General features: G+C 62.5%; 201 protein-coding genes, 2 tRNA genes, 3 rRNA genes, 5 pseudogenes and 1 riboswitch (2 of these 212 running past the window's edge). Of the genes and pseudogenes, 106 read left to right on the forward strand and 105 right to left on the reverse strand.

Annotation, left to right across the window (positions count from 1 at the left end; all coding sequences use genetic code 11):
- The 11 genes from H2O75_RS05110 to H2O75_RS05160 form a co-directional block, all read left to right on the forward strand.
- Positions 1 to 919: the 3' portion of a polysaccharide biosynthesis protein gene (locus H2O75_RS05110; RefSeq protein WP_220462791.1), read on the forward strand. The gene continues 887 nt to the left of window position 1, outside the view; the window shows 919 of its 1,806 coding nt (coding positions 888-1,806); its start codon lies beyond the left edge, outside the window; its stop codon occupies positions 917 to 919.
- A 362-nt stretch (positions 920 to 1,281) separates the two neighbouring features.
- Positions 1,282 to 3,078, forward strand: coding sequence for an NAD-dependent epimerase/dehydratase family protein (locus H2O75_RS05115; RefSeq protein ID WP_182174536.1), 1,797 nt, complete (start codon positions 1,282 to 1,284; stop codon positions 3,076 to 3,078).
- Entirely contained in the window at positions 3,075 to 4,319 is a 1,245-nt protein-coding gene (locus H2O75_RS05120) for a glycosyltransferase family 4 protein (RefSeq protein WP_182174539.1), read from the forward strand. The genes H2O75_RS05115 and H2O75_RS05120 overlap by 4 nt, the downstream gene beginning before the upstream one ends.
- Positions 4,320 to 4,494: 175 nt before the next feature.
- On the forward strand, positions 4,495 to 5,520 hold the full coding sequence (locus H2O75_RS05125) for a polysaccharide biosynthesis protein (protein WP_182174542.1): 1,026 nt from the start codon (positions 4,495 to 4,497) through the stop codon (positions 5,518 to 5,520).
- Positions 5,517 to 6,647, forward strand: a complete 1,131-nt coding sequence (locus H2O75_RS05130) for a polysaccharide biosynthesis C-terminal domain-containing protein (RefSeq protein ID WP_182174545.1) — start codon at positions 5,517 to 5,519, stop codon at positions 6,645 to 6,647. Before H2O75_RS05125 ends, H2O75_RS05130 begins: the two co-directional genes overlap by 4 nt.
- A gap of 1 nt (position 6,648) precedes the next feature.
- The gene (gene wecB / locus H2O75_RS05135) at positions 6,649 to 7,788 is read left to right on the forward strand and encodes a non-hydrolyzing UDP-N-acetylglucosamine 2-epimerase (RefSeq protein WP_220462792.1); all 1,140 of its coding nucleotides are present in this window, start codon (positions 6,649 to 6,651) and stop codon (positions 7,786 to 7,788) included.
- A gap of 249 nt (positions 7,789 to 8,037) precedes the next feature.
- Positions 8,038 to 9,237, forward strand: a complete 1,200-nt coding sequence (locus H2O75_RS05140) for an oligosaccharide flippase family protein (RefSeq protein WP_182174551.1) — start codon at positions 8,038 to 8,040, stop codon at positions 9,235 to 9,237.
- Between the two features lie 235 nt (positions 9,238 to 9,472).
- Entirely contained in the window at positions 9,473 to 10,555 is a 1,083-nt protein-coding gene (locus tag H2O75_RS05145) for a hypothetical protein (protein WP_182174554.1), read from the forward strand.
- A gap of 167 nt (positions 10,556 to 10,722) precedes the next feature.
- Positions 10,723 to 11,196, forward strand: a complete 474-nt coding sequence (locus H2O75_RS05150) for an acyltransferase (protein ID WP_182174557.1) — start codon at positions 10,723 to 10,725, stop codon at positions 11,194 to 11,196.
- Positions 11,197 to 11,495: 299 nt separating this feature from the next.
- The gene (locus H2O75_RS05155) at positions 11,496 to 12,365 is read left to right on the forward strand and encodes a glycosyltransferase (protein WP_220462793.1); all 870 of its coding nucleotides are present in this window, start codon (positions 11,496 to 11,498) and stop codon (positions 12,363 to 12,365) included.
- A 51-nt stretch (positions 12,366 to 12,416) separates the two neighbouring features.
- Positions 12,417 to 13,766 (forward strand): hypothetical protein, encoded by a 1,350-nt coding sequence (locus tag H2O75_RS05160; RefSeq protein WP_182174563.1) that lies wholly within the window; start codon positions 12,417 to 12,419, stop codon positions 13,764 to 13,766.
- Positions 13,767 to 14,428: 662 nt separating this feature from the next.
- On the opposite strand, the gene H2O75_RS05165 is transcribed toward H2O75_RS05160, so the two are convergent.
- Positions 14,429 to 15,064, reverse strand: coding sequence for an ATP-binding protein (locus H2O75_RS05165; protein WP_182174566.1), 636 nt, complete (start codon positions 15,062 to 15,064; stop codon positions 14,429 to 14,431).
- Positions 15,065 to 15,189: 125 nt separating this feature from the next.
- Between H2O75_RS05165 and H2O75_RS05170 the strand changes: the two genes are divergently transcribed.
- A complete protein-coding gene (locus H2O75_RS05170) occupies positions 15,190 to 16,434 on the forward strand; it encodes an IS256 family transposase (protein WP_182169453.1) in 1,245 nt (414 codons plus the stop codon).
- A 39-nt stretch (positions 16,435 to 16,473) separates the two neighbouring features.
- Here H2O75_RS05170 and H2O75_RS05175 read toward each other — a convergent pair whose 3' ends face one another.
- Entirely contained in the window at positions 16,474 to 16,626 is a 153-nt protein-coding gene (locus tag H2O75_RS05175) for a hypothetical protein (RefSeq protein ID WP_182174569.1), read from the reverse strand.
- Complete coding sequence (locus H2O75_RS05180; RefSeq protein ID WP_374971581.1) at positions 16,623 to 17,195, reverse strand: Mu transposase domain-containing protein; 573 nt, start codon at positions 17,193 to 17,195, stop codon at positions 16,623 to 16,625. The genes H2O75_RS05175 and H2O75_RS05180 overlap by 4 nt, the downstream gene beginning before the upstream one ends.
- 45 nt (positions 17,196 to 17,240) lie before the next feature.
- Here H2O75_RS05180 and H2O75_RS05185 point away from each other — a divergent pair.
- Positions 17,241 to 18,463, forward strand: a protein-coding gene (locus H2O75_RS05185; RefSeq protein ID WP_182174576.1) for an IS3 family transposase whose coding sequence is annotated in 2 segments (ribosomal slippage) — positions 17,241 to 17,526 and positions 17,526 to 18,463 — 1,224 coding nt in all. Because the reading frame shifts where the segments join, the coding sequence is not laid out codon by codon here.
- Here H2O75_RS05185 and istA (H2O75_RS05190) read toward each other — a convergent pair.
- The 5 genes from istA (H2O75_RS05190) to H2O75_RS05205 all read right to left on the reverse strand — a co-directional run bounded on the left by istA (H2O75_RS05190) (position 18,424) and on the right by H2O75_RS05205 (position 23,063).
- Positions 18,424 to 19,524 (reverse strand): IS21 family transposase, encoded by a 1,101-nt coding sequence (gene istA, locus H2O75_RS05190; RefSeq protein WP_182174578.1) that lies wholly within the window; start codon positions 19,522 to 19,524, stop codon positions 18,424 to 18,426. The genes H2O75_RS05185 and istA (H2O75_RS05190) overlap by 40 nt on opposite strands.
- Positions 19,525 to 19,698: 174 nt before the next feature.
- A complete protein-coding gene (locus H2O75_RS10820; RefSeq protein ID WP_220462794.1) occupies positions 19,699 to 20,019 on the reverse strand; it encodes an ATP-binding protein in 321 nt (106 codons plus the stop codon).
- Complete coding sequence (locus H2O75_RS10825; protein WP_220462795.1) at positions 19,976 to 20,404, reverse strand: ATP-binding protein; 429 nt, start codon at positions 20,402 to 20,404, stop codon at positions 19,976 to 19,978. Before H2O75_RS10825 ends, H2O75_RS10820 begins: the two co-directional genes overlap by 44 nt.
- Positions 20,405 to 20,726: 322 nt before the next feature.
- Positions 20,727 to 21,518 carry a Mu transposase domain-containing protein gene (locus H2O75_RS05200; protein WP_182174580.1) on the reverse strand — a complete coding sequence of 264 codons (792 nt, stop codon included), beginning with the start codon at positions 21,516 to 21,518 and terminating at the stop codon, positions 20,727 to 20,729.
- A gap of 150 nt (positions 21,519 to 21,668) precedes the next feature.
- Positions 21,669 to 23,063 (reverse strand): tyrosine-protein kinase domain-containing protein, encoded by a 1,395-nt coding sequence (locus tag H2O75_RS05205; protein WP_182174583.1) that lies wholly within the window; start codon positions 23,061 to 23,063, stop codon positions 21,669 to 21,671.
- A gap of 163 nt (positions 23,064 to 23,226) precedes the next feature.
- On the opposite strand from H2O75_RS05205, the gene H2O75_RS05210 reads away from it, so the two are divergent.
- The 3 genes from H2O75_RS05210 (at position 23,227) to H2O75_RS05220 (ending at position 26,712) form a co-directional block, all read left to right on the forward strand.
- Positions 23,227 to 24,012, forward strand: coding sequence for an SGNH/GDSL hydrolase family protein (locus H2O75_RS05210; RefSeq protein WP_220462796.1), 786 nt, complete (start codon positions 23,227 to 23,229; stop codon positions 24,010 to 24,012).
- Positions 24,013 to 24,461: 449 nt separating this feature from the next.
- Positions 24,462 to 25,601, forward strand: a complete 1,140-nt coding sequence (locus H2O75_RS05215; protein ID WP_182174589.1) for a dTDP-4-dehydrorhamnose 3,5-epimerase family protein — start codon at positions 24,462 to 24,464, stop codon at positions 25,599 to 25,601.
- Positions 25,602 to 25,620: 19 nt separating this feature from the next.
- A complete protein-coding gene (locus H2O75_RS05220; RefSeq protein WP_182174592.1) occupies positions 25,621 to 26,712 on the forward strand; it encodes an O-antigen ligase family protein in 1,092 nt (363 codons plus the stop codon).
- Here H2O75_RS05220 and H2O75_RS05225 read toward each other — a convergent pair.
- Positions 26,709 to 26,879, reverse strand: coding sequence for a hypothetical protein (locus H2O75_RS05225; RefSeq protein ID WP_182174594.1), 171 nt, complete (start codon positions 26,877 to 26,879; stop codon positions 26,709 to 26,711). The two genes, H2O75_RS05220 and H2O75_RS05225, sit on opposite strands and share 4 nt — an antisense overlap.
- 490 nt (positions 26,880 to 27,369) lie before the next feature.
- Between H2O75_RS05225 and H2O75_RS05230 the strand changes: the two genes are divergently transcribed.
- The 29 genes and pseudogenes from H2O75_RS05230 (at position 27,370) to H2O75_RS10835 (ending at position 58,559) form a co-directional block, all read left to right on the forward strand.
- Complete coding sequence (locus H2O75_RS05230) at positions 27,370 to 27,936, forward strand: hypothetical protein (RefSeq protein ID WP_182174596.1); 567 nt, start codon at positions 27,370 to 27,372, stop codon at positions 27,934 to 27,936.
- Positions 27,937 to 27,954: 18 nt separating this feature from the next.
- Positions 27,955 to 29,076 (forward strand): SPFH domain-containing protein, encoded by a 1,122-nt coding sequence (locus H2O75_RS05235; protein WP_182174598.1) that lies wholly within the window; start codon positions 27,955 to 27,957, stop codon positions 29,074 to 29,076.
- 157 nt (positions 29,077 to 29,233) lie between these two features.
- Complete coding sequence (locus H2O75_RS05240) at positions 29,234 to 30,580, forward strand: replication-associated recombination protein A (protein ID WP_182174600.1); 1,347 nt, start codon at positions 29,234 to 29,236, stop codon at positions 30,578 to 30,580.
- Positions 30,581 to 30,680: 100 nt separating this feature from the next.
- Positions 30,681 to 31,301: a 30S ribosomal protein S4 gene (rpsD, locus tag H2O75_RS05245; protein ID WP_182174602.1), complete on the forward strand. Its 621-nt coding sequence runs from the start codon at positions 30,681 to 30,683 to the stop codon at positions 31,299 to 31,301.
- 61 nt (positions 31,302 to 31,362) lie between these two features.
- Complete coding sequence (locus H2O75_RS05250; protein ID WP_204736381.1) at positions 31,363 to 31,704, forward strand: DUF948 domain-containing protein; 342 nt, start codon at positions 31,363 to 31,365, stop codon at positions 31,702 to 31,704.
- A gap of 107 nt (positions 31,705 to 31,811) precedes the next feature.
- A complete protein-coding gene (gene alaS / locus H2O75_RS05255) occupies positions 31,812 to 34,481 on the forward strand; it encodes an alanine--tRNA ligase (protein ID WP_182174606.1) in 2,670 nt (889 codons plus the stop codon).
- A 2-nt stretch (positions 34,482 to 34,483) separates the two neighbouring features.
- Positions 34,484 to 34,954, forward strand: a complete 471-nt coding sequence (gene ruvX, locus H2O75_RS05260; RefSeq protein ID WP_182174609.1) for a Holliday junction resolvase RuvX — start codon at positions 34,484 to 34,486, stop codon at positions 34,952 to 34,954.
- A complete protein-coding gene (gene mltG, locus H2O75_RS05265; protein ID WP_182174612.1) occupies positions 34,955 to 36,124 on the forward strand; it encodes an endolytic transglycosylase MltG in 1,170 nt (389 codons plus the stop codon).
- The gene (locus H2O75_RS05270; protein ID WP_182174615.1) at positions 36,121 to 36,957 is read left to right on the forward strand and encodes a shikimate dehydrogenase family protein; all 837 of its coding nucleotides are present in this window, start codon (positions 36,121 to 36,123) and stop codon (positions 36,955 to 36,957) included. The genes mltG and H2O75_RS05270 overlap by 4 nt, the downstream gene beginning before the upstream one ends.
- Positions 36,958 to 36,971: 14 nt before the next feature.
- Positions 36,972 to 37,496, forward strand: a complete 525-nt coding sequence (locus H2O75_RS05275; protein WP_220462797.1) for a prepilin peptidase — start codon at positions 36,972 to 36,974, stop codon at positions 37,494 to 37,496.
- A 29-nt stretch (positions 37,497 to 37,525) separates the two neighbouring features.
- On the forward strand, positions 37,526 to 38,728 hold the full coding sequence (aroC, locus tag H2O75_RS05280) for a chorismate synthase (RefSeq protein ID WP_220462831.1): 1,203 nt from the start codon (positions 37,526 to 37,528) through the stop codon (positions 38,726 to 38,728).
- Positions 38,725 to 40,275, forward strand: coding sequence for a 3-dehydroquinate synthase (gene aroB / locus H2O75_RS05285; RefSeq protein WP_182174624.1), 1,551 nt, complete (start codon positions 38,725 to 38,727; stop codon positions 40,273 to 40,275). Before aroC ends, aroB begins: the two co-directional genes overlap by 4 nt.
- The gene (locus H2O75_RS05290) at positions 40,272 to 40,781 is read left to right on the forward strand and encodes a shikimate kinase (RefSeq protein WP_182174627.1); all 510 of its coding nucleotides are present in this window, start codon (positions 40,272 to 40,274) and stop codon (positions 40,779 to 40,781) included. The genes aroB and H2O75_RS05290 overlap by 4 nt, the downstream gene beginning before the upstream one ends.
- A gap of 190 nt (positions 40,782 to 40,971) precedes the next feature.
- Positions 40,972 to 41,535 (forward strand): elongation factor P, encoded by a 564-nt coding sequence (gene efp / locus H2O75_RS05295; RefSeq protein ID WP_182174630.1) that lies wholly within the window; start codon positions 40,972 to 40,974, stop codon positions 41,533 to 41,535.
- Complete coding sequence (locus tag H2O75_RS05300) at positions 41,535 to 42,059, forward strand: transcription antitermination factor NusB (RefSeq protein ID WP_182174634.1); 525 nt, start codon at positions 41,535 to 41,537, stop codon at positions 42,057 to 42,059. The genes efp and H2O75_RS05300 overlap by 1 nt, the downstream gene beginning before the upstream one ends.
- Before the next feature lie 123 nt (positions 42,060 to 42,182).
- On the forward strand, positions 42,183 to 42,719 hold the full coding sequence (gene pyrR, locus H2O75_RS05305) for a bifunctional pyr operon transcriptional regulator/uracil phosphoribosyltransferase PyrR (protein ID WP_182174637.1): 537 nt from the start codon (positions 42,183 to 42,185) through the stop codon (positions 42,717 to 42,719).
- Positions 42,716 to 43,672 (forward strand): aspartate carbamoyltransferase catalytic subunit, encoded by a 957-nt coding sequence (locus H2O75_RS05310; protein WP_182174640.1) that lies wholly within the window; start codon positions 42,716 to 42,718, stop codon positions 43,670 to 43,672. The genes pyrR and H2O75_RS05310 overlap by 4 nt, the downstream gene beginning before the upstream one ends.
- The gene (locus H2O75_RS05315) at positions 43,669 to 44,955 is read left to right on the forward strand and encodes a dihydroorotase (RefSeq protein ID WP_182174643.1); all 1,287 of its coding nucleotides are present in this window, start codon (positions 43,669 to 43,671) and stop codon (positions 44,953 to 44,955) included. Before H2O75_RS05310 ends, H2O75_RS05315 begins: the two co-directional genes overlap by 4 nt.
- Positions 44,952 to 46,124, forward strand: coding sequence for a glutamine-hydrolyzing carbamoyl-phosphate synthase small subunit (carA, locus tag H2O75_RS05320; protein ID WP_182174646.1), 1,173 nt, complete (start codon positions 44,952 to 44,954; stop codon positions 46,122 to 46,124). Before H2O75_RS05315 ends, carA begins: the two co-directional genes overlap by 4 nt.
- A pseudogene (gene carB / locus H2O75_RS05325) lies at positions 46,124 to 49,406 on the forward strand (carbamoyl-phosphate synthase large subunit). The gene carA and the pseudogene carB overlap by 1 nt, the downstream one beginning before the upstream one ends.
- Positions 49,370 to 50,203, forward strand: coding sequence for an orotidine-5'-phosphate decarboxylase (gene pyrF, locus H2O75_RS05330; RefSeq protein ID WP_259365320.1), 834 nt, complete (start codon positions 49,370 to 49,372; stop codon positions 50,201 to 50,203). Before carB ends, pyrF begins: the two are co-directional and overlap by 37 nt.
- A 100-nt stretch (positions 50,204 to 50,303) precedes the next feature.
- Positions 50,304 to 50,615: an integration host factor, actinobacterial type gene (gene mihF, locus H2O75_RS05335; RefSeq protein WP_182174649.1), complete on the forward strand. Its 312-nt coding sequence runs from the start codon at positions 50,304 to 50,306 to the stop codon at positions 50,613 to 50,615.
- Positions 50,616 to 51,173, forward strand: coding sequence for a guanylate kinase (gmk, locus tag H2O75_RS05340; protein WP_182174652.1), 558 nt, complete (start codon positions 50,616 to 50,618; stop codon positions 51,171 to 51,173). It begins immediately after the preceding gene.
- 43 nt (positions 51,174 to 51,216) lie between these two features.
- Complete coding sequence (gene rpoZ / locus H2O75_RS05345; protein WP_259365321.1) at positions 51,217 to 51,474, forward strand: DNA-directed RNA polymerase subunit omega; 258 nt, start codon at positions 51,217 to 51,219, stop codon at positions 51,472 to 51,474.
- The gene (gene coaBC, locus H2O75_RS05350) at positions 51,474 to 52,718 is read left to right on the forward strand and encodes a bifunctional phosphopantothenoylcysteine decarboxylase/phosphopantothenate--cysteine ligase CoaBC (protein ID WP_182174658.1); all 1,245 of its coding nucleotides are present in this window, start codon (positions 51,474 to 51,476) and stop codon (positions 52,716 to 52,718) included. Before rpoZ ends, coaBC begins: the two co-directional genes overlap by 1 nt.
- Positions 52,719 to 52,720: 2 nt before the next feature.
- Positions 52,721 to 53,938: a methionine adenosyltransferase gene (gene metK / locus H2O75_RS05355; RefSeq protein WP_182174661.1), complete on the forward strand. Its 1,218-nt coding sequence runs from the start codon at positions 52,721 to 52,723 to the stop codon at positions 53,936 to 53,938.
- 9 nt (positions 53,939 to 53,947) lie between these two features.
- Positions 53,948 to 55,855, forward strand: a complete 1,908-nt coding sequence (locus H2O75_RS05360; RefSeq protein ID WP_182174664.1) for a primosomal protein N' family DNA-binding protein — start codon at positions 53,948 to 53,950, stop codon at positions 55,853 to 55,855.
- 79 nt (positions 55,856 to 55,934) lie between these two features.
- Positions 55,935 to 57,260, forward strand: coding sequence for a DUF4158 domain-containing protein (locus tag H2O75_RS10830; protein WP_220462798.1), 1,326 nt, complete (start codon positions 55,935 to 55,937; stop codon positions 57,258 to 57,260).
- Between the two features lie 84 nt (positions 57,261 to 57,344).
- A complete protein-coding gene (locus H2O75_RS10835) occupies positions 57,345 to 58,559 on the forward strand; it encodes a Tn3 family transposase (RefSeq protein WP_220462799.1) in 1,215 nt (404 codons plus the stop codon).
- Positions 58,560 to 58,595: 36 nt separating this feature from the next.
- Here H2O75_RS10835 and istB (H2O75_RS05370) read toward each other — a convergent pair whose 3' ends face one another.
- Both istB (H2O75_RS05370) and istA (H2O75_RS05375) read right to left on the reverse strand, forming a co-directional pair.
- Positions 58,596 to 59,372 carry an IS21-like element helper ATPase IstB gene (gene istB / locus H2O75_RS05370; protein WP_182174667.1) on the reverse strand — a complete coding sequence of 259 codons (777 nt, stop codon included), beginning with the start codon at positions 59,370 to 59,372 and terminating at the stop codon, positions 58,596 to 58,598.
- A pseudogene (istA, locus tag H2O75_RS05375) lies at positions 59,369 to 60,611 on the reverse strand (IS21 family transposase). The gene istB (H2O75_RS05370) and the pseudogene istA (H2O75_RS05375) overlap by 4 nt, the downstream one beginning before the upstream one ends.
- 70 nt (positions 60,612 to 60,681) lie before the next feature.
- Between istA (H2O75_RS05375) and H2O75_RS05380 the strand changes: the two are divergent.
- The 5 genes and pseudogenes from H2O75_RS05380 to H2O75_RS05400 form a co-directional block, all read left to right on the forward strand.
- A pseudogene (locus tag H2O75_RS05380) lies at positions 60,682 to 61,100 on the forward strand (Tn3 family transposase); the annotation flags it as partial.
- A gap of 191 nt (positions 61,101 to 61,291) precedes the next feature.
- Complete coding sequence (locus H2O75_RS05385) at positions 61,292 to 61,678, forward strand: ArsR/SmtB family transcription factor (protein ID WP_182174670.1); 387 nt, start codon at positions 61,292 to 61,294, stop codon at positions 61,676 to 61,678.
- Positions 61,675 to 63,621, forward strand: a complete 1,947-nt coding sequence (locus H2O75_RS05390; RefSeq protein WP_182174673.1) for a heavy metal translocating P-type ATPase — start codon at positions 61,675 to 61,677, stop codon at positions 63,619 to 63,621. Before H2O75_RS05385 ends, H2O75_RS05390 begins: the two co-directional genes overlap by 4 nt.
- The gene (lspA, locus tag H2O75_RS05395) at positions 63,618 to 64,127 is read left to right on the forward strand and encodes a signal peptidase II (RefSeq protein WP_182174676.1); all 510 of its coding nucleotides are present in this window, start codon (positions 63,618 to 63,620) and stop codon (positions 64,125 to 64,127) included. Before H2O75_RS05390 ends, lspA begins: the two co-directional genes overlap by 4 nt.
- A 36-nt stretch (positions 64,128 to 64,163) precedes the next feature.
- Positions 64,164 to 64,514 (forward strand): helix-turn-helix domain-containing protein, encoded by a 351-nt coding sequence (locus tag H2O75_RS05400; RefSeq protein ID WP_220462802.1) that lies wholly within the window; start codon positions 64,164 to 64,166, stop codon positions 64,512 to 64,514.
- A 145-nt stretch (positions 64,515 to 64,659) separates the two neighbouring features.
- Here the strand turns inward: H2O75_RS05400 and H2O75_RS05405 are convergent, their stop codons facing one another.
- A complete protein-coding gene (locus H2O75_RS05405; RefSeq protein ID WP_182174679.1) occupies positions 64,660 to 65,310 on the reverse strand; it encodes a hypothetical protein in 651 nt (216 codons plus the stop codon).
- Positions 65,311 to 65,478: 168 nt separating this feature from the next.
- On the opposite strand from H2O75_RS05405, the gene fmt reads away from it, so the two are divergent.
- The 11 genes from fmt (at position 65,479) to H2O75_RS05460 (ending at position 78,063) form a co-directional block, all read left to right on the forward strand.
- Positions 65,479 to 66,390 carry a methionyl-tRNA formyltransferase gene (gene fmt, locus H2O75_RS05410; protein ID WP_182174682.1) on the forward strand — a complete coding sequence of 304 codons (912 nt, stop codon included), beginning with the start codon at positions 65,479 to 65,481 and terminating at the stop codon, positions 66,388 to 66,390.
- Entirely contained in the window at positions 66,387 to 67,805 is a 1,419-nt protein-coding gene (locus tag H2O75_RS05415; RefSeq protein ID WP_182174685.1) for a transcription antitermination factor NusB, read from the forward strand. Before fmt ends, H2O75_RS05415 begins: the two co-directional genes overlap by 4 nt.
- An 11-nt stretch (positions 67,806 to 67,816) precedes the next feature.
- On the forward strand, positions 67,817 to 68,479 hold the full coding sequence (rpe, locus tag H2O75_RS05420; protein WP_182174688.1) for a ribulose-phosphate 3-epimerase: 663 nt from the start codon (positions 67,817 to 67,819) through the stop codon (positions 68,477 to 68,479).
- A 17-nt stretch (positions 68,480 to 68,496) separates the two neighbouring features.
- A riboswitch (FMN riboswitch) is annotated at positions 68,497 to 68,615 on the forward strand.
- Complete coding sequence (locus H2O75_RS05425; protein ID WP_182174691.1) at positions 68,600 to 69,421, forward strand: ABC transporter permease; 822 nt, start codon at positions 68,600 to 68,602, stop codon at positions 69,419 to 69,421. (Overlaps the previous riboswitch by 16 nt.)
- On the forward strand, positions 69,418 to 70,374 hold the full coding sequence (locus H2O75_RS05430) for an ABC transporter substrate-binding protein (protein ID WP_182174693.1): 957 nt from the start codon (positions 69,418 to 69,420) through the stop codon (positions 70,372 to 70,374). Before H2O75_RS05425 ends, H2O75_RS05430 begins: the two co-directional genes overlap by 4 nt.
- A 66-nt stretch (positions 70,375 to 70,440) precedes the next feature.
- A complete protein-coding gene (locus H2O75_RS05435) occupies positions 70,441 to 70,704 on the forward strand; it encodes a phosphoribosyl-ATP diphosphatase (RefSeq protein WP_182174696.1) in 264 nt (87 codons plus the stop codon).
- 11 nt (positions 70,705 to 70,715) lie between these two features.
- Entirely contained in the window at positions 70,716 to 71,558 is an 843-nt protein-coding gene (hisG, locus tag H2O75_RS05440; protein ID WP_182174699.1) for an ATP phosphoribosyltransferase, read from the forward strand.
- A 20-nt stretch (positions 71,559 to 71,578) separates the two neighbouring features.
- The gene (locus H2O75_RS05445; RefSeq protein WP_182174702.1) at positions 71,579 to 71,977 is read left to right on the forward strand and encodes a PH domain-containing protein; all 399 of its coding nucleotides are present in this window, start codon (positions 71,579 to 71,581) and stop codon (positions 71,975 to 71,977) included.
- Between the two features lie 144 nt (positions 71,978 to 72,121).
- On the forward strand, positions 72,122 to 73,267 hold the full coding sequence (locus H2O75_RS05450) for an MFS transporter (RefSeq protein ID WP_220462803.1): 1,146 nt from the start codon (positions 72,122 to 72,124) through the stop codon (positions 73,265 to 73,267).
- A 36-nt stretch (positions 73,268 to 73,303) separates the two neighbouring features.
- Positions 73,304 to 76,711 (forward strand): TM0106 family RecB-like putative nuclease, encoded by a 3,408-nt coding sequence (locus tag H2O75_RS05455; protein ID WP_182174705.1) that lies wholly within the window; start codon positions 73,304 to 73,306, stop codon positions 76,709 to 76,711.
- A gap of 56 nt (positions 76,712 to 76,767) precedes the next feature.
- A complete protein-coding gene (locus H2O75_RS05460) occupies positions 76,768 to 78,063 on the forward strand; it encodes an MFS transporter (protein WP_182174708.1) in 1,296 nt (431 codons plus the stop codon).
- Here the strand turns inward: H2O75_RS05460 and H2O75_RS05465 are convergent.
- On the reverse strand, positions 78,060 to 79,148 hold the full coding sequence (locus tag H2O75_RS05465) for a DUF3866 family protein (protein ID WP_220462804.1): 1,089 nt from the start codon (positions 79,146 to 79,148) through the stop codon (positions 78,060 to 78,062). The two genes, H2O75_RS05460 and H2O75_RS05465, sit on opposite strands and share 4 nt — an antisense overlap.
- A gap of 36 nt (positions 79,149 to 79,184) precedes the next feature.
- Between H2O75_RS05465 and H2O75_RS05470 the strand changes: the two genes are divergently transcribed.
- The 9 genes from H2O75_RS05470 to H2O75_RS05510 all read left to right on the forward strand — a co-directional run bounded on the left by H2O75_RS05470 (position 79,185) and on the right by H2O75_RS05510 (position 88,367).
- On the forward strand, positions 79,185 to 80,102 hold the full coding sequence (locus tag H2O75_RS05470) for a helix-turn-helix transcriptional regulator (RefSeq protein ID WP_182174714.1): 918 nt from the start codon (positions 79,185 to 79,187) through the stop codon (positions 80,100 to 80,102).
- Positions 80,102 to 81,079, forward strand: a complete 978-nt coding sequence (locus tag H2O75_RS05475) for a helix-turn-helix transcriptional regulator (protein WP_182174717.1) — start codon at positions 80,102 to 80,104, stop codon at positions 81,077 to 81,079. The genes H2O75_RS05470 and H2O75_RS05475 overlap by 1 nt, the downstream gene beginning before the upstream one ends.
- Positions 81,076 to 81,357: a hypothetical protein gene (locus tag H2O75_RS05480; protein ID WP_182174720.1), complete on the forward strand. Its 282-nt coding sequence runs from the start codon at positions 81,076 to 81,078 to the stop codon at positions 81,355 to 81,357. Before H2O75_RS05475 ends, H2O75_RS05480 begins: the two co-directional genes overlap by 4 nt.
- A 42-nt stretch (positions 81,358 to 81,399) precedes the next feature.
- Entirely contained in the window at positions 81,400 to 81,654 is a 255-nt protein-coding gene (gene tatA / locus H2O75_RS05485) for a twin-arginine translocase TatA/TatE family subunit (protein ID WP_182174723.1), read from the forward strand.
- Positions 81,651 to 82,475: a twin-arginine translocase subunit TatC gene (gene tatC / locus H2O75_RS05490; protein WP_182174727.1), complete on the forward strand. Its 825-nt coding sequence runs from the start codon at positions 81,651 to 81,653 to the stop codon at positions 82,473 to 82,475. The genes tatA and tatC overlap by 4 nt, the downstream gene beginning before the upstream one ends.
- Positions 82,460 to 83,356 carry a diacylglycerol/lipid kinase family protein gene (locus H2O75_RS05495; RefSeq protein WP_182174730.1) on the forward strand — a complete coding sequence of 299 codons (897 nt, stop codon included), beginning with the start codon at positions 82,460 to 82,462 and terminating at the stop codon, positions 83,354 to 83,356. The genes tatC and H2O75_RS05495 overlap by 16 nt, the downstream gene beginning before the upstream one ends.
- 9 nt (positions 83,357 to 83,365) lie before the next feature.
- On the forward strand, positions 83,366 to 85,978 hold the full coding sequence (locus tag H2O75_RS05500) for a DEAD/DEAH box helicase (RefSeq protein ID WP_182174733.1): 2,613 nt from the start codon (positions 83,366 to 83,368) through the stop codon (positions 85,976 to 85,978).
- 170 nt (positions 85,979 to 86,148) lie between these two features.
- Positions 86,149 to 87,630, forward strand: coding sequence for an apolipoprotein N-acyltransferase (lnt, locus tag H2O75_RS05505; RefSeq protein WP_182169378.1), 1,482 nt, complete (start codon positions 86,149 to 86,151; stop codon positions 87,628 to 87,630).
- Positions 87,627 to 88,367, forward strand: a complete 741-nt coding sequence (locus H2O75_RS05510; protein ID WP_182169381.1) for a polyprenol monophosphomannose synthase — start codon at positions 87,627 to 87,629, stop codon at positions 88,365 to 88,367. Before lnt ends, H2O75_RS05510 begins: the two co-directional genes overlap by 4 nt.
- 32 nt (positions 88,368 to 88,399) lie before the next feature.
- On the opposite strand, the gene H2O75_RS05515 is transcribed toward H2O75_RS05510, so the two are convergent.
- Positions 88,400 to 88,744: an RNA polymerase-binding protein RbpA gene (locus tag H2O75_RS05515; RefSeq protein WP_182169384.1), complete on the reverse strand. Its 345-nt coding sequence runs from the start codon at positions 88,742 to 88,744 to the stop codon at positions 88,400 to 88,402.
- Between the two features lie 134 nt (positions 88,745 to 88,878).
- Here H2O75_RS05515 and H2O75_RS05520 point away from each other — a divergent pair, with 134 nt between their 5' ends.
- Both H2O75_RS05520 and H2O75_RS05525 read left to right on the forward strand, forming a co-directional pair.
- Positions 88,879 to 91,206: an ATP-binding cassette domain-containing protein gene (locus tag H2O75_RS05520; protein WP_182174962.1), complete on the forward strand. Its 2,328-nt coding sequence runs from the start codon at positions 88,879 to 88,881 to the stop codon at positions 91,204 to 91,206.
- A gap of 56 nt (positions 91,207 to 91,262) precedes the next feature.
- Positions 91,263 to 91,853, forward strand: a complete 591-nt coding sequence (locus tag H2O75_RS05525) for a TetR/AcrR family transcriptional regulator (RefSeq protein WP_182169387.1) — start codon at positions 91,263 to 91,265, stop codon at positions 91,851 to 91,853.
- Between the two features lie 103 nt (positions 91,854 to 91,956).
- Here the strand turns inward: H2O75_RS05525 and H2O75_RS05530 are convergent, their stop codons facing one another.
- From H2O75_RS05530 to tsaA, 5 genes are all read right to left on the reverse strand, one after another.
- Positions 91,957 to 94,614, reverse strand: coding sequence for a penicillin acylase family protein (locus H2O75_RS05530; RefSeq protein ID WP_259365182.1), 2,658 nt, complete (start codon positions 94,612 to 94,614; stop codon positions 91,957 to 91,959).
- Positions 94,615 to 94,690: 76 nt separating this feature from the next.
- Positions 94,691 to 95,212: a GNAT family N-acetyltransferase gene (locus H2O75_RS05535; RefSeq protein WP_182169389.1), complete on the reverse strand. Its 522-nt coding sequence runs from the start codon at positions 95,210 to 95,212 to the stop codon at positions 94,691 to 94,693.
- 49 nt (positions 95,213 to 95,261) lie between these two features.
- Complete coding sequence (locus H2O75_RS05540; protein WP_182169391.1) at positions 95,262 to 95,852, reverse strand: hypothetical protein; 591 nt, start codon at positions 95,850 to 95,852, stop codon at positions 95,262 to 95,264.
- A gap of 403 nt (positions 95,853 to 96,255) precedes the next feature.
- Positions 96,256 to 98,142, reverse strand: coding sequence for a heavy metal translocating P-type ATPase (locus H2O75_RS05545; protein ID WP_182169393.1), 1,887 nt, complete (start codon positions 98,140 to 98,142; stop codon positions 96,256 to 96,258).
- 70 nt (positions 98,143 to 98,212) lie between these two features.
- Complete coding sequence (gene tsaA / locus H2O75_RS05550) at positions 98,213 to 98,917, reverse strand: tRNA (N6-threonylcarbamoyladenosine(37)-N6)-methyltransferase TrmO (protein ID WP_182169395.1); 705 nt, start codon at positions 98,915 to 98,917, stop codon at positions 98,213 to 98,215.
- Between the two features lie 126 nt (positions 98,918 to 99,043).
- Here tsaA and H2O75_RS05555 point away from each other — a divergent pair, with 126 nt between their 5' ends.
- Positions 99,044 to 99,571 carry an NADPH-dependent FMN reductase gene (locus H2O75_RS05555; RefSeq protein WP_182169398.1) on the forward strand — a complete coding sequence of 176 codons (528 nt, stop codon included), beginning with the start codon at positions 99,044 to 99,046 and terminating at the stop codon, positions 99,569 to 99,571.
- 119 nt (positions 99,572 to 99,690) lie between these two features.
- Positions 99,691 to 100,332 carry a TIGR03085 family metal-binding protein gene (locus H2O75_RS05560; protein WP_182169400.1) on the forward strand — a complete coding sequence of 214 codons (642 nt, stop codon included), beginning with the start codon at positions 99,691 to 99,693 and terminating at the stop codon, positions 100,330 to 100,332.
- Positions 100,333 to 100,408: 76 nt separating this feature from the next.
- Here the strand turns inward: H2O75_RS05560 and H2O75_RS05565 are convergent, their stop codons facing one another.
- From H2O75_RS05565 to pepN, 4 genes are all read right to left on the reverse strand, one after another.
- On the reverse strand, positions 100,409 to 100,981 hold the full coding sequence (locus H2O75_RS05565) for a MerR family transcriptional regulator (RefSeq protein ID WP_182174966.1): 573 nt from the start codon (positions 100,979 to 100,981) through the stop codon (positions 100,409 to 100,411).
- 81 nt (positions 100,982 to 101,062) lie between these two features.
- Positions 101,063 to 101,821, reverse strand: coding sequence for a transcriptional regulator FtsR (ftsR, locus tag H2O75_RS05570; protein WP_182169403.1), 759 nt, complete (start codon positions 101,819 to 101,821; stop codon positions 101,063 to 101,065).
- The gene (locus tag H2O75_RS05575) at positions 101,821 to 102,264 is read right to left on the reverse strand and encodes an FHA domain-containing protein (RefSeq protein ID WP_182169406.1); all 444 of its coding nucleotides are present in this window, start codon (positions 102,262 to 102,264) and stop codon (positions 101,821 to 101,823) included. The genes ftsR and H2O75_RS05575 overlap by 1 nt, the downstream gene beginning before the upstream one ends.
- Positions 102,265 to 102,428: 164 nt before the next feature.
- Positions 102,429 to 104,864, reverse strand: coding sequence for an aminopeptidase N (pepN, locus tag H2O75_RS05580; RefSeq protein WP_182169408.1), 2,436 nt, complete (start codon positions 104,862 to 104,864; stop codon positions 102,429 to 102,431).
- Between the two features lie 124 nt (positions 104,865 to 104,988).
- Here pepN and ald point away from each other — a divergent pair, with 124 nt between their 5' ends.
- Both ald and H2O75_RS05590 read left to right on the forward strand, forming a co-directional pair.
- Positions 104,989 to 106,113: an alanine dehydrogenase gene (gene ald / locus H2O75_RS05585; RefSeq protein ID WP_182169411.1), complete on the forward strand. Its 1,125-nt coding sequence runs from the start codon at positions 104,989 to 104,991 to the stop codon at positions 106,111 to 106,113.
- Positions 106,114 to 106,172: 59 nt separating this feature from the next.
- Positions 106,173 to 107,075, forward strand: coding sequence for an NAD(P)-dependent oxidoreductase (locus tag H2O75_RS05590; protein WP_182169414.1), 903 nt, complete (start codon positions 106,173 to 106,175; stop codon positions 107,073 to 107,075).
- A 108-nt stretch (positions 107,076 to 107,183) separates the two neighbouring features.
- Here H2O75_RS05590 and H2O75_RS05595 read toward each other — a convergent pair whose 3' ends face one another.
- From H2O75_RS05595 to H2O75_RS05615, 5 genes are all read right to left on the reverse strand, one after another.
- Positions 107,184 to 108,584, reverse strand: a complete 1,401-nt coding sequence (locus tag H2O75_RS05595) for a mycothione reductase (RefSeq protein WP_182169416.1) — start codon at positions 108,582 to 108,584, stop codon at positions 107,184 to 107,186.
- 67 nt (positions 108,585 to 108,651) lie between these two features.
- Positions 108,652 to 110,181 carry an ATP-binding cassette domain-containing protein gene (locus H2O75_RS05600; RefSeq protein WP_182169418.1) on the reverse strand — a complete coding sequence of 510 codons (1,530 nt, stop codon included), beginning with the start codon at positions 110,179 to 110,181 and terminating at the stop codon, positions 108,652 to 108,654.
- Positions 110,178 to 110,996, reverse strand: coding sequence for an ABC transporter permease (locus tag H2O75_RS05605; protein WP_182169420.1), 819 nt, complete (start codon positions 110,994 to 110,996; stop codon positions 110,178 to 110,180). Before H2O75_RS05605 ends, H2O75_RS05600 begins: the two co-directional genes overlap by 4 nt.
- Positions 110,993 to 111,913 (reverse strand): ABC transporter permease, encoded by a 921-nt coding sequence (locus tag H2O75_RS05610; RefSeq protein WP_182174968.1) that lies wholly within the window; start codon positions 111,911 to 111,913, stop codon positions 110,993 to 110,995. The genes H2O75_RS05605 and H2O75_RS05610 overlap by 4 nt, the downstream gene beginning before the upstream one ends.
- Complete coding sequence (locus H2O75_RS05615) at positions 111,910 to 113,529, reverse strand: ABC transporter substrate-binding protein (RefSeq protein ID WP_182169422.1); 1,620 nt, start codon at positions 113,527 to 113,529, stop codon at positions 111,910 to 111,912. Before H2O75_RS05615 ends, H2O75_RS05610 begins: the two co-directional genes overlap by 4 nt.
- Positions 113,530 to 113,845: 316 nt before the next feature.
- On the opposite strand from H2O75_RS05615, the gene H2O75_RS05620 reads away from it, so the two are divergent.
- The gene (locus H2O75_RS05620; protein WP_182169423.1) at positions 113,846 to 114,292 is read left to right on the forward strand and encodes a helix-turn-helix domain-containing protein; all 447 of its coding nucleotides are present in this window, start codon (positions 113,846 to 113,848) and stop codon (positions 114,290 to 114,292) included.
- An 11-nt stretch (positions 114,293 to 114,303) separates the two neighbouring features.
- Here the strand turns inward: H2O75_RS05620 and H2O75_RS05625 are convergent, their stop codons facing one another.
- Entirely contained in the window at positions 114,304 to 114,834 is a 531-nt protein-coding gene (locus H2O75_RS05625; RefSeq protein ID WP_220462700.1) for an NUDIX hydrolase, read from the reverse strand.
- Positions 114,835 to 115,094: 260 nt separating this feature from the next.
- Here H2O75_RS05625 and H2O75_RS05630 point away from each other — a divergent pair, with 260 nt between their 5' ends.
- The 5 genes from H2O75_RS05630 (at position 115,095) to H2O75_RS05650 (ending at position 118,544) form a co-directional block, all read left to right on the forward strand.
- Positions 115,095 to 115,235 carry a hypothetical protein gene (locus H2O75_RS05630; protein WP_182169424.1) on the forward strand — a complete coding sequence of 47 codons (141 nt, stop codon included), beginning with the start codon at positions 115,095 to 115,097 and terminating at the stop codon, positions 115,233 to 115,235.
- A gap of 61 nt (positions 115,236 to 115,296) precedes the next feature.
- Complete coding sequence (locus H2O75_RS05635; RefSeq protein WP_259365187.1) at positions 115,297 to 115,665, forward strand: GntR family transcriptional regulator; 369 nt, start codon at positions 115,297 to 115,299, stop codon at positions 115,663 to 115,665.
- A complete protein-coding gene (locus tag H2O75_RS05640; protein WP_182169428.1) occupies positions 115,662 to 116,390 on the forward strand; it encodes an ATP-binding cassette domain-containing protein in 729 nt (242 codons plus the stop codon). The genes H2O75_RS05635 and H2O75_RS05640 overlap by 4 nt, the downstream gene beginning before the upstream one ends.
- Complete coding sequence (locus H2O75_RS05645) at positions 116,387 to 117,076, forward strand: hypothetical protein (protein WP_182169430.1); 690 nt, start codon at positions 116,387 to 116,389, stop codon at positions 117,074 to 117,076. The genes H2O75_RS05640 and H2O75_RS05645 overlap by 4 nt, the downstream gene beginning before the upstream one ends.
- Before the next feature lie 136 nt (positions 117,077 to 117,212).
- On the forward strand, positions 117,213 to 118,544 hold the full coding sequence (locus H2O75_RS05650) for an APC family permease (protein WP_182169432.1): 1,332 nt from the start codon (positions 117,213 to 117,215) through the stop codon (positions 118,542 to 118,544).
- Here H2O75_RS05650 and H2O75_RS05655 read toward each other — a convergent pair.
- Complete coding sequence (locus H2O75_RS05655) at positions 118,528 to 119,124, reverse strand: TetR family transcriptional regulator (RefSeq protein ID WP_182169434.1); 597 nt, start codon at positions 119,122 to 119,124, stop codon at positions 118,528 to 118,530. The two genes, H2O75_RS05650 and H2O75_RS05655, sit on opposite strands and share 17 nt — an antisense overlap.
- 100 nt (positions 119,125 to 119,224) lie before the next feature.
- On the opposite strand from H2O75_RS05655, the gene H2O75_RS05660 reads away from it, so the two are divergent.
- Both H2O75_RS05660 and H2O75_RS05665 read left to right on the forward strand, forming a co-directional pair.
- Positions 119,225 to 120,043: an SDR family oxidoreductase gene (locus H2O75_RS05660; protein WP_182169437.1), complete on the forward strand. Its 819-nt coding sequence runs from the start codon at positions 119,225 to 119,227 to the stop codon at positions 120,041 to 120,043.
- A complete protein-coding gene (locus H2O75_RS05665; RefSeq protein WP_182169440.1) occupies positions 120,044 to 120,868 on the forward strand; it encodes an SDR family NAD(P)-dependent oxidoreductase in 825 nt (274 codons plus the stop codon).
- Between the two features lie 230 nt (positions 120,869 to 121,098).
- Here H2O75_RS05665 and H2O75_RS05670 read toward each other — a convergent pair whose 3' ends face one another.
- Positions 121,099 to 122,007: a helix-turn-helix transcriptional regulator gene (locus H2O75_RS05670; protein ID WP_182169444.1), complete on the reverse strand. Its 909-nt coding sequence runs from the start codon at positions 122,005 to 122,007 to the stop codon at positions 121,099 to 121,101.
- Between the two features lie 123 nt (positions 122,008 to 122,130).
- Here H2O75_RS05670 and H2O75_RS05675 point away from each other — a divergent pair, with 123 nt between their 5' ends.
- The 5 genes and pseudogenes from H2O75_RS05675 (at position 122,131) to istB (H2O75_RS05695) (ending at position 127,595) form a co-directional block, all read left to right on the forward strand.
- Positions 122,131 to 123,153: a zinc-dependent alcohol dehydrogenase family protein gene (locus H2O75_RS05675; protein WP_182169447.1), complete on the forward strand. Its 1,023-nt coding sequence runs from the start codon at positions 122,131 to 122,133 to the stop codon at positions 123,151 to 123,153.
- An 84-nt stretch (positions 123,154 to 123,237) separates the two neighbouring features.
- Positions 123,238 to 123,540, forward strand: a pseudogene (locus H2O75_RS05680) (transposase); the annotation flags it as partial.
- A gap of 181 nt (positions 123,541 to 123,721) precedes the next feature.
- Positions 123,722 to 124,966: an IS256 family transposase gene (locus H2O75_RS05685; protein WP_182169453.1), complete on the forward strand. Its 1,245-nt coding sequence runs from the start codon at positions 123,722 to 123,724 to the stop codon at positions 124,964 to 124,966.
- A gap of 529 nt (positions 124,967 to 125,495) precedes the next feature.
- Positions 125,496 to 126,806 carry an IS21 family transposase gene (gene istA, locus H2O75_RS05690; RefSeq protein ID WP_220462701.1) on the forward strand — a complete coding sequence of 437 codons (1,311 nt, stop codon included), beginning with the start codon at positions 125,496 to 125,498 and terminating at the stop codon, positions 126,804 to 126,806.
- An 84-nt stretch (positions 126,807 to 126,890) separates the two neighbouring features.
- Complete coding sequence (gene istB / locus H2O75_RS05695) at positions 126,891 to 127,595, forward strand: IS21-like element helper ATPase IstB (protein ID WP_182169460.1); 705 nt, start codon at positions 126,891 to 126,893, stop codon at positions 127,593 to 127,595.
- Between the two features lie 696 nt (positions 127,596 to 128,291).
- Here istB (H2O75_RS05695) and H2O75_RS05700 read toward each other — a convergent pair.
- The 5 genes from H2O75_RS05700 to H2O75_RS05720 form a co-directional block, all read right to left on the reverse strand.
- A complete protein-coding gene (locus tag H2O75_RS05700) occupies positions 128,292 to 130,568 on the reverse strand; it encodes an nSTAND3 domain-containing NTPase (protein ID WP_182169463.1) in 2,277 nt (758 codons plus the stop codon).
- A 19-nt stretch (positions 130,569 to 130,587) separates the two neighbouring features.
- Positions 130,588 to 134,457 (reverse strand): YobI family P-loop NTPase, encoded by a 3,870-nt coding sequence (locus tag H2O75_RS05705; RefSeq protein WP_182169466.1) that lies wholly within the window; start codon positions 134,455 to 134,457, stop codon positions 130,588 to 130,590.
- A gap of 124 nt (positions 134,458 to 134,581) precedes the next feature.
- Positions 134,582 to 135,175 (reverse strand): RloB family protein, encoded by a 594-nt coding sequence (locus H2O75_RS05710; RefSeq protein ID WP_182169469.1) that lies wholly within the window; start codon positions 135,173 to 135,175, stop codon positions 134,582 to 134,584.
- Complete coding sequence (locus H2O75_RS05715; RefSeq protein ID WP_182169472.1) at positions 135,175 to 136,521, reverse strand: AAA family ATPase; 1,347 nt, start codon at positions 136,519 to 136,521, stop codon at positions 135,175 to 135,177. Before H2O75_RS05715 ends, H2O75_RS05710 begins: the two co-directional genes overlap by 1 nt.
- Before the next feature lie 247 nt (positions 136,522 to 136,768).
- Positions 136,769 to 136,951 carry a site-specific integrase gene (locus H2O75_RS05720; protein ID WP_220462702.1) on the reverse strand — a complete coding sequence of 61 codons (183 nt, stop codon included), beginning with the start codon at positions 136,949 to 136,951 and terminating at the stop codon, positions 136,769 to 136,771.
- A 67-nt stretch (positions 136,952 to 137,018) separates the two neighbouring features.
- Here H2O75_RS05720 and H2O75_RS05725 point away from each other — a divergent pair, with 67 nt between their 5' ends.
- A complete protein-coding gene (locus tag H2O75_RS05725) occupies positions 137,019 to 137,708 on the forward strand; it encodes a DDE-type integrase/transposase/recombinase (RefSeq protein ID WP_259365333.1) in 690 nt (229 codons plus the stop codon).
- Positions 137,709 to 137,742: 34 nt separating this feature from the next.
- On the opposite strand, the gene H2O75_RS05730 is transcribed toward H2O75_RS05725, so the two are convergent.
- The 12 genes from H2O75_RS05730 to H2O75_RS05785 all read right to left on the reverse strand — a co-directional run bounded on the left by H2O75_RS05730 (position 137,743) and on the right by H2O75_RS05785 (position 149,332).
- A protein-coding gene (locus H2O75_RS05730; RefSeq protein ID WP_182169478.1) for an IS3 family transposase occupies positions 137,743 to 138,965 on the reverse strand; the annotation gives its coding sequence in 2 pieces (ribosomal slippage) (positions 137,743 to 138,680 and positions 138,680 to 138,965; 1,224 coding nt in all).
- Positions 138,966 to 140,416: 1,451 nt separating this feature from the next.
- Positions 140,417 to 140,490 (reverse strand) — tRNA-Pro (locus H2O75_RS05735).
- Between the two features lie 85 nt (positions 140,491 to 140,575).
- Entirely contained in the window at positions 140,576 to 141,340 is a 765-nt protein-coding gene (locus H2O75_RS05740; RefSeq protein ID WP_182169481.1) for a dimethylarginine dimethylaminohydrolase family protein, read from the reverse strand.
- A complete protein-coding gene (gene der / locus H2O75_RS05745; protein WP_182169484.1) occupies positions 141,340 to 142,776 on the reverse strand; it encodes a ribosome biogenesis GTPase Der in 1,437 nt (478 codons plus the stop codon). Before der ends, H2O75_RS05740 begins: the two co-directional genes overlap by 1 nt.
- On the reverse strand, positions 142,773 to 143,465 hold the full coding sequence (gene cmk, locus H2O75_RS05750; RefSeq protein WP_182169487.1) for a (d)CMP kinase: 693 nt from the start codon (positions 143,463 to 143,465) through the stop codon (positions 142,773 to 142,775). Before cmk ends, der begins: the two co-directional genes overlap by 4 nt.
- The gene (locus tag H2O75_RS05755) at positions 143,465 to 144,544 is read right to left on the reverse strand and encodes a prephenate dehydrogenase (protein WP_182169490.1); all 1,080 of its coding nucleotides are present in this window, start codon (positions 144,542 to 144,544) and stop codon (positions 143,465 to 143,467) included. Before H2O75_RS05755 ends, cmk begins: the two co-directional genes overlap by 1 nt.
- Complete coding sequence (locus tag H2O75_RS05760; protein ID WP_182169493.1) at positions 144,541 to 145,269, reverse strand: pseudouridine synthase; 729 nt, start codon at positions 145,267 to 145,269, stop codon at positions 144,541 to 144,543. Before H2O75_RS05760 ends, H2O75_RS05755 begins: the two co-directional genes overlap by 4 nt.
- Positions 145,266 to 145,835 carry an SMC-Scp complex subunit ScpB gene (gene scpB, locus H2O75_RS05765; protein ID WP_182169496.1) on the reverse strand — a complete coding sequence of 190 codons (570 nt, stop codon included), beginning with the start codon at positions 145,833 to 145,835 and terminating at the stop codon, positions 145,266 to 145,268. Before scpB ends, H2O75_RS05760 begins: the two co-directional genes overlap by 4 nt.
- Positions 145,823 to 146,590 carry a segregation and condensation protein A gene (locus H2O75_RS05770; RefSeq protein WP_182169499.1) on the reverse strand — a complete coding sequence of 256 codons (768 nt, stop codon included), beginning with the start codon at positions 146,588 to 146,590 and terminating at the stop codon, positions 145,823 to 145,825. Before H2O75_RS05770 ends, scpB begins: the two co-directional genes overlap by 13 nt.
- A complete protein-coding gene (locus H2O75_RS05775) occupies positions 146,590 to 147,450 on the reverse strand; it encodes a ParA family protein (RefSeq protein WP_259365188.1) in 861 nt (286 codons plus the stop codon). The genes H2O75_RS05770 and H2O75_RS05775 overlap by 1 nt, the downstream gene beginning before the upstream one ends.
- Positions 147,451 to 147,467: 17 nt before the next feature.
- Positions 147,468 to 148,379 carry a site-specific tyrosine recombinase XerD gene (xerD, locus tag H2O75_RS05780; RefSeq protein ID WP_182169502.1) on the reverse strand — a complete coding sequence of 304 codons (912 nt, stop codon included), beginning with the start codon at positions 148,377 to 148,379 and terminating at the stop codon, positions 147,468 to 147,470.
- Positions 148,376 to 149,332 (reverse strand): heme o synthase, encoded by a 957-nt coding sequence (locus H2O75_RS05785; protein WP_204736371.1) that lies wholly within the window; start codon positions 149,330 to 149,332, stop codon positions 148,376 to 148,378. The genes xerD and H2O75_RS05785 overlap by 4 nt, the downstream gene beginning before the upstream one ends.
- Before the next feature lie 218 nt (positions 149,333 to 149,550).
- Between H2O75_RS05785 and tkt the strand changes: the two genes are divergently transcribed.
- The 4 genes from tkt to H2O75_RS05805 are packed head-to-tail and all read left to right on the forward strand — an operon-like array spanning position 149,551 to position 155,163.
- Complete coding sequence (tkt, locus tag H2O75_RS05790) at positions 149,551 to 151,635, forward strand: transketolase (RefSeq protein ID WP_204736370.1); 2,085 nt, start codon at positions 149,551 to 149,553, stop codon at positions 151,633 to 151,635.
- A gap of 2 nt (positions 151,636 to 151,637) precedes the next feature.
- Positions 151,638 to 152,726 (forward strand): transaldolase, encoded by a 1,089-nt coding sequence (gene tal / locus H2O75_RS05795; protein ID WP_182169508.1) that lies wholly within the window; start codon positions 151,638 to 151,640, stop codon positions 152,724 to 152,726.
- Positions 152,681 to 154,231 carry a glucose-6-phosphate dehydrogenase gene (gene zwf, locus H2O75_RS05800; RefSeq protein ID WP_182169511.1) on the forward strand — a complete coding sequence of 517 codons (1,551 nt, stop codon included), beginning with the start codon at positions 152,681 to 152,683 and terminating at the stop codon, positions 154,229 to 154,231. Before tal ends, zwf begins: the two co-directional genes overlap by 46 nt.
- Positions 154,231 to 155,163 carry a glucose-6-phosphate dehydrogenase assembly protein OpcA gene (locus tag H2O75_RS05805; RefSeq protein WP_182169514.1) on the forward strand — a complete coding sequence of 311 codons (933 nt, stop codon included), beginning with the start codon at positions 154,231 to 154,233 and terminating at the stop codon, positions 155,161 to 155,163. Before zwf ends, H2O75_RS05805 begins: the two co-directional genes overlap by 1 nt.
- 818 nt (positions 155,164 to 155,981) lie before the next feature.
- On the opposite strand, the gene secG is transcribed toward H2O75_RS05805, so the two are convergent.
- The 9 genes from secG to uvrA all read right to left on the reverse strand — a co-directional run bounded on the left by secG (position 155,982) and on the right by uvrA (position 167,397).
- The gene (secG, locus tag H2O75_RS05810; protein ID WP_182169517.1) at positions 155,982 to 156,224 is read right to left on the reverse strand and encodes a preprotein translocase subunit SecG; all 243 of its coding nucleotides are present in this window, start codon (positions 156,222 to 156,224) and stop codon (positions 155,982 to 155,984) included.
- Between the two features lie 50 nt (positions 156,225 to 156,274).
- Positions 156,275 to 157,051 carry a triose-phosphate isomerase gene (tpiA, locus tag H2O75_RS05815; protein WP_182169520.1) on the reverse strand — a complete coding sequence of 259 codons (777 nt, stop codon included), beginning with the start codon at positions 157,049 to 157,051 and terminating at the stop codon, positions 156,275 to 156,277.
- Positions 157,052 to 157,053: 2 nt separating this feature from the next.
- Positions 157,054 to 158,244: a phosphoglycerate kinase gene (locus H2O75_RS05820; RefSeq protein WP_182169523.1), complete on the reverse strand. Its 1,191-nt coding sequence runs from the start codon at positions 158,242 to 158,244 to the stop codon at positions 157,054 to 157,056.
- A gap of 72 nt (positions 158,245 to 158,316) precedes the next feature.
- Positions 158,317 to 159,324, reverse strand: a complete 1,008-nt coding sequence (gene gap, locus H2O75_RS05825) for a type I glyceraldehyde-3-phosphate dehydrogenase (RefSeq protein ID WP_182169526.1) — start codon at positions 159,322 to 159,324, stop codon at positions 158,317 to 158,319.
- A gap of 192 nt (positions 159,325 to 159,516) precedes the next feature.
- Entirely contained in the window at positions 159,517 to 160,500 is a 984-nt protein-coding gene (gene whiA, locus H2O75_RS05830) for a DNA-binding protein WhiA (protein WP_182169529.1), read from the reverse strand.
- A gap of 54 nt (positions 160,501 to 160,554) precedes the next feature.
- Positions 160,555 to 161,520: a gluconeogenesis factor YvcK family protein gene (locus H2O75_RS05835; protein WP_182169532.1), complete on the reverse strand. Its 966-nt coding sequence runs from the start codon at positions 161,518 to 161,520 to the stop codon at positions 160,555 to 160,557.
- A 1-nt stretch (position 161,521) separates the two neighbouring features.
- Positions 161,522 to 162,463 (reverse strand): RNase adapter RapZ, encoded by a 942-nt coding sequence (rapZ, locus tag H2O75_RS05840; RefSeq protein WP_182169535.1) that lies wholly within the window; start codon positions 162,461 to 162,463, stop codon positions 161,522 to 161,524.
- A 93-nt stretch (positions 162,464 to 162,556) separates the two neighbouring features.
- Entirely contained in the window at positions 162,557 to 164,566 is a 2,010-nt protein-coding gene (gene uvrC / locus H2O75_RS05845; RefSeq protein WP_182169538.1) for an excinuclease ABC subunit UvrC, read from the reverse strand.
- Positions 164,566 to 167,397: an excinuclease ABC subunit UvrA gene (uvrA, locus tag H2O75_RS05850; protein WP_182169540.1), complete on the reverse strand. Its 2,832-nt coding sequence runs from the start codon at positions 167,395 to 167,397 to the stop codon at positions 164,566 to 164,568. Before uvrA ends, uvrC begins: the two co-directional genes overlap by 1 nt.
- Before the next feature lie 104 nt (positions 167,398 to 167,501).
- Here uvrA and H2O75_RS05855 point away from each other — a divergent pair, with 104 nt between their 5' ends.
- From H2O75_RS05855 to H2O75_RS05870, 4 genes are read left to right on the forward strand one after another with little or no spacing between them, the layout of a single operon-like run.
- Positions 167,502 to 168,137, forward strand: coding sequence for an MBL fold metallo-hydrolase (locus H2O75_RS05855; RefSeq protein WP_182169543.1), 636 nt, complete (start codon positions 167,502 to 167,504; stop codon positions 168,135 to 168,137).
- Positions 168,134 to 168,403: a YciI family protein gene (locus tag H2O75_RS05860; protein WP_220462703.1), complete on the forward strand. Its 270-nt coding sequence runs from the start codon at positions 168,134 to 168,136 to the stop codon at positions 168,401 to 168,403. The genes H2O75_RS05855 and H2O75_RS05860 overlap by 4 nt, the downstream gene beginning before the upstream one ends.
- On the forward strand, positions 168,394 to 169,362 hold the full coding sequence (locus H2O75_RS05865) for a bile acid:sodium symporter family protein (protein WP_182169548.1): 969 nt from the start codon (positions 168,394 to 168,396) through the stop codon (positions 169,360 to 169,362). Before H2O75_RS05860 ends, H2O75_RS05865 begins: the two co-directional genes overlap by 10 nt.
- A gap of 18 nt (positions 169,363 to 169,380) precedes the next feature.
- Positions 169,381 to 170,112 (forward strand): glutamine amidotransferase, encoded by a 732-nt coding sequence (locus H2O75_RS05870; RefSeq protein ID WP_182169550.1) that lies wholly within the window; start codon positions 169,381 to 169,383, stop codon positions 170,110 to 170,112.
- Here the strand turns inward: H2O75_RS05870 and H2O75_RS05875 are convergent.
- The 6 genes from H2O75_RS05875 to rpsA form a co-directional block, all read right to left on the reverse strand.
- Positions 170,109 to 171,176 carry a TerC family protein gene (locus H2O75_RS05875; RefSeq protein WP_182174981.1) on the reverse strand — a complete coding sequence of 356 codons (1,068 nt, stop codon included), beginning with the start codon at positions 171,174 to 171,176 and terminating at the stop codon, positions 170,109 to 170,111. The two genes, H2O75_RS05870 and H2O75_RS05875, sit on opposite strands and share 4 nt — an antisense overlap.
- A 256-nt stretch (positions 171,177 to 171,432) precedes the next feature.
- On the reverse strand, positions 171,433 to 173,502 hold the full coding sequence (gene uvrB / locus H2O75_RS05880; RefSeq protein WP_182169552.1) for an excinuclease ABC subunit UvrB: 2,070 nt from the start codon (positions 173,500 to 173,502) through the stop codon (positions 171,433 to 171,435).
- Between the two features lie 34 nt (positions 173,503 to 173,536).
- Positions 173,537 to 174,373, reverse strand: coding sequence for a dephospho-CoA kinase (gene coaE, locus H2O75_RS05885; protein ID WP_182169554.1), 837 nt, complete (start codon positions 174,371 to 174,373; stop codon positions 173,537 to 173,539).
- A complete protein-coding gene (locus H2O75_RS05890; RefSeq protein ID WP_182169556.1) occupies positions 174,355 to 174,891 on the reverse strand; it encodes a pyroglutamyl-peptidase I family protein in 537 nt (178 codons plus the stop codon). Before H2O75_RS05890 ends, coaE begins: the two co-directional genes overlap by 19 nt.
- A complete protein-coding gene (locus H2O75_RS05895; RefSeq protein ID WP_182169558.1) occupies positions 174,888 to 175,619 on the reverse strand; it encodes a siderophore-interacting protein in 732 nt (243 codons plus the stop codon). Before H2O75_RS05895 ends, H2O75_RS05890 begins: the two co-directional genes overlap by 4 nt.
- Positions 175,620 to 175,700: 81 nt before the next feature.
- Complete coding sequence (gene rpsA, locus H2O75_RS05900; RefSeq protein WP_182169560.1) at positions 175,701 to 177,170, reverse strand: 30S ribosomal protein S1; 1,470 nt, start codon at positions 177,168 to 177,170, stop codon at positions 175,701 to 175,703.
- A 210-nt stretch (positions 177,171 to 177,380) separates the two neighbouring features.
- Here rpsA and H2O75_RS05905 point away from each other — a divergent pair, with 210 nt between their 5' ends.
- Complete coding sequence (locus H2O75_RS05905; RefSeq protein ID WP_182169562.1) at positions 177,381 to 178,169, forward strand: class I SAM-dependent methyltransferase; 789 nt, start codon at positions 177,381 to 177,383, stop codon at positions 178,167 to 178,169.
- Here H2O75_RS05905 and polA read toward each other — a convergent pair.
- Positions 178,144 to 180,843, reverse strand: coding sequence for a DNA polymerase I (polA, locus tag H2O75_RS05910; RefSeq protein ID WP_182169566.1), 2,700 nt, complete (start codon positions 180,841 to 180,843; stop codon positions 178,144 to 178,146). The genes H2O75_RS05905 and polA overlap by 26 nt on opposite strands.
- A 56-nt stretch (positions 180,844 to 180,899) precedes the next feature.
- On the opposite strand from polA, the gene H2O75_RS05915 reads away from it, so the two are divergent.
- Positions 180,900 to 181,292 carry a PaaI family thioesterase gene (locus H2O75_RS05915; RefSeq protein ID WP_182169569.1) on the forward strand — a complete coding sequence of 131 codons (393 nt, stop codon included), beginning with the start codon at positions 180,900 to 180,902 and terminating at the stop codon, positions 181,290 to 181,292.
- Here H2O75_RS05915 and H2O75_RS05920 read toward each other — a convergent pair whose 3' ends face one another.
- From H2O75_RS05920 to hisF, 11 genes are all read right to left on the reverse strand, one after another.
- Positions 181,293 to 181,940 (reverse strand): ANTAR domain-containing response regulator, encoded by a 648-nt coding sequence (locus H2O75_RS05920; protein ID WP_182169572.1) that lies wholly within the window; start codon positions 181,938 to 181,940, stop codon positions 181,293 to 181,295. It lies immediately after the preceding gene.
- Between the two features lie 319 nt (positions 181,941 to 182,259).
- Positions 182,260 to 182,341: transfer RNA gene (locus H2O75_RS05925), tRNA-Leu, on the reverse strand.
- Between the two features lie 34 nt (positions 182,342 to 182,375).
- Positions 182,376 to 183,821: a pyruvate kinase gene (gene pyk, locus H2O75_RS05930; protein ID WP_182169574.1), complete on the reverse strand. Its 1,446-nt coding sequence runs from the start codon at positions 183,819 to 183,821 to the stop codon at positions 182,376 to 182,378.
- A gap of 147 nt (positions 183,822 to 183,968) precedes the next feature.
- Positions 183,969 to 184,901 carry a prolipoprotein diacylglyceryl transferase gene (gene lgt, locus H2O75_RS05935; protein WP_182169576.1) on the reverse strand — a complete coding sequence of 311 codons (933 nt, stop codon included), beginning with the start codon at positions 184,899 to 184,901 and terminating at the stop codon, positions 183,969 to 183,971.
- Between the two features lie 4 nt (positions 184,902 to 184,905).
- Positions 184,906 to 185,691, reverse strand: a complete 786-nt coding sequence (gene trpA / locus H2O75_RS05940) for a tryptophan synthase subunit alpha (RefSeq protein WP_182169578.1) — start codon at positions 185,689 to 185,691, stop codon at positions 184,906 to 184,908.
- The gene (trpB, locus tag H2O75_RS05945) at positions 185,691 to 186,890 is read right to left on the reverse strand and encodes a tryptophan synthase subunit beta (protein ID WP_182169580.1); all 1,200 of its coding nucleotides are present in this window, start codon (positions 186,888 to 186,890) and stop codon (positions 185,691 to 185,693) included. The genes trpA and trpB overlap by 1 nt, the downstream gene beginning before the upstream one ends.
- A complete protein-coding gene (gene trpC / locus H2O75_RS05950) occupies positions 186,887 to 187,675 on the reverse strand; it encodes an indole-3-glycerol phosphate synthase TrpC (RefSeq protein ID WP_182169582.1) in 789 nt (262 codons plus the stop codon). The genes trpB and trpC overlap by 4 nt, the downstream gene beginning before the upstream one ends.
- 55 nt (positions 187,676 to 187,730) lie before the next feature.
- The gene (locus H2O75_RS05955) at positions 187,731 to 187,991 is read right to left on the reverse strand and encodes an HGxxPAAW family protein (RefSeq protein WP_182169584.1); all 261 of its coding nucleotides are present in this window, start codon (positions 187,989 to 187,991) and stop codon (positions 187,731 to 187,733) included.
- A gap of 47 nt (positions 187,992 to 188,038) precedes the next feature.
- On the reverse strand, positions 188,039 to 189,604 hold the full coding sequence (locus H2O75_RS05960; RefSeq protein WP_182169586.1) for a chorismate-binding protein: 1,566 nt from the start codon (positions 189,602 to 189,604) through the stop codon (positions 188,039 to 188,041).
- Complete coding sequence (gene hisI, locus H2O75_RS05965) at positions 189,585 to 189,917, reverse strand: phosphoribosyl-AMP cyclohydrolase (protein WP_182169588.1); 333 nt, start codon at positions 189,915 to 189,917, stop codon at positions 189,585 to 189,587. The genes H2O75_RS05960 and hisI overlap by 20 nt, the downstream gene beginning before the upstream one ends.
- Entirely contained in the window at positions 189,914 to 190,681 is a 768-nt protein-coding gene (gene hisF / locus H2O75_RS05970; protein ID WP_182169591.1) for an imidazole glycerol phosphate synthase subunit HisF, read from the reverse strand. The genes hisI and hisF overlap by 4 nt, the downstream gene beginning before the upstream one ends.
- Before the next feature lie 45 nt (positions 190,682 to 190,726).
- Between hisF and H2O75_RS05975 the strand changes: the two genes are divergently transcribed.
- Positions 190,727 to 191,299: a nucleoside/nucleotide kinase family protein gene (locus H2O75_RS05975; RefSeq protein WP_182169594.1), complete on the forward strand. Its 573-nt coding sequence runs from the start codon at positions 190,727 to 190,729 to the stop codon at positions 191,297 to 191,299.
- On the opposite strand, the gene H2O75_RS05980 is transcribed toward H2O75_RS05975, so the two are convergent.
- The 21 genes and pseudogenes from H2O75_RS05980 to argH all read right to left on the reverse strand — a co-directional run bounded on the left by H2O75_RS05980 (position 191,267) and on the right by argH (position 215,874).
- Positions 191,267 to 191,878: an NUDIX domain-containing protein gene (locus tag H2O75_RS05980; RefSeq protein ID WP_182169597.1), complete on the reverse strand. Its 612-nt coding sequence runs from the start codon at positions 191,876 to 191,878 to the stop codon at positions 191,267 to 191,269. The genes H2O75_RS05975 and H2O75_RS05980 overlap by 33 nt on opposite strands.
- Positions 191,879 to 191,914: 36 nt before the next feature.
- The gene (locus tag H2O75_RS05985; RefSeq protein ID WP_182169600.1) at positions 191,915 to 193,045 is read right to left on the reverse strand and encodes a glycosyltransferase family 4 protein; all 1,131 of its coding nucleotides are present in this window, start codon (positions 193,043 to 193,045) and stop codon (positions 191,915 to 191,917) included.
- Between the two features lie 9 nt (positions 193,046 to 193,054).
- The gene (gene murJ / locus H2O75_RS05990) at positions 193,055 to 194,614 is read right to left on the reverse strand and encodes a murein biosynthesis integral membrane protein MurJ (protein WP_182169603.1); all 1,560 of its coding nucleotides are present in this window, start codon (positions 194,612 to 194,614) and stop codon (positions 193,055 to 193,057) included.
- A gap of 18 nt (positions 194,615 to 194,632) precedes the next feature.
- A complete protein-coding gene (locus H2O75_RS05995; RefSeq protein WP_182169606.1) occupies positions 194,633 to 195,406 on the reverse strand; it encodes a hypothetical protein in 774 nt (257 codons plus the stop codon).
- Positions 195,403 to 196,398, reverse strand: coding sequence for a copper transporter (locus tag H2O75_RS06000; protein WP_182169609.1), 996 nt, complete (start codon positions 196,396 to 196,398; stop codon positions 195,403 to 195,405). The genes H2O75_RS05995 and H2O75_RS06000 overlap by 4 nt, the downstream gene beginning before the upstream one ends.
- 13 nt (positions 196,399 to 196,411) lie before the next feature.
- On the reverse strand, positions 196,412 to 197,593 hold the full coding sequence (gene steA, locus H2O75_RS06005) for a putative cytokinetic ring protein SteA (RefSeq protein WP_374971570.1): 1,182 nt from the start codon (positions 197,591 to 197,593) through the stop codon (positions 196,412 to 196,414).
- Positions 197,590 to 199,278, reverse strand: coding sequence for a DNA repair protein RecN (gene recN, locus H2O75_RS06010; RefSeq protein WP_182169614.1), 1,689 nt, complete (start codon positions 199,276 to 199,278; stop codon positions 197,590 to 197,592). Before recN ends, steA begins: the two co-directional genes overlap by 4 nt.
- Positions 199,275 to 200,099: an NAD kinase gene (locus tag H2O75_RS06015; RefSeq protein WP_182169617.1), complete on the reverse strand. Its 825-nt coding sequence runs from the start codon at positions 200,097 to 200,099 to the stop codon at positions 199,275 to 199,277. Before H2O75_RS06015 ends, recN begins: the two co-directional genes overlap by 4 nt.
- Positions 200,096 to 200,947 carry a TlyA family RNA methyltransferase gene (locus tag H2O75_RS06020; protein WP_182169619.1) on the reverse strand — a complete coding sequence of 284 codons (852 nt, stop codon included), beginning with the start codon at positions 200,945 to 200,947 and terminating at the stop codon, positions 200,096 to 200,098. The genes H2O75_RS06015 and H2O75_RS06020 overlap by 4 nt, the downstream gene beginning before the upstream one ends.
- On the reverse strand, positions 200,947 to 201,099 hold the full coding sequence (locus tag H2O75_RS06025; RefSeq protein ID WP_182169621.1) for a hypothetical protein: 153 nt from the start codon (positions 201,097 to 201,099) through the stop codon (positions 200,947 to 200,949). The genes H2O75_RS06020 and H2O75_RS06025 overlap by 1 nt, the downstream gene beginning before the upstream one ends.
- Positions 201,099 to 202,115, reverse strand: coding sequence for an HAD-IIA family hydrolase (locus tag H2O75_RS06030; protein ID WP_182169623.1), 1,017 nt, complete (start codon positions 202,113 to 202,115; stop codon positions 201,099 to 201,101). Before H2O75_RS06030 ends, H2O75_RS06025 begins: the two co-directional genes overlap by 1 nt.
- Positions 202,112 to 203,026, reverse strand: a complete 915-nt coding sequence (locus H2O75_RS06035; RefSeq protein ID WP_182169626.1) for a hypothetical protein — start codon at positions 203,024 to 203,026, stop codon at positions 202,112 to 202,114. The genes H2O75_RS06030 and H2O75_RS06035 overlap by 4 nt, the downstream gene beginning before the upstream one ends.
- A gap of 207 nt (positions 203,027 to 203,233) precedes the next feature.
- Positions 203,234 to 204,499: pseudogene (locus tag H2O75_RS11035) on the reverse strand (hypothetical protein); the annotation flags it as partial.
- Positions 204,500 to 204,763: 264 nt separating this feature from the next.
- Entirely contained in the window at positions 204,764 to 206,335 is a 1,572-nt protein-coding gene (locus tag H2O75_RS06045; protein WP_182169632.1) for an FGGY-family carbohydrate kinase, read from the reverse strand.
- A 262-nt stretch (positions 206,336 to 206,597) separates the two neighbouring features.
- A 5S ribosomal RNA gene (gene rrf, locus H2O75_RS06050) occupies positions 206,598 to 206,714 on the reverse strand.
- A gap of 123 nt (positions 206,715 to 206,837) precedes the next feature.
- Positions 206,838 to 209,927: ribosomal RNA gene (locus H2O75_RS06055) — 23S ribosomal RNA — on the reverse strand.
- 306 nt (positions 209,928 to 210,233) lie between these two features.
- Positions 210,234 to 211,763, reverse strand: a 16S ribosomal RNA gene (locus tag H2O75_RS06060).
- Together the 16S, 23S and 5S rRNA genes form the textbook arrangement of a ribosomal RNA operon.
- A gap of 366 nt (positions 211,764 to 212,129) precedes the next feature.
- Positions 212,130 to 213,386, reverse strand: a complete 1,257-nt coding sequence (tyrS, locus tag H2O75_RS06065) for a tyrosine--tRNA ligase (protein ID WP_182169635.1) — start codon at positions 213,384 to 213,386, stop codon at positions 212,130 to 212,132.
- A 70-nt stretch (positions 213,387 to 213,456) separates the two neighbouring features.
- Positions 213,457 to 213,900: a hypothetical protein gene (locus tag H2O75_RS06070; protein WP_182169638.1), complete on the reverse strand. Its 444-nt coding sequence runs from the start codon at positions 213,898 to 213,900 to the stop codon at positions 213,457 to 213,459.
- Complete coding sequence (locus H2O75_RS06075; RefSeq protein WP_182169641.1) at positions 213,897 to 214,466, reverse strand: DNA-3-methyladenine glycosylase; 570 nt, start codon at positions 214,464 to 214,466, stop codon at positions 213,897 to 213,899. Before H2O75_RS06075 ends, H2O75_RS06070 begins: the two co-directional genes overlap by 4 nt.
- Complete coding sequence (gene argH / locus H2O75_RS06080; protein ID WP_182169644.1) at positions 214,459 to 215,874, reverse strand: argininosuccinate lyase; 1,416 nt, start codon at positions 215,872 to 215,874, stop codon at positions 214,459 to 214,461. The genes H2O75_RS06075 and argH overlap by 8 nt, the downstream gene beginning before the upstream one ends.
- A gap of 91 nt (positions 215,875 to 215,965) precedes the next feature.
- Between argH and argF the strand changes: the two genes are divergently transcribed.
- Positions 215,966 to 216,955, forward strand: a complete 990-nt coding sequence (gene argF / locus H2O75_RS06085; protein WP_182169647.1) for an ornithine carbamoyltransferase — start codon at positions 215,966 to 215,968, stop codon at positions 216,953 to 216,955.
- Positions 216,952 to 218,196, forward strand: a complete 1,245-nt coding sequence (locus tag H2O75_RS06090; RefSeq protein WP_182169649.1) for an MFS transporter — start codon at positions 216,952 to 216,954, stop codon at positions 218,194 to 218,196. The genes argF and H2O75_RS06090 overlap by 4 nt, the downstream gene beginning before the upstream one ends.
- 10 nt (positions 218,197 to 218,206) lie before the next feature.
- On the opposite strand, the gene H2O75_RS06095 is transcribed toward H2O75_RS06090, so the two are convergent.
- The 9 genes from H2O75_RS06095 to H2O75_RS06135 all read right to left on the reverse strand — a co-directional run bounded on the left by H2O75_RS06095 (position 218,207) and on the right by H2O75_RS06135 (position 227,918).
- Positions 218,207 to 218,572, reverse strand: a complete 366-nt coding sequence (locus H2O75_RS06095) for a hypothetical protein (RefSeq protein ID WP_182169652.1) — start codon at positions 218,570 to 218,572, stop codon at positions 218,207 to 218,209.
- A gap of 95 nt (positions 218,573 to 218,667) precedes the next feature.
- Entirely contained in the window at positions 218,668 to 221,181 is a 2,514-nt protein-coding gene (locus H2O75_RS06100) for a bifunctional metallophosphatase/5'-nucleotidase (RefSeq protein WP_182169655.1), read from the reverse strand.
- Between the two features lie 178 nt (positions 221,182 to 221,359).
- A complete protein-coding gene (locus tag H2O75_RS06105; protein WP_182169658.1) occupies positions 221,360 to 222,601 on the reverse strand; it encodes an argininosuccinate synthase in 1,242 nt (413 codons plus the stop codon).
- The gene (locus H2O75_RS06110; protein ID WP_182169662.1) at positions 222,601 to 223,107 is read right to left on the reverse strand and encodes an arginine repressor; all 507 of its coding nucleotides are present in this window, start codon (positions 223,105 to 223,107) and stop codon (positions 222,601 to 222,603) included. The genes H2O75_RS06105 and H2O75_RS06110 overlap by 1 nt, the downstream gene beginning before the upstream one ends.
- A complete protein-coding gene (locus tag H2O75_RS06115; protein ID WP_182169665.1) occupies positions 223,104 to 224,237 on the reverse strand; it encodes an acetylornithine transaminase in 1,134 nt (377 codons plus the stop codon). Before H2O75_RS06115 ends, H2O75_RS06110 begins: the two co-directional genes overlap by 4 nt.
- Positions 224,234 to 225,130 carry an acetylglutamate kinase gene (argB, locus tag H2O75_RS06120; protein WP_182169668.1) on the reverse strand — a complete coding sequence of 299 codons (897 nt, stop codon included), beginning with the start codon at positions 225,128 to 225,130 and terminating at the stop codon, positions 224,234 to 224,236. The genes H2O75_RS06115 and argB overlap by 4 nt, the downstream gene beginning before the upstream one ends.
- Complete coding sequence (argJ, locus tag H2O75_RS06125; RefSeq protein WP_182169671.1) at positions 225,127 to 226,281, reverse strand: bifunctional glutamate N-acetyltransferase/amino-acid acetyltransferase ArgJ; 1,155 nt, start codon at positions 226,279 to 226,281, stop codon at positions 225,127 to 225,129. Before argJ ends, argB begins: the two co-directional genes overlap by 4 nt.
- Positions 226,278 to 227,318, reverse strand: a complete 1,041-nt coding sequence (argC, locus tag H2O75_RS06130; RefSeq protein WP_182169674.1) for an N-acetyl-gamma-glutamyl-phosphate reductase — start codon at positions 227,316 to 227,318, stop codon at positions 226,278 to 226,280. The genes argJ and argC overlap by 4 nt, the downstream gene beginning before the upstream one ends.
- A 144-nt stretch (positions 227,319 to 227,462) precedes the next feature.
- On the reverse strand, positions 227,463 to 227,918 hold the full coding sequence (locus H2O75_RS06135; RefSeq protein ID WP_182169677.1) for a carboxymuconolactone decarboxylase family protein: 456 nt from the start codon (positions 227,916 to 227,918) through the stop codon (positions 227,463 to 227,465).
- Positions 227,919 to 227,974: 56 nt separating this feature from the next.
- On the opposite strand from H2O75_RS06135, the gene H2O75_RS06140 reads away from it, so the two are divergent.
- The 3 genes from H2O75_RS06140 to H2O75_RS06150 form a co-directional block, all read left to right on the forward strand.
- Positions 227,975 to 228,925 carry a quinone oxidoreductase family protein gene (locus tag H2O75_RS06140; RefSeq protein WP_182174983.1) on the forward strand — a complete coding sequence of 317 codons (951 nt, stop codon included), beginning with the start codon at positions 227,975 to 227,977 and terminating at the stop codon, positions 228,923 to 228,925.
- A 146-nt stretch (positions 228,926 to 229,071) separates the two neighbouring features.
- On the forward strand, positions 229,072 to 230,433 hold the full coding sequence (locus tag H2O75_RS06145) for a hemolysin family protein (RefSeq protein WP_182169680.1): 1,362 nt from the start codon (positions 229,072 to 229,074) through the stop codon (positions 230,431 to 230,433).
- On the forward strand, positions 230,430 to 230,686 hold the 5' end (the start) of the coding sequence (locus tag H2O75_RS06150) for a YbaK/EbsC family protein (RefSeq protein WP_182169683.1). It continues 316 nt past the right edge of the window; 257 of the gene's 573 nt are visible here — the first part of the coding sequence; its start codon is at positions 230,430 to 230,432; its stop codon lies beyond the right edge, outside the window. The genes H2O75_RS06145 and H2O75_RS06150 overlap by 4 nt, the downstream gene beginning before the upstream one ends.

Here is a 230,686-nt window from a genome sequence, read left to right on the forward strand (position 1 = left end):
GGTCTACAAGCTGGGCCCGTCCAAGCTCATTCTTCTGGATCGCGACGAGTCTGAGCTTCATGCAGTTCGCCTCTCCATCGACGGAGACGGTCTTCTCGACACGGACGATGTCGTGCTCTGCGACATTCGTGATCAGGAAGCTCTCAACGCAATTTTCGAAGATCAGCGGCCCCAGGTCGTCTTCCACGCAGCTGCTCTTAAGCACCTCCCGATGCTCGAGCGTTACCCGCTTGAGGGATGGAAGACGAACACGCTCGGAACGCGTAACGTTCTCCAGGCATCACGAGATTTCGGAGTTGATCACTTCGTCAATATCTCGACAGATAAGGCCGCCGACGCAACGAGCGTTCTTGGTCAGACGAAACGTCTTGCTGAGCGGCTCACGTCTTTCCATGCCCAGGAGAGTGGACTCAACTATCTCTCGGTCCGATTCGGTAACGTGCTTGGTTCCCGGGGATCCGTTCTCTTCACGTTCCGTGCTCAGATCGAACGCGGTGGTCCCATCACGGTCACCCACCCGGATGTCACCCGCTACTTCATGACAATCCCCGAGGCCTGCCAGTTGGTGCTCCAAGCCGGGGCGATTGGAACCCCCGGAGACGTCATGGTTCTGGACATGGGAGAGCCGGTCAAGATCGTCGATGTGGCCGAGCGGCTTATCGCCGAATCAGGCAAGGACATCAGCATTCACTTCACGGGACTCCGCAAGGGCGAGAAGCTCCACGAAGTTCTCTTCAGCGATCTGGAAGATCGGGCACCGAGTGCTCATCCGCTCATCAACAGTGTCCAGGTACCAGCACTCAACCCGGTCGATGTTCCGGAACAGCCTGCTGGACGTGAAGAGGTCCTTGCACTGCTCGAAGATACCAGAGCTTCCGTAGATACGGCATTGGCAGAGTACGAGTGGCAGGATCAGTGACGCTCTCTCATGGCTGAAATGATAGTGCTTACCTTCGCGCCCGTGCTTCACCGGCAGATCGCGACGAAATGCGAAAACCGGCCAGTTAAAGTCCCCGCGATAGCAGGATCTGTCTGCAAACTGCTCGCGAAGCGACGTGATCTGTCATGAGCGCGCAAGCATGGATTGCGGTGTGTGTGGCAGCTACTGTGTCGCTCGTTGCTCCGCTGATGCTCAGGCCTGCCTTGGTAAGACTGGCGATTGTCGATATCCCGAACCATAGGTCTTCCCACGACACTCCGACTATTCGGGGCGGAGGGGTTGCTCCACTCCTTGGCATAACCGTTGGAACAGCCGTCCTAGCTGTGCTTTCCCCTCCGGAAATGGATCAAGATTTTCTCGCCATCTTTCTTGTTTCACTCTCTATTGGCTTTCTTGGTTTTGCAGAGGACCTGCGCGGCCTACCTGTCATTATCCGTGCTCTAGTCCAGGTGGGAGTTGGAGCTGGGTTTACGATCTATCTCCAGCCAGACCCAGAGTTTTTCCTTCTTGTTGTTCCGTTTTGCGCGGTGGCTTTTGCAGCAAACGTGAACTTCACGAATTTCATGGACGGTATCAACGGTATTTCGAGCCTCTACGGCTTCGTCGCAGGACTTAGTTTTGGCGTCATTGGTATCCTTTATGACGTGGCAGCTGTTGGGCTCGGTGGATTCCTTACCGCGGCAGTGTTCTTGCCTTTTTTACCGTGGAACCTTAGCCGCAAGAGAATGTTCTTGGGCGATGTTGGAAGTTACCTCCTTGGCGGATTGCTCGGCGCTATCACGATCGTGGCTATTTTTAGTGGCGTAGATCCTTTAGCCGCACTATCTCCTCTCGCGATCTACTGGTCCGACGCAGTATCCGTGATCATCCGGCGCATACTACGTGGCGAAGCCGTGTTTGAGGCCCATCGATCACACACCTACCAGCGTTTGACGGCGGCAGGAGAGTCCCAGCTTCTTATAGCTGCCGTAGTCGCCATTCTCACTTTGGCGAGCTCAACCATCGGAATTGGAGTTGCTAGGTCGGAGATACCTTCCGCTTTCGGTTTTGGTCTGATCCTCGCGGTTTCGATGTCTTACCTGCTATTGCCAAGATTCCTGGGCAGTAAGCAAAATCCTACAAACCTGAAGATTCCAGAAGCCTCCGAGCCTACTTCGATCGACAACGCGAGCGGTCAGTTGCCAAGGATTTGGGCCGTATATGGAGCTTCCGGCTTCGTCGGCTCCGCTCTGGTCGAGTATCTCCGTACCCACGATGTTGTCGTACGTGAATTGCGTGCATCACGGTTACAATTGGACCCTGGCATAGACGAACCTGGAGCAATTGTTCAGCTAGCGTTGTCAAGCGACGTTCTGCCATCGATGCTTCAAGAGCTAAGAGATGTCGATGTCGTCGTCAACGCGGCTGGCTTAGCGACACCGGGCTGCGAAGATAGTGAAGACCTGTATGGCGCAAATTCACTGCTCCCGGTCGTAATCGCTGAAGCCGCGAAAGTGTCTAATGTAAGACGGTTCATCCATCTCAGTTCCGCGGCGGTTCAGGGGAATAGTCCGATCATTGATGAAACGGCAAGGTACAGACCCTTCTCCCCGTACTCGCGTTCCAAGGCTCGAGGGGAACAAGCTTTACTGGTATACTGCCGAACGCTTTCCGAGTCCGATCACCCCCTGTCCATCTCGATCGTCAGAGCAACCTCAGTTCAAGGTTCAGGACGGCCAACCACTGAAAGTCTCCGCCGAATTGCATCCTCCTGGGTCGCATCTGTTGCGTCCCCAGGAGATCAGCCCAGCATCGTGAGCAGTGTGGCCGGGCTGGTGCAGTACGTGGAACGGGTGTCTATATATAACGGACAAGTTCCACCCATAGTGCTCCAGCCTTGGGAGGGGATGACTACGACCGAAGTACTCGAATATGCTGGTAGTCGGCGACCGAGGAAGTTACCTAGGTGGTTTTGCGTCATATGCATTCGCGCATCTCATATCGCTGGAATTTTCTTGCCAGGTGTCCGCGCAGCCTCTCGACGCCTGGAGGTTATGTGGTTTGGGCAGCGACAAGTAGTTGATGGATTTCTTCACCCGACCATTCCAAACTCCGAAGATTTGAAAGCGACTTTGATACAACAGTGGGTGGCAAAATGAAGATTGGTATGCTGTCTCAGTGGTATGACCCCGAGACTGGACCCGCAGCACTCCCTGGCGTCTACGCACGAGAGTTTGTGAGGCAGGGGCACGAGGTTAGTGTGTTGACGGGATTTCCGACTTACCCTGAGGGCAAGCTCTACCCGGGATACAGCATGCGGGTGAGAGAGCAGGAGTTTGGTCCTTCCCATACGGTCACCCGCGTCCCAGTTTTTCCGAGCCATAGCCGCTCCTCGGTGGGTAGGGTTCTTAATTACACAAGCTTTAGTCTTTCAGCTACACTCCTGGCTGGCCGTCCGATGAAAAACGTCGATGCACTTTGGGTATATAATTCGCCGGTCACGGTAGCTCTACCCATGCTCTGGCACAGTAGTCTTGGAAAAACACCCATATTCCTCCATGTACAGGATCTTTGGCCGGACTCGCTCATTGAGAGCGGGATGTTTACGGACGGTAGAGTTGCCGACTTCACCTCCCGTTTGATTTCTTCGCTGGTTCGATTGACCGAAAGAAGATCTGCCGTAGTTGGGGTAATTTCGGAAAGCGTGCGCGACTTAATCCTCGAAAGGCACCCTGGAATCGAACCCGCAAAAATCAAGTATGTTCCGAACCCTACAAATGAGGACCTATTTAGGCCGTCGCGTTTAATTCGTCAAGAGTTTGGAATTGAGCTTCCTGACGATGAAACTCGAGTGATGTATGCGGGAGCCATCGGAGACGTCCAAGGCTTAGAGACGCTCTTGCACACGGCATTTGAGCTTCGTCAACGCGATGACATCAAATTTGTTTTGGTTGGCGATGGCATCCGAAAGCGGGATCTAGAGATCAAATCCGAAGAAATGGGTCTAAAGAACATTGATTTTGTCGGCAGAGTACCGCAAAGTGAAATACCGATCTTGATGGCCCAGTGTCACATCCACCTCGTAAGTTTGGCGACGAGTCCTTTCCTGAGGTACACGACTCCAAGTAAAATACCTTCGCTTTTAGCGTCCGAGGTTCCGATAGTTGCCCAGATCGATGGCGACGGGAGACGGATGATAGAGCGGTCTGGAGCAGGTATTGTCGCAACACCTGGAGACCCCGTTGCGTTGGCTGCGGCAGTGCTATCGCTGGCTGAGCGGACGTCGTCAGAGCGTTTAGCAATGGCGAAGCGTGGTCGTAGCTTCTACGAAGAGAATCTTTCCGCTGAAGCGGCAAGTTCCAAGATCGTCTCCTCGATCATGGAGGGGTCAGGATCATGAATGCTTTTCTTATAGCGCAATCTTCGACGCTCTTGTGGCATTGGAGCCCGGACAGTCAGCTGTTGAATATTTGCTGTGAACTTGGCAGCAGAAGTTGCAAGGACTTGATGTGAGCAGAAGTGGAAGTATTTTTCGATTGTTGTACGAACTAGAAGCTAGGTGAAGGTCGTAGATTATGAGCACAATTTCCGAATCGGTAGTGACGATTACGGGCGGGACGGGATCTTTCGGATCAACGATGGCGAAGCATTTGCTGGGCCTTGGGGCGTCCCAAGTCAACATCTTGAGCCGCGATGAAGCGAAGCAGGACGAAATGCGTCGTGCTTTCAACGACGACAGAGTTCGATTCTTTATCGGTGATGTTCGCGATAAGGGGTCGGTGTTGCCTGCTATGCAGGGCGTCGACTACGTCTTCCATGCGGCGGCGCTAAAGCAAGTACCGTCATGCGAGTTTTTCCCGGGCCAGGCAGTGCTGACAAATATTCAAGGTAGTGACAACGTGATCCAGGCAGCCAGCGAGTCTGGCGTACGCTCATTAGTCTGTCTCTCCACAGACAAGGCCGTCTACCCAGTTAATGCGATGGGAATGTCCAAAGCTCTGATGGAAAAGACGGCTCAAGCATATGCGCGGAATTACGCGGATTCACGAATGACGGTCTCGGTCACGAGATATGGGAACGTCATGTATTCGAGAGGGTCCGTGATTCCAGTATTCGTGAAACAGATACAAGATAAGAAGCCCTTGACTCTTACAGAGCCGCAGATGACGCGATTCCTCATGTCCCTTGCAGACTCCGTAGACTTAGTCGAGCACGCATTTAGCAATGCTAAAGCCGGGGATCTTTTCGTGAAGAAGGCACCAGCGGCAACCGTCGAAGTACTTGCTCGTGCCGTAGCATCCCTGTTGGGAGTCGATGACCCCGAGATTCGCGTTATTGGTTCTCGTCACGGGGAGAAAATGCATGAAACGTTGCTCAGTCGCGAAGAGATTGCTAAAGCATCGGACGAAGGCGACTATTTCAGGGTTCCACTCGACGCGCGTTCACTACAATACGAGCTCTACTTCGATGAGGGGCGAACTGAGATCGGTCGCAACGAGGACTATACATCCGAGAATACGCTCAGGCTAACGGTCGAAGATACGAAGACGCTTCTCCTCGAACTCCCGGAGGTTCGTTCACTTCTGGAGCGCACTATATGAGAGATTCTTCAAATCAGACACGTTCCGATGCCTCTGCAACCACCGTATTGACAGGTGCCGATGGCTTCCTAGGATGGCACACTAGAGCAGCTCTGCATGCCGCTGGCTCTGATGCACTGCGCGTGCGAGTAGGTAGTAATTTCGATGCGCACACGACAGCCGAAGCTCTCGAGGGTTCAGCCCGTCTTATTCACATCGCAGGGGTCAACCGTGGGTCAGAATCCGAGGTTGCCGATGGCAACATCCTGTTCGCGGACCAAATTTCGCAAGCTTTGCGTCAACTCAACAGTCCGCCACCTGCCATCGTTTTCGCCAATTCAACCCAAGCAGGGAACGGTACCGTCTACGGTGAGTCGAAAGCTCGAGCAGCGGATATTCTTCATTCGACTGCCGCCGACTTAGGCCTCGAGTTTACTGACGTTAGACTTCCCAACTTGTTTGGTGAACACGGGAAACCCTTCTACAACGCAGTTACCTCCACGTTCTGTCAATTGCTTGTGGATGGCGAGATGCCTCAGGTCCTCGATGACAAGGAACTGACTCTCCTTCATGCCCAGAATGCTGCGGATCTCTTGACAGGGAGCGCCGGGCTAGATCTTGCTTCGAATCTCGGTAAGCGAATTCTCGTGTCGGAACTCCTGGAGCGCTTGAAGGACATTGCCGACATCTATTCGAATGGTGAAATACCCGATGTCTCGGATCCGTTTGTCCGGGATCTGTTCAATACCTATCGCTCCTATATACCAAATGGCGCGCGCGCATTTACTCACGTTCTAAACTCCGACAGTCGGGGGACCTTCGTTGAGACGATGCGTAGCCATGGCGGGCAAAGCCAGTCTTCATTCTCAACGACAGCCCCAGATGTAACACGTGGCCAGCACTTTCACCGGAGAAAAATCGAACGTTTCACGGTGATCGAAGGCGAAGCAGTCATTGCGATGCGGAAGTTATTTTCGAATGAGGTCATCGAGTTCAAGGTCAGCGGTGACCAGCCCACGTCGATCGATATGCCCACACTGTGGCCACATAAGATCGTGAACATTGGATCGAACACTTTGCTGACTTCTTTTTGGATCAATGAACTCTTCGACCCAACCCAACCCGACACTGTAAGAGAGAATGTTTGACATGGCTGGAAAACTGAAGGTGATGACGGTCGTTGGGACGCGACCTGAAATTATTCGACTCTCGCGTATTATCGCCGCTTTCGAGAAACACACCGAACATGTCTTGGTGCATACCGGACAGAATTATGATTATGAGCTGAACCAAGTATTCTTTGAAGACCTGGGCCTTCGTCACCCAGATCATCTTTTAGACGTTGAAACAAGCTCCCTAGGTGCGACGCTTGCCGGCGTCTTGCGCGGGACAGAGCGCGTATTACTGGAGGAAACGCCAGACGCAATGGTAGTTTTGGGGGACACTAACTCGTGCATTTCGGCCCTGATCGCTAGACGGATGTCTATTCCTGTCTATCACCTCGAGGCAGGAAACCGATCATTTGACCCAAATGTCCCAGAAGAAATTAACCGGCACCTCGTTGACCATGTAGCAGACTATAACTTGGTCTATACAGAACATTCAAGACGTAACTTATTGGCGGAGGGTATCCGACCTTCAAACATTATCGTTACAGGATCTCCTATGAGAGAGGTTCTCGATCACTATGGTCACCGTATAGAGAAGAGTGACATCTTATCGCGTTTGGATCTGGTGAAAGGTGAATACATCGTGGCCAGTATCCACAGGGAAGAGAACGTCGACAACTTTTCTCGCCTTGAGGCGTTAGTGAACTCTCTGAAAGCACTTACCAGTGAATATGGTGTACCGGTGTTTGTGTCTACCCACCCTCGAACTCGAAAGAGGTTGGATGCTGCGAAATTCCAAGTGCCAGAGACCATTATTTTCCATAATCCATTAGGCTTTAGTGACTACGTACGACTTCAGAAGGACGCGCTTTGCGTCGTTTCGGACTCGGGAACAATTTCGGAAGAATCCACGATATTAGGATTTCCCGCTGTCACGCTCAGAGATGCCATAGAGAGACCAGAAGCCGTTGATGTCGGTGGTATCGTCTTGTCAGGTACTGAGCCCAATGACGTAGTAGATGCAGTCTCGTTGGTTTTGAGCCAATACGCCGATCGTGGGCGACCTTCGATTCCGACAGACTACCAGGTATCGGATTCGGCCAGAAGAGTTGTGAGTTTCTTGAGGTCCACTGCTTCGACCCATGCACTAAGGGCTGGCATCAGACAAAAGTCGATGTAGTCCGAATGGTATGACTGACTCTTGAAGTGTTGCCAAGCGGCGCCCTATTCATCCTTATCCAAGAATTTTTGGGTGTTCGTTTGCCATTTGTAATTTTGGTCTCCGATCCTTCGCAGTACTCGTCGTTCTGGAGGTACCAGTAAAATTCTGTCGCCGTTAAATTTCTACCACTACTACAGCATCCCCGAGCCCCCCCCGATCAGTACAATCTTGAGCCAGAGGTGAGCCGTGGCGTAAGCCAGGAAACAAATGAAGAACTTCTCTCTATCGTCAAACGCCGTAGTGCTGTCCGCGGGCCGGGCAATGGCGCAGCTAGTGATGGTCTTGGTACTCGCTGTGTTAGCCAGAATAATTGGCGCTGAGCGCCTTGGCATCGTTGCATCGTCCATGGCCCTTGCTACGGTAGCATCTGGGCTTATCGACTTCGGTGCAGGCTCTTTGATGATCAGAGAGTATTCGGCCCAGAGGCTGACGGCTTCTGAGTTTGCGAGCCGAAATGCGGCCAGAATTTGTTACGGCGTCATTTCCGCATGCGTCATGCTGGCTCTGGGGCTAGCTTTGGGAGTGCAAGGGATACTAATGCTTGCGCCAGCGTTCCTTTTGGCTTCAGTATTCTCCCAGACTGCACAGGTGTGCCTGGTGGCTACACACAAAGGAATGAAACTCAGTGTTCTGTCCTTCTCCGAGAGGATGATTCTCGCTGTTGTTTTTGGAACTACCGTGTATTTCACGGATCTAACGCCGGAACTTGCTTTTGCGGCAGGGTACTTATGCGGTTCAACCGTCATGTTGGTGCTGGCCTCCAGCATTGCCTCTGAGTTAAAGCCAAGCTTTCGGAGGATCGCGTGGAGAAGACTGTGGAACGGCAGCCGATACTACGGTCTTTCTACGGCTGTAATCTCGTTACAGAGTACCGATGTTCTGATTGCGAATGCAGTCGTCGGCCCGGCAGTCGCGGGCATCTATGGCGCTGTTTCAAGATGGACTATGCCAATTACATTGGCGACAGGAGCTTTTGCCGCAATCATGAACCCAGTCGTTTCGGCGGCCAAGGACAGAGATGATATCTGGCATCGAATCCGTGGAGCACTTTGGATCCCAATCGTTTCGGCCGCCATCGCTGCAATTATGTTCATATTTGCTGGCACATTCGTGAATTTGGTGCTAGGCGAGGAATTTGCGTCTTCGACCGGCGTCTTACAGGTACTCGCTCTTGCCGCTGCTTTAAGCGCGTTCTCGCAAGTCGCCCAAGTGCTGTTGCAGGCTCGAGGCAGAGAGCGGAGTGTTGCGATCAGTCTCGGTTGCACTGTTGCGGTTCAGCTAGTACTAGTTCCTCCAATGGTCGCTCATTTCGGCGCGCTGGGATTGGCTGTAGCTTCTTTTGTTGCTCAAACGCTACTGTCTATCAGCTATTGCCTCTTATTGTTAAAAGTTTGGAGGAGGAGTTGAAAGGCGCAAACGAGTTTAGATACCGAGCGAAATATGTCGTAATGCTACTCCGCAACGAACCGAGTCATCTGGGTATCTTTCGATCAGGGGCGAGCGAGAGAAACACTCGTCTGCGACCCTACCCCCGGTGTCCAATTGTGTTAGGCGACAGTGACTGGTATATCAATCGACATACTCTGGTCTCGCACAATCATCTCGGAAAGTTCTCTGACAAAGTTATTACTGGAGGATACTTGTGTCAAACATAGTATTTATCGCTGAAAACTCAGGTTCAGGCCACCGCCTAGTTTACGTAAGAGTTCTGGTAGAAGGTGCCCTCGGACGGGGTTTAAGACCCATCTTGGCGCTCACCAGCTCAGTTCTGGGGTCAGAGGAGTATGAGCGACACTTAAGGCACTTGGAGGAAGAATTCGAAGTTGTCGAACTACCCGAAAGAGTTTCCGTCAGGGAGCTGAAACGACTGGCACATGAGGTGGGTTCGAGAAGAGTGATCATACCAAACGGAAATTCTTATGTTTTGGATTTGGCCTTTGGCCCAACGGGTAAACGATACCCTCCGTTGCGCGTCTTAATGATGAGCGATCCTCGTTGGGAGATAGTCGGTAGGACAATCCCGCGCTTTCGCACTTTTTTGAAGTTAGCTCTTTTTTCCCTCGCGGAAAAGAGAAACAATTCAGAGATTGTCTGGCTACGGGAGCCAGGCCACCGTGGCACGGTGCGCCACGCTAACGATCCAGTTCTCTTGGACGGTACAACTGTCCAGATCGCAGAGGATGCCCGTCGCTACCGCGAAAGCAATAATATTACTAGCGACAGGTTTTGGTTCGGTGTTACAGGAGTTATTAGCGAAGCCAAACAGACCACTTTGATAGCTAGAGCCGTGGTTGAGGCGGGTCGCAGAGCTGGAAGGCCAGTTGGGTTAGCGCTCCTCGGGCCATGGAAGGCTTCGGATGTAACATGGGAACGTCTCACCAACGTCGTTGAAGAAGATAATTTGACACTTGCGACCAACTTCGTCCTGCATTCGAATTATGAAATGAATGTAGCAATCCGATCTTTGGATTGCGTAGTCGCAGCCTATGGAAGTGTCTACGGCCCGAGCTCGACTTTGGGGAAAACAGCAGCCTTAGGCGTTCGTTCAATCGGTGCAGGCCCTGAATCGCAACAACGTTTTATTGAGCGCATAACTGGATACCCTGGGATTCCAATAGAGTATGGTGAGCTTGTCCGCGAGATGGTTAAGAGGTTGGATTCCGCACCACCACCTCCCCGGCCCGGGTTGGGACCTGAACAGTTCCTCTCAGCATTGTTGGATTGAGTGCGGCCGTCTTCGACGTGGCTTGGACTCCGTCGGTTATATGAGGTTCACCTAGGTCACAGCACTGCTGGGACCTAGGTGAGGGTAGCTCTGTTGTCTCGGTGAGCACCGCAGTTACCTGGTTCGGAGTTTGTTTGCCCGTAACCAGTTGAAAAGTTAGGAATAATGTGATTTTTGAAGTTTTTGCAACGAAAATAGTGAGAAAATATAGAGGAGCACACGCCGAGCTTACGAATCCGGGTAGGCTGACTATCGGGAAAAACGTTGTCATCGGACCCGGTCTTAGAGTCGTTAGAGGTGCCAAGGTGTCGCTCGGAGAACACGTTGGGGTAGGTGCGAACGTTACAGTCATGGCCGATGTAGAAATAGGCGCAGATTCACTAGTCTCTTCCTCGGTAGCATTTATCGGCGACGATCACGAATTCGATAACATTGACAAACCGATTCGTTGCCAGGCTTCGCGCTTCCCGGCAAAGATCGTATTAGAAGGAGATAACTTAATTGGCTTCGGTGCCGTGATAATCGGAGATCTTCGAATTGGCCACGGATCTGTAATAGGTGCCGGATCCGTGGTAACCAAAGATGTGCCGCCCGGATCGGTTTATGCTGGAGTACCAGCGCGCTTAGTTCGCAAGCGTTAGGGAAACGGTCAGCTCCACCCCGATTCCTTAGAATATTTGAGCTTACCCCATCGAGGATTAGAGGCCTTTCAGTGCAACCGACCGGAACTCTCATTGTTTACCAACACCTACCGCATTACCGCAAGGCTGTCTTCGAGGCGTTGGAGAATCGAGAAGAGCTGAGCGTATCTTTTGCGTCCGATATTCGCTCCAAAGATGGTTCTATCCCAACAATTTCATCAGACAAAGTCCGGAGTTTTCATAGACTTAAGAACCGCTGGTTCGGGCCATTTCTGTGGCAGTCAGGGCTACTGTCCTTGTTGCTGAAACAGAATTATGATGCTGTGATATTCCTAGGCGACTGGAAATACTTGAGCACCTGGATTGGGCAGATTATTGTGCGGCTGAGAGGACGCAAGTCATTCTTATGGACGATCGGATGGCACCGTCCCGAAACCGGTTTCAAGTCTTTTTTGAGAAAAACATTCTACAACCTTAGCCATAAGCTACTTCTATACGGTGTCGACGGGCGCGATATCGGTTGCAGGTCGGGATTCTCAGCAAAGAAGATGGCCGTCGTCGGTAACAGCCATGACATCAAAGCTAACCCACAGTTAAATTCCGAGTCATTTCCATACTCTGAGAATTGTCTCAGGGTTGGTGCAGTGATTCGACTCCAAGAGTCCAGACGCTTTGACCTCCTCTTCCACGCTGTAAAAAAGATAAAAAACCGTGGGATAGGATGTCAGATCGTGCTTGTAGGTGAGGGCCCAGTACGTCAGGAACTGCAAGAGTTAAGTGATCAAATGGACTTGAGAGTCGAGTTTCTGGGTGCCGTCTATGACCCGATCGAGCTCCAGTCCATCTACAAAGAGCTGCACCTCACGGTCATCCCCGAGGCGGCAGGCCTTACAGTGATAAACAGCCTGTCACATGGTGTGCCCGTAATCACCTCTCGCGATCCCTTCGTTCAAGGACCCGAGTTTCGGGCTGTCATTGATGGCATGACGGGATCTCTGTATGATCCGCGGAACATCGTTGACTTAGAGGCGAAGATTCTTAAGTGGAAAGATCGATTTGATAGTAATGGGCGAGTCGAATACGCGGAGTCGTGTCTCAGAGAAATATCAGTGAATTGGACCGGCGATGTTCATGCTGAACGGATTGCAAATGCTATTTTGTCAGCATAATCCGGCCATGTTCTAACTATTTATGTTCGTTAGGGATAAGGTGGAGCAGAAATGACAAGAGGCGCTCTATTGTCCATAGCAATAGCATTTATGCTGATGACTATAGGCACTGGTGTTGTCTTGGCAGCATCTGAACCCGCAATTTTCTTTCTAGGGCTTCTATTTTTAGTCACCGTTCTGTTGATTGTTCGGCGACCAATTTTGGCCTCTGTTGTGGTATTGTTGTACGCTTTACCTTTCAGTAGACCGAACCTGTTCGGTGATGAAGTCGCTTTCCTCGGTCTGACTTTCGCTCTCGTCGCGGTATTTCCAGCCGTCCTCGAAGATTTGCGGGCCCGTCGTACGGAGGTTTCCCACGGATTATCGCTGGCTTCTCTGATGCTATGGCTAACGATTTCTTATGCGTGGATCTTTCTGCGAGCGATCATAATAAATAGTGACAAGGCGATTAGTGTTTATATCGCTTCCTTTACGCTAACATTCGGAACAATTCTTGCCGCCAACGTGGTTCTCGCCGATGCTCGACGGGCCAGAATATTCGGGAAGGCTCTCGTCTACCTTACAGCTGTCTGCTCTCTGTCTTTTCTTATTACCATGCTTGTGTGGGGGATTGTTGGAATAGGTGGTGGCCTCGTCGGTGTCCTGCCTTTTGCAAGTGGGGTGGACATCTATTTCCCTATGTCGACTACGCTCGGAACCCAGGAGATTTGGGGTTCGAACTGGCCCCGTTTGACAGGCTATGCTCGTGAGCCAGGTCTAATGGGCATGTGGTTCGCTTTTACGTACTTCCTGGTTCCTATGCTTGGATTGAAGCACGACAAGTTGTGTCGAACACTGCTCGTCATTGGCATTCTCGTTACTTTTTCAGTGGCATCCGCGGCGATTTTCATTTCCGTTTGGATCGCTGTTTTTCTCTATTCGTCCATTGGAAGCGGTTTCTCAGTACAGAGGAAGGTACTCCGTCTTTTTGCTGGCACGATAGCCATTGGGGTGGGAGTCTGGTCAATTATCTATTCGCCCGTAATTGGGTTAAGCGAAAAGGTATCTCGCGATCCAGGATCTGTAGCGGAGAGGGAGGGTGCGACAAGAGCAGGTTTCCGGGCATTATTTGAATCGCCATTGCTGGGTGGCGGTGCCGTTGACGACATCGGCGGGCTGAATCTAGTCGCTTCTATCGCGGCGTACGGTGCCCCATTCGCTGTGGCGATAGGTTTGGCACTTTTGATGCCGCTGAGGTCTCATCCAAACAAGCGATTTCTTCTCGGTCCACTTATGGTTCTTTTTCTAACAGTAGCTACCGCTCAACCTCCACTCGACTCTGTCTGGATCTATGTGTCAGCCGTTGCGGCAATTCATCTTGCAGGGCATTCGCTTCCTGCGGCCAACCCGAGAAGCGCTTGAGAATGGTGCGTGTCGGTGGACTCTATCAACGGTGGAGTTCAGCGCGAAAGCACTGATTTGATCTTCCTGATTATGACGAAAGTGGCCAGGAGCAGCTGGAGGGAGTCTAGGCGTGGGAGCGTCGGTTATACTTTGAGTTATCTTCGCCACGATCAATTTAGGCTAGCTAGTGTGGTTTAAACTTGAAGATTTGATTTAGTGGATCACCGATGGATTCCAGGGCGTGATGACGCTCGTCGAAGTCCAAAGTGAATATTCGTTGTTGTGAGAGCCGGACATGGTGCGGGCCAGAGCCAGTGGTCGTTCACGTCGATGGTGGCGGTGAGAGCCATTTATGGCGTGTTGGAGAGTCACCCTGGTTAGGCTCCTTCCGTCGCGTGGATTGGTCGCGCGACGAAAGGAGCATGTACCCATGGTACGAAAGATTTAGTCGAAGCTGATTTTAGAGCTTCGTTCCCAGGGATAATCAGGCCGCGTGATCGCAGCCGCCCACGGGATGTTGGGCTGCTGTGGGTTTTTCGGACAGTCTTTTGATTGGTTTTCTTATGCTTGATTAGGGCGTTTGTTTAGTAGGGGTGGCGCGTTGGAGGGGAACGGGTGGCGCGGGCATTTAGTAACGGTGCTCGGGGCCCGTTGGAGTTACTGGCCCCGAGCCGTTGGGGTCAGTCGTTGTCTATTGAGTAATGGTCGCGCATGTTTGCGGTGCCGAGCCTGATGATGGTCGCTCCTGTGGTGATCCGTGACAGGGTTGAATCAGCAGAGATCTCGGTAGGGAATGCTTGATACCAGTCAGCTGGTTCACTTTGAGCTGCGATCATTGTTGAACGGCCGGCGTCGGTGCGGGCAACGAAGATCTCGAACAGGTCGTAGGCGGTCTGGTTGCTGATCGGGGTGGTGAAGAAGTCATCGAGGATTACTAGGTCAACGTCTTTGTATCGGGCTAGGATCCGGTGGTACTTCTCCTTGTCTGTGTCAGCGAGCTGGAGTTGGTAGTCGAGCTCTTTGAGTCGTGTGAACGCGACGCTGTACTGCTTTTGGCAGGCGGCTATTCCCAGTGCTTGAGCGATGTATGACTTTCCCGCTCCTGTGGGACTGAGTAAGAGCACGTTGCGTCCGGTTTCTATCCAATCGCATTGGGCCAGGGAGGTCATTTGTGGCTTCGTGATGTCTCTGCTGGTGAGGTAGGTGATGTCGTTGATGTGAGCGTGTGGGGTGGGGAAGCGTGCTTGTTTGATCAGCTTCAGCGCATTGGTTTCGCGTCTGCCGAGGAATTCGGCTTCCAAACATTCGACGATCACAGTAGTGCCCCTTAGAGTGGTGTAGCCCCCGGGGTGGTCGTGAGCGTCGTTGCTGACGTGGACACGGTCACCGTGGGATCCTTCGAGAAAGCTCTCTACTTCCCACTCGAAAGGACATCGCCACGATGACCGCTCCTCATATTATCGACCCTGCAGGCCTGCTCCGTGAAGCCCTGGCCGAAGCATCCCCGGACTTGATGCGCGATCTGCTGCAGGCCATGATCAACGCCCTGCTTTCAGCAGACGCCGATGCCGTGGTCGGGGCGGAATGGGGCAAGCCCAGCCCCGACCGCCGCACCCAGCGCAACGGCTACCGCCACCGGCCCCTGGACACCCGGGTCGGCACAGTGGATGTTGCTGTCCCAAAACTCAGATCGGGCACATATTTTCCCGACTGGCTGCTCGAGCGCAGAAAACGAGCCGAAACAGCACTGATCACGGTCGTGGCTGACTGCTACCTCGCCGGCGTCAGCACTCGGCGGATGGATAAGCTCGTGAAAACCCTGGGTATTCATTCCCTGTCGAAGTCGCAGGTCTCGCGCATGGCTACTGACCTGGACGAGCACGTGGACCAGTTCCGTCACCGCCCGCTCGATGAGGCCGGCCCGTTCACGTTCGTCGCTGCTGACGCGCTGACCATGAAGGTCCGCGAGGGCGGGCGTGTGATTAACGCGGTCGTCCTCATCGCTACCGGCGTCAATGCCGATGGTAGGCGTGAAGTCCTCGGCCTGCGGGTTGCGACCAGTGAGACCGGGGCGGCATGGAACTCCTTCTTCGCCGACCTCGTCGCACGCGGCCTGACCGGCGTGCGTTTAGTGACTTCTGATGCTCATGCGGGCCTGATCGAGGCGGTCGCAGCGAACCTGCCGGGTGCGTCCTGGCAGCGATGCCGCACGCACTACGCCGCGAACCTGATGAGCGTGTGCCCCAAGAGCTACTGGCCGGCAGTCAAAGCGATGCTGCACTCGGTCTACGACCAGCCCGACGCAGCCAGTGTCCACGCCCAATTCGACCGGCTCTTGGACTACGTCGGCGATAAGCTCCCTGAAGCTCACGATCATCTGGACGGCGCACGTGCCGATATCCTTGCCTTCACCGGTTTCCCGACCGGGGTGTGGGCCCAGATCTGGTCCAACAACCCCAATGAGCGCCTCAACCGCGAGATCCGTCGCCGCACCGATTCGGTGGGGATCTTCCCCAACCGAGAGGCGATCATCCGCCTGGTCGGTGCGGTCCTGGCCGAGCAGACCGATGAATGGGCCGAAGGGCGCCGCTACCTCAGCCTCGACGTTCTCGCCAGAAGCCGCCTCCACATGCTTCCCGAGACCACAGACGAGGTGAGCGACGATCCTCTCGAACTGACCGCCTAACCACTAATTGAAGAACCGAAGGAACACCGGCTACACCACTCAAAGGGACTTGACCACGATCACCTCAGCAGCGGTCATATTCACCCAGTCTGGGTCGTCACCGAGTTCTTCTAGGCGGGCGCGGAAGCGGCTTATTCTTAGCTTTGTGAAGAGCGCATCGACGTCGTCGATGACGGTGCTTTTCAGTTTCATGCCTCTACCTCCGTACCGGTCGTGGGGAGGCGGTAGGCATCGGCGCCGCGGACCATTCCTGCTGTGATTGGAGTGGTGGTCTGGGTTGATAGTCCTCGGGGTGAATCCTGGCCAGGGTTGAAGGTGGTTTGGGTGTAGAAGTCCTTGACCGCGGTTTTGGAGACTCGTCGTCCTGATTCGATCAACAGACGGCAGGCATTTTCTAGACGAGGTCCGCGCCCGGCGCTGGCGCGGTTTAGAATCTCATTACATGCGTGGAAAGCTTGGGCATCTGCTTCAACAGTGTCGAACAGGTCCTCGATGACTTGCCTCGTGTGGGGCCCGATTCGACTAGCTCGATCGACAAAGCGTTGCCGTGACCACAGGGCGCTTGTGTCTTTATGTTGATCAGGAACGTGGGACGGGTCAGTGGAGTAACGGCTACTGACTCGTCCCCGGTAGCGTTCATGGCTGGCAACCAGGTTCGAGTTGATACTGATGTGGACTGTGTCCTCGGTGATCACAATGTCGGCCATAGCTCCCACGTGGACAGGTGGGACAGAGTAATAATGTCCGTGGATATGAATGATTCGGCCTGGGTTTAGTTCCGTGCTTTATAGCAGAATAGGAACATTATGCCCAGAAAGTATGACCCCGAACTGAAGCAGCGTGCGGTGCGGATGGTTTCCGAGGCTCTTCCCGATCACCCCACTCGCACAGCCGCGGTCCGTCATGTCGCGGACCTGCTCGGGGTAGGCGCAGAGGCCCTGCGAACCTGGCACCGGCAGGCCGAAGTCGACCACGGTAAAAGGCCCGGCGTGACGACCGACTTAGTCGCCGAGAATAAACGACTGGAGCGTGAGAACGCTGAGCTGCGCAAGGCTAACGAGGTGCTTAAAGCTGCGAGTATATTTTTCGCGAAGGAACTCGACCGGCCACGGACGAAATGATCGCTTTCATCGATACTTATCGTGATCGTTTCGGAGTTGAGTTCCTCTGCGCCACGCTTCGTGGGGCAGTCCGTGGATTTATCACCTCCCGTGGATACCGTGCCGCGAAGAGCCGGCCCCCGTCAGCCCGTCAGCTGAAAGACGAGCTGCTGATTCCAGAGATCCAGCGCCTGCACGAAGAGCATTACAGCGTCTACGGACGCCGCAAGATGCATGCGCTCCTGAAACGACAGGGCTGGGACATCGGCCGCGATCAGACTCACAGGCTCATGAAACTCGCCGACGTTGAAGGTGTTCGCAGGTCGAAGAAGGCTTTCACCACGATCCCTGATTCCGGCTTAGCGCTGCCCGGGGACCTGGTGGAGCGCCGGTTTGTTGCTGACCGACCTAACCAATTGTGGGTCTGCGACATCACCTATGTCGCCACCTGGTCCGGGTTCGCCTACGTCTCTTTCATCATCGACGTCTTCGCTCGTCGTATCGCCGGCTGGAATGTTGCCTCGACATTGAAAGCTGACGTGCTGCCACTGCAAGCTTTGGAGATGGCTGCCTGGCAAAACGACGGTGACCTTGATGGAGTGATCCATCATAGCGATCACGGCTCGAACTACATGTCCCTGGTCTACACCAGCAGGGTCAATGAACTCGGCGCCAAGCCCTCTACCGGGACCGTCGGCGATAGTTTTGACAACGCGATGGCTGAATCGGTTAATGCTCTCTACAAGGCCGAACTGATTCGTCAGCGCGGGCCGTGGAAGACCGTGGAAGAAGTTGAGCTGGCAACCCTGGAATACGTGTGGTGGTGGAACAACAAACGCCTCCACGGTGAACTTGGCTACCGCAGCCCGCTCGAGGTCGAGACCGCCTACTACACTGAACAAGAATCCCGCCTGACACCAGTCCGGTGACAGGAAAAACGGCCGGAACTAAACCCAGGCCGAATCAGAACATGGTAATTCTTGGCGACTTTCACCTGTTTGAGCTCGACGTGTTGCCAGGCCGTGCTCGGCAGTGACTGTAAGAACGGCTTCTCATCAAGAGTGAAAATCTCTAGACGAGATTGATCTGCGCCGCGGAAGGGGCCATTATTATTCGCTGCCAGGCGGTCACGTATCGCAGTATTGAGCTCTGCCAGGGTGGCGAAGTTCTGATCGCTAAGATACTCAGTGATCCAGGTCTGACAGACTCTCACCGCGGTTTCTACTGCTGCTTTATAGCGTGGCTTATATACCTTGGCTGGCACGATTGCTGTCCCGTAATAGTGGGCGAAGTCTTGATAGCCTGCGGTGATTGACCGGTGAGCGTCCTTCATCTTTGGTCGATACGTTGCGGTCGCCGCATTGTCGCAGACCACGAGCTCAGGGACCCCGCCAAACGCGGTGAATGCCTGGGCGTGACCGTCTAGCCATGCTGTCATCCGCATATTCGTATAAGCCCGCGCAAAGATGATCCCTGAGAACGGCAGCACCGCCACGAACAGGTAGGCCTTTGTCTTTGTCCCATTGATTGGGTCGAGAATCTGCAGGGGGTCACCGGCCCAGTCGACATACATCTCCTGTCCGGGCTCATGGGTGATCACAGCAACCAGGTCATGACGTTGAGTGTGATCGCGGATCAGTTGGCAGAACTGTCGGTAACTATAATGAATTTGTCCACCTTGAGGTGTGGAGTCCAGGTACTTCACCCACAACACCTTCAATGTCGGCTTCTTCGGGCCTTTCAAAGCCTTCAGAATTGCCTCCAAGTCGGGTTCGACAAAGTCGGCACGGCGTCCGCGACGCCCATCAGGAAACAACTCCTGGAGCCGACTATCGGTTAAGGCATAAACAGCATCAGCGTCCATCTCTGTCTGAGCGAGGACCGCTCGGGCCTGGCCAATCGACGTGTTTGAGCATTCCACTATCAAGTTGATCTGAGCGACGGATGTGTTTTTCAATAACAGCTTCATAATCTGCTTATAGTCAGTCATCGAACATGACCTTCCTTCCAAGAATTCTGTGATCGTCACTGACCACAGATACCTAGAAGCTTCCCTGAAAACCGTTACTGATTATCCGCTTTCACGTTATCAACTCCACGCTGATGGCGCTCATTGGTTTTCCCCGGTTGTGCTCATTGAAATTCCCCAGGCCGCGGTCTCAGATTAGCGTATGTTGATGCCGGTGGTGGCTCGTCTGAGTTCGTCGGCTTGGTCGGTGTGGTGACGGAGGCGGTAGGACGGACCATCGAGAGTGATGACGACGGATCTGTGGAGGAGTCGGTCGAGCATTGCGGCTGCGACGGTAGTGTCGCCCAGGATCTCTCCCCACGCGCCGACGGGCCGGTTTGTTGTCAGGATGATCGAGGTTTTTAGGTAGCGTTGATTGATGACCTGGAAGAGCGCGGAGGCGGCTTCTGCGGGCAGTGGGAGGTAGCCGAGTTCATCGATGATGAGGAGTGAGGGGCCGGCGAAGAATCTCATCATTGTTGACCATTTTATCCTCGATCGCGGCCCGGTGGCAGCGTGCTGCGAGGTCAGCGGCGGTGGTGAAGTAGACCCGGTACCCGGCCGTGACTGCCGCGTGCCCAAGGCCTGCAGCGATATGGGTTTTACCCGCTCCGGGCGGACCCACGAGTAAGACGTTGGTGGCATTGTGGATGAACCTGCACGTTCCGAGCTCGTGGAGGAGGTTGCGGTCGATGCCGGAAGCATAGTCGACATCGAACGCGTCCAGGGTGAGCCCGGAGGGGATGTTGGCAAACCGGAACCTGCCAGCTAATTGCCGTGCTTCTTGAGCGCTGAGTTCGATCGCGAAGAGCTTTTCCAGGGTCTGGGTCAGTGTCAGCTCTTGGGCTATGGCCTGGTCCATGGGGAAGAGCGTCAAGGGTGGCAGACAGTTTCAATGCCGATAGGTGTTGGCGTAATTGTTCGTAAACAGTGTTGGCTTCGAGGGTCATGACAGGGTGTTCCTCCCTCGTGCGATCGCTTCATAGATTGATAGGTCAATGATCTGAGCCGGTTCAGCAGACCGTGTGGGGCCGGTGAGCTGGGCTGCTGCGGCACGAGAGCGTTCTCCGGGTGGGATGCGTTCCTTCTTCCGGTGAGCCCGTCATCAAGAGCGCTCAAAGCATCGAGCAGAGGTTCGGCTCCCATGTCGCGCATTTTGTTCTTCGTTTCAGTATCGAGCATCGTCATTTAGATCGGCCTCCGCCATAGTAGGCCGCCCCGCGAACATAGCCGCCACCTTCACCCGAAGAGGAGGAGACAGTCGTGCTGGTTTTGTCTTGTCCGGTATCGAGGATCGGGCGCACGTGGCTATAGCGTGGGGAACGAATGTTGGCCTCCAAGGCAATCTTGCAGGCGACCTCTACCCGACCGGCAGTAAATCGCCTCGATAGGCGCAGGACTGCCAGCGCGGGGTCCAGGCCCTGCTCTGTGACTGGGACAGCGGCAAAGATCCGATCAACGACCGTGAGGGCGTTCGGTCCGATCCTGGTGGCCCAGTCACGGACGCGGTGCTCGTCCCAGGGCTGATAGCCCTTCCCGTCAGGCAGGTCGCCGTCATGCGTGCGGTACACGCCGCTGGTCCCGGTGGGGACGCGGACGTGACTGGTGAGCCGATCATGACCGTCGTAGATCTCCACCATCGTCGGCGTGATCCGTAGGTCAACCGTTTTACCGATATTGGGGTACGGCACGGAGTAGGAGTTCTTCTGCCACACCACGTGAGAGTTCTTGGCGACTTTACGGCCATAGACCCAGGTAGCAATCTCATACGGCACAGGTGGCAAAGGCCGCAGCAGGGGCTCCTCCTCGGTGCGGAAGACACTCGCGCGAGAGCCTGCACGCTTCTGGAAGGGCTCAGCATTATAAGTTTCGAGCTCAACGTGGATTGCTTGGCGCAGCTGCGCAAGAGAAGCGAAGGAATGCTCTCTGAGCTTGGCGTTGATTCTCGTGGCCACGTGCCAGACCGTGTTCTCCACACTCGCTTTGTCTTTGGGTTTCCCCACCCGGGCTGGGAGCACTGCTGCTGAGTAATGTCTGGCGAGCTCACGGTAGGAATCATTCAAGACGATCTCGCCCTCCCGGGGCCGAGCGATCACACCAGTTTTCAGATGCCCTATTTCTACTTGTTAACCCTCGTGTCGCGGCCGAAGCGAGGCCTTTTTACGACTACTGTCGGTTTGCTTCGTACCCGACGAATACTCAGAGTAGTAACCGTAGCGATCGTTGAGTGCTGAGACGCTAACGTCGTTGAGGACGAAGCCGACTACTTCTGCGGATCCAGTCTCGAGAGTTTCGAGGGTTGCTTCGACCTGAGCGTCGCGGGTCTGGTTGGCGCGAGTGACGAGGATTGCACCGCCGGTGCGTGAGGCAAGGATTGTTGCGTCGGTGACGGGGAGGACCGGGGGAGTGTCGATGATGACATGGTCGAACTCTCGCTCCGCAACCTGGAGCAGCGATTCCATTGCTTTTGAACCGAGAAGCTCTGACGGGTTCGGGGGAACCGTTCCAGCGGGGAGAACCCAGAGGTTGGACATCGCCGGGATGGTGAGATCAGCGAGAGTACCTCTGCGCGTCAGAACATCTGCCAGCCCTAGCTCGCTATCGAGACCAAGGCGTGCAGCGACCTGGGGGCGTCGAAGGTCAGCATCGATGAGAAGAACGGAATCGCCCGATTGTGCGAGAACCTTCGCCAGGTTCACTGACGTTTGTGTCTTGCCTTCACCTGGCATCGTTGACGTAATAACGAGCGATGAGCGCCGCTCTCCACCCAGTCCAATGAAGGAGATGTTGGTGCGCAGCCTTCGGTATGCCTCTGCGTGTGCGTGCTGTTCAGAGGGCTTCGCATTGGCATTGACATGGCCGATTGTCGCCAGGACTGGAGTGCTGGATATTTCTTCCAGATCTGCCGTGGTGCGGATACGAGTATCGAGAACGGAACGCAGGAGCGCCTGGCCGTAGCCGAGAAGAGCGCCAAGCATGATGCCGAGGACAAGGTTGGTGAGAGGCTTCGGCGCAGAAGGCGATGACGGAACGACTGCGGGATCGATGACTGTTGCCCGGACGAGGCCCTGGCCTTCCATGGTTGTCGGCGACAGTTCGTTCACGGTCGTGACAAGGCTGGCTGCGACAGCATCAGTAAGTTCTGCGATCTCCGCGGGGTCTGTGCCGCTGACGGAGACGGAAATGAGTGACGTCGAGTTGGGGGAGGTCACGGAGATCCTGCCGGCCAGTGCCTTCGGTGTCGTATCCATGCCCAGCTCGTCGATGACCGGCTGGAGAACGACAGCTGTTTCGGTGACCTGGACGAATGACTGGACCTGACGCTCCGCATAGCTGGCGCCCTGCGAGAGCTCGCCCGCGGTCTCGCCGCTCTCGACGATGACGAACACGGAGGCGGAGGCGTTGTAGACGGGAGTTTGGAGCACGGTATAGCCCGCCACGGCAGCGACGACGAGAAGGAGGGTCGCAACGATGCTTCGCCAGTAATCACGGAAAATCTTGAGATACTGTTGAAGCTCCATACTTAAACCTGCGTCCTTTTAACTTGCTTTGATATTTCTTTACGAGCTTAGACTCGCATTACTATGAGAATCTATTCTCGACTATGCTCTCACAGAGCGGGAGGGTTCTCTTCCTGTGTGAGGAACAACGCCGAACTTAAACACCAGAAGCAAGGATAGGGATTTGTCTACGAGACTTCTACGCCGCGACACGCTATTGTCCACCGGAGGTTTAGTAATCCTTGCTGTCATTGCGGTGATCCTCAGCGTGGTGGCGTTAACCCCACCATCAGCGCCGTCAGATGCTGGCTCGTACGACAAGGATCTGCTCGAAACGGCCACAGCGACACAGGAACCGGAGCCCACGCAGGAGCCCACCGAGGACATATCGGTCGAACCAGAGCCTGAACCAGAGCCCGAGCCGGTCATCACAACAACGAAGGTTGTCGTGATCGGCGATTCTTATTCCGTGGAGAGCGATGATCCGGCTCAGCAGACGTGGGTGAACTTGATCGCCGGTAACGAGTCATGGGAGGTGGTGAACCTCTCTGCCCCCGGTAGGGGATTCCTCACAGCTCCTCGAGTCTGTGACAACTCGCCCTGTGAGCCGTTCCCCGGAACCGTGGAAGCCGTAGCCGCACAGGCTCCCGATATCGTGATCACTTTCGGGGGAGCGGCTGATGGGGATGTCCCGATCGGACCTGCGGCGGCCCAGTACTTCGAGGCACTTCGTGCAGCGTTGCCGGAGGCCACGATCATCGCCCTATCGCCGATAGCGGCCTCGGAGACCGTTCCTGATTGGCTTCCGCTGCACGTGCAGTCCGTTCTCTCCGGCGTTGAAGCTGTGGGAGGGCTGTTCGTTGACCTCGGCTACATCGGCATCGGTGATTCCGTGACACTGAGCGCTGAAAGCCAGTCACAGATTGCCGCCACCGTGCAGGGTGCTCTCGACGGGGTCATCCAACAGTAGGTTCCTCCTCACAGATCGCTGCTCGCACCTTCTTAGAAGAAAGCTGGGCGACGCGCCCAAGGTCAAGCGTGCAGTGAGTGTTGCGTGCGGTGGGTGTTGCTTCCGTATGCCGACAAGATCGCCTAGACACGGCCTGTTCCCGGGCACATGGTTTCCTATTCGGATGCTGTTATCCGAAGAGGAAGTCAGTTTTCTCCCATCTAGGGGGCAAGGTGGCCTTTGGAGTGAAATCGGCTGAGGTGACTACTCCCCATCGCTCTTGACCCCGTGTCTCGCTTTTTGCTATGCGGGGTGCTACAAATATCGCAGAAGCGCTCAGTAGGCGAGATTGTCTCGTTGACGGCCACACACCTGAGATACTCGAGGCTAGTCGTTTCAGTAGCTAGCCGGCGTCCTTAAGGCGCCGGCTAGCGAACCTCTTGAGGTTCACGGATGAGGGAGCAGTTTTCATGCAGGACGTAGTCGTTGGTTCAACCAAGATCCCGGGCCTCAAGATCGTCCAGCTCACCGTACGTGCAAACGATGATGGCTGGTTCAAAGAGGACTGGCACCACGACAAGCTGACCGCTTTAGGTTTCCCGGGCTTCCAACCCGTGCAGCACAACATCACCCACCTGACCACAGTCGGTGTGACCCGCGGCTTTCATGCCGAACCCTGGGACAAGTTCATCAGCGTGATCTCCGGGCGAGTTTTCGGTGCCTGGATTGACCTGCGTCAGGGCGACTCCTATGGGGAGATCGTCTACCGGGAGCTTGACCCGAGCACGTCCGTGCTCGTCCCACGTGGCGTTGCCAACGCTCACCAGGTCCTCGAGGCAGGGACAACATTGAGCTACCTGTTGAACGAGCATTGGACCCAGGAGGGACGCGACCGCTCGAAGGGAGTGAATCTCTTCGATCCAGCGATATCGGTCCCATGGCCGATCGGTGAAGATCGTGCCATCGTCAACGACAGGGATCGGGCACTTCCCGCGCTGTCCCAAGACATGGAGTTTTCTCGCCGAGCCTCAACCTTCAACGTGACGAAGCCTGCTGCCGGCGAGCAGGTGCGCGAAGGCAAGCCCTTCCATGTTCTCTACGTGTGCACGGCAAACATCTGCCGCTCCGCCTACGCCGATGTCGTATCCAGGGCGCGGGGAGCGAAAGGCATCGAGTTCAGCTCGGCTGGTATCCATGGCCTTGTCGATGATCCGATCGACCCGCCGATGGGAGAGCTCGCTGATCGTGTTGCTGACTCCCGGAGCCATGTCGCACGGCAGCTCACGCGCGATATCGTCGATGCAGCCGATCTCATCCTGACGATGGGGACGGAGCATCGCCGCTACATTCTCGATGAGTGGCCGAGTGCTGCCCGGAAGACGTTCGTCATCGGGCACGCTGCACGAGAGATCTCTGCCGCCCCGGCTGAGCTTCAGCTCAGCGAAGTCACCGACTACCTGTGGCGCAATCGTGGCACTGGGCCGCGAGACGAGGTTGCCGATCCCTACCGGAGGGGAGAGGTTGCCGCGCTCAAGGCCGCCACGGAGATCGATACCCACATCGACGCCATCATTCCTCGACTAGAACAGATGATTGACCGTGCTCACTAGTACCGATGAGAGTGGTCGAATGACGGGATCCCCGCTTGCGCGATCCTGGTGGCCGACCGTTTTCCTTGTCTCAACACTTGTGGCCGGCGCTCTCTGGGCTCTGATCTCCCAGGTGGCGCGCGGCTCCTTCTTCCCGGCCTCTCCCTACCTCATTGCGCCGAGCATGATTCTGTTCGGTGTCTGTGTCGGCACCTATGCACGGGTGATGTGGGTCCGCGGCAACTCCATCGTTTTCTTCGTTGCGGCCGTGGCCGTGACACTCTTGTCGATCCCGATCTACGCGAATGCGAGTGCGGCGGTTGGCTATCTTCTCTTCTCCCTGGCAGTCATGGCAGCGCTTGATCTGCGCGCGATCAATGACAACGCCGTAGCGGTCGATCCCTGGAACCCGGCAGAAGCAGGATCCCCCGACAGGTTCCTCTCCTGGGCATCGAAAAAGGTGGAACGGGATGGGGGAACGGTGTTTCTGCCGCGCTTCCACGAGTTCGTGGCCGTTATCGCCGGGATCACCGGCATTGTCCTTGCGACTGAGTCCCAAGCGGCTTTCGTTCTCCTTCTCGGTATCCTCGTCATCTCGGTGACGGCCATAGCCACCCAGAGCGGCCCGCCGCGTTGCGTCGTGGTTATCCTCGCCCTCTTCCTCAGCGAAGTGGCCAGTGCCATTGTCATCTATCTGGGTCACCGAAACGACTGGCCCTCATATCTCTCGGCAGGCGGCAGCCTGAGCAGTGCGCGGCACACGCTGTGGAGCGATGCTCTGAGCCTGTGGGCCACGAGCCCGGTGATCGGCTCAGGTCCGGGATCGTTCACAGAGTATTCAGAACTCGCCTCGACTACCCCACATCTTCGAGCCGCCCATTCGCTCATCCTCCAGACGGGTGCAGAGCTCGGTGTCATCGGAGTGCTTCTGCTTGTGCTCCTCATCCTGGCTGGGCTCATCTATGCCTCCCAGGCATGTCGGCCGATCGCCTTGGTTGCGATGGCGGGATGGACAGCGCTCGCAATCCACTCGACCATTGATCATCTTGAAGACTTCCCCGTTGTGGCCATCACGGCGGGCCTCGTGATCGGTTGGGCTGGAGCAGCCCGATATACGCTGGATCGTCGCTAGAGTCCGATGGGCAGGAGTAGCTGCTTCTGCCCTCGAGCCAGTCGGCCCTCATCACCGGCGTGCGGCAGCTTCTCGTCGCATTCCGCCTCAGTGAGGCGCAGGCTTACCTGCCATGATTCTTTCCGTGAGCTGCGGGCGGCAATCGAGGAACAAGTGGCGGTGCGCATCTTCGCTGGCTGAGGGTGCCCATCTCCTGTCCTGCAAACTCTATGTTCCAGTGCCGGATTGCCTGTTCCGGGCATTGCCCACTCCCTGCCACATCCGCTTCACTCTCCGTGTCCCCAGCACGGTCTTTTCCCTGTCCCGGGCATCGCCCACTCCCTGCTACATCCGCTTCACTCTCCGTGTCCCTTCACTGTCTTTTCCCTGTCCCGGGCATCGCCCTCTCCCAGCCCCATGCACTGTCATCTCCCTGCTCCAAGCAGTCCGATGTCCCTCTCCCAGGCAGTCATCTCCCTGTCCCAAGCACTGTCACCTCCCCGAGTGTTCGGCGTCTCTCGACCCGGCTTTTCTGCGGAGTTGAGCGGACGCGGGGAGGATGAAGACGCATCGGCGTTCATGACACAAGCAGGTGGCTTTCAACTACGATGGAGGAGCATACGCCCCGAGCGTTGACCATCAGATCTGTCGACGCCGATTGGTATCAAAGGAGAGCCAGTGGCGAACTACGAGTACGGCCGCGATGAAGCGCACGTCCACACGGTCGCGAACGTCTGGCCCAGCGAGTCCCTGCCGGGAATGACGCACGAGCTCGTGCTGACCACCCGCAACATTGTCATCAATGGAAAAGGGATGTTCGGCGGAGATAAGGGAACGACCGTCTATAGCCTTCGAACTGTTGTCGTCATCGACGGCAGGGTTCAGGTCAAGCTCGGGAAGAAGCCGAACGGCCTCCACAACATCGACATCCGGTTCCGTGACGGTGCCCGCCAGTTCGGCCTGCGGGACAAGCGGGAAGCCAAATATGTGGTCCAGAAGATCGAGGAACTCGTCTCTGGTTCCGGCGGTGCGCCGGATGCTTTTGATTCCTCGGCTTCCGCGGTCGTGGCAGACACGATGAGGGACACCGTGGACACCCTGAAGTCTGCCTTTGGATTCAAGTCGCAGGCGGCTGCGCCGCCTGCGACCGTTGCCCGAACCTGCGGATCGTGTGGGGCACCGGTATCGGGGCTCAAGGGGAAAGTGACGATCTGCAGCTACTGCGACAGCCCGGCAACCCTGTAACGAGAAAGCGATACACCAATGACTATCTTCCAAGCTTTCACCGGCGCTATCACCAGTACCCTGGCGGACCAGTGGAAAGACATCATCGCACCGGGCGTCTTCGACGAACTGACAGTTCTCGCGCCGGGGCAGCTGCGAACCTCGAACAACGGCCGCGGAGCGAACAGGGGGTCGGCGGGAGTCATCACCAACGGGTCGAAGATCTTCGTCCCGGAGAACACGGCCGCGATCGTCTTCAGCCAGGGCGGAATCGAAACGGTTATCACCCAGCCGGGCGGGTACGAGTATTGGGACGGGCAGAGTTCCATGTTCGACGGCAGCGGCTTCGGCGAATCCGTCATCGACCAGGTCGGGGCACGGTTCGCCTTCGGGGGCCAGACCTCGGATGACAAGAGAGTCGCCTATCTCAACCTTCGGGAGATACGCGGGATCAAGTTTGGCACACGGGGCCCGCTCGTCTTCCACGACCTGTCGTATGACACGGACCTGGAGATCAGAGCGTTCGGAACATTCTCGGTCCGGGTGATCGACCCGGTACTTTTCGTCCGGAGCTTTATCCCGCCGAACACTTTCCGATACGACTTCGGTTCCGCCGAAGCCCGCCGGCAGCTCATCTCCGAGTTCGTCCAATCCTTCGCTGCCGCACTCAACGCGCTGTCCGCCACCCACCGGATCTCCCAGCTGCCGTCCCAGGCACATCTCGTGGCCGGTCAGATCGCCTCAGAACGCCTCGGTGCGGGATCCTGGCCAGAACGGTTTGGCCTCGAAGTCATCCAGGTCGGCATCGAGAACATCGAGTTCACCGACGACTCGCGGGACCTCGTTCGTGAGTTCTCGAGCAAGCGCATGAGTGTCCGCGCCTACGAAGGAGTGGATCAGGCCACCTCCGATATCGCCGCGCAGCAACAGGTCGCGCGAGGGGTGGGCCGGCACGGTCTGGGGGATGGTGGGGGACTGCTGTTCGGCATGAACCTGGCACGCAGCCTCGACCCCCGGAACACCCGCATGGAATCCGCTTCACCTTCCCTGTCTTTCGATGAGCAGGTCGAGGCCGTCCGCAAGATGAAGGACCTGCTCGATGCTGGGCTGCTCACCGAGGAGCAGTTCGAAAGGAAGAAGAAGGAGATCATGGGCCTGTAGCCCATCATCACCCTGCTCCCCGGGCTCCGATCGATGAGCGGCGTTCGCGGTACAGGCTCCTGTCCCCGCGATCAGGGACATCCCGACTGATAGGCCGGTGCTCCTGCATATGTGCCCGCAACCAGGGATATTCCCTGCCTGTCGGTACACTGGGCTCGTGGACTTATTCGATGATGCGGGAATGGAACCCGAGGGGATCCCGAGCGATGCGAAGGCGCCCCTCGCTGTCCGGATGAGGCCCCGTGGGGTCGATGATGTGCTCGGACAGGATCATCTCCTCACCCCGGGCTCTCCGCTTCGCCGGCTCATCGACGCACACTCGGGAGACAGCGGCCCATCGTCCGTGATCCTCTGGGGGCCACCCGGCACGGGCAAGACGACTCTTTCCTATCTCATTGCCAGGACTGGTTCGCGCAAGTTTGTCGAGCTCTCGGCCGTCTCGGCCGGCGTGAAGGATCTGCGGGCCGTGATCAGCGAAGCCCGCCGCCACCTCACCACCTCCGGAGCAGAGACAGTCCTCTTCATCGATGAGGTCCATCGCTTCTCGAAGACACAGCAGGATGCTCTCCTGCCAGCGGTTGAGAACCGTTGGGTCATCCTTGTCGCCGCGACCACGGAGAATCCCTCGTTCTCGATAGTGACCCCGCTTCTGTCCCGTTCGATCATGCTCACGCTGCACGGGCTCGGCCCCGAGCACGTGGGACAGCTCCTCGAGCGTGCAGTTGCCGACGAGAGGGGGCTGGCCGGCAAGTACAGCCTGCTTCCCGAATCGAAAGACATGATCGTCCGGCTAGCAGGATCCGATGCTCGCCGAAGCCTGACAGTCCTCGAGGCTGCCGCCGCGACGACCGCGGCCCGCCAGGACACTGCCATCACCGTCGAGGATGTCTCCGAGGCGATCGATGTTGCGGCGATGAGCTACGACCGGGATGGGGATGCTCACTATGACGTGATCTCAGCCTTCATCAAGTCCATCCGAGGCTCCAACGTCGATGCCGCCATGCACTACCTGGCCAGGATGTTGGAGGCGGGGGAGGACCCCCGGTTCGTGGCACGACGGCTCATGATCTCTGCCGCCGAGGATGTGGGGATGGCGGATCCTTCCGCACTCCAGACAGCAACCGCCGCGGCCCAGTCCGTTGCCCTCGTGGGCATGCCCGAGGCCCGTATCATCCTTGCGGAAGCAGTTGTCCACCTCGCCACGGCACCCAAATCGAATGCTGCCTACAACGCGATCAATGCCGCGATTGCCGATGTCAAGGCAGGGAAGATCGGCACGATACCGAACCATCTCCGTGACGGCTCGGTATGGGCGTCGCGCCAGACCGGCGCGGGGGAGGGCTACCGTTACGCCCACGATTATCCGGGCCACATCGTCACCCAGCAGTACCTGCCCGATGAACTGGCGGGCACCCGCTACTACGAGCCCACAGAGAACGGCTACGAAGCGCAGATCACACCCCGCTTGGCCAAGTACCGTTCCATTGTCGATGGTGAGCAGTGATAGGCTAGTGCGGTTGCTTCGGCAATTCCCTGGGGCCTTAGCCACAAGGTGGCCCCGCATCACCAACTCGTGATGTGCACACTATTTCGACAGGAGAATTATGGCTAATTCACGTTCACGTAAGCAGGTGCGTCTTTCACGCGCCCTGGGCATTGCCCTGACCCCCAAGGCCGAGCGCTACATGCAGCGTCGTCCCTACCGTCCCGGTGAGCACGGCCGCGGCCGCACCAAGGACTCGGACTACTCTGTTCGTCTCAAGGAGAAGCAGCGTCTTCGCGCCCAGTACGGTATCCGCGAGTCGCAGCTGCGCACCGTGTTCGAGGAGGCCCGTCGCATCGAGGGCCAGACCGGTGAGAACCTGGTCGAGCTGCTCGAGATGCGTCTCGACGCCCTCGTCCTTCGTGCAGGCTTCGCCCGCACGATCGCCCAGGCCCGCCAGGTCGTCGTCCACCGCCACATCCTCGTTGACGGCAAGATCGTTGACCGTCCCTCCTTCCAGGTGAAGCCGGGCCAGGTCATCCAGGTCAAGGCCCGCTCGCAGGCGTCGGACCAGTTCCTCATGGCGGCGCAGGGCGTCCACCGTGACGTTCTGCCCGATGCTCCGGAATACATCGACGTTCAGCTCGAGAAGCTGAAGTTCACGCTCGTGCGCCGCCCCAAGCGCGCCGAGGTTCCGGTTGCCTGTGACGTGCAGCTGGTCGTCGAGTACTACTCGCGCTGATTTACGTGTGGACGCCCCGGGCAGGATATGCTCGGGGCGTTCGCTTTCATAGGAGACAGCCATGGAGATCACTCTCGGCGGGATAGCCGCCCTTATCGCCGCACTCGCCTTCGTCGTGCTCGTCGTGTTCCTCATCCGCCCTCTGGCGAAGCTCGGATCGACCTTCGATGAGCTCACCGCATCGGTGGAGAAGCTCACGGATGAGACGATCCCCGCCCTGACCAATGCGGCAGAGACTGTTGCGCGGACGAACGCACAGCTCGAGCGAGTCGACACGATCACGTCCGCCGCCGCTCGGACAGCAGAAGACATTTCGGCCACGACGACGATCATCACCTCGACTGTCTCCGCACCCTTCCTTGCGGTGCGCAGGTTTGTCGGAAAGATGCGCCGGGGGCGCTAGAATAGCGTGCAGTTATTGAGCACGCGCCGGGAGCAGTAGCTTCCGCTCACCACGGACCGCGGAATGGTTGCCATGTGCCCCGTCCCGCGGCATAACAAAGAGGAACAATGCGTACTTCTGAAATTCGGACTCGCTGGCTGGATTACTTCCGTAAGCACGACCACCATATTGCCGAGTCGGTGCCGCTCGTGTCCCCGGATCCCTCGATCCTGTTCACCATCGCCGGCATGGTTCCCTTTATTCCTTACATCGTGGGAACGGAAGAGGCTCCCTGGCCGCGCGTGGCCTCCGTTCAGAAGTGCATCCGCACCAACGACATCGAGAACGTGGGCCGGACAACCCGCCATGGCACGTTCTTCCAGATGAACGGCAACTTCTCGTTCGGCGACTACTTCAAGGAAGGCGCCATCGATCTCGCGTGGGGCCTGCTGACCAGCTCGGTCGATGAGGGCGGCTACGGCCTGGACGGCGATCGCCTGTGGGTGACGATCTGGGAGAACGACCAGGAAACCTACGATGTGTGGACGAAGAAGATCGGCCTCGATCCCAAGCACATCGTTCAGCTGACTCGCGAAGAGATCTTCTGGTCCACCGGCCAGCCCGGCCCAGCGGGCCCCTGCGCCGAGATCCATTACGATCGCGGCCCCGAGTTCGGCCCCGATGCTGTGGGCGGCACGATCGATCCGGGCGGTGACCGTTACCTCGAGATCTGGAACCTCGTGTTCGACCAGTACATGAGGGGTGAGGGCAAGGGCTCCGACTATCCGCTCCTCGGCGAGCTCGACAAGAAGTCGATCGACACGGGCGCCGGCCTCGAACGCATCGCCTACCTGCTCCAGGGCAAGCAGAACATGTACGAGATCGATGAAGTCTTCCCTGTCATCCAGCAGACGGAGGTGCTGACCGGCAAGGTCTATGGCTCGAACGTCGAGGATGACGTCAAGATGAGGATCATCGCCGATCACGTGCGCTCCTCCCTCATGCTCATCGGCGATGGCGTGCGCCCCGGCAACGATGGTCGCGGCTACGTGCTGCGCCGCCTCATCCGCCGTGCCGTGCGCTCCGTGCGCCTGCTCGGAGTCGACGAGGTCGCACTGCCGGCGCTGCTGCCTGTGTCGAAGGACGTCATGGCAGCCTCCTACCCGGAGCTTGCCACCGACTTCGACCGGATCTCCCAGATCGCCTACGAGGAGGAGGAAGCGTTCCGCCGCACCCTCCAGTCCGGTACCGCGATCTTCGAGGGCGCTGTCACGAAGCTCAAGGCTTCCGGCAGCAAGCCCATCCTGGCAGGCTCCGATGCTTTCACGCTCCACGACACGTACGGGTTCCCGATCGACCTGACTTTGGAGATGGCGGAGGAGGCCGGCGTCGAGGTCGACGCCGACGGCTTCACCTCCCTCATGCAGGAGCAGAAGGATCGTGCGCGCGCTGACGCTCTCGCAAAGAAGACCGGGCACGTCGATGTCCAGGTCTACAACGAGCTGCTCGGACGCGCAGGCAAGACCGAGTTCCTCGGATACACGGACACGGTGACGGATGGTCGTGTCATCGGCATTCTCGTCAACGGACAATCAAGCCCGGCAGCTGAAGCTCCCGCCGATGTGGAGATCATCCTCGACCAGACTCCGTTCTGGGCTGAGCAGGGCGGACAGCTCGCCGACCGCGGCACGATCTCCGTGTCCGGCGGAGGCATCATCGATGTCCATGACGTCCAGTCCCCGGTCAAGGGACTCATCGTGCACCGCGGAACACTGACGGAGGGCTCGATCGCCCTCGAGGACACCGTCCATGCCGAGATCGATGTCGATCGTCGCGGCCAGATCGCACGTGCACACACGGCCACACACATGGTCCACAAGGCGCTCCACGAGCACCTGGGCGAGCAGGCGACCCAGGCGGGTTCGGAGAACTCTCCGTCCCGCATGAGGTTCGACTTCCGCCACGGCCAGCAGATCCCCGCCGACACCCTGGCGGCCATCGAATCACGGGTCAACCAGAGGCTCCAAGAGAACCTTGTGGTATCTGATGAGCAGATGAACATTGAGGATGCGAAGAGGGCAGGGGCCACAGCCCTCTTCGGTGAGAAGTATGGCGATACTGTCCGCGTCGTCTCCATCGGCGGCGATTGGTCGAAGGAGCTGTGTGCCGGCACCCACGTGCCGGAGACAGGCACCATCGGTCTCGTCTCCGTCCTCGGCGAAGCCTCCATCGGCTCCGGCGTCCGCCGGATCGATGCGCTTGTCGGTGCCGGTGCCTATGCCGAGGGCGCCAAGGAACGGGCGATCCTGTCACAGGTCTCCGCCCAGCTCGGTGCCCGCACGACAGAGCTCCCGGATCGCATCAGTGCCCTCATGAACCGGCTCAAGGCCGCGGAGAAGGAACTGGCCGCCATGCGCACAGCACAGCTCATGGCCGGTGCTGAGCAGATCGTCTCCTCGGCCACGCGCCACGGCGACATCCTGTTCGCGACGAAGGATCTGGGCGATGGGGCGAGCGGGGATGACCTCCGGACGCTCGCACTCGACGTGCGGTCGAAGATCTCCGAGTCCGATCCTGCCGTCGTCGCGATCTTCGGGCAGTCCAAGGGACGCCCCACGGTCGTCATCGCCACGAATGCTGCCGCACGCGACAAGGGAGCCAAAGCAGGCGCTCTCGTCAAGGTTGCCTCCGGCATCCTCGGCGGCGGCGGTGGCGGCAAGGACGATGTCGCCCAGGGCGGGGGACAGGACGCCTCGAAGATCGCTGACGCGGCCGCTGCGGTAGCGAGCGCGCTCTGAGCATGAGACGCGGTGTGCGCCTGGCCTTCGATGTGGGCCGGGCGCGCATCGGCGTCGCCTCCTGCGATGAGGAGTCGATCCTCTGCACACCGGTTGAAACCCTGTACCGCGATAAGCGTGGGGATGGTCACATCGATGACGTGGACGATCTCATCGATGAGTATCGCCCGATGGAGATCATCGTCGGTCTGCCAAAGAATATGGACGGCACCGAGGGCTATTCGGCGAAAGATGCGCGGAAATTCGCGAGACAAGTAGCGTTACGTCATCGTGACATTACGGTACGTTTGGTTGATGAGAGGCTGACAACGGTCAGCGCCCACAGAACGTTGCATGAGGCCGGACGGTCGATGCGCAGCCATCGCGCAGTCGTCGACCAGGTCTCCGCCGTCCTGATTCTCGAGCTGGCCCTGGAGATCGAAGAGAAGACCGGGGAGCCCGCTGGCGAACAGGTGAGCAGAAAGGGTTCCTAGATGGGGGACATATTCGACGCTTTCAGCGATGCGCCGACACCGAGCCAGGTGAAGGAGAAGCGCCGGCGTCGCCGCGTGCGAACAGCTGCTGTCTTCGCCGTGATCTTCGCGGTCCTGGCCGGCGTCACCGTCACTGTGCTCCCCAACATTCGTGCGTGGATGAGCGACAGTCCGATCTCCGACATCTTCAGCGAAGGGGTCGAGGACTATGCGGACGGTGAGGAGGGCGATCCTGTCCAGGTGACGATCCCCGAGGGCTCGACGGGGGCGGACATGGCCACGATTCTCACGAACGCCGAGGTCGTCAAGTCTCGAGAAGCCTTTATCAACGCCTTCAATGCGGATCAGGGTGCTGGCAGCATCCAGCCCGGCACGTATGAGCTTCCCACCCGGATCTCGGGCGCCCGCGCCGTCGCCCTGCTCAAGGATCATGGCGGTCAGAGGATCGACATCAACATCACGATCCCGGAGGGCTTCACCCGTACCCAGGTCCATGAGCGGGTCGCGAACCTCATGGATCTCCCGATCGAGGACGTCGTCGCCGCGTCCGAGAACGTCGAAGCGATCGGACTTCCGGCCGAAGCCGGCGGCAAGGTCGAGGGCTGGTACAAGCCCGGAACCTACATGGTCAGCCCCGACACTCCCGCCCATGACGTCCTGGGAACCTTTATCTCCGCTCGCGTCACCGAACTCGACGGCCTCGATGTTCCGAGCGAGAACCGCCAGGAGCTCCTCATCAAGGCCTCGATCCTTGAACGCGAAGTCAATCAGAGCCAGTACTATGCGCAGGTGGCTCGCGTGATCGAGAACAGGCTCGTCGATACGGCCTCCGTCAACGGGCGGCTGCAGATGGACTCGACCGTGCTGTACGGAGTCGGTAAGTCCGGAGGCATCCCCACCCGCGCCGAGCTCGACAACGACAACCCGTACAACACGTACCTTTATGCCGGGCTTCCGCCCACACCGATCGGCTCCCCCGGCAGCGAGGCGATCCAGGCCATGCTCAACCCGGCCGACGGCGACTGGCTCTACTTCGTCACGGTCGACCTGTACACGGGGGAGACCCTCTTCGCGGCCACACTCGAGGAGCACAACGCGAACAAGCTGCTGCTCGATCAGTGGCTGGCCGAGAACCCCGATTACGGCTCGAGCACGGAGGGAGACGAGTGAAGGCTGGAGTAGCCGGATATCCGATCGACCATTCCCTCTCGCCCGCCCTCCATCGCGCCGCCTACGCCTCGCTCGATGTCGACATCGACTACGGCCGCTGCCCCACGAAGGCGGAAGACATCGGCTCTCTTGTGGGGCTGATGGACGAAACATGGGTGGGACTGTCGCTGACGATGCCGCTCAAGCAGGTCGTCATCGAGCATCTCGACTTCGTCGACGGTCTCGCGAAGACCGTGGGAGCAGTGAACACGCTCTGCTATCAGGCGACGAACGATCTCACGGTCGGCTTCAACACGGACGTGTACGGCATCGCCCAGGCTGTGCGCGAGGTCGGGGCGATCGAGACACCATCGGCGATGATCCTCGGGGCCAGGGCCACCGCGTCCTCGGCGCTGGCCTCCTGCGTCGAGCTCGGCATCAAGGACCACATCACTCTGGCTGCCCGCAATCACGGCGGACCGGGTTCGGCCGTGGCCGCAGCATCGCGCATGGGTCTCAGCCCGAGGCTCGTCAAGCTCAGCGATGACATCGTGCCTGCCCTTGCCGGCACGGGGCTGCTCGTGTCGACTCTCCCGGCCGGGGTGGCCGATGATCTGGCCGCCCGCATCGACCACGAAGCGCCCGACCTGTCGGGTCTCGCGCTCCTCGATGTCATCTACCATCCGTGGCCGTCCGCCCTCGTCCGCGCCGCGGAGAATCGCGGCGCCAGGATCGTGCCCGGATGGGCGATGCTCCTCCATCAGGCAGTCTCACAGGTGCGTCTGTTCACGAATCGGACTCCCGATGTGGGGGCGATGAGGGAGGCCCTGCTCGCGGAGCTGGGCAGGCGATGACACGGGGAGTGCCGGTGTGGCAGCTCGCCGCGGCCGGCCTTATCGGCGCACTGCTCGGCCTCGCCGCCACCCGGGACGCTCACTTCCCTGCCACCCCGATCGTGGCCTGCGTGCTGTTCGCCGTTCTCGGCGTGCTCGCGATCATCGACGCCCGCACCTCCTACCTGCCCGATCCCTGGATGATCGTCGCCGCCACGGTGGTCGCCCTCCATCCCATCATCATCGGTGCCACGTCGGAGCTGGCAGTCGGAGTGTTCTTCTTCCTCCTCGCGGCCGTGGGAGCCAGTATCGGCTTCTGCCTCTTCGCGATCACCCGCATGGTGACACGCGGGCAGCTCGGCTTCGGCGACGTCAAGCTGGCCGCCGTTCTCGGCGGATGGCTCCTTCCGTTCGGATGGCAGGCATTGGGCGTGGCCGCCGTACTCACAGCGATCATCGGTGCCCTGTGGATGATGGTGGCGCTTTCTCGCGGCCGCCGCGCCGCCCCCTACGGCCCGGCGATGATCGCGGGCGCGATACTGGCAACCGGTCTCATCTGAAACTCTGGCAAGATAGACCCATGCTGTGGATGACTGCTGGAGAATCACATGGGCCCGCCCTCGTCGGGGTTGTCGAAGGACTGCCCGCGGGGATCGAAGTACAAAGCTCGGACATTAGCGCCGCTCTTGCGCGGCGTCGCCTGGGAGCCGGCCGAGGCTCGAGACAGAAGTTTGAGAAGGACGAGCTGGAGATCCTGTCCGGGATCCGCCACGGGCTGACGATCGGTTCCCCGATCGCCCTCGTGATCCGCAACTCCGAATGGCCGAAGTGGACGAAGGTCATGAGCCCCGACCCGGTCGATCCCTCCGACCTCCTCATCGATGCTGGGACGGGCGATGAGCGGGAGATCTCCCGCAACAAGAAGCTCACCCGCCCCCGCCCCGGGCACGCGGACCTGGTCGGCATGATGAAATACGGCTTCGACGATGCTCGGCCGGTGCTCGAGCGAGCATCCGCACGCGAAACAGCAACCCGCGTTGCCCTCGGTGAGATCGCGTCCCGCTTCCTCGACCAGGCCGCAGGCATACAGCTCGTCTCCCACGTTGTCGGCATCGGCTCCGTCGAGGTGCCCGAGGATGCTGAGAAGCCGTGGCCGGGCGATACGGCACGCCTCGATGAGGATCCGGCACGCTGCTTCGACCCCGAGACGTCGGAGGCGATGCAGGAGGAGATCCGCCGCGCCACGAAGGACGGCGACACTCTCGGCGGCGTCGTCGAGGTTCTCGCCTACGGCATGCCTCCCGGTCTCGGCTCCTACATCTCCGGGCAGGCGCGCCTCGATGCTCGTCTCGCCCAGGCCCTCATGTCCATCCAGGCGGTCAAGGGCGTCGAAGTCGGAGACGGCTTCACGACGGCGACACGCAGGGGTTCCGAAGCCCATGACGAGATCACGCTCCGCGATGGTCGGATCGTCCGCAGGACCAACCGTGCCGGCGGCACGGAGGGCGGCATGTCCAACGGTGAAGTGCTGCGTGTGCGTGCAGCGATCAAGCCGATCTCGACCGTGCCCCGCGCCCTGTCCACGATCGATGTCGTGACGGGTGAGGAATCGACCGCGATCCACCAGCGCTCCGACACGTCCGCCGTTGTCCCGGCCGCCGTGATCGCCGAAGCCATGGTCGCCCTCACGCTTGCCGAGGCGCTGCTCGAGAAGACCGGCGGCGATTCTGTTGCCGAGGTGCGCCGCAACCTTGTCGGCTACCTGTCGTCCCGCCCGGGCACTCTCTCATGACCCGCCCCTACGCTGTGTTCGTCGGCCTTCCCGGGTCCGGCAAGTCGACCATGGCACACCAGGTCGCTGAGCTTCTCGGCCTCCGCGCGGCGGACAGTGACGATCTCATCGTCGATGCGGCAGGGCGGAGCATTCCCGAGATCTTTGAGGAGCGCGGTGAAGCGGGCTTCCGTGCCCTCGAAGAGCGCACGATCGTCGATGCGCTGGGGTCCTTCTCCGGAGTTCTCGCTCTCGGCGGGGGCGCAGTGACCACCCCTGGCGTGCGGAAGGCGCTGCGCGGGCACCGTGTCGTCCTCATCACCGGGGATCAGCAGGTGCTCCTCGAACGGGTCACCCGTCATCCCTCCCGACGCCCGCTGCTCTCCGATGATCCGGAACGAACCCTGGCTCTTCTGCGTGCCGAACGCGAACCGCTCTACGAACAGGTTGCCGCCATGACCGTGAAGACGGACAATCGGCCCCCGTCGCGGCTGGCGCGAGAGCTCAGCGAACGGCTCCAGGCGGACTGCGTCTCGATCGATGTGGGCGAATACGCAGTCCACGTGGGGCACAACCTCATGGGCCGTGTCGCCCAGGCGGCCGCAACAGCCTCCTCCGCACTGATCGTGCACCCGCCGGCCCTGACCGGGCGGGCCGAGGAGATCCAGGCCGATATGATCAGCCGCGGCATCCCCACCAAACGCCACGAGGTGCCGGCGGGGGAGCAGCAGAAGCATTCGGGCGAGCTCGTGCGCGCCTGGGACAGGCTGGGTGCGATGCAGATGGGCCGCGATGGTGTCATCGTCGGCCTGGGCGGGGGAGCGACAACCGACCTGGCGGGCTTTATCGCCGCCACGTGGCTGCGCGGTGTCGACCTCATCCAGGTCCCCACCTCTCTTCTCGGCATGGTCGATGCTGCGGTGGGCGGCAAGACGGGGATCGACACTCCCGCGGGGAAGAACCTTGTCGGTGCCTTCCACAAGCCCGTCGCCGTGATCGCCGATCTCGACTCCCTGCGGTCGCTTCCTGCCGAGGAGCTGACCGCGGGCCTCGGGGAGGTCATCAAATGTGGGTGGATCGCAGATCGGACCATCCTCGACCTCGACCCGGCCGCCCTCCGACATCCGGGCAGCAGCCAGCTCAGCGATGCGATCGTCCGCTCGATCTCCGTCAAGGCTCGGATCGTCACGGAAGACTTCCGCGAGGCAGGCAGCCGTGAGTTCCTCAACTACGGCCACACCCTTGCCCACGCTATCGAGAAGGTCGAGAACTTCGGGATACGGCACGGGGAGGCCGTCGCCATCGGTTCCGTGTTCGCGGCGGCCCTTGCCCGTGAGGCGGGATATCCGGATCTCGTGGAGGAGCACCGCGAATCCTTCCGCCGTGTCGGCCTGCCCGTCACGTACCGTGCGGGAATGCGAGACGAACTCCGCCGCGCCATGCTCTCGGACAAGAAGGTCCGCTCCGGCAGGCTCCGGTTCGTTCTGCTCGACGGCCAGGGCAATCCCATCATCGTCGAACCGACCGACGAACAGATCGACCGCTCCTGGGAGGAGATAGGCGCATGATCATCCTTGTTGGCCCACCCGGCAACGGCGTTGACGAGATCGTCCGCGTCCTCGACGGACGCGGACTCACCATCACCCAGTCAACCGACCTTGTCGAGGAGCGCGAAGGCATGTCACTTGCCGATATCGCCATCACCCGCGGGCCGGCCCACTATGCGCAGGCGGAGCAGGATGCTGCACTCGCAGCACTCTCCGCCCCGTGCGATGTGGTCGTCCTCGGATCGGGAGCCCTCGGCAATCGTGAGGGAGATGATCGGGGGAGGGCCGTCCGTGAGCGCGTCGCCGAGCTCGTGGCCGAGGGTGCCACGAAGGTGTTCCTCACGGCCGGTGCGAAGGAGCTGATGAACAGGAGCGGTCTCAACGTGCCGCGCTCTCTCGCGATCGGCTCGCCCCGATCCATGTATCTCACCCAGCTCAAAGACCGCACGCCCCTCTACGAGGAGCACGCCACGACTCTCGATACGTCCGCGGGGGACTGGGAGGCCCTGGCCGACCGTCTCGTCTGAGCCTTCCTCTCGATCGCCGAACGCTCCGCTCGAGGTCTTTGTCTGTTCTACTGTGCGGGCGAGCGGGCACTGCCGGGCGGGATGCGATGCGGGGGTCGCGGTATGCTGTCTCTCTCACATCGGCCAGGCGCACTTGGGCGGCGGTTGCCCGAACGGGTAATGTGTGGGTGTCTTAACTTAAGGAGTTTTTGTGGCTACATCGAACGATCTCAAGAACGGCATGGTGCTCGTCATCGACAACCAGTTGTGGTCTGTCATCGAGTTCCAGCACGTCAAGCCCGGCAAGGGCCCGGCGTTCGTCCGCACCAAGCTCAAGAACGTCCTCTCCGGCAAGATCATCGACCGCACGCTCAACGCGGGTGTCAAGGTCGAGACCGCGACGGTGGACCGCCGCGACATGCAGTTCCTGTACAACGACGGCACCGACTACGTCTTCATGGACCTCGAGACCTACGACCAGCTGAACATCAGCCCCGAGGTCGTGGGGGATGCGAAGAACTTCCTCCTCGAGAACCAGACCGCGATCGTCGCGACGCACGAGGGCACCGTTCTCTTCATCGAGCTGCCCACCTCCGTCGTCCTCGAGATCACATACACGGAGCCCGGCCTGCAGGGAGATCGCTCCTCGGCCGGCACGAAGCCCGCCACGCTCGAGACCGGCTACGAGATCCAGGTTCCCCTGTTCCTCAATGAGAACACCAAGGTCAAGGTCGATACCCGCACGGGCGACTACCTCGGTCGCGCTTCAGAATAGTGGCTCGCAAAGGTCTCACTCAGCGCAAGCGGGCCCTCGACGTCATCTTCGAGGCCGAGCAGAAGGACATCCTCGTCCCCGGCCTGCTCCGCGAGCTTCTCGCTGAACGCCAAGAAGTATCGACCCACCAGGTCCCCATCCAGAAGCTCGGGGTGGACCTCGTCGACCTCGTCGCCGATCACCTGTATGAGATCGACGGCATGATCGATGACTATTCGAAGTTCGGTCTGCGCAGGCTCTCCTCGATCGACCGCGCCGTGCTGCGGCTCGGCGTCGGCGAGATCTACTACGGCGGCACGAATGTGGCCGAGGCGATCCGCGACTATTCGGAGATCGTCCGCGAACTCGGCAACGACAAGTCGATCGGCTTCATCACAGCCGTCTTCCACCGCACGAAGGAAAGCCTGACGGGCGAGACGAAGGCTCACGACACGGTTCCCGTGGCACCGTCCGGAGTCTCGGCGGGATCGCCCGCTGAGTCGGCGGAATCGGCTTCGGCTGTCTCGGCCGAGTCTGCTGACTGACACAACGTCCGCGGCACGATCGCCGCGGCTGGGGTTCACGCCCTGATAACTGAATACCGGGTCCGGCCTATCCGGGTCGGATCTCCTTTAACTACCGTCCGGTGAGGCGGCAAGGAGGCCCAGATGAATCAACGAACCGTCATGGATAGCGGCGATATCACGCGCTCTATCACACGCATGGCACATGAAATCCTGGAACGGAACCAGGGCGCTGATGACGTCATCCTGTTGGGGATACCGTCACGGGGCGTCCCGATCGCGAGGCGGCTGGCCGATGCGATTGAGAAGGCGGGCGGCGGGGTCGTCTACGTCGGTTCCCTCGATGTCACCATGCACCGCGATGATCTGCGGCGAAACCCGACCCGTGCACCATCCCCCACGTATATCCCAGACGGCGGCATCGACGACAAGATCGTCGTCCTCGTCGATGACGTGTTCTTCTCGGGCCGCACGATCAGGGCAGCGCTCGATGCGCTCAACACGATCGGCCGCCCCACGGCCGTCCAGCTCGCCGTTCTCGCCGACCGCGGGCACCGCGAACTCCCCATTCGGGCCGACTATGTGGGGAAGAACCTCCCCACCTCCCGGTCCGAACGCGTCTTCGTCCGCCTGTCCGAGATCGACGACACCGAGGGCGTCATTATCGAGGCAGCACGGTGAAACACCTGCTCAATGCCGGCGATCTTGACATCGCCGAGGTTTTGACGATCCTTGATACCGCTGAGACGATGCGGGACACGAACAAGCGCTCGATCCGCAAGCTTCCCGCCCTGGCGGGACGCACGGTCGCCCTCATGTTCTTCGAAGACTCCACCCGAACCCGCCTCTCGTTCGAGGCGGCCGCGAAGCGACTATCCGCTGACGTGCTGAACTTCTCCGCGAAAGGCTCCTCCCTGTCGAAGGGAGAGTCCCTCAAGGACACGGCGCAGACACTGGCCGCCATGGGAGCGGAGGCGTTCGTCATCCGTCATTCCGCCTCCGGTGCGGCACATCGGCTCGCACATTCGGGATGGATTGACGCTCCGATCATCAACGGCGGGGATGGTACGCACCAGCACCCCACGCAGGCTCTGCTCGACGCGTTCACGATGAGGAGGCACCTCGTGGGCGACGACCGTCTGGGGAAAGACCTCTCCGGGAAGAAGGTCGTCATCGTCGGCGATATCCTTCATTCGCGCGTGGCACGCTCCAACCTCGACCTGCTGTCCACCCTCGGCGCGGAGGTCACCCTCGTGGCGCCCCCGACGCTGCTGCCCGTCGGCATCGGCAACTGGCCGGCAACAATCCGCTATAGCCTCGACGAGGCGATCGAGGAGGGCCCGGATGCGATCATGATGCTTCGCGTCCAGCACGAGCGCATGACAGGATCCGGGGGCGGGTTCTTCCCCTCACCGGAGGAATACCATCGCCTGTACGGTCTCAACATGGAGAGGATGGGGAAGCTTCCCAGCCACACCATCCTGTTGCATCCGGGCCCGATGAATCGGGGCCTGGAGATCTCGGCCGAGGCGGCCGACCAGGACCGTTCGGTTGTTCTCGAACAGGTCGAAAACGGCGTGTATGTGCGCATGGCCGTCCTGTATCTTTCACTGGCAAACGAGGCGACAGCATGAGCATCCTATTCACCAACGCATCTATTCTCGGCGCAGAACCCACCGATATTCGCACCGAGGGGGCGACGATCGCCGAGATCGGCACGGGTCTGCCCGCGGGCGATTCCCTCGTCATCGACGCATCCGGCCTGATCGCCCTGCCCGGCCTCATCGACCTCCACACCCACCTGCGCCAGCCCGGGCGAGAAGACGCCGAGACCGTCCTGTCGGGCACGAAGGCGGCAGCCGCGGGCGGCTTCACGTGCGTCCACGCCATGGCGAACACGACACCGACGCAGGATACTGCGGGCGTTGTCGAACAGGTTGCCAAGCTCGGCAAGAAGGCCGGCTACGCCTATGTCCAGCCCGTCGGTGCCGTCACCGTGGGGCTCAAGGGCGAACGCCTCGCCGAGCTCGAGGCCATGTTCGAGTCCCGCGCGAACGTCACGATGTTCTCGGATGATGGGCAGTGCGTCTCGGACCCCGTCCTCATGCGGCGGGCCCTCGAATACGTGCGCTCCTTTGGCGGCGTCATCGCCCAGCATGCTCAGGAGCCCCGTCTCACGGAGGGGGCGCAGATGCACGAGGGGGATGTCTCAGCCGAGATCGGCCTGGCGGGATGGCCGGCGGTGGCGGAGGAATCCATCATCGCCCGCGACTGCCTCCTCACCCAGCACGTCGGCTCCCGCCTGCACGTCCTCCACGTCTCCACGAAGGGCAGCGTCGAGCTGATCCGCTGGGCGAAGGCGCAGGGCATCAACGTGACCGCCGAGGCGACACCCCACCACATCTCTCTCGATCACTCGAAGGCACGCTCCTACGATCCCCGCTTCAAGGTCAACCCGCCCCTGCGGACCGAGACCGATATCGCGGCCCTCAAAGAGGCGATCGCGGACGGCACGATCGACACGATCGGCACCGACCACGCACCCCACCCGGTCGAGGGCAAGGACTGTGAGTGGGCGGCGGGCGCGTTCGGCATGACAGGGCTCGAGACAGCGCTTCCCGTCATCCACCACGAACTCGTCAATTCGGGCATTTTGGACTGGGCGGGTGTTGCGCGAGTAATGTCGACCAAGCCTGCCGAGATCGGCGGGATCGCCGATCAGGGCCGCCCCATCGCCGTGGGGGAGCCCGCCAACATGTGCTTCTACGATCCGGACGCGCCCTTCACGGTGCGCGGAGCGGAGCAGAACACGAAGTCGACGAACACGCCATGGGAGGGTGTCACCCTCCCCGGACGGGTCATGCACACCGTATTCCGCGGACACCTCACGTGCCGCGAAGGAAAGGTAACTGAATGAGAGAGCCAGCACTCCTCGTCCTCGAGGACGGCACGATTTTCCGCGGCAAAGCATGGGGCAAACGAGGCCGAACCACCGGCGAGATCGTGTTCTCCACGGCCATGACCGGCTACCAGGAGACGTTCACCGATCCCTCCTACCATCGTCAGATCGTTGTCATGACCGCCCCCCACATCGGCAACACCGGTGTCAACGCGGAAGACTCCGAATCGGACAGGGTGTGGACGGCAGGCGTTGTCGTGCGTGACGCCGCGAGGCGTTCCTCCTCCTGGCGCGCAACAGGCGACCTCGAGGACTATCTTGTCGAGCACGACATCGTCGGCATCTGCGAGGTCGATACCCGGGCCGTGACACGCCACATCCGTGAACGGGGCGCCATGAGGGCTGGCATCTTCTCCGCCTCAGCGCTCCCCATCGGGGCCGATACCGGCACCCAGCAGGCACTCGACATCCTCCTCGGCCTCGTCAACGACTCCCCGGCCATGTCCGGCGCGGAGCTCGCGGCCGATGTCTCGACGAAGACCACGTACGTCGTGGAGCCCCGCGGGGACTTCGAGGGCCTCGAACCTGTCGCATCGATCGTCGCCGTCGACCTGGGGATCAAGAACCGTACGCCCTGGCAGTTCGCCGAGCGCGGCGTGCGCGTCACGGTCGTCCCCGAATCGGTGACCCTGGCTGACGTCCAGGAGCTGAACCCCGATGGCGTGTTCTTCTCGAACGGCCCCGGCGATCCCGCCACGGCCGATCATCAGATCGAACTCCTGCGCGGCGTCCTCGATGCTGGGATCCCGTTCTTCGGGATCTGCTTCGGCAACCAGCTGCTCGGACGCGCACTCGGCTTCGGCACGTACAAGCTCGACTACGGTCATCGCGGCGCCAACCAGCCCGTGCTGGACAGGGAGACCGGCAAGGTCGAGATCACTGCCCACAATCACGGCTTCGCGGTTGACATGCCGGTCGATGAGGCAACCCTCGCGCCGTATGGCGATGGTCGATACGGGAAGGTGGCAGTCTCGCACGTGTCACTCAACGACGGTGTCGTCGAGGGCCTGCGCTGCCTGGACGTGCCCGCCTTCTCCGTCCAATTCCATCCCGAGGCGGCCGCTGGCCCCCACGACGGCGAGCACCTGTTCGACCGTTTCATCGCCCTCATGAAGGAGGTGGGCTGATGCCCCGCCGCACAGACATTTCCTCCGTCCTCGTCATCGGCTCCGGCCCCATCGTCATCGGCCAGGCCTGTGAGTTCGACTATTCCGGGACGCAGGCCTGCCGGGTTCTCAAGGAGGAGGGCATCCGTGTCATCCTCGTGAACTCCAACCCGGCCACGATCATGACCGACCCGGAGATCGCGGACGCAACCTATGTGGAGCCGATCCGTGCCGATGTCCTCACGTCGATCATCGCGAAGGAGCGCCCCGACGCTCTGCTCCCCACCCTCGGCGGCCAGACCGCCCTCAACGCGGCAGTCGAACTGTCGGAGCTCGGCGTGCTCGAGAAGTATGGCGTCGAGATGATCGGTGCCCGCCTCGACGCGATCCAGGCCGGTGAGGACAGGGAAGAGTTCAAGAAGGTCGTCGAGAAGTGCGGCGCCGAATCCGCACGCTCGGAGATCTGCCACAGCATCGAGGAATGCCTCGCGGCCGCGGAGAAGCTCAACTATCCCGTCGTCGTCCGTCCCAGCTTCACCATGGGCGGGCTCGGATCGGGCTTCGCCTGGAACGAGGCCGAGCTGCGCCGGATCGCGGGAGCGGGCCTGCACTACTCCCCGTCCTCCGAGGTGCTCCTCGAAGAGTCCATCCTCGGATGGAAGGAGTTCGAGCTCGAGATCATCCGCGACCAGGCAGACAATGCTGTGGTCGTCTGTTCGATCGAGAACGTCGACCCCGTCGGCGTGCACACGGGAGACTCGATCACGGTCGCTCCCTCCCTTACGCTGACGGACAGGGAATACCAGAACCTGCGCGACATCGGCATCGCCATCATCCGCGAGGTCGGTGTCGACACGGGCGGCTGCAACGTCCAGTTCGCCGTCGAGCCCTCGACGGGTCGCGTCGTCGTCATCGAGATGAACCCGCGAGTATCGCGGTCCTCCGCTCTCGCCTCGAAGGCGACCGGCTTCCCGATCGCGAAGATCGCGGCACGTCTCGCTCTCGGCTACACGCTCGACGAGATCCAGAACGACATCACAGGATCCACCCCGGCTTCCTTCGAACCCTCGATCGACTACGTCGTGGTGAAGATCCCGCGTTTCGCCTTCGAGAAGTTCCCCGCGGCGGACAACGGCCTGACGACAACCATGAAGTCTGTCGGCGAGGCGATGGCGATCGGCAGGAACTACACCGAGGCCCTCCAGAAGGCCATGCGCTCCATCGACAAGAAGGACTCCTCCTTCACGTGGGAGTTCGAGGACAGCCTCGAGGACCTGCTCCACCAGGCATCGTTCGCGACCGAGGATCGCCTGCACCAGGTGCAGCGCGCCCTCTACCGCGGTGCCACTGTCGAGCAGATGTTCGAGATCACGAGCATGGATCCGTGGTTCCTCGACCAGGTCGTCCTCATCAACGAGCTCGCGGACGAGATCAAGAATGCTCGCGCTCTCACCGCGGATCTTCTCGGCACCGCGAAGCGGCATGGCTTCTCCGATGCTCAGATCGCCGAGCTGCGGTCGACGAGCGAGGAGACGATCCGGGAGATCCGCGGCGCCTACGACCTTCACCCGGTCTACAAGACGGTCGATACGTGTGCGGCCGAATTCGCATCGACGACGCCCTACCACTACTCCAGCTACGACATGGAGACGGAGGTCGCCCCGCGAGAAGCCCGCCGTCATCATCCTCGGCTCGGGCCCCAACCGTATCGGGCAGGGGATCGAGTTCGACTACTCCTGCGTTCATGCGACCCTGGCTCTGCGGGACAGGTACGAGACCGTCATGGTCAACTGCAACCCGGAGACCGTGTCCACGGACTACGACATGTCGGACAGGCTCTACTTCGAGCCCCTCACCCTCGAGGACGTCCTCGAGATCTATCGGGCCGAATGCGAGGCGGGTCCCGTTGCCGGCATGATCGTCCAGCTCGGCGGCCAGACGCCCCTGTCCCTCGCGGCCGATCTCAAGGCCGCAGGCGTCCCGATCCTCGGCACCTCCCCGGAGGCGATCGATGCTGCGGAGGACCGCGGCGAGTTCGGTCGCGTCCTCGACGCCGCGAACCTGCCCGCGCCCGCGTTCGGGACGGCCACATCGGCCCAGCAGGCTCTGGCCACGGCCGATAGCATCGGATATCCGGTCCTTGTCCGTCCCAGCTATGTTCTCGGCGGACGCGGCATGGAGATCGTCTACGACGAGCCGCAGCTGCGCCACTACCTCGACCGGATGGCATCCCAGTCGGGCGATGCGACGCGCAAGGTCGCCCCGCTCCTCATCGACAAGTTCTTGGACGATGCGATCGAGATCGATGTCGATGCTCTCTACGACGGGACGGAACTGTTCCTCGGCGGGATCATGGAGCACATCGAGGAGGCCGGGATCCACTCCGGCGACTCCGCCTGCGTGCTGCCCCCGCTCACCCTCGGCCAGGGCATGATCGACAGGATCCGCCAGTCCACGGAGGCCATCGCCTCCGGCGTGGGCGTGCGCGGCCTCATCAACATCCAGTATGCCCTCGTCTCCGACGTGCTCTATGTCATCGAGGCGAATCCTCGAGCGTCCCGCACCGTGCCCTTCGTCGCGAAGGCCACCGGGGTTCCGCTCGCGAAGGCCGCAACGCTCGTCATGACGGGCGCGACGATCGCGGAGCTGAAGGAGAGCGGCCTCCTGCCCGAGCAGGACGCCGGCCGCATCGACATCAATCCCGTCACGGCCGTCAAGGAAGCCGTGCTTCCGTTCAAGCGTTTCGCGACGAAGGACGGCAGGATCGTCGACTCGCTGCTCGGCCCGGAGATGAGATCGACGGGTGAGGTCATGGGCTTCGACACGACCTTCCCGCTCGCCTTCGCGAAGTCGCAGGCGGCCGCCTACGGCGGTCTCCCCACGGAGGGCAATGTCTTCGTCTCCGTCGCGGACAGGGACAAGGGCTCGATCATCTTCCCGATCGTCGGACTCGTCGAGATGGGATTCACGATCTACGCGACCTCCGGAACGGCGGCCCTGCTGCGCCGTTACGGGATTCCGACAACCGAGGTTCGCAAGAACTCGGCGGGCCGGGGCCCCGACGGTGAACCCACCGTCAACGACCTCATCGAGGCCGGGCTCATCGACATGGTCGTCAACACGCCCTCCGGTTCGGGAGCCCGCGCAGACGGCTACGAGATCCGTGCCGCCACGACCGCTGCCGATAAGCCGATCATGACGACCGTCCAGCAGTTCGGTGCGGCCGTCCAGGCGATCCAGGCCCTGGGCGAAGGCTTCGACGTCATGTGCCTCCAGGAGCATGCGGCCAGGCGGAACCGGTGACCTTCGCGGCACGGCTGAGAGCCAACCAGGACACGTTCGGACCGGTCTGCGTCGGTGCGGACCCCCACGCCTCGATCCTCGAGGCGTGGGGCCTGCCCGACAGCCCGGCCGGGCTGGCCACGTTCTCCGAGATCTTCACGGAGGCCTTCGCGGGCTGCGTCGCCTCCATCAAACCCCAGGTGGCGTTCTTCGAGCGCCACGGCTCGAAGGGCCTCGCCGTGCTCGAGACCATGATCGGTGCCTTCCGCGAGGCGGGCACCCTCGTGATCGCGGACGCGAAGCGGGGCGACATCGGGTCGACGATGATGGGGTATGCGCAGGCGTGGCTGGGGGATGGTCCCCTCGGTTCCGATGCTGTGACTCTCAGCCCTTATCTCGGCGTGGGGGCGCTTGCTCCGGCTTTGGAGATGGCGGGGGAGAACGATCGCGGGGTTTTTGTTCTCGGTGTCACATCGAACCCCGAGGGTGCGAGCATTCAGGGAGCCGGCAGTCCGGCTGTCGGCCAGCTCGTCCTCGACGAGCTGGGGGAGTGGAATGACCGGATCTGGCCCGGCCAGACCGGCTCCATCGGTGCCGTCATCGGCGCAACCGCAGGTCAGCGGCTTGCGGACTGGGGTGTCTCGGTCGATTCCCTGCACGGCATGATCCTCGCCCCGGGGGTCGGTGCGCAGGGTGCGACGGTGGCCCAGGCCCAGGCACTGGCAGGGACCAATCTGCTGTGCATTCCACTTTCCCGGGCGATATTAAGTGCAGGTCCGGACGTCGCCCGGTTAAAAGATTCTCATTCCTCGTGGTAGTTCCCTATATGTTCGAAATTCCTTTGGTACCCTGAGATCGCTCAGCTAAACATATAGTGACCTGCACAAGGATTGTGCATTCGAAAGACATGGAGTAGTAATGGCACTTCCCTCCCTCACGCCCGAACAGCGCCAGGCAGCCCTTGACAAGGCTGCGGTGGCGCGGAAGAAGCGTGCAGAGCTGAAGCAGTCGCTCAAGGCAGGCGAAACCCGCCTGTCTGAGGTGCTCGAACTCGCAAAGAACGACGAGATCATCGCCAAGCTGCGCGTGTCAGCCCTGCTCGAGTCGATGCCCGGCATCGGCACCGCCAAGGCGCGTGCCATCATGGACCGCACGAACATCTCGCCATCGCGCCGCGTGGGCGGGCTCGGCCCGCACCAGGCCGCCGCTCTCGTCAAGCTGTTCTCCTAGATGACGTCACGGGCTTTCGTCATCTGCGGTCCCACCGCCGTCGGCAAGGGGACCGTGATCCGGCAGCTGATCGAGCGCCAGCCGTCGATGTGGCTGTCCGTCTCCGCCACGACCCGCGCCCCGCGCGCGGGCGAGGTGGACGGACAGCACTATTTCTTCGTCAGCCCCGATGAGTTCGATGAGATGGTCGGCGCCGGCAACATGCTGGAGTGGGCGACAGTCCACGGCATCCACCGCTACGGCACACCCCGTGGGCCCGTCCTCGACGCCATGGCAGACGATCGGGTCGTGCTCCTCGAGGTGGATCTGGCTGGTGCCAGGCAGGTGCGCGCGTCCTTCCCGGAGGCGGTGCAGATCTTCATCGCACCCCCCACATTCGAGGACCTGGAAGAGCGGCTGGAGACACGCGGCACGGAAGGGCCCGCTGAGCGTGAGAGGCGTCTGGAGACGGCACGGGTTGAGCTTGCCGCCGCGGACGAGTTCGATCATGTCGTCATCAACGATGACGTGGTGCGAGCCACCGACGAGATCCTGTCAATCATCGAGGCCGTGGGCTAGACTTAAGCGTTGAGCTATCGGAAAGGCTGATATGTACGGAACAGTGCCCGAGCCTGAAGGCATTACTGACCCTCCCATCGACGATCTCCTCGAGAAGGTCGATTCGAAATATGCGCTTGCCGTCTATTCGGCCAACCGCGCGCGCCAGATCAACGACTACCGCCAGGAGCTGATGTCAGCCGACGGCAACGTCGTGCACGTCGGCCCGCTGGTCGCCTCCGACCCGGAGGAGAAGCCGCTGTCGATCGCGCTGCGCGAGGTGGTCGAGGACAAGCTCATTCTCAAGCCGACCGAGAACTGATGTCGGCAGAAAACGCCTGGGCCCACGGTCAAACCGCGGGCCCTTCGCGCATCGTCCTCGGCGTCACCGGCGGCATCGCCGCCTACAAGTCCGCGATCATCGCACGCCTCCTCATGAAGGCCGGGCATGACGTCCGTATCGTGCCGACCGAGTCGGCCCTCCAGATGGTGGGGAGCAGCACGTTCGCGGCCCTGACAGGTCATCCCATCCATACGAGCGTCTTCGACGATCCGATGGGGGTGGAGCACGTCCGCATCGGAGACGAGGCCGATCTTCTCCTCATCGCCCCGGCGAGCGCGAACACGATCGCGAAACTCGCGTGGGGGATGGCAGACAATCTCCTCACAGCGACCGCCCTTGTCGCGACCTGCCCGATCCTTGTCGTCCCGGCCATGCATACGCAGATGTGGAACAACCCCGCGACGCAGGCGAATGTGGCGACGCTGCGCGAACGCGGCATGGTCGTCCTCGAGCCCGCCTCGGGCCGGCTGACGGGAGCGGATTCCGGCGTGGGCAGGCTGCCCGAGCCGGAGCACATCACCCAGGCGGCACTGGGCCTGCTCAGCCCCCAGGATCTGGCAGGGCAGCGCTTCGTCATCTCCGCGGGCGGGACGCGCGAACCGATCGATCCTGTCCGGTTCCTCGGGAACCGGTCGACGGGACGCTTCGGGATCGCGCTTGCCCTCGCGGCCGCCCATCGGGGAGCATCAGTCGATCTCGTCGCCTGCAACGTGGACGCGGCCCTGCTGCCCCACCATCCCACCATCACCATCCATGAAGCAGGCTCGGCGCGCGAGCTGCAGGCCCACATGGTGCGTCTGGCGGACGGTGCGCAGGTCGTCATCATGACGGCCGCCGTTGCCGACTTCCGCCCCGCGACCGCGACCGAGTCGAAGCTGAAGAAGGACGGCACCGTGCCCGAGTTCGATCTCGTGGAGAACCCCGACATTCTTCACGGCCTCGCATCCGATCGCGACCATGGCGCCTACGTCGTCGGCTTCGCCGCGGAGACGGGGGACGAGCACGGCTCGGTCCTCGACTATGGGCGCGCGAAGGCGAAGAAGAAGGGCGCCGACCTTCTCGTCGTCAACCGCGTCGGAGAGACGAGCGGCTTCGGCGACGTCGAGACAGCAATCACCATCCTGGACCGTTTCGGCGAGATCCGTGCAGAAGCGGTCGGGAGCAAGTCTCAGATGGCGGGAGTCGTCATCAACACCATTATTTCTTCCAGGACTGGAGACTAGGCTTGTCAACCGTGCAACCTTTTACCTCTGAATCAGTCACAGCCGGCCACCCCGATAAAGTCTGTGACCTCATTTCCGACCGGATTCTCGATGCGATCCTCACCCGGGATCCGCACGCACGAGTCGCGATCGAGACGATGGTGACGACGGGCCTCGTCCACGTCGCCGGCGAGCTCAACACAGACAGCTATGTCGAGATCCCCCAGGTCGTCCGCGAAGCGCTCCTCGATCTCGGTTACGACTCGTCCGAGGTCGGTTTCGATGGTCGCTCGTGCGGCGTCTCCGTCTCCATCGGGCAACAGTCCCAGGACATCTTCAACGGCGTCCACAACTCGCTCGAAGCGCGATCCGCCGACGGGGAGGTGGAGAAGTACTCCCAGGAGGGAGCGGGCGATCAGGGCCTCATGTTCGGCTACGCCACGAACGAGACCGACGTGCTCATGCCGATGCCGATCTTCCTCGCCCACCGCATGGCCGAGAGGCTGTGGCAGGTGCGCCGGGACGGCACCGTTGCCGGGCTGCGCCCGGACGGCAAGACCCAGGTCACCATCAACTATGACGAGTCGGACAAGCCGGTCAGTGTCGGCACCGTCGTCGTCTCCACCCAGCACGATGAGGATGTCACGCAGGACGCGCTGCGGACGGCGATCACCGAGCACGTCATCACCCCCATACTCGACGAGTACGCGGACCACCTCGACCGCACGGACATGACGATCCTCGTCAACCCCTCGGGACGCTTCGTCATCGGCGGCCCCATGTCCGATGCTGGCCTGACCGGGCGGAAGATCATCGTCGACACGTACGGCGGCATGGCCCGCCACGGCGGGGGCGCCTTCTCCGGGAAGGACCCGTCGAAGGTCGACAGGTCCGCCTGCTACGCGGCCCGGTGGGTTGCGAAGAACGTGGTGGCGGCCGGCCTGGCGGAGCGCTGCGAGGTCCAGGTCGCGTACGCGATCGGACAAGCGCATCCCGTCTCCGTCCGCATCGATGCCTTCGGCACGAACACGATCCCGGTCGAGCGGATCGCGGCTGCCGTGACGAAGGTCTTCGACCTGCGTCCCCTCGCGATCATCGACGCCCTCCAGCTCAAGCGCCCCATCTATGCGCTCACGTCCTCGTTCGGACATTTCGGCCGTGAGCTGCCCGAGTTCACGTGGGAACAGACCGATCGGGTCGGCCCGCTGCTCGCGGTGCTCGAGGAGATGGGCGAGGGGTGACCCGCTCGAGTGTCTGACACTCTCTTCGACCTGCCGACACAGCCCGCTCTCCTCACGGCAGAGCGGGCTGTGCGCACCGTCGACGGTCCGGTCGATCGGCCCGTCGCCCGCATCATCCTCGACACCCCCTTCTCCTGGCCCGACAAGCTCTACGACTATCTCGTCCCCGAGGAGCTCGACTCGCGGGCGAAGCCGGGTGTGCGGGTACGAGTGCAGTTCGGAGCCAAGAGGCTGACGGGCTTCCTCCGCGAACGAGCGGACACGACGGACGCGAAGACGCTGAAACCGCTCCTCGCGGTCGTAGGTGAGCCGGTTGTCACCCCGGAACTGTTCGACCTGGTAGATCGCGTGGCTGAACGGAACGTGTGCTCGCGCCATGATGTGCTGCGGGGCGCGGTGCCCCCGCGCCATGCTCGGGCCGAGAAAGCGGTTTCGGGGCTTCCTGGCGTCATGTTCGCTGATGTTGCGGATCCGGGAGTGCTGCCGTTCGGTATCGCCCTTGATGGGAGAGAGACTCTCGTGTCGGCGGGGCGTGACACGTGGTCGGCGATTGCCGCCTCAGTGCAGGGAGCGCTGTCCCGAGGCGATTGCGCTCTCATCGTCGTGCCCACCGGTGTGGAGGTGGCCCGATGCCGCCAAGCCCTCTCGCAGCGCCTGCCCGGCGAACCCCTTGCCATCATCGAAGCGGGCTCCTCCCCAGAGATCCGCTACCGTCACTTCCTCTCGGTCTATCGGGGCCGGGCCCGGGTCGTCATCGGGACGCGTGCCGCCGCGTTCGCACCGATCGATGCTGGGCTGCTAATCGTCGTCGATGAGCACAACGGTGCGATGAGGGACAAGCGGAGCCCCTACCTGTGGGCTGATGAGGTGGTGCGGATGAGGAAGGGGCAGCGAACGTTCCTCAGGTTCAGCTTCCCGCCTCGCCTGGGCACGGCCGACGTCCCGACGGTCGTGGGAGGATCGTGGCCGTCCGTGACGCGTGCCGAGCAGTGGGAGGGCGATCAGCGGGGTCTTCTTCCTCCAGCGGCGTTCGCGACGATACGGTCCGGTCTCGAGAAGGGGCCCGTTATCGTCTCCGCCCCGCGGGCAGGCTACGTCCCGGCCCTGGCGTGTGCTCACTGCCATACGAGAGCAGCCTGCCGCCAGTGCGGTTCCGCGATCGCGGTGCCCACGGCGGGCAGTCATGCCGCCTGCGGCACGTGCGGGGACGCGGACTGGCGGTGCGCATGCGGGTCTCGCAACCTGCGGGCCGTCTCTCGCGGTTCGTCTCGGATCGCCCAGGAGATTGCGGCCGCCTTCCCCGATGTCGGGGTTGATACGCTGCGCAGCGGTGCGGAGGAGTCGTCGATGCCGCTCGTGGTTGCCACCCCGGGGGCCGAACCCGACCGTGAGTTCGCGGCCGCGGTGATCGTGGATGCTGGGGCGCGTCTCGCCAGTCTGTCCCTCGATGCTGAGATCGAGGCGGTGGGTCGGTGGGCTCGTGTCGCGTCCCGCGTGTCGGGGCATGTGCTCCTCACGGGAGGAGTCCCCCCACATCTCGCCCATGCTCTCGCCTCGCGGTCACTCGACGTGGGGGGCCTGCGGGAGGAGCGTGAGCTTCTCGGCCAGCCGCCCTATCATCGCTGGTTCCTCATCTCGGGCCAGAAGACAGACCTGCAGCGCCTCCTCGGGGGAGTCGCCGCACGCCTGGAGGGGGAGGCCCCGCCGGAGCAGAGCATCGCGGCCCTCCTCTCGGGAGGCGGGCGGCAGGTCTTCGCCCGCGGCATCCATCTCGTCGGCCCCACGGTCGATGACACTGGAATCACTGTTTATCTCCACGAGGAGGCGCCCGCGGTCAGGCTTGCTGGCGTGCTGCGCGATACTCTCCAGGATCTGGGTCAGCTCGCCATCCGCATCGAAGCAGATCCGATCCTGTGATCCCTGCCTGATAGGGGGTCTGGGGAAGAATCGCCCGAAAATTCACGCTAAGGAGTCAGCGGCCTGTTGAATGGGTTCCATGGCGGTCGATTTTCTAAGTGATGAGCAGGTCGCAGGGTTCGGCGGATTCCCCGACGAGGTACCGGCGGAGGACCTGGAACGTTTCTGTTGGTTGGACGATGCCGATTTGTCGGTGGTTGGTCGCCGCCGGGGAATGCACAACCGCCTGGGATTTGCTGTCCAACTGATCACGGTACGGGTAGCCGGACGCTTTTTGACGGATCCATTGGCTGTTCCGTGGCCGGTGGTGGAATCCCTGGCCGGGCAGCTGGGCATTGCCGATGCTTCCGTGCTCAAGCTGTATGCGCAGCGGGGACAGACCGAGTACGAGCACGCCGCGGAAATCTCCACCGTGTACGGGTATGCGGATTTCTCCGATCCGGCCAGGTACGAAGAGCTGAGGCTGTTTCTGGAGGCCCGGGCCTGGACTTCGTCGGAGGGACCGGTGCGCTTGTTTGAACGGGCGGCGCTCTGGCTGCGTGAGCGCAAGGTCCTTCTCCCCGGCGTCTCCACGTTGACACGACTGGTTTTGGAGATCCGTTCCGGAGCAAATTACCGCCTCCATTCCATGCTGGTTGACGCTGCCGGCCCCGCCTTGATTCTGGAATTGGAAGGTCTGCTTCGCGTTGGGGATGGGTCGCGGTTGACCGCGTGGGAACGGCTGCGGACCGGTCCTTCGAGGGTCTCGGTGCCGGAATTCTTGCGGCAGTTGGAGCGGCTGGGTCGCTTGCGGTCTCTGGGTGCCGGGTCCATTGATGTGGAGATGATCCCCGAGGGACGGATGAATGCCCTGGCCCGCTACGGGTTGGCGGGCAAGGCCTCATCGCTTCGAGGACTATCGGGACAGCGCCGGGGTGCGACACTGCTTTGTGCCGTGCGGGCATTGACGTCGGAGGTTGCCGATGATTTGTGTGATGCCCTGGACGCTATTGTTACTGAACGCGTTCTGCGCAAGGCAACCAGGGAATCCGCTGCCGCCCGGTTGAAGTCCCTGCCCCGTTTGTCCAAGGCCTCCCTGCAATTGGCGAAGGCCGCGAAAACACTGGTCGAGGTGTTGGACAACACGGAATATTCCGGAGCAGAGGCCGCCTCGGTGCTGGCCGATCAGGTTTCCTTGTCCGAGCTACGCGCCGCGCTGGAGGTGGTGAACGAAGTGGTGCATCCCGAGGGTGCCGAGGCTGACACTGCGGGGCAGATGCTGCGTCGGTTCGCCACCGTGCGCTCGTTCCTGCCGGCGTTGGCCGCAGCGGCACCCTTCGGGGCCACCGCGGGTGGGACGCCAACATTGGCGGCGCTGACGGCACTGCCAGAGGTTCTGGACGGTCGCAAGAAAGACCCTGCCTAGGTTGATCTGTCCGTCCTCTCTCCGACGTGGCAGCGCCTTGTCACGGCTTCGGAGGAAATCGACCGCAAGGCCTACACGGTGGCGGTGACGGGGGCCGTCCACAAGGCGCTGCGGCGCAGGGACATCTTCGTGGTGGGCGGGCGGCGCTGGGGAGACCCTCGGGCGCGGTTGCTGACCGATCCGGCGTGGCAGGCCACCAAAAACGAGACCTTGAGGGCACTCCAGCTGCCCGAAGAGCCAATGGAGCATCTGGCTGGTGTGCGCCACCGCCTTGATGCCCGTTATCGTGCGGCGGCCGTGCAGTTGGCCGACAATCCAACGGTACGGATTGATGATGCCGGCAAGGTCCACCTCTCACCCCTGGAGGCCAAGACGGTCCCGGAGTCCTTGACGCAGTTGCGGGGGCTGGTCTCCGGGATGCTGCCGCGTGTGGATCTGCCCGATGTGCTGCTGGAAGTGCATTCCTGGACGGGGTTCCTCTCGGAATTCAGCCACGTCTCGGAGGCCTCCGCGAGGATGGGCCAGCTTGATGTCTCCGTCGCCGCCATCCTGGTGGCCGAGGCCTGCAACGTCGGGCTCACACCGGTGGTCAGGGATGGCCGCCCCGCCCTGACACGTGGACGCCTGAGCCACGTTGACCAAAACTATGTGCGTGCCGATACGCTTCGCGCTGCCAACGCCCGGCTGATCCAGGCCCAGTCCGGTCTCGGACTCGCGCAGCGCTGGGGCACAGGCCTGTTGGCGTCCGTTGATGGGATGCGGTTCGTGGTGCCGGTGGCCACCGTCAATGCCGGGGCGAATCCGCGCTACTTTGGCCAAGGTCGCGGCTTGACCTGGCTGAACTATCTCAACGACCAGGTCTCCGGGTTGGGCGCCGTCGTGGTTCCGGGAACGGTCTGCGATTCCCTGCATATTTTGGATGGGCTGCTCGATCTTGATGGTGGCCAACGCCCCGAGATGGTCGCCACCGATACGGCCTCCTATTCGGACCAGGTCTTCGGGCTTTTCACGCTGCTCGGATATCGGTTCTCGCCCCGTCTGGCCGGGTTGCCGGACCAGCGGTTCTGGCGCATTGACGCCACGGCCGATTATGGGAAGTTGAACGCGGTGGCCGGTCGCAACCGGATCAACCTGGATCTCATTACGGCGAACTGGCCGGACATGCTCCGCCTTGCCGGGTCCCTGACTGCCGGGACCGTGCGCGCCTCGGAAGTCCTGCGGGTCACCCAGGGAGGCGGGGCACCGACGCTGCTCGGGAAGGCGTTGGCGGAGTATGTGTCAACGACGGGTGAATATTGACCCCCTGGCGACGGATGAAAATTGACCCCCTGTTCATTATTTTGTTTGGTGGTCTTTGTCGGTGAGCAGTTCTCTGCGGGTACGGGTGCGGTAGGACTCTCCGTCCAGGGGCAGCACTTCGGCATGATGGACAAGACGATCGATCATGGCTGAAGCAACAATGTCATCACCAAAGATTTCACCCCACCGACCAAAGGCCAGGTTCGAGGTGATGAGGATTGAGCCCTGCTCGTAGCGGGCCGCGACGAGTTGGAAGAATAGGTTCGCGGTCTGGGAGTCAAAGGGCAGATAGCCTAGCTCGTCGATGATGAGCAGTCGGTAGCGGCGCAGACGTTTGAGCTCGGCTTCGATGCCTGTAGGACTGTGATGAGCTGCGGTGAGGCGGTTGGCCCAACCACTGGCGGTGTCGAAAGCGACGGGGTAACTGCTGTGGCAGGCTTTGATTCCCAAGCCGATTGCCAAATGTGTTTTACCGACCCCGGGAGGGCCGAGCAGGATCACATTCTCGGCTTTGGCGACAAAGCTGCACGTTGCCAGGTGAGCCAGCACGTCACGGCGCAGGCCTGGCTGGTAGTCGGTGTTGAACTCCTCAAGAGTTTTGATGCCAGGAAAGTGGGCTCCTGCGACCCTCAGGGAGGTTCCGTTGGCTTCACGGTCAGTGACCTGCCGATCCAGGACGGCTGCGAGGTACTCTTCATGAGACCACCCTGCCTGGCGAGCCTGATCGGCCAGGTCGGCATAGACCCGTCCGATTGTCGGAGTCCTTAACGCTTTGACTAAATGTGCAATATTCTTATCGATTGCTGTGTTCATGCCACCGTCTCCTGCTCGGGCAGGCCCAGACCGAACATCGTGTCATAGACCGCCAGATCACGAGTGGGGACCTCAATCCCGCGTGGAACAGCGATCGGGCGCACTGACTGCTGGTTGTAGTGCGCACGCAGCTGCTTAGCCACCGCCACATGGTCTGGGTCGGTGATCGTCTTATGAGAATCCCAGCACCGCTGATGCTGGGCAACGAGCATGCCCTGGCTACGGGCCTGGACTGTTGTCAATGTTGTGGTGACATCGATCAGCCTGCCGATCATCCGCGGATCGACAGAGTAATCATTACCGTCCACGCGAATGTAATAGTCACGTGGCAGACGGACCCTCTCGTTCAAACCCGTACTGGGCGGGTGCGGAGGCAACACCGTCATGGCCGCCAGGTCCTGCTCGAGCATATCGATTGGCCGTGCCCCTAACGAGCGGATATGCCTCTGGTTCGCCACCGTCCCAAGCCAGGTGGTGAGCTGAGTATTGAAATCAGCAGCACCGGTGAAATCCCGGCCAGGCAGGAACGATGTCTCAATATAGCCATTGTTACGCTCGGTCATCCCTTTAAATTCAGGATCTCGCGGTGGGGCAATCACCATCCTCGTAGCCAACGTTCCAGCAAACCCTGCGACCGGGCTTAACGGCTTACCTTTCGGCGCGATCGCTGCCTCACGATCCCACACCAAAGTCTTAGGGACTGCCCCAACCCCATGAATCAGATGCCACATCCCGGCCAACAGATCCCCTGAACGGCGCGAGGGCAACATCACCGCAGATAAGAACCGTGAGAAAGTCAGTGTCATCACCAGCACAGGGAACACGAGCGCAGTGCCAGCTCCGGTGGGGACCCTCGTCTGGGGAAACCACAGGTCCATCTGTGCTGCTTGTCCGGGCTCATGAACCAGGCGATCAGCCGGATCAACTCCCACATACTCAGGACGGATCTGCCGCACCCGGTCCTTCAACACCGTCAACGAGTATGGGAAGCCGAGCCGCTCTTTGATCACAGTTGCCGGCATTGTCGGATACACACGTAATAGCTTGCGTATCTCCACCTCATAGCCATCCACAACAGGGGTCTGTTGATGGTCGCTGATACTTCGGCGGCTCGGTGGCAGCTAGTGCTCGACGCACTGTATTCCTTGCAATCCCTAACCGACGACTGATCTCTTTAATCGGTACGTGCTCAGCCTTGTGCAGACGACGAATCTCGGCCCAGTCTTCCACTGTGATCATGCCTCCTAGCATGGAACAGAGGGGTCAACATTCACCCGTCGTTTAAGGGTCATTATTCACGCGTCGTTGACAGTATGGGCGGATTGCCAAGACCGAGCATCTGTTGGACTTCATCGATGCCGATGAGGGTACCGCCGGCAGATTCATACCCAGTTGACTGTGCAGGAATCCCGGCATGCCCTGGCCAGACTCATCTTCCACGGCAGGAGGGGCCAGATACGGCAGTCCTACCGGGAAGGTCAGGAAGACCAGCTCGGAGCGCTTGGCCTGGTCCTGAACGCCGTCATCCTGTGGAACACCCGCTACCTGGAAGCCGCACTGACCGGGCTCCGCGACCGCGGCCACAACGTTGCAGACGAGGACGTGCATCGCCTGTCGCCGCTGGTCTCGGAACACATCAATATGCTGGGCCGCTACTCTTTCACTGCAGGCGCCACAGGAACGGAACTTCGGCCATTGAGGAACCCCGATGAGGACCTGGAGACCTAAACGAGGCAACATTTCCCTGAACATATCCCCGCCCGCAAGGGGAACCTTGACTGGGACTGTCATTTGCAAAATCCGCCATCAGAGGATCGGCTGCACAAAGGGTTCATGATCTTTCGAGGCGAACACCGCAGGGGCACCCCTGCGGCCTGACGCTTGAATCAATGATCAGCAAAGTATGATATCATCAGTATATGCTGATCAGTCAAGATGCTCCGGTGGACGCGTGCGGGCTGGACCCCGCGGCCGCCTTGTTCCGTTCCCTCGGTGACCCGATCCGACTCAAGATCGTCAAGCGCATGTCCGGCGGCGAGGTGCGGGTCAGCGACCTCACCCGTGAGCTGGGCCTGCCCCAATCCACGGCCTCGATGCACGTGGCCTGCCTGCGCGACTGCGGCCTGGTCGAGGGACGCTCCCAGGGCCGCAGCGTGTACTACTCGCTGTCCCGCCCGGAGCTGATGGACATGCTCGCCCAGGCCGAAATCCTGCTTGCCTCCACCGGCAACGCTGTCAGCCTGTGCCCGAACTATGGTCCCGACAGCACCACCGCCCCGATGAGTGAACAGGAGAATGCCCGATGAGCGACGCCTGCGGATGCAGCGACGAGACAACCGAAACCGGTGAAGCCGAAGAAGCCCCGGGGTTCTGGCAGGTAACCGAGGTCCGGGCGGCAGCCGTGGCCGGTGTGCTGCTCCTGGCGGCGTGGATCACCTCGCTGGCGGGAGGCCCCCGGGGCGTGGCACTGCCCCTGGAACTCGGTGCACTGGTGGTTGCTGCCTGGACGTTTGTTCCCTCCACGCTCCGGCGCCTGTTCAAGGGAAAGATCGGCGTCGGTACGCTGATGACGATCGCCGCCGTCGGGGCCGTGGCACTGGGCCAGTTCGAGGAAGCGGCCATGCTGGCCTTCCTCTACGCGATTTCCGAGGGCCTTGAAGAATACTCCCTGGCCAAGACCCGACGTGGCCTGCGGGCGCTGCTGGATCTGGTTCCGGCCGAGGCCAGGGTCTTGCGCAATGGCATCGAGGTAACAGTTTCCCCGGCCGACTTGGTCCCCGGGGATCGCATGGTCGTCCGGCCAGGGGAACGCCTGGCCACCGACGGGCGGATCGTCGCCGGGCGAACCTCGCTGGATACCTCGGCGCTCACCGGCGAATCCGTTCCCGTCGAGGTCGGTCCCGGCTCCGAGGTCTACGCCGGTTCCATCAACGGCACCGGCCCGCTTGAAATTGAAGTCACCAGCACCGCGGAGAACAACTCGCTGGCCAGGATCGTGCACATCGTCGAGGCCGAGCAATCCCGCAAGGGCCCGGGCCAACGACTGGCCGACTCCATTGCCAAGAAACTGGTCCCCGGCATCCTGATCGCCGCTGCCCTGATCATCGTCTTCGGCTTCATCGTCGGGGAACCGGCCTTGTGGTTCGAACGCGCCCTGGTCGTCTTGGTTGCGGCCTCGCCGTGCGCGCTGGCCATCTCCGTGCCCGTGACCGTGGTGGCCTCCGTCGGGGCCGCCAGCCGGATCGGGGTGCTCATCAAGGGCGGCGGAGCGTTGGAAGCCCTGGGAAAGATCCGCACCATCGCCCTGGACAAGACCGGAACATTGACCCGGAACAAGCCTTCGGTGATCGAGGTTGTGGGCACCGGTTCCGCGACCCGGGAACGAGTCCTTGCCCTCGCGGCGGGACTGGAATCCCGCAGCGAACACCCGTTGGCCCGCGCCATCCTCGCCTCGACCACCGGCCGGGCTTCGGTCACCGACGTTGACACGATTCCCGGGGCGGGTCTGGAGGGGCGGCTCGACGGCAAGCGTGTCCGACTCGGCCGCCCGGGATGGATCGATGCCGGTGCCTTGGCCTCGGACATCGAGAGGATGCAGCACGCGGGTGCCACCGCGGTGCTCATTGAGGAGGACGGGCAGGTCATCGGTGCCATCGGCGTTCGTGACGAGCTGCGCCCCGAGGCCCGCGAGGTCATCAGCCGACTCACCGCGGCCGGATACACCACGGTCATGCTTACCGGGGACAACGTCATCACCGCAACGGCCCTGGGCCAGACCGCAGGCATCACCGAAGTCCATGCCGATCTGCGCCCCGAGGACAAGGCAGAGATCATCCGAACGCTCCAGTCCCGGCAGCCCACCGCGATGGTCGGGGACGGCGTCAACGACGCCCCCGCCCTGGCCACGGCCGATAGCGGAATCGCGATGGGTGCCATGGGCGCCGACGTGGCCATCGAAACCGCAGACATCGCCCTGATGGGCGAGGACCTGAACCACCTGCCCCAGGTACTGGACCACGCGCGCAACACCCGGCGCATCATGCTCCAGAACGTGGGCTTGTCCCTGCTGCTGATTGCCGCACTGATCCCCTTGGCCCTCTTCGGTGTCCTCGGGTTGGCTGCGGTGGTCCTCATCCACGAGCTGGCAGAAATCGTCGTGATCGCCAACGGTGTCCGAGCCGGCCGGATCAGCGGCAAGGCCGCACTGAAAAGTACGCAGCCGGTTCCGTCCCTGGAGCCTGCGGCATGAGCCTCAATGCCACCGAGGCGGCCGCTCCCAGGAAGCGGGGAGCGCACACGGTCAGGACAGTGATGGGACTTGGCGCGGTTGCGCTGGCCGCCGTCGATCTGGTCCTCAAGGCTTTTGCGGAAACCTTGCTTTCCAACGGTGCAACGAGCGACCTGGGGCTGATCAATTTCCGTTTGCTCTATAACCCGGGCGTCGCGTTCAGCCTTGGAGCGGACCTTCCCTCCTGGGTCGTCGTGGTGGTCACCGGGCTGATCATCGCCGCACTGACCTTTTATGCAGTTTCTTCGGCACCTGCCATGGGCAGGATCTCCCGAGCGGGCGCGACGCTGCTGCTCGGTGGGGCACTCGGCAATTTCATTGAACGGCTGGACGGGCGCGGCGTGGTGGACTACTTGCACACCGGGTGGTTCGCCACCTTCAACCTGGCAGATGTGTTTGTCACCGCGGGAGTTGTTCTGTATGCCCTCGGCACGCTTCGTGCCGTTCCCTCCCGGGACGGCGACTGACCGGGCTAACCGGGACACACCGCAACCGGACGTAGCATGTCGAGAAACGGTCATTTGACGACATCCCGAACCTATCGGCGACACGCCGCGGAAGGACGCGCGATGTTCGGAATGCTCTCCGTCCTGGCCGAACTGCAACGAGAACTCATCGTCGCCAACACCCGCGACGGACTCGCCGCCGCCCGCGCCCGCGGGCGAACAGGCGGAAGACGCCCGAAGCTCACCCCCGACCAGGTCCACCACGCCCAGCAGCTCTACGACGCGGGGACCCATACGGTCCAACGCATCGCCGACCTCCTCCAGGTCCCGCGCTCCACCATCTACGGGCACCTCAACAAGGCAAGTATCGGACGGCGCCCCACCGCCAAAGCGACCCTGGAGGCTTAGCGCTCAATCCGTCCCCATTACTACCAAGGCCTCTTAGCGTGAATTTTCGTAGAGATATTCCCCGGACCCCGATAGCGAACCGCTGCGGCAGAACCCGGCGCGTGGTTCCGCCTCACATCCGTTGGGCAGGGTCTTGGTGGGATGGTCAGGACGTTGAGGAGCCGCGGAAGTCGAAGACGACCCTGATCGCCGGATCGACCGTGGCGATGATGCTCGTGTAGAACATCTCCGTCTGATCCTCGAGGATGTCACGATTCGCATCGACATGTTCCTGCATCGTCTCGTCGGTCAGGATGTCGTTGATGACGTCAGGCGTATCGATATCGGGGGTCACCCAGCTGAGGACGCCGTTGTCCTCGAGGGCGGTCTTGAACGTGATGTCTTCGTGTCCGATGAAGATGAACTCGGGAACGGTGATGAGGATCGTGTCATCGCCTTTCGGCTCGATGATGACATCGTCGCCCTCGATTCCCAGCTTCGCGCGGAACGTGTACTGGAGGAAGAGGGTGCGTCCGCTGCCGGGAACCGTCTGCCCGAACACGGTGCGGGCCACGCGCTCCTCGGCGATGCCCTGGACTCCGAGCCCGAGGAGGACGATCTCCTCGTCACGGTCGAGGGATTGCACGACCTGCGAGTTGCGCGACTCCGTCGACACACCGAGGTAGTCGCCTTTCACGAAGGCGATGATGCCGGCCGTGATGAGGGCGAGAAGAAGCACGATGATGAGGGCGAGTATCCGGACGCTCCGTGCCAAGCGCGCCGACCGTGCTGGTGCCTGCTCGGGTAACGTATCCATGTGTCCTCCATGTTCGTGCGACTCTGCGCTGATATTGTCGCACGGAACAGATGAGGGTGAAGACCAGTCCGCAGCTGCTCGAGGCTTCCACTCTCCTGTCGGCGCGGCACGCTCACGCGCGGGAGCCCGTGACAGCGCCGGATAAGCGCACGGCCGTAGACTGGAGCCATGCGCATCATCTTCGCCGGCACCCCGGTCACCGCAGTCCCCTCACTCACCCGTCTCGCCTCCGAGCATGAGATCGTCGGCGTTCTCACGCGTGCACCCGCCCCCGTGGGGCGCAAGCGCGTGCTCACCCCCTCCCCGGTCGAGGCCGCGGCGCGAGAGCTCGGCCTGAACGTTCTCACGCCGGCCACCCTCAAGGCACCCGAGATCCAGGAAGAGATCGCCAGGCTCGAGCCGGAGGCCGTCGCGGTTGTCGCCTACGGTCTGATCATTCCCCGCGCGCTCCTGGACGTTCCCGCGCACGGCTGGATTAACCTCCACTTCTCCCTCCTGCCGCAGTGGCGGGGAGCAGCCCCCGTGCAGTACGCCATCGCCTCCGGGCAGTCCACGACAGGGATCGCGACCTTCCAGATCGAGGCGGGCCTGGACACGGGCCCCGTCTATGACATGGTCGAGGTTGAGATTGGTCACCGCGAGACGGCCGGTGACCTCCTCGAGCGGCTCTCCCGCGATGGTGCCGAGCTGTTGGCGGGCACACTCGCGGGGATCGAGGCCGGCACTGCTTCACCGACGCCCCAGGAGGGCGAACCGAGCCACGCACCCCAGCTCACCGGGCACGACGGCAGGCTCGACCTCAACCGCCCGGCCCGCGAACTGGACGCACACATCCGCGGATTCACGCCGAATCCGGGCACGTGGACGACGTGGCGGGGGGAGCGGGTCAAGATCGGCCCAGCGATCCCGGTCGACGTGGGCGTGCCTGTCGGAGAGATCCGCGTCGAGGGCGGGGACGTGCTCCTGGGAACGGGGGAGGGGGCCCTGAGGCTCGACCGGATCGCACCTCCCGGCAAACCATGGATGTCGGCATCGGACTGGGCCCGGGGCCTGCGTGAAACGGTAGTCTGGGATTCATGACTGACGAGAGACCTTCGACGTGGCGCCCCGGGCGCATGGAATCCGATCCGGCGAGACTTGTCGCCCTTGACGTACTCGAACAGGTGCGCGACGGCGCCTTCGCGAACATCGCCCTGCCCGCCACCCTCAAGCGCGCCAATCTCTCCGGGAAGGGACGCGGCTTCGCCACGAACCTCACCTACGGGACGCTGCGCATGCAGGGGAGATGGGACGCGATTATTCGGATGTGCGTCCAGGGTCGTCCCTTCGAGGAGATCGACCCCCTCGTCATCGACATCCTCCGCCTCGGTGCCCACCAGATCCAGGGACTCGATGTCGCGATCCATGCGGCCATGAACGAGACGGTCAACCTCGCGCGCAACGAGGTGGGCTCGGGAGCGTCCGGGTTCGTCAACGCCGTCATGCATCGCATCTCCGAACGCACCGCAGCGGAATGGGACGAAGCACTCGCAGCGGAACTCGCTGACCAGGGCCCGAAGGCCGTCCTGGCCGCACAGACCTCCCACCCCGAGTGGATCCTCGACGTGTACGAGAAGTCTCTCGTCGCATCCGGGCGCACCGTTGCCGATCTCGGCGACGTGCTCGCGGCGAACAACGAGCCCGCCCGCGTCGCGATCGCGCCCCGCGCCGTGTCCCGCGAGACGGTGATGAACGATGCTCGCGAGGCACGCGCCACGCCCCTCGACGGCGTCCTCATGCCCGACGCGATCGTCCTCGAACGGGGCAACCCGGGACGCATGCAGTCGATCCGCGACCAGAGCGCCGGGGTGCAGGATGAAGGGTCGCAGCTTGTCGCCCACCTCCTCGCGGGCGCCCCCCTCGAGGGACGCGATGAGGAATGGCTCGACATGTGTGCCGGTCCTGGCGGCAAGACAGCCACGATCGCCGGTCTCGTCCAGGGCCGGAACGTCCGGGTTTTCGCCAACGAGCTCCACGATCACCGTCTCGACCTGGTCGCCAATGCTGTGGCTCCGTTCGGGGATGCTGTGGCGCTTCGCGAGGGTGATGGTCGTACTCTCGCACGGGAAGAGCCCAACCGCTTCGACCGCGTCCTCGTCGACGCTCCCTGCTCCGGCATCGGCTCCCTCCGCAGGCGCCCCGAGGCGCGGTGGCGGAAGACCCCCGGTGACGCTGAGGGGATGATGGAGCTGCAGGCCGGCCTCCTGGCGGCGGCGATCGATGCTGCCCGCCCCGGCGGCCTCATCTGCTATTCGACGTGCTCCCCGGACGTGCGCGAAACGCTCGACATCGTCAACCAGTTCACCGATCGCGTCGACGTCCTCGACACGGTCGATGTGGCGCGCACCATGGTGATCCCTGGGTCTTTGGACACGATTTCCGGACCGTATCTCCAACTCTGGCCGGACGAACATGATACAGACGCGATGTTCGCGGCTCTCCTCATCAAGAAGTGAGAAAATAACGCATGAGCATTTTGATTTCACCCTCGATCCTCAACTCCGATATCGGCAACCTTGCCGGTGAGCTGGACAAGATCTCGAACGCCGACTGGGCGCACGTCGATGTCATGGACAACCACTTCGTTCCCAACCTCACGTGGGGCGTGCCCGTCATCGAGGCCGCGAAGAAGTATTCGCCCATCCCCATCGATGCGCACCTCATGATCGCTGACCCGGACAGGTGGGCTCCGGGCTTCGTCGAAGCGGGAGCGGACTCCGTCACCTTCCACGCGGAGGCGGTCTCGGCACCGATCCGTCTCGCCCGCGAGATTCGGGGCATGGGGGCACGGGCGGGTCTCGCCCTCAGCCCGGCCACCCAGATCGACAACTACATCGACATCCTCGACGAGTTCGACATGGTGCTGTGCATGACGGTCGAACCTGGCTTCGGCGGGCAGCCGTTCCTCTCGAACGTCATGCCGAAGGTTGCCCGGCTGCGCGACCTCATCGCGAAGAAGGGGCTCGAGACCTGGATCCAGGTCGATGGCGGGATCACCGCCGACACGATCGCGCAGGCAGCCGAGGCGGGCGCCAACAACTTCGTGGCAGGCTCCGCCGTCTACAAGGCGGAGGACGCGGCCGCCTCGGTCGCACAGCTGCGGGAGCTGGCTCACAAGCACAGCCACTGACGTGATGCTACGATAGAGGCGTGTTTCGGGGTCGGTGAAAATCCGAGCCGGCGGTTAAAGTCCGCGACCCGCGCAAGCGGTTGATGGGGTGAAACTCCCCAACCGACGGTCAAAGTCCGGATGGGAGAAACACGCCAGGCTGTCGCGCCCTCAGTGCGCGACGCGTGCCCGCTGTCCCCGAATCATGCCGGAGGACAGTTGCGACACTTCGCACCGATCATCTTTGGGCTGAGCATCATCGCCCTCTGGTGGGTCGTGGCCGACATGGGGATCCTGCCCACCTACTTCCTTCCGCATCCGCGCGCCGTGTGGGACACGCTCTGGAGCGGCATCGCCGACGGCTACCTCCTGTCGGCAGCGAGAGAAACACTCCTCGCGGCAGGCCTGGGATGTCTTGCCGCCACGATCATCGGCCTGCCCCTCGGATATTCGATTGCTCGATCCCCGATCGTGGCCGCCACTCTCGGCCCCTATCTTGCGGCCTCCCAGGCGATACCTGCCGTTGCACTGGCGCCCCTCCTCGTCGTGTGGATCGGTTACGGCCTCGTGCCGATCACCGTGCTGTGCACGATCATCGTCATGTTCCCGGTCGTCATCTCCACCACCCTCGGCATCCGCGAGCTCGACCAGGACATAGTCGATGCTGCTCGTCTCGACGGGGCGGGACGGCTCGACCTCGTCCGCTCGATTGAACTGCCCCTGGCGGCGCCCGCGATCCTTGCCGGAATCAGAACCGGCTTCACGCTGTCCGTGACGGGCGCGGTCGTGGGGGAGATGGTCATGGGCGGGGACGGCCTCGGCGCGGCCCTCTCCCGCGGGCAGGGATCCACCGCCAACGTGGCTCAGCTCTTCGCTGTCATCGCCATCCTCATCATTCTCGCCGTCGGCATCTATCTGCTCCTCACCTACGTGGAGAAGATCACCAGAAAGGGACTCTCATGAAGAAAATTCTCGCGGCCTGCGCCGCCCTCACACTCCTCGCATCCTGCTCCGGCGGGGATGATGATGGTCTGACCGTGGGACTGTCCTACGTTCCCGATGTCCAGTTCTTCCCCTTCTATGTCGCCCTCGACCAGGGATTCTTCGAGGATGCTGGCGTCGACGTCGAGCTGCGCCACCACGGCGCCCAGGAGCCCCTGTTCACGGCCCTGACGACGGGGGAGGAGGACATTGTGTTCGCCGGCGGGGACGAAGTGATGTTCGCTCGCGCGGAGGGCGTGGATGCGAAGAACTTCGCCACCCTCTACCAGACCTATCCCGTCACCCTCATCGTCCCCGAGGATTCCGCCATCGAGAGCCCGGTAGACCTCGAGGGGAAGAGCGTGGGGATACCGGGGGAGTATGGGGAGAACTATTTCGGCCTGCTCGCGATGATCGACGCCTACGGCCTCGAGGACGTCACGGTCGACTCGATCGGCTTCACCCAGATGGCGGCGCTGTCGCGCGGGGATGTCGATGCCGTCATCGGCTTCGTCAACAACGATGCTGTGGCGATGTCAGCCCAGGGCTTCGCGGTGCGCACGATCGACCTGGCTCCCGACCTGCCGCTGATCGGGCCCGGCCTGTCCGCCATGGTCGATTCCTTCGACGAGAACTCCGACGCCTATCGCGCGGTCCTCGAGGGCGTCGAGATGGCACTCGACTATGCGGAGGCGAACCCGGAGGAGACTCTCGATATCGTGACCGGCTACGTGCCCGGTATGAGCGACCCGCAGGTGCGTGAGGCGGCGGCCCTCACGTTCGAGGCGACACTGCCCCTCTATCGAGGCGATGGCACCGTCGGCGCGCAGGACATCCAGCGCTGGGCCGACATGAGCGACTTCATGTCCCGCATCGGCATCCTGTCCGTGCCTGTCCCGGCAGAGGACGCCATGACAACGGAGATCGTCCGTTAGCGTGGCCGTGGTCTCACGGCGTCGAGCCGGTAGGCTCCCCGGGGCTTGAGGGCTTAAACTGGCGGGGTGAAGAACTTCGAAGACCTGTTCGCAGAGCTGAGCCAGAAGGCCGCCGACCGCCCCGAGGGCTCCGGTACCGTCGCCGAACTCGACGCCGGCATCCATGCTATCGGCAAGAAGATCATCGAAGAAGCGGGTGAAGTGTGGATCGCGGCCGAATACGAATCGGACGATCAGGTTGCCCTCGAAGCATCCCAGCTGCTCTACCATCTCCAGGTGATGCTTATCGCCCGCGGCATCTCCCTCGATGACGTCTACCGCTACCTGTAAGGAAGAACCACGTGCTGCGAATCGCCGTCCCCAACAAGGGATCCCTGTCTGAACCGGCCTCCACACTCCTCAAGGAAGCCGGCTACCGTCAGCGCCGTGACCCCAAGGAGCTCGTCCTCCTCGACGAAGTGAACGGCGTGGAGTTCTTCTTCATCCGTCCGCGCGACGTGGCCGTCTATGTCGGCGCCGGCACCGTCGATGTTGGCATCACCGGCCGGGACCTCCTCATCGACTCCGACGCGGACGCGATCGAGCATCGCCCCCTCGGCTTCGCCCGGTCCACGTTCCGCTTCGCGGCACCGAACGGCTCCATGTCGACCATCGATGAGCTGGAGGGGAAGCGCATCGCCACTTCCTACGACGTGGTCGTCCGCAAGCATCTTGAAGAGAAGGGCATCAGCGCCACCGTCGTCCACCTCGACGGTGCGGTCGAATCCTCCGTCCAGCTCGGTGTTGCGGACGCGATCGCGGACGTTGTCGAAACCGGATCGACCCTGCGGGCGGCAGGCCTGACCGTCTTCGGCGAACCCCTCATGTCTTCCGAGGCGGTCCTCATCCGCCGCTCCGGGGAGGAACCGGAGGGCCTCAACATTCTCGACCGCCGCATCCAGGGCGTCCTCGTCGCACGCGGCTACGTCCTCATCGACTACGATATTCGCGCCGAGAACCTGGACGAGGCAGTCCAGCTCACGCCGGGCCTCCAGTCGCCCACCGTGTCACCGCTGCACGACGGGGAGTGGTTTGCTGTGCGCGCCATGGTCCGCAAGGATGATCGCAACCGCGTCATGGACTCCCTCTACGAGGCGGGTGCCCGGGCTATCCTCGTGACCCCGATCCTCGCCTGTAGGCTGTGAATCGGACATTTCGACCCCGGATGGCGAGATACGTGTGTCTCGGTCTCGCCATCCTCCTCATCATCGCGACCGCCGCGCTCTTCGCCGTCGCACCCGGCTTCGGCATGTACGCATGGGGCACGAGCGACTATGTCGGCACACTCGCCCTCCTCGGCTTCTTCCTGTGGCTGCTGTGGATCCAGTACCGGGTGCGCCTCGAGGTCCGCACCGACGGGATCGTCATCAAGAACCTCATCTATTCCCACGACCTGGCCTGGGGTCAGCTCGTCGGGGTCGACTTCGGCGATGGTCCATGGGTGCGGATCGACACGACCGACGGCGAATCGATCAACGTCATGGCGATCCAGGCGGCGGATGGGGAGTATGCTCGGCGCGAAGCCGTGCGTCTCGCCACTCTTATTGATCGACACACCGCGTAGAAGACGCGAAACGTCGGAGGAGCGCGTTCGCCTCACCGCCGCAGGGCTGGATCGAAGCCCGGTTTCGTCGCGGCCGTGGTGCGCTTCGACACCATGGGCTCACATCTCTCTCACTCTGAGCATCCCCGGGCTATCCTGTTCAGCATGAAATCCCTCAACAACTCGGTCCTGCGCGAGCCCGGCATGCCGCTCCTCGTCATCATGACAGTCCTGAGCTTCTCAGGCTTCGCAGCCCTCCTGCCCGTCGCCCCCATGTGGGCCATCGAGGGCGGGGCCGATGCTGGGGGAGCGGGTCTCGTCAACGGCATCCTCATGCTGTTCACGGTTCTCACCCAGCTGCTCGTTCCGTCCGCCCTGCGCCGCTTCGGGTGGGAGCCCGTGCTCGTCACCGGCATGATCCTCCTCGGCCTGCCCACGGCCGGCTTCTTCCTCAGCAACAGTCTCGGCTCGATCCTGTTCTTCTCGGCCCTGCGCGGCCTCGGCTTCGGCGTCATCACCGTGACGGGCAGCGCTCTCGTCGCCGAGCTCGTCGATCCGATGAGACGAGGACAGGCCATCGGCATCTACGGCCTTGCCATCGCCGGCCCGCAGATCATCTTCATCTCCGGCGGCCCCTGGCTTGCCGAGACGGTGGGCTTCGGCCTGATCTTCGCTGTCGGACTGCTGCCGCTTCTCGGTGTCGTTCCCGCCTACCTGCTCGGCAAGAAGGCCGAACGCGTCCCGAAATCGGAGGGGAAGCCGCCCTACGGCCAGCTGTTCCGTCCCGTCGTTCTCCTCCTCGCGGTCACTCTTGCCGGTGGGGCTCTCATCAGCTTCATGGCGCAGATGACGTCGAGCGCCGGTCTCAGCACGATCGCCCTCCTCGTCCTCACCGTGACGACCGCGGTGTCGAGGTGGCGGTTCGGGGGTCTCGCGGATACGTATGGGGCATCCCGGTTCACGTGGCCTCTCGTCGTCACGACCGTTGCGGGCATGAGCCTGCTCGGATGGGCGGTCTCGGACCCGGACTCGACAATCGTTGCGCCGCTCCTCATCGGAGCCGCCCTCGTCGGCATCAGCTACGGCGGCCTGCAAAACCTCACCCTCGTCCTAGCCTTCCAGGCCGTCAAGCGAGAGCACTACGGTTCCGCGAGCGCGAGCTGGAATGTCGGCTTCGATGCTGGGACGGGTCTCGGATCCGTCCTCATCGGCGCCATCGCCACCGCGTTCTCGTTCAGCACGGCAGTCCTCCTCGTCGGTGCCGTCTCGCTACTGACCGTGCCGGTGGCACTGCGCGGGAGACACTCCTAGGCTGTTTATGACCGGACACTAGGGCACAGTTGTGTCATGGTGACTTTTGATTCCGGGCGCATCCTCGTTGGAGCGAGCGATCTCACGGCGGCTAGCTCGTGTCAATATTCGTGGCTGCGGCAGGTCGATGAGGCATGTGGTCGTATCGATCCCGTCCCGCGCGCGGCCGATGTGATGATGAGGCGGGCCGCCGAGCTCGGCGATATCCACGAGCGCCGCATCCTCGACTCCTATCGGGCGGCCGGTCGGACGATCATCGAGATCGGGCGAGATGGTCGATCACGGGAAGAAGCGGCTCGTGAGACGCTCCGGGCGTTTCGGGAGGGCGCCGATGTCGTGGCGCAGGCTGCGTTCGTGTCGGCGGATCATGCTGTGGGGTTCGTGGGATATGCGGATCTCGTCGTGCGCCAGGATGATGGTCGCTATCGTGTCCAGGACGTCAAGCTGGCACGCACGGCCCGAGTCACTGCACTCCTTCAGGTTGCCGCCTATGCTGGGCAGTTGCGGGAAGCCGGGATCCCGACCGACGATCACGTCGACCTTATCCTCGGCGACAGTCGAGTATCCACCCACCGTCTGTCCGACATCGAACCGATGTATGGTGTGCGTCGGAATCGTCTTGTCCGGACGGTGCTCCATCATCTCGAGAACGGTCCGGCAGATTGGGAGGACGATCGGATCCCCAGGTGCGGGACGTGCTCGGACTGCCGGCAGCAGATCGAGGATCGCCGAGATCTGTGGCAGGTCTACAATCTTCGGGGCAGTCAACGGATGAAGCTTCGCGCCCTTGGGATGTTGACCATTGACGATCTTGCGCGATGGCGGGAGGGCGATGAGCAGGGTGACATTCCGTCTCGCACCCTGGCGAAGCTCGCGGCGCAGGCCCGTCTCCAGGTGGAGAGCGAGGGGCGCGAGCTGCCCCTCGTCGAGGTGAGGGATCCTGCCTCACTCTCATTGCCCGAGCCGAGCGAGGGCGACATCTTTTTCGACTTCGAGGGTGACCCGCTGTGGACTGTCGATGGGGTGACGTGGGGCATCGACTATCTTTTTGGTTTCGTCGATTCCTCAGGTGCCTTCACATCGTTGTGGGCTCATTCGCTGGCGGAGGAACGGCAGGCTCTGCTGGATTTCCTCGATGTCGTCGAGGAGCGCCGCGCCAGATTTCCTGACATGCACGTCTACCATTACGCGAGCTACGAACGCACACATCTCGCGTCGATCGCGCAGCGTCACGGCGTCGGGGAGGAACGAGTCGACAATCTGCTCCGACAGGGAGTCCTGGTCGATCTCTTCACGACCGTGGGTCGAGCCCTCCAGATCGGAACGGCCTCCTACTCGATCAAGAGCGTCGAGGCTCTTCATATGGCGGGGGAGCGGCGTGAGGGCGTCACGAACGCGGCGGACAGTGTCGACCAGTACGCCCACTACGTGCTGCTGCGCGACAGCGGAAGGACGGACGAGGCGCGGCTCCTCCTCCAAGAGATCGCAGACTACAACGAGTACGACTGCGTCTCGACCTTGAGGCTGCGGGACTGGCTGAGAGAACTCGCGAGAACTGAGAACGTCGAACCGTCGCGGCCGGCAACCTCCGAGGCGGCTCTCAGTCAGGAGGAGAAACGCGCGGATCGTGGGCCGACGGATGAGCTCGACGAGGCAGTCGGCGTGATCAGCGGAGATCCCTTCGACCCTGCCCGCACTGATCATGAACGCGCCTGGGGCCTGGCGGGGGCTGCGCTCCTCTACCATCGCAGAGAGAACAAGTCATTCTGGTGGGAGCACTTCGCTCGGCTCACAGAACCCGTCGACTCATGGGCGGAGCATCGAGGAGTCTTCCACGTCACGGACGCGGAGCTGATCCGCGACTGGTCGAGACTCACGGCACGATCGGGCCTCAGCCGAGAGCTGATGATGCGGGGATCATGGACGGCCGGCAGCACACCGCGGGACGGGACCGCATTCGCCGTGTACGACACCGGACCATCCGAGGACCCCCTCACCCGGCGTACCGCTTCGGTCACGATGACAGTCATGGATGATGGCGTTCATGTGATAGAACGCCTCCCCAAGGGCTTCGAACCGTCCGAGGCGGTTCCGATCGCACTCACTCCCGGGAGCCCACCGCACACGAAGAACCTCGAGACCGCCATCGAATCCTGGGTGCGATCTGCGTACGAGAGCGGCACGATCCCGGAAGACCCGTTGGGGGATATCCTGATGCGCCGGCCCTCCCGGATGGTGGACGGCACGGCCCTTGCCGAGGTGGTCGGGGAGGACACCGTCGACGCCGTCGTCACCTCCACTCTCAACCTCGCGGGCAGCTACCTCGCGATCCAGGGACCGCCCGGCACCGGCAAAACCTATGTCGCGGCGCACACGATCGTCTGTCTCGTCCGGGACTGGGGATGGCGGGTGGGTGTCGTTGCACAATCACACAAAGTGGTCGACAACGTCCTCACGGAGGCCCACCGGTACGGCCTGCCCGGCGATCTCATCATCAAGGCACAGAGCACATCTGAGAAAGCCCTCCCGATACCCATCACACACTGCGACAACGCGGCGGGACAGTCCGCGATCCTTCCCGGTGGGTGTGTCATCGGCGGCACCGCATGGCTCTTCTCACGCCTCAAGCCCGGCAGCCTTGACCTCCTCGTCATCGACGAGGCCGGTCAGTTCTCACTCGCCAACACCATCGCGTCGGGCACATGTGCCCGCAATCTTCTCCTCGTCGGCGACCCTCAACAGCTACCCCAGGTCAGCAGCGGCACCCATCCAGAACCCGTCAACGAATCCGCCCTCGGATACCTCATCGACGGAAGAGACGTCCTCCCATCCGACAGGGGATACTTCCTCGCCGAGTCGAGGCGCATGGACGACAGCGTGGCACAACCCGTCTCAGTCCTCTCATACGAAGGTCAGCTCCGGTCGCACACCAGCACACGCCGACGACGACTCGAGGGCATCGCGCCAGGCGTCAACCCCATCCCCATCCACCACGCCGGCAACGTGTCATCATCGGAGGAGGAAGCCGAGCATACCGTCACTCTCATACAGTCACACCTGGGCACAGACTGGTTCGATGGACAGCAGCATCGACCGTTGAACGAGAAAGACCTGATCGTCGTCACACCCTACAATGCTCAGGTCGACACCCTCCGCCAAGCACTGGATCGGGCAGGTCTCAACGCAGTGAGAGCGGGAACCGTCGACAAGTTCCAAGGACAGGAAGCCGTCATCGCCATCACCTCACTCGCCGCATCATCCGCCGCCGACGTCCCGCGCGGACTCAGCTTCCTTCTCATGCGCAACCGCCTCAATGTGTCAATCTCACGCGCACAATGGCTGTCCTACATCCTCTATTCCCCAGCCCTGCTCGATCACCTCCCGGCCACACCTGACGCGCTTCGCGAGATGAGTGCGTTCGCACGCCTCGTCGATGCGCAATGATCACCGCGATCTCCTAGGGTAGATGGGTGCAGAGCGAAAGAATATACAGCAGGCTGATGAATCGGGATGCCGAAGAGGACCTTCCCGAGGACGTTCAGAACAACGTAGCCCGCAACGGCCTACGCCAGGTGGCCGGACAGGCACTCCAATCCTCGGGCGACCAGATCGTCAACCCGTCAACAGTCCTGCCCTGGCTCTTCGCCGTGCTCGGCGTCCCGCCCGCACTAACCGGGGCCCTCGTTCCCATCCGCGAATCGGGATCGATGCTGCCACAAGCCCTCCTCACACCCCTCGTCCTGCGGGCAAAGCGCCGCACGCGGGTCTTCACCGCAGGCGCACTCATCCAGGCAGCATCCGTCGCCGCGATCGCCGCAACCGCCGCCCTCGCAGAGGGCACGTTCGCAGGACTCCTCATTCTCGCCGCGCTCGCGGTCTTCTCCCTCGGCCGCTGCCTGTGCTCGATCGCGTCGAAAGACGTGCAGGGGAGGACGATACCGAAAGGTGAACGGGGTCAGATCAACGGTCTGGCGACAACGGCGTCCGGGATCGTCGCCATCACCCTTGGCCTGGGAATCAGGGTGTATGGGGGAGAGGATCTATCCGCTGGCAGCCTCGCGTGGATGCTGGTGGGCGGGGCCCTCCTGTGGGTCGGTGTTGCTGTGGTCTATGCGGGAATCAGGGAGCCGGTCGAGACCGACACTCAGCCGACACCACCAGAACGATCGGATGAGAGCGATGCGGGATGGTTCGGGACGATGGTGGCGCTCCTGCGGGAGGACGCCCCGTTCCGCACGTTCGTCCTCGTCCGCAGCCTCCTCCTCGTCTCAGCACTCAGCCCGCCCTTTATCGTCGCCATGTCGATCGATGCGGGCGCGAGTGCTCTGGCCGGTCTCGGCAGCTTCATCATCGCCTCCGGCATCGCCGCCCTTATCGGCGGCCGCATCTTCGGCTCTCAGGCCGACAGATCGAGCAAGAGACTCATGAGCGTCGGTGCCGCCCTCGCGTCCGCCACCATCATCCTCACCGTCGTCATCGTCTCCCTCCCGGGGTTCTCGGGAGACACGTGGGCCGGAACCCTCGTCTTCGTCGCGTCCTACTTCCTGCTCCGCCTCACCCACACGGGTGTTCGGGTCGCCAGGAAAACGTATGTCGTGGACATGGCGGAGGGGGATCAGCGGACGATCTATACGGCCGTCTCGAACTCGGCGATGGGACTCATTCTCCTCATCGTCGGAGCAGTCAGCTCCGCCATCGCCGCCATCCACGTCTCGTGGGCACTGCTGTTCCTCGCGGCCATGGGCCTTCTCGGGGTCGTGGCCGGGAGGCGCCTGCCCGACGTGTCGCGCGGCTAGTCGGCCCCTGGGCTGCTCGTCTCGGCAACGAGACCGGCCGCGAGAACGCCGCCCGCCCCGGCGAACGCGAAGGCGGCATAGTCGTCGACCAGCCCGCGCCCCATTGTTCTCAACGGCACCGCGGATGATGACAGGCCGGCACGGATACCGTCCACCTCGACAAGGGTGAGCCGTCCCGTTCCCGTGAGGGTGGGGTATCGGCTCTCGATCACCGCCAGAATGTCTGGATCGATGTTCTCGGACGTGATGGGAACGAGCGCGGGAGTCAGCGCGACCTTCGTGTAGGCCGTCAGCGAATGGTGGGAGATGCCGAGGTGGCGGGGTCGAGCATCAGCCTGCGATACTCGCAGGGTTGCGATAGCTGTGCCGCCAAGCAGGTTGATCGCGTTGATCGCCTCCCCGACCGCTGTTCCCGAGAACCCCCACGCAGTCCCCGTCCCCACATTGCCGGGCCCCTGCACCACCACCGCGATATCGGCCCCGATGACGTGGCGGGCGGCCAGGAGAGCCGTGTGCAGATTGACGCTCTCGAAGTCGCCCCCGAACGACTGTCCCGACGTGATCGTCGTGATATCGCCGCGTTCGCGCAAGGCTGCCGCGGTGCGGCTGAAAGCGAGAGGGAGGGCTGCCGTATCGGTGTGGATGTAGGCGATCCGTATACCGGGAGCATCATGCGTGGCGCAGGCAACGATCGCGGGCAGCGCAGAATGCAGGTCGGCCACGACCACCGGCATGCCATCCAGGCTCTCTGCCGCGGCGAGAATGTCGTAATGGGGGGAGTCGGGCTCGTCTACTGCCATGACCATCGCCTGCTGCGGCATGTAGCGGGCCTTGACGATATGTCCCGGGCCGGTGCGGGGCTCCGGAAGAGATGAGGCGGAGACGATGAGGGCATATCCGCCGGTACCGAGGCCGCGATCCGTCGCCGTCGTGTTGACCGCCACCTCATCGCCCACCTCGAGGGAACCGACAAGGTCCGTGTAGGCGAGAGCGAGATGCTCAGTCCCGTCGATCGTGACCCACCATTCGGCGCCGCCAAGCCACGCCCTGCCGGGTTTCGAAATTGTGCCTCTGCGCCAGGTCATCACCGCACCATCTTATCGTGGGATAGTCTAGAACCTGTGACAGGCTCTCGTACCTACGATCCGGGCAAGCGGATCTTCAGGCTTCTTGCCAACCTCGTCGATCAGCCGCGCCGCCGCTCCGACCTCTACGAGCTCGGCTATGACCAGTCCGGCGCGGATCGGGCGAAGGCGCTCAACCGCGACCTCGACAGGCTTCGCGACTTCGGCTATCCGACCACGCAGACAGACGAGGACGATCCCCTCGTCGCGGTCGACCGGGCGGGGCTCATCGCAATCGACCTCGATGCTGCCGATCTGACCCTGCTCCGTCTGGCGGCCCAATCGCTGACGGGGAAGGATGACCTGCAGAAGGTTGCCCGGCGCACCGTGCAGAAGCTGCTCGGCGGAGCCCACGTGAGCGACGACCAGTCGACGGTCCGGATCACTCTTCCCGACAGCTACCATCTGTTCGACCTCGTCGACGCGATCGGCAGGCGGGCCCCCGTCATCCTCGACTATGACAACCCGCGCTCCCCGGACCGGCGCTTCTATCTCGTCGAGGTGGATGCTGTGTGGGAAACCCTCGGATCGTATTACTGCCGTGGCCGCCGCATCAGCGTCGGCGGCACCAAAGACGAGATGGTTCCGGCCGAGCCGGAGGTGCGGAACTTCAGGCTCTCCAGGATCCGCGCCATCGACGTCCTCGAACCCACGGACTATAGGGCGAACCCCGTCGTGGGTCGATCCTTCGACCCCGTGACGGCAACGATCTATCTCGCGCCAGGGGCGGGCGAGAACGTGCGTGCCCGCGGGGAGCATGTGGGCCGCGATGAGAACGGTTGGGACGGCTACCGCTTCGAGAACGCGAGCTGGCCGCGTCTCCTCGACCAGCTCAACCAGCTCGGCGTGCAGGCGCGCACCGATGCGGATGATTATTCTCGGCGGCTTGCTCACATCATCGGGTTGGGGGAGTAGTGGCAAAACCAGACGTCGTCCTCTTGACGGCTATCGCCTCGCACATCATCACGTGGAAGCAGACGACGATAGGCACGATCGCGGATGTCTTCAACCTGTCGGCCGAGGACGCGATCGAGGCCGTCAAAATCCTCTTCCTCACAGAAGTCGACGACAGGGCGGCGCGCTACTTCGTCGACTTCGAGCTCGACGCGGCGACGACAGAGGACGATACGGACCTCGTCTATTCGCTCGAGGACACGATCTCCTACGTCCCGATGCTGGACGACGACCCCCGCGTCTACCTCACCTACGGTGAGGCCGCCGTATCGATCGAGATCATCGACCAGCTGCTCAAGCTCGTCGACCCCGCCTCCGAGGCGGGTCTCTCCCTCCGGTCCGTCCGGGAGAAGATCCGCCGCGGCACGGGAGACATCGTCGGCGCCGCACCTCCGGAGCCGCGCGGATCCCAAGACGTCCTCGATGCTGTCTGGGAGGCGATGAGGGAATCGCGCAGGCTGACCTTCACCTACCATCGCGCTGACGGTGTCACGGAGGCGATCTCCACGCGCACCGTCATCCCGTGCGCTGTCGTGTCCGAGCAGGAGGGCTATCTCGCCGCACTCCAGAATGATCGTGACCTGCGATGGTTCAGGCTCGACCGCATGTCGCGCGCGTCCACGGGCGCTCCGGTCTCCCAGACGGAGGCGAACCGAGCCAGGCGGACCCTGCGCCGCCATCCCCACCTTCATCCCACGACCGGCACGGACGTGACGTTCACGGTGAAGCCGGGCGCGGCCTGGTTCGCGGAGGCCATTCCCGGTGCCGTCACCGTCAACGGCGGCGACACCCTCTCGATCACCGTCCGCGCCGTATCGGCGACGTGGGTGCGGGAGTGTGCGATCAAGATCGGCACCGATCTCGTCGATATCGCACCGGTCGAGATGAAGCGGGACGTCATCGCCCAGGCCACTGCGATCGCGCAGGTGCAGCGATGACAGTGATCGTGATTCTTCTCATTGTCGGCGGGCTCGGCTACTTCGGGTGGGAGGTGTGGCGGACCGTCTCCAGCATCTGGCGCTCCATCGCCCGTTTCCTTGATTCCCTGGGCAAATCTGCTGATCGGATGGCACGTATCGAGGCCCCGATCCTGCCCGCTCCCGCGGCCGAGACACCCCGGCAGACGCGTGCCCGAATTGCCCTGGAACGCGACTGCCGTCGCCATGAGCGACTCACTAGGACCATTGAACGGTGGGACCATATTTACCACGGTTAAACTCGGGGTAGAATTGTTGTCTACGCACACTAGGGAGCTCACATGAACCTCAGCGGTTGGGAAATCCTCATTATCCTGCTCGTCCTCATTCTCGTCTTCGGGGCGGCGAAGCTGCCGATGATCGCCAGCTCGGTCGGCAAGTCGATGAAGGTGTTCAAGAAGGAAGTCACGGAACTTCGCGAAGACACCAACCCGAACACTCCGCCTGCACCCACGGCTCAGCCGGACGCGCCCCGCGCCAGCTACGACGCGACAGCACCGCGCGACGAGCGCGAGGGACAAGACCCACGCCAGTGACCGAAGGCATCACGAAGCGCCGCGATCCGGAAGGGCGCATGCCCCTCGCGCAGCACTTGCGCGAACTCCGGAACCGGCTGCTTTACGCCATTGCCGGAATCGCTATCGGTTCCGTCATCGGCTGGTTCCTCTACGATCCGCTCGCTGACCTCATGGTCGCACCCCTCGAGGGGATCAACGAGCGCGGCGGGCACGCCGAACTGAACTTCGGTTCCGTCGGTGTCGGCTTCGAACTGCACGTGAAGATGGCGGCCTTCATCGGGATCTTCATCTCCTCCCCGTGGTGGATCCTCCAGGGCTGGCTCTTCATTGCACCCGCCCTGCGGCGGAAAGAGAAACTCATCGCGCTCGGCTTCACGGCCGCCGCCGTCACTCTCTTCCTCCTCGGAGGCCTGCTCGGCTGGCTGATCCTGCCGCGCGCCGTCGTCGTCCTCACCGGATTCGCCCCCGATTTCGCGGTCAACCTGCTCGATGCTCGGATCTACTACCGGTTCTTCATGCAGATCATTGCCGCGTTCGGCATCAGCTTCCTCCTGCCTGTCGTCATGGTCGGCATCAACTTCCTCGGTCTCATCAAGGGACGGACCTATCTGAGCGGATGGCGGTGGGCTGTCATCGGATGCGCCGTCTTCGCCGCACTCGTCAACCCGCTCCCGGACGCATGGTCGATGATCATGATCCTCTCACCCATGCTGTTCTTCTACTTCGCGGCCTCCTTCATCTGCATCGGACACGACAAGCGGAAGGCCAAGCGTCGCGCGAAGGAGCTCAGCGAGCTTCTCGGCGACGAGAGCGAGGGCTCCGATTGGATACAGCCCTAGGCCTTGTTGTCAGCCCCACGGCCGGCAACGGCCGCGGGGTCGCTGTTGGCGCTCAGGTAGCCCGCCGTCTCGATGCGGCGGGCTACCGCGTCATCCCCCTCGCGGCACCGACCGTGGCCGAGACGCATATGCTCCTCGAGCGGGCGATCCATGAGGGTCTCATCGACGGGATCGTCACGGTCGGCGGTGACGGCACCATCCACCTCGCACTCCAGCACGTGGTGGGAACGCGCGTCTTCCTCGGCCATGTGCCCTTCGGCACGGGGAACGATATCGCGAGGGATCTCGGACTGACAACGAGGTGGGAGACCGGCCTCGAGCATCTCCTCGACAGTCTTGCCTCCCGCGAGCCGGACGATCTTGACGTCATGGAGATCACCGGTTCGCACGGCACGGAGTGGGGGATGGCGATCGTCTCGGCGGGATTCGATGCCGACGTCAATCTGGCCGCCAACACGTACCGGCGCCCCCACGGCCACGCACGCTACCTGAGGGCGATCCTGGCGACGCTGCCGCGCTTCACCCCGCGCACGTACCGGATCGAGGCATCGGGCCGGACGAACACGGCGCAGGCGATCGTCGTCGCCGTCGCGAACCTGTCCTCGTTCGGCGGGGGCCTTGCCCTCTCCCCGGGATCGGATGGTGGTGATGGCAGGCTGGAGCTGATCGTGGCACGCCCACTCAGACTCACCGAACTGGCGAGAATCTTCCCCCGCCTCTACCGCGGCACACACCTCGATGCTGAGATGGTGCACGTCCGTGCCGTCACCGAGGTGATGCTCGATGCCGAGGGTGCCACCGCGATGGTGGACGGTGAAGAGGTGGGTCCCCTTCCGGTGACGGTGCGTGTGCGGTCACGCGCTGTCCGCTTCCTCCGCTAGCCTTGCCGAGTGGGCATCTACCTCGATCACTATCGCGACGCTGTTTCCGCTACCGGAATCACCCTCGACTCCTTCCAGCTCGATGCGGCGAAAGCCCTCGAGGACGGGCATGACGTGCTCCTGTGCGCGCCGACGGGGGCGGGGAAGACCATGGTCGCCCTCTTCGCCGTGGAGATGGCACTGGCCACGTCCACCACCTGCATCTACACCACCCCCGTCAAGGCCCTGTCCAACCAGAAGTATCGTGAGCTCGTCGAACGCTATAGCAGCGATGACGTGGGCCTCATGACGGGGGACGTCACGATCAACCGGGGCGCGAGAATCGTTGTCATGACGACGGAGGTGCTCCGCAACCTGCTGTACGCGGGGGAGGACCTCAGCGAGCTCGGCTACGTCATCCTCGACGAAGTCCACTATCTTGCCGACCCGGAGCGCGGTCCGACCTGGGAGGAGGTCATCCTCGAGCTCGACCGTTCAGTCCGGATCGTGTCCCTCTCGGCAACGGTTGCCAACGCGGACGAGTTCCATGCCTGGCTCGAATCCGTCCGCGGCAACACGGCGCTCGTCCAGACCGCACTCCGTCCCGTGCCGCTCCTCCAACAGGTCGTCGTCGGCCACAAGCTCCACGACCTCTACGAGGGCGGCCCCTCGGCCACGCTCGGGGCCGGGAGGAATCCGAACCCGCGCGCCCTGCAGGCTCTGGGGAAGAAGCTTCCGGAGCGCATGGGACCGGCGCAGCGTGCCCGTCTGCTCCGGATCATGGAGGAGCGCGGGCTCCTGCCCGCCATCGAATTCATCTTCTCCCGGAAGGGCTGTGACATGGCGGTGCGGGACCTGGTCCGCGACAACGTCTCCCTCACGACACGCCAGGAGCGCAAACTCATCCACCAGGCACTCGACCCGATCCGGGCTGAACTGTCGGACGATGATCAGGAAGTCCTCCGCTTCAGGTCCTTCGAGAAGGCCCTGGCGGCCGGCTACGGCGCCCACCACGCGGGAGTGTACCCGCCCTTCAAAGAGATCATCGAACGCCTCATGCAGCGCGGCCTCGTGAAGATCGTGTACGCGACGGGGACGCTCGCGCTCGGGATCAACATGCCGGTGCGGACCACCGTCATCGAATCCCTCACGAAATACAACGGGACAGAGTTCACGGACCTGACGGGGATCGAATACACCCAGCTCATCGGCCGTGCCGGCAGGCGCGGGAAGGACGACGTCGGCCACACCCTCGTCGCGGCAACCGGCGACACGGACCCGGATGTGCTCCTCTCCCTCGGTGCGGGCGCCCTCGAGCCCCTCCAATCGGCGTTCTTCCCGTCCTACAACACGGTCGTCAACGTTCTCGCGGAACACGACTACCGCAGTGCACGCGCACTCCTCGCCCGTTCCTTCGCCCAGTTCCAGCGCAACCGGGAAGTGGCGAGACTCGAAGTGACCCGTGAACGAGTCCGACTGGCCCACGAGCGCGAAGCGGAACGCGTCCGCGGCCTGTGCGAACGCGGGGACGTCACCGAGTACATGGAGCACCGCAATCGGGCAGGCCGAGCCAGCTCGGCGGCGCGCAAGAAAGCCAAGAAGGCGTACCGTCAGCGCGTCGCCCAGTCGTTCGAGTGGGCATACGGCGGAGAGATCGTCGCCTACGCGTACGGCACGTCCCTCGAATATGCGTTCGTCACGCAGGTCGACGGCGATCGTCTGCGCGTGGCGACGTGGATGGGGGACCTGGTCTGGCTGCGACAGGACGAGGTGCGGTCAGAGCTGCGCCACGTCGGCGACTACATGCTGCCGGCAGGGATGAAGCTGCGAGATCCGAGTCAACGCGCCGTCCTTGCGGACCAGATCGCGGACTTCGTCGCGGAACGCGTCGAGATCGGCCTCGATGACGATCTTCTCGGCTCCTGGGATCGCGGGGCAGTTCGGGAGAGCCCCGAGGTTCTCGCGCACCCCGTGCACGACTGCCCCGACCGGGACGAGCACCTCGAGGAGGCAACCGCCTACCTCTCGCTCACCCGCCAACTCGAGAACCTGGCATCCCTCACGGACTCCTACGACGATTCCGTGGGCGGCGAGTTCGATGCGACATGTGAGCTCCTGGCCACCATGGGGGTGCTCCGCGGGGAACCGGGGAACCTGGAACTCGGCACCGGCGCCGCGCCGCTGCGCAGCCTGCACTCCAACGCCGACCTCCTCATCTACGAATGCTTGAAAGACCCGCACTTCGCCGGTCTTTCCCCCGCCATGCTGGCCGGCATGCTGTCCTCCTTCGCGTTCAAGGACCGGCGCGGGCGCGCCAACCCGCCTGCCGATCCTCTCGCGTGGCGAGTCATCCGCCACAACCACGAATTCCTCATCGACCTCGAAGCGGAATATGGGCTGGACCGTCAGCCGGAGATCAGTTCCCACCCGACGACAGCGGTTGTGGCATGGGCGGAGGGCGCAAGCCTTCAAGCCTGCCTCACCATGTGCCAGCTCCTGCCCGGAGACTTCATCAACGGGCTGCGGCGCACCACGGACCTTCTCACCCAAGTCATGCATGCAGCGTCCGGGACCCCCACGTCCGACACGGCTGCAGAGGCCCGGCGCCTCCTCGAACGCCCAGGCGTGACCCAGGCGATGTGAACAGGCCATAACTTACCTTTCGGTATGATTTGCGCGGCGGGCGGCAGATCTCTACGGTAGGAGTGACGTACGGGGAAACCTGTGCACCCGCCGCCACTCCGTTAGAAAACGTTGGACATCCAACGGCCCGAGGGAGAGGCGGCGGGCCTTTTATTCGGTAGGGTTGATGAGTGCACTTCCGATACTCGCTCGTGGCCGCCCTGGGCGGAGGCCTCATGTGGGCTTCCTTCGATCCGATCGACATGTCGGCTCTCGCACTCCCCGCTCTCATCCTCCTCGCACTCGCCACCCACGGCCGCAGCGTGTGGGCCGGATTCACTGCTGGAACCGTGTGGGGCCTCGCCTTCTTCCTTCCGCTGATCTCCTGGGCCTGGACTGCGGTCGGCGAACCCCTCCCATGGGCCGCGCTGTCTCTCTTCCAAGCGCTCTTCATCGGCGTCACGGGCGGACTGTGGGCGGGACTGTCCCGGGTGAAAACAATCCCCGGGGCGCTTCTCGGAGCGGTGGCATTCGCCGGGATCGAGGTCATCCGGACGAACTGGCCGTGGGGAGGGTTCCCGTGGGGCATGGTCGCCTATTCGCAGGTCGGCACGCCCCTGCTCCGCACCGCCCCCTATCTCAGTGCCGTCGGAGTCACCGCTCTCACCGTCTTCCTCGCACTCCTCCTCGCCTCGGCGCTCCGCTCCCTCTATCGCGGGCCGAGACTCGCCGGGATGGTGACGTCTCTCGCCGTCGTGGGCGTCATCGGGCTCTGCCTCTTCATTCCGCTCTCCGTACGCGGCTATGACACGCTCACCGTCGGGTGGGTCCAAGGCGGTCCCGATCGGGGAGAGCACGACGAGACGCGTGCGCTCAACGTGACGCTCCGCCACGAGGCTGAGACGACGAAGCTTCTGGCTGATACCGAGATCGATGTGCTGCTGTGGCCGGAGTCGGCATCGGATCGAGACATCCGCGTCGATGAGGAGGCGGCTGAGATCGTGCGCAGGGTGAGCCTGGGCGCGGGCGTTCCCCTCCTGCTCGGCACCCAGGAATATGTCGATGAGGGACGCTACAACGACTACGCCCTGGTCGTGGACGGCGAGCTCGTCGATCACTATTCGAAGTCCCGGCCCGTGCCGTTCGGCGAGTACATTCCGATGAGAGAGTTCTTCGCTCAGATCACGGACGCCGTCGATCAGGTCAGCACCGACATGCTCGCGGGGGAGGGGCCTGCCGTCCTCGACGTTCCCGTCGCGGGCTCCTCCATCACCGTCGCGGTTCCCATCTGCTTCGAGATCGCTGTCGACACGGTCGTCCAGGATGCTGTCCGGGCCGGGGGCGATGCCCTCATCGTGCCCGTCAACTCTGCCTCCTTCGGGTCGAGCGCAGAGTCGGAGCAGCAGCTCGAACAGACCGTGTTCCGTGCGGTCGAGCATTCTCGTGCGGCCGTCCAGGTCTCGACAGAAGGCGTATCGGGGGTGGTCATGCCCAACGGCACCGTCATCGACGTGTCGCAGAAGCAGGTCGCCGCCTCCGGTAGTGCGACGATTCCTCTGAGGGACACCCTGACGCCCGCCGCACGCTTCGGTCACATCTACCGGGGAGCCGCCGTCGGCGGAGTCCTCCTGGCTCTCGTCTGGGCCATCTCTTCTCGAAAGGACCGGCCATGAAGCCGCTCGTCATCATCCCCACATACAACGAGATCGAAGCGCTTCCGCTCACTCTCGACAGGCTTCGCGCGGAGCTCCCCACCGTCGAGATCCTCATCGTCGACGATGGGTCTCCGGATGGTACCGGCGACTATGCCGATCGTCGGGCAGAGAGCGACCAGGCCCTCCACGTCATGCATCGGCCGGGCAAGGGCGGTCTCGCCGCCGCCTATATCGCAGGCTTCACGTGGGGGCTGGAGCGGGACTATACGCACGTGGTGCAGATGGACGGGGATGGCTCCCACCGTCCCAGCGATCTCGTCGGCATGCTTGCCCGGGCGGGACAGGCCGACCAGCCCGATCTCGTCATCGGATCACGCTGGGTTCCCGGCGGGGGAGTCGAGAACTGGCCGCTCAACCGGCAGCTGCTCTCCCGGCTCGGCAACCTGTACAACAGGGCCGCCCTCGGCCTGCCCTACACCGATATCACGGCCGGTTTCCGGGTCTATCGCACAGATATCCTGCGGGCGGTCGATCTCGGCGGGATCCACATCGTCGGCTACTACTGGCAGACGGACATGACCCAGCGCCTCCATCGCATGGGAGGACATATCGTCGAGGAGCCGATCACCTTCCACGAGAGGGAAGCCGGCCAATCCAAGCTGTCCTCGACGATCTTCTTCGAGTCTCTCGCCGAATCGACGAGACGCGGCGTGCACCATCACGGTGCCCGAGCCCGGCGCATACTCAGGGGTTAGAAGATCGGGGGCCCTGCGGCCCCCGATCATGACTACCTGCTGCGCAGGCCTCGCTTCTGGAGCTGCTCCATGCGCTCTTCGAGGAGCTCGTCCAGTTCCTCGAGGCTGCGGCGCTCGAGGAGCATGTCCCAATGCGTGCGCTGGGGCTTCGCCTTCTTCGTGTCCTCTGGCTCCTCAGCATCCTTGAGGAGGGCATTGGCGCCGCAGTGGCATTCCCACAGGGCGGGAACATCTGCTTCCTCAGCAAAGGTCTTGTGGAACACGTGACCGTTCGGGCAGGTGTATTCGTGCTCCTGACGCGCGACGAAGCGCACTCCCTCTTCTGTTTCGAGTGAGGAAGCGCCAATCTTCATGCCGCGAAGTGATCTTTCAGCCATTGTTCTCCTTTTAGTCTCCAGCCAGTCCAACGCAGTCCGGAGCCGTTTTGTTCCACAGGAGGCGAAGTGGGCGGGAAGCCACGGCTTGAAGATGGTAGCGTGTCATCGTTCACCGAGAGAATGTGAGATCAGCCATGGACCACGATGCTGATAGCCACGACACCATTCGAATCAGGGGCGCGCGAACCAACAACCTCAAGGGCATCGACGTCGACATACCGAAGAGGCGGCTCACCGTCATCACCGGGCTGTCAGGGTCCGGGAAGAGCTCCCTCGCGTTCGACACGATCGCCGCAGAATCGCGGCGCCTCCTCAACGAAACATACTCCGCCTTCATCCAAGGATTCATGCCGTCGTCCCCGCGTCCCGATGTGGAGACGATCGAGGGCCTGACAGCGTCGATCGTCGTGGGGCAGGAGCCGATGGCGACGAACCCGCGATCCACGGTCGGCACGGCCACCGACGTCAACACCTATCTGAGGATGCTGTTCTCCCATCTCGCGGAGCCCCGCCTCGGCTCACCGCTCGCGTACTCGTTCAATACGCCCTCGGTCACCGCCCAGGGCGCCATCACCGTCCACAAGGGTGATCAGAAACGACAGGTGGCCAGCTATCAGGTGACGGGCGGCATGTGCCCGGTATGCGAGGGGAGGGGGAGTGTGTCCGATGTCGACATCTCTGCGATCATCGACGAGAACCTGTCCCTCAACGAGGGCGCGATCACCGTGCCCGGCTACAAGGCGGGAGGCTGGTCAGTCCGCTACTACGCCGAATCCGGCTTTGTGGATCCCGATAAGAAGCTCAAGGATTACAGCGACGAGGAACGCGCCGACCTCCTCTACAGGGAGGCGACGAAGATCTCCCTGGCCGGCATCAACGTCACCTACGAGGGGCTCGTCCCCAAGATCACCGCCTCCTTCCTCCGCAAGGACAAGGCCTCCATGCAGCCGCATATCAGGGCCTTCGTCGACCGTGCGGTCACCTTCCGGGACTGCGGAGCATGCGGGGGGACCCGCCTCGCGGAGCACGCCCGCACCTCGACGATCGGCGGCATGAGCATCGCCGATGTATGCGCCATGACGGTCTCCGACGCGCGGACGTGGATCGGGAGCATCCCCACGGCCGGCCAGCTCGGAGACCTCCTCGGCTCGATCGAGCGCATCGGCCTCGGATATCTCACCCTCGACCGTCCCACCGGCACCCTGTCGGGCGGGGAAGCCCAGCGGATCACGATGGTCAAGCACCTCGGGTCCCCGCTCACGGACGTCACCTACGTGTTCGACGAACCGACAGTCGGCCTTCATCCCCACGACATTGCGCAGATGAACGGGCTGCTGGAAGCCCTGCGGAACCGCGGGAACACCGTCCTCGTTGTCGAGCACAAGCGCGAAACGATCGAGATCGCGGACCATGTCATCGAGCTCGGCCCCGGTGCCGGGCACGCCGGGGGCGAGATCACCTACGTCGGCGATATCGCGGGCCTCGCAGCATCTGACACGACGACCGGCCGGCACATCGCCGAACAAACGTCGCTGAAGGCTGCGGTGCGCACCCCGACGGGCGTCATCCCGGTGCGCGATGCTCGGGTCCACAACCTGAAAGGCGTCGACGTCGACATACCGCTCGGTGTCCTCACGGTGGTCACGGGCGTGGCGGGCTCCGGCAAGAGCTCCCTCATGCGATCCCTCCCTCCGATCCCCGGTCTCGTCCGCGTCGACCAGGGGAGGATCCGTGGATCTCGGAGGTCGAATCCCGCCACCTATACGGGCCTGCTCGACCACATCCGCAAGGCCTTCGCGAAGGCCAACGGCGTCAAGCCCGCCCTCTTCAGTCCCAATTCTGAAGGCGCCTGTCAGAACTGTCGTGGTTTGGCGGTGACATTCATCGACCTGTCCATGGAGTCGATCCCGGTCCCGTGCGAGGTGTGCGGGGGAGAGAGATTCCAAGAACACGTCCTTGACCTGCGGCTTCACGGTTCATCGATCGCCGATGTCTTCCGCATGTCAGTGGGGGAGGCGGAAGAGTTCTGTGCACGGGCAGGCCTCAAGGCCGGCGGAGCGATCCTTCGCAGGCTGAACGATGTGGGGCTCAGCTACCTCACGCTCGGCCAGCCCCTCTCAACCCTGTCGGGAGGGGAGCGGCAGCGTCTCAAGCTCGCACACCGCATGGTCGATGATGGCGGGGTCTATGTCCTTGATGAGCCGACCGCGGGCCTTCATCTCGCCGACATTCGGGCTCTGCTCGACCTGCTCGATTCCATGGTCGATTCGGGACGGTCCGTCCTCGTCATCGAACACCATCAGGCCGTCATGGCACACGCGGACTGGATCATCGACCTCGGGCCCGGCGCGGGAGCGGATGGTGGGGAGGTCGTCTACACGGGGCCACCAGCCGAGCTCGCGGCCCGCCGCCATACGACGACCGGGGAATACTTGGCTCGCTACGCGGGCACGTCGCCATGACGAACCGGCACGGCCGGGATAGGCTCGAGGAACGACTGTTACTGGAGGAGTCTCATATGGTGCAGCAGGAACGGCCCTATCATCACGGCAATCTTCGCAATGAGATCGTGCGGGTGGGGCTCGAACTCATCTCGGAGGGTGGCACGGAGGCCGTCGGGATCCGCGAGACAGCCCGAAGGCTCGGCGTCTCGGCATCCGCCGCCTACCGTCACTTCGAGAGCCGCGCGGAGCTGTTGGATGCTGTTAGGGACGCCGTCCTAGTCAATGTCGCCGATCAGCTTCAAGAGGCGCTCGACGACCACGCCGAATCGGATGTGGCCACACGCCTGGAAGCGATCAGCCGAGCCTACTTCCAGTTCTCCATCGACAACCCGAAACAGTTCCAGGCACTCGCAGCAGCGTTCCCGCTGGCCGAGGACTGGCAGACGGCGCCCGGACGTCCGCTCCGCATCCTCACGAGCATCATCGACGACATCGAGCCATCAGTCGATGATGCACTCACGTCATCGCTTGCCGCGTGGGCGATCGTCCAGGGCGCCTCGAGCCTGACAACGCTCGGCAGCCTGCGTGAACTGCCTGTCGACGAGAAGTGGAAGGTCCAGCAGCGCACAACGGAGATCCTCCTCAAAGGGCTCGGCCTGCGCTGATACCACCCCACCACCCATTGTTCCGATAATGCATATTATGTCATTTTAGATGTGTGGGTGACGAGCGGCGGGCTGAGGATCATCCCATGCCCGCCGCGTCGACCTATCGGAGCGTCATCGTGGTCTCGCCGCGAGCACGCACTGCCTCCGGTGTGAAGGCCCACGGCAGGTACTCGCCGTTCGCCCACATCTCGAACTGGTCATTGATACGCGCCGACCGTGGATGGCCAGAGGAACCGGACGAGATGATCCACGAGGCCCTGTCGGGATCGGACAGATCCACCACCATTCTCATCGACGGCCCTGCTGTCACCTCGTAGCTCACGTAGCCCTCCGTCACGGCTGGCGAGAATCCCATGGCGTTGGGGATGGCGGAGCCACCTGGCACGCCGAGCGGATCGCCGTTGAAATAGGACCGGACGGGGCCGGGAATGTCATCTCCGCCGAGAACAGAGTGGGTGGGTGTTTCGACGTGGATATCGCCCCAGCGCCACTGCGACATGTCCTCCCCCATCTGCCCCGTCAGATCCTCCTCCATCGCTGCCAGAGCATCCCTCATCGCATCGTCACGGTCCTCGACCTGGTCGGTGAGAGGGTTGTCCCACCATGTGCTCGAGGCATCGATGTTCGCCAGGGCGATGAGATAGTTCGTCGCATTCGTGGCGGAGAAACCGTCGATATGGAGTGCGATTGTGCGATCGAGCAGGTGGGCGTAGGTCGCCGCCATGATCGCCGCGCCTGCCTCGTCGACGTCCGTGTGGGCGCCCCGCTCGAGCCAGTCGCGCAGGATCGCCTGAGCATCCCCCAGGCGTTCGTCCTCAACATCGACTGCGGTCACGTACTCCCCGAGTTCGAGCCCGAACGGGGACTGGTCGGCCAGCATGATCTGCTCCGCGTCAGTCAACGTGAACGGTTCTCCGCTCTCGAGACGGTCCTCGATCTCAGTCCTGATCGCTTCGGACCGGTATCCCCCGTCGGAATAAGATCCGAGGTAGGGGCCCAGATCTGATGGTGTGACCTGCTGGTTCGCGGCCACGATGAAGCCCTCGCCCGGATTGAGCAGTGCAGGCATGTCCTCCGGCGCGTAGTAGCCCTGCCAGTCGTAGGCGGAATCCCAGCCCGGCCGCGGCCATCTTCCATCAGCCCCCAGGTTCTCGGGCATGTGGACGGACTCGAGGTCGCCGTCCGCCTCGGCGAGGGTGGGACGGATCGGGAACCTGCCCGGTGCCTGGTAGCCGAAGTCCCCCTCGGCCGTGGCGTAGAGAATGTTCTGCGCGGGGACCTCGAAGTTCGCGGCCGCAGCCGCCACATCGTCGGGAGTGGCGGCCCGGTTGATTGCGAAGATCGCGTCTCCCGTGCGGCCGGGCTTCAAAGCCGTCCATTCCAATGCGACCGAGAAATCTCCGGGAGCGGTGGGAAGCGCGCCTGTCGTCTCGTCGTCGAGCAGAAGATCGGAGATCACGGGACCGTGCACGGAGACGCGGACCTCGATGTCGAAGGACTCGGCCCCCGCCACGTTGATCGTCTCGGTCCGGATCTCGTACTCGACATCCTCCCCGTCTCTCTCGTACGTCGTCTCACCGGTGTTCTTCTCGATGACGAAGTCGGTGACATCGCCGCCCAGGTTCGTCAAACCCCACGCCAGGTCGGCGTTGCGGCCGATGATGAGGCCGGGCATGCCGGCGAAGGAGAAGCCCGTCGCATCGTACGTGCAGTCAGGGGTGATCTCCACGCAGTGCAGACCCACCTGGTACCAGACAGAGGGATAGGAGATTGTCAGGTGCGGGTCGTTCGCGATGATCGGCAGCCCCGAGTCGGTGTGCTCCCCGCCCACGACGAACGAGTTCGATCCGACCATAGGGCCCCGTCCCAGCATGATCGGCATCGTATCCAGCGCCTCCTGGGCGTCCATGACGCCCTGGCCGATCGCATCGGCGTCAATGTCCGCCTCATCGGCAGACGTCCCGGCCCCTTCCCCGATTTCGGGGATCTCGAGCGGAGTCGAACGCGGATACTCCTCTGCGTCTGTGAGGTTCGCACCGTCGGTGGACGGAATGATGGGAGTGTGGCCGGTCGCCTCGAATGAGGGGCTGAGCTCCTCGACGAGTGCCACATCGCCCAGGCTGGCGTATGCGGTGACTCGCGCGGTCTCCTCATCCAGGTTGTTCTTGAGATCCCAGGCCATGGCCTTCAGCCACGCGAGCGAGTCGATTCCGGTCCAGGGCTCGATATCGCCGATCGGGTGGGACAGTCCCAGCACCGTGTATTCGAGCGCGAGATCCGACGGGGATCTGTCTGCGATGTAGGCGTTGACTCCCTCCGCGTACGCCGTGTAGAACGTCCGCGATTCGTCTGAGATGAGATCCCACTCCTCCTCGGCCAGCCTGCGCCAGCCCATGCTCCTGATGACGATATCGGCCTGCGTCGCAGCCTCCGCATCACCCAGCAGCTCCGAGAGGCGCCCGCCTGTCATGTGACGTCGATAGTCCATCTCGAAGAATCTGTCCTGGGCGTGGACGTAGCCTTGGGCGCGGAACAGATCCTCGTCTGTCGTGGCGTAGATGGAGGGGATGCCGTTCGCGTCGCGGACGACCTCGACGACGCCATCCGCCTCCATGATCTGCTCGCCGCCATGCCACGGCAGCGGCTTGTTGAGATTGACGAGGAGCACTGCTCCAAGGACAAGGCCGAGGGTGAGAACGACACCCAGGACAACAACCGCGGAGCGGTACAGGAGACGGCGGCTTTTCATTGTTTCCATTCGACGGAGAGTAACGGTAAGCGACTATCCTACGATGCGGTAGGTTGTTCGTGTGGCGAATCGCCGTCGTTTCGGACTATATCTTCCAGTCGTCTCGCACCAGTGCCATCTGCACCGCGTCATATCGTTGCCCTCTCCACTCGCGGGCTTGGGGAATGCGGGAGCACTCCGCGAAGCCGAGGCTGTGGCCGAGACTGATCATCGGAGTATTGCCGGACCATGTCGTGAGTGTGAGTACGTGGACCCCCGTCATCGTGAACGTGTGGTCGATCCACAGTCGAGCCGCTGCGCGGCCGGTCCCCCGGCCGCGGTCAGCAGGGTCGTAGATGACGATCCCCCAATCCCACCAGCCGCCACCGCGCGGGGCGAGTTCACCGCGGTTCACGTAGCCGACCGCTCGACCATCGACATCGATGACGGCTCCCAGATGGTTATCGAGGGCTCTCCCCCGCGTGAACTGCTCGTAGCTGAGACGCGGGGAGAGAGCATGGAGATAGGGAGAGTCCCACTCCTTCCATTCGGGATCCCTCAGTTCGTGGCGCCAATGCCACAGCCAGGGCCAGTCATCGAAGGTTTCAGGCCTCAGGGTCACTACCATGAGCCGATTTTAGCGCTGGACCGCTCTCCCCCGATGCACCCCGCGCCGCTCACTCTCGTTCGTAGATGACACCGAGACCACTCGAGGGATGGTAGTTCCACGTCATGCGGATACCAGCGTGTGTCGCTTCCTGCGTTCCGTCGAGAGCACGCGTCGACATCATGCGCGATTCGACCGAGTCGGGGATATCGAGCTGGTCGTGGACACAGGACACTGCGGCGATGATCGCAATGTCGCGAGCCCCGTTCCATCCCGTGACGAATGTTTCGAGACGCTCACGTTGCGATCCGCTCGTCCCCCAGAGGAAGTCGATGGAATCGATCGACCCAAAGTCGCTGTCGTCAATTTTGATGGAGGATACATCGGACGCCACGGTCACGAAGCGGGGCACGTTCGACATCTCCTCGAGGATGTCCTGCCACTCGCTGTAGGCGACATCGAGAGCCTCGCGCATGTACTCGTATCCTCCGGTCAGCGCCAGGAGAGTGTCGTAGTCGAGCGTGTTCTCGCACTCCTGGGCGATCTCCTCGAAGTCTGTTCGCGATCGATCGGCAATGAGCCACGCGCCCCCGACGGCCGCAGCGGCGAGGCCGATAACACCGATGGCTATCGGCCACTTCTTCCGCTTCTTCGGAGGCACTGCCCACGCCTGCTGAGGGAACCCCTGATAGGGGACCTGGTGCACCGTGCCAGCCGGGAGGATAGGCCTGGGCAGGCGCGTAGCCGGGCACCTGCCCGTACTGCTGCGGCACGCTCTGCTGCCAGTGCTCAGGACCACCACCGGGAGGCCGACCCGAGTCGAGATGATGGTAGCCATCGTCTGTTCGCGGATCTGCGAGATGGAGGAACTGGCCCGAGGGCCGCGTGAACTCGTCGCCGCTGCCGGGGTGGGTCAGTCCCTCCGATTCGCGGGGCTGGTCCGAAGGGGCCCCGGACGGCGGTGAGAAGCGCTGGTCGTCGCCTGCGGGCGAGCCGGTTGACCCATGGTCATGAGGATTCGTCATACCTCTACTCTAGGGGCGCGATCTGGCACAATACCGGGCCTAAACGACCGATTCGACGGCGGTTGTCGATTCGGCGCGGAGCATTCGCTCCGTGAGCTCACGCTCCTGGCGGGAGGGACGGGCTGCCAGGAGGGCCCAGAGGATGCAGGCGAGATCGACGAGCTCCTGCATCCATGCGCCGACGAATGCGGGCATGAATCCCGTGGCTCCGATCAGCATGAGAACGATCGACATGCCGACACCGATGAGAATGGCCTGCCAGGCGATCCTCATCGTGCGCTGGCCGAGAAGGATGAGACGGGGGATGCGGAAAAGGTCGTCCTGCATGACCACCACATCGGCCGATTCCACGGCGGCCGTCGACCCTCGTGCGCCCATGGCGACGCCGACGTCGGAGACCGCCAGGACGGGAGCATCGTTGACGCCGTCGCCGACCATCATGACCGGACGCTTCGTCATGGCCGTGATCGCGGAGACCTTGTCCTCCGGCAGGAGGCCAGCTCGTACGTCATCGATTCCGAGTGTTTCGCCCACGCGGTGCGCAGTCTCGGGAGCATCTCCCGTCAGCATCGCGACCGTGACCCCAGCGTCGTGGACCGCCGAGAGGGTATCGGCCGTCTCCTCGCGGATAGGGTCAGAGAGATCGATACGGCCGATGAGGCGATTGTCGTGCCCCACCCAGATGGTTGTGTGCCCAGCATCCGATTGCGGCACGATCTCGAGTCCGGGCTCGGCCACGAAGGCGCGTTTCCCCACCCTGATCTCGATGCCGTCGACGACAGCGACAACGCCCTGTGCCGGGATCTCCTCCGCCGCTGTCGGTGAGGGAACATCGCCGATGGTGCGGGCGTGGGCGACGATGGCTTCCCCGAGGGGATGAGTGGAATAGAGCTCGGCGGACGCTGCCAGCCGGAGGACATCATGCTCTGACATGTCGGCCATGGCGACCACGGCACTGACCTGCGGCACGCCCCGCGTCAGGGTTCCCGTCTTGTCGAAGGCGACCGTGGCAACCTTCGACACCTGTTCGAGAGTGCCCGCGTTCTTGACGATCATGCCGCCGCGTGCGGCTCGGGACATGCCTGCCATGAAGGCGACGGGGGCGGCGATGATGAGAGGGCAGGGTGTTGCGACGACGAGTACCTGCGCGAACCTCATCGGGTCCCCGGACACGGCCCAGGCCGCGCCCGCAATGAGAAAGGCGATGAGGGTGAAGGGAACGGCAACCCTGTCGGCAAGGCGCACGAATGGTGCCTTCGAGTCGCGCGCCTCGTCCACGAGGGCGATGATGCGCTGGAACTGAGAGCCGGCCGCGTCGGCGACGGCAGTGATCTCGATCGTCGTCGACCCGTTGAGGGAACCCGACAGGAGGAGGTCCCCGCGGGCGTGCTCGACAGGTAACGACTCCCCCGTGAGAGAGCTCTCGTCGAGTACCGCGCGTTCGGATTCGAGCCTGGAGTCCACCGGTATCGTGTCGTGCGGGCGGACCAGCAGCCTGTCCCCGATCGCAACATCGGAGATGTCGACGGAGGCGGCCTCCCCGTCCTCATCGAGGCGGAAAGCGCTCGTCGGCGCCGACTCGAGAAGACTCGTCAGCTCGGCCCCGGCACGCGCCGACGCATAGTCCTCGAGCGCCTCCCCGCCCGTCAGCATGAGGCAGACGACGAGCGCTGCCCAGTACTCCCCGACAGCGACGGTGGAGACGATTGCGGTGACTGCCAAGATATCGATGCCGAAGCTTCCCGCCCGCAGGGAGTCCACCATGCCCTTGAACTGGGTTGCGGCGATGCTGAGAGCCGCGGCGGAGACGAGCCAGCGTGTCGTGCCTGCGGGCCCGGAGAGCTCGAATGCGAGTCCGACGGCGGCGGTGGACAGGACGAAGACCACCATCGGATAGTGGCGGCAGAAACGCAGGACGGTGCTCATACCCCCAGTGTGAACCGGACAGCGCGCCATTTCAACGAAGGGCAGGCTAGCCTATGCCCAGGTCAGAGCCCTAAACAGAACTGTCAGGCGCCGGCAGATCCCTGATCTCGGTCACAGTGAGCGTCTCCCCCTCGACCGTGAACTTCACGTCGTGCCCGGCATACGTCATTCCGTACACACGTCCCGGATCCGCCTGGTAGGCGGGGCGGGGATCATGGGAGAGGATCTCGACAAGCGTCTGTCGTTGAGCCTCTGGAATCCTCTCCGCGGCGGCAGAGTCGAACTCGACGGCGAGAGGATTCCGCGGGCGGGAATCGAGATAGCCGGCGCGAATATGCGTGCGAGCATCGGTGGGCACGTAGGGCTTGATATCAAGGATGGGAGTGCCGTCGAGAAGGTCCGCTCCCCCGATCGTGAGCACCGGCCCCTCGTGGGAGTCGAGCTCGACTCCCAGAAGCTCAACGGATGACAGTCCCATCGCGTTCGGCCTAAAAGGTGCACGGCTGGCGAACACTCCCACCCGCTCATCGCCTCCCAGCCGAGGCGGCCGCACCGTCGCCGACCATCCCGCCGCCACGTTGGCCGAGAACTCCCAGATCAGCCACAGGTGCGAGAATCCGTCGATGCCGCGGACGAAATCCGGGGAACGGAATTCGGGCTCGAAGACGATGCGGGACGTTGTCGACGAGACGAGGCCCGACTGTCGCGGTATTCCGAACTTCTCCGTGAAATCGCTGCGGACGGTTGCGATGGTGAGGGCTGGCTGTCGTGTCATGGCAACAGTTTATGCCCTCCCAGGTGCGCTCAGTGATCGACATCTCCCACCATGTAATTGAGGCTTCAACTACATGGTGGGTAGACTCAGTGCGTCCCAAGCGGGGCGAGAACAGAGAGGACAGTTATGAAGGTTGGCATCATCATCGGCTCGATTCGTGAGGGCCGTGCGGGCGAGCAGGTCGGACAGTGGGTTTTCGACACGGCGAAGGGCTACGAGGGCGCAGAGTTCGAGATCATCGATCTCAAGTCTTTCAACGTCCCCCTCCTCACCTCCCCCACCGTGCCGGGTATGGCAAACCGCCAGTACGATTCGGCCGAGGTCACGAACTGGAGCCGGGCGATCGATGCATGCGATGCGTTCATCTTCGTCACGCCCGAGTACAACCATGGCGTCCCCGGCGCGTTCAAGAACGCAGTGGATTCGATCGGCCCCGAATGGCAGAACAAGAAGGTCGCATTCGTCGCCTACGGTGCGGCCAACGGTGTGCGCGCCATCGAACAGTGGCGCGGCGTTGTCGCCAACTTCAACATGTGGGACATCCGCACAACGGTCGAACTCAATCTCTTCACCGACTTCGGCGATGAGGGCTTCGCCCCGCAGGAGCGCCGCCAGGGCGAGCTGACAGCCCTGCTCGAGCAGCTGATCGGCTAGGCGGTCGGCGGGTGGGAGACCACCCGCCCTCGTCGACGATTCGAGGAGCCGCATCCGGCACAGCCAGCGCTTCAGAGAATATCGAGAGTTCTTCCAGGGCAAGCGGTTAAGGTTGTGACATGAACTTTGTTACCGCTGAACGCCAGAGGCTCGTCACGACTTTCGAACGCGTCGGCGCAGACGCACCGACACTGTGTGAAGGATGGTCGGCGGAGGATCTCCTCCGACATCTCGTCATCCGCGAGATCTATCCGCATGTCGGCCTCTTCGCGAAGGTGCCGGTCGGCTTGGCTGATCCTGCCCGCGAGCAGGTCGAGGAACTCAACGGCCAGGACTATGACACTCTGCTGTCGACGTTCCGCGACGGCCGGCAGAAGTTGTCCCCTCTCCAGGTCGCCCCTGTCGATCGAGCCATGAACACGCTCGAATACGTCATCCACCATGAGGATCTGCGTCGCGCCCAGAATCCGGTTCTCGGGCGCGTGCTGACGGGTGCGGAGCAGCGCGAGATCTTCACCCATCTCAAGGGCATGGCACAGATGCTCTTCGCCGCCTCCCCCGTCCGGATCGTCCTCCACGCTCCCGGCATCGGAGACATCACCGCGCTCGCGACGAAGCGCCACAAGAACACCGTCACCATCACCGGTGCGCCCGTCGAGCTGGCACTGTTCGCCTTCGGGCGCGACCGCGTCGCGGACGTGTCCTTTGCCGGAGACGCGAGCGATATCGAGAAGGTCACCGCCTCGAAGCGCTCCGCCTAAGCCGGAGTGCTGGCAGTGACGAGCCGCTGATGACAAAGACCGCGGGCCAAGGCCCGCGGTCTTCCATTGAAAGTCGCTACGAGATTCGCTTCGCTGCGCGGCGCTGTGCGAGCTCGTCGACGACGCGGAGGCTTGCTTCTTCTTCCGCTCGCTCGGTGGGCAGCTCGGAGAGCGAGAACTCGATCTCCTGCCACACGCGGCCGAGCGCGATCCCGAATACTCCCTGCCCGCCGTTGACCAGGTCGATGACCTCATCGTTCGACGTACATTCATAGACAGAGGCACCATCGGACATGAGGGTGATGCCGGAGAGGTCCTGGACGCCGTACGCACCGAGCTGGTTGATGGCGACGCGGATCTGCTGGAGGGAGACCCCGGTATCGAGGAGGCGCTTGACGACCTTGAGGACGAGGATGTCGCGGAACGAGTAGAGCCGCTGGGTGCCGGACCCTTTGGCACCGCGAATGGAGGGGGACACGAGACCGGTGCGGTCCCAATAGTCGAGTTGCCGATAGGTTATTCCCACGGCCTTGCAGGCGATGGGCCCACGGTAGCCTTCGCTCTCATCCAACGGCGTTTCCCCAAACAGGGAAGGCTGGACGAAAGTCGTCTGTGCGGCTTCGTTCACCACGGCCTCCAAATTCTTGATCACTGTCCCTAACGTTAGGCTTCGAGCAATCCTCGGTCAATCACCTCGGCCCGCCAACATTCGGCGTGTCGCACCTCAAGCTCACCTTGAGGTTGAGGAATCCAGCTCTATCTCAACGTTTTCGACAAGCAGAGCCTGGTAGAGCTTGACGAGAATGGCTGACATCTCACTCCCCTGCGCGTAGGCGCGTTCGCGTGCGACAGGCGACTGCTTCGCCAGCTGCGGGGCGAGAGTCGAGCGCACGCTCGCCGCGTGGGAACCGGCGGAGTTCTTGACGGCCCGCACATGGCGCGGATCGAAGCCCGCGTCCATGACCATGAGCGCGTAGCGGATGATATCGACCGCATGGCTCGTGAGCCGGCCGCGCGGATCGACTTCGACAACTCCGAGACGTGCAAACTCCTCGATCTGGTCGAGATCGGCGCCAGTCAGGTCGGAGACCTCGCGCTTGCTGAGGCGGGTGCCCGGCTTCGGCCGAGGCACGTCGTCTTCGACGACGGCCCTCATGCGGCCAGGGTGATCGGCACCGGCCTCCCCTGCATCGAGCTGGCGAAGGAGCTCGCCGATCTGCGTCAGGGGAAGGTAGCGGTCACGCTGCTCGGTGAGGATGAAGCGCAGCCGCTCGACATCGGCGTGCGAGAAGAGCCGCTGATTCGAGGGCGTGCGGTGCGGGACGACGAGCTCGATGGATTCGTAGTAGCGGATCTTCGAATGGTTGAGCATGGGGAACTCGGAACCGAGAATGTCCCGGACTTCACCGATCTTGAGGACCGGATCGTGCGAGACGTCGAAAGGCCATGCGGTGGCCTCCCCGTGCGATAGCGGTTGGGCTTGTGCCATCACTGGACGCGGTTGGGCGAGTCGTGGAAGGTGAGCCGGTACTTGCCGATCTGCACCTCGTCGCCCGTTTCGAGAGCAATCTCATCGATCCGCTCCCGATTGACGTACGTGCCGTTGAGCGAGCCGTGATCGCGGACGTAGAAGGCGCCCTCGTACCGCAGGAACTCGCAGTGCTGGCGGGACACCGTCACGTCATCGAGGAAGATGTCCGACTTGGGGTGCCTCCCCGCCATCGTCGACTCCGAATCGAGAAGGAAACGTGCCCCCATGTTCGGGCCCTTCTGCACGAGAAGGAGCGCTGAGAAGGGCGGCAATGCCTGCACGGCGGCGTAATCATCCGGTGACATGCCGACGCGGCGCGCGTCGATCTCTCCAGTGTCCGCCGATCCGGCCACTGCCGAGAACTGTGAAGTTGCAGAGGGATCGTTCCCGGTGCTCGTCATAGCGACCTCCTCGCTGTTATCGCTTTGTAACATACTATCCCGTCCGGGGTCGAAATGCCTATGACTCGTGGAAACGTCTGGCCCTCCTCCACGCTGAGGCACCGACCGATCGGAAGATTCAGGATACTGCGCGGGCCCGGCCGGAACAAGCCCGCGCGGAACCATTAGCGTTCGGAGGGAAGGAAACGAGACGAATCCCGGAACGTGGTGCGCACGCGCTTGTCCCGCTCGAGGGAGTCGAGACCGTCGATGATGATCTTGCGAAGCGCGCTCGGGGAGCGCGGCCCCACCGTCTCGAGCCAGGTCTCGGCCTGCGCAATTCCGGACTCGTCCGAGGGGAAGAGCGCGTAGAGGATCCGCTCGGCGATCTCCTGGGTTCGTTCGCGCCACACTTCGCAGGCGATATCGAAGAACGGGTATGTCTCCGCCTCGTAGCGGGCAGTCGCGCCCGCAAGGAGCGCCGATATGCGATCGTTTGACAGCGATTCGTCGAGTGCCTGCCGATAGGCTGCACGACGATTGCCCGGCAGGGAGGCCGTCGCCTGCATGTGGGCCACGATGTCGGCCTCGGTCGCGTTCGTCAGTTCAGCATCGAGCTCCGCCCGGCTCATGGATCCTGTCGCGGCGAGGGCGATGACGATTTTCCACCGCTCGTCCCGATCCCCGACCACGGAGGAAAGTGCTTCCCGGAGCAGATCTTCGGCCTCGGGAAGTGTTGCCCCTGCATGGGCGAGAGCCGAGCGCCACAGGTAGATCCGGTCCTCGTTCTGGTCGGCGACCGCGCTGCGCCACGAGTCGTCGCAGATCCCGAGCCAGATCGTGCGTGCCGTATCGACATCAGCCGCGTAGTGCTCGACAAGGTACTCGCAGTTGCGGATCATCTGTCCCAGGAGGGAGGAATCGGATTCGTCGTGGAAGCGGCCCACGGCCTCGACGTAGCGTGCCGGGTCCAGCCTCGCATCCCGCACAGCCTCCCACAGTCCCGTCCACACGACGCTTCGTGCGAGCGGGTCGGCGATCCTGTTCGTGAGGACGAGCTCTGTCTGGTCTTCGTCGAAGGCGACGATCGCGTACGTGTGCGCCTCGTCGTTCGGGATGATGACATCCCCAGAGAGGTCGACCGTGGCTGAATCGGTGAGCTCGACGACGGCCTGGTCGATGCGGACGAGCTCTGCTCCGCGGCGCTCGTAGCCTCCGACCCCGATGCGATGTGGGCGTCGGATGGGAGTGCCGGACGGTTCGGTCCCCTCCTGGGTGATCGTCGTACCGTCGACCCGCAGGATCGACACGCCCGTCGTGTGCAGCCATTCTTCGGCCCACGACCGCAGGTCCCGTCCCGAGGTCTCCTCGAGGGCCGCGAGCAGGTCGTCGAGAGCGGCGTTGCCGTAGGCGTGGCGGGAGAAGTACAGGCGGGCGCCCGCGAAGAAGGCATCCTCCCCGACGTAGGCGACGAGCTGGCGCAGAGCGGCAGCGCCCTTCGCGTAGGTGATGCCGTCGAAGGCCTGGTCGGCCGCCTCAAGGTCGACGATGTCGGCAACGATCGGGTGCGTTGTCGGCCGCATATCGCTCTGGAAGGCCCAGGCGCTCCGGCGCGCCGTGAATGCGACCCATGCTTCGGTGAACTCGGTGGCGGCAACGCTGGCCCACGCCCCCATGTATTCGGCAAAAGATTCTTTGAGCCACAGATCATCCCACCAGATGGGTGTCACGAGATCCCCGAACCACATGTGGCTCATCTCGTGCAGGATCGTGTTGGCGCGTCCAGCGTGCTGCGCCCTCGTCGACTGCCCGCGGAAGATATATGCTTCCGTGAACGTCACGAGGCCGGGGTTCTCCATCGCGCCCAAGTTGTATTCGGGGACGAACACCTGGTCGTACTTGCCCCACGGGTAGGGATAGTCGAAGGCCTTCTCGAACGTCTCGAGGCCGGCGAGAGAGATATCGAAGATCTCCTCATGGTCGAGGTGCTCCGCGAGAGTGCTGCGGCAGTAGAGCGAGAATCGGGGGTCGCGTTCCGAGGTCACACGATAGTAGGGGCCCGCGACGATCGCCGTGAGATAGGTCGAGATCCTCTGCGTCGGCGCGAAGATATGGCGCACTCCCCCGTCGACCTGCTCCGTGGAGACGGCCTCCGTGTTGGAGAGCACGGTCCACTCGGCCGGTGCCGTGATGTGGAACGTGAAGGACGCTTTGAGGTTCGGCTGCTCCATCGTGGCGAACACCCGCCGGCAGTCGGCGGGCTCGTACTGGGTGTAGAGGTAGACGGACTCGTCGACGGGATCGACGAACCGGTGGAGGCCCTCCCCGGACGTGGAGTAGCGTCCGCGGCCGGTGATCGTGACGACGTTGTCCCGCTGCAGGCCGGTGAGGGTGACGCGGGCACCATCCCACTCGACTGCCCGGGACTCGCCGTTGACGACGACGGAATCCACCTCGACACCGATGAAGTCGACGAACGTCTCTGTCAGGTCCGACGAGAACGCGATCGTCGATGCCGTCTCGAACGTTTCTGGTCCCCTCACGTCGAGTTGGACGAGATAGGAATCGATGGTGATGGTGCTTCGTGCGGCGGCCTCAGCCCTGCTCAGATTCTCAGTCACCGTGTCATCTTAGAGGCTCCCGCCCTGCCTTTACCACACGCCGGTCCCAGCCCGGCGTCCGGGAAGAACCTGTCGGTCCCAGCCGTCCACCCCTAGTATGGTCCTAGCAAAAGAAAGGTTGAGCATGATCATTGGTATCCCGGTTGAGATAAAAGACGATGAGGCGCGCGTCGGTTTGACCCATGCTGGTGCGGCCGAGCTGGTCGCCGCTGGACACACCGTGCTCGTCGAGGAGGGTGCCGGGGCGGGGGCCCGCTGCTTCGATGAGGATTATGCCGCGGCGGGTGCCGAGATCGTGTCCGACGTTGAAGAGCTGTGGGAGCGTGCCGATCTCATCGTCAAGGTGAAGGAGCCGATCGGGCCCGAGCTGGATCGCCTGCGCGAGGGACAGACGATCTTCACCTACCTCCATCTGGCGGCGGACGAGGAGCTGTCCCGTCGGGTCGTCGACTCGGGAGCAACCGCGATCGCCTACGAGACTGTCCAGCTCGAGGATGGTTCCCTCCCCCTCCTCATGCCCATGTCCGAGATCGCCGGCCGTCTCGCACCCCAGGAGGCGGCACACTACCTCATGAAGCCCTTCGGCGGCCCCGGGCGCCTCATGGGAGGGGTTCCGGGCGTCCCGCCCGTGCGTACTCTTATTCTCGGCGCGGGCACGGTCGGCTCGCATGCCGCGAAGGTCGCGGTCGGCATGGGTGCCGACGTGACCATCATGGATATCAACACGCAGCGGCTGCGCTCACTCGACCGCGAGTACGGGACGCGGATCAGGACACACACGTCCTCCCCCGCCCACATCCTCGAAGAGGCACGCGAATCCGATGTCATCATCGGCACGGTCCTCATTCCAGGGGCGCGTACCCCCCAGCTCATCACGCACGATATCCTTCCCGAGCTCAAGGACGGTGTGATGCTCGTCGATGTCGCGATCGACCAGGGCGGCTGCTTCGTCGGATCTCGACCCACCTACCATCACGACCCCATCTATCACACGGAGGGGCGGACGTACTACTGCGTGGGGAACATGCCGGGGGCGGTGCCCGTGTCCGCCACGACCGCGTTGACTGACCAGACCCTGCCCTACATCAAGCTTCTCGCCGAGGGGCCCTTCGAGGCGATGAGGGCGCGGAGGGACCTGGCTCTCGGTCTGCAGGCCGCGAATGGTCTGCTTGTCGAACCCGGCGTGGCCGAGGCGTTCAACCTCCCGCTCGCGGACTTGGACGAGGTTCTCGCGGCGGGCCGGGACTGACGGCGAGACGTGTGCGCGCCGAGGTAGTCGAAAGCGCGCACGGCATGTAGGTTTGAGTCGTGACTAACGTAACCATCGCGATCTCTCCCGACTGGACCATCGATCTCAACATCCCTGGTATCACAGTGCTGGAATGGGATTTCAAGACTCCGCCGCCCGCTGACCACATCGACATCGCTGTCGCCCCGCATGTCACCACTCCCGATCTTGTGGAGCGCGTGGCAGAGACCGGTGCGAAACTGCTCCAACTCGGCTCGATCGGCTATGACGGGATCCCCCGTGACCTGCCAGAGGGTCTTGCCGTGGCGAACGCGGCCTCCGTGCATGAAACAGCAACCGCTGAACTCGCCATGGCGTCCCTGCTCTACGCCGCGCGCGATCTCGATCGTGCCCGCGAAGCCCAGGTCGAGGCCCGGTGGGAAGGATACTATTCGGCTGGTCTCGCCGATTCGACGATCATCCTCGTCGGCATCGGCGGTGTCGGTAGCGCCATCGCCCAACGGCTGGCACCCTTCGAGACGAACGTCATCAGAGTGGCGCGCCGCGGGCGCGAAGACATGTACGGCACCGTCTATTCCTTCACCGACCTGCCGGAACTCCTCCCCACCGCGGATGCTGTCGTCGTGGCCGTGCCGCTCACGGAATCGACCGAGAACATGGTCGATGATCGCTTCCTCTCAGCCATGAAGGACAATGCGATCCTCGTCAACGTGGCACGCGGCAAGGTGGCCGTGACGGACGCTCTCGTCGCGCACGCCGACAGGCTGCGTCTCGCGCTCGACGTGACAGACCCAGAGCCGCTGCCGAACGATCATCCGCTGTTCGAGAAGGCCACCCTTATCACGCCCCATATCGGCGGCAACACGCAGGCCATGTATCGGCGCATGAACCGGCTTGTCCGCAAGCAGGTCGGCAACTTCATCTCCGGAGAGCCCTTCGTCAACGTCGTTCTCGGCCGGTAGATCCAGCTGAGGATGGGCCCCACCGCGGTGGGGCTCATCCTCATGAGTCGCGCAGACACGCGTGTCTCGATGCTCGGTTTCCGGCATCTGTGCCAGTGCTCGGTTGGTTCAGACGACCTGGAGGAGTGCGTTCTCGATCAGCTCCGGCATGGCGGGGTGGATCCAGTATTGGGTGTCGACGATGTCTCTCGCGGTCTGGCCGGTCGACATGGCCTGGATGAGGATCTGAATCAGGGTGGGGGCGTGGGGGCCGATGATGTGGGCGCCCAGGATCCGTGTCGTCTCACGATCGACGATGATCTTCGCGAAACCTGTCGTATTCTCCATCGCCCATCCGTAGGCGATGCCAGCATAGTCCTGCTTGGCGACGGCATAGTCGAGTCCGCTCTCTTTCGCCTGCGCCTCGGTCATGCCCACGGTCGCGATCTGCGGATCCCCGAACACGGCCGATGGAACGTACCGGTGGTCTGTTGCCTTGAGGTCATCGGGGTGGAGCAGATTGTGGCGCACCGTCTTCGCCTCCTTGTTGGCGACGTGCTTGAGCTGCCACGGGGATGAAATGTCCCCCAGGGCGAATACACCCTCGATCACGGCTCCGCTCTCGTCGAGGACCCGCTGGTAGTCGTCGACACGCACCCGACCATCCGCATGCGTCCCGATTCCAGCGGCACCGACCTCAAGGGTGTCCGAGTTGGGCTGGCGTCCCGTTGCGACGAGGATCTCGTCCGCCTCGATCGTCACGACCTCATCACGGTGGATACCGGTCACGATCACCCTGCCATCGCGCCGCTCCACCGCTGTCGTGGAGAATTCCAGGCGCACGTCATAGGTGCCCGAGGCGATTGTCGTGTAGGCCTCTGCGATGTTGTGATCCTGGGCCCGCAGAAGGACGCTCGAGCGGGCGAGCACGGTGACGGCAACACCGAGGGATGAGAACACGTGCGCCATCTCAGCCGCGATGAAACCGGACCCGAGGATGATCATGGAGGCTGGCAGCTCCTCCATCCTCATGACCGAATCGGAGGTCAATGCCTGTGCCTGCGACAGGCCGGGGATGGGAGGGAGGCTGGGGCGGGCACCTGCCGCGATAACGACCCGGTCCGCGGTGATCTCCTCCTCTCCGCCGGCTGTCGCCACAACCATCGTCTTCGGGCCGGTGAACCGGCCGACCCCCTGGTAGACCGTGAGGAAACGATTGTCCTCATGGGTTTTCCGATAGTCCTCTCCCCCGGCGGCGATGGGGTCGATGCGGCCGAAGATCCTGTCCCTGATCGCGGGCCAGTCCACCCCATCGAGCGTTTCGCTCACCCCGAAGCGGGCAGCCTTCGCGGGAGTGCCAGCGATCTCGGCCGTGTAGGAGAACATCTTGGTCGGGATGCAGCCGACGTTGAGGCAGGTTCCGCCGAAAGTGCCCTTCTCGACGAGAGCGATCGAGAGGCCGTCGAATTCGGGGCCCGGAAGACTGTTGCCGGAGCCGGTTCCGATGATGAGGAGATCAAAATGGGTCATGTCATCAGCCTAACGAGTGGGGACGGCTGTGCCACTCCGGTTTCACTGACAGCGCGCACCCCGCCAGTCAGGGCGCCAGGTGCTCTCCGCGCTCCCACTCATCGATGATCGTGTCTCTGTCTCCGAGGCGGACGATCCGGCCCTGCTCCATGATGGCGATGCGGTCGGACACCTGGCCGATGACGTCGAGATCGTGGGAGATGAAGAGCTGGGTGAGCCCACGGCTTCGCTGCAGGCGCCCAAGCAGATCGAGGATCTCTGCCTGGACCGTGACATCGAGAGAGGAGACCGGTTCGTCTGCGATGAGGATGCTGGGGTTCGTCGCGAGGGCGCGGGCGATGGCCACACGCTGCCTCATGCCGCCGGATAGATGAAGGGGGCGCCGCGTCACCGTCTCCGGCGGGAGGGCGACATCGTCAAGGAGGGAATAGACGCGGTCGCGAAGATCTGACGTGGCGGAGCGCCACGTCGCGGAACCATCCGATGCCGCGTCGGCCAGGATCGAGCCGACTCTGGCGCGCGGATCGAAAGACGACAGCGCGTCCTGGTAGATGACGGAGATCTCGGACCGTCGGGGTCGGCGCTCCCGCTCCGGCACCGTTGACCACGGCTCTCCGAGGAGGGTCACCTCACCGGCGGTGGGGGTGTCGAGGCCGAGGAGAAGGCGAGCGAGTGTCGTCTTCCCCGAGCCGGAGGATCCGACAAGTCCAAGAGTCTCGCCTTCCCGGAGCACGAGATCCACACCGTCGACAGCGACACGGTCCGCCCCGTTCCTCCTGCCGGGGAAGACGCGGGTGAGTCCGCGCGCGGCCAGAACCGTACGTGTGACAGGGCGCGGCGGCGCCGTCGAGCGCACGGGGATGCTGTCGCGCAGACGGCGCGTGGCGGGATGCTGGGGGTTGGTGAGAACCGTGGAGGCAGGGCCCGACTCGACGATCATCCCCCCATCCATGACACACACGTCGTCTGCGATTTCGTCGACGACCGCAAGATCGTGGGTGATGAGGAGGAGGGCCGTGCCGCGGTCCCGCAGGTCGGCCAGGATCTGCACGATATGGGAGCGCAGGTGACTGTCGAGCGCCGTTGTGGGTTCGTCCGCTATCAGAATAGGAGGGTTGGCGGCGATAGCGGAGGCGATGAGTGCGCGCTGGCGCTGCCCTCCCGATAGCTGGGGGGACCGTTGGCGTGCTCGTTCACCAGCATCCTCCAAACCGACCCGCTCGAGAATGTCGATGACTGCGCGAGGAATGTTCGGCGTGCGGGTGTGCAGGCGCAGGGCGTCCCCGACTTCCCGCCCGATGGGGCGCAGGGGGTCCAGGGAGACAAGTGCGTCCTGGAGGACGAGGCCGACGGTCCCGCCCCGGACGCGACGCCACGCCCTCTCCGAGGCGCCGATCATGTCGACCCCATCGAGGAGGAGCTTCCCGGTGACCCCGCTTCCCGCAAGGCCGAGAAGGCTTCTCGCTGTGACTGATTTTCCGGAGCCCGATTCGCCGACAAGGGCGAGGCATCGTCCCGGGACGAGGTCGAAAGAGACGCCCCTGACAACCGGACGATTGTAGGAGACCGTCAGGTCGCGCACACGATAGTCCGTCATGAGTCCCTCCGGGAGCGTGCCGCGATTGCTCGTGACAGGGCAGTCGTCGAGACCGCGGTGAGGATGATGGCGAGGCCGGGGAAGAGCGTCAGCCACCAGGCACTCGACGTGAGGTAGGTCCGCCCCGCGTTCATCATCGCTCCCCATTCCGGAGACGGAGGGGACACGCCCAGACCCAGGTAGGACAGGGCGGATGCCCAGACGACACCCTGCCCCACGCCCAGGGTGGCGATGACGAAGAGCGGGGCGACAAGGTTGGGGAAGATCCGGCGGCGGAGGATCTGGCCGGGAGTCCTGCCCAGTGCCCTATCAGCCTCGACATAGCCGGAGGATGCGATGGTCACGGTCTGTGCGCGAATCATACGAGCATAGCCCGGCGCTGCCGCCACGCCGACCGCGAGAGTCGAGGTGACGACCCCGGGCCCGAGCACGGTGATGAGGAGGAGGGCGAGAACGACGCCGGGGAGGGCGAAGAGTACCTCGATGAGACGGTTGGCCCCGAAGTCGACCCAGCGCGGGCCGAGGGCGGCCCCGATCCCGAGGATCATCGCCAGGACGACACCCACCCCGGTGGCCGCGACGCCGATGATGAGGGAGTCGCGCGTGCCGTGGACGACGCGCCGAAACGTGTCGCGGCCTGATTCGTCCGTGCCGAACCAGTGCTCGAGGCTAGGGGCTGCGAAGCCGTCCGCCGGTGCGACAGCGAGGGGGTCTCCCGGTGCGATGAGAGAGGGCGCGATCGCGGCGATGAGGAGGACGAGGAGGTAGGCGAGGGATAGCCAGGCTCCGAGATTGACACGGCGGGCCGTGATCATGTTCCCACCCGGGGGTCGATGAGGGCACTGAGGATATCGACGATCAGAGTCACGAGACAGTAGACGGCGGCGATGACGATGAGGATGCCGAGGACGAGCGGCATGTCCCGCACGCCGACAGCCGTGAGGAGGGTGCGCCCGATGCCCTGCCGGGCGAAGACGGCTTCGACGACGACGGCGCCGGACATGAGGGAGCCGAATGCCCACCCGGCAACCGTCAGTGCGGGAAGGATCGCGTGGCGGAGCAGGTGACGCAGGTAGAGTCCCGACATCGTCTCGCCGCGGGCTCGTGCAGACAGCGAGAACTGTGCCTCCATCGCATCCAGCATCGTCTCCCTCATCACCTGACCCATGAAGCCCGCGGTGGGGATCGCGAGAGTGAGGGCCGGGAGGATGAGGGAGATCGGGTCGTCGGTGCTGACGGGAGGGAGCAGCCCGAGCCACGTGGAGAAGACGACGATGAGGACGATCGCGAGGGCGAAGTGTGGCAGGGCGGCTGAGACGACTTCGATGGTGGACAGGATGCGCCACGGCAGTGCGCCGTAGACGCTGATGAAGGACGTGAGGAGGGCGATGACGAGGGCGAGTCCGAGCGACGTGAACGCCAGTGTGAGGGTTGCTGGCAGCTGGTCGGCTATCAGGTCGATGACGGGAGCATCATAGGAGAAGCTCACGCCCCAGTCGAAGGTGGCCAGTGACATCATCTGTATCCAGTATCGGACGATGAGGGGCCTGTCGAGACCGTGAGTATCGATAGCACGGGCAACAGCCTCCTCGCTCGCATTCGAGCCCGGCCCGAGGATCGCGTCGAGATCATCGCCGGGAATGGCGGTGATGGCGAGGAAGACGATCGTCGCGACAGCCCAGAGGACGAGTGCTGTGCCCCCGAGTCGTCGCGCCGCGAAGGACACTGTCACTTCATCCACACCTCATGGAACCAGGGTGCGGACAGGTTGGTCTCGAGTCGGAGCCCCGCAACATCATCCCTGTAGAGGACGCGTGTCTGCCAGTCGTAGAGCGGCAAGACATAGGCGCCGTCGATGATGATCTGCTGGGCCTGGGCGTAGAGTTCGCCGCGTTCCGCCGCGTCCTGGTTCGCGCGCTCGAGGAGGGAGTCGAGCTCGTCGTTGCGGACGTTGATGTTGTTCGCGTGATATCCCGACGGCGCGGGCTCGATGCCATCGGAGTGGAAGATGATCCGCATGACGTCGGGGCTCGATTTGCCGTAGGGCGCGGTGATCGCATCAAACTCCCACGCGCCTGCCGCCGCATACCAGCTGGCAAGATCCATCGGTTCCAGGGTCACCTCGAAACCGACCTGCCCAGCCTGCGCCTGGATCTGTTCGAGGAGCGACTGCTCGGCCGGAATCGACTGGTTCGTGGAGACGGGAATGCGGACCGTGAGCCGCTCCCCGTCCTTCGTGCGCACGCCGTCGCTGCCGAGAACCCAGCCCGCCTCATCGAGAAGATCGTTGGCACGATCCTGATCGAACACGAACGCGTCATCGTGGCTCGTACCGTGCGGGGTGGTCGATGCGACGAGACTCGTGGAGCGTTCGACCGTGCCGAAGAACAGTGTCTCAACGCCGGCATCGATATCGGAGGCGATCATGAAGGCCTGCCGGACGAGCGGATCCGAGAAGGTCACCCCGCCCGTGTTGAGCTCGAGGCGGGTCGATGCTCCCGATCGCACGCCGATAAGGGCGCGGATCTGGCCGTCCTGGGCTTGGGCTTGGGCGATCGTGTCGGGCTGGGCCGAGTCGATGACGTCGACGTCGCCCGCCTGGAGGGCGGCGTAGCGCGACGATGCGTCGGGCATGAACCTGAGGACGAGAGTATCGAGGTAGGCGGGGCCCTCGTGCCCGGCTGTTGCCGGGGCGCTCGAATAGGACTCGTTCCTGGAGTAGGTGATCGAATGCTGTTTGCGCCATTCCTCGATGACGAACGGGCCCGTTCCGACGGGGGATGTGCAGTTCTCCTCCATGCTCCGCTGGAGTGCGACCGGGGATTCCATGGCCAACCAGGTCTGCGCGAACGATTCCATGAGGGACACGTCGGGCTGAGTCATGTGGATGATCGCCGTCAGGGGGTCGGCCGCCTCGACACGGTCGACGTGTTCGAGGGCGAGATAACCGGTCGAGGATTCTGTCGCGGGGTCCTGGATATGCTCAACATTGGCTTTGACCGCTTCCGCGGTGAACGGCGTGCCGTCGGTGAACTCGATGCCGTCGCGGAGTGTCACCGTCCACGTCATCCCATCCTCAGACATCACTCCGGACTCGGCCAGCCAGGGCAGCAGCTCCCCTTCCTCCGTCATCGTGAACAGGGATTCCATGACATGGATTCCGGCGATCTTCTGCGGCATGTTCCCGCCCACGTGGGGATCGAGACACGTCGGCTCGGCATCCGCCGTCGCGAAGGTGAGTGTCCCTCCCCGTTGCGGCTGCGTCTGTTCAGTCTCGGTATCGCCCGTGCCGCATCCCGCGAGAGCGGCGACGAGAATGAGGACGGACAAGCGACGGGAGAAGAGCATGTCATCACCTTGTGAGAGGCCCGGAGGCGGCGTGCAGATACCCAACGAGTATAGACATGACGAGCGCGAACGACGCGACGGAGGGTCGGGAGCGAGACCGTCCCCTTGGCTGCCCGAGCACCACTGCGTGACGTGTGACGACCGTTGCTCCCGTTAGGTGATGAACGGCGGGAGTTCTCCCCACGTGTGCTCTATACACCCTTGATGTGGTGGCGTAGTCTGAGCGACACAAAAGGCACAGTTTCGACGCCGATACAGTCCGGACCATCCGATCAGATTGACTCCACGTCGCACGATCCGGTTGAGGTTGAGGGAGATGGATACGCACAACGAGAGCCTGAACGTTGAGGCCACCGACATCGCAGAGCTGCTCGAACGAATCGAAGGGCTACGAAGAATCCTGTCCGCCGGTTCGTCGAAGAGGCACGCCGAGATTCGCCTCATGAGACTCTTCGCCGATCAGCGGCCGAGAACTCTCCGCCAGGTAGCGGAACAGGTGGGAGTGGACCAGTCCACAGCCAACCGCCAGGTCAACTCGGCACTCGACAACGGGCTGCTCTCCCGCGAGCGCGAGGCTGCGGGACTGCCCTACCTTTTCGTCATCACTGATGATGGGCTGAGCCTCTACGAACGCTACGTCGACTATATGACGGCCCGCTATCGTGCCGGCTTGGAGGCGCTCGGCATGAACCGGGCTCAGTTCGAGCAGCTCATGAGGACTTTCGTTGCCGCGTTGGACAGCGACCCTCATGCGCAGGAGTAGGGACTGCCGGTTCAGCGCCCGAGGCTGGCTTGGGCGCGTGCGATGCGGGAGGGAAGATCGGGCGTCGCGTCGGTCGGCAGTGCGTTGATCGGCCACCAGGCGACATCGTCGCTTTCGTCGCTGACGATGATGGGTGTGTCCTGGTCGACGATTGCGGTGAAGCCGACATCCCAGTGTGCTTGGCACGTGAAGCCGCCGTGGAGATCGTGCCTGTCGAGGTCGACGACGCCTCCTGTGAGTTCGAGGTCGACCATTCCGCTCTCTTCTCGCGCCTCGCGGAGCGCGGCAGCATCCAATGAGTGGTCGGATTTCTCGAGGTGGCCGCCGAACTGGACCCAGAAGCGGCCCTTGCGGTGATAGGTGAGGAGGATCCGGCTCAGGTCGGGGGTGAATACGAAGGTGCTTGCCGTGACGTGTTGAGGGCCCGTCTCCTTCCAGATCATCGCACTGTCGATGGTTGCGAGGTAGTGATCGCGCAGGTGCTGCTGCGCGGGATCGGCCGGTTGATAGGTCTGGAGGTGCGCCAGGACAGAGTTGAGCATCGCACCAGTCTACGGCCCGGTCGGCGTCCGGGGATCAGCAGTCCGGTCTCGTAGGCCAGGATGACGAGTGAGGCCGCGATCTCGTTGCTGGAGAGGCCTCGGGCCACGAGGAGGAGTATCTCGCGCTCGCGGTCGGGGCAGTACTCTCGCGAGTGCCGACTGGGCCACCCATCGGTCTGCGGAGCTTTCGGGCGGACAGCAGCGGGACATCGTCTCTCATCCGACATTGCTCCTTGCGGGCGGACCGACGGGCAGTCTCGATGCGGGAGGAGATCCTCGATCTTCTGTCGACGCTCAACGATGAAGGTCTGACCATCATCGCCGTCACCCACGATTCCGCAGTCGCGGCACGGGCACACCGCCGCCTCGACCTCTCCCGCGGCAGCCTGCACACAAGTTGACAGTTGACACGCACACCACCTCCATGGTTCATTAGTCATGTACTGAACCATGGAGGTGGTTGTGGATTTCTCGTCTCAGACACCCATCTATCTGCAGATCGCGGAAGATATTCGCCAGCGGATCATCGCCGGCACGCTGCGCGGCGGTGATCAGGTGATGTCGACGACTCAGTATGCGACGACGTATCGGATCAATCCCGCGACGGCTAACAAGGGACTCACCATGCTCGTCGAGGAGGGGCTCCTCGAAAAGCGGCGGGGTATCGGCATGTTTATCGCAGACGATGCTCACGAACGCCTGACGAGCGTGCGGCGCGCGGAGTATCGAGACGCGATCCTCTCCCCCGCGATCTCATCCGGCCTCCTCCTCGGACTCACCCCCGACCAGCTCATCGATCTTGTGACCCAGCTCGTGAAGGACCGGCCATGACCTACTCAGTGACATTCACCAACGCCTCCTACTCGTATGGCAAGAAGCCTGCCGTGCGAGACGTGACAGCAACCATCGCGCCAGGCACGATCACGGGACTTCTCGGGAGGAACGGCTCGGGCAAGTCAACCCTGGCGATGATGATGTGCGGGCATCTCAAGGCACGAGGGACCGTCCTCGTCGACGGCGACTCACCGTGGGAGAACCCAACCATCATGCCGAACGCGGCGCTGGTGTCCGATGCGACGTCGATCTTCCTCGACTCGAAGCTCGCACGCACCCACGAGCTGTGGCGCGCACTGCGCCCACACTGGTCGGAGGACCTCTATCGAGAACTCATGGACCAGTGGGGCCTGCGGGAGAAAGACACGTATTCCTCCCTCTCGCGCGGACAGCAGTCGGCCTTCACGGCGGCCCTCGGCCTCGCGTCACGCAGCCCGCTGACGATCTTCGACGAAGTCCATCTGGGAATGGATGTGGTTGTGCGCCACGAGTTCTACGACACGATGCTGGCCGAGTTCGTCAACCATCCGCGCACGATCGTCCTGTCATCCCATCTTGTCGGTGAGATCGAGAACCTCGTCAGCGATGTCCTCATCCTCGACAGGGGAACGGTCGCCGCGGCAGGAGCGGCAGACGACGTGCGCGCCGCACACGGCACCGACGGAACTCACGCCTCTCTCACCGACGTACTCATCTCGCTCACCGGAAGGACGAAGAAATGACACACCACTCTCTCTACCAGCGCCTGGGACGTGTCGACCTGCGCTCCTACGGCGTCCTCGTGGCAACGATCCTCATGATCGTCGTCGTCAGCCTGATCGCGCTCGCATTCGTCCCGCAATCCTGGCTCACCTCCTACCTGCGCGATGCTGATCCGACCCTCTCCTTCCTCAGCGTCTCGGAGGACGCTCGCTACATGCTGGCACCCATATTTCTGTCAGGCGCTGCCCCGGTCTTCGCCTTCGTCCTCGGCATCGTCTCCGCAGCCGAGTCGCGATCATTCCTCGGTGCGGGCGTGACACGGGAGGCCGTGTGGCGCGACGGGAGGCGCACGAACATCGGCATCTCCCTCACCGTCATCGTCATCCTCGCGCTCAGCATCGCGGTGGCAGCGGCGCTCGACGGCGCGAGCATCGACAGCGGCCAGGCGCTCTCCGCGACAGGGATCTTTCTCCTCAGCCTCCTCGCGGCGTTCGAGATCGGATACTTCCTCTCCATGCTGTTCACCCGATTGACATGGCTTCCCGCCCTCATCATCTGCATCGCCTACTCAGCGGGCCTTCTCGTCTCGCTGAGCTCCTGGTCGGGCGGATGGGATGATCGGTGGACTCTCGCAGCTCTCGCGATCATCGCCTTCGCCGCCGCGCGGCCCATGACACTGACCCTCCCGATGAGGAGAGCGTCCTAAAGGTAATTGTGCTGGTGACAGCACTGAGGAGGCACTGTAGCGCCCACATGCGAGGTGGGCCATCATCGTGCATAATGTACTGCTTACGGCCGGTGTCGCATTGTGACGCGGCTCCATCGAGCGGAAAGCGGCAATCATGACTCAGCAATCATCGCGCCTCAAGAAGGGTATGGGAGGGTTCCTCCTCTTCGCTTTTATCCTCGGGGACGTCCTCGGTGCGGGCGTCTATGCGCTCACGGGAAAGCTCGCGGGCGAGGCGGGCGGCATGACGTGGCTTCCCGTCCTCATCGCCCTCGGCATGGCGCTGCTGACCGCGGGCTCCTACGCGGAACTGGTGACGAAGTATCCGAGGGCGGGCGGCGCCTCCGTCTTCGCCCAACGGGCCTACAAGCAGCCCATCATCGCCTTCCTTGTCGGGTACTGCATGCTGTGCGCCGGCATCGTCTCCGTCGGCGGTCTCGCCATCGCCTTCACAGGCGACTACCTCTCGAGCCTCATGCCGGTCTGGGTTCCCCTCGCCGCACCGCTCTTCCTCTTCCTCCTCGCCCTCATCAACCTCCGCGGCATCACCGAATCCGTGCGCTCCAATCTGGTCATGACCATCATCGAAGTCTCGGGCCTCGTCCTCGTCCTCGTTGTCGTGGCGATGGCGATGAGTGACGGGAAGGGTGACACATCGCGCCTCATGGAAGCGCCGGACGGTGTCAGCACGGCCGCAGCCGTGCTCGGCGCGGCACTCCTCGCGTTCTACAGCTTCGTCGGCTTCGAAACCTCGGCGAACATCGCCGAGGAGGTGAGGGACGTCAACCGGGTCTACCCGCGGGCCCTCTTCGCCTCGATCGGGGTGGCCGGTCTCGTCTACGTCCTCATCGCCATGGCGTCGTCGATCATGATGGAGCCGGCAGAGCTCGCATCCTCCTCCGGCCCGCTCCTCGACGTCGTCAACTCGACGGGCGCAACCTTCCCAGACTGGTTCTTTGCCGCGATCGCCCTCGTCGCCATCGCCAACGGCGCCCTCATGACCTCGATCATGAGCTCACGGCTCGTGTACGGCATGGCGGACCAGGGGATCCTGCCGCGGGTCTTCACCGCGGTCCTGCCCAACAGGCGCACGCCCTGGGTCGCGATCCTGTCCACGACAGCCCTCTCCGCGATCCTTTCCATTGTCGGAGAACTCCAGCTCCTGGCCGAGACCGTCGTCCTCTTCCTGCTCTTCGTCTTCATCTCCACGAATCTCGCGGTCCTCGTCCTGCGCAAAGACACCGTCGATCACGAGCACTTCACGATTCCCGCCTTCGTCCCCATCCTCGCTCTTGCGAGTTGCGCGATTCTTCTCGTCCAGCAATCGGCACAGGTGTGGCTGCTCGGCGCAGTCCTCCTCGCCGTCGGTGTCGGCCTCTACTTCCTTGCCAAGAAGTTCAACACACCCGCCGCGGACAAGCCTGCGACGATCACACCTGGAGAATGAAGGCCGTCATCGCATCATCGAGATAGTCCCCGAAAGGCTGAGTCTGATCGGAGCGCAGCCAGGCGATCCGCGCGGCCTGCATGCACGCGAAGGCGGCACCGACGATAGCGGCAGCCCGCGGGCTGGACTCATCATCGCCGAGGCGGGCCGCGACGCGGCCGACAAGGAGATCCTGCACCCTCTGCATCTTCTCCAAGTACCTGGCCTGCAGCTGCGGATTGCCGAGGACGATCCTCTCCAGGGCGTCGTTGCGAGCACGCGCACGATCATCCTGGACGTAGTCGAGGGTCAGGTCGAAGACGCGGCGCAGAGAATCCCACACCGGCTCCCCTGATGGGCGATCGTCGAGAGCATCGGCGAGTCGATCGCCGAAAAGATCGTACTTGCCGATGACGAGATCGTCTTTGGATGCGAAATAGCGGAAAAACGTCCGCTTGGACATGCCGGCGGCTTCAGCGATCTGACCGACCGTCGTCTCGTCGTAGCCGCGCTCGAGGAAGAGATCTTGAGCCACGGACGTGAGCTCGGTTTGGACGAGGCGGCGGGTGCGGTCCCGCAGGGACGGAGAGTGATCGGACATGACACCAGTATAGACACAACATGACACATGTGACACCCGGTGACACAGACAGCGTGTAGTGTCACCTACATCGCCGCCTGACGTCACGAATGGAGTACACATGAGCAAAGTATGGTTGATCACCGGTTCGTCGAAAGGATTCGGACGTGCCTTCACGGAAGCCGCCCTCGAACGGGGCGACAGGGTTGCCGCGACAGCTCGAGACACGTCGACTCTCGCCGATCTCGCCGAGCGCTACGGGGATGCGATCCTGCCGCTGACCCTCGACGTCACGGACCGGGATGCAGCATTCCGTGCGGTCTCGTCTGCCCACGAGACGTTCGGACGCCTCGACGTCGTCATCAACAACGCCGGCTACGGTCTCTTCGGAACGGTCGAAGAGATCACCGAGCAGCAGCTGCGCGACCAGCTCGAAGTCAACCTCTTCGGCGTCCTCCACGTCACCCAGGCAGTCCTCCCGATCATGCGGGAACAGGGCTCGGGACACATCATCCAGGTCTCATCGATCGGCGGCCTCGTCGCATTCCCGAACCTCGGCGGCTACCACGCCTCCAAGTGGGCACTCGAGGCTCTCTCGGACTCTCTCGCCCAGGAAGTCGCAGGCTTCGGCATCAACGTCACCATCGTCGAACCGACAGGCTTCGATACCGACTGGTCGACCGCTTCCGCCGTCTTCGCCGACCCTCTCCCCCAGTACGCACCCCTGCACGAGGGCATGGCAGCCCAGCGCGCCACCACGACACAGCCGAAGCCCGTCGGATTCGGTGACGCCATCCTTGCCGTCGTCGATGCTGAGACTCCCCCGCGCCGCGTCTTCTTCGGCGAATCCGCAACCCAGATCGTGCCCCATATCCTCAACCAACGTCTCACCGACCTGGCCGAATGGAACTCCGTGTCGCGTCTCGCCGAGGGCAAGTAGATGACCCTGACGGTTCTCATCACCGGAGCCTCCGACGGCATCGGCGCGGCCGCCGCTCGGCAGCTTGCCCCGCATGGTCACCGCCTCCTCATCACCGGCCGCTCACGAGACAAACTCGATGCGGTCGCGCGGGAGACGGGGGCGACGCCTTTCGTCGCGGATTACGCGCGTCTCGACGATGTCAGGCGCCTGGCCGAGGGTGTGCGGGCAGAGCTCGGCGGAGACAGCCTCGATGTTCTCGCGAACAACGCAGGCGGCATCTTCGGAGATCCGGCGAGAACCGTCGACGGGCACGAGAAGACCTTCCAGGTCAACCACCTCGCGCCGTTCCTCCTCACGGAGCTGCTCCGGGATCGACTCGGGGCGGCAGGGCAGGCGTCCGTCATCAACACCTCGAGCGTCGCCAATCGCCTCTTCGGAAACATCGATCTCGATGATCTTGACAACGAGCGGACTTTCACCGCCCACAAGGCGTACGGGGATGCCAAACTGGCGAACATCCTCCACGCTCGCGGCCTGCACTCCCGCTACCACGACACGGGACTCTCAGTCGCCGCCTTCCATCCGGGGACCGTCTCCACGAACTTCGCGTCCGAGACGACCAGCCTCATGAGGTTCGTCTACCAGACTCCGCTCAGGAGACTCGCCCTCATCAGCCCCGAGCGTGGCGGAGCAACCCTAGCCTGGTTCATCGAGAACACATCGTGGGAATCGGGGGCCTATTACGATCAGCGAAAGCGAAAAGCACCCAATCCGCAGGCCATGGACGACGCTCTCGTCAAGGGCCTGTGGGAGCGCAGCGCATCCCTTGTCGGACTGGCGTAGATCGTGGCGGCAATGCCGCCATCCCACCATCATCCCATCAGACCTCGCTGGCGCGAGTCGGACCTTACTGGTGCGTGGTTGCTCCACCGGAGCGGCTCGTCAGGCAATGGACGCTCCACGAGCGTGTCAGGACCGCGTGAATCCCCCGATAGACGTAGGGCTCCGATGCTCGATCCGACCTTCTGGCACTCCTACCAGCACTCGGGCCGAAAACTCGATGCGAGTGCGGCTCAGGCACCGCCGATCGACCGTTCCTCTCGGGCCTTCGCGACTTCCGCATTCTCTCCCATCGCGCTGGCCGATAACTCGCTTGCGGCCCACGAAGCGAGAAGCCGCAGCGCATCCTCTGACCGTGAACCCGGCTCGGCCGCATAGATCGTCAACGTCCAGCCCGGCTCCGATGCCATCTCCAGCCCCTCGTAGGCGAGCGTCATCTCACCCACGATCGGGTGCCGAAAAGTCTTTGACCCTGCGCCGTGATGGCGAACATTGTGGGCACTCCACAGCGTCCGGAATTCGACGCTGCGCGTACTGAGCTCCCCGATGAGATCGTGCAGATCTTTATCAAGAGGGTCACGGGCCGCCTCTGTCCGCAAGATCGCGACAATGATCTCTGCGAAAAGGCCCCAGTCGGGGTAGAAGGCGTGCGCCTTCTCATCAAGAAACGTGTAGCGGGCGATGTTCGGAGGTCCGTCCACCATGTCAAAGACGTCGCGATAGAAAGCTCGAGCCATCGGGTTCGCGGCAATGATATCCAGTCGACCATTCCTCACGAACGCTGGGCCGGACGACACAGCATCGAGAACCCACTGCAGGCTTTCATGCACCGTCGTTCGGCGCCGACGCTGCCGGGCAACCGGACTGGAGGCACGAGCAAGGTCAAAAAGATGTGCACGCTCGGCCTCGTCGAGCCGCAACGCCTGAGCGAGGCTCCCGAGTATCTCGTGCGACACACCGGCAATCGCCCCGCGTTCGATGCGGGTGTAGTACTCAACACTCACCCCTGCCAAGGTCGCTACCTCACTGCGCCGCAGTCCAGCCACCCTCCGGTTCGCCCCTATCGGCAGGCCAACCTGGTCGGGGGTGATCCTGGCGCGTCTCGACGTGAGAAAGTCCCGAACCTCCGCTGAATGATCCATAGCCAGAGGGTAACGGACGACGAGCATCCAAGGGAGGCCCTCCCAATACCTGCTTCCACGGGGACTACCGCGCTGACGTCTCACATGATGTAGTACCCCTATAACCAGCAGAAGGAGATAAGCATGCGCGGAGTCATCATGCACAGCCCCGGAGAAGTCCGAGTCGTCGACCGTGACGATCCGACGATCATCGAACCCACCGACGCGATCATTCGCATCACCGCCACATGCGTCTGCGGATCAGACCTATGGCCCTATCGAGGCGCCGACACGGTCGACAACCTGCTCCTCGGCCACGAATATGTGGGCATCGTCGAGCAGATCGGCGCTGACGTCACCACCATCAAACCCGGAGACTTCGTCGTCGGTTCCTTCGTCACCTCAGACAACACGTGCGAGATCTGCACGGCCGGATACCAATCCCGCTGCATCCACGCCCAATTCGTCCACGGCTCGATCGGCACACAGGCAGAATATGCTCGGATTCCCCACGCCGATGGCACCCTCGTCGCCACCCCCGGGCAACCCGACCCGGACCTCATCCCATCACTACTGACCGCCTCCGACGTTCTCGGAACCGGCTGGTTCGCGGCCGTTGCCGCAGAAGTCGGACCCGGCAAGACAGTCGCCGTCGTGGGCGATGGTGCCGTGGGCCTTCTCGGAATCCTGGCAGCCCACCAGCTCGGCGCCTCCCGCATCATCGCCATGTCGCGCCATAAAGACCGGCAGGCGCTCGCGGTCGAGTTCGGCGCCACCGACATCGTCGAGGAACGCGGAGAGGCAGGTGTCGCACGGATTAAGGAACTGACAGGCGGCCACGGGGCACATTCCGTGATCGAGGCCGTGGGGACGCAGGAGTCGATGATGCAGGCGATACGGTCGACCCGCCCCGGCGGCCACATCGGATATGTCGGCGTCTCCCACGGAGTCGACCTGCCGGGCGGGGAGCTCTTCTTCTCAGCCGTCCATTTGCATGGCGGTCCCGCCCCCGTGCGCCGCTTCCTCCCCGAGCTCATCGACCTCATCTGGAAGCGAGAGATCAACCCCGGCAGAGTCTTCGACATGACGCTCCCGCTCGAGGACGCGGCAGAGGCCTATCGTGCCATGGACGAACGGCGCGCCATCAAGGTTCTGCTCGAGCCCTAGGATCGGGCGGGTTTGCTGACGACAGCGTGGTGGTTTGATTCGGCCTGGGTTTAGTTCCGAGCTTTATAGCAGAATAGGAACACTATGCCCAGAAAGTATGACCCCGAACTGAAGCAGCGTGCGGTGCGGATGGTTTCCGAGGCTCTTCCCGATCACCCCACTCGCACAGCCGCGGTCCGTCATGTCGCGGACCTGCTCGGGGTAGGCGCAGAGGCCCTGCGAACCTGGCACCGGCAGGCCGAAGTCGACCACGGTAAAAGGCCCGGCGTGACGACCGACTTAGCCGCAGAGAATAAACGACTGGAGCGTGAGAACGCTGAGCTGCGCAAGGCTAACGAGGTGCTTAAAGCTGCGAGTATATTTTTCGCGAAGGAACTCGACCGGCCACGGACGAAATGATCGCTTTCATCGATACTTATCGTGATCGTTTCGGAGTTGAGTTCAGTAGTGCCCCTTAGAGTGGTGTAGCCCCCGGGGTGGTCGTGAGCGTCGTTGCTGACGTGGACACGGTCACCGTGGGATCCTTCGAGAAAGCTCTCTACTTCCCACTCGAAAGGACATCGCCACGATGACCGCTCCTCATATTATCGACCCTGCAGGCCTGCTCCGTGAAGCCCTGGCCGAAGCATCCCCGGACTTGATGCGCGATCTGCTGCAGGCCATGATCAACGCCCTGCTTTCAGCAGACGCCGATGCCGTGGTCGGGGCGGAATGGGGCAAGCCCAGCCCCGACCGCCGCACCCAGCGCAACGGCTACCGCCACCGGCCCCTGGACACCCGGGTCGGCACAGTGGATGTTGCTGTCCCAAAACTCAGATCGGGCACATATTTTCCCGACTGGCTGCTCGAGCGCAGAAAACGAGCCGAAACAGCACTGATCACGGTCGTGGCTGACTGCTACCTCGCCGGCGTCAGCACTCGGCGGATGGATAAGCTCGTGAAAACCCTGGGTATTCATTCCCTGTCGAAGTCGCAGGTCTCGCGCATGGCTACTGACCTGGACGAGCACGTGGACCAGTTCCGTCACCGCCCGCTCGATGAGGCCGGCCCGTTCACGTTCGTCGCTGCTGACGCGCTGACCATGAAGGTCCGCGAGGGCGGGCGTGTGATTAACGCGGTCGTCCTCATCGCTACCGGCGTCAATGCCGATGGTAGGCGTGAAGTCCTCGGCCTGCGGGTTGCGACCAGTGAGACCGGGGCGGCATGGAACTCCTTCTTCGCCGACCTCGTCGCACGCGGCCTGACCGGCGTGCGTTTAGTGACTTCTGATGCTCATGCGGGCCTGATCGAGGCGGTCGCAGCGAACCTGCCGGGTGCGTCCTGGCAGCGATGCCGCACGCACTACGCCGCGAACCTGATGAGCGTGTGCCCCAAGAGCTACTGGCCGGCAGTCAAAGCGATGCTGCACTCGGTCTACGACCAGCCCGACGCAGCCAGTGTCCACGCCCAATTCGACCGGCTCTTGGACTACGTCGGCGATAAGCTCCCTGAAGCTCACGATCATCTGGACGGCGCACGTGCCGATATCCTTGCCTTCACCGGTTTCCCGACCGGGGTGTGGGCCCAGATCTGGTCCAACAACCCCAATGAGCGCCTCAACCGCGAGATCCGTCGCCGCACCGATTCGGTGGGGATCTTCCCCAACCGAGAGGCGATCATCCGCCTGGTCGGTGCGGTCCTGGCCGAGCAGACCGATGAATGGGCCGAAGGGCGCCGCTACCTCAGCCTCGACGTTCTCGCCAGAAGCCGCCTCCACATGCTTCCCGAGACCACAGACGAGGTGAGCGACGATCCTCTCGAACTGACCGCCTAACCACTAATTGAAGAACCGAAGGAACACCGGCTACACCACTCAAAGGGACTTGACCGCTCTTAGTAGGTCTCCGCACCTTCCTCGGGGGTTTACGTGGGGTTTATGGAAGGGTCGCGATCGGGATCCGTTCCGATCAGGTACGCCCCGGGAACCCTAGTCCCGACAAGACATCACAGGCACGGAGCGTTCTTCCAGCGGCGGTGTTCACTTCGATGAGCTCTTCGTAAACGAGTCGTTGTTCGGAGCACGTCCACCCGCTCCGAACTGGTGCCCTCATTTGGCAGTCAGATCGGCGACAAGTCTGTCGAAGCTCTCCCGCGTGGCGACGTTCCGTTCCCCGGCGACAGCAACACGGAGAACTCCCTCGCGCACTGATGACGCTCGTTGAAATTCCCCAGTTCTGCTCATTGAATTTCCCCACCCGGGGCCGCTTCCGTTCATAGGGGCGGGCCTTCCTCGAAGCTAGTGGTATTCGACCACGCACGAGCTAGAGGAAGGCCCTGTCTCTATGTTGACACAGGAGGAAGCCGTGGATATCCACGCATTACATCGTCGGGGAATCTCTATCAGTGAGATCGCCCGAATCACTGGAAGAGACCGTAAGACCATCCGGTCATATCTGATCGGTAAGCAAGAGCCTGGCAAACGCAAGAAACCCGAGAGCTCGTTTGAGCCGTTTGTGGAATACGTATCTGCGAGATTGATCGAGGATCCCCACCTGTTCGCTCAGACCTTGTTTGATGAACTGCTCGGTCTGGGATTTCCTGGCTCGTATCAAACGCTCACACGCCAGGTCCGTGCCCGTGGCTTACGGCCAGCCTGTCAGGCATGTGCTCACGTCACCAAAAGGGCGAACGCTGTCATCGAGCACCCGCCGGGCGAGGAGACTCAGTTCGACTGGGTTGAACTTCCTGACCCACCTACCGGTTGGGCTTTCCCCAGGAAGACCGCGTATGTCCTGGTGGGGTCGCTGCCCTTTTCGGGGAAATGGCGAGCAGTGATCTGTCCTTCCCTTGATCAGGCTCATCTCATGCATGCGATCACCGTTGTTGTGACTGAACTTGGCGGGGTGAGCCGTCAGTGGAGATTCGACCGGATGACTCAGGTCATCAAACCTGGCAGCAATGATGTCACCGCTAACTTCGGGGCCTTTGCTAAACACTTCGCAGTGCAAGTCGTTGCGTGCCGGCCGCGGTCAGGAAACCGTAAAGGTGTCGTGGAGAAGAACAACCACACCCTGGCCCAACGCTGGTGGCGCACCCTGCCCGATGATCTGACTCTCGAGCAAGCCCAACAATCGTTGACGTCCTTCGCTGAATCTCAGGACTCACGTCAACGCCGAACACAGACGGGATGGTCCACCCCCACAAGCCTGTTCTGTCACGAGCGGCTTCAGCCGGTGCCGGTGACGATGTTTCCTGTTGTGGTTGTCGAGCAGCGTCAAGTCTCTCGTCAAGCACTCATTGAGTGGCGAGGCAACAGGTATTCTGTCCCGCCGGAGTTCGTCTTCGGCACTGTGAATGTCTCAGCACGCCTGGGCAAGAAATCAATCCTGATCACCACTGCCCAAGGCGCCACCATCGCTCAGCACACGGTCCACGAAGACGGACTGGGCATGACGGTGCGGCAATCCCAACACGTGACTGCTCTTGAGACACTCGCTTTAGCCTCTGCCCCTCCAGGGCGGGCTCACCGGAAGAAAGAGCGCATCCCACCCGGAGAACGCTCTCGTGCCGCAGCAGCCCAGCTCACCGGCCCCACACGGTCTGCTGAACCGGCTCAGATCATTGACCTATCAATCTATGAAGCGATCGCACGAGGGAGGAACACCCTGTCATGACACTCGAAGCCAACATTGTTTACGAACAATTACGCCAACACCTATCGGCATTGAAACTGTCTGCCACCCTTGACGCTCTTCCCCATGGACCAGGCCATAGCCCAAGAGCTGACACTGACCCAGACCCTGGAAAAGCTCTTCGCGATCGAACTCAGCGCTCAAGAAGCACGGCAATTAGCTGGCAGGTTCCGGTTTGCCAACATCCCCTCCGGGCTCACCCTGGACGCGTTCGATGTCGACTATGCTTCCGGCATCGACCGCAACCTCCTCCACGAGCTCGGAACGTGCAGGTTCATCCACAATGCCACCAACGTCTTACTCGTGGGTCCGCCCGGAGCGGGTAAAACCCATATCGCTGCAGGCCTTGGGCACGCGGCAGTCACGGCCGGGTACCGGGTCTACTTCACCACCGCCGCTGACCTCGCAGCACGCTGCCACCGGGCCGCGATCGAGGGTAAATGGTCAACAATGATGAGATTCTTCGCCGGCCCCTCACTCCTCATCATCGATGAACTCGGCTACCTCCCACTGCCCGCAGAAGCCGCCTCCGCGCTCTTCCAGGTCATCAATCAACGCTACCTAAAAACCTCGATCATCCTGACAACAAACCGGCCCGTCGGCGCGTGGGGAGAGATCCTGGGCGACACTACCGTCGCAGCCGCAATGCTCGACCGACTCCTCCACAGATCCGTCGTCATCACTCTCGATGGTCCGTCCTACCGCCTCCGTCACCACACCGACCAAGCCGACGAACTCAGACGAGCCACCACCGGCATCAACATACGCTAATCTGAGACCGCGGCCTGGGGAATTTCAATGAGCACAACCGGGGAAAACCAATGAGCGCCATCAGCACTTTGCTCTGGTCGAACGCGTCCCGGACTCGCTCGACCAGAGCACCCCATCCGGCTTCGATGCAAACGTCGGGCGCTCGTAGCAGTTCGAGGAGGGCGATCTCTTTCGGGGTGAGCGTTGCCCGTTCTCTGTTTCGCCTCGAGTGCTGCGTCACGCCCACGATCGGGTCCGTCGGCCAGAGAGTTGCGACATGAAATAACGCCGGGATCTGAGTCGTCACACCCCACTCACGTGCAGCGGAGTACCCCGTCGGTCCGCTGCCGATCTCACCGAGCACTTCCCAAGCGACTTCGTCCACGCGGGGATGCGTCATGCCGTACCGAGTCTTCACTCCCCGGTAGTACAGGCCCCTGCGAATGGGAAGAATCTCGCCGCTCCGTGCGGCCCGCGAGGCAGCTTGGCGTGCGGCAGTTGCGGTGCCCGGGAGGCGGTTGACATGTATCCGGGGCGCTTCGGATCGCTGCCACTGGGGACGTCCTACTCGTGTCACGCAACACTATCTATAACGTGACAGCAGAAGAACTGAGAGCTTGCCTGTTGAGAGCGCGGATCGCGAGTCTTCGTTCTTGCTCTGGGGCGATCTGGGCCTCCTGTCCTATCACTATCTGGACCGGCATTCAGGAGTGACAATCAATGCCCTACGTGGACATCGTCGAACTGGTCTCGCCGGGTCGGGGACGTCGCGGGATGCTTGGTTGGGGCAAAGGACTCGCTGGTCTTGGGCTCAAAGCTCTCTTCGGCTTGAGCGACTTTAACTTCGATATCACTGAGTGCTTCGTTTAGGCGCCCGGTGTCCCGCATGTCCTCCTCAAAGGCCTCGAGGTATGCGGTGACCGTTTCGCGTGCGTGTTCGTATCGTTCAGCTGGACCTACATCGTCGAGATACCCGTCAGCAGATTCGTCGATCAAGTAATCGATCAGAGGTAGTGCTTCGTTGGCGAACCTGTCGAGAAGCGCTTGCCGTTCGGCCGGTGTGAAGAGCTCCACGATGTCGGAGTCAAGCCATGTGGCTTCAAAGTCTTCAACTGCTTGACGCTCAAGGAGCTCTACCGCACGTTCGCGCAAACCCTGCGGAAGTACCTGTGCGGTGTGCAGTCGCGCCAGCAGTGTAGGCCGCCAGGAAGCGCTCCTGTAGGACTCAAACTTGAGGAGTCCGGGTAGCATGTCTGCGTTGCTCGAAGCCCACAGGCTCAAAAAATCATCAGAAGCTCTATGGTTCAGAAACGATGCGAGCGGGCTGTACCAGGTGTCGTTTGCTAATGCGGGGGCGAGCGGTGTCCTTGCGACAACGTCTGGGTAGAGGTGCGCTGGGATTGTGATCAGTGTGCCTGCTTCGGTCCCTCCGCAATCCACCTGTTTGACAAGTTCATCGTCAGTGAGTCCGCTCAGAACGATGTGCACCACATTCGGGTCATCTGCGATCGAAGCTGCGAAGCCTTCCCGGACCGTCGGGTGCCGGAAGCGCCACTTTGCACCACCGTGTGCATCAGTTGGCAACATCAAGAAGGTCTCGTTGAGATGTCCGAGAGCCCGCATGACCTCCGGTGTTGTAGCTCCCAGTTGAGTGACCGTCTCCGCCTGCTGGTCGGATAGTTTGACTGGAGAAGGTAACCCGTCACCCGAGAGGTAGACGCAGGCCAATGCCGCTCGAGCGGCCGGTTCGAGCTGATTGAGTACATCGGTCAAGAAGTCGAGCGGGTGCTGAACGTAGTCAAGCAGCTGTCCGCCGTACTGGATCCGGCTTGTGAATGCCTTGCGCCCCAGGCGTCTAGCAATCTCTGGCTGGAATGCTCGCGAAGCAGCGACGCTCTGCAAGTAAGGCCGCCAGTTCTTTAGGACGCCCTCGGGCTGGTCCCCGGCTCGTAGATGGTTGTAGAGAATCTGGCGACGTTCCTCTTCCGAAAGCTGCTCCACATCGACCACCACAGCTTGCTCGCGAAGTAGCGGGTAGGTGTAGTCCTTCAGGTGACGGCGCGCTTCACGGTAGATGTAGTCACGGCTGGTCAGGATGACTTTTGCTCCGCTACTGATGGCTGTCATCACTTGGTCGAGACGCCGCGACCATTGATCAGTCAGCTGCTGATCGTGTTGGATCGCCCCGAAGGCATCGTCGACCCAGAAGAGCTGGTCGGGCTCGTGTGGGTTCCAAGACTCGATGAGTTCCGCGGCTGAGTCGACTCTGCGCACACCGCAGCCCCACTCGTCCAGTGCGGCAGCCGACAGTGTGGCGGCGATGGTGGATTTCCCTGCTGCGGGCGCTCCGAGCAGGATCGTGAACCCCTGATTGGCCAGTGCGTCCGCTGCTTGTCGATAGGCGGCTGTGGGAACAAATGTCGAGAGGTCTTGTCCGAGGTTGGCCAGTAGCACTTCGGCCTGCGCAAGTCGTCGCTCATCAAGGATCTGGCTGAGGTCGCCCAGCCCGTAGACCCGTGGGACATACCTGCGTAGAACCGGTCGTGTGGCGATCTGCTGGCAGATCCAGTTTCCGTCGAGGACCATCGCCTGATCGATTCCTCGATCAGCAAGTTCAGAGCGAAGCCAGGCTTCGGTGTCGCCTGACACTCGAAGATTGGTCATCAAGATGTAGGCATCGCAATGGCCTTCAGCGTGCAGCTTTTCAGCCTTCACCAACTCATCTTTAAGGCCGCTGGGAGGCAGTGTTCCGACGCCAGAGGCGCTGAACTTGCACTGTGCCACCACTGCTGCCGCATCAGTCAAGCTGCTCGGGAGGGTCGCGGTCGAGTCAAGGTTCCCTGCCAGCCAGCCACCGTAAAACGCGCCGTCGCGGCCGCCGTCGTTGCTATCGGCGAAGGTATGGAAGGTTTGCCCCAGCGCGTGTTGCAGGACGACCGCGCTGAGATCTTGGAACGCACGCCATCCGAGCTTGTGTAGGTCGTAGCTGATCATGTTGGAAATTCGGAACCTGCTACTTGACGCGCCTGATACGGAGCATGCCGTCGGCTTTGGTTGGGAGACGTCGTACGATGCCGAGTTTCTCCAGAGTGGACAAGAAGCTGTGGTGTTCAACAGTAGGAGTGAACTTCGGGGATGCGAAAGCCATATCGACGATTGCTGCGTACTTGCCGCCCAAGGTCCTGAGAGTCGCAGCCGGGTCAGCAGCGAATGCGTTCTGAGCCTCGGTCGTGTTCAGCAGTGCAACCAGGCTTGCTCGCGAAGCACCGGCCATTGCGAGCGCGTGAATTTCATTGAGACCGAGGCCGATGCTTCGCTCGCTGAAGAATGTCGCGATTGCATTGGCATTCTGCTTTGCCTGCGTTGTGGTCAGAAGGCTGCTGAGATAGTCACCGACATAGGCCCGCACGTTGACATCAATCGCTTCGCTCGCCAAGAAGGCGGTGACGTCGTTGGGGCTGACGAGCTCGCCAATCTCGGAAGCGTCAGGGGCGGGTTGTTTCACAAGCAGAGCTTCTCTGACGCTCCAGTCAATTGCGGTGTCGGCTGTAGCTCGAAGCTCGTCCAGTTCTCCCCACTCCTCATTGATCAGGCGCACCGACACCGATGGTGTGGCTGTCAGCCAGGCAGCTGCGGGGATCTCAAAGTGCTCCTGTAGTTGATCGACGAGGTCGCTCACTACGTCGTCTGTCAGGAGTTCTGGGAAGGTCTCGGTGGCGAGGAGTACGGACGATACGAATGCGGAAAGGTCCGTGTCATCGCTGATTTTTGGCCGGGGCTCGTCGTGGAGTGCGGTGGCGATGCCTTCGGTCACCGTGCCGCTGGTGTTGAACCGTGCCAGCAAGTTGGAGGTTGAGGCTTCCGCGCGATGCTCGAGGAGTAGTACTTCCTGCACAATCTGTGCGTTCTGCGTGATGTCCAGCACACGTATGGACGGCAGTGCGTTGTGCGCTACGGCCCGGAGTTGCAGCTCCTCGTCTTCGCCAAGCTCCGCTAGTAGGTCCTCCAAGATCTCTGCCAGCGCCATGGGCGTTTCGGCACTCGGCGTCTCGTCGCCCGTCTCTTGAGCTTCGAGCAGCTCGAGGTAGTCCGCGATGCGTGGCAACGTGGAGTTGTAACCGGTTGGTGAAGTCTTCAGCTGCTCCAAGCTGACCCATGTGGGCTCTTCGCGCCCAACGATGACATTCAGATTCGCGACGGTCATCGCGAACAGTCCCTGTTCGACGAAGAGGTCGCGGGCTGAGACGGAAAGTGGCTCGAGGTCGTCGATCGCGGTCTTCAACAGAACCAGATGCGACGCAGCAGTAGTTCTCTCTGGTGAGTCTCGACGAAGGGAACCAAACCGGTGATGGTTTTGCTGCGCGTAGAGTCGCACCCCCTCGTCGCCTGCTACAGAGCGTGAGAACTGCTCGCTTTGAGATCCCGCCAGGGCTGCCTCGAAGAGACTGGCCTTGCGGTCGTCCGAGAGGGATTGATCGTTGATAATCGTGCGAATCACTTCGCTTGTGAGGCTTGCGAGATAGGCGATCGCGTCCCCTAGCGCAGCGTTATTCGTTTGGCTCCCGTATCTGCTGAAGAAGTCGCGGATGAAGGCTTCGTCGTCGTTAGTCCAGCTCCGAAGCTGCGCGATCACGCGGCGCGACTCTTGCGGAGCATGGACAAGGAGGTAGTTGAGGACATGGATGTTGACCATGCCCGAGCGTTCGAGCACGAGAGGCGTGCGATCTTCGAGAACTTCCTTGATCGCACGCCCGGATACTGGCGCAAGCGGGGCACGTCCGGGCTGCTCGATCGAAGCCTGAATGAAGTTCTGTGCCTCGACTCCGAGGAACTGCCCATCAAAGTGAGCGCTAAGGAGTGCGAAGTTCTGGGTCAGGTGGCCCGATGCGATGAGATCAGCGGCGAGCCCCTCGCCGACCTCAGCAGTAACAATCTGTGAAAAGGACAACGCGTGCTCCGGCCTGCGACCCTCGGGCCACGCATCTGAGACGGCGCTCAGCACGAATTGCGGGAGCTCCCACAACCGGTGCCAGGTTGCCGATTCCAGCGATTCGCGATCTGCTTCTAGACGCTTACGTTCCTCGGCAGCGAGCGGGACGGCCGTCGACTCCGCGAAAGACAACGACACCGAGAAAGCCGATTCAATAGCCTTCCTGTCAAGTTCCTTCCCCTGGTTAAAGAAAATCGTTTCGCCTGCCGCGACCCTCCTCCATAGGTCCAGGTCGCTGAGTTGTTCGAGCGTTAAAGGCCGGTAGCTAATCGTGTGGTACGACCGGACGGCCTGTTCAAAGAAAAGACCGAGAGCCTTAGTCCTGTTCAGAACCAGTTCTGCGAGAGCAGCAGCCTGATCGCGTTGGGCCTCTTCAGAGGGATGGCTAAGCCGGAGGTTGATGCACTTTAAATTCTCAAGAACCAGTGCCTGGCTCAGTCGTAGCACAGTGTGGAGCTTGCTCTTTCCGAGACGGATTAGTTCGAAGTCGGCGACTTCGAGATTCTTGTAGAGGACCAGGGCGAGGAGTCGATCGGGGGTGAGCTCTTCGGGGTGGAGTCCTGGTTGCAGCAGGCGGTCTCTGTACATCGCAAATTCATTGCGGATGTTTCGGATCTGTCGTTGATCAGGAAAGTACTGAGCGATCCTCCGAACGAGGCCTTGGGAAGGCCGACCTTCTACTCGGGCGCGCTCCTCTGCGCCTGGTTCTGCTTCCGCAGGCCCGTTGAGCGGAACGCCAGCGAGCAGCTCGAGTTCTTTCTTGAGGGCTCCTCTGGCGTTCTGCTCAGTGACGAACGGGACGACAGGAACGATCAGGTCGAAGAACTTTGTTCGGGTGAAAGCGTCGTGTTGCACGTCTCCGGTGGCTTGGACGGTCTTGGCCAGGAGGGAGTCGCGGATCGCGTACACGAAAATGATGGGTCCGTGATGAAACCCTTTGGGAATCTTCTCCAAGTTTTCAAGTTCATCGAAATTGAGTTTCTCGGCCTTCTTCCACGGTCTGCGCTTCAGGAAGCGATTCCACAAGCTACCCGTCTTACCGTGGAGTCGTTCCGCGTTCAGTTGTGCTGAGTGGTTGAGCAGAACGTTGAGTGCGCGCAGGTCTTCGAAGACTTCGACGTTGTCGAAGCGGTCCATGTCTTCAAGGACGAGGATGCGTGTCTTCGAGACTTGGAAGAAATAGACGATCTCGTCAAGATAGTCGTCGAAGTAGCTGCCGCTTTTGTCTGCGAGTGTGAGCTTGGCCGGTCCGGCTGCGAGGTCGCTGATCGCAAGGCGGCCGTTCGTGATTCGCAGGAGGAGCAGGGCGACGAGCGCGACGCCCACAAGGGTCGGAATGTAGAGTTCAGGACGCCAAGTCAGCGTCGAGTCTTGCTGAAGAGACGCCACAACCAACGTGATGATCCATTGAACCGCGACACCGGCCGCCCCTGCTAGCAGTGCCCAGCCAAGGCTTTTGAACCACCGGAACTTGCTGGTCCTAGGAAATCGCGAGGCAGGCATTTTGGAAGGGTCAACGACGTAAAGGATCTGCTTGACGATCTCCTTCTGCAAGTCACTGGCCGAGGGCTCCGCGACTTCCTTGTCTGCCGAGCTCTCAGTGGAGGACCGCACGGTCGCAAGGGATACCTGAATCGTCTGGTCTGGGTATCTGTCCGTGAGTCCTTGGAGGATGCTGCTCTTTCCTGCACCGTAAGGCCCAGACAAGGCAATGTTCGTCGCCTGACGTGCTTCGATTCCTTCAAGGAGTGCACGAAGGTATCCCGCGTGCACGGATGGCACGTAATGCGGAGCCAGATCTTGAAGCGGTTGCCACTTTAAACGCGGTGACGTAGCGGCTTCAGTTGTCGTAGGCGTCTCGTTCGACATTGAATCGCCAGACTCGTTCAGCATTGGAGTCCCTCCCCGCACAGCCTCACTCGCTCTGCTGTAATCTCGCCGCCACCGACGTACACGGCACATCGGGGAAGTTCCAGATCGCAGGATGCCTGCGGGGTGTGGCTAGTCATATCCGCGTTCACACCCCTTGCATGAGATCCACAAGGATAGGCATGGATGAGGATGGATCTGGTCCTTTGCGCCCTGGTCGCATCTCAGGGTCGACGGCCCGAGCCGTCTTGCACGCGTCATGCACCTGGTGGAACGGGAAGGACTGCGAGAGCATCTTCCCCTTGACGAGCCCCAGCCTCGTGACGAGTTCGTCGAGCTGTGCCGAGGACAAGGCTGAGCGCTTGTCCTCGGCGTGCCATCGCAGCCAGGCCTCGAACTTGAGGTTCGAAATCAGCAGCCGGATCTCCTCTTGTTCAGCGAGCTGAATAGCCGCAAGCAACGTCTGGTGTTCATCGACGTCGACCAGGCACACGCAGTCGTCGTACCCTTTGTCGTTCTGAGCCGCTTCGTTCCTCTTTTCAACGCACTTCTGCACGACTTTCAGCGGGTCCTTGCCCACCGAAACGGGCTTCACGATAGCCGTCGCGCCCTTGCTTCGCAGGTAGCGGTTCAATCCCTCAACATATTGGGGCTCGGTGCGGGTGCCTTCGGTGACGACAAGGATGCGACGCGCAGGTTGTCGATGAGGCCTGCCGCGACGTCCACGCTGTGCGCCCGCCACTAGTCTTGCGCCTCTCCGGTGTCGACAAGGGCCGCAAACTGGCTCGGTGAAAGCCGCGGGGTTCCGCCGTATCTTCCCGTGAGGTATCGCTTCGCGACGTTAGCATCTGGGTGCTTAGGGAAGTCAGACAGGCAAGTCAGCTCGGTCACTCCCTCGTTCGTTTTGTCGGTCAGCCAAATCTGTTCCGGCTCGAGGCGAACCTCGCTCAGCGGCGAAAGCACATACGACTCATGGCTGGTGAAGATCAGCTGTGCGTGATGTGTGTTGACGAGTGGGTCTGCGAACGCGCCGAGGAGCACCTCGAGCAGGTGAGGGTGAAGACTCGCGTCGATCTCATCTACCAGGAACAGTCCTCCACGGCGTAGCGCTTCGAGTGCGGGTACTGCAATCGCGAGCCACGCGATAGTTCCATCGCTCTCCTCGTTGATAGAGAAGGGTGGGCAGTCGTCAGCGGTCCCGCGGTGAGTGAAGAGGAGATGTCTTACGACCTGCTCGAGTTCATCGTCCGCCAGGTCCTCCTGGCTCTCTGCTTCCTCGGACTCACTTTCGTCGTCTGCGTCGTGATCTTTCTCTTCACGCAGGTCACGTTCGAATCGACGGAGCGCCAGGCGGATTCTCTCTGGGATGTTCGTTTCCTCGATACTGACGTTCAAGACACCGATGTCCGCGACTTGCAGCAGTGCTTCGAGGTCTCCGAAAGTGATATCTCCATCTGCCAACGAGTCTGCGAGGCTCGCCAAGCGCGCTTCTCGGTGAGAGTCCTTGACCAAAACGATGTCGAAGCTTTCAACCAAGTCGTGAGCGAAGGGGTGCAGCGATGAGTCTTTCAGCAGAAGCGCACGGCTAAGAACGAGTTCTCGGGGTGTTACCTCGATCTTGGTGCGAAGGCTCGGATGGAACGTGAGCACATTCTCTTCCCGATCGCGCTCTAGCAGGGTGCGCCAACGCGAGCTGGGGACATCGCGCAGCCACTCTCGTTTGATCCCGTCTTGATCGACCTCGAAGCCGTATGCGTAGCGGCGTCCATTGTGGACAAGGTCAAGTTCGTAGAGGCTCGTTGACGTCCGGGAGTTCCCGTCAAGTTTGAACGGTGCTCGCCGCATGGTCTTCGCCTCCTGCCATACGGTGGCAGATTGCCTGATCGCAGTGAAGGCATAGCGGAACGCATCCAGAACAGCAGACTTGCCGGTCGCGTTGCCTCCAAAGATCCCAGCGAGCGGATAGCTCACAGCACCCCAGTCGCCCTCCTTGGGCTGGAGGGTCTTCAGCGCAGGGCGCGTGAGATCAACAGCGACCTCGTCGCGGATGCTCTTATGGTTGCGCACGGTGAAGCTCAGAAGGATCATGCAGCAACACTAGCACTGAGAGCGCCTTAATGCGCGTTTTTCGAGCAAACTGGAGCTCTTAGCTTATGATCGGCGAACTTAGTGCCTTGACGCAGGTCCGCTCACAGCCGGTTGCTTGCCACGTTTGCAACCCGTTGGACTTGCTACGGCTGCCCCGTCCTGCCGAGGCTTCCTCCTAACTCTCTACAGATGGCACCCACCTGTAGAGAGTTAGGAGGAAGGAGAGCCTGGTGCCTCCCGGTCGCGCTCAGCTTGCCCTCCCGAGCGCCTGCTCGAGGAACTTGGCGGTAACCGGGTTCACGGTTTCGTTGCGGCGGATGTAGTGCTCTCGCGTGATCGTGGGATCGCTATGTCCAAGAAGCTCTGATGCGAGCTGTAGCCCCCCGATCTCGTTGATCGCGGTCGCTGCGGTTCGACGTGTCGGTGGCAATTGAAAAGTGAGCAGTTTCGGCAATTGAAAAGTGAGCACTTCGTTAATGATGTGGAGTGTGATTTCAATGCAGGATTGGGAGAAGATCCGGGTGCTTGCCCGGGAGGGTGTACCGAAGGCTCGTATTGCCGTGGAGCTTGGTATCTCGCGTAATACGGTGGATCGGGCGGTGAAGTCCGATCACGTGCCGCGTTATGTCCGCAAGACGATACCGACGAAGTTTGGGGAGTACGAGGCTCGGGTGCGATGGCTGTTGGAGGAGTGTCCAACGATGCCGACCTCGGTGATCGGTGAGCGGGTGGGCTGGCCCTATGCTGAGCGCACATTGCGACATCATGTGGCACGGATCCGTCCGGAATATGCGCCACGACGCCTGGACCCAGCTGACCGGTTGGTGTGGGAAATCGGGGACGTGGCCCAGTGTGATCTGTGGTTCCCTGATGTCGATATCCCGATCGGGGGCGGCAAGGTGGCACGCTTGCCTGTCCTGACGATGGTGTTGGCTTGGTCGAAGTATCCTGTAGCTCTGATGATCCCTACTCGTCGTCGCCCAGATTTGCTGTTAGGCATGTGGGAGGCGATCTCCACCTTTGGTCGGGTGCCTCGGCGATTGTTGTGGGACAACGAGGCAGGAATCGGCAGACACGGAAAAATCGGGCGCGAAGTTGCCGAGTTCTGTGGAACCCTCGGTGTCAAACTCGTGCAAGCCAAGCCCTATGATCCAGAGACCAAGGGAATAGTTGAACGGTTTAACTGATTCGGCCTGGGTTTAGTTCCGACCGTTTTTCCTGTCACCGGACTGGTGTCAGGCGGGATTCTTGTTCAGTGTAGTAGGCGGTCTCGACCTCGAGCGGGCTGCGGTAGCCAAGTTCACCGTGGAGGCGTTTGTTGTTCCACCACCACACGTATTCCAGGGTTGCCAGCTCAACTTCTTCCACGGTCTTCCACGGCCCGCGCTGACGAATCAGTTCGGCCTTGTAGAGAGCATTAACCGATTCAGCCATCGCGTTGTCAAAACTATCGCCGACGGTCCCGGTAGAGGGCTTGGCGCCGAGTTCATTGACCCTGCTGGTGTAGACCAGGGACATGTAGTTCGAGCCGTGATCGCTATGATGGATCACTCCATCAAGGTCACCGTCGTTTTGCCAGGCAGCCATCTCCAAAGCTTGCAGTGGCAGCACGTCAGCTTTCAATGTCGAGGCAACATTCCAGCCGGCGATACGACGAGCGAAGACGTCGATGATGAAAGAGACGTAGGCGAACCCGGACCAGGTGGCGACATAGGTGATGTCGCAGACCCACAATTGGTTAGGTCGGTCAGCTACAAACCGGCGCTCCACCAGGTCCCCGGGCAGCGCTAAGCCGGAATCAGGGATCGTGGTGAAAGCCTTCTTCGACCTGCGAATACCTTCAACGTCGGCGAGTTTCATGAGCCTGTGGGTCTGATCGCGGCCGATGTCCCAGCCCTGTCGTTTCAGGAGCGCATGCATCTTGCGGCGTCCGTAGACGCTGTAATGCTCTTTGTGCAGGCGCTGGATCTCTGGAATCAGCAGCTCGTCTTTCAGCTGACGGGCTGACGGGGGCCGGCTCTTCGCGGCACGGTATCCACGGGAGGTGATAAATCCACGGACTGCTCCACGAAGCGTGGCGCAGAGGAACTCAACTCCGAAACGATCACGATAAGTATCGATGAAAGCGATCATTTCGTCCGTGGCCGGTCGAGTTCCTTCGCGAAAAATATACTCGCAGCTTTAAGCACCTCGTTAGCCTTGCGCAGCTCAGCGTTCTCACGCTCCAGTCGTTTATTCTCTGCGGCTAAGTCGGTCGTCACGCCGGGCCTTTTACCTTGGTCGACTTCGGCCTGCCGGTGCCAGGTTCGCAGGGCCTCTGCGCCTACCCCGAGCAGGTCCGCGACATGACGGACCGCGGCTGTGCGAGTGGGGTGATCGGGAAGAGCCTCGGAAACCATCCGCACCGCACGCTGCTTCAGTTCGGGGTCATACTTTCTGGGCATAGTGTTCCTATTCTGCTATAAAGCTCGGAACTAAACCCAGGCCGAATCAAAGATAGGAAATTGGCAACGCTGAACATTGGTGTGTGCCCACAGCTTCAAAGCAACAGCGCGGCTTTGGCCAGTTATCTCCACATCAGGATGAGCGATTGATAACCGAGGAGATTCCCGCGAGGTGGTGCGCCCGGTGTGTGCTGTGTGCCCGTCAGTCACGTGGGTCCGACTGGTGGCTATCACGATGACAGCGAACCGTCCCAGGTGGATCCGGGCAATGAGGACCACGCGGTCATGTTCGGCCACGATCGCGGGCACGGGCTATAGCACCCAAAAGCGTTGGGAGCGCCAGCTGAAGCTGCGTCCGGCTCCTGGCAGGTCTCGTCAACGTTGACGGGAAGCCATGAAGATCAGGAGCTCTGCAAGATCTTCAACGTCCGCGTTGAGCTGCCTGGATTGTCCCGCAGAGGAAACAGCGGTCATGCTGACACTCGGTGTCGGTCTATCCGTACCCTGTCACCTGCCGCTGACCGGGTCGTCAAGAAGACATGCTCACGCCCTCATCACGCACCTCCAAACCTGCTCTTACGGTCGAGAGAGAGGTCAACGCGAAAGCAATATTTGATAGCCATCAATGACATTGATGCCATTGATCACCAACTGCAGAACAGAGTTGATAGTTGTCCAACCGCCCCAAACCACAGCCACACATTGGCATAAGAGCCGCTACGAGCGACGTTCGCGAACATCATGAATCTCATGATCACACCGAAAGAGCCGATCACCAGCAAAAACGAAGCGACCTCTGAGCTTGCAATGACCTGTGAGCCGAATAGTCCACCCCTCCAAAGAGAAAAGCCAGTAGGCATCTCGTTTTCGGTGAGTATCCGCTTACCGCCCTGTCGGGCTGGCGGTGACTGGTTGCAGGGCAATGGACTCTACTGTCGTACGACATCGGGATAGCATGGTGCACCGGAACACCTCTAGAGACCAGGATTTGGCCTTGAACGAGCAGTTACTCGTGATAAAGGGTGGACGTACCTCTTTCGGAGCTCTCTTAAACCAGTTGGACATCATCCAGAAGGATGGTCAACTTCACCGACCCCACAGGTGTCTGCCGCACCGATCCACCCCGAAGGCAGCCTATCGAGCCGCGATCAACGCCTCCCACCAGGAGACCCCGAAACGATCCCCACGGCCGCGTCCGCCGCGACATGACCCTGATCTTGCGAGTCCATGGCCGCACCGAACCTATGCCCACATCATCATGCTCGTCAGCGACATAGCGGTCATCATCATCCAGCCCACCAAGTCGTTGCATCCTGTGGTTCGAATCTATTTGCCCAACGACAAACCATGAATGTCGCTCGTTGACGTTCTGCTATCGGATTTTCGTTGGTATCACCGAAAACGAAAACGCTGGCATCTCGTTTTCGTTGAGATACCAGCGTTCTGTTCTGTCGGGCTGGCGGGATTTGAACCCACGACCCCTTGACCCCCAGTCAAGTGCGCTACCAAACTGCGCCACAGCCCGTTCGCTTTTGCGACTTCTCAAGGTTAGCCCACTCGGTCGTGGAATCGCCAATCAGAGACGCCGTTTTCAGCGTGGTTCACGCCACTTACTGGCGGATCCGAATGGAGAGGCAGGTGACGCAGCCTTCCGTCTTCTCAAACTCGGTCATCGGTGTCGTGTACACGTCGAAGCCGTCGGCTTTCAGCATGTCAGCCGTTTCCGGTGCGGAGGCTGAGAGCAGGACCTTGTTGTCTCCGAGAAGAACGACTTGGGAGCCTTCGAACTCGGGAGCCCTGCGGTAGCCCGGGAAATAGGACTCCGGCGGAGCATACTTCGGGTGCGCGAGGAAAGTTCCGTCCGGCAGGGCTGTGATGGCGGACTTGAGATGGAGAGCATGCTGAACCGGGACGGGGATGACCGTCGGAGCATAGTCCGCCAGTGCCTTCTCCAGCCACTGGACGCCCTCCAGATCGGACCGTGTGGACAAACCAACCCAGATCGTGTCATCGAACTTGAGGATGTCCCCGCCCTCTAGATATGACCAGTCGGCCAGTCTCTTGATCTCAAGCCCCAAGCCCTTGAGCGTTTCCTCAACCGCTGCGTGCTCAGGCTGGCGGGAGGGGTAGCGGAGCTTCGTCATGACGGCGGTGTTGCCGTAGACGAATGCCGTGTCCTCGATGTAGACCGAGTCCGCGTACTCCGGCGCGGGTTCGACTTCGATAACCTCGGCGTGGTCCCGCAGGATGTCGCAGTAGTCCTCCCACTGCGCCAGAGCAAGATCCGGGTCCGTCTCCGACCGTGTGAGGTGGGTGAGGAGGCCGTTCTGGTGCTGGGGTGAGGGGCGTCGTACGAGTGCTTTCAGGAGCTTCATCAGTTCCTCTTCCTTCGTTCGCGAACACGGACCGAGATCTCGATCGGCGTGCCCGTGAAGTCGAAGGCTTCCCGCAGACGATTCTCGATGAAACGACGATAGCCGTGATCGATGAAGCCTGTCGTGAAAATGACGAAACGCGGGGGGCACGCGCTCGGCTGGGTTGCGAACAGGATCCTCGGCTGCTTGCCGCCGCGGACGGGATGGGGATGAGCGGAGGCGAGTTCCCCGAGGAAGTTGTTGAGCTTCGCGGTGGTGATGCGACGATGCCAATTCTCGTAGGCCACGTTCATGGCGCTCGAGAGCCTGTTCGTGTGCCAGCCGGTCAGCGCCGAGAGGTTGACGCGCTGCGCCCAGCTCAGCTGGACCAGCTCTCGCTCGAGTTCTCGGTTGAATTCCTTCTGGCGATCGACATCGACCAGGTCCCACTTGTTGGCGATAATGACGAGCGATCGACCAGCATCGACCACCTGCTGGATGACTCGCACGTCCTGCTCCGTGAGCGGCTCCGAGGCGTCGAGGAGGACGAGCCCGAGATCCGCCTTCTCGATCGCGTTCTGCGTGCGCAGGGAGGCATAGAAGTCGGCGCCTGACGTCTGGTGGACGCGGCGGCGGATGCCGGCCGTGTCGACGAAGGTCCAGGCTTCGCCATCGAGCTCGATGAACTCATCAACCGGGTCGCGCGTCGTGCCCGCAACCTCGTTGACGACGACCCTGTCCTCACCGGCGAGACGGTTCAGCAGGGAAGACTTGCCGACGTTGGGGCGGCCCACGAGGGCGACGCGGCGGTTGCCGAGGTCGAAGCCGCGTCCGCCGGTTTGTGAATGCTCCGGCAGGATCGCCATGACACGATCGAGCAGGTCGCCCGAGGCCCGGCCGTGGAGCGCCGACACGGCTACTGGTTCGCCGAGTCCAAGCGCCCACAGGTAGGCAGCATCAGCTTCCTGGATCTGGGAGTCGACCTTGTTGGCGACAAGGATGACGGGTTTTCCGGAGGACCGCAGCAGCTTGACGACCTCTTCATCGGTCGAGGTCACACCCACCGTCGCATCGACGACGAACAGCACGGCGTCCGCCTCGTTGATCGCCACTTCCGCCTGGCGCGCCACGGACAGGTCGAGACCCTCGACCTTCACTTCCCAGCCCCCGGTATCGACCACGGTGAAGTCGCGGCCGTTCCATGACGCCTCGTAGCGCACACGGTCCCTCGTCACGCCGGGAGTGTCCTGCACGACCGCGACGCGTTTGCCGAGAATGCGGTTGATCAGTGTTGATTTGCCGACGTTGGGGCGGCCGACGATCGCCAGGACGGGCGGGGTGGGGCGATCGGCTGGCTTGGGAGCACCCTCCTGCCATTCCAGCTCGGCGAGGTCTTCCTCTGTCAGATCGTATTGTTCGAGCGCACTGCGCAGCGCTTCGGTCCTGTCATCGGTCACGTGAGCCTCCCGGCCAGATTGGTAATGGTGTCAACGACGTCGTCGATCGACATCGTTGACGAGTCAATGGTGAAGACCCCATCCGAGGCCTCCATGAACTTCGTGACGGCGGAATCCTGACGGTCTCGTTCTGACACGATACCGCGAGTCTTCTCGATCGTCTCAGCATCGGCCGTGCCGACGAGCTCTCGGGCCCGCCGTGCGAGCCGAGCCTCCTCGGATGCTGTGAGGAGAATGCGAACATCCGCCTCGGGCCGGACGACTGTCGTGATGTCGCGCCCTTCGGCGACAATACCGCGACCGTGCGAGAACGAGTCCGGGCTCTGCTCTGCATCGATGATGTCCCGCTGCATGCCGATGAGGATGTCCCGCACCGGATAGTAGGAGGACACGGTCGATACGACGCGCGACAGTTCCGGGGTGCGGATCGTGTCGGTGATATCGATCCCGTCGCAGATGATGGTCTGGTCGTCCGGATCGATCGGGACCATGAGCGGCATCGCCGACACGCAGGCCACGACCGCGTCCTCGTCCGCCAGGTCGACGTCCTGGGAGAGAACCCACCAGGTGGCTGCGCGGTACATGGCGCCCGTGTCGAGGTAGCCGAGGCTGTGCCGGCGTGCGAGCTCTTTCGAGACGGTCGACTTGCCCGACCCGGACGGCCCGTCAATGCCGATGGTGATTCCCACTAGTTTTCCTCCATCTCTACGGACGCGATCGTCCACCCGCGCTCCTCCAGACCATCAGCCAAAGGCTGGGCCTGGGACGGGTTCACACTGAGCGCCGCACGGCCGACAGGCTGCGCGGGTGAATGCTCGAGCGTCAAGTCTTCAATGTTGACCCCGATCTCTCCCGTTTCCGTGAAGAGCCTGCCGAGTTCTCCCGGCTTGTCGGGTACGAGCACGGTCACCGTCGCATATCTGACGGGCGCGCCGCCGTGCTTGCCGGGGATGCGGGAGGCGCCGATGTTGCCATCGCTGACGATCTTCGCAACATGTGCCACCCCGGCGTAGGATCGATCCGCTGCCATCGAATCGACGCCCTCGATGAGGTAGTCGAGTCGATCGCGGATCTCCTTCAAGATCGTGGCCACGGAACTCGAGTTCCCGGCAATGATCGTGGCCCACAGCTTCGGGTCGGAGTTGGCGATCCGTGTGACATCCCGGAGCCCTTGTCCCGCAAGGTCGAGGCTGAGCGGAGGGGCAGAGACGAGCGTCGTGGCCGTCAGCGACGACATGAGCTGGGGGACGTGGGAGACTCTGGCGACCGCACTGTCGTGCGATTGTGCACTCATCTCGACCGGAAAGGCGCCGACTTCCATGGCGATCTGTTTGACGAGCGCAACCGCGTCCGGACGCGATGATTCGTGCGCCACCACAACCCAGGGCCGTCCGATGAAGAGGTCGCCGTCGGCTGCGATCGCACCGGATCGTTCCCGGCCCGCCATGGGATGCGATCCGACGTAGCGGTCCCTCCCCTCCCCGACCTCGTCGAGGACAATCGCCTTGACGGAGGCGACATCTGTGACGATCGCGCGGGGGAACTCATCGAGGGACCTGTTGATGGTCATCGCGGCCACGTCCGGCGGGGTCGCGACGATCACCAGATCGGGATCCGGTGACTGTGGTGTCACTTCCCGGCCGGCACCGAGATCCTGCGCGAGAGCAGCCGTCATGGGAGACGCGTCGTCGAGCTGGATGTCGTGCTTGCCGAGAGCGAGACCGAGGGACGTGCCGAGGAGGCCTGTCCCGATGATGCGGATGATCACAGATCAACCGATTTCATGAGCGCTCCCAGCTCGGAGCCTCGGATCAGGCGGGAACGGCCGGGCTTGATCCTGCCGATCGAGATCGTGCCGAACTGGGTGCGGACGAGACGGACGACGGGGAAGCCTGCGGCCTCGAACATACGGCGGACGACCCGGTTGGCACCGGAGTGGAGCGTGATTTCGACGATGGAGTTCGGCAATCCCATCTCGATGATCTTCACCCGGTCCGCCTTGACGAGACCCTCGTCGAGGTTGACGCCGTTCTCGAGCGTCCGCTGCAGGCTCCTGTTGACCTGGCCCTCCACGGTCGCGACGTATGTCTTGGGGATCTCGTACGAGGGATGGGTGAGACGGTGGGTGAGCTCCCCGTCGTTCGACAGGAGGATGAGGCCCTCGGTCTCCTGATCGAGGCGGCCCACATGGTAGAGGCGCTCAGTACGGTCCTCGATGAACTGGGCCAGTGACGGCCTCCCCATCTCGTCCTCCATCGTCGACACGACGCCCGCAGGCTTGTGCAGCGCCATCGTCACCTTCGATTCGTCGAAGATGATCCGTTCGCCGTCGACGCGGATGATCTGTTCGGGTGTGACGCGTGTGCCGAGACGCGTGACGGTCCGCCCGTCGATAGAGACACGACCGGACTCGATGATCTCCTCGCAGGTGCGACGAGATCCCACTCCGGCGTGAGCCATGACCTTCTGCAGCCGCTCGCCTTGTTCACTCATTGTCGATCCTTTTCTATATCATCGAGCTCGTCGAGCTCGGGAAGGTGCGGGGCCGTCGGCGGCAGGTCCGCAAGCGACGTCATCCCCATTTTCTCTAGGAATAATCCAGTTGTACTATACAGAACCGCGCCGGATGCTTCGTGACCCGACGGTTCGATGAGGCCCCTCGTGACGAGGGTGCGGACCACACCATCGACGTTGACGCCGCGAATCTCCGCGATCTGCGATCGTGAGACAGGCTGCCGGTAGGCGATGACTGCGAGGGTTTCGAGGGCCGGTCCGGAGAGTCTCGTGCTCTGCCCCCACGTGACGAAGTGGGCCACGATATCGGAGTAGCGCGGGGACGAGTAGATCCGCCACCCATGCCCTGCCTCGCGCAGCTCGAAGCCGCGCTGCACACCGTTCTCGCCGCGGTAGTCGGCGCTCAATGCACGAAGTTCGCGATCGATGACGGATTCGGCGACGCCGAGGACGTCGCTGAGATGACGGGCGCTGACCGGTTCGGGTGCGACCATGAGGATCGCTTCGAGAGCCTCCCGGAGATCAGGGTCGGCTACGCCGTCCATGTGACCTCCAGTTCTGCTAACGCTTCATCTTGCCGCACGGCAACCGCTTCTTGCCGCAGCAGGTCGAGGATCGCGAGGAAGCGTGCCACAACGGTGGCCACCGTCGGTGCATCCTCGCAGAGCTCCCCAAAAGAGACTGACCTGCCGCCAGCCAACTTTACCCTGAGCACGTCGATCTGGGACTCGACTGAGACGAGCGGCGCATGAAGATGGGACAGGCCGATCTCCGGTTCGGTGGCATCCCGCTCCATGATCTGCCGAGCCAGCTCCGCCAGGCCCTCGGGGGTGATGTGGAGGTCGACGTCCGGCATCAGCCCCGCATACTCCCCCTCGAGGGGAACATCCCTGGCAACCGCACGTGCCGTCTCAGCCATCGTCCGGGACACGATCGCGGCCAGATCCTTGTAGGCCTTGTATTGGAGCAGCTTCGCGAACAGCAGGTCGCGGGCCTCCAGCAGCTCCAGATCCTCCTCATCGTCATCCGTCGACGGCAGGAGCCGCGAGGCCTTGAGAGCAAGGAGCGTCGAGGCGATGACGAGGAACTCGCTGGCCTGCGACAGGTCCATCTCCGCCCGGGCCCTGGCGTGGACGAGGAACTCGTCCGTCACCTCGGCGAGGGCGATATCAGTGACGTCGAGACGCCGCTTCGCGATCAGGGAGAGGAGAACATCGAAGGGCCCCGCGAAGACATCGAGAGAGACGTCGAACGCGAGCGTGCCCTCCGTCTCGAAGAGAGAGGCTTGACGCCCCTTCATTACGCGCTGTGGCCGCGGGCGATCACTTCGCGGGCCAGCCTCCGGTACGCGTGGGCGCCGGAATGGGTCGGTGCGTACGTCGTGATCGGTTCAGCCGCGATCGTCGCATCGGGAAACTTCACGGTCCGAGCGATCTTCGTGTCGAAGACCTGATCCCCGAAGCCCTCCTGGACGGAGGCGATGACCTCCCGGGCATGAAGGGTGCGATTGTCCACCATGGTGAGGAGGACGCCGTCGAGCCGCAGCTTCGGATTGAGACGCTCCGTGACGCGCTCGATCTGCTCCACGAGGAGCGCAACCCCCCTCATCGCGAAGAACTCCGCCTCGAGAGGAATGATGACACCGTGGGCCGCTGTCAGGGCGTTGACGGTGAGGAGGCCGAGAGACGGCTGGCAGTCGATGATGATGACATCGTACTCGTCGACGACGGGACGCAGGACCCTGGCGAGAGTCTGCTCCCTGCCGACTTCGGAGACGAGCTGAATCTCGGCAGCCGAGAGGTCGATGTTCGCGGGCACGATGTGCAGGCCATCAACCCCGGTCTCGTGGATGATGTCCCGAATATCGGGCTTAGCCGCGAGCAGTTCGGTGTAGATCGTCTGATCGAGGCCGCGAGCATTCACCCCGAGACCGGCAGAGGCCGCGCCCTGGGGGTCGAAGTCGATGAGGAGAACCCGGCGGCCGTACTCGGCAAGAGCCGCCGCGAGATTGATCGAGGTCGTCGTCTTCCCCACGCCGCCCTTCTGATTGCACATGGCGATGATGCGGGCGGGCCCGTGTCCGTCCAGTGCCGGAGGGTACGGGAAGTCATCGTCTGCCGGGACGCTGATGAGCGGCGGTTGCTTAGGGTTCTCGGTCACCCCTTTACAATAGCGAATTAGTCCCGTCTCCGTGCACGGGGGTGCGATGTCGCAAAGGTTTCCTTCAGTGTTTCGATCGTCACGGCAGTATAGATCTGCGTCGTGGTAACCGATGCGTGGCCGAGGAGCTCCTGGACGACCCTCACATCGGCTCCTCCCATGAGAAGGTGAGTCGCATAGGAATGCCGCAGGGTGTGCGGTGAGATGTGGTCGGCAAGGCCCGCCCTGTCACCCGCCTCCTGGAGGATCGCCCAGGCGGACTGGCGTGAGAGCGCACGCCCCAACTGGTTGAGGAAGAGCCTCGGTGTTCCCCGCCCCCGGGAGGCCAGCGCCGGCCTGGCCTGGACGAGATACCGATCGACGGAATCGATCGCGTACGAACCGAGCGGAACAACCCGCTCCTTCCGTCCCTTGCCGAAGAGCCGGACAGCTCTCCCCTCCCTGTCGATGTCGTCGATATCGAGGCCGAGAACTTCTGAGATACGGGCGCCGGTGCCGTACAACACCTCGAGGAGAGCGGCGTCTCGTGGACCGAGCGGCGGATCCTGCGCCGAGGCGGCCGCGATCAGGGACGCGACCTGGTCGATCGTCAACGGTTTCGGAAGCCTCTTGTCCTGCTTGGGAAGAGCAAGATCCCGGGCCGGGTTCCCCTCCGTCCAGCCCTCCCCGAGACAGAACTTGTGGAAGGACCGCACGGCGGTCAAGGTGCGTGCTGTCGAAGACCGTGCGAGGCCCGCCTGCGCCACGAAGTCCGCGAATCCCGCCGCGATATCGGGCGTGATCTCCGACAGGTCGCGGACGGTGACGGTGTCGAGATAGTCGGCATAGCGAGCCAGGTCGCGCGTATAAGCAACGAGAGTGTTCTCGGACAGGGAGCGCTCGACGGCTATCGAATTGAGGTATCCGGCGATAGCCGGGGAGATTCTCACACGAGGAACGGGTCGATCGCGACCGCGATGAAGAGAATGGACAGGTAGTAGATGGAGCCGTGGAAGACCTTCATCGCCTTCGGCTTGCCCAGCTCGGGGTTCTTCGCGTGGCGGTAGAGGTCGATGCAGGACCACATGAACCACGCGCCTGCCGCGATGGCGGCCGCAGAATAGAACCAACCCATGGGAGCGACCGGAATGAGGGCCAACGAGACCGCGACCGTGACTGCGCCATAGATGATGACCCGCTTCCCCACCGTCACGTCATCCGCAACGGCCCCCAGCATCGGCACACCGGCACGCCGATAGTCCTTCGCGAACTTCATCGACAGCGGCCAATAATGCGGCGGAGTCCAGAAGAAGATGACGAGGAAGAGGATGAGGGCGGGCCAATCGAGGCTGCCGGTCTGTGCCGCCCATGCGATCGGGACCGGCATGCACCCCGCCAAGCCGCCCCACACGATGTTCTGGTCCGTGCGGCGCTTGAGGATGATCGTGTACAGCACGACATAGAGGAGGATGGCGACGGCGGCGAGGAGTCCCGCAAGCCAGTTCGTCACGAGGACGAAGCCAGCGATCGAGATGATGCCGATGGTCGTAGCGAAGATCGTGGCCGCCCGGGGCGAGATCTCACCGGTCACGAGAGGCCGCTGCTTCGTCCGGTTCATCACCGCATCGATATCCCGATCGAGCACCATGTTGTAGGCGTTGGCGGAGCCGGATGCGAGATAACCGAAGACGATGCAGGCGATGAGGACCCGCCAGCTCGGCCATCCCCCCGCCGCAAGAATAACGGTGGGAATCGTCGTTGTGAGAAGAAGCTCAATAATCCGGGGTTTCGTCAGCGCAATGTAGGCGTTGACCGTCGACCTTTTCCCCTTGTGGGGATGCAGGGGCTCGGGAGCCTCCCGGGTCTGCGACGCCTCCAGGCTGGACGATGACCGCTGTCTCACACAAACCACCTTTTCGTGAACGCTGGTGACACACTCTATCGCACCATTATGTCCCATCGAACATGACTGGCGGGAAAATGTGGCGCACCCGGGCCGGTTCGACGGACGTTTTCCCGAAAGGGTCCACGGTGCGCGAAATTCACACGATCTCTGAGGGCGCCGCGCGGGGCGCAGACTAGACTGGTCCCAATAGCCCACATCAATAGCTAGGAGTCATAGTGGATTCTCATACCTTTACCTGGACCGAGCTCGATCAGCGAGCGGTCGACACGACCCGTGCGCTCGCTGCCGACGCAGTCCAGAAGGCCGGAAACGGCCACCCGGGCACCGCGATCTCTCTTGCACCCGCCGCATACGTTCTCTTCAACAAGGTGATGCGCCACGATCCTGCCGATCCCCGCTGGGCCGGCCGCGACCGCTTCGTCATGTCTGCGGGACACTCGTCACTGACTCACTACAACCAGCTGTTCCTCACCGGCTACGGCCTCGAGGTCGAGGACATCGCGTCCCTGCGCACGTGGGGTTCGAAGACTCCCGGCCACCCCGAATTCGGGCACACCGCCGGCGTCGAGGTGACGACCGGTCCTCTCGGCCAGGGCCTGTCCTCCGCCGTCGGCTTCGCCTACAGTGCACGCCGCGAGCACGGCCTGTTCGACCCGGAGACGCCGCTGGGCGAATCTCCCTTCGATCACTTCGTCTACGTCATCGCGGGCGATGGCTGCCTCCAGGAGGGCGTGACCTCCGAAGCATCCTCCCTCGCCGGCACCCAGCGCCTGGGCAACCTCATCCTCATCTGGGATGACAACCGCATCTCCATCGAGGACGACACGAACATCGCGTTCAACGAGGACGTTCTCGCCCGCTACGAGTCGTACGGCTGGCACACCCAGCACGTCGACTGGATGAACGGCGGAGAGTACAAGGAAGATCCCGAGGCGCTCTACAACGCGATCCTCGAGGCTCAGAAGGTGACCGACAAGCCGTCGATCATCCGCCTCTCCACCATCATCGCCTGGCCCGCCCCGACCGCGCAGGGCACGGGCGCCTCCCACGGCTCCGCTCTCGGCGCCGAGGAGATCAAGGGCCTCAAGGAGGCCATGGGTTTCGATCCGGAAAAGGACTTCCAGGTCGACGACGAGGTTCTGGCCTACACGCGTGAGAACGCTGCCGCTCGAGCATCGCAGGCCCGTGCGGCCTGGCAGCCGGGCTACGACGCGTGGCGCGAGACCGCCGGCGAACGCGCCGACCTGTTCGATCGTCTCCGCAAGGGTGAGCTTCCCGCGGGCTGGGAAGAGGCACTTCCCGTGTTCGGCTCCGAGAAGGCTCTCGCAACGCGTGCCGCCTCCGGTGCGGTGCTCAATGCTCTCGCTCCCGTGCTTCCGGAGCTGTGGGGCGGCTCCGCCGACCTCGCGGGCTCGAACAATACGACGATGAAGGGCGAGCCGTCCTTCCTCCCCGAAGATCGCCAGTCGGACATGTTCCAGGGCAACATCTTCGGCCGTACCCTCCACTTCGGTATCCGCGAGCACGCGATGGGAGCGATCGTCAACGGCATCGCCCTCCAGGGCACAACCCGCCCCTACGGCGGCACCTTCCTCGTCTTCTCGGATTACATGCGCGGCGCTGTCCGTCTCGCTGCCCTCATGGGTGCACCGTCGACCTTCGTGTGGACGCACGACTCGATCGGCGTCGGCGAAGACGGCCCCACCCACCAGCCCATCGAGCACCTGTGGGCTCTCCGCGCCATCCCCGGGCTCGACGTCGTCCGCCCGGCCGACGCGAATGAGACCGCCTACGCATGGCGCGGCATCCTCGAGCGCAACGACCGCCCCGCGGGCCTCATCCTGTCCCGTCAGGGCCTGCCCGTCTTCGACCGGGAGACGTTCAACAGTGCGGAAGGCGTCCTCAAGGGCGGCTACGTCCTGTCCGACTCCCCCACCGGCACCGTCGATGTCGTCCTGATCGCCACCGGCTCCGAAGTCCAGCTCGCTGTCGCGGCACAGGAAGAGCTCGCGAAGGAAGGCGTGGGTGCGCGCGTCGTCTCCATGCCGTCCCTCGAGTGGTTCGAGGAGCAGGATGAGGAATACCGCGCCTCCGTCATCCCCACCGACGTCAAGGCACGCGTCTCCGTCGAGGCCGGCTCCACGTTCGGATGGGCACGGATCGTCGGCGATCGCGGCCGCTCCGTCGGCATCGACCACTACGGAGCATCCGCCGATGGTGCGCTTCTCTTCGAGAAGTTCAACATCACGGCTGAGGCCGTCGTCGAGGCTGCTCGCGCTTCCCTTGCTTCCCAGGAGTGACCATGACAAACCTGCAGAAGCTGTCTGACGCCGGGGTGTCGATCTGGTTGGACGACCTGTCCAGATCACGCCTGACGAGCGGCAACCTCCAATCCCTCATCGACAACAAGAACGTCGTCGGCGTGACGACGAATCCGTCGATCTTCCAGGCCGCGATCTCAGCCGGGGAGGGCTACGAGGATCAGCTCGCAGCGTTCGCCGGCCGCTCCGCGGAGGAGGCTGTGGAGGCCATGACGACGGACGATGTCCGCGCCGCCTGCGACCTGTTCGCCGAGCTCTACTCGGCGACGGGCGGGGAAGACGGTCGCGTGTCGATCGAGGTCGACCCGCGTCTCGCTCGCGACACGGAGAAGACCGTGGAGCAGGCGAAGGGGCTGTGGGAGATCGTCGATCGTCCCAACGCTCTCATCAAGATCCCGGCCACGCCGGAGGGCCTGCCCGCGATCACCCAGGTCGTCGCGGCGGGGATCTCCGTCAACGTGACACTGATCTTCTCACTCGACCGGTACCGTGCTGTCGCAGAGGCCTACATCGATGGTCTCGAGCGTGCGGCAGACGCTGGTATCGACCTGTCGACGATCACGTCCGTCGCGTCCGTCTTCATCTCCCGTATCGACGCCGAGGTGGATGCTCGCCTGGCCACGATCGGCGGAGAGGCACTCGACCTGCAGGGCCAGGTTGCCCTGGCGAACGCGCGCCTCATGTTCGAAGCGTACGAGGAGATCTTCTCCTCCCCGCGCTTCCAGCATCTGGCGGAGCAGGGCGCGCACAGGCAGCGTCCGCTGTGGGCGTCGACCGGGACGAAGAACCCGGACTACTCCCCCACCCTCTATGTCGATGGGCTGGTCACCGACGGCGTCGTCAACACGATGCCGGAGGCGACCCTCGACGCCGCTTTCGAGGGCTCCGTTATCACAGGTGACACCGTCCGCGGGACGTATGACGAAGCGCGGACAGTCCTTGCCTCACTGGCTCGAGTTGGTGTAAATCTTGGCGACGTAACCAACCAGCTTGAAGAGGAGGGCGTTTCCAAGTTCGAAGAATCATGGAACTCGCTCCTCGCAACCGTGAAGGACAAATTGGACAAGTGACCAATCCACTTCGGCATGCCGAAGATCGCCGGTTGCCGAAGATCGCGGGACCATGTTCTCTCGTGCTCTTCGGCATCACCGGGGATCTTTCCCAGCGCAAGGTGCTGCCCGCGCTCTACGACCTGGCCTCCCACGGGCTCCTTCCACCATCCTTCGCGATCACAGCGGTTGCGAGGAAGCTCAAGGAGCCACTCGAGGATATCGTCGAACGCGCCGTGCGGGACTACGCTCAGACGCCCTTCAACCAGCGAGTCTTCGACCAGTTCGTGACCGGCTTGACCGCCGTCATGGGCCAATACGATGACCTCGGGACGTTCGAACGGCTCGCAGAGCGGCTCTCAGCCCTCGACACGGAATACGGCACGGGAGGCAATCACGCCTTCTACCTCGCGGTCCCGCCCGATCTGTTCGAGACCGTCTTGACGAACCTCGGCGAGGCGGGCCTGTCGGACACGAGCGAAGGCTGGCGCAGGGTCGTCATCGAGAAGCCGTTCGGGCACGACCTCGAGTCGTCCCAGGAGCTGAACGATCTCGTCACCCGAGTGTTCGATCCGGAGGACGTCTTCCGGATCGATCACTACCTGGGCAAAGAGACCGTGCAGAACCTCATGAGCCTGCGCTTCTCGAACGAGCTGTACGAGCCGCTGTGGAACTCTGACCATATCGATCACGTCCAGATCACGATGGCGGAACACATCGGCATCGGCTCGCGCGCCGGCTACTACGACGGTGTCGGCTCCGCGAAGGATGTCATCCAGAACCATCTCCTGCAGCTTCTTGCGCTCACGGCGATGGAGGAGCCTGTCACGTTCAGCCCGGACGACCTGCGCCAGGAGAAGGAGAAGGTCCTCGCGGCGCTCGACTTCTTCGGGCCGATCGAAGAATCCGCTGTCCGCGCCCAGTACTCGGAAGGCTGGCAGGGCGGCAAGTTCGTCAAGGCCTATCTCGACGAGGACAATATCGACCAGTCCTCGAAGACTGACACGTATGCGGCTCTTCGCCTCGGGGTGCGCACCCGTCGCTGGAACGGGGTCCCGTTCTATGTGCGCACGGGCAAGCGCCTCGCCCGGAGGGTCACCGAGATCGCGATCGTCTTCAAGAAGCCCAGCTTCCTGCCATTCGACCCGCGAGTCACCGCCGGCCAGGAGAACAACACTCTCGTCATCCGTATCCAACCCGACGAGGGTGTGACGTTCCGCTTCGGCGTGAAGATTCCCGGTGCGTCCTTCAAGGTGCGGGACGTGACGATGGACTTCTCGTACGGCCATGCCTTCACCGAGTACGCACCCGAGGCCTACGAGCGCCTCATCCTCGACGTGCTGCTCGGCGAGCCGCCCCTCTTCCCCCAGCAGAAAGAGGTCGAGGAGTCGTGGAAGATCCTCGATCGAGCATTCGAGTACTGGAACACGCTGGACACGATCGACACGTATGCGCCGGGATCCTGGGGCCCAGCATCCTCCGATGAGATGCTGGCGCGCGATGGTCGGGCCTGGAGGAGAGCGTAATGATTCTGCATCTTTCATCGACCACGTCGGCAGACGTCGCGGCAGAACTCGATTCGCTGCGCGACAAGTCGGGTTCGGTTGCGCTCGGCAAGGTCCTCACCCTGATCGTCGTAGCCCGCAACGATGAGTCGATCGAGGCGGCACTCGATGCGGCGGATGGGGCGTCGCTCTCGCACCCCTGCCGTATCATCGCCTATCTTCCTGACCGTCAACCCGACGCCCACGAGCCATCCCTGTCCGCCGAACTTCGTGTCGGTGGGGAAGCCGGTGTCTCCGAGGTCATCATCCTCCGTCCCGAAGGCGGTGCCGGTACCGATCCGACATCACTTCTGCTCCCCCTCCTTCTGCCGGACACCCCGGTTGTCGTGTGGTGGAGCGAGGATGCGCCGACGAACCCTGCGAAGGATCCGATCGGTCGTCTCGCAACCCGCAGGATCACGAATTCGATCGCCAACACGAACCCGGTCCCTGTCCTGAAAGAACTCGCCAAGAACTACACCCCTGGTGATACGGACATGAGCTGGGCCGGTTGTACGCTGTGGCGCGGCTATCTCGCCGCGATGCTCGACGAACCGCCCTACGAGAAGGTCGACTCGGTTGAGGTCAAGGGATCGATGGAGCACGCCTCCACCTACCTGATCTCGGCATGGCTCGGCCTGCGTCTCGATGTGCCGGTCTCTGTCTCCAACTCCCAGGGCTACGGCCTGGAGAAGGTGACGATGAAGCGAGCATCCGGAGATCTCGTCCTGCACCGCAAGGTCGGCGAAACAACCGCTCTGTTCCAGCGGCCCGGCCGTGAAGACCAGCGGGTCAATCTCGAGACTCGCACACAGGAGCACCGTCTCATCGAGGAGCTGCAGCGCCTCGATCCCGACATCGCCTACGGGCACGTGCTCGAAGCATTCGGCAACGGAGTCGTCTCCGGCTGCTGACGCTCATGGGCCGCGGGCAGATTCCTCGCCCGCGGCCCATGAGACCGCACCCTCGCATCGCCCGCCGTTCCATCCAGCATGTGGATGCATTGTGCTGCCCTGTTGAGCATCACGCGATGCGTCGTGTGCAGTGAACTCTGCCCTCGCGAGATCCACTGCGCGAAGAAGCCTCCACTATCGGCCCGTAATCTGCGACCATCCCTCACTGCCTTTCGTGGCGGACCCGCGAGTTTCTCCATACACGTGCTCCTCATCGCTCGTCGCAGCCGCCTGAGATAGCACACAGCTGAGGGATGCGGCCGATTCTCGGCATTATGCATGATTGAGAGATTTCAATGATCATGGATAACGAATTATGGCGTTCGTGGGCCTCCGACAGGATCTCGATAGGCCGCGTCGACGGTTGGCGGACGTGGAGGCATTGTTGCTGCGATAGCCGACAGGATTCCGACCGTGAAATCAACCCGCGGCGGAGCATGCATTCGTCATGACAGCGCCAATCGCGGCGCTGAGGGTGGGCCCCCGGTGGCGTATGCCGTGCGGGGAACGACCAGAGCAATGGTGAACACCCGAGCAGACTGCCGCATGTGGACACCAGGCGATTAGCTGGACGACGTCATCCACCACTCCGATTCCGAGGACCGTCTGGACGAGGCCCCTGCCCAATGCGGCAGATTCCAGATAACGTCTAGCCAGGCTACTGGGGGTCCGTCAGGAACTGTCTCGACAGATGTGCATCCACGCCGGGCGGGCACTCGTCTGCGAACAAAAGGTTCCTCCCGGGCGATGCCCGGGAGGAACCCTGATGTCTCGGTCGTCTACTGGAACTTGACGATGAGACCGTAGAGGATGATGCAGACTCCCCATGTGACTGCGATGCCGACGGTGATGCGGTTGAGGTTCCGCTCAGCGACCCCCGAGGAGCGCATGGCTGACGACATTCCGCCGCCGAACATGTCGGAGACGCCCCCGCCCTTGCCCTTATGGAGCAGGATGGAGAGTACAAGCAGCAGGGATGAGATCACCAGCAGAATGGTGACGATCGTCTTAATGATGTCCACGATGTCCTTTCGGTCCGTCGTCCAGTGTAGTCGACCGGGTGCGGGGCGACCTAACCGTTGTAGCGGGCGATCTTCGCGAATTCATCGGCCTTGAGGGATGCTCCGCCGACGAGCGCGCCGTCGACATCCTTCTCAGCCATGATCTCCGCGACGTTGTCGGACTTGACGGAGCCGCCGTAGAGGATACGGGTCGAGTCCGCAGTCTCCTGGTCGTACAGCTCGGCGATCTTCTCGCGGATGGCGCCACAGACTTCCTGGGCGTCCGCCGGGGTCGCAACTTCGCCGGTGCCGATGGCCCAGACGGGCTCGTAGGCGATGACGAGATTCGCGACGTTCTCGGCGGCGATGTCCTTGAGGGCACCTTCGACCTGGGCGAGCGTGTAGGGGACCTGATCCCCTGCCTTGCGGATATCGAGGCCTTCGCCGACGCAGATGATGGGGGTGATGCCGGCGGCAATCGCCTTCTTCGTCTTCGCGTTGACGAGCTCATCGGACTCGTTGTGGTATTCGCGGCGTTCCGAGTGGCCGATAGCGACGTAGGTCGCGCCGAGAGCCTTGAGCATCGATGCGGAGATCTCGCCCGTGTAGGCGCCGGAATCCTGTGCGGAAATATCCTGGGCGCCGTAGCCGATCTCGAGCTTGTCGGCATCGACGACGGTCTGGACGGTGCGAAGATCGGTGAACGGTGGCAGGACGACAACCTCGACCTGGCCGTAGTCGTGCTTCATGTCCTTCAAGGTCCATGCGAGCTTCTGGACGAGCTGGTTAGCCTCGAGGTGATCGAGGTTCATCTTCCAGTTGCCTGCCATCAAAGGGGTGCGTGCCATGTCTAGTCCTCCAGGATTGAGATGCCCGGCAGGTCCTTGCCCTCGAGGAATTCGAGGGAGGCGCCGCCACCGGTTGAGATATGAGAGAAGGTTGCCTCGTCGAAACCGAGAGTGCGAACCGCAGCGGCGGAGTCTCCCCCGCCGACAATCGTGTAGCCGGACGCGTCGGACATCGCCTTCGCGACGGCCTTCGTGCCGCCGGCGAAAGCATCGAACTCGAAGACGCCCATGGGGCCGTTCCAGACGATCGTCTTCGCGTCAGCGATCTTCGAGGCATACAGCTCGGCCGACTTCGGGCCGATATCCAGGCCCATCTCGCCGGCCGGGATCGCGTTCGCATCGACAACCGTGGCCGGCGCATCCGCCTTGAACTCGGGTGCGACAACAACATCGATGGGAAGGACGATCTCGACTCCGCGTTCCTTCGCGGTCTCGAGGTAGCCCTTGACTGTCTCGACCTGGTCCTCTTCGAGGAGGGATGAACCCACCTCGTGGCCCTGGGCCTTGAGGAACGTGAATGCCATGCCGCCGCCGATGAGGAGACGGTCTGCCTTCTCGAGGAGGTTCTTGATGACGCCCAGCTTGTCAGACACCTTGGAGCCGCCGAGGATGACGACGTAGGGACGATCCGGATCGTTCGTTGCCTTCGACAGGGAGTCGATCTCCTTGAAGACGAGCTCGCCGGCTGCCGAGGGAAGCTTCTGGGCGATGTCGTAGACGGACGCCTGCTTGCGGTGCACGACACCGAAACCATCCGAGACGTACAGGTCCGCAAGTGCCGCATACTCGTCGGCGAGTGCGGAGCGCTCCGCGTCATCCTTCGAGGTTTCGCGAGCATCGAAGCGGACGTTCTCGACGAGGGCGATATCGCCTTCGGCGAGGCCGGCGGCGACCTTCTTGGCGCTCTCGCCGACGGTGTCCTCCGCGAGGACAACGTTCTTTCCGGTGAGTTCACCGAGACGCTTCGCGACGGGAGCGAGCGAGAACTTCGGGTCCGGGGTGCCCTTCGGGCGGCCCAGGTGTGCCATGACGAGCACCTTCGCGCCAGCATTGGCGAGGCGGGTCAGTGTGGGGAGGGCAGCCTTGATACGACCGTCGTCGGTGATGGTGCCGCCGTCGAGGGGAACGTTGAAGTCCGAGCGAACAAGAACGACCTTGCCGCGGACATCTCCGAGCGATTCGAGTGTCTTCATACGTGTCCTTTCAAGAAAGACGCCCGCGCCCCGGTATGGGTGCGCGGGCGTCAAACTCAACTACTTAGAGTTTCAGAGCTTCTCGCCGACGAGAACGGTGAGGTCGACAACGCGGTTGGCGTAGCCCCACTCGTTGTCGTACCAGGAGACAACCTTGACCTGATCGCCGATGACCTTGGTGAGGCCAGCGTCGAAGATCGACGAAGCCGGGTGGCCCTCGATGTCCTTCGACACGATGGGATCCTCGGTGTAGACGAGGATGCCCTTGAGGTCCTCGGTCTCAGCGGCCTTCTTCACGGCTGCGTTGACGGCCTCGACAGAGACCTCCTTCTCAGCGGTGAAGGTGAGGTCCGTTGCGGAACCGGTCGGGGTGGGAACGCGGAGGGCGTAGCCATCGAACTTGCCCTTGAGCTCGGGAAGGACGAGCGCGACAGCCTGGGCTGCACCGGTCGAGGTGGGGATGATCGAGAGGGCGGCGGCGCGGGCGCGACGGAGGTCGCTGTGCGGGCCGTCCTGCAGGTTCTGGTCAGCGGTGTAGGCGTGGACCGTGGTCATGAGGCCGCGGACGATGCCGAACTCTTCGTGGAGGACCTTGGCCAGCGGTGCGAGGCAGTTGGTCGTGCAGGAAGCGTTCGAGATGATGTTGTGCTTGGCCGGATCGTAATCCTTGTCGTTCACGCCCATGACGAACGTGGCATCGATGTTCTTGCCGGGGGCCGAGAGGATAACCTTCTTGGCGCCAGCCTCGATGTGTGCCTTCGCTGCATCGCCGTTGGTGAAACGACCGGTGGACTCGATGACGATGTCGACGCCGAGCTCGCCCCAGGGGAGGTTCGCGGGATCGCGCTCTTCGAGTGCCTTGAAGGTCATGGAGCCGACGGTGATCGAATCGCCCGACGCGGACACGTCCTGCTTGAGGGTGCCGAGGATCGAGTCGTACTTCAGCAGGTGAGCGAGGGTGTCGTTATCGGTCAGGTCGTTGACTGCAACGATCTCGATGTCAGCGCCCGTTTCGAGCACTGCACGGGTGAAGTTACGGCCGATGCGGCCAAAGCCATTAATACCAACGCGAATAGTCACTCTATTCCTCCTCGTGCGCAACTGTTCGCGCACATATATTGATTGGTCTGGGGAAGCCCGAAAGCTTCATCCTTCACGGTCGATGTAGGTCAACCGATCCACCAATCAGTATACTCTTTCCACGCCCGTTCGAGATGGGACTATGGTAATTGGTGAGTTTGTTCTCCAAAGGCGAAGAGCACCGCACGAATCTCAGTTCCGCCCGCGCCGCAAATCGTTGACAACGTCTATGGTTGAGGGGATTCCAAGCTCCGCGGCACGCTTGTCCGCCATCGTGTTCAGCCGCCTCAGACGCCCCGCCACAGCATCCTTCGTCGCCACCGGGTTGAGGCGTTCACCGAGCAGGTTCAGGGAATCGTCAGGGTATTTCATGCGGAACTCCCCTGCCTCGCGCAGATTCTCGGGCACATCGTCCCCGAGGATCTCGAAGGCCCGCTTGACTCGGATCACCGCGACGACTGCGGCGTCGGCACTCCGCCTCATGTTCGCGTCATCGAAGTTCGCGAGACGGTTCGCGGTCCCCGTCACCTCACGCTCTGTCCGCAGCTCTTCCCACCGCAGCACGGCATCGTTCGCTCCCATGCGGTTGAGCATGGCTGCGATGCCATCGCCCTCGCGGATATCGACCCGGTAGGCCCCGCGAGACTCCCGCGCCCGATAGGGCACGTTGAGACGGCGAGCAAGCCCTCCCAGAGCATACGACGCCTCAAGGCCTGGGCAGATCACTTCGAGCGACGCGTTGCGCCCCGGTTCGAGGAGCGCGCCGCGGGCGAGGAACGCTCCCCGCCATGCGGCCGCGGCGTCTGCCTTCGACCCTCCCACGACCGTGGGAGGCAGGCCCCGCACGGGACGGCCATACGTGTCGATGAGGCCGATGCGGCGGGCGATACGTTCACCCTCTCGCCCGATCCGGACGACGTAGTGGTGGATTCCGCGGGCACCGCTCGACATGGTGTGGAGCTCCGGCTCGACCCGGTAGGTGCGGCTGACGAGCTCGCGCAGGCGCCGAGCAGACCCGGCATGGCCGAGCTCAGCCTGGAGGGCAACCCGCCCGGAGTTGATGTGGATGCCGCCGGCAAAACGAAACATCGTGGCGATCTCAGCCACCGCTGCGGTGGCCATACTGGCCTCGACCGAGGCCAGTTCGTCTTTCACGCTGGTTGTCAGGGCAGACATTCGTGTCGTTGATCCTTTACTTGAGAGATGGTGGCCCGCAAGGGCCTAGCTATCCTACCGCTTATCCGCGAGGTCGCCGATCGTGCCTTCGAAAGCATCGCGCAGCGCCGCCGCGAAACGGAGCGGATCGTGCACGCCCGGATCGTCCAGCGTGTGTATCTGGCGCAGGATCAGGCTGGCGTCGATGGCGGTGACACTGTCGTCGAGCTTCGTCAGGTCGTCGATGGCGGTGGGGTCGGCGATGACGACGTCCGGACGGAGCCCAGCGGAATGGCTGATGAAGCTCTTGATGTGGTCAGCATGGCACATATCGGACGTCTCCTCGTCACTCGTCAGATTGAGTGCGAGCAGGGTCTTCGCGGAGCTCTCCGCGAGTGCGCGGCGAATATCCGGGAGCATGAGGTGCGGAATGACAGACGTGTACCACGATCCCGGCCCGAAGACTGCCCAGTCGGCGTCTGCGATGGCATCGAGGACGGCGGGGTGGGCTGTCGCGTCCGTGGGGAAGAGCCTGACCTTCTCCACTCGCCCGGGTGCGATCGCGACCTTGGATTGTCCACGCACGATCTTCTTCAAGCCATTGTCGTGCACGTCGGCTTCGATCTCCATGGGGACGTCGCTCATGGGGAGGACTCTCCCGTGGACGCCGAGGAGCCTGCCGACGAAGTCGAGGCCTTCCGCATTGTCTCCCAGAAGGTTCCAGACGGAGGCGATGAGAAGGTTGCCGGTTGCGTGATTGTTGAGCGGGCCGTCTGTCGCGTAGCGATGCTGGAGGACGTCTCGCCACATCTGTCCCCATTCGCCGTCGTCGCACAGTGCGGACAGTGCCATGCGGAGGTCTCCGGGCGGGAGGATGCCGAGCTCGGACCGCAGCCGGCCGGACGACCCACCATCATCCGCGACGGTGACGACCGCTGTCAGGTTGCCCGTGACGTGCCGGAGTGCCGACAGTGTTGCGTAGAGCCCGTGGCCGCCTCCGAAGGCGACGACTTTGGGGCCGCGTGCACCGGTTGGGAGCATGCTATTCCCTCCCGAGGTCGCGGTGGACGGTCACGGTGCGGGAGCCGTGGCTGCGGAGGCCTTCGGCGATCCGTTCGGAGATGGCGACGGAGCGATGCTTGCCTCCCGTACATCCGACTGCGATGGTGACGTTCGGTTTGAGTTCGCGTTCGTATCCCGCGAGGACGGAGGCGATGAGGTCGATGTACTTGTCCACGAACTCTGTCACGCCCTCCTGGGAGAGGACGTAGTCCTGGACGGGGGCGTCGTGCCCGGTGAGGTTCCGCAGCTCTCCGATCCAATAGGGGTTGGCGATGAAGCGGACGTCGACGACGTGGTCCGCGTCCATCGGCAGACCATATTTGAAGCCGAACGACATGACGGTGACGCGGGTGCCGAGTTCGCCCTCTGCTGCGACAAGTCGGCGCACCTGTCGGGCCAGGTCGTGGACGGACAGATCGGAGGTGTCGATGATGGTGTCTGCGCGCCCGCGCAGTCCGGCAACGAGTGTGCGTTCCTCGTGGACTGCGTCGAGGAGCCTCCCGACGGTTTGGAGCGGGTGGGGCCTGCGGACGGACTCGTAGCGCTGGACGAGGACATCGTCGTCGCAGTCGAGGAAGATGATCCGATGCTGGATTCCGGATCGTTGGAGCTCGTCGAGGACGGTGAGCAGTTCGGCGAAGTACTCGCCGCCGCGCACGTCGACGACGACGGCAATGCGGCGGACGGATCCGGTCGGGGAGATCAGGCCGGTCAGTGCTTTGAGGAGTCTCGGGGGAAGGTTGTCGACCACGTACCAGTCAAGATCCTCGAGGACGGCGGCCGCACGGCTCTTGCCGGCTCCTGACATGCCGGTCATGATGATGAGCTCGGGAGCCCACGGGTCGCGGGCGGTCGCTTCCGCCTCGGCGTCTGGCACCCAGGCCGGGAACGAATCGGTATCGTCAGTCCTCACGTCTTCCATGCCCTCTATCGTGCCAGGTTTGTCGGGCCTTCGGGGACTGTGAGGAGACCTCCCCATCACTCAGCCCTCGGGTGTCATCTTCCCGCAGGCCGTCTACGCTGGTTCGGTCGAGTCGTCTGGGCCGGGATGGAAGTGGTCGTGGATCCGTTGAGCGAACGCGGGCCCGATACCCGGCGCTGTGGCGAGAGACTCGGCAGTTGCGGAGGAGATCGCGGCCACGGTTCCGAACGTGTCGAGGAGGCTCTTCTGCTTCGCTGGCCCGAGTCCTGGAATCGCGTCGAGAGCGGAGCGTGTCATCGCCTTGGAGCGGCGTTTGCGGTGGTGGGTGATGGCGAACCGGTGGGATTCGTCCCTCAGGTGCTGCAGGAGATGAAGGGCTGCCGAGTTCCTGGGGAAGATGACGGGGAAGTCATCGCCGGGCACCCACACCTCCTCGAGTCGCTTCGCGAGCCCGACGACGGCGACGTCGACGCCGAGTTCGTCGACGACCTGCTGGGCGGCATTGACCTGCGGGAGGCCGCCGTCGACGACGATGAGGTGCGGCCGGTAGGCGAACTTCTTCACCCTGCCCGTGTCCGGATCGATCGCCCCCGAGACGGCGTCCTCGTCGACGTCGCGGGAACCGTCGAGAACTTTGGCGAGACGGCGTCGAAGCACCTCCCCCATCGCCTCCGTGTCATCGCGGGCTCCGTCGCCGTTCTCTCCGCGAATAATGTAATGCCGGTAGTCGGACTTGCGCGGCATGCCGTCCTCGAAGACCACCATGGAGGCGACCTGGTGGGTGCCCTGGGTGTGGGAGACGTCGAAGCACTCGATCCGGAGCGGTGCAACATCGAGGCCGAGCACGTCGCGGAGGTCCTCGAGTGCTTTCGCGCGCTGGGTGAGATCTCCCGATCGTTTGATCTTTGCTCGCTGGAGGGCCTGCCGGGCGTTCTCGTGCACAGTCTCCGCAAGCCTGCGCTTGTCTCCCCGTTGGGCGACGTGCAGGTTGATGCGGGCACCGCGGCGGTCCTCGAGCCACGCGAGGAGAGCGTCCCGGTCGTCTGGCATGACTGGGACGATGATCTCCCGAGGGATCGCCGTCGTCGGGGTGTGGGTGCGGTCATCGATCGAGCGCGCCTGGCCTTCAGGCAGGTCGCGTGAGGGTTTGAGGAGCTGGTTCTCGCCCGTCTCCCCGTACACCTGGAGGAGCAGGGCAGACATGAGCCCAGCGTCGTCGAGGTTCTCCACGCGTTCCGTCACCCAGCCGCGCTGTCCGCGCACCCGGCCGCCCCGCACGTGGAAGACCTGGACGGAGGCCTCCAGTTCGTCGGCCACGAGACCGAAGACATCGACGTCCGTGCGATCCGGGAGGACGACCGCGTTCTGTTCGACGACGCGGCGAAGCGCGGCCACATCGTCGCGCAGACGCGCAGCCCTCTCGAAGTCCATCTCCGCGGCCGCGTCCTTCATCTCCCGCTCGCGGGATCGGATATGCCGGCCGGTATCGCCATCGAGGAAGTTGCAGAGCTCTGCCGCGAGCTCCCGATGATCGCCGGGGCTGATCCTGCCCACGCACGGGGCGGAACACTTGTCGATGTAGCCGAGGAGGCATGGCCTGCCCGATCGCTGTGCTTGGCGGAAGACACCCGGGGAGCAGGTTCTGACCGGGAACGTGTGGAGCAGCGAGTCGAGGGTGTGTCGGATGGCCCAGATCTGCGTATAGGGCCCGAAATAGCGATTGCCCTTCCGGTGGGCGGTGCGGGTGATCATCGCCCGCGGATACTCCTCCGCCATGCTGACCGCCAGGTACGGGTACGACTTGTCGTCCCGGTACATGACGTTGAAGCGCGGATCGAACTCCTTGATCCACGAATATTCGAGAGTGAGAGCCTCGACCTCGGTTTTCAGGACGACCCATTCGACCCGTTGGGCCGACGTCACCATCTGGGCAGTCCGCGGGTGCAGGAGAGCGATGTCCTGGAAATAGTTGACAAGACGTTGGCGCAGGTTCTTGGCCTTGCCGACATAGATGACACGATCGTCGTCATCGATGAACCGGTAGACTCCCGGGTCTGTCGGAATATCCGACGTCTTCGGGCGGTACGTGGACGGATCAGCCATTATCGCAGGAGCGGGGCCAGGAACTGTCCCGTGTAGGAGCCGGGAACCTTCGCGACCTCTTCCGGGGTGCCCGCCGCGACGACGGAGCCGCCGCCCGACCCGCCCTCGGGCCCCATGTCGATCACCCAGTCCGCGCTCTTGATGACATCGAGATTGTGTTCGATGACGATGACCGTGTTGCCCTTATCGGTTAAACCCTGCAGGACCTTGAGGAGCTTCGAGACATCCTCGAAGTGCAGGCCCGTCGTCGGCTCGTCGAGGACGTAGACGGAACGGCCGTTCGAGCGGCGCTGCAGCTCGGAGGCGAGCTTGACGCGCTGCGCCTCACCGCCGGACAGGGTCGTCGCGGACTGGCCGAGCCTCACATACCCGAGACCGACCGAATCCAGGGTCGCGAGGTGGCGGGTAATGCCGGAGACGGGGCCGAAGAACTCGAGCGCCTCGGAGATCGTCATGTCCAGCACATCGGACACGGACTTCCCCTTGTAGGTGACCTCGAGAGTGTCGCGGTTGTAGCGCTTCCCGCCGCACACTTCGCACGGCACGTAGACGTCCGGGAGGAAGCTCATCTCGATCTTGAGCGTCCCATCACCCTTGCAGGACTCGCACCGGCCGCCCTTGACGTTGAAGGAGAACCTGCCGGGGCCATAGCCACGGACTTTCGCCTCCGGCACGTCGGCGAACAGCTTCCGCACCTTGTCCCACACGCCCGTGTAGGTCGCGGGATTGGACCTCGGTGTGCGCCCGATCGGCGACTGGTCGACATGGACGACCTTATCGAGATCCTCGAGCCCAGTCACCGACGTGTGACGGCCGGGGACGATGCGGGCACGGTTGAGCTGGTTCGCGAGAGAGTTGTAGAGAATCGAGTTGACGAGGGTGGACTTGCCCGATCCCGACACGCCTGAGACGGCGACGAGGCAGGCGCGGGGGAAAGCGACCGTCACATTCTTCAGGTTGTTCTCCCGGCCGCCCGTGACGACGATCTGCTTCTCCGGATCGATCGGACGGCGCTCGACAGGTACGGGGATGTGCCGCCTGCCGGACAGATAGGCGCCCGTCATCGACCTCTCGGTGTCGAGAAGACCAGCATAATCGCCCGCATACACGATCTCGCCGCCATGCTCCCCCGCACCGGGGCCGATGTCGACGATGTAGTCAGCCGCCTTGATCGTGTCCTCGTCGTGCTCGACAACGATGAGCGTGTTGCCGAGGTCGCGAAGCTTCGTCAGCGTCTCGATCAGCCGAGCATTATCGCGCTGGTGGAGTCCGATCGACGGCTCGTCGAGCACGTAGAGGACGCCGACAAGCGCGGCACCGATCTGGGTTGCCAGTCGGATCCGCTGGGCTTCCCCGCCGGAGAGGCCGGCCGCCCCGCGAGACAGCGTCAGATAGGTCAGGCCCACATCGATGAGGAATCCCAGCCTGAACTGGGTCTCCTTCAACACGGCGTCCGCGACTGCCCGCTGCTTCGGTGTGAGCTCGAGTTCGCGCAGGAATTGCGCCGCCTCGATGATGGAGAGGTTGCACAGTTCCGCGATCGACAGTCCCCCGACAGTGACGGCAAGGACCTCAGGCTTCAGCCTCGCGCCGTGGCACGCCGAGCAGGGGATCTCCCTCATGTAGGCCTCGTAGCGGCCCTTCGACCATTCGGACTCGGTCTCTTCGCGCTTGCGCTTGACGAAGTCGAGCACGCCCTCGAAGCCGGTCGCATAGGTGCGTTCCCGCCCCCACCTGTTGCGGTACTTCACCTCAACCTTGTAGTCCTTGCCGTGGATGAGAACGTCCCGAATGTCCTGCGGGAGCTCTCCCCACGGCGTGTCGACAGAGAAGCCGAGCTCCTTGCCCAGAGCAGTCAGCTGACGGGTGAAGTAGGCCTTGTTGCCGGCCCACGGGAGGATCGCGCCGTCGCGGATCGAGAGGGAATCGTCGGGGACGACCAGGTCAGGATCGACCTCGAGCTTCGCGCCGATGCCCGAGCACTCGGCGCACGCACCATAGGGCGCGTTGAACGAGAACGTGCGGGGCTCGATCTCGTCGAGGGTCAGCACATGATCGTTGGGGCAGGCACGCTTCTCCGAGTATTTCCGGTAGCGGGCAGGATCATCCTCGTCCACATCCATGCGCTCCACGACGACCAGACCGTCCGTCACGCGCAGAGCCGTCTCAACCGAGTCTGTGAGGCGGCGCGATGATTCCTTGCGGACAAGACGGTCGACGACGACGTCGATGGAATGACGCAGCTTCTTATCGAGCACGGGCGGACTATCGAGGCGGATCAGCTCGCCGTTCACGATGGCACGGGAGAAGCCCTGCCCCTGGAGGTCGGCGAACAGCTGGCTGTACTCGCCCTTGCGTCCGCGCACCACGGGGGCGAGGATCTGGAAGCGGGTTCCCTCCGGGAGCTCCATGATGTGATTGACGATCTGCTCGGCCGACTGCGAGGAGACAACCTCCCCGCACTCGGGGCAGTGCTGAACGCCCGCCCGAGCATAGAGCAGGCGCAGATAGTCATACACCTCGGTGATGGTGCCGACAGTCGAGCGCGGGTTCCTGCTCGTCGACTTCTGGTCGATCGACACGGCGGGAGACAGGCCGCCGATGTAGTCGACGGCCGGCTTGTCCATCTGCCCCAGGAACTGGCGTGCGTAGGACGACAGGGATTCGACGTAGCGCCGCTGCCCTTCGGCGAAGATCGTGTCGAACGCCAGGGAGGACTTCCCCGACCCCGACAGTCCCGTGAAGACGATGAGCTGATCGCGCGGGAGCTCGATATCGACATTGCGGAGGTTATGCTCGCGGGCGCCATGGACGACAATTTGTTCGGTCACGCCGATAGTGTACCCGCAAACCCCGCACATCGAACAAGTGTACGGATCACAGTGGGCATGTCGTCCGATCGACGGATCGCCGATCGGCTCTGTAGGCTTGACCCATGAGCTATCACACCGGACCCGGACTTCCGCCCGTCACACTCGACATCGGTGACGTGACGCTGGCGAAGATGTCGGTGGGCACGATGGACAACAATGTCTACCTCATTGCGAACGCCGCCGGTGACGCTGTCCTCGTGGACGCCGCGGCAGAGCCGAACAGGATCACGGAGCTCGTCGGCGGCAGAACCCTCCACGCCATCATCACCACCCATGAGCATCACGACCACGTCGGCGCACTCGAGACCGTCTCCCAGGTCTTCCCCGATGCGACGATCATGGCAACCGCGGCGACCGGGCAGGCCCTCCCCGTGGCCCTCGAGAGCGAGCTCAAGGACGGCAAGGTCCTATCATTCGGCGATATCGAACTCGAGTTCATCACCCTGCGCGGACACACGCCTGAGGGGGTCGCTATCGTCATCGGCGGCACCCACATCCTGACCGGCGATTCGCTCTTCCCCGGCGGTGTCGGCAAGACTCCGTCCGACCAGGCTTTCTTCCTGCTCCTCAACGATGTTCGGGACAGGATCTTCGATCGTTTCGACGACTCGACCGTGCTCCATCCCGGACACGGCGACTCCACGACGGTGGGCGAACAGCGCCCCCATCTCTCCGAATGGGAAGGACGGCGCTGGTGATCTACGCAGCCCTCTACACGTACGACCAGTCACGCGACGATATCCATGAGGTCCGCCCGGCACACCGCGAGTATCTCAAGGGCCTGCTCGATGGCGGGCAGCTGCTGGCCAGCGGCCCGCGCGGCGACGGCGCCCTCCTCATCCTCTCGGCGGACACCGTCGACGACGTTCATGAGCTGCTTGCGAAGGATCCGATGGTGACGGCGGGGATCGTCACGCACACTGATGTCGAGGAGTGGACGGTCGTCTACGGCCCGTGGTCGTGAAGAAGATCGATCCCTTTATCGTCGGGATCATCGCCGCCCTCGTTCTGGGTCTGGTCTGGCGGGCGCCCGGCGGAGTTCGCACCGGCATATCGGCGACAGGCGATGTTCTCGTTGCGGTCCTCTTCTTCCTCTACGGGCTGAGACTGCGCACGACGGAGGTCGTGGCGGGGCTGACGAACTGGCGCGTCCAGGGCCTCATCTTCGGTTCGACGTATGTCCTCTTCCCTCTCGTCGGTCTCGCCATACACCCGCTCCTCGTTCCCCTCGTCGGTGATGGTTTCGCGACAGGATTCCTCTATCTCGCCTTCCTGCCGTCCACGATCCAGTCCTCGGTGACGTTCACCTCGATCGCCCGCGGGGACACTGCCGCCGCCGTCTGTGCGGCAACCTTCTCCAACGTCGTCGGCATGTTCCTCACGCCCCTCTACGTTCTCGTCTTCATGAGCGTCGAGGGAGCATCCTCCGGTTCCCTCGTCAACGTCCTCACCCAGCTGCTCCTGCCTTTTATCGTCGGGCAGCTTCTGCAGCCGGTACTCGGCCCCCGCATCAGGCAGCATCCGAAGCCGCTGCGCGTCTATGACCAGGGCACCGTCATCGTCATCGTCCTCGCCGCGGTCCTTGACTCGACGGCCGCCAACACGTGGAACGGCGTGTCCGTGTGGCAGATCCTTGCCCTCATCGTCATTTCCTGCCTGCTCCTCGCACTGATCCTCGCGTTCACGTGGTACGTGGCAGGCTGGGCAAAGATCAACCGGGGCGGCAGGATCGCTGTTCTCATGTGCGGGTCGAAGAAGTCTCTCGCCACGGGCTTGCCGATGGCGCAGGCGATCTTCCCCGCCGCCATCATCGGCCCGATCGCCGTGCCGGTCATCATCTTCCACCAGATCCAGCTCCTCGTGTGCGCGATCATTGCGTCTCGCCTCGGCAGGCTTCCAGAAGAGGCAGAACTTCCCGCCTAGCCCCGCTATCGTAGGCCTATGAAGCCCTTCCTCCTCATCGCCACCCGCGCCGAAGATCAGGCCGCAGACGACGAATACGATCAGATCCTCCGGTTCGGGGAACTTGAGAGTGCCGACCTCCATCGCATCCGGCTCGAAAGGGCGCCGCTTCCACAGCTCGATCTCGACGACTACTCGGGCGTCATCGTCGGCGGAAGCCCCTTCACCAGTTCGATTCCGGCCGCCGAGAAGTCTCCGGTACAGGTGAGGGTCGAGGCGGAGATCAGCGCTCTTCTCGACGAGATCGTCGAGAGGGACTTCCCGTTCCTCGGTGCCTGCTATGGTGTCGGCACGCTCGGAGGCCACCAGGGAGCAGTCATCGACTCCACCTACGGGGAACCCGTAGGAGGTGTGCGGATCAGCCTCACGGGAGAGGGAATGCTCGACCCTCTGCTGGCCGGGGTTCCGGAGAGCTTCGATGCGTACGTCGGCCACAAAGAAGCAGTCCGCTCCCTTCCGTCGCATGCGGTGCTGCTCGCCACGTCGAATACGTGCCCCGTGCAGATGTTCCGCATCAAGACCAACCTGTACGGCACCCAGTTCCATCCCGAACTCGATGCCGACGGCATCGCCACCCGCATCCGCATCTACAAGAATGTCGGCTACTTCGAACCCGAAGAAGCCGACACTCTCATTGCACAGTCGAAGCGATGGGACGTGAGCTCAGCTCACATGATCGTCAAGAACTTCACGTCCCGCTACGCACGCTAGTCACGGTCCTCCCCCACGGGGGCCGATGTCTCGTTCGTCTCCGACTCGACAATGTCCGTCGCACGGTTCTCGCCGGTCGCCGAGCCCTCATCCGCCTTCCGGCGCTTCTTCGACCCCCAGAGGGAGGCGAAGACGGTGATGAGGATGACGCCGAGGATGACGGAGAGGGAGACGCCGATGTTCGGCTCGGGGATCGCAAGCAGCAGATCGTAGCCGTGGAAGGCGTGGATGATGAGCTTGAAGGAGATGAAGCCGAGGATCACGGCGAGGCCGTAATGCAGGTAGATGAGCTTCTCGAGGAGACCATCGACGAGGAAGAACAGCTGGCGCAGGCCGAGGAGTGCGAACACGTTCGCGGCGAAGACGATGAACGGCTCACGGGTGAGGCCGAAGATTGCGGGGATCGAATCGAGCGCGAAGATCAGGTCGACGGTGCCGATGGAGACGATGCAGAGGAAGAGCGGGGTCAGCCAGGTCTTGCCCTCACGGCGGACGATGAGACGCTGCCCGACGAAGCCCTCCGTGACATGGAAGCGCTTCTCCGCCCACCGGACGATCGCGTTCGGCTTATATTCGTCGATCTCCTTCGCCTTGTCCTCCGGATCGTCGACGCCCTGACGGACCTGCGAGATCGCCGTGTACAGGAGGAAGAGTCCGAAGATGAAGAAGACCCAGACGAAGCGCTGGATGAGAGCATCGCCCAGCATGATGAAGACGAAACGCATGACAAGCGCCATGACGATGCCGTACAGCAGGACTTTCTGCTGGTAGAGGCGGGGCACCTTGAAGGAGGCGATGACGATGATGAAGACGAAGATGTTGTCGATCGACAGCGCCTTCTCCACCGCGTAGCCGCCGAAGTACTCGCCCGCGAAGGTGCTGCCGTGGCGCAGGAAGAGCACAACACCGAACAGGAGTGCGATGGCGATGTAGAAGGAGGACCAGATGGCCGCTTCTTTGATGGTGGGCTCGTGCGCCTTGCGGACGTGTCCGAACAGGTCGACGAGGATCAGGACAAGGGCGACGCCGCCGAGAGCAAACCATTCCCACGTGTGCACGACCATTTGGTCGGCTGTGGATGGTGCCAGTGGCATCGGGACATGAGACAGCTGGTGTGCCAGCAAAACATACCTCCGGTTTGGTGATCCGAAGGTCTCTTCCCACCGTTGCCGGTCGTGAACCGAGTGCCTGGGGCACCGTGATGGCGGCTCACTGTTGTGCGGGAATACTCCCCTTCGCTAGCTTCACAGTAACTATAGGGGAAGAATGTCCCGGTTCCCACCTGGCTCCGCTCACGGCGCTATGAGGTTCGCGACTCCCCTAGTTCGTCGCCGCCTCCATATGACGCAGCTCCTTCTTCAAATCCTTGATCTCGTCACGCAGGCGTGCGGCCAGCTCGAAACGGAGATCCTCGGCGGCCTGCCTCATCTGCTCGTCGAGTTCGGCGATAAGCGAACGCAAGTCCCCGGTCGCCTGGCCCGCAAGCGATTCCCTGCTGCTCGGCGCCGGCCCGGACGACTTCCGGTATCCGCCCTCGAGAAGCTCGGCCGTATCGATCTCTTCGCGTGCCAGCATGTCGGTGACATCTGCGATCTTCTTCCGCAGCGGCTGCGGATCGAGGCCTCGTTCACGGTTGTAGGCGACCTGCTTCTCCCTGCGGCGGTTCGTCTCCTCGATCGCCTCCCTCATGTTCGGCGTCACCGTGTCCGCATACATGTGGACCTGTCCGGACACGTTGCGGGCGGCACGGCCGATGGTCTGGATCAGTGAAGTCGTCGACCGGAGGAAGCCCTGCTTGTCGGCATCGAGAATCGCCACGAGAGACACCTCCGGCAGGTCGAGGCCCTCACGGAGCAGGTTGATGCCGACGAGAACGTCGAAGATGCCGAGCCTGAGCTCGCGCAGCAGCTCGACCCGGCGGAGCGTGTCCACATCCGAATGCAGGTATTCGACCTTGACACCGCGTTCGGCGAGATAGTCGGTAAGATCCTCCGCCATCTTCTTCGTCAGGGTGGTCACGAGCACCCGTTCATCGCGCGCCGTTCTCGCCTTCACCTCACCGAGAAGGTCGTCGATCTGCCCCTCCGTGGGTTTGACGATGATCTCCGGGTCGACAAGGCCGGTCGGGCGAATGATCTGCTCGACGACGCCGTCGGACTGTTCGAGCTCGTACTTGCCGGGCGTGGCCGACAGGTAGACGGTCTGGCCGATCCGCTCAAGGAACTCGGTCCACCGCAGCGGCCTGTTGTCCATAGCCGACGGGAGGCGGAAACCGTGCTCGACGAGCGTCCGCTTCCGAGACATGTCTCCCTCATACATGGCGCCGATCTGCGGCACCGTCACATGGGACTCGTCGATGACGAGGACGAAATCGGAAGGGAAATAATCGAGAAGAGTGTGGGGGGCCGTGCCGGGCCCGCGGCCGTCGATATGTCGAGAGTAGTTCTCGATCCCCGAGCAGGCACCGACATTGCGCATCATCTCCAGGTCGTATGTCGTTCTCATCGACAGACGCTGCGCCTCGAGGAGCTTGCCCTGGCTTTCGAGCTCCGCAACCCGCGCGTCCAGCTCCTGCTCGATGGATTGGATCGCCTTCTCCATGCGTTCCGGGCCCGCCACGTAGTGGGAGGCCGGAAACAGGTGGGCATGATCGGTGTGGCGGATCACGTTCCCGGTCAGGGGATGAAGATAGGACAGCTCGTCGATCTCATCGCCGAACATCTCGATCCGGATCGCGAGCTCCTCGTAGACGGGAATGATCTCGATCGTATCCCCGCGCACTCGGAACGTGCCGCGGGTGAAGGCGATGTCGTTGCGCGTGTACTGCATCTGCACGAAGCGGCGCAGCAGCTCATCCCGATCGAACTCCTGGCCCACCTCGAGACGCACCATCCGGTCGACATACTCCTGCGGGGTACCCAGGCCGTAGATACAGGAGACGGAGGCGACAACCACCGTGTCGCGCCGTGTCAGGAGCGAGTTCGTGGCCGAATGGCGCAGCCGCTCCACCTCGTCGTTGATGGACGAGTCTTTCTCGATGAAGGTGTCCGTCTGGGGGACGTAGGCCTCCGGCTGATAGTAGTCGTAGTAGGACACGAAGTACTCGACCGCGTTGTTCGGAAGGAGCTCCCGAAACTCGGATGCCATCTGTGCAGCCAACGTCTTGTTCGGCTCGAGGATGAGAGTGGGGCGCTGAATCTGCTCGATCAGCCACGCCGTCGTCGCGGACTTGCCGGTGCCCGTCGCACCGAGAAGCACAATGTCCTTCTCGCCGCTGTTGATGCGTTCGGCGAGTTCGCGGATAGCGGCGGGCTGATCGCCCGAGGGCGTGTAATCCGAGACAACGGTGAACGGTGCCTCGGCACGCACAAGGTCAGTGACTGGTCGCATGTGTACCAGGCTAGCCCCACCGGGAGGCACTCTCCTAGAGTGTTTCCTCGAAGCTGACCTCGACGTAGGCGCCAGCATCGGGACGCACCCAACGATTACCGTGGGGGATGCAGCAGACGTGGCGCAGAACCGTCTCCGGCGTGTCGGCGGGGACGATGATGTCCATGCCCTTCACACGGGCAGTCACACCGCAGTGCGCGAGCTTCCCGGCGAGACGCTCGGCGTGCATGATGTGACGGCCGCGGGCCTTCGGGAGCGTCTCGTTGACGACATTGTTCTCGAACTCGACGATCCTGGCGATCAGTGCATCGATCTGCTCGTGCAGAGCATCGATGCTTCCGCTGTTGTCGATCACGGCGTCCGCGAACGGGAGCCGCTGCTCGTCGGTGAACTGGGTGGAGATGCGAGCACGAGCGTCCCCCACGGTCATGCCGCGATGTTCGACGAGCCGGTGCACACGCGTCTCATCCGGTGTGGTGACGACAATCAGGAACTGCGGCACGTAGGCGCGTCCCGTCTCGATGAGGAGCGGTGAATCCTCGACGAGGATAGCCCTCGAATCCTCGGCCACAGCCTGGTGGAACATCCCCTGCATCCCGCTCTGCACGAGCGGGTGGACGATCGCGTTGAGCTCCCCGAGCTTCTCTGCGTCGTTGAAGACGATAGCGGCCAGCGCCTCCCTGTCGACAACCCCGTCAGTCACGGTGCCGGGGAATCGGTCGGCGATGGCTGGGACGGCGGCGCCTCCGGGCGCAGTGACGGCGCGAGAGATCTCGTCAGCATCCATGATCGTCATGCCATGCTCGGCCATGTGTGCCGAGACGACGGACTTCCCTGATGCGATACCGCCGGTTAGGCCGACATAGAGCATGCGATGATCCTTTCAACGAGGCCGATGCCCGCATCGAGATCCAGATGCTCGGCGGGCGGAATGTGGAGGAAGCAAGCGTTCCCATGGTGACGATACAGGGAATATGACAGAGCATTGCACACGTACGTCCCAGCACTGAGCGAGATTCCTAGGCCAGAGCCGGATGCGATGTGGTCAATATCCCACGCGGTCTGAACACGATCGGGACCGGTGGAGTCGATCCGCTCCCCGCGCGCGACAGTACCGTCGATATCTGGAACGGACGATTCCTTCCAGTTGACCGCCTGCTTCTCAAGGAGCGGTTCGCGCCGACCACCGGCGACTCCGATGCTGAGAACGAGCTCGGCATCGGAGAAGAGCCGGCCGGCGTTCGAGACCGCGGCGTAGGAGACGGGCAGAATCTCGACGTGCGCGCCGAGCCTGGATCCGGCATCAAGCGCGAGACGTTCGCTCGGGTTACTCTCATGCGCCACCGAACCGGGCGCACCGAAGGGACCGAATCCCGTGATGACGATCATTCATTCTCCTCAGGGTCGAGCGGTGCATGGTGATCCCGATCAGCCACGCCCTGCTTCCAATAGCCATCGACCTTCATGGCTGGCGCAGAAGTGCGCAGCCAACGGCGCAGCGGAACGAGACTGCTGGCCTCTCCCCCGGCCCACACGTACGTTCCGGATGTGAACGTGAGGCTGCGAACGCAGTCGAGAAGCGCCTGTCCCGTGATGTCGAAGGGGATCTCGCGGAACGTCGCTACCTCCCGATCCTCGAGATAGCTCCCTCCGGGACCGTGGAGGACGACGTCGGTCCGCATCGTCCGTGAGGGGTGGGACAGCCACCGCCCGAGCGGAGGAAACGCGGCAGCATCACCGACGAGAACAAGGTGGGACGTGTTATTCGGGAACTCCAGGCTCGACCGTGGCCCCATCACTCGGACCGTGTCCCCGATCGGGAGCCTCTCCGCCCATCGCGACACAGCCCCCGCTCCGTGCGTGAGAATGTCGAACGCGATCGCTCCGGGCATGGGGATCGGCGTGTAGTGGCGGCCGTGCTCCCCCTCGTCATTGATGACAAGCTTGCAGTGATCGGTCGGCCCGGTCGACTCGAAGCCCTCGATGTCAGGGCCGGTCAGGATCACTCGGACGAAGCCCCCTGGAAGAGGATAGGCCTCTGCCACGCGCAGGCTCCGGCGGCGCAGCTCTCGAGGGATCTTCGCTCTCGTCGGCGGGCCGGATGCTATCCCTGTCATGGCAAGTCTCCTTCGAAGGGTGGTGGCGCAGAAAGGGGACCGCCGTGGCGGTCCCCTTTCACCGTTCTAGATCAGCGAGGATCAGTGACCGGTCAGCTTCTCGCGAAGCGCTGCGAGCGCCTCGTCGGAAGCGAGCGTGCCGGTCGATTCAGAGCCGGACGAGTAGGTTGCGGGTGCCTGTTCGCGCGGTGCGGGAGCGGCCTCGACGACCTCTTCCTCGACCACTGCGGCCTGGGCGACCTGCTCCTTGTGAGCGAGCCAGAGGGCGTAGGCCTGGTTGTACTCGCCCTCCCACTGCTCGCGCTGGGCCTCGTAGCCCTCGAGCCATTCGCCGGACTCGGCGTCGTAGCCCTCGGGGTACTTGTAGTTGCCCTCTTCGTCGTACTCGGAAGCCATGCCGTAGAGCGATGCATCGAAGTCCTCAGACTCCGGATCCACGCCCTCGTTGGCCTGCTTGAGCGAGAGGGAGATGCGACGGCGCTCGAGGTCGATGTCGATGACCTTGACGAACAGCGAGTCGCCGACCTTGGCGATCTGCTCGGGCTGCTCGATGTGACGCTGAGCGAGCTCGGAGATGTGGACGAGGCCTTCGATGCCGTCCTCGACGCGAACGAACGCACCGAAGGGGACGAGCTTCGTGACCTTGCCGGGCACAACCTGGCCGATGGCGTGGGTGCGGGCGAAGACCTGCCACGGATCTTCCTGCGTCGCCTTGAGCGACAGGGAGACACGCTCGCGGTCCATGTCGACCTCGAGAACCTCGACAGTAACTTCCTTGCCGACCTCGACGACCTCATTCGGGTGGTCGATGTGCTTCCAGGACAGCTCGGAGACGTGGACGAGACCGTCGACTCCGCCGAGGTCCACGAAGGCGCCGAAGTTCACGATGGAGGAGACAACGCCCTCGCGAATCTGGCCCTTCTGGAGGGTGTTGAGGAAGTGGCTGCGGGTCTCGGACTGCGTCTGCTCGAGGAACGAGCGGCGCGAGAGAACCACGTTGTTGCGGTTCTTGTCGAGCTCGATGATCTTCGCTTCGATGTCGCGACCGATGTAGGGCTGGAGGTCGCGGACGCGCCGCATCTCGACCAGCGATGCGGGGAGGAATCCGCGCAGGCCGATGTCGACGATGAGACCGCCCTTGACGACCTCGATGACGTTGCCGGAGACAACTCCGTCAGTGTTCTTGATCTCCTCGATCTTGGCCCAGGCACGCTCCTGCTGTGCGCGGCGCTTCGAGAGGAGAAGGCGGCCTTCTTTGTCTTCCTTCTGGAGGACGTAGGCCTCGACGCGATCGCCGACGGCAACAACCTCATCAGGGTTGATGTCGTGCTTGATCGACAGTTCCTTGGAGGGGATGACGCCCTCCGTCTTGTACCCAATGTCAAGAAGAACCTCGTCGTGGTCCACCTTCACAATGGTGCCCTCGACAATGTCCCCGTCATTGAAGTACTTGATGGTCTCGTCGACGGCGGCGAGGAGGTCTTCCCTTGAGCCGATGTCGTTGATTGCGACCTGCGGGGTGGTCGGCTGCTCGGGCGTAGATGTTGTCATTGAGTTGTAGTCTCCGATAGGACAGTAGAAATAGTATGGACAATTGAATGGAAACCCCGAAGGACGTCCAAGAAACCACACTAACGCGATCCGGCGCGAGATGCCAGGCAAAAGCGCCATAAAATTTCGTTCATGTGACGCGCACGACTCACCACCGCCGCGAAGGTGCGATTGAGGCCCTCCTTTCGGCGCTCGTGGCACACTTCAAGCATGGAACCAGCTTTTCTCCCCGCCCGTGACGTGACCAGTCCGCACACGGTTGCCCAGTCGTGGTGGGATCGCAATGCTGATGAGTATCTTCGCGACCATCCCTCTCTCGGGGAGGTGAAATTCCAGTGGGGGCCCGAAGGGTGGACAGAGGACGACCTCGCGATGATCCCGCGAGTCCCGGGCAGGATACTCGAGGTCGGTGCCGGTGCCGCCCAATGCTCCCGCTGGCTGGCCGCCCGGGGCGACACCGTGATCGCGACAGATATCTCCCAGGGAATGCTGAACGCTGCGCGTCTGCTCAACAAGCGGACCGGAATCGATGTCCCACTCGTGCAGGCCGACATCACAGCCCTTCCTTTCGCGCCGGAATCCTTCGACACCGTCTTCACGTCGTTCGGGGCTCTGAGCTTCCTCCCCGACCTTGAGCGTGCGTTCGCCGAGATCTTCCGAGTCCTCGTGCCCGGCGGAACCTGGGTGTACTCGGTGACACACCCGTTCTCCTGGGTGTTCCCGGACTCCCCCTACGCGGATGATCTCACCGTGATCCGGCCGTACGGGCGCGAGATCGCCTACGTCGAGAATGATTCTCGCGGGACGGACTATGCCGAGTTCCCGCACACCATCGCTGATCATGTCAATGCCCTGGCTGGGACCGGTTTTCGCATTCAGTCGATGCTGGAACCCGGGTGGCCGGCAGGCAACGAGGGTACGTGGGGCGCGTGGGGGCCGGACCGGGGAGCGTTGCTCCCCGGCACGCTGATCGTCAGTGCGCTGCGGCCCGCCAGTTAGCTCCGACTCCGACTCCGACAGAGAGCGGGACTGACAGATCGACGGCGGAACCCATATGGGTTTCGACGAGCTCACGGACAGCATCGCGTTCACCGGGCGCGATCTCGAGGACCAGTTCGTCATGCACCTGGAGGAGCACGCGTGACGTCAAGGACCCTGAGGTGAGCGCCTCGTCCACGCTCAGCATCGCGATCTTGATGATGTCGGCCGCGGAGCCCTGAATGGGGGCGTTGAGTGCCATGCGCTCGGCCGCTTCGCGACGCTGACGATTGTCGGACGTCAGGTCGGGGAGATAGCGGCGCCGTCCGAGGATCGTGGACGTGTACCCGTCCTTGCGGGCCTGGGCGACGATGGAATCCAGGTAGCGCTTGACCGCGCCGAAACGCTCGAAATAGTCGTCCATGAGCTGCTGCGCCTCCGACCGGTCGATGCGGAGCTGGCGGGAGAGCCCAAAGGCGGACAGACCATACACGAGGCCGTAGCTCATGGCCTTGATCTTGTTGCGCTGGGCCGATGTCACCGCGGACGGCGAGATGCCGTACACGTGCCCGGCAACATAGGAGTGGAGATCTTCGCCGTCGATAAAGGCCTGGATGAGGGCGGCATCGCCTGATTGATGGGCCATGAGCCTCATCTCGATCTGCGAGTAGTCGACCGTCATGAGCGATTCGTAGCCGTCCCCGGGCACGAAGGCTTCGCGAATGCGCTGGCCCTCTTCCGTGCGTGCGTGGATGTTCTGCAGGTTCGGCTCGGTGGAGGACAGCCGTCCCGTGGCCGCAACCGTCTGTTGGAAGGTCGTGTGGATCCGACCGTCCGAGAGAACCGACTTGGCCAGGCCCTCGACGGACTGCTTGAGCTTGATCGCGTCACGATGCTCGAGAAGCTGGCCGAGGAACTCCCGGCCGGCAACCGCCGTGTCGTCCTCCCGGAACGCCAGCTGCGCATAGAGATCCGTCAGCGCCTCCGCATTCGTCGTATAGCCGGACTTCGTCTTCCGCGTCGGAGGGAGTCCGAGCTCGTCGAAGAGGACGCCCTGAAGCTGCTTGGGGCTGGAGAGATTGACGTCGTGGCCGATCGCCGCATATGCCGCCTCCGCAGCCGCGGTGACACGAGCATCGAAAGCCGATCGCAGCTCCTCGAGAACGGCGACGTCGGCGGCGATGCCGCGATCCTCCATACGCGCCAACACGGTCATGAGCGGCCGTTCCAGGCTGTTGAGCAGTTCCGTCGAGTCGCGCTTGGCCAGTTCGCCGCTCAGCACCGTCGCGAGCGGCAGGAGCGCCCACGCTCTCGCACCGGGACCGTTGGCTGCGCCTCCACCGACAGACAGGCCGAGATCGAGCTCGTCCGCCTCCATGTCCGGCAGGGCGATGCCGATGTGGCGGGCGACAAGATCGGCAAGATCATAGGTGCGCTGATCGGGGTGGAGGATGTAGGCGGCGAGCTCGGTATCGACGTCGACGCCGACCAGGCGGGCATTGAACGCACCCTTGATGGCATGCCAGGCCGCCTTGGCCTCGTGGATCACCTTCGGAGCCTCGGCGTCTTCGATCCAGGAGACGAAGGACGCCTCGTCCTCCTCGGAGAAGTCCGCCCGGTCGGCGACAATAGCCTGCCCTGACTCGTCGGCAATGGCGAGGAGCCCAACGTCGCCCCGGGCGGGTTCCCCACTGCCGAGAATGTACAGCCCGAGGCGTTGGGTTGAGCGGCCCCCCAACCACCTTGCGATGTCTCCAGGGCCCGCCATGACCGCCTCGAGTGCGTCCATGCTCTCCCCTGCCTCCTCGGTGTCTCCCTCGGCGAGAGGCAGCTCTGCGAGTACGCGTGGGCGCAGGGACGTGAAGTCGAGGGTGTCGAAGAGCTGGTGAACGGCTTCCCGATTTACACCCCTCGGCTTCAGCTCGTCGAAGGACACCTCGAGCGGCATGTCCCTCAGAAGGTGGTTGAGCTTCCGGTTCAGCTTCACCTGCTCGATGTTCTCGCGGAGGGAGGCACCGACCTTGCCCCCGATCTCGTCGGCATGCTCGATGATGCCGTCGAGACTGCCGTAGGCCGCGATCCACTTCTGTGCCGTCTTCGCACCCACACCCGGCACGCCGGGCAGGTTGTCGGCCTTCTCCCCCACGAGCGCCGCGAGATCGGGGTACTGGTCGGGGGTCACCCCCGTACGCTCCTTGACGACCTCGGGAGTCATCTCCAGCATCTGCGATCTCGGCATCGGGTAGAGCAGGGTCACCCGATCGTTGACCAGCTGGTAGGCATCCTTATCGCCGGAGGACACCACCACTTCCATCCCCTCCTTGACGCCGCGTTCCGCGAGAGTGGCGATAATGTCGTCCGCCTCGTACTGGTCGAGAGTGAGCCACGTGATGCCGAGAGCATCGAGGACTTCCTGGATGAGAGGGATCTGGCCCTTGAACTCTTCGGGCGTGTCGGCGCGTCCGCCCTTGTAGGCCGCGTATTCCTTCGTCCGGAACGTGCCACCCGACAGGTCGAAGGCAACAGCGACATGGGTCGGCTTCGTATCCGCATAGAGCTTGAGGAGGGTATTGACGAAACCGTGGATACCGTTCGTGTATTGACCCTGGTCAGTGCGGAACGCATCCTTCGGCAACGCAAAGAAGCTGCGGAAGGCGAGGGAATGGCCGTCGAGGAGAAGAAGTCGTTGATTCACTCCCCCAGGGTACGTCCCGCGCTCGGCAATTTCACCAGTCGGCTACTCTAGGGCGCATGAACACTCACCTGAAACTCGGCGGCGGCGCTCTTGCCGAGAAACTCGGACTCACCATTACGCACGTCGGAGACGGCACGATGGAGGGCACGCTGCCAGTCGAGGGCAACACTCAGCCCTATGGTCTTCTGCATGGGGGGATGAACGGCTTCCTCGTCGAACATCTCGCCTCCGGCATCGCGATGATGCACTGCCCGCCCGACCTCGCTCCTGTCGGCACCGATCTGCACGTCTCGCACGTGTCCCCGGCGACAACGGACTCGGTGCGAGCCGTGGGCTCGGTCGTGTCGAAGTCGGCGGGGACAATATGGGTCAAGGTCGAGATCTACTCGGGAGAGCGCCTGACCGCATTCGGTTCTTTGACCGTCCGGTTCGTGAAACCGCGACTCTGATCAGTGGCCGACCTGGTCGATGACCGCGTCGGCAACCTCCCTCATCGTCAGACGGCGATCCATGGACGTCTTCTGGATCCACCTGAAGGCCTCGGGCTCCGTCAGTCCCATCTTCGACATGAGGAGCCCCTTGGCCCGGTCCACCTGCTTGCGCGTCTCGAACTGTTCCGTCAGGTTCGCGACCTCGCTCTCCAGGGAGACGATCTCGTGGAAGCGTGACACGGCGATCTCGACCGCGGGGATGAGATCGGCAGGGGTGAATGGTTTGACGACGTAAGCCATCGCACCAGCATCGCGGGCGCGCTCGACGAGCTCGCTCTGCGAGAACGCGGTCAGCATGACAACGGCACACGTACGGTTCGCGAGGATCTGCTCGGCGGCGGTGATCCCGTCCATGCCCGGCATCTTCACGTCCATGACGACAACGTCCGGTTCCAGCTCCTTGGCCTTCTCGATCGCTGTCTCGCCGTCTCCGGCCTCTCCGACAACCTCGATGCCCGCTTCGGTGAGGGTCTCGACGATATCGAGTCGGATCAGGGCTTCATCTTCGACGACGAGGGCGCGATAGGTACGCTCCTGCCCATCATCAGCAACCTCGTCGACAAGAATCTCGAGATCGTCGAGTGAGTGATCTTCACTCTTCACCATCGTGGCCTCCTTTGGCATGTGACGGCTCTGGGCCATTTCTATGCCCGTGGACATTATCTCTCACAGGTTATCCCTCAATCTTCACATTCGTCATATCATTGCGATCCGGTGCACAGAGTTTCACAAGGCTGTGTCCCACACACGCCCAGAATCGCCCGACATGTCGCGGTTTAATTCCGTAAAAAACGGGGTGTGAAATCACTAACCGTGTCGGTGGACGAACTCATCGAGCCCGCTGCGAGCCTCATGCCGGTGCAAGACAGATGTGCGCCTGGAAACATGAGAGTGTCGGGACACTGATGTCCCGACACTCTCTTCGTACTCCGGGCGGGACTTGAACCCGCATGCCTCTCGGCGCCGCATTTTGAGTGCGGTGTGTCTGCCAATTCCACCACCGGAGCAGACGCCCGGCTAGCCAGGCTCTACGAGTATACTCTAGTCCTCGTCGTTGCTGCGTTCGTGGCCGGGCAGCGTCTCACCGATCTTGTGGACTCGAATCGAGTTCGTCGAGCCGACCGTGCCGGGCGGCATGCCCGAGACGATGACGACGCGCTCGTCGACTTCGGCCAGTCCGCGGTCGCGCAGAACCTGGTCGACCTGGTTGACCATGTCGTCCGTGTGCTGGACTTCCGGCACGATGAGAGCCTCGATGCCCCACGAGAGGGCGAGGGCGTTGCGTGTCGATTCGAACGGAGTGAACACAATGTTCGGGATCGGGGAGCGCAGGCGAGAGAGCCGGCGTGCCGTCAGCCCGGAGGTGGTGAACGTCACGGCGAAGCGGCAGTCGAGCGCTTCAGCGATATCGAGGGCGGCTCGCGTGATGACACCGTTGCGTGTCTGGCGCATGCCGGACAGCGGCGCGATGTTCTCGAGGCTGTGCTCTTCCGTGTAGGAGATGATGTCGCCCATGACCTGGACGCACTCGATCGGGTACTGGCCGACCGAGGTCTCACCTGACAGCATGACGGCGTCCGCACCATCGAGGATGGCATTCGCGCAGTCGGATGTTTCGGCGCGCGTGGGGCGCGGGTTCGTGATCATCGATTCCAGGACCTGGGTGGCGACGATGACGGGCTTCGACTTGCGGCGCGCAAGATCGATGCAGCGCTTCTGGACGATCGGGACCTGCTCGAGCGGCAGTTCCACGCCGAGGTCACCTCGGGCGACCATGATGCCGTCGAAGACGTTGACGATCTCTTCCAGGTTCTCAACAGCCTGGGGCTTCTCGATCTTCGCGATGACAGGGATCTTGCGGCCGACACGATCCATCACTTCATAGACGTCGCCGATGTCCTTGGCGGAGCGGACGAAGGAGAGCGCGATGAGGTCCGCGCCGAGCTTCAGAGCCCACTCGAGGTCGACCTTATCCTTCTCGGACAGTGCCGGAACCGAGACGGCGACACCGGGCAGGTTGACGCCCTTGTGGTTGGAGACGGGGCCGCCGACGAGCACCTCGGTGACGACGCGGGGGCCGTTGACCTCCTTGACGCGGACAAGGATCTTGCCGTCGTCGATGAGGATCTCGTCGCCGGGATGGCAGTCGCCGGGAAGTCCCTTGAACGTCGTCGACACCATGTCCTTGTCGCCGAGGATGTCTTCGGTCGTGATCGTGAAGATGTCTCCGTTGCGCAGGACGACAGAGCCGTCAGCGAAGTTTCCGAGCCGGATCTTGGGGCCCTGGAGGTCGACGAGGATGGCGACAGCCTTGCCCGTCTCCTCGGCCGCGGCGCGGACGTTGGCGTAGGTCTGTTCGTGATCTTCGTGGGTGCCGTGGGAGGCGTTGATTCGTGCGACATTCATGCCGGCTTCAACCAGCTCGCGCACTTTCTCTCGACTCGAGGTCGCAGGACCGATGGTGCAGACAATTTTGGCTCTTCGCATGAAGACCACATTACCCAACTACGTGCTCAGATTGCGTGACACGTGCGATTATTCGCGCCACAGTCCGCGCTCGACGAACGAATGAGAATGCTCGCTCCCCCACCCGCGGGGTGCCGCAGCCACCGCAAACCTATTGGTAGAGGGCCTTTAGTCCTCGTTGCTGGCGTCCGCCGCAGCATCCTCGGAGCGCGCTCCGCTCGCGGCCTCCGGTCCAGCGTCATGAGAATCACGTTCACCATCGGCCGTATGCGTGTCGTCATAGATCTCGTCGACGAAGCCATCTGCACGGACGATCCTCGTCCGCCAGATGAAGAAACCGGTGGCGATGAGGAACATGGCGATCGAGGTCCACACGTTGAGGCGCAGGCCCGCGACAATCTGCGCTTCGTCGATGCGGAGATTCTCGATCCACGTTCTGCCTGCCGTATAGATCATGACGTAGAGCCAGAACGACTGGCCGCCCCGCAGGTTGTAGCGCCGCTCGAGGGCGACGAGCAGGACGGCGCCCGCCAGGCACCACACCAGTTCGTACAGGAATGTCGGATGGAAGGTGGTGCCCTCGGGGAAGCCGCCCACGATGTTCTCGGGGTCGATCTCTAGACCCCACGGGAGCTCCGTCGGCCGGCCGTACAGTTCCTGGTTGAAGTAGTTCCCGAGCCTGCCGACGGCCTGCCCGATGAGGAGCCCGGGCGCGAGAGCATCCGCGAACGGTGCCATCCGCAGGCCCCGACGCTTCAGTCCGATCCAGGCACCGACCGCGCCGAGCGCAATCGCACCCCAAATGCCGAGGCCCCCCTCCCACACGCGGAGGATCTTGGACAGATCACCGTTCTCACCGAAATAGGGGCCGGGTGTCGTCACGACGTGATAGAGCCGGGCTCCGACGATGCCGAAGCCGATCATCCAGACGGCGATATCGAGCGATACCTCGGCTGGGCCGCCCTTCGCCTGGTAGCGCCGCTCGAGCAGCCACCAGGCGATGACGATGCCGATGATGATGGCGATGGCGTAGGCACGGAGGGGCAGCGGCCCGATCATCCAGACGCTTTCGGACGGTGAGGGGATGGAGAGAGGGTACATATACTCAGCTTTCGCCGTGGGAACCGGCAGCGATGTCGGTGGCAAGTGTCCGGAGCTTCCCCAGGGTGGGGTCGTCCTTGAGCGCTGCGATCAGCGCAGAACCGACAATAACACCGTCCGCGAACTCCGCGATCTCCGCGGCCTGCGCTCCAGTCGAGACGCCGAGACCGACACAGACGCGTTCCGCACCGTGCGCCCTCGTGTCTGCCACGAGCTGACGTGCACGGTTGTCGACAGTCGCCCGGGCACCCGTCACTCCCATGGTCGATGCCGCATAGACGAAGCCGCGGCAGGAGTCGGCGACAAGCTGGAGCCGCTCCGGGCGCGATGAGGGCGCGACAAGGAAGATCTTGTCGAGGTCATAGGCGTCCGCAGCGGCGATCCACTCCCCCGCCTCGTCGGGCACGAGGTCGGGCGTGATCAGCCCGGCACCGCCCGCGTTTGCGAAGTCCCGAGCGAAGTCGTTGACACCGTAACGGAAAATCGGATTGAAGTAGGTCATGACCTCGACGGCGGCCCCAGTGGCCGCCACCTGTTCGACAATCGCGAAAAGCTGCTTCATCTTGAAGCCTTTCGCCAGTGCCTCCTGGGTGGCCGCCTGGATCAGCGACCCGTCCATCCCCGGATCCGAGTACGGGAACCCGAGCTCGATGATGTCGGCACCGGATTCGACGACGGCGATCGCGGCGTCTGCACTCGCCTGGGCGTCCGGGTAGCCCGCCGGGAGGTAGGCGACGAACGCCGCTCCCCCGCGGGCGCGTGCGGCGTCAATCTTGTCAGCGGCCTTCATCAGTACACCTCTCGTGTTGCCGAGCCGTCGAGTCCGAACCAGGCAGCGGCTGTCTCGACATCCTTGTCCCCGCGTCCCGACAGGCACACGAGGATCGTGGCATCGGGATTCTCTTTCCCGATCGTCATCGCACCCGCCAGAGCGTGCGCTGATTCGATCGCGGGAATGATCCCCTCCGTCCGTGACAGGACAGAGAATGCCTCCATCGCCTCAGCGTCCGTCACGGGCAGGTATCGCACCCTGCCCGTCTTGGCCAGGTGAGCATGCTCGGGCCCCACACCGGGATAGTCGAGGCCGGCAGAGATCGAATGTGAGTCCTGGGTCTGACCGTCCTCGTCTTGGAGGAGGTAGGTCTTCGCACCGTGGAGGATCCCGACTTCACCGATGGAAATGGGGGCGGCGTGGCGGCCGGTGTCGATGCCGTCACCGGCGGCTTCGAGCCCGACGAGGTTGACGTCCACGTCGTCGAGGAAGGCGGTGAAGGTGCCGATGGCGTTCGATCCCCCGCCGACGCAGGCGAGAACCCAGTCGGGGAGCGCTCCGGTGAGTTCGCGGACCTGTTCGCGTGCCTCATCGCCGATCACCCGCTGAAGGTCGCGGACGAGAGCGGGGAAGGGATGGGGGCCGGCGGCCGTTCCGAAGATGTAGTTCGTCGTGTCAACGGTCGCCACCCATTCCCGGAATGCTTCATTGATCGCATCCTTGAGAGTGTTTGAACCCTGGTGGACGGAGACGACTTCCGCTCCGAGGAGTCTCATGCGGGCAACGTTGAGTGCCTGGCGGCGAATATCCTCCGCCCCCATGTAGATCGTGCAGTCGAGCCCGAGCAGAGCCGCGGCGGTCGCGGTCGCCACGCCGTGCTGGCCGGCACCGGTCTCCGCAATCACTCGAGTCTTCCCGAGGCTTCGGGTGAGGAGAGCCTGACCGAGCACGTTGTTGATCTTGTGGGATCCGGTGTGGTTGAGGTCCTCCCGCTTGAGGATGACCCTGGCACCGCCGCAGTGCTCGGCGAAGCGTGGCACCTCGGTGATGATGGAGGGGCGGCCCGTATAGGTTCGGCTCAGTTCTGCAAGCTCCGCAACGAAAGCGGGATCGGCCTTGAGCTTCTCCCATCCCTCCGTCAGGTCATCCAGTGCGGCCATGAGGGCCTCGGGGATGTACCGGCCGCCGAAATCGCCGAAGTAGGGTCCTGTACTCATGCTTCACCAACAATTCTGATCATGTCTGCGATGGTCTGTCTCGGCTGGCCGGACTTGACGAGGGCTTCTCCTGTCAACACAGCATCCGCCCCTGAACGCCAATAGGAGAGAACATCGGCTGGGCCTGTGATCCCTGACTCGGCGACCTTGACGACGTTCTCCGGCAGGAGCGGGGCGAGACGATCGAACGTCGTCATATCGACGTCGAGGGTTTTGAGGTTGCGCGCGTTGACTCCGATGACCTGGGCTCCTGCCGCGACCGCGCGGCGTGTCTCCTCCTCATCGTGCACCTCGACGAGGGCTGTCATGCCGAGATCGTGTGTGATCGAGAGGAAGCGTGCGAGCTCCGCGTCGCTCAGCGCCGCGACGATGAGGAGAACAAGGTCGGCTCCGTGCGCCCGAGCCTCATAGATCTGGTACTCGGTGACGACGAAATCCTTGCGCAGAACGGGCACGGAGACTTTCTCCCGCACTCTGTCCAGGTCTGCAAGAGACCCGCCGAAGCGGCGGCCCTCGGTGAGAACCGAGATCGCGGCCGCCCCGCCCCCCTGGTATTCGATCGCCAGATCGCCGGGTTCGGGAATGTCGGCGAGAGCCCCTTTCGACGGGCTGGATCGCTTGACCTCGGAGATGATGGAGATTCCCGGGGCGAGGAGTGCCCGGCGTGCGTCGAGAGCGGGCACCGCGCGGGATGCGAGGGCACGGATGTCGTCGAGAGGGACGTGCGCTTCGCGCACAGCGAGATCCTCGCGCACTCCCGCAATAATGTCGTCGAGAACTGTCATGACTGCCTTCCGTTATAGAAAATGGGGCGCCGAGGCGCCCCATGAGTGCCTCAGATCAGTTCGTGTACCAGTCTCCGCCCTTGGCGGTCTGAGTCAGTGAGGTGGGCTGCCCCCGCCCGGTGACGTGGAGCGCGAAGGCCACGACATTCGCGAGAACGATGAGGGCGACGCCCGTCCATGCCATGATCGGGCTGACGATGAGGCCGATGCCTGCGACGAGGAAGCCGACGCAGACGCCGATCGCCCACGTCCATCCCGCCACCGTGCGGCCATGGTTCTCGAACGGGGTGGCCTCGGGGAGGCGGTATGTTTCCATTTCAGGCGTGGACAATGGTGCTCCTTCGTCGATGTCTGGTGACTAGCTTAACCCTCTTGCGGGCTCGTGTCCTCGAAGGCGTCGAGTGGTGAGACGAGCGTCTGGGCAATCTGGATGGCTCTGACGGCCGCGGCGGCCTTGTTCCGAGTCTCGATGTCTTCCGTCTCCGGCACGGAATCAGCCACGATTCCTGCCCCGGACTGCACGGATGCCATGCCATCGGCAAGCACGGCCGTCCGGATCGCGATCGCGACATCCGCGTTGCCCGCGAAATCGAAGTAGCCTGCCACTCCCCCATAGATGCCGCGACGTGCCGGTTCGAGCTCGTCGATGATCTCGATGGCGCGCGTCTTCGGCGCCCCGGAGAGGGTTCCTGCCGGGAATGTGGCCGCGAGCGCTTCGACCGCATTGACGCCGTCCCGCAGCTCGCCCGTCACGGTCGAGGTGATGTGCATGATGTGGGAGAAACGGGCGATGCTCATGAACTCGGAAACGTCGACCGTGCCCGGTTTTGAGACTTTGGCGAGGTCGTTGCGGGACAGGTCGACAAGCATGACGTGCTCGGAGATCTCCTTCGGGTCTTTGAGGAGTTCCTCCGCCATCTCCCGATCCTCGATCGGCGTGGCGCCGCGGGGGCGTGAGCCGGCGATGGGAAAGGTGCGAACCGTGCCGTCTCGCACCGCCATGAGTGTTTCGGGGCTTGATCCGACGACGGAGAAGCTGTCGTCACCATCGCGCAGGTTGAGGTAGTACATGTACGGGGACGGGTTGATCGACCGGAGGACGAGATAGACGTCGAGGGGGTCGGCCGTGCAGGGAATATCGGCCCTTTGGGAGAGGACGACCTGGAAGACGTCGCCGTCGACGATGTGCTGCTGGCCTGCCCGGACGGCGTCCTGGAACTGTTCTGGCGTGACTCTCATGCGGGGCTGGGCCGGTGCCTGATCTCCCGCCTGGAGGACGCGGGCGGCTTGGGGACCTGTCAGCGCTGCCATCATCTCGCCGATCTTGCCGATTGCGCGATCGTAGGCTGCCTCCACACCGTCGGGGAGTCCGTTGCGGTTGACCGCGTTGGCGATGAGCCACACGACTCCGCGCCGGTGGTCGATGGCGACGAGCTCCTCCGTCAGGCACATGGCCACGTCGGGGACCGTGTGCTCTGCGGGGGCCTTCTTGCGCAGTGTCGGCTCCCAGTCGTACAGGATGTCCCATCCGAGGACGCCGACGAGCCCGCCCGTCAACGGCGGCATGCCGTCGATGTGAGCGGATGCGAGTGTCTCCAGAGCGTCGGCGAGCAGTTCGGTTGCGGACCCCTCGAGGCGGAGGCCTTCGGGGACGTCTCCCTCCCACTGCGCCTGCCCGTCTCGTGCCGTGAGGAATGCGGAGGAGGAGACGCCGACGAATGACCAGTTCGACCAGTAGTCCTGCTCGGCGGATTCGAGGATGAAGGAGCCGGGGCGTCCGGCCGCGAGACGGCGGTAGATGCTTGCCGGGGAGGTGTCGTCGATCAGGAGTGTGACCGCGACCGGGACGACGCGGCGGGTCGCCGCAAGGTCGACGAATTCGTCACGCCCTGGGAAGATCTCGCCCCAGTTACTGTGCGTCGCGTTCATTGACAACCGCCTCTATCGTTCGTGTATCGAAACATGACCTGGTGCCGTTGTGGCAGGCTGCGCCGATCTGCTCGACCTGGATGAGGAGCGTGTCCTCGTCGCAGTCGACTTCGATGCCGCGCACGTACTGTCGGTGGCCGGACGTGTCGCCCTTGCGCCAGTATTCTTGGCGGGAGCGGGACCAGAACCAGACGCGGCCGGTCGTGCATGTCCGGTCGAAAGCCTCCTCGTTCATCCATCCCATCATCAGCACGCGGCCGGTCGCGTGGTCTTGGATGATGGCGGGGATGAGTCCGTTCTCGTCGTATTTCATCGGACCTCGACTCCTGCTGCCCGCAGGCCCGCCTTCACGTCCGAGATCGTCAGTGTGCCGTAGTGGAAGACGGAGGCCGCGAGGACGGCATCAACCCCGATCGCGGCGACACGGACGAAATCCTCGACGGTGCCGGCCCCGCCGGAGGCGATCAGGGGGACGGAGCAGATCTCTCGAACCGCCGCCGTCATATCAAGATCGAAGCCCTGCGTCGTCCCGTCGTGATCCATCGAGTTCAACAGGATCTCACCCACGCCGCGATCGATCGCTTCGCGCACCCATGCGAGAGCGTCCACACCGGCGGAACGCCGGCCGCCATGCGTTGTCACCTCGAACCCCGAGGGGAGGGAGTCGTCCGTCGTGCGCCGAGCATCGACCGAGAGGACGAGTACCTGATTGCCGAATTCTGTCGCAATATCGGTCAACAGTTCGGGACGGTTGAGAGCGGCCGTGTTGACGGAGATCTTGTCTGCTCCCGCGCCGAGGAGCCGGGACACGTCGTCGACGCTCCGCACCCCGCCGCCGACCGTGAGCGGGATGAAGACCTGTTCGGCGGTGCGTGTCACCACCTCCATCATCGTTCCGCGATCTTCGACCGAGGCCGAGACGTCGAGGAAGGTGAGTTCATCAGCGCCCTCCGCACCATATCGTGCGGCCAGTTCCACCGGATCCCCAGCATCCGCGAGGTTCTCGAAATGGACGCCCTTGACGACCCTGCCGCCGGTGACATCCAGGCACGGGATGACGCGAAGCGCAACGCTCATAGAACCTCTCCTTAACGTGTGTTCAGACAAGGCTAGGCTATACGCGTGAGGACGATACTTGCCAACCAGATAGCGGACCTGGGCGCCCGCCCCGCCGTGGTCACCATTGACGGGTTCTCCGGGGCCGGTAAGACGGTTCTCGGCGAATGGTTGGCCCGGGAGCTGACGAGCCGTGGACCTGCCCACCACGCCACGCTCCTGGAGGTCGAACTGTGGGCGCACGGCTGGCAGGATCTGGCCGGCGGCGTGTCACGAGTATCCGACGTCGTCCGCGCCCTCCGCTGGGGGCCCGCCCGCACGTCGACCTGGAACTGGTGGACGGAGGAAGAGGAAGCCCCGATCGTCCTCGAACCGCGTCCCATCATCCTGGTCGTCGGATGTGGGGCAGGGCAGATTCCCGCCGACCTGTCGATCTGGATCGATAGCGATGAGACTCTTCGCGCCGATCGGGTGTCCGCTCGCGATCCGTACGACTGGTCCGAGCATTGGGCGCAATGGGCGCGCCAGGAGCGCGCACTCCTCGACCGGTACGATGCTCGCGCGCATGCGACCTACCGGTTGATCTCCGACGATCAGGGCCTCAGGCTATCTCAGCCAGGGAGCATCCGGTTCGCGTAGCGTGCCGTGTCCCGCGAGCGCGGAGGCGGCGGACAGCAGCCCCGTGAGAGTGGTGGCATTGTGGAGAGAGCCGTCGTGGGCGGCCGTGATCGCGTCGGAGAGTGCCACCCATTCGTGCACCATGTCAGCCTCTTCCTCTGTCCGCTCATAGACGAGAGCCGACGGCCGGAGGTCTCGGGCGAGGAAGATGCGCAGGCTCTCGGAGAGACACCCTGGTGAGGAGAAGATGTCGACGAGAACATGCCACGTCTCGGCGTCCAGGCCCGCTTCTTCTGCCAGTTCGCGCTTCGCGGCTTCGAGCGGGTCTTCCCCGTCCTTGTCGAGCAGACCGGCGGGAATCTCCCACAGGACCGCCTGAACCGGGTGGCGATATTGGGACAGGAGGAGAACCTCGGGGCCGTTGCTCCCGCTTCTCATGGGGACGATGGCGACGGCGCCCGGATGGGCGATGTATTCCCTGCGCAGGACCGTATCCTGGCCCTCCAGTGTGAGGTGGTCGGAGACGAAAGAAAACACGTTCCCCTCATAGATGGTGTCACTCGAGTGGATGGTGTGCCTGTCGTCGTGGCGGTCGATCACGGTATGGTCCCTTTCCGGTCGCGGTTCATGCTGTCGTCAGTCGCGCGCCGTCTCCCCGCGAGCCGCCACCAGCATCGTGTAGCGGCTGAGCCAGAGCTGGGCGATCTCTGGAGAACGCGGCTGGTCGGCGATCCTCTGCCTGGCCGCTTCGGTCAGGGATGCTGAGAGCCGGGGATTGCCCAGGAGTGTCCTGACGCCGTCCACCATCGCGCCAACATCATCGACGTCGAAGAGGATGCCGGCATCCTCCAGCAGGTCGGGAATGCCGCCGGTACGAGTCGCGATGACGGGAACCTGGGCCGCCATCGCCTCCTGCACAGCGAGCGGACGGGATTCCCACACGGAGGGCAGCGCGAACACATCGGCGGCCGCCAGCCAGTCATCGACATCCGAACGTTCACCGGCAAGGACGAGGGGTGCACGAGACGAAATGGCACCGAGTCGAAGCTGGTCGTCGATCGACATATCGCCCCGCCCGATCAACACCCACGTGACCTCATCGCGCAGAGCCGTCGCCGCCTCGAGCACAGCCAACACGTTCTTGCGCGGGATCAGAGAGGAGACCGTCAGCACCATCGGTTTTGCAGGATCGATGTCCCGGCCCGGGCTTGCCACGGCAGGCAGCCCTGCCAGCAGGCGTGCCCGCAGGGCCCGCTGCTCGTCCGGCGCAAGCCGGGGAGTGTCGAGCAGGCCCGGCACTCGAGGACTCGGAACATATGACAGCCACGTCTGTTTCGCACCCACCTGACGGGCTATGTCGACAAGATCGGGAGAGGTGCCCGACACGGCGTCAGCGATACGGACACCGAACCCGTTGGGCGATGTTGCCGACAGCAGGCTCCGCCCGAGGCCGGGACGAGCATGCCAGGACACGACAAAAGCGGGCCTGCGGCGCTCGGTGAGAAGTGTCGCCGCCAACAGGCCACCATTGCTCCCATGGGCGTGGACGACATCGGACCGGCGGATCAGGCGTTTGAGGAGACGCACCTGCGTGCCGGCAAGCCGGGAGGGGATGACGATCGACTCACCCACATCATGATTATCGATCACGTCCGCATCGGCAGCGACGAGGACGTCGTGACCGGCGAGACGAAGCTGACGAGCCAGACGGGACACATGGTTCGCCATCGCACCGTCACCGGTTTGAATCACCTGCACGATGTTCACGGCACACCCTCAATCCTGAGTGGCCCACGAGCGCACCCTCCACGTCATCGGATCGGCACGAAGTGTCACGACGACAGGAATGGCGCCGGCAACAGCCGCGCCGACCACCGCGCCCCCCATGGCGGGGAGCATTCCCTCGCCCAAGTCTAGGACAAAGGAGCACGCCAGAGAACCGATAAACGCCGACAGGACCGACACTGGTATGACGACGCTGAGGGTCCGGACGAGCCCACCCGTCACGGTGGGGCCGATCGCACGCCGACAGGCGCGCACACCGAGAACACCCGCCACGCTCATCCCCGCCGCAGTCGACGCAGCGAGAACATACAGGGTGAGAGTCCGCCCGCCGGACAGCGGAATCGCTGACAGCACACCAACGCACACAACGGCCCAACCGGCCACAGTCACCCGTAGGACAGCCCCCGGGCAGTCCAGCGCATAGAGCACACGGGACGTGTGATAGAGCAGCGAATAGCCGACGATGCCGACTGCCAGAATCGACACGACGACCTCCAGCTCCGGCATCTCATACACGAGAGTGAAAACCCGTGCCGCCCCCGCGGCAACCGCAATCAGCACGCCTGCACCAATGACGGACACCGTCGCCACGAACCGTATCGACGCACCGACGAACTCGGCCAGGCCTGGCCGTCCCGGCAGTGCGGCTCGCTCCGAGATCCGCGGGAACAGCGACGTCGCGATCGGCACGGCCAGAATCGCGTAGGGCAGGAAATAGAGCGCCTGCGCATACCTATAGATCGGGAAGGCACCCACCCCGCCCATCGTGTTCGCGACAACCATGATGAGGACGATTGCGGCCTGCTGTGCGAGCAGACCCCCGAATCCGGCAGACGCCATCGACACAACCTTGGCACCCACCCCTTCCGGGAAACGAAACGTCGGACGAAGGGAAACGAGCCTGAGAACAGGAACGAGCTGCGGCGCGGTGAACGCAACAACCCCTGCCGTCGTCCCCCAGCCGAGCCACAGGAGAGCTCCGACAGGAACCTCCGTCCCCTCGCTCCCGCCGTTGACCCAGAACATGGCGAAGGCACCGATGACGACGATCGATGACAGCATCGGTGCGAGGGCCGGCAGGATGAAACGGCGATGAGCCTGGAGGATCCCGGAGAAGACCACGGACAGGCCATAGAGGGGAACCTGTACGGCGAAGATGCGGAGCAGCAGAGCTGCCATGGAGACGACACCATCGTCACGCCCAGCCAACAGCACCGAGGCGAGAGGCTCAGCGAAAGCCACAACAAGCACGGCAATCGGCACGCCCACGGCCACGACCCACGTCACGAGAGCGCTCGCGGTCCGATTCGCCTCCTCCCGGTCCCCCCGTGCGAGGCAGCGGGACAGAAGCGGCACGACAACCCCTGCAAGGGCGCCACCTGCCGCCACTTCGAAAAGAACGTTGGGAACATTGTTGGCAGTGGCGTAAGCGTCAGCTGTCGGGGTTGCCCCGAGCACCCAAGATTCACCGACGGTGCGCCCGAAGCCCACGATTCGTGAGAACAGGGTGAGAATGGCAATGACGCCGGCTGCTCCCGCAGCCGACGCCATGAAACCCTTCCGCTCCACCTAGCGGCCCCACTCGTCCATCGTTGAGAGGACGGGACTCTGGTCGATGATCCGGGAGAAGGAGACTTTCTCGGACGCGAGGATCAGAGCAGTGACAGCGCCCGCGGAGGCTGCCCGGACGCGCCGTGACGGGTGAGCAGCGAGAGCGACGCCGAGGACGCCACCCGCCGCATTCGCGCCCAGATCCCCCAGCATCGTCCGTCCCGACAGGTCGGACGGGATTGTTCCCGCGATCATTCCGAGAAGCCCCGCGCTCACCGGGGAGGCATGCCGGGAGGCGATGACGGCGCCGAGCACTGTCGCCTTGAGTGCACGGCCGGGACGCAGATCGAGAAGATTGATGAGGTTGGCGGTTCCGGCAATCGCGACGCAGCGCACCGCCCAATCCCCGATCTTCCTATCGGGCTGGCCGAGGAGTGCGGCTCCCGCGCCTGCACCGATCCCGATGACAGCGATTTTGAGGACACCGGTTGTGACGCGTCCGTGGGCGAGTGAGCTCAGGTGACCGTGCAGTCCCTTCGCCGTCGCGAAACGAGACTCTTCATGGTCGTCGATATAGCCGGCCGCCGCACCAGCACTGCCTGCTATCACAGCGGCCCACCGCACGGGAGCAGGGGCGGCCAGTGCACCGGCAAGCGCCCCTGCGGCTGCGGACACGCCACCGCTCAGGCTCACTGGCTCACCGCGATAGTTCATCCGTTCCCATCGGGCGCCTCGCGGAGCGGGCACCCTCGTGGCCGCGAACCCTGCGGCGGCTGCGAGGAGAGGTTTCACGACTCGTCAGCGGTCGGTTCGACAGGGTTCTCGTTCGGAGGGTCTCCTGCCGTTCCTTCTCCCTCTTCGGCACCGGGCTCGAGGGCCAGCTCGACCGGGCTGCCGAGGACGAGTTCTGCGGATTGGCCGACACCCCACGTCACCGTCGAATCCGACAGTTCCTGAGTCAGTGCGAACGGCACGTTGATGAGAGCAGTCGCATCGTCCGGCGTGTCGACCGTCGACACGTCGGCGTCGCCCGCACGGAGCGCCTCGAGGAGTGTTCCCGTCCCATCGTTGCCGGCGAACACCATGGGCGTGTCGATAGCGGACAGGAATTCGATCTTGTTCAAGAGAACCGTCTCATCAACGGTTTCGGCCTCGGCCGGCACGTCTTCATCGGCGGGCCCGATGACGAGAATCGCAGTGGCGGGAGCCGTCAGAGTCTCCTTCACCTCGATCAGAGCATTGTCTGAAGCCTTGAACAGTTCCGTCAGGGTCGCCGCGCCGGGATCCTGTGCGTCCGTCGTTGCGATGAACTCGAGGCCGCGTGCGAGCGTCCCGATCGGGCTATCGGCCGGCTCGACATAGGATCCGAGCTGGCCCGCAAGCGCGTTCCGGTAGGTTGCCCGCTCAGCGGAGAAGAACTCCTCGGTGATCTCGACGGATCCAGTCACGCTCGCACCGGCCTCGATGAGATTCGCGCGGTGCCGTTCCACCGTCTCGGCGCTTGCCCCCGGCATCGACACCAGAAGGACGGACTGTCCCGTCAGGGTGTCTGCCACCATCTCCGGCGCCAGAGTCTCGAGGCCGCTCTCGTAAGCCGAGGCGCGCTGGTTCGCTTCATCGGCATCGATCCGTGCCTGGTCGCGCGAATCTCGCAGGGATTCCACCTGGTCGTTCAGTGCTCGTCCGAGCGAGTTCTGCAGCGGCCCAGCGCCGAGCACGACGCCGACCGCGAGCGCCATGAACACGGCGATGAGGGAGACGAGGTGGTAACGGAAATCAACCATGACTAACTTTCACTCAACCGAATAGACGGGGGAACCAGTTCCAGAGATCGAGGAACCAGGCTTGCGCGAGGCCCCAGGCCGTTTGGCCGACCTCTGTGGATGCGATCGCTGCCGACATGGCGACGACGCCGGCGATGACGAGGGCAAGGAGCTGCCAGGTGGAGATGCGGGACTGATAGAGCTGGGATGCTCCCTTGGCGTCGATCAGGCGTCCGCCCACTTTGAGGCGGGTGAGGAACGTCGACGCCATCCCTTCGCGACCCTTGTCGAGGAACTCGATGAGAGAGGAGTGTGTTCCCACAGCGACGATAAGATTGGCGCCCTTCGAGTCGGCGAGAATCATGGCCGCGTCTTCGCTCGTCCCTGTCATCGGGAACACGAGGTAGGGCACGCCCAGGTCTTCGACGCGTTTCACGCCGGGGGCCCGCCCGTCACGATATGCGTGGACGATGATCTCCGCACCGCAGTTCAGTGCCGTGTCGGAGACGGAATCCATGTCGCCGACGATGACGTCGGGGCGCAGTCCGAGCTCGAGCATGGCGTCCGCGCCGCCGTCGACGCCGACAAGCACGGGCCGGTAGTCGCGGATGTAGGCGCGCAGCGACTGCAGGTCGTCCTTGTAGTGGTATCCGCGGACGACGATCAGCACCTGTCTGCCATCGAAGCGGGTCCGCACGTCGGGGATGCCGACGGAGTTGAGGATCAGGTCCTGTTCCCGCTCGAGGTAGGACATGGTGTTGTGTGCGAAGGCGGACAGCTGCACGGCGATGCCGTCACGGGCCGCCTCCATGTTCGCCTCGTTGAGGGCCGAGGTCTGTCGAGTGCCCTCCGCGATAAGATCCCCGCCCCGATAGACGGAGCCCGTCTCCTCGATTCGAACGCGGTCGCCTTCGCGCAGGTCCATGATCTGCGAACCCAGGTCATCGATCAGCGGGATACCGGCGTCGAGGAGTATTCCCGGGCCAAGGTTCGGATAGCGTCCCGATGTCGACTTGGCCGCGTTGAGGACAGCGGCGGGAGCGCAGGCGACGAGCGCCTCCGCGGAGACACGGTCGAGATCCTCATGATCGATGATGGCGACATCACCGCCGGACAGACGCTTGGTCAGGTTCTTGGTACGAGAGTCGATGCGGACGGGCCCGCCGAGCACATCAGGCTCGGTGGACCCAGATCGACGACGAAACATCCAGCTCACTTTCCTATCGTCCCACATGAAGCTGAGAGGAGGTCCTCGGCATGTCGGCGGGCCGAGTCGAGGTCGGCGGAGCCGGAGAGCATGCGAGCCAGCTCGGTCACCCGGTCAGAGTCTGCAACAGTGCGGACTTCCGTCGCTGTGTCTCCACGCGCGACGACGATCTGGCGATCAGCCCAGGAGGCCACTTGGGCGAGATGGGTGACGACAATCACCTGCGCGTGAGCGGCAAGGGCGGCCAGGCGCGCGCCGATAGCCTTCGCCGCTTCTCCACCCACCCCGGCATCAATCTCGTCGAAAACGAATGTCGGCGGAATCGATGGCGCTGTCTTGGCAAGGACGAGCTCGATGGCGAGCATGATGCGGGACAGTTCTCCGCCCGAGGCGGATGTTGAGAGTGGAACGGATGCGGCGCGAACGTCTGGACGGAACATGAACGTCACTCTGTCCATCCCGTCAGCCCGTGGTTCGGACGATGCGACGTCGATACTGATTTCTGCACGGCCCAATGCCAGTTGGGCTAATTCTGCGTTCACGGCCTGGCTGAAGGACTGCGCGATCGTCGTGCGAACATCGTGGAGGACGGCACCGCACGTGCGCAGCTCTCGTATTGCGTCCGCAACTGCCTCTTCCAGTTGTTCGGCACGTGCCTGAGGGTCGTCGTAGGAGGACAGGATCTCTCGGGCGCGATCGGCTTCTTCGATGGCCTCGTCCACGCTCATGCCCAGCTTCCGCGATAGCGAACGCAGCTTCGCTCGTCTCGCATGCAGCTCGTTGAGATTCTCTCCCGTCTCCAGGCCGCCGAGCAGCCCGGCGACGATGGCGGTGAGATCTTTCAGCTCGGCCTCCGCGGCAACCGCGCGCGATCGTGCCTCGTCGGCTCCGGGTTCCTTCAATCCTGCGAGGCCAGCTACTGCCCTCCCGACGAGATCGACGGCCCCCGGCATCATCTCCCCATCACCGGACAGCGCGCCGAGTGCCTGGCTGAGTCCGCTCCTCGTCTCCTCGATCGAATCGAGACGTTCGATGCGGGCGCGCAGATCGTCTTCTTCACCGGCAACCGGCTCGATCTCATCGACCGCTTCCACGAGGGCTGTCAGTGCCAGCCGTCTCGTCGCGATATCACGAGCATGAGCCCGGAAATCCTCCAGATCTGCCAGTGCCTGTCGGTACGCATTCCACGCCGAGCTGTACTCCTCGAGGGCGGCCCGTGCCGGCTCCCCGCCCGCGCTGTCGAGGGCCTGGAGCTGGGCTGAGGAGGATCTCAGCCGCATCTGCTCCGACTGTCCGTGAATGGTCACGAGTTGCCGTCCCAGATTCTCGAGAGTGGCACGCGGAACTGTTCTGCCGCCGAGGAAGCAGCGCGACCTGCCTTCTGCCGGAACCTGGCGGAGGACTGTCACGTCGCTTCGACCACCATCGCTGTCGACATCGGCACCGCTGTCCCGGACAAGATCGAGCACGGCACTATCATCCGGGACGGTGAAAATACCCTCGACAAGGATCCGGTCCGCGCCACGACGAACCTTCGTGGCGTCAGCCGTGCGTCCGAGGAGAAGTCCGAGAGAGGTGAGGAGCATTGTCTTGCCGGCCCCGGTCTCGCCTGTGATCGCGGTCAGACCGGGTGCGAACGAGATAGCGGCCTTGTCGATGACACCCAGGTTTTCGATCGATACCTCGGAGATCATCGTCGCCTCCGATCTCGCCAACCTCGCACCGGCAGATCGAACTTCTTGACGAGCCTGCCGGAGAACGGCGTGTCGTTGAGACGTGCCAGGTAGACGGGATGGTCTGACTTGCGGGCGGTGATAAGGCTGCCTGCCGCAACCGGAAGCTCCCTCCGTCCATCGCACACGAGGCGTGCACCATCGGTGTCGATGACGATCTCCAGCTCCGATTGAGGACCGACGACGAGGGGGCGCGTGAAGAGAGCATGCGCCGCGACGGGAATGAGAAGCATCGCCTCGACATCGGGCCAGACGACGGGGCCGCCCGCGGAGAAGGAGTAGGCGGTGGATCCTGTCGGGGTGGCCATGAGGACCGAGTCGCACGAAAAGGAGGAGACGCCGCGACCATCAACACCGAGACTGACCTCGATCATCGGCATACCCGCCTTGTCGAGCGCGGCCTCGTTCAATGTCCATGTCCGTGACCGGGACCCGTCGGCCAATGTCACGTCAATATCCATCGTCATCCGGCGATCCAGCGTCCACTGCCGTGCCGTGATCTGTTCGACGACACGAGGAAGGCCTTCCGGCTCCACCTCGGCGAGGAAACCGACATGACCATAGTTGATCCCGACGATGGGAACCTCGGTCCCGCGCGTCAGTTCCGTGGCGGCGAGTATCGTGCCGTCCCCACCGAGGACGACGACGATCTCCGCCTCTCCCAGCGGGCCCGACCGTCTCACGTGGAAACCCTGACGGGTCAACTCGGCCGACATCGCCGCAGCCGACTGCTGGGCGTCCGGACGATACTTGTGTTCAACAACGTATATTTCACGCGTCATGTGTTCTCCTCGGAGCCGACTCTACCGAACAGGGCAGGTGCCGGCCCGTTCATGACGGCCCTGTGGATCGCATCTGCCAGATCGGTGACAGGGTCCGGGTGGTTGCGCCGCATCGAGAGGAAGTATTCGACGTTGCCGGCCGGTCCAGGCAGCGGGGACGCGGCCACATCGGCGATGTCGAGACCGAGGTCCATCGCGCATCCCGCAACCTTCGCGACTGTCTCCTCGTGATGGTGGAGGTCGCGGACCACTCCCCCGTGGCCGAGGCGATCCTTCCCGATCTCGAACTGAGGCTTCACCATGAGAAGGAAATCGGCATCGTCTCGGCACGCACCGACGAGGGCAGGGAGGATCAGCGTGAGAGAGATAAACGACAGGTCTCCCACCGCCATGTCAGGACTCGGAGCCACATCCTCCGCAGTCAGCTCCCGCACATTCATGCGCTCCATGACAGTGACACGCGGATCTTCGCGTAACCGCCATGCCAAGAGTCCGTAGCCGACGTCGATCGCGAGCACCTCGGATGCTCCGCGGCGCAGCAAGACGTCCGTGAACCCACCGGTACTCGCACCGGCGTCGATGATTCGGCGCCCCTCGATGCGAGGCGCCCGATCCCCGAGCAGATCGAGGACCCCGGCCAGCTTGTATGCTCCCCGGGACGCATAGTGGTCGAGATCGGTGTCATCGACGACGATTGCCTGCGCCGGGTCCACTTGGCGGGCAGGCTTCGTCACGACACCGCCGTCGAGAAGAACACGCCCGCTTTCCACGAGACGCTTCGCCTCCTCACGGGAAGAAGCCAGGTTCCGTCTGACGAGTTCAGCATCGATGCGACGAAGACGTCCCATTATCCCTGTGCCTTGCTCAACGCCTCCGACAGGACGCGTGCAATCTCGTCGAATCGACCCGCCGCCCGGTCGAGGCTTTCACCATCGACCGGGTCATCCGGCATCAGATCGGCGACAATCGCCTCCATGTCACGACCGGGAGTTGGTTCCATCACGCAACCACGAGGTCCGCCAGCTGGTCCGCAAGCTTCTCGCGGGACACGCCAGCATCGGCAGCAGCCCAGCACGCAGCGACGACACACCTGTACAGCTCGAGCGAAGCACCGTCGAGGGGACCGGAAGCCACGAGCTCCTCATTCGAGACCTCGGCCCACGATTCTCCACGTGACGCCTTCATCCCGGAAAGACTCGGCGCGCTATAGGGCTCGTTCAGTCCCACGAGGGTCTTGACGAGGAACGTGGGGCGCTCCTCCGGGATGGCAAGGGCGACATCCTTCTCGTCGTTGACGCCGGTGAGGACGTGCAGGGAATCGATTCCGGCAGCAACCGCGCCTCGAATATCCGTGTTGAGACGGTCGCCCACAGCGAGTGGACGCACCGCGGAAACGCTCTCCCCTGCCTGGTGGAACACCTTGGGAAGAGGTTTTCCCGTCGCGAGGGGGACAACGCCGGTCGCATGCTCGACGGCCTTGACTAGAGAACCGTTGCCAAGCATGAATCCGCGCTCCTGTGGGAGCGTCGCGTCAAGGTTCGAGGCGATGAACAGCGCGCCGCGCTGAATAGCGAGCGCACCCTCAGACATGATCGCCCACCCCACGGACGGATCCCAGCCCTGCACGACCGCGGCGGGGTCGTCATCCGCGGAGTCGACAACAGTGAAACCCTTGACCGTCAAAGCTTCGACGAGACCGGCCCCGCCGATGACGAAGACCTTCGATCCGGCAGGGATCTGCTCCGAGGCGAGTTCCGCGGCCGCCATAGCCGCCGTGTAGACCTCGGAATCCTCTGCAGGAATCCCCAGGGATCGCAGGTGTTCACCGATAGCATGCGGGGTGCGGGACGCGTTATTAGTCAGATAGACGGCGCGCTGACCGCTGTTGCGTGCGTCCGTAATCGATTCCGCTGCGTCGACGACCGGCTGGTCTCCGCGGTAGCACACACCATCAAGGTCGTAGATGGCTGCGTCATAAGCCGTCGATAGTGGTTCGTTCGATGACGTGAGCGTCACTTGTCATCCCCTTCATCCAGCTTCTCGAGGTCCTCGACGGAGAAATCGAGTTCGAGCTGATCAGGCTCAGTCGTCGTGTCAACGGCCTCGATCGGGTCAACGGCCTCGACCTCGTCTTCGACATCCAGTTGGTTCGCGGGGATGTCGCCCTCGTCCAGCATGTCATCCGACTCGGCGTCGTCAAGGAAATCGTCCGATTCGACGTCGGGTTCCTCGACGGGGACGTCTGCGCGCTCGGCACGAATGTCGGCAAAACGATCGACCTCCGCGTCTTCCAAGTCGGCGATCTCTTCTGTGAGCTCTTCCTCGTCAGCTGGGGCCTCCAGCTCGTCGAGATCCTCATCTGCCCACGAGTCCTCGTCGTCAGAGTCGTCATAGCCTCGAGCAGTCTCCTCGACGTGTTCATCGAAGACCTCGATCGTTTCGACGTCCCACAGCGGCGCCCACGTCTTCTCGACCTCGGCGGCCTCTTCGTCCCGGCCGAGCTCGCGCAGTCGTTCGACGCGTACGAGTTCGATCGGAGCCCTCATCTCCTCAGTGAACGAGTCAACCTTCAGAGTCTCGATCAGCCGCAGTCCCTTCTCGGATTCCTCGAGATCAGCGAACGCACCTGACACGACGAGGGCAAGCTCGATCTGAGCCGCGGGCTCGAGCTCGGCAATGTTGATGTCCTCCAGGTATTTGATCGCACGCTCCGGCTTGCCCATGCCGCGCTCGCAGTCAGCCTCGAGGTACGCATGAGACATGTCTCCCGACATACGACGGTAGGTGCGAAGCTCGCGCAGAGCCTCACCGTACTTCTCGTTCGCGTACGCGGTGAGACCGAGAGCCTCGCGAACAATATCGATACGTGACGCACGGCGGTAGGCTGCCTTCGCATGCTCGTAAGCCAGCTCGGGATTATCATCCATGAGCGATCCTGCCATGACGAGCAGGCGTGCGACGCGATCGGCGTTGTCCTTGTTGAGGGACAGCAGGTGCCTGCGCGCATCCTTGCTCAGATCCTCTGCCGTGATCTCGTCCGGAATGTAGGGTTCGGGAATACGATCCTCGCGGCCTGCCCCAGCCCGGGGAGCGTGCTGACGGTCATCGCCACGCTGCTCGCGTCCACGGCCGTCGCGATCCTGGAAACGACCGCCGCCGCGATTGTCACGATCGTCAAAGCGACGCGGCCCACGATCCCCACGATCCTCGAACCGACGTCCACCGCGGTCTTCGAACTTACGTCCACCGCGATCATCACGATCGTCGAAACGACGCGGCCCACGATCCCCACGATCCTCGAACCGACGTCCACCGCGGTCTTCGAACTTACGTCCACCGCGATCATCACGATCGTCGAAACCATGCGGCCCACGATCCCCACGATCATCAAACTTGCGACCGCCACGATCGTCGCGTTCCTGGAAACGACCACGATTATCGCGATCTTCGAATTTACGGCCGCCACGGTCTTCGAACTTACGACCACCGCGATCGTCGCGTTCCTGGAAACGACCACGATTATCGCGATCTTCAAACTTACGGCCGCCACGATCATCACGGTCCTGGAAACGACCACGATTATCGCGATCTTCGAACTTACGACCGCCACGATCATCGCGATCCTGGAAACGACCACGGTTGTCACGGTCTTCGAACTTACGACCACCGCGATCATCACGATCGTCGAAACGGCGCGGCCCACGATCCCCACGATCATCAAACTTACGGCCACCACGATCGTCGCGATCCTGGAAACGACCACGGTTGTCACGGTCTTCGAACTTACGACCGCCACGATCGTCAAACTTACGTCCGCCACGATCGTCGCGATCCTGGAAACGACTACGGTTGTCGCGGTCTTCGAACTTACGACCACCACGGTCGTCGAACTTACGTCCGCCACGATCGTCGCGATCCTGGAAACGACCACGGTTGTCACGGTCTTCGAACTTACGACCACCACGGTCGTCAAACTTGCGTCCGCCGCGGTCTTCGAACTTACGTCCACCGCGATCATCACGATCCTGGAAACGACCACGGTTGTCACGGTCTTCGAACTTACGACCACCGCGATCATCACGATCGTCGAAACGACGCGGCCCACGATCCCCACGATCATCAAACTTACGGCCACCACGATCGTCGCGATCCTGGAAACGACCACGGTTGTCACGGTCTTCGAACTTACGACCGCCACGATCGTCGCGATCCTGGAAACGACCACGGTTGTCACGGTCTTCGAACTTGCGTCCGCCGCGGTCGTCACGACCAGAGGCGTTGCGTGGCCTGTCGTTCCCGGACTGGGATCCCCCGCGTCGATCGGATGCTGATTGCCAGGATGAACGACGGTCTTCTGACTCGTCTTCAAATTTATTGGGCATTGGAAGATCTCCACTCATTCAGTTCTCAAGAAGCGGCCCATACGGCACGCGATAGATCAAGACTAGTTCATGGATGGCCTGCAATGATTGTTCAGGTTGTGTCGTTTCGACCACCGCTGAAATCGGCACCTACATCGACTGGTAGAACGTCTAACACTTCCAGGAACGACTGGGAGGCAGGGCCCCGATGCACTATCGAGGCCATGCCTCCCAGATATCACCCACCAAATAACCAGCGCCACGGTCAGGGGCCGGTTCAGGTCGTCGAGTCCTCTGGACAGACTACTTGGATGCTTCGTGGTCGACGATCGTATGAATCGAGTCCGCAACCTTCGGGTAGAGCTCGATGTATCGGTCGAGGTAGAACTGGTACTCCTCGTGAACCGACGGCTCTGGCTCGATCGTCTCTCGCACGTGGACCATGTTCGAGGCAGCATCTTCGAGGGAACTGTAGACGCCAGCACCAACGGCTGCCATCATACAAGCCCCCAGAACCACAGCATCACCCACTTCAGTGAGCGTGATCGGCACGCCTGTCACATTCGAGTGCATCTGCATGAAGCTTCGGCCTCGGGTCGCGCCGCCGCAGGCAACAATCTCCTGCGGTTCGTAGCCCTGAGCCTCCATCACCCGCAGATTGTGGGCGGTGCCGTAGCAGATGCCCTCCTGGATGGCGCGATACATGTGTTCTGGTCCGTGGTGCAGAGACAATCCATAGATGTTGCCACGCGCTTTACCATCCACATAGGGGGTCCGGTTGCCTTGGAAATACTCGTTGACGATGAGGCCATCAGCACCCGGAGCGATATGTGCGGATTGCTTGTTGAGCAGATCGTAGGCATTGAGTCCGGCCCGGTCGGCAGCCTGGACGAGGTCTCGAGCGAAATTATCCTTGAACCACTTCATGACCGATCCGGTCGAAACCTGGCCACCCTCGACTGTGTACTGGCCGCGGACCACTCCATCGGTGTACGAACCGAAGAAGCCGGCTCCGTGGATTGGTGAGGCTGACTGGCCTGTGATGACGTGGGAGGATCCGGTGATCAGGGCGAGCTTGCCGGGGACGACAACGCCGAGACCGATCTGGCCGGCCCACGCATCTGCCGAACCCTGGGCAACAGGTATACCAGGTAGGAGTCCCATCAATGTTGCCGCCCGAGCGCTCAACGTGCCGACAGAGTCGCCCAGGTCGTGAATGTTCGTAGGAATCTTGTCGAAGATGTCGCCGATACCAAGGTGCTCGTAGAAGTCCGTCGGCCACCCGCCCTCGTCCCGGTTGTAGTACATCCGTTGTGCTGCCGTGTTAATCGATACCGTCCACTCACCGGTGAGGACACGCGTCGCCCAGTCTGTCGCGTCGACGATTCGATAAGCGCGCTCGTAGACCTCGGGCTCGTTCTCCTTGATCCAGGCTGCCTTGAATGGGAACCATTCAGCAGACGCAGGTGCCGTCCCGTTGCCGTTGTACAGCTTCGCCACGGAATCGACATGGGCGCTTCGTGCCGCCTGTTCAGTCGCCCGCACGTCCATCCACATCATCGCGGGACGCAAGGGTGCACCGTTCTCGTCTAGCGCCAAAACCGTCGACGTCGTCGCGTCGTAGGAGATTCCGAGGATCTCTGACGGGGAGATGCCAGCCGTCTGGATCGCCTTGTGGCTAGAGGCTTCGAGGCAGGACAGCCACTCGTCTGGGTCCTGCTCCGCCCATCCCGGACGGGGATGAGTCGTCTTGTAGGGAGTGGCGGCGAACGTGATGGGTGTGCCGCTGGTGTCGAAGATAGCGACGCGCACACTCTCCGTCCCGAAATCGACACCCATCAAATAACCGTCTCGTGCAACGCTGCTGTTCGACATTGAACACCTCTCGCGAATCCATGCGAAACTCGACAGCGACCATCGATGTCGAGCAGGCGGACCGGACTTTGGTCCTACCTTGCAGATGACTATACAAGTACAGAGTGATCTGGTCCACAGTGAATCGGAAACCCTGGAAGAGAAATACGCAACGAGAGAGGACAGCTCGAGGGGCGGGCAGCGTGTGTGTTGGTTGGTCGCGTGGCGGGTTTTGGGTATGCGTGTGAGGCCCCTCCGGGTGGAGGGGCCTCACGGGGTTGAATGGCGGCGGTGTCCTACTCTCCCACACCCTCCCGAGTGCAGTACCATCGGCGCTGGTGGGCTTAGCTACCGGGTTCGGAATGAGACCGGGCGTTTCCCCACCGCTATAGCCACCGCCAAAACTTTGGGGTCGCATAACGATCATATAGTGTTATGGGTTACCGGGGTGGTTTGAATGGTAACCATACAGTGGACGCGAACACGCTAAAGTCATGAGAACTCAGAGCTCGTTTAATTGTGTGTTGTGAATTATTTGGCCATTAGTACCAGTCAGCTCCACACTTTACAGTGCTTCCACATCTGGCCTATCAACCCCATAGTCTTTAGGGGGCCTTCACCAACACGAATGTTGGATGGAAACCTCATCTTGAAGCAGGCTTCCCGCTTAGATGCTTTCAGCGGTTATCCCTTCCGAACGTAGCCAACCAGCCATGCACCTGGCGGTACAACTGGCACACCAGAGGTTCGTCCGTCCCGGTCCTCTCGTACTAAGGACAGCCCTTCTCAAGTTTCCAACGCGCGCAGCGGATAGGGACCGAACTGTCTCACGACGTTCTGAACCCAGCTCGCGTACCGCTTTAATGGGCGAACAGCCCAACCCTTGGGACCTACTCCAGCCCCAGGATGCGACGAGCCGACATCGAGGTGCCAAACCATGCCGTCGATATGAACTCTTGGGCAGGATCAGCCTGTTATCCCCGGGGTACCTTTTATCCGTTGAGCGACGGCGCTTCCACAAGCCACCGCCGGATCACTAGTTCCTGCTTTCGCACCTGCTCGACTTGTCAGTCTCACAGTCAAGCTCCCTTGTACACTTGCACTCGCCACCTGATTACCAACCAGGCTGAGGGAACCTTTGAGCGCCTCCGTTACCATTTAGGAGGCAACCGCCCCAGTTAAACTACCCACCAGGCACTGTCCCTGAACCAGATCATGGTCCGAGGTTAGATGTGCAATACGACCAGAGTGGTATTTCAACAATGACTCCACACCCACTAGCGTGAATGCTTCACAGTCTCCCACCTATCCTACACAAGCCGTACCGAACACCAATACCAAGCTATAGTAAAGGTCCCGGGGTCTTTCCGTCCTGCTGCGCGTAACGAGCATCTTTACTCGTCGTGCAATTTCGCCGAGTTCGTGGTTGAGACAGCGGAGAAGTCGTTACGCCATTCGTGCAGGTCGGAACTTACCCGACAAGGAATTTCGCTACCTTAGGATGGTTATAGTTACCACCGCCGTTTACTGGGGCTTAAATTCCTAGCTTCGCACACAAAGTATGCTAACCAGTCCTCTTAACCTTCCAGCACCGGGCAGGCGTCAGTCCGTATACATCGTCTTACGACTTCGCACGGACCTGTGTTTTTGATAAACAGTCGCTTCTCCCTGGTCTCTGCGACCCTCACCCCTAACCCGCATGGGGTTTCAAGGTTCAGGTCCCCCTTCTTCCAAAGTTACGGGGGCATTTTGCCGAGTTCCTTAACCACGATTCTCTCGATCGCCTTAGTATTCTCTACCTGACTACCTGTGTCGGTTTCGGGTACGGGCGGCTCATACCTCGCGTCGAGGCTTTTCTAGACAGTACAGGATCACCCTACTTCCCCCAATCAAGGGGTCATCATCAGACCTCACCCTTCACGTTCCCCGGATTTGCCTAGGAAACGGGCTGCGTCCTTAAACGTGCCAAGCCATAAGACACGCGGTGGCTACCTCTCTGCGTCACCCCTGTTAATACGCTTGCCTACCGTAAGATCAGGTCCCACGCGCACCACCACACCAACCCGAAGGAAGACGTGATGGTTTGGATGGTTAGTATCCCTCACCTCAGCATTGGACGGTATTTCGCCGGTCACCAGAATATCAACTGGTTGTCCATCGACTACGCCTGTCGGCCTCGCCTTAGGTCCCGACTAACCCAGGGCGGATTAACCTGGCCCTGGAACCCTTAGTCATTCGGCGGACGGGTTTCTCACCCGTCTTTCGCTACTCATGCCTGCATTCTCACTCGTCACCATTCCACCAACGCTCACGCCCTGGCTTCACCACGATGACGACGCTCCCCTACCCAACAAAACACGAATGTTTCATTGCCATGGTTTCGGCGGTGTACTTTAGCCCCGCTACATTGTCGGCGCACAATCACTTGACCAGTGAGCTATTACGCACTCTTTCAAGGGTGGCTGCTTCTAAGCCAACCTCCTGGTTGTCACTGCAACTGCACATCCTTTCCCACTTAGCACACGCTTAGGGGCCTTAACCGATGGTCTGGGCTGTTTCCCTTTCGACTACGAAGCTTATCCCCCGCAGTCTCACTGCCACGCAATACGTAACCGGCATTCGGAGTTTGGCTGACGTCAGTAACCCGGTGGGGCCCATCAGCCATCCAGTAGCTCTACCTCCGGCACGCTACACGCAACGCTGCACCTAAATGCATTTCGGGGAGAACCAGCTATCACGGAGTTTGATTGGCCTTTCACCCCTACCCACAGGTCATCCCCTCCATTTTCAACTGAAGTGGGTTCGGGCCTCCACACGCTCTTACACGTGCTTCACCCTGCCCATGGGTAGATCACCCCGCTTCGGGTCTAGAGCATGCGACTCAAACGCCCTATTCAGACTCGCTTTCGCTACGGCTACCCCACACGGGTTAACCTTGCCACACACCACTAACTCGCAGGCTCATTCTTCAAAAGGCACGCCATCACCCCAACAAAGGAGGCTCTGACGGATTGTAGGCGCCCGGTTTCAGGTACTATTTCACTCCCCTCCCGGGGTACTTTTCACCATTCCCTCACGGTACTATTCACTATCGGTCACTAGGGAGTATTCAGGCTTACAAAGTGGTCTTTGCAGATTCACACGAGATTCCACGAGCCCCGTGCTACTTGGGTGGCGCATCAGATATAGCAGCACAATTTCGTCTACCGGGCTCTCACCGTCTACGGCCCTGTTTCCCACCAGGTTCAACTATCACACCACTACCATCCCGACCCCATACGGAGGGCCGAAAACACGCTCCCACAACACCGCATGCGCAACGCCCGTAAGCTCTCACACACACACGGTTTAGCCATCATCCGCTTTCGCTCACCACTACTCACGGAATATCTCTTCCTGCGGGTACTGAGATGTTTCACTTCCCCGCGTTCCCCCCACACACCCTATACATTCAGGTGCGGGTAACCCACCATAACGTGGGCCAGGTTTCCCCATTCGGACACCCTCGGATCACAGCTCGTTTGCCAACTCCCCGAGGCTTATCGCAGGCTACAACGTCCTTCTTCGGCTCCCAGTGCCAAGGCATCCACCGAACGCCCCTACAAAATTCACAACATTAAAGAACTCTTCGATTCACACAAACCAAAGATGCTCGCGTCCACTATACAGTTACCAAACAACCCACCCACATCACACAAACACACCACAACAGTGCACCCACATGACAGAGCAACCAGGGCTGCTAACCCCAAACCCCAACAGCATGCCGTTTCCTACCACAAACCGATTCCATTCCGAGCAACCATTCAAGCAGGCGCCACCCACTATCCCATCGGCAGGAACATCGCCACCACACAACCACCACCCACAAACGCAGGCGTGACATGATCGCATGGATTTCGGGAAAAATTCTCCCTAGAAAGGAGGTGATCCAGCCGCACCTTCCGGTACGGCTACCTTGTTACGACTTCGTCCCAATCGCCAACCCCACCTTCGACCGCTCCCCCCAAAAAGGTTGGGCCACGGGCTTCGGGTGTTGCCAACTTTCGTGACGTGACGGGCGGTGTGTACAAGGCCCGGGAACGTATTCACCGCAGCGTTGCTGATCTGCGATTACTAGCGACTCCGACTTCATGGGGTCGAGTTGCAGACCCCAATCCGAACTGAGACCGGCTTTAAGGGATTCGCTCCGCCTTACGACATCGCAACCCTCTGTACCGGCCATTGTAGCATGCGTGAAGCCCAAGACATAAGGGGCATGATGATTTGACGTCGTCCCCACCTTCCTCCGAGTTAACCCCGGCAGTCTCTCGTGAGTCCCCAACTAAATGCTGGCAACACGAGACAAGGGTTGCGCTCGTTGCGGGACTTAACCCAACATCTCACGACACGAGCTGACGACAACCATGCACCACCTGTACACCAGCCCGAAGGCAACCACATCTCTGCAGTCTTCCAGTGTATGTCAAGCCTTGGTAAGGTTCTTCGCGTTGCATCGAATTAATCCGCATGCTCCGCCGCTTGTGCGGGCCCCCGTCAATTCCTTTGAGTTTTAGCCTTGCGGCCGTACTCCCCAGGCGGGGCACTTAATGCGTTAGCTACGGCGCAGAAACCAAAGGTCCCCACACCTAGTGCCCAACGTTTACGGCATGGACTACCAGGGTATCTAATCCTGTTCGCTCCCCATGCTTTCGCTCCTCAGCGTCAGTTATAGCCCAGAGACCTGCCTTCGCCATCGGTGTTCCTCCTGATATCTGCGCATTCCACCGCTACACCAGGAATTCCAGTCTCCCCTACTACACTCAAGCCTGCCCGTACCCACTGCAAGCGCGGGGTTAAGCCCCGCGTTTTCACAGCAGACGCGACAAGCCGCCTACGAGCTCTTTACGCCCAATAATTCCGGACAACGCTCGCGCCCTACGTATTACCGCGGCTGCTGGCACGTAGTTAGCCGGCGCTTCTTATGCAGGTACCCTCAACCAGGCCAAAACCTGGACTTGTTCCCTGCCGAAAGAGGTTTACAACCCGAAAGCCGTCATCCCTCACGCGGCGTCGCTGCATCAAGCTTTCGCTCATTGTGCAATATTCCCCACTGCTGCCTCCCGTAGGAGTCTGGGCCGTATCTCAGTCCCAGTGTGGCCGGTCACCCTCTCAGGCCGGCTACCCGTCGACGCCTTGGTAGGCCACTACCCACCAACAAGCTGATAGGCCGCGAGCCCATCCCCCACCAATAAATCTTTCCAACAACCACCATGCGACAGAAGTTGAATATCCGGTATTAGACCCAGTTTCCCAAGCTTATCCCGAAGAAGGGGGCAGGTTACTCACGTGTTACTCACCCGTTCGCCACTAATCCACCCACAGCAAGCTGTGAGCATCATCGTTCGACTTGCATGTGTTAAGCACGCCGCCAGCGTTCGTCCTGAGCCAGGATCAAACTCTCCGTAAAAACCTTTACAGAAAAGCTGAAACAGCTCCATAAAAAACAAAACAAAATCAATCAAATAATAAAAAACGACACACTATTGAGATTCAAAACCAGCAACCCACAAACGCTAGAAATGCTTGGCATTTCAACGAAAGAGGCGTTTCACAAGCTTACAGCCGAAGGACTTCTCCGTCAAGCTGCGTGTCCGAGGTAACTCTTCCACTCGCTCGGCTTTGGGGCGCGTTCCTCCCAGGAAGTTCTTCCTGAGTTGTTTTCCGCATCCCCGCGGCGAGATATAACTTTACGGAGGATCCCCTGATTGGTCAAATCCGTTTCGAGTGAGCCGCGCCACCGTGCACTCTTTCGGCTTGGTGGCGCGGTTTTCACCTAAATGCGTCCGACTGAAAGGTTCTTCTTGCCCTTGCGGACAAGAATGATTCCTCCGGGCAAGACCTGATCGTCCGAGATGACAGCATCAACGTGTTCGACTTTCACGCCGTTGATGGAGAGTCCGCCGGCTTCGATGGTGCGGCGAGCCGCACCCTTGCCCTTCTCCAGACCCAGCGCTTCGACGAGGTCGACTACCGGCATGCCCACCCTGGCCGCCGCAGACGGCAGTTCGGCGACAGCATCGCTCAGGGTGTCTCCATCCAGGTTCGCAGGATCCACCTTGCCGAACAGGGCGGCCGACGCTTCCTTGACGCGTTCTGTCGCCTCTGCACCATGGACGAGCGTGGTCACCTCATCCGCAAGGCGTCGTTGGCCGAGGCGCAGGAAGGGCTTCGCGGTGGATTCGGCGACGATCTCGTCGATCTCGTCGAGGCTGATGAACGTGAAGACCTTGAGGAGCCTCTCCACATCGGAGTCGGCTGTGTTGAGCCAGAACTGATAGAAGGCGTAGGGGCTGAGCATCGTCGGGTCGAGCCAGATCGCTCCGCCCTCCGTCTTCCCGAATTTGGTCCCGTCGGCTTTTGTGATGATCGGTGTCGTGAGGACGTGCGCAGATCCCCCCTCTGCCTTTCGGATGAGGTCCATGCCTCCCACGAGGTTTCCCCACTGGTCGTTGCCGCCGGTCTGGAGGATGCAGTCATGGCGCCGGTACAGCTCGAGGAAATCATTTGCCTGGAGCAGCTGGTAGGAAAACTCGGTGTAGGAGATTCCCTCGTCCGACGCGAGGCGACGTGCGACAGTGTCCTTTGCCAGCATCGTGCCCATGCGGAAGTGCTTCCCGATTCCACGCAGAAGGTCGATGGCCGACAGCTCGGACGTCCAGTCGTAGTTGTTGACAACCCGGGCGGCATTATCGCCCTCAAAACTGAGGAAACGGGAGAGCTGGTTGGAAAGCTTCCCCGTCCATTCCGCGACCTGTTCCGCCGCGTTGAGCGTACGTTCTCCCGAAGCTCGCGGATCCCCGATCAGTCCCGTTGCGCCTCCCACGAGGACGAGGGGACGATGCCCGGCGTTCTGCAGATGGCGCATGAGGATGACGGCGACAAGGTGTCCGTGGTGGAGCGAAGGCCCGGTGGGGTCGAAGCCGCAGTAATAGGTGATCGGTCCCCGGTCCAGCGTTTCACGCAGCTCATCGAGATCTGTGTGCTGGGCGATCAAGCCTCGTGCCTGAAGCTCGTCAAGAATGTGGGACACGTCGTGGACCTTTCTCTGCAGTCAATACCGTCTTCAGTATGCCACGCCAACCGAGAAGGCCCCGCGTCGGTCAGGCCTCCGGCTCGCAGAGCAGGCTCCAGACCCGTTCTCCCACCTCGTCGGCCAGCCGGGTTCCGGACTGGCGTGGAGTCCACAGCACGGAGGGCCCGATCATCCGCAGCTCGTCGAGACTGATCGGATCATCGAGGTCGATGACCGCCGTCATCGCGATGTCGACATACCCGGTCTCCACGGACCGTGCCTCCGGATTCCAATGGGGCCCGCAATAGATCGGCGACGTTGTCAGGCAGGCGCCGACAAGACCGCGCGGTTCACGGCCCACCCGCACGATGAGACCGCGGTCCCCCGGCTCGATTCCCTGCCTCCTCATCCCCGTGTTCCAGCGTGAGAGGGGACGTTCGCCCCTCTCGATGAGTGGCGCCCATGCGCCCCAATCCGGGTACGGATCGTAGGCCAGGTCCGGATTGACGAGGAAGAGGAAGGTCGCCGTCACGAGCGTCCCGGACGGTAGGGACTGACATGCCGATCCCCCGGAATCCAGAATCGCCACGGGTAGGAAGCCGTGCCGCCCGCGCCCGAGACTCCCACACGGGGCCCGCTCGTCGACTCCACAGGCTCGCCCGATGCCAGGAGCTCGATCCTCCCCGATGCCAGGGAGATGCCGTTGAAGCTGCCATCGATGCCGAGGGCCTGGGCAAGCCGAGCAGGGCCCCGGGCAAGGTCACGGTCCGTCTTGGCCGCGGGACGTCGCTCTCGAGCCAGCTCGTGATTGTCGATCACTTCCCCGGCCCGCAGGAGGACTCCTCCTGCCTGCCCCTCGGGCCAGCAGACGATGTTCGCCGACCAGTGCATCCCATAGATGTAGTAGACATAGAGGTGCCCGGGCGGTCCGAACATTGCGGCATTGCGCTTCGTCAATCCGCGAAACGCATGCGATCCAGGGTCGACCTCTCCCCGATAGGCCTCGACCTCGACGATGCGGATGGCGACATCCGTGCGGATGACGGCACCGAGGAGTTCGGGCGCCACCTCGCACGGATCACGTGTCAGATCAAGCACTCGTCGAAGCGAACTTCCGGAGGCGCTCGAGCTCTGTCAGTGCGGCCCTATGCTGCTCGGCTACTCGTACCGGTGCAGTGCCGCCGATCCCGTCACGGGACGCAACCGAGCCTTCGACAGTGAGAACCGACCGGACTTCCGGTGTGAGCCGACTATCGATCGACGCGAAATCGTCATCAGAGAGGTCATCGAGTTCGATGCCGCGCTCCTCACAGAGTCGAACACAGGCTCCCGAGATCTCGTGAGCATCCCGGAACGCCACACCTTCTTTCACTAACCACTCCGCGATGTCAGTGGCGAGCGAGAAGCCCTGCGGGGCAAGCTCCGCCATCCGGTCGAGATGCAGAGTCATTGTGGCGACCATGCCCGTCATGGCAGGCAGGAGAGCATCGAGGGTATCAACCTGATCAAAGACCGGCTCCTTGTCTTCCTGGAGGTCACGATTGTAGGCGAGCGGCAGGCCCTTGAGCGTGGCGAGAAGGCCAGCGTGGTCACCGATCATGCGGCCCGACTTCCCGCGGGCGAGCTCTGCGACATCCGGGTTCTTCTTCTGCGGCATGATCGATGAACCAGTCGAATAGGAGTCGTCGAGTGTCACGAAGGAGAACTCTTTCGTGTTCCAGACGATAATCTCCTCGGCCAGGCGAGAGAGATTGATGCCGATCATCGCGAAGACGAATGAATATTCGGCGACAATGTCGCGCGACGCCGTGCCGTCGATCGAGTTGAGCGTCACTCCGTCGAAACCGAGCTCCGACGCAATCGTCCCCGCATCCATCCCCAACGTGTTCCCTGCCAGGGCACCGGAGCCGTAGGGAGACACGGCTGCACGCCGGTCAGCATCGGCGAGACGGGCAACATCTCTCAGGAGCGGCCACGCGTGCGCGAGAAGATGGTGGGCGACGAGGATCGGTTGAGCATGCTGGAGATGTGTGCGACCGGGCATGATCGCTTCGCCTGCGCGTTCGGCCTGATCTGTCAGCGCCTGGACGAGATCGAGGACCCGGTTGGCAACCCTGCGCGACTCGTCCCGCAGGTACATGCGGATGAAGGTCGCGATCTGGTCGTTGCGGGATCGTCCTGCCCGGAGTTTGCCGCCCAGCTCACCGGCCCGCTCCATCAGTCCCCGCTCGAGAGCGGTGTGCACGTCCTCATCCGCTTCCGCCGGGGTGAAGCGGCCGCTGCGAACATCGGTCTCGAGCTCGTCGAGAGCGGTGACCATGCGATCGACCTCATCAGACGTCAGCAGCCCTGCCCGGCCGAGTTCGCGAGCATGTGCTCGAGACCCCCTGATGTCATAGAGCGCAAGCCGCCAGTCAAAATGCGTCGACTTCGAGAGGTGCGCGAGAGCATCGGCAGGCCCGCCTTCGAAGCGGCCTCCCCATAGGGCTAGGTTCGTGTCCGTCATGTCTCTATCTTGCCTCACTTCGACGCACTGCTGGGATTCCGAAGAGTGTGCAGTCGAGCATTCTTGCCCGCAGGCGGTTTACCATGGCGCAATGACACAGAACATGCGTGGACGTAGTTTCCTCAAAGAGTCCGACTTCTCTCCTGAACAATGGTTGTCCTTTGTCGAACTCGCGGCGGAACTGAAGGCCGAACGCCACGCCGGTCAGGAGCGTCAGCGACTGGCTGGGCGCTGCATCGCACTCATCTTCGAGAAGACGTCCACTCGGACTCGGTGCGCTTTTGAAGTCGCCGCGGCTCATCAGGGCGCGATGACGACCTATCTGGATACGTCAGCATCCCAGATCGGGCATAAGGAATCGATCGAGGACACGGCTCGGGTCCTCGGACGGATGTACGACGCGATCGAGTTCCGCGGCGACAGGCACGAGGATGTGGAAGCGCTGGCCGCGACCGCGGGCGTGCCGGTCTACAACGGGTTGACCAACGATTGGCATCCGACACAGATGCTGGCGGATGCGTTGACGATCCGCGAGCACGTCGCAGCGCCGATGGCGGAGATCGTCTCGACGTATGTGGGCGATGCTCGCTACAACACGGGCCGTTCGTTCCTCGTGTCCGGGGCGCTACTCGGCCAGGATGTGCGGATCGTCGCTCCGGAGGGCTACCAGCCGCCTGCCGATGTTGTGAGCCTTGCCGAGGAGATCGCGGCCGCCTCGGGAGCCCGTATCACCGTCACCGATAGTCTCGATGCTGTGGCAGGTTCCCATGCCGTGTCGACAGACGTGTGGGTCTCGATGGGAGAGAGCAAGGACGTGTGGTCGGACCGCATCGCCGCCCTCCTGCCCTACCAGGTCAATGCGCGTCTCATGGCCTCCGCTCCGGACGCTGTCTTCATGCACTGCCTACCGGCCTTCCACGACCAGAACACGTCCGTTGGCCGCGATGTCTACCGCGACTTCGGGCTGGCCGAGCTGGAGGTGACCGACGAGGTCTTCCGGTCCCCAGCCTCTGTCGTCTTCGACCAGGCCGAGAATCGTCTCCACACGATCAAGGCTGTCATGGTGGCCACCCTGTCGTGACCAGCCCCCTGCGGGCTCTGGTCGCACCGATCTACGCCCCGTCCCTCATCTACTCCATCGGTCATGGGGCCCTGCAGCCTGTCGTCGTCCTCGCGGCGCTCGACATCGGCTTCTCGGATGCTGGGGCTTCGGCTGTTCTCGGTCTATCAGGCCTTGTCGGGGTTCTCTCGGCCCCACTTCTCGGGCGTGCTATCTCGCGACTGGGTGATCGGGCGTCCCTTATCGCCGCCAGCGTCCTCGCTCTCGTCGCACTCGCACTGTCCTTCATCGCCCTCTTCTTTCCCGGCTCCGCTTTTGCACAGACGTCGTTCATCCTTGCCATGGCGGCGATCGCGGTGTCGTTGAACGTGTGGATGCTGGCGAGACAGGCCTATATCGCCGAGGCGCTGCCGGGCGAATGGCGGGGACGCGGGCTATCCACGTTGGGCGGCATGCTGAGACTCGGCGTCCTCATCGGCCCGCTCGTCTCCACGCTCCTCATCGCCCTCTGGGGACTCGCTTCCGTGTTCGTCATGAACGCCATCACCGTGGCGATCGCGATGGCGCTGATCATCCGTTACCTCATCCCGCTTCCGCCGAGTGGGGAACAGCCTGAAGAGGACCGGGCCTCCGCCCAGCACAGGTCAGACGCACCTGTCGGGGTCCCCAGGCCCGATGCTCGGTCGACGATTATCGCGGGCGTGGGCGTCACCGCTCTTGTCATCCTGCGATCGAACAAGAACGTCATCATCCCGCTCTGGGGTGCCACCCTAGGGCTCGACAATCAACTCATCACCCTCGCATTCGCCCTGTCGGCACTCATCGACACCGCCATGTTCTATCCGGGCGGGCGGCTGTCGGACAGGCGTGGGCGTCTCTGGGGACTCGTTCCAAGCCTGACGATCATGTCCGGGGCCATCGTTCTCATGGTGACGTGGTCGCAGCCGATCGGGTTCTTCGTCTCCTCCGCCCTGCTCGGCCTCGGCAACGGCTTCGGTTCGGGAATACTCATGACCGTGGGTGCGGATCTTTCTCCGGCGCAGAACCGCGCACGGTTCCTCGGATACTGGCAGGCCATCACCAATTCCGGTGCCGCTGCCGGCCCGTTTATCGCCTCGGCTCTGACGGCGGCTGTCGGAGTCAGTGCTGCGCTTTGGGCGACTGCGGGTCTCGGACTAGCGGGCGCGCTCTGGTTTCGGACATTGCTGCCCGGTACGTATCGACGACTGGGTCTGACCCTGCGCGGGACACCCCTGGACTAGTCCGCGACTCTCAGTCGTCTCGCTCGGGCCATTCCCATGCGGGACCGTCGGAGTGGGAGGAGGGGCGGTGCAACATCGCGGAGGTGGTTTCCACCACGATGGCATCACTGCCGGTCGGTCGCGCCAATCCATCCACCACGAGCGTCCACCCGTGACGGACAGTCGGCTGCCACACGATCGTCGCACGAGGGTCGACAGCCAGGGCATCCATGAGCGTCCCGCTCACCCCTGTTATCGTCATCGTCCCGTCACTCTCGATCACGGGGTCGACGGTGACGATCCTGACGCCAAGATCTGTGTGATAGCCGATGAGGGTGCCGCTGCCGAACGTGGCCGCGGTCCTCTCCACCATGTCGGGCTCTACTCGTATGCTCACGTGACCTCCTGTTCCCATTGTAGGTGCATGGTGGACGGAGGAAGGCCCGGGACAATGCCCCGGGCCTCACTCTCATGTCGCTCGGTTCACACCGATTACACGACTCGGTTCACTCCGGGGGTATCGACCCCGTCGCCGTTCCAGTCGCCCACCATGACAGCATCTCCAATACGACCGAAGGTCAGAGTCGTATCTGCGACGCCGCCGCGGTGCGAGTTGTTGATGTAGAACATGTTCCCGCGGACGAGGGAGATGGTGTCGGTACCATCGCCGTCGAAGTCGCCTGCCAACGCACGGTCGCCGGAGCGGCCGAAGTTGTAGACGACATCGGCGTTGCCGCCGCGCGGTTCGTTGACGACGTAGAACGTCGTGTCCCGACGAACGGCGATCGTGTCGGAACGATCTCCGTCCCAGTCGCCCGCGAGCGCTTCATCGCTCGTGCGACCATAGTTGAACTCGATGTCGGCAGCGCCGCCCTTGAGGTCGTTCATGAGGTAGTACGTGTTGCCGCGGCGCACTGCCAGCGTGTCGCCGGCTGTGCCGTCCCAGTTTCCGACGAGAACCTCGTCGTGTGCTCGGCCGAATCGGAACTCGTGGTCTGCGGCCCCGCCCCTCAGGGTGTCGGTGAGGTAGAAGGCGTTGCCTCGGCGGACGCCGAGTGTGTCGTAGCCGTCACCATCCCAGTCTCCGACGAGAACCTCATCTCCTGCTCGCCCATAGGCGAAGGTGTGCGAGTGAGTGGTCGAGGTCCAGTCATCCGACAGGAAGAACACGTTTCCGCGCAGCGGCTCGGGCTCGGGCTCGGGCTCCGGCTCGACCACGGTGGTCGAGGCGGAGACTGTCCAGTTCTTGACGAAGAAGTCGGCAGGATCGATGACGCCGCTCTCGATTGCCCAGTCGATCATGAGGTCGCGGATGGCCTTCTGTTCGTTGTAGATGATGGGAGCATCCACGACGTGGGGGTATCCGCTGCCGCCGGACTGGCGGTAGTTGTTGAGGACGAGTGCGATGCGATCGGTGTCTCCGACGGGGGTGCCGTCGGGGTAGGTCAGGTTCTCGATCCGTTCGCCGACGGGGAGCGAGATGTTGATGTGATAGTCGACTCCGCTGAGAATGTCGTAGGCGTAGTCGGGGATGCCTCGGGTTTCTCCCGGGTAGAGGGCGTTCGTGACCTCGTCCCAGTCGGTGATGACGGTATCCTCCGGCATCTGTGCATAGTAGCGGGCTGAGTACTCGAGGTAGTCACGAAGCTGTGCGCCGGTGAGTTCGACTGCCATGAGCGTGTTGTCGTAGATGTAGAGCGCCGCCATATCAGCCACGGTCACGTCGCCCTCGTTGAAGACGGCGGTGCGGGAGAAGGGTGCGGCCGCTGAGACGATGGGGAGGTCTTCGCGGTCGGTGCCGGCGAAAGCGCGCTTCACTTCGTCTGTCTGGACGCGGGAGATGAAGTCGACGATGGCGGTGTCTTCGTGGACCGATGTCGCTGCCGACATCGTCTCTGTCGCCTGGGCGACGACTTGGGAGACCCAGGCGAGTGTCTGATCGTGCCAGGGGGCGATGACTCCCTCGATGGCGGGGTCTTGCGCGTAGTCCGCCGCGTTGACGGCAACGGCTGTGGGTTTCTTGCTCTCGGTCCACACGACCTCGGGCTCACCCCCGTCGGTCATCTCGACCGGGATGGTGACGTTGGAGAGGAAGCGCGCGTGGTATCCGGGCTGGGTGAACAGCACCTCATCGCCTTCCGGGTTCGTGTAATACTCCTGGACTTTGTTCGTCACGTGGGAGTGTCCGCCGACGATGATGTCGATGCCGGAGACGCGGGTCGCGATAGACTTCGCGACGTTCTCTTCGAGGTCGGCAGGATCCCATTCGTAGCCTGTCGCGTCCAGGCCCGTGTGGGCGAGCACGACGACAACGTCGGCGCCTGCCGCCTCCACCATCGGCACGGTGCGCTGGACGGCAACGACCGGGTCTTCGAACGTGAGGACGCCCTGCACGGTCAGCCTGTCCCAGATCCTCACGCCGGGAGTGACGACGCCGATCACGGCGATATCGATCTCTTGACCGCCGGTGGTCGTCTTCGTCACCATCGTCCACGGATCGAGGTAGGGAAGTCCTGTTGCGTCCTCGATGACGTTCGCGCCCAGCAGCGGCATATCGAGGTTGTCGCCGTATTGGCCGAGATCCTCAAGGCCGTAGTTGAATTCGTGGTTGCCGACGACTCCAGCATCGTAGTCGAGATGGTTGAGAAGGGATGCGATGGGGTCGATCGTGCCGGGCGCCCGGTTGGAGTGGTAGACGCTCTGCAGCGGATTGCCCTGGTTCGCGTCGCCGTTGTCGAGGAGCAGGACGGACTCCGCTCCCTGCTCGGTCCGGATCTCGGTGATCGCGGTCGACAGGCGATCCATTCCCCGCGCGTTCGCGGGGTTGGCAGCCCCGAATGGTGCACCTGTGAAATAGTCGTAGTCGAGCGCGGTTCCGTGCAGGTCCGTTGTGGCTAGCAGCGTCACGCTATCGTTCTCCGGCACCGGCTCCGCGTAGGCAATCGATGGTGCGAGAGCGACAGCAAGAGCAAGGCTGGTAGCCCATGCCGTTGTTGAGTGTTTCATTGGCCGTAACTCCTTTGTGAAGACCAGTTCCCGGCACGTATGCATCATGCCGTTCATCGCCAGCCTAAACGGCCAACCCATGCCAGGTCTATGCTTCACGAGATCCCGCCTCCGATAGAGGCGAAGACGGGCGCCCACTCGACTGTGGACGCCCGTCTCCTGTCTCGCTAGAGCAGTGTCAGCTCAGGACTGATTCTCCGAGGACTTCGCCGCGGCCGTATTCGGCGTCGCGTGCTGCCGCGAGCTTGCTGGGCAGTCCGGTGATCTCGATGAAGCCGCGTGCGGACGCCTGGTCGAATGTGTCCCCGGCGTCGTAGGTTGCCAGGTTGAAGTCGTAGAGGGAGGTTTCCGAGCGGCGGCCTGTCACGGTGGCGCGTCCGCCGTGCAGTGTCATCCGGATATCGCCCGACACGTATTCCTGCGTGTCCTTGATGTAGGCATCGAGGGACCTCTTGAGCGGGGAGAACCATTGGCCCTCGTAGACGATGTTCGTCCACTGGTCCGCAACGGTCCGCTTGAAGCGTGCCTGGTCGCGGTCAAGGGTGACGTTCTCCAGTTCGCGATGGGCCTCGATGAGAGTCATCGCGCCCGGCGCCTCATAGATTTCGCGGGACTTGATGCCGACCATGCGGTCCTCGACGATGTCGATGCGGCCGATGCCCTGGGCGCCGGCACGCTTGTTGAGCTGCTGGATGGCCTGGAGGGGCGTGACGGCTTCACCGTCGATGGCGACCGGGATGCCACGCTCGAACGAGATGATGACCTCGTCCGGGAGCGGAGGATAGGTGGGATCGTCCGTGTAGGAGTAGACGTCCTTCGTGGGGGCGTTCCAGATATCCTCGAGGAATCCTGTCTCGATGGCACGGCCCCAGACGTTCTGGTCGATGGAGAACGGATTGTTCTTCGTCGTCTCGATCGGCAGGTTGTGCTTGTTCGCGTACTCGATCGCGAACTCGCGGGTCAGCGCGAGGTCACGGACGGGAGCGAGGCACTGCAGGTCCGGGCCGAGCGACGTGATGCCGACCTCGAAGCGCACCTGGTCGTTGCCCTTGCCCGTACATCCGTGCGCCACTGTCGTGGCACCGAACTGACGGGCTGCCGTGACGAGATGCTTGACGATCGTGGGGCGGGAGATCGCCGACACGAGCGGGTACGCATCCATGTAGAGACCGTTCGCCGCAAGCGCCGGCATGCAGTACTCTTCAGCGAACTCGTCTCGAGCATCAGCCACGTACGCTTCGACCGCTCCGCAGTCGAGCGCGCGCTGGCGGATGACCTCGAGGTCTTCCCCGCCCTGTCCGACGTCGACGGACACGGTCACAACCTCGGCACCCGTCTGTTCCGCAATCCATCCGATTGCGACGGAGGTATCAAGCCCACCCGAGTAGGCGAGAACGACCCTATCCTTATGTTCGCTCATTATTTCTCTTTCTCTGTTGACCGCTGTTCGGCAAGGTGTAGAAGGTACGTGGCGAGGGCGTTCGCCCTCTCGTTGGATTCTGTGATGAGGAGGACGGTGTCGTCACCGGCAATGCAGCCGAGAACATCGTCGAGGACCGCCCTGTCGACGGAGGCCGCGAGGATCTGTGCCGCCCCGGGGGGCGTGCGGAGCACGATCTGGTTGAACGCCACTTTCGCGGTGAGGAGGAAGTCCCGGCACCACCGCTCCAGGTAGTCTCTCGCGGCAACCGTCGCATCGGGGACGTCGTCCGGATTGGGCAGCACGTAGGCCTGGCGGCCGCCGCTGAGACGGACCTTCGTGGCCCGCAGGTCGTCCAGATCCCGGGACAGTGTCGCCTGGGTGACGATGATGCCGCGCTCTTCCAGGTGAAGGCGAAGCGTCTCCTGGGAAGAGATGTGGGCACTGTTGATGATTTCCGCGATCACCGCATGGCGGGCAGCTCTCGTCGTCGGCGTCGTCCTCATGTCAACCCTCGCAGGTCGCGCAAGTCCTCGATGAAGGGCTCAAGCTCTTCTGGGGTGATGATGAGGGGCGGGGCGAGTCGCAGCGTGTTCTCGTTCGGCGCGTTGACGATGTACCCGCGGTCGCGGAGCCGGACGACCAGCCCGGGGGCGTCCGTGACGGTGACACCGAGCAGGAGGCCGCTGCCCCGAACGGGGAAGCCCTCGGATTCGAGCCTGCCGCGCAGCCACTCCCCCGTCGCCGAGACCTGATCGAGCAGGCCTGCGACCTTGTCGAGCACGGCAAGGGACGCTGCCGCCACGACCGGGTTGCCTCCGAAGGTGCTACCGTGGCTGCCTGGCGTGAACAGGTCCGCGGCCTCGCCCGTGGCGATGATCGCGCCCACGGGCATGCCGCCGCCGAGGCCTTTCGCCAGCGTCACCACGTCTGCCCGCACATGCTCGGTGTGGGCGAACCACCGCCCGGTCCGTCCCATGCCCGTCTGGATCTCATCGATGACGAGCAGCGCGCCGATCCTGTCAGCGGTTGCCCTCGCGGCGGCAAGGAACTCGGGGCTGAGGGGGACCACGCCGCGCTCCCCCTGGATCGGTTCGAGGAAGATCGCGGCAACATCGTCGCCCAATGCCTGCAATGCCTCGATCTCGGACGGAATGAACTCACATCCGGGTATCTGCCCGAAAGGTTCGCGGATGGTGGGCTTGTGGGTGATGGAGAGGGAGCCGAGTGTGCGGCCATGGAAGCCGCCCTCGAGCGCGACGATCGTCCCGCCAGGCTTGTGCAGCATGGCGAGCTTCATCGCACCCTCATTGGCTTCCGCCCCCGAGTTCGCGAGGAAGACCTTGCCGGGTGCGCCGCCCTCGTCGACGAGCAGGCTGACGAGCCTTTTGGCCAGGTTGACCTGTGGTGCGGTGGTGAAGAAGTTGGAGACGTGGGCAAGGCGCCCAGCCTGGTCCACCATCGCCTCGACCATTGACGTGTCGCCGTAGCCGAGGGCATTGACAGCGATCCCTGCCAGGAGATCGAGGTACTTCTTGCCCTCCGTGTCCCACACGTACACGCCCTCGCCCCTGTCCATCACCAGGGCTGGCGTGCCGAACGCATTCTGATAGTAGGCCTCGTACTGGTCGATCATGCTTTGTCCTTCGTGACGAGAGTGCCGACACCGGCATTGGTGAAGATCTCGAGGAGCATCGAGTGGGCCATGCGCCCGTCGATGATGTGGGCCGCATGGACGCCGGCATCGATCGCGTACAGCGCCGCCTCCATCTTCGGCCTCATTCCCGCATCGAGCTTCGGGAGCAGCTCGCGCACCTGCTCCGCCGTCACGTCAGAGACGAGGGAGTCCGTGTTGGGCCAATCCAAGTAGAGGCCCTCCACATCGGTGAGCATGAGCAGCTTCGTCGCACCGAGGGAGGCGGCGATTGCCGCGGCCGCCGTGTCTGCGTTGACGTTGAGGATCCCGTCGCCGTCAACATCGGTTGCGATCGTCGAGACGACCGGGATCCGTCCAGCATCCAGAAGGTCGAGGATGCTTGCCGGGTTCACTTCGTGAATATCGCCGACCTGTCCCAGGTCAATGCTCTCCCCGTCGATGACGATCCGCCGCTTGCGCGCGGTCAACAGCCCAGCATCCTCGCCCGAAAGCCCAACCGCGTAGGGTGCTTCCCGGTTGATGAGGGAGACCAGATCGCGCTGGACCTGCCCGGTGAGAACCATCCGGACCACGTCCATGGCCTCCGGCGTCGTGACCCGCAGTCCGCCCCGGAACTCCGACGTGATGTTGAGCCGATCGAGCATGGCATTGATCTGCGGCCCGCCGCCATGCACGATGACGGGACGCAATCCGACGTGATGGAAGAACATGACGTCGTGGACAAAGGCCTGTTTCAGTTCGTCGTTGACCATGGCATTGCCGCCGTATTTCACGACGATGGTCTGGCCTGCGAACTCCCGGATCCAGGGCAGGGCCTCGACGAGAACCTCCGCCTTGTGCTGGGCGAGCTGAAGTCTTTCAAGAATACTCATGTCGTATACGCCGAATTCTCCGTGACGTAGTCATACGTCAGGTCGTTGGTCCATATGTGTGCGCTCTCGTTGCCGGATCCGAGCTGGATCTCGACCGTGACCTCACGGTTCGCCGCCATATCCACCTCGTCGCGCCTGCCGGTGTCCACGCCGTGCTCGGCAACGGCCACACCGTTGATGATGACGGCGAGATCGGCAGGGTCGAAAGGTGCGACCGCTTCCGGCACTGTTCCCGCGGCAGAGATGATCCTGCCCCAGTTCGGGTCATTGCCGAACACGGCGCACTTGAACAGGTTCGACTGGGCCACGGCCCGCGCGACTGCCAGTGCTCCCGCCTCGGTGGCGGAATTCGTCACGGTGATCAGGATGTCGTGGCTGGCGCCCTCAGCATCTGCGATCATCTGCCGTGCCAGATCCGCGCAGACGGCTGTCAGCCCCTCCCGGAAGACGGCAGGATCGGGAGCGATCCCGGACGCGCCGCTGGCCAGGAGCAGAACCGTATCGTTCGTCGACATGCAGCCATCCACATCGATCCGGTTGAACGTGTGGCTCGTCGCGGCAGCCAATGCCTCATTCGCCTCATCGGCGTCGATAACAGCATCGGTTGTGATGACGCACAGCATGGTCGCCATGCCGGGGGCTATCATGCCCGCGCCTTTCGCCATCCCGCCAATGCGGAAGCCCGCTTCAAAGGTCGCTTCCTTCTTGCGCGTGTCCGTCGTCATGATGGCCTCGGCCGCCGCGGAGGAGCCCTCGGACGAGAGGAGCGGAACTGCCATCTCAACTCCCGCGACAAGCGGGTCAGCCGTCAGCATCGTCCCGATCACGCCGGTCGAACACACGCCGACGTCTCTCGGTTCGCACGACAGGGCAGCGGCCACGGCCCGTGCGGTTGCCTCTGTGATGGCCATCCCGCCCGGAGTGGCAACATTCGCGTTGCCCGAGTTGAGGACCACGGCCGCCAGCCGACCATCCGCCACTGCCTGCCTCGACCATGTCACCGGCCACGCGACGACGCGGTTGGTCGTGAAGACGCCGGCAGCGACATGGTCGGGACCGTCGTTGACGACCAGAGCCATGTCCGGCTTACCGGATGCTTTGAGGCCGGCTGTCACACCGGATGCTCGGAATCCTTGGGGATAGGTGATCACGGCGCCACTCCGATGCTCGTCAGGCCCACGGTCTCGGGCAGGCCGAGAGAAAGGTTGAGGGACTGGATCGCGGCCCCGGCCGTTCCCTTGACCAGATTGTCGATCGTGCAGATCGCCGTGAGGCGCTCCCCGTCGCGGTCGAGGACGGCATGGACGAGAGCAGCATTCGAGCCCGTGACGACACCCGTTGTCGGCGGTGTCTCGCTCCACCGGACGAACGGTTCACCCTCATATGCAGACCGGTAGGCTTCCGTGACGTCAGAGGAGTTGGTGCCGGGATGGACGGGGATGGAGACGGTGGCGATGATGCCGCGGACCACGGGCGCAAGCACCGGGGTGAAGGACAGGCTGTTGAGAGTGCCGCCCGCGTGCCGCAGGTTCTGCACGATCTCGGGGATGTGGCGGTGGGTGCCGCCCACGGCGTACGGCATGAGACTGCCGATCGCTTCCGAGGCCATGAGATGGGACTTCATCGCCTTCCCGGCGCCCGAGTAGCCGACCGCGAGGGAGGCGACGATGCCGGTGCCGGAGGCGATGCCGGATGAGATGGCGGGCTGGGCCGCGAATGTCACGGCGGATGCATTGCATCCAGGTGAGGCGATCAGAGTCGACGATGCCAGGATGTCACGCTGGGACATGCCCGTGCGCATGAGCTCCGGCATGGCATACGCCCACGGCTCCGACCAGCCGCTGCCGTAGAAGCTCTCCCAGTCGTCGGCGTTCTCCAGACGATGATCGGCACCGAGGTCGACCATGCGAACGTCCGGGTTGATATCGAGGATCTGTGCCGTGATCTCCCCGGAGGCACCATGCGGAAGCCCGAGGATCACCACGTCGGAGTCGGCCAGCCTGGCGGGGTCGAGCTCGACGAGCTCACGGTCCGCAATGGGGAGGAGATGCGGCTGATAGTCGCCGATCGGGCCGCGCGAGGAGTGCGCGGCGAGAGCGCCGATCTCAAGGTCGGGGTGAGCAAGAATCAGCCGGAGCGCTTCGCCGCCCGCATAGCCGCTCGCTCCTGCTACAGATACCATCGTCATGCGTATAACTATACGAGCGCGTGTATCTAAACGAAAGTCGGCGATGCTTGTCGGACCGTCGTCCCGAGCCTGGGATCAGCAAACGCCATGCCCCGTCACCGGCGCGATATCGCTGGTTGCGGCACCCGTGGGGCGGGTTGAACACTAGTCGACGGGATGCCCGGACGTGACAGAGATCCTATTGAAGGCGTTGATGGCCGTGGCAACCCAGGCGACGGCCGAGAGCTGGTCGGGAGTGAGGACTGCGGCCGCCTCGTCATAGCGCTCCTGCGAGTGCCGATCGCCCGGCATCTGAGTGACAAGCTCGGCGATCTCGAGGACTGCCCGCTCCTTCGGTTCGAAGATCCCCGCGTCACGCCACGACGGCAGGACCGCGAGCTTGACTGAATCCACGCCCGCACGGACGGCCTGCGGCACGTGCGCCTTGAGGCAGGAGGGGCACGCATTGATCTGCGAACAGCGGACATTGATCAGCTCGACCAGATCTCTGCCCAGGCCCGCCTCAGCGGCGGCTCTGGTGGCCGCGTCGGCGAAGCTCAACGCCGCTCGATAGACGAGCGGATGCTGCCGTTCAAGATAAAGACGCGTCGACGTTCCCATTCTTCTTCCCCACGATCTGCCCTTGTGGCCCTAGTCTATGGGCAAGGAGGTATGTGATGTACGCAATAGCAGCAACCGGCAGGGGCGGCCCGGACAAACTCGTCGAGGTCGATATTCCCCCGCCCGTGCCAGGCCCGGGAGAGCTCCTCGTCGAGGTGGATTATGCGGGGGTGAACTTCATCGACACCTATGAGCGGCGCGGCATCTATCCCGTCGACTATCCTGCCGTGCTCGGCCGCGAAGGATCCGGTCGCGTCATCGGACGCGGCGCCGGCGTCGAAGGCTGGTGGGATGGGACCCGCGTCGCCTGGGCCGACGGTCGGCGAAGCTATGCGGACAAGGTGGTGATCCCAGCTTCCTCTGCGCTCTACGTTCCCGATCATATTCGTCTCGATATCGCAGCCGCACTTGCCCTCCAGGGTCTCACCGCGCACTACCTCATACGATCAATCTTCCCCGTCACCGACGGCACCACCATTCTCTTGACTGGGGCCGCCGGGGGCGTGGGGCGTCTCGCGGCCCAGCTTGCCGCCGCGCAGGGCGCGACAACCGTCGGCACGGTCGGCTCGCAGGAGAAGATGGCATTCTCCCAGACGACCCACACCCTGGTAGTCGACGACTGGTCCGCCGTGCCCGGACGGGTCCGTGAACTCGTGGGCTCCGTCGATGTCGTCTACGACGGGATCGGGAGGGCCTCCTTCGACCACACCATCACCTGCCTGAGACCTCGAGGCCTCATGTGTCTCTTCGGAGGCGCCTCTGGCCAGGTCCCGCCCTTCGACCTGCAGAGGCTGAATGCCCTCGGCAGCCTCTACGTCACTCGCCCCACACTCGCGCATTATCTTGATGATCAGGAGTGGCGTTGGAACGAACTCATCGGGCATGTCTCCGCGGGCAGACTCGATGTCCTCATCGGCCGTGTCGCACCACTGAGCCAGGCAGCGCACGCCCACTCTTTCATCGAATCGGGCACCTCCGTCGGCAAGATTCTGTTGAAGGTCCGGTGAGTGAGGTGAACATCGCTCGTTCTGGATGGTGCGCGTCGTGCCGTTAGTATGAGAGCCGTGAAACATCCGACAAACGCTGACCCTGACAGTTCCCAGACCATCTCGCGCCGTCCCTCGTCGGTGGCCCCGTGCGGGGTGGTCATATCATGAGCGAACTCTTCTTCAACATTGCGATGGTGTTCGTCTTCGTCATCATCGGCGGTATCTTCGCAGCATCCGAAATGGCACTGGTCTCGCTGCGTGAAGGCCAGCTTCGCCGCATGGAGAGGGAGTCGAAGGCTGGGCGCAAGGTTGCCGCTCTCGCCCGCGACTCCGGTACGTTCCTCTCGGCCGTCCAGATCGGAGTCACCTTCGCAGGTTTCTTCTCCTCGGCTTTCGGCGCCTCGACGATCGCGCCCCAGCTCGTCCCCTACCTGGAAGACCTCGGACTGTCGTCCACTGCAGCCTCGACGGCTGCCCTTGTCATCCTCACACTCGCCGTGTCCTACCTCTCCCTCGTCCTGGGTGAGCTTGTCCCGAAGAGGCTTGCCCTCGCCCGGAACGAGAGCGCCTCGAAGATCCTCGGCCCGCCCCTATCGCGTTTCGCGGTTTTGCTCAAGCCCATCATCTGGGTGATCGACATGTCCTCACGCGGCGTTCTGCGCCTCATCGGCGTGAATCCCGACGAGGACGCATCCGCCATGAGCGACGAGGAGGTGCGGGACATCGTCGTCAGCCATGAAGGATTCGACGTGACAGAGCGCGACATGGTCGAGGATGTGTTCCAGGCCAGCAACACGCTCCTGAGGGAAGTGATGAAGCATCGTCGTGACGTGACGGCGATCCGTGACGATTCGACGCTTGCCGACGCTGTCGCCGTCGTGCGAGACCACCCCTATTCCCGTTACCCGGTGTACCACGACGAAATCGATGACGTCGTCGGGTTCATCCACATCCGTGACCTGTACGAAGCGTGGCACGAGTCGCCGCAGGCATCGATCGATGCGATCGTGCGCGATATTCTCATGGTGCCCGGCACGTCGACGATCATGCCGGTCATGAATCAGATGAGATCCTCCGGCCACCATATCGCCGTCGTCATCGACGAATATGGCGGGACGGACGGTCTCGTCACGCTCGAGGACATCATCGAAGAGCTGGTCGGCGAGATCTGGGACGAGTACGACACGGAGCAGCACCGCGAAGAGATGAAGCTGCACGAGTCGAAGATGTTCGATGGCCAGACCTCGCTCGAGGACTTCGAGGATCGTTCCGGCATCGCCCTACCCGATGGTCCGTACGAGACCATTGCGGGATGGATGCTGTCCCACATGGGCCGCCTGGCAGAGTCTGGAGACATCGTCCCGATCAGCCACGAGTTCACGGCCGATGAAGAGGACGATTCCGTCTACGTCAGATATCAGCTCGAGGTTGTCAACGTCGAGAACAACAGGATCACTGCGATTCAGCTGCGCAAGACGACAGTGCCGAGCGAGTCGGGTGACAGCGCGGAAGGCAATCTTTCGTGACACCTCACTGGGTTCCCGCGCTCGATAGCCCCCGCCTCCTCGCGCCCACCGTCTACACCGCGATCAGTTCCCTCGCACGCACCCACCCGGAGGCTGAGTCCGACATCCTAGTCGCGGAACTCGATCCGGAGTTGGCCGACACCTCCGCGATGACGGAGGCGTGGGGAACAGATCTCCACGATTCAGTGAACTGTGTGATCGTGGCGGGACGCCGCGATGGTGTGGAGAGGATTGCCGCGTGCTGCGTCCGAGC

This window comes from Flaviflexus equikiangi (assembly GCF_014069875.1).
GTDB classification, from domain to species: Bacteria; Actinomycetota; Actinomycetes; order Actinomycetales; family Actinomycetaceae; genus Flaviflexus; species Flaviflexus equikiangi.

Coding starts and splice junctions, on each gene's coding strand:
- H2O75_RS05115 (WP_182174536.1), top strand. CDS start 1,282: ATGGATCAAGATTTTCTCGCCATCTTTCTTGTTTCACTCTCTATTGGC.
- H2O75_RS05120 (WP_182174539.1), top strand. CDS start 3,075: ATGAAGATTGGTATGCTGTCTCAGTGGTATGACCCCGAGACTGGACCC.
- H2O75_RS05125 (WP_182174542.1), top strand. CDS start 4,495: ATGAGCACAATTTCCGAATCGGTAGTGACGATTACGGGCGGGACGGGA.
- H2O75_RS05130 (WP_182174545.1), top strand. CDS start 5,517: ATGAGAGATTCTTCAAATCAGACACGTTCCGATGCCTCTGCAACCACC.
- wecB (WP_220462792.1), top strand. CDS start 6,649: ATGGCTGGAAAACTGAAGGTGATGACGGTCGTTGGGACGCGACCTGAA.
- H2O75_RS05140 (WP_182174551.1), top strand. CDS start 8,038: ATGAAGAACTTCTCTCTATCGTCAAACGCCGTAGTGCTGTCCGCGGGC.
- H2O75_RS05160 (WP_182174563.1), top strand. CDS start 12,417: ATGACAAGAGGCGCTCTATTGTCCATAGCAATAGCATTTATGCTGATG.
- H2O75_RS05170 (WP_182169453.1), top strand. CDS start 15,190: ATGACCGCTCCTCATATTATCGACCCTGCAGGCCTGCTCCGTGAAGCC.
- H2O75_RS05175 (WP_182174569.1), bottom strand. CDS start 16,626: ATGAAACTGAAAAGCACCGTCATCGACGACGTCGATGCGCTCTTCACA.
- istA (WP_182174578.1), bottom strand. CDS start 19,524: ATGACTGACTATAAGCAGATTATGAAGCTGTTATTGAAAAACACATCC.
- H2O75_RS10820 (WP_220462794.1), bottom strand. CDS start 20,019: ATGATGAGATTCTTCGCCGGCCCCTCACTCCTCATCATCGATGAACTC.
- H2O75_RS10825 (WP_220462795.1), bottom strand. CDS start 20,404: ATGGACCAGGCCATAGCCCAAGAGCTGACACTGACCCAGACCCTGGAA.
- H2O75_RS05205 (WP_182174583.1), bottom strand. CDS start 23,063: ATGGAGCTTCAACAGTATCTCAAGATTTTCCGTGATTACTGGCGAAGC.
- H2O75_RS05215 (WP_182174589.1), top strand. CDS start 24,462: ATGCAGGACGTAGTCGTTGGTTCAACCAAGATCCCGGGCCTCAAGATC.
- H2O75_RS05220 (WP_182174592.1), top strand. CDS start 25,621: ATGACGGGATCCCCGCTTGCGCGATCCTGGTGGCCGACCGTTTTCCTT.
- H2O75_RS05225 (WP_182174594.1), bottom strand. CDS start 26,879: ATGCGCACCGCCACTTGTTCCTCGATTGCCGCCCGCAGCTCACGGAAA.
- H2O75_RS05235 (WP_182174598.1), top strand. CDS start 27,955: ATGACTATCTTCCAAGCTTTCACCGGCGCTATCACCAGTACCCTGGCG.
- rpsD (WP_182174602.1), top strand. CDS start 30,681: ATGGCTAATTCACGTTCACGTAAGCAGGTGCGTCTTTCACGCGCCCTG.
- H2O75_RS05250 (WP_204736381.1), top strand. CDS start 31,363: ATGGAGATCACTCTCGGCGGGATAGCCGCCCTTATCGCCGCACTCGCC.
- alaS (WP_182174606.1), top strand. CDS start 31,812: ATGCGTACTTCTGAAATTCGGACTCGCTGGCTGGATTACTTCCGTAAG.
- ruvX (WP_182174609.1), top strand. CDS start 34,484: ATGAGACGCGGTGTGCGCCTGGCCTTCGATGTGGGCCGGGCGCGCATC.
- mltG (WP_182174612.1), top strand. CDS start 34,955: ATGGGGGACATATTCGACGCTTTCAGCGATGCGCCGACACCGAGCCAG.
- aroC (WP_220462831.1), top strand. CDS start 37,526: ATGACTGCTGGAGAATCACATGGGCCCGCCCTCGTCGGGGTTGTCGAA.
- aroB (WP_182174624.1), top strand. CDS start 38,725: ATGACCCGCCCCTACGCTGTGTTCGTCGGCCTTCCCGGGTCCGGCAAG.
- H2O75_RS05290 (WP_182174627.1), top strand. CDS start 40,272: ATGATCATCCTTGTTGGCCCACCCGGCAACGGCGTTGACGAGATCGTC.
- pyrR (WP_182174637.1), top strand. CDS start 42,183: ATGAATCAACGAACCGTCATGGATAGCGGCGATATCACGCGCTCTATC.
- H2O75_RS05315 (WP_182174643.1), top strand. CDS start 43,669: ATGAGCATCCTATTCACCAACGCATCTATTCTCGGCGCAGAACCCACC.
- carA (WP_182174646.1), top strand. CDS start 44,952: ATGAGAGAGCCAGCACTCCTCGTCCTCGAGGACGGCACGATTTTCCGC.
- mihF (WP_182174649.1), top strand. CDS start 50,304: ATGGCACTTCCCTCCCTCACGCCCGAACAGCGCCAGGCAGCCCTTGAC.
- gmk (WP_182174652.1), top strand. CDS start 50,616: ATGACGTCACGGGCTTTCGTCATCTGCGGTCCCACCGCCGTCGGCAAG.
- coaBC (WP_182174658.1), top strand. CDS start 51,474: ATGTCGGCAGAAAACGCCTGGGCCCACGGTCAAACCGCGGGCCCTTCG.
- H2O75_RS10830 (WP_220462798.1), top strand. CDS start 55,935: ATGGCGGTCGATTTTCTAAGTGATGAGCAGGTCGCAGGGTTCGGCGGA.
- istB (WP_182174667.1), bottom strand. CDS start 59,372: ATGAACACAGCAATCGATAAGAATATTGCACATTTAGTCAAAGCGTTA.
- H2O75_RS05385 (WP_182174670.1), top strand. CDS start 61,292: ATGCTGATCAGTCAAGATGCTCCGGTGGACGCGTGCGGGCTGGACCCC.
- H2O75_RS05390 (WP_182174673.1), top strand. CDS start 61,675: ATGAGCGACGCCTGCGGATGCAGCGACGAGACAACCGAAACCGGTGAA.
- lspA (WP_182174676.1), top strand. CDS start 63,618: ATGAGCCTCAATGCCACCGAGGCGGCCGCTCCCAGGAAGCGGGGAGCG.
- H2O75_RS05400 (WP_220462802.1), top strand. CDS start 64,164: ATGTCGAGAAACGGTCATTTGACGACATCCCGAACCTATCGGCGACAC.
- H2O75_RS05405 (WP_182174679.1), bottom strand. CDS start 65,310: ATGGATACGTTACCCGAGCAGGCACCAGCACGGTCGGCGCGCTTGGCA.
- fmt (WP_182174682.1), top strand. CDS start 65,479: ATGCGCATCATCTTCGCCGGCACCCCGGTCACCGCAGTCCCCTCACTC.
- H2O75_RS05415 (WP_182174685.1), top strand. CDS start 66,387: ATGACTGACGAGAGACCTTCGACGTGGCGCCCCGGGCGCATGGAATCC.
- rpe (WP_182174688.1), top strand. CDS start 67,817: ATGAGCATTTTGATTTCACCCTCGATCCTCAACTCCGATATCGGCAAC.
- H2O75_RS05425 (WP_182174691.1), top strand. CDS start 68,600: ATGGGAGAAACACGCCAGGCTGTCGCGCCCTCAGTGCGCGACGCGTGC.
- H2O75_RS05430 (WP_182174693.1), top strand. CDS start 69,418: ATGAAGAAAATTCTCGCGGCCTGCGCCGCCCTCACACTCCTCGCATCC.
- H2O75_RS05445 (WP_182174702.1), top strand. CDS start 71,579: ATGGCGAGATACGTGTGTCTCGGTCTCGCCATCCTCCTCATCATCGCG.
- H2O75_RS05450 (WP_220462803.1), top strand. CDS start 72,122: ATGAAATCCCTCAACAACTCGGTCCTGCGCGAGCCCGGCATGCCGCTC.
- H2O75_RS05455 (WP_182174705.1), top strand. CDS start 73,304: ATGGTGACTTTTGATTCCGGGCGCATCCTCGTTGGAGCGAGCGATCTC.
- H2O75_RS05460 (WP_182174708.1), top strand. CDS start 76,768: ATGAATCGGGATGCCGAAGAGGACCTTCCCGAGGACGTTCAGAACAAC.
- H2O75_RS05465 (WP_220462804.1), bottom strand. CDS start 79,148: ATGACCTGGCGCAGAGGCACAATTTCGAAACCCGGCAGGGCGTGGCTT.
- H2O75_RS05480 (WP_182174720.1), top strand. CDS start 81,076: ATGACAGTGATCGTGATTCTTCTCATTGTCGGCGGGCTCGGCTACTTC.
- tatA (WP_182174723.1), top strand. CDS start 81,400: ATGAACCTCAGCGGTTGGGAAATCCTCATTATCCTGCTCGTCCTCATT.
- H2O75_RS05510 (WP_182169381.1), top strand. CDS start 87,627: ATGAAGCCGCTCGTCATCATCCCCACATACAACGAGATCGAAGCGCTT.
- H2O75_RS05515 (WP_182169384.1), bottom strand. CDS start 88,744: ATGGCTGAAAGATCACTTCGCGGCATGAAGATTGGCGCTTCCTCACTC.
- H2O75_RS05520 (WP_182174962.1), top strand. CDS start 88,879: ATGGACCACGATGCTGATAGCCACGACACCATTCGAATCAGGGGCGCG.
- H2O75_RS05525 (WP_182169387.1), top strand. CDS start 91,263: ATGGTGCAGCAGGAACGGCCCTATCATCACGGCAATCTTCGCAATGAG.
- H2O75_RS05530 (WP_259365182.1), bottom strand. CDS start 94,614: ATGGAAACAATGAAAAGCCGCCGTCTCCTGTACCGCTCCGCGGTTGTT.
- H2O75_RS05535 (WP_182169389.1), bottom strand. CDS start 95,212: ATGGTAGTGACCCTGAGGCCTGAAACCTTCGATGACTGGCCCTGGCTG.
- H2O75_RS05545 (WP_182169393.1), bottom strand. CDS start 98,142: ATGAGCACCGTCCTGCGTTTCTGCCGCCACTATCCGATGGTGGTCTTC.
- tsaA (WP_182169395.1), bottom strand. CDS start 98,917: ATGACACGACAGCCAGCCCTCACCATCGCAACCGTCCGCAGCGATTTC.
- H2O75_RS05555 (WP_182169398.1), top strand. CDS start 99,044: ATGAAGGTTGGCATCATCATCGGCTCGATTCGTGAGGGCCGTGCGGGC.
- H2O75_RS05560 (WP_182169400.1), top strand. CDS start 99,691: ATGAACTTTGTTACCGCTGAACGCCAGAGGCTCGTCACGACTTTCGAA.
- ftsR (WP_182169403.1), bottom strand. CDS start 101,821: ATGGCACAAGCCCAACCGCTATCGCACGGGGAGGCCACCGCATGGCCT.
- H2O75_RS05575 (WP_182169406.1), bottom strand. CDS start 102,264: ATGACGAGCACCGGGAACGATCCCTCTGCAACTTCACAGTTCTCGGCA.
- ald (WP_182169411.1), top strand. CDS start 104,989: ATGATCATTGGTATCCCGGTTGAGATAAAAGACGATGAGGCGCGCGTC.
- H2O75_RS05595 (WP_182169416.1), bottom strand. CDS start 108,584: ATGACCCATTTTGATCTCCTCATCATCGGAACCGGCTCCGGCAACAGT.
- H2O75_RS05600 (WP_182169418.1), bottom strand. CDS start 110,181: ATGACGGACTATCGTGTGCGCGACCTGACGGTCTCCTACAATCGTCCG.
- H2O75_RS05605 (WP_182169420.1), bottom strand. CDS start 110,996: ATGATCACGGCCCGCCGTGTCAATCTCGGAGCCTGGCTATCCCTCGCC.
- H2O75_RS05615 (WP_182169422.1), bottom strand. CDS start 113,529: ATGCTCTTCTCCCGTCGCTTGTCCGTCCTCATTCTCGTCGCCGCTCTC.
- H2O75_RS05620 (WP_182169423.1), top strand. CDS start 113,846: ATGGATACGCACAACGAGAGCCTGAACGTTGAGGCCACCGACATCGCA.
- H2O75_RS05625 (WP_220462700.1), bottom strand. CDS start 114,834: ATGCTCAACTCTGTCCTGGCGCACCTCCAGACCTATCAACCGGCCGAT.
- H2O75_RS05630 (WP_182169424.1), top strand. CDS start 115,095: ATGCGGGAGGAGATCCTCGATCTTCTGTCGACGCTCAACGATGAAGGT.
- H2O75_RS05640 (WP_182169428.1), top strand. CDS start 115,662: ATGACCTACTCAGTGACATTCACCAACGCCTCCTACTCGTATGGCAAG.
- H2O75_RS05645 (WP_182169430.1), top strand. CDS start 116,387: ATGACACACCACTCTCTCTACCAGCGCCTGGGACGTGTCGACCTGCGC.
- H2O75_RS05650 (WP_182169432.1), top strand. CDS start 117,213: ATGACTCAGCAATCATCGCGCCTCAAGAAGGGTATGGGAGGGTTCCTC.
- H2O75_RS05655 (WP_182169434.1), bottom strand. CDS start 119,124: ATGTCCGATCACTCTCCGTCCCTGCGGGACCGCACCCGCCGCCTCGTC.
- H2O75_RS05660 (WP_182169437.1), top strand. CDS start 119,225: ATGAGCAAAGTATGGTTGATCACCGGTTCGTCGAAAGGATTCGGACGT.
- H2O75_RS05665 (WP_182169440.1), top strand. CDS start 120,044: ATGACCCTGACGGTTCTCATCACCGGAGCCTCCGACGGCATCGGCGCG.
- H2O75_RS05670 (WP_182169444.1), bottom strand. CDS start 122,007: ATGGATCATTCAGCGGAGGTTCGGGACTTTCTCACGTCGAGACGCGCC.
- H2O75_RS05675 (WP_182169447.1), top strand. CDS start 122,131: ATGCGCGGAGTCATCATGCACAGCCCCGGAGAAGTCCGAGTCGTCGAC.
- H2O75_RS05685 (WP_182169453.1), top strand. CDS start 123,722: ATGACCGCTCCTCATATTATCGACCCTGCAGGCCTGCTCCGTGAAGCC.
- istB (WP_182169460.1), top strand. CDS start 126,891: ATGGACCAGGCCATAGCCCAAGAGCTGACACTGACCCAGACCCTGGAA.
- H2O75_RS05700 (WP_182169463.1), bottom strand. CDS start 130,568: ATGATCAGCTACGACCTACACAAGCTCGGATGGCGTGCGTTCCAAGAT.
- H2O75_RS05705 (WP_182169466.1), bottom strand. CDS start 134,457: ATGCTGAACGAGTCTGGCGATTCAATGTCGAACGAGACGCCTACGACA.
- H2O75_RS05715 (WP_182169472.1), bottom strand. CDS start 136,521: ATGATCCTTCTGAGCTTCACCGTGCGCAACCATAAGAGCATCCGCGAC.
- H2O75_RS05725 (WP_259365333.1), top strand. CDS start 137,019: ATGCAGGATTGGGAGAAGATCCGGGTGCTTGCCCGGGAGGGTGTACCG.
- H2O75_RS05740 (WP_182169481.1), bottom strand. CDS start 141,340: ATGAAGCTCCTGAAAGCACTCGTACGACGCCCCTCACCCCAGCACCAG.
- H2O75_RS05760 (WP_182169493.1), bottom strand. CDS start 145,269: ATGAGTGAACAAGGCGAGCGGCTGCAGAAGGTCATGGCTCACGCCGGA.
- scpB (WP_182169496.1), bottom strand. CDS start 145,835: ATGGACGGCGTAGCCGACCCTGATCTCCGGGAGGCTCTCGAAGCGATC.
- H2O75_RS05770 (WP_182169499.1), bottom strand. CDS start 146,590: ATGAAGGGGCGTCAAGCCTCTCTCTTCGAGACGGAGGGCACGCTCGCG.
- tal (WP_182169508.1), top strand. CDS start 151,638: ATGACAAACCTGCAGAAGCTGTCTGACGCCGGGGTGTCGATCTGGTTG.
- zwf (WP_182169511.1), top strand. CDS start 152,681: ATGGAACTCGCTCCTCGCAACCGTGAAGGACAAATTGGACAAGTGACC.
- H2O75_RS05805 (WP_182169514.1), top strand. CDS start 154,231: ATGATTCTGCATCTTTCATCGACCACGTCGGCAGACGTCGCGGCAGAA.
- tpiA (WP_182169520.1), bottom strand. CDS start 157,051: ATGGCACGCACCCCTTTGATGGCAGGCAACTGGAAGATGAACCTCGAT.
- H2O75_RS05820 (WP_182169523.1), bottom strand. CDS start 158,244: ATGAAGACACTCGAATCGCTCGGAGATGTCCGCGGCAAGGTCGTTCTT.
- whiA (WP_182169529.1), bottom strand. CDS start 160,500: ATGTCTGCCCTGACAACCAGCGTGAAAGACGAACTGGCCTCGGTCGAG.
- H2O75_RS05835 (WP_182169532.1), bottom strand. CDS start 161,520: ATGCTCCCAACCGGTGCACGCGGCCCCAAAGTCGTCGCCTTCGGAGGC.
- rapZ (WP_182169535.1), bottom strand. CDS start 162,463: ATGGAAGACGTGAGGACTGACGATACCGATTCGTTCCCGGCCTGGGTG.
- uvrC (WP_182169538.1), bottom strand. CDS start 164,566: ATGGCTGATCCGTCCACGTACCGCCCGAAGACGTCGGATATTCCGACA.
- H2O75_RS05855 (WP_182169543.1), top strand. CDS start 167,502: ATGAGCTATCACACCGGACCCGGACTTCCGCCCGTCACACTCGACATC.
- H2O75_RS05870 (WP_182169550.1), top strand. CDS start 169,381: ATGAAGCCCTTCCTCCTCATCGCCACCCGCGCCGAAGATCAGGCCGCA.
- H2O75_RS05875 (WP_182174981.1), bottom strand. CDS start 171,176: ATGGTCGTGCACACGTGGGAATGGTTTGCTCTCGGCGGCGTCGCCCTT.
- uvrB (WP_182169552.1), bottom strand. CDS start 173,502: ATGCGACCAGTCACTGACCTTGTGCGTGCCGAGGCACCGTTCACCGTT.
- coaE (WP_182169554.1), bottom strand. CDS start 174,373: ATGCTCTATGTCGGCCTAACCGGCGGTATCGCATCAGGGAAGTCCGTC.
- H2O75_RS05890 (WP_182169556.1), bottom strand. CDS start 174,891: ATGATCGTCATCACGGGATTCGGTCCCTTCGGTGCGCCCGGTTCGGTG.
- H2O75_RS05895 (WP_182169558.1), bottom strand. CDS start 175,619: ATGACAGGGATAGCATCCGGCCCGCCGACGAGAGCGAAGATCCCTCGA.
- rpsA (WP_182169560.1), bottom strand. CDS start 177,170: ATGACAACATCTACGCCCGAGCAGCCGACCACCCCGCAGGTCGCAATC.
- H2O75_RS05905 (WP_182169562.1), top strand. CDS start 177,381: ATGGAACCAGCTTTTCTCCCCGCCCGTGACGTGACCAGTCCGCACACG.
- H2O75_RS05915 (WP_182169569.1), top strand. CDS start 180,900: ATGAACACTCACCTGAAACTCGGCGGCGGCGCTCTTGCCGAGAAACTC.
- H2O75_RS05920 (WP_182169572.1), bottom strand. CDS start 181,940: ATGGTGAAGAGTGAAGATCACTCACTCGACGATCTCGAGATTCTTGTC.
- pyk (WP_182169574.1), bottom strand. CDS start 183,821: ATGCGAAGAGCCAAAATTGTCTGCACCATCGGTCCTGCGACCTCGAGT.
- lgt (WP_182169576.1), bottom strand. CDS start 184,901: ATGTACCCTCTCTCCATCCCCTCACCGTCCGAAAGCGTCTGGATGATC.
- trpA (WP_182169578.1), bottom strand. CDS start 185,691: ATGAAGGCCGCTGACAAGATTGACGCCGCACGCGCCCGCGGGGGAGCG.
- trpB (WP_182169580.1), bottom strand. CDS start 186,890: ATGAGTACAGGACCCTACTTCGGCGATTTCGGCGGCCGGTACATCCCC.
- trpC (WP_182169582.1), bottom strand. CDS start 187,675: ATGACAGTTCTCGACGACATTATTGCGGGAGTGCGCGAGGATCTCGCT.
- H2O75_RS05955 (WP_182169584.1), bottom strand. CDS start 187,991: ATGGAAACATACCGCCTCCCCGAGGCCACCCCGTTCGAGAACCATGGC.
- H2O75_RS05960 (WP_182169586.1), bottom strand. CDS start 189,604: ATGAACGCGACGCACAGTAACTGGGGCGAGATCTTCCCAGGGCGTGAC.
- hisI (WP_182169588.1), bottom strand. CDS start 189,917: ATGAAATACGACGAGAACGGACTCATCCCCGCCATCATCCAAGACCAC.
- hisF (WP_182169591.1), bottom strand. CDS start 190,681: ATGAGCGTTGCGCTTCGCGTCATCCCGTGCCTGGATGTCACCGGCGGC.
- murJ (WP_182169603.1), bottom strand. CDS start 194,614: ATGGCGTCGGCTGCGGGAGCAGCCGGCGTCATTGCCATTCTCACCCTG.
- H2O75_RS06000 (WP_182169609.1), bottom strand. CDS start 196,398: ATGGTTGATTTCCGTTACCACCTCGTCTCCCTCATCGCCGTGTTCATG.
- recN (WP_182169614.1), bottom strand. CDS start 199,278: ATGATCTCCGAGGTATCGATCGAAAACCTGGGTGTCATCGACAAGGCC.
- H2O75_RS06015 (WP_182169617.1), bottom strand. CDS start 200,099: ATGACGCGTGAAATATACGTTGTTGAACACAAGTATCGTCCGGACGCC.
- H2O75_RS06020 (WP_182169619.1), bottom strand. CDS start 200,947: ATGGGACGTCTTCGTCGCATCGATGCTGAACTCGTCAGACGGAACCTG.
- H2O75_RS06025 (WP_182169621.1), bottom strand. CDS start 201,099: ATGGAACCAACTCCCGGTCGTGACATGGAGGCGATTGTCGCCGATCTG.
- H2O75_RS06035 (WP_182169626.1), bottom strand. CDS start 203,026: ATGGATGATAATCCCGAGCTGGCTTACGAGCATGCGAAGGCAGCCTAC.
- H2O75_RS06045 (WP_182169632.1), bottom strand. CDS start 206,335: ATGTCGAACAGCAGCGTTGCACGAGACGGTTATTTGATGGGTGTCGAT.
- argH (WP_182169644.1), bottom strand. CDS start 215,874: ATGACGGACACGAACCTAGCCCTATGGGGAGGCCGCTTCGAAGGCGGG.
- argF (WP_182169647.1), top strand. CDS start 215,966: ATGACACAGAACATGCGTGGACGTAGTTTCCTCAAAGAGTCCGACTTC.
- H2O75_RS06100 (WP_182169655.1), bottom strand. CDS start 221,181: ATGAAACACTCAACAACGGCATGGGCTACCAGCCTTGCTCTTGCTGTC.
- H2O75_RS06105 (WP_182169658.1), bottom strand. CDS start 222,601: ATGAGCGAACATAAGGATAGGGTCGTTCTCGCCTACTCGGGTGGGCTT.
- H2O75_RS06110 (WP_182169662.1), bottom strand. CDS start 223,107: ATGAGGACGACGCCGACGACGAGAGCTGCCCGCCATGCGGTGATCGCG.
- H2O75_RS06115 (WP_182169665.1), bottom strand. CDS start 224,237: ATGATCGACCAGTACGAGGCCTACTATCAGAATGCGTTCGGCACGCCA.
- argB (WP_182169668.1), bottom strand. CDS start 225,130: ATGAGTATTCTTGAAAGACTTCAGCTCGCCCAGCACAAGGCGGAGGTT.
- argC (WP_182169674.1), bottom strand. CDS start 227,318: ATGACGATGGTATCTGTAGCAGGAGCGAGCGGCTATGCGGGCGGCGAA.
- H2O75_RS06135 (WP_182169677.1), bottom strand. CDS start 227,918: ATGGGAACGTCGACGCGTCTTTATCTTGAACGGCAGCATCCGCTCGTC.
- H2O75_RS06140 (WP_182174983.1), top strand. CDS start 227,975: ATGTACGCAATAGCAGCAACCGGCAGGGGCGGCCCGGACAAACTCGTC.
- H2O75_RS06145 (WP_182169680.1), top strand. CDS start 229,072: ATGAGCGAACTCTTCTTCAACATTGCGATGGTGTTCGTCTTCGTCATC.